The organism is Pseudomonas sp. CFBP 13711 (assembly GCF_014842265.1).
Classification (GTDB): domain Bacteria; phylum Pseudomonadota; class Gammaproteobacteria; order Pseudomonadales; family Pseudomonadaceae; genus Aquipseudomonas.
In genome coordinates this window covers 170,479-372,851 of record NZ_JACYVI010000006.1, presented here as the reverse complement: position 1 = coordinate 372,851, position 202,373 = coordinate 170,479, and the positions used below count along the sequence as shown (strand labels likewise).

Annotated in this window: 183 protein-coding genes, 1 tRNA gene, 1 pseudogene and 1 riboswitch; of the genes and pseudogenes, 89 read left to right on the top strand and 96 right to left on the bottom strand. The window is 60.0% G+C overall.

Annotated elements, in window-relative coordinates; all coding sequences use genetic code 11:
* Positions 1 to 332: 332 nt before the first annotated feature.
* The gene (tyrS, locus tag IFT47_RS14465) at positions 333 to 1,532 is read right to left on the bottom strand and encodes a tyrosine--tRNA ligase (protein WP_192173078.1); all 1,200 of its coding nucleotides are present in this window, start codon (positions 1,530 to 1,532) and stop codon (positions 333 to 335) included.
* A 212-nt stretch (positions 1,533 to 1,744) separates the two neighbouring features.
* Between tyrS and IFT47_RS14460 the strand changes: the two genes are divergently transcribed.
* Both IFT47_RS14460 and IFT47_RS14455 read left to right on the top strand, forming a co-directional pair.
* On the top strand, positions 1,745 to 3,178 hold the full coding sequence (locus tag IFT47_RS14460; RefSeq protein WP_192173079.1) for a peptidoglycan DD-metalloendopeptidase family protein: 1,434 nt from the start codon (positions 1,745 to 1,747) through the stop codon (positions 3,176 to 3,178).
* Between the two features lie 3 nt (positions 3,179 to 3,181).
* On the top strand, positions 3,182 to 4,273 hold the full coding sequence (locus IFT47_RS14455; protein ID WP_192173080.1) for an anhydro-N-acetylmuramic acid kinase: 1,092 nt from the start codon (positions 3,182 to 3,184) through the stop codon (positions 4,271 to 4,273).
* 63 nt (positions 4,274 to 4,336) lie between these two features.
* Here the strand turns inward: IFT47_RS14455 and erpA are convergent, their stop codons facing one another.
* A complete protein-coding gene (gene erpA / locus IFT47_RS14450; protein ID WP_122536594.1) occupies positions 4,337 to 4,687 on the bottom strand; it encodes an iron-sulfur cluster insertion protein ErpA in 351 nt (116 codons plus the stop codon).
* Positions 4,688 to 4,855: 168 nt separating this feature from the next.
* Positions 4,856 to 5,890 (bottom strand): N-acetyl-gamma-glutamyl-phosphate reductase, encoded by a 1,035-nt coding sequence (gene argC, locus IFT47_RS14445; RefSeq protein ID WP_192173081.1) that lies wholly within the window; start codon positions 5,888 to 5,890, stop codon positions 4,856 to 4,858.
* 133 nt (positions 5,891 to 6,023) lie between these two features.
* On the opposite strand from argC, the gene hemJ reads away from it, so the two are divergent.
* The 5 genes from hemJ to coq7 all read left to right on the top strand — a co-directional run bounded on the left by hemJ (position 6,024) and on the right by coq7 (position 9,468).
* Positions 6,024 to 6,449 carry a protoporphyrinogen oxidase HemJ gene (gene hemJ, locus IFT47_RS14440; RefSeq protein WP_192173082.1) on the top strand — a complete coding sequence of 142 codons (426 nt, stop codon included), beginning with the start codon at positions 6,024 to 6,026 and terminating at the stop codon, positions 6,447 to 6,449.
* Between the two features lie 46 nt (positions 6,450 to 6,495).
* Positions 6,496 to 7,428: a DUF805 domain-containing protein gene (locus tag IFT47_RS14435; protein WP_192173083.1), complete on the top strand. Its 933-nt coding sequence runs from the start codon at positions 6,496 to 6,498 to the stop codon at positions 7,426 to 7,428.
* Positions 7,429 to 7,483: 55 nt separating this feature from the next.
* Positions 7,484 to 8,269 (top strand): SDR family NAD(P)-dependent oxidoreductase, encoded by a 786-nt coding sequence (locus tag IFT47_RS14430; RefSeq protein ID WP_192173084.1) that lies wholly within the window; start codon positions 7,484 to 7,486, stop codon positions 8,267 to 8,269.
* A gap of 86 nt (positions 8,270 to 8,355) precedes the next feature.
* Positions 8,356 to 8,694, top strand: a complete 339-nt coding sequence (locus tag IFT47_RS14425; RefSeq protein WP_065991361.1) for a histidine triad nucleotide-binding protein — start codon at positions 8,356 to 8,358, stop codon at positions 8,692 to 8,694.
* 126 nt (positions 8,695 to 8,820) lie between these two features.
* Positions 8,821 to 9,468: a 2-polyprenyl-3-methyl-6-methoxy-1,4-benzoquinone monooxygenase gene (gene coq7 / locus IFT47_RS14420; protein ID WP_192173085.1), complete on the top strand. Its 648-nt coding sequence runs from the start codon at positions 8,821 to 8,823 to the stop codon at positions 9,466 to 9,468.
* Positions 9,469 to 9,572: 104 nt separating this feature from the next.
* On the opposite strand, the gene speD is transcribed toward coq7, so the two are convergent.
* Positions 9,573 to 10,367 (bottom strand): adenosylmethionine decarboxylase, encoded by a 795-nt coding sequence (gene speD / locus IFT47_RS14415; RefSeq protein WP_037019204.1) that lies wholly within the window; start codon positions 10,365 to 10,367, stop codon positions 9,573 to 9,575.
* 235 nt (positions 10,368 to 10,602) lie between these two features.
* A complete protein-coding gene (locus IFT47_RS14410) occupies positions 10,603 to 11,025 on the bottom strand; it encodes an OsmC family protein (RefSeq protein WP_192173086.1) in 423 nt (140 codons plus the stop codon).
* Between the two features lie 206 nt (positions 11,026 to 11,231).
* Between IFT47_RS14410 and crp the strand changes: the two genes are divergently transcribed.
* Positions 11,232 to 11,876 carry a cAMP-activated global transcriptional regulator CRP gene (gene crp, locus IFT47_RS14405; RefSeq protein ID WP_192173087.1) on the top strand — a complete coding sequence of 215 codons (645 nt, stop codon included), beginning with the start codon at positions 11,232 to 11,234 and terminating at the stop codon, positions 11,874 to 11,876.
* A 26-nt stretch (positions 11,877 to 11,902) separates the two neighbouring features.
* Here the strand turns inward: crp and IFT47_RS14400 are convergent, their stop codons facing one another.
* From IFT47_RS14400 to IFT47_RS14385, 4 genes are read right to left on the bottom strand one after another with little or no spacing between them, the layout of a single operon-like run.
* Positions 11,903 to 12,598: a lipoate--protein ligase family protein gene (locus IFT47_RS14400; protein WP_192173088.1), complete on the bottom strand. Its 696-nt coding sequence runs from the start codon at positions 12,596 to 12,598 to the stop codon at positions 11,903 to 11,905.
* A 49-nt stretch (positions 12,599 to 12,647) separates the two neighbouring features.
* Complete coding sequence (gene trpC, locus IFT47_RS14395; protein ID WP_192173089.1) at positions 12,648 to 13,484, bottom strand: indole-3-glycerol phosphate synthase TrpC; 837 nt, start codon at positions 13,482 to 13,484, stop codon at positions 12,648 to 12,650.
* Positions 13,481 to 14,530, bottom strand: coding sequence for an anthranilate phosphoribosyltransferase (trpD, locus tag IFT47_RS14390; protein WP_192173234.1), 1,050 nt, complete (start codon positions 14,528 to 14,530; stop codon positions 13,481 to 13,483). The genes trpC and trpD overlap by 4 nt, the downstream gene beginning before the upstream one ends.
* Positions 14,531 to 14,548: 18 nt before the next feature.
* Positions 14,549 to 15,148 (bottom strand): aminodeoxychorismate/anthranilate synthase component II, encoded by a 600-nt coding sequence (locus IFT47_RS14385; RefSeq protein ID WP_192173090.1) that lies wholly within the window; start codon positions 15,146 to 15,148, stop codon positions 14,549 to 14,551.
* 471 nt (positions 15,149 to 15,619) lie between these two features.
* On the opposite strand from IFT47_RS14385, the gene estP reads away from it, so the two are divergent.
* On the top strand, positions 15,620 to 17,560 hold the full coding sequence (estP, locus tag IFT47_RS14380) for an esterase EstP (protein ID WP_192173091.1): 1,941 nt from the start codon (positions 15,620 to 15,622) through the stop codon (positions 17,558 to 17,560).
* 183 nt (positions 17,561 to 17,743) lie between these two features.
* On the opposite strand, the gene trpE is transcribed toward estP, so the two are convergent.
* The 4 genes from trpE to IFT47_RS14360 all read right to left on the bottom strand — a co-directional run bounded on the left by trpE (position 17,744) and on the right by IFT47_RS14360 (position 21,984).
* Positions 17,744 to 19,225 carry an anthranilate synthase component I gene (gene trpE, locus IFT47_RS14375; protein WP_192173092.1) on the bottom strand — a complete coding sequence of 494 codons (1,482 nt, stop codon included), beginning with the start codon at positions 19,223 to 19,225 and terminating at the stop codon, positions 17,744 to 17,746.
* Between the two features lie 68 nt (positions 19,226 to 19,293).
* Complete coding sequence (locus IFT47_RS14370) at positions 19,294 to 20,076, bottom strand: phosphoglycolate phosphatase (protein ID WP_192173235.1); 783 nt, start codon at positions 20,074 to 20,076, stop codon at positions 19,294 to 19,296.
* Between the two features lie 47 nt (positions 20,077 to 20,123).
* A complete protein-coding gene (rpe, locus tag IFT47_RS14365) occupies positions 20,124 to 20,795 on the bottom strand; it encodes a ribulose-phosphate 3-epimerase (RefSeq protein ID WP_122536580.1) in 672 nt (223 codons plus the stop codon).
* 196 nt (positions 20,796 to 20,991) lie between these two features.
* A complete protein-coding gene (locus IFT47_RS14360) occupies positions 20,992 to 21,984 on the bottom strand; it encodes a hypothetical protein (protein ID WP_192173093.1) in 993 nt (330 codons plus the stop codon).
* A gap of 313 nt (positions 21,985 to 22,297) precedes the next feature.
* Between IFT47_RS14360 and IFT47_RS14355 the strand changes: the two genes are divergently transcribed.
* Positions 22,298 to 23,791 (top strand): helix-turn-helix transcriptional regulator, encoded by a 1,494-nt coding sequence (locus tag IFT47_RS14355; protein ID WP_192173094.1) that lies wholly within the window; start codon positions 22,298 to 22,300, stop codon positions 23,789 to 23,791.
* 137 nt (positions 23,792 to 23,928) lie between these two features.
* Entirely contained in the window at positions 23,929 to 24,186 is a 258-nt protein-coding gene (locus IFT47_RS14350) for a CsbD family protein (protein ID WP_122536577.1), read from the top strand.
* Positions 24,187 to 24,209: 23 nt separating this feature from the next.
* On the opposite strand, the gene IFT47_RS14345 is transcribed toward IFT47_RS14350, so the two are convergent.
* The 7 genes from IFT47_RS14345 to IFT47_RS14315 all read right to left on the bottom strand — a co-directional run bounded on the left by IFT47_RS14345 (position 24,210) and on the right by IFT47_RS14315 (position 33,083).
* Positions 24,210 to 25,358, bottom strand: a complete 1,149-nt coding sequence (locus tag IFT47_RS14345; protein ID WP_192173095.1) for an iron-containing alcohol dehydrogenase — start codon at positions 25,356 to 25,358, stop codon at positions 24,210 to 24,212.
* A 377-nt stretch (positions 25,359 to 25,735) separates the two neighbouring features.
* A complete protein-coding gene (locus IFT47_RS14340) occupies positions 25,736 to 26,560 on the bottom strand; it encodes an ABC transporter permease (RefSeq protein ID WP_065991348.1) in 825 nt (274 codons plus the stop codon).
* Between the two features lie 11 nt (positions 26,561 to 26,571).
* On the bottom strand, positions 26,572 to 27,819 hold the full coding sequence (locus tag IFT47_RS14335; RefSeq protein WP_192173096.1) for an ABC transporter permease: 1,248 nt from the start codon (positions 27,817 to 27,819) through the stop codon (positions 26,572 to 26,574).
* Positions 27,820 to 27,930: 111 nt separating this feature from the next.
* Positions 27,931 to 28,962, bottom strand: a complete 1,032-nt coding sequence (locus IFT47_RS14330; RefSeq protein WP_108121131.1) for a polyamine ABC transporter substrate-binding protein — start codon at positions 28,960 to 28,962, stop codon at positions 27,931 to 27,933.
* Between the two features lie 90 nt (positions 28,963 to 29,052).
* The gene (locus tag IFT47_RS14325) at positions 29,053 to 30,177 is read right to left on the bottom strand and encodes an ABC transporter ATP-binding protein (RefSeq protein ID WP_192173097.1); all 1,125 of its coding nucleotides are present in this window, start codon (positions 30,175 to 30,177) and stop codon (positions 29,053 to 29,055) included.
* Positions 30,178 to 30,468: 291 nt separating this feature from the next.
* Positions 30,469 to 31,098, bottom strand: coding sequence for a response regulator (locus IFT47_RS14320; RefSeq protein WP_122536572.1), 630 nt, complete (start codon positions 31,096 to 31,098; stop codon positions 30,469 to 30,471).
* Complete coding sequence (locus tag IFT47_RS14315) at positions 31,095 to 33,083, bottom strand: PAS domain-containing sensor histidine kinase (protein ID WP_407073238.1); 1,989 nt, start codon at positions 33,081 to 33,083, stop codon at positions 31,095 to 31,097. The genes IFT47_RS14320 and IFT47_RS14315 overlap by 4 nt, the downstream gene beginning before the upstream one ends.
* A gap of 222 nt (positions 33,084 to 33,305) precedes the next feature.
* Here IFT47_RS14315 and IFT47_RS14310 point away from each other — a divergent pair, with 222 nt between their 5' ends.
* Positions 33,306 to 34,289: an alpha/beta hydrolase family protein gene (locus IFT47_RS14310; protein WP_192173098.1), complete on the top strand. Its 984-nt coding sequence runs from the start codon at positions 33,306 to 33,308 to the stop codon at positions 34,287 to 34,289.
* 54 nt (positions 34,290 to 34,343) lie between these two features.
* Here the strand turns inward: IFT47_RS14310 and IFT47_RS14305 are convergent, their stop codons facing one another.
* Genes IFT47_RS14305 through IFT47_RS14295 form a run of 3 tightly spaced genes read right to left on the bottom strand, consistent with a single transcriptional unit; the run spans position 34,344 to position 36,888 of the window.
* Positions 34,344 to 35,117: a DnaJ domain-containing protein gene (locus IFT47_RS14305; protein WP_192173099.1), complete on the bottom strand. Its 774-nt coding sequence runs from the start codon at positions 35,115 to 35,117 to the stop codon at positions 34,344 to 34,346.
* Positions 35,118 to 35,786 (bottom strand): N-acetylmuramate alpha-1-phosphate uridylyltransferase MurU, encoded by a 669-nt coding sequence (gene murU, locus IFT47_RS14300; protein ID WP_192173100.1) that lies wholly within the window; start codon positions 35,784 to 35,786, stop codon positions 35,118 to 35,120.
* Between the two features lie 58 nt (positions 35,787 to 35,844).
* Positions 35,845 to 36,888: an aminoglycoside phosphotransferase family protein gene (locus tag IFT47_RS14295; protein ID WP_192173101.1), complete on the bottom strand. Its 1,044-nt coding sequence runs from the start codon at positions 36,886 to 36,888 to the stop codon at positions 35,845 to 35,847.
* A 129-nt stretch (positions 36,889 to 37,017) separates the two neighbouring features.
* On the opposite strand from IFT47_RS14295, the gene IFT47_RS14290 reads away from it, so the two are divergent.
* The 11 genes from IFT47_RS14290 to IFT47_RS14240 all read left to right on the top strand — a co-directional run bounded on the left by IFT47_RS14290 (position 37,018) and on the right by IFT47_RS14240 (position 51,105).
* The gene (locus tag IFT47_RS14290) at positions 37,018 to 39,801 is read left to right on the top strand and encodes an LPS-assembly protein LptD (RefSeq protein ID WP_192173102.1); all 2,784 of its coding nucleotides are present in this window, start codon (positions 37,018 to 37,020) and stop codon (positions 39,799 to 39,801) included.
* Positions 39,782 to 41,104, top strand: a complete 1,323-nt coding sequence (locus IFT47_RS14285) for a peptidylprolyl isomerase (RefSeq protein WP_192173103.1) — start codon at positions 39,782 to 39,784, stop codon at positions 41,102 to 41,104. Before IFT47_RS14290 ends, IFT47_RS14285 begins: the two co-directional genes overlap by 20 nt.
* A complete protein-coding gene (pdxA, locus tag IFT47_RS14280) occupies positions 41,101 to 42,090 on the top strand; it encodes a 4-hydroxythreonine-4-phosphate dehydrogenase PdxA (RefSeq protein ID WP_192173104.1) in 990 nt (329 codons plus the stop codon). The genes IFT47_RS14285 and pdxA overlap by 4 nt, the downstream gene beginning before the upstream one ends.
* Positions 42,087 to 42,893: a 16S rRNA (adenine(1518)-N(6)/adenine(1519)-N(6))-dimethyltransferase RsmA gene (gene rsmA, locus IFT47_RS14275; RefSeq protein ID WP_192173105.1), complete on the top strand. Its 807-nt coding sequence runs from the start codon at positions 42,087 to 42,089 to the stop codon at positions 42,891 to 42,893. The genes pdxA and rsmA overlap by 4 nt, the downstream gene beginning before the upstream one ends.
* A 117-nt stretch (positions 42,894 to 43,010) precedes the next feature.
* Complete coding sequence (gene apaG, locus IFT47_RS14270; protein WP_192173106.1) at positions 43,011 to 43,391, top strand: Co2+/Mg2+ efflux protein ApaG; 381 nt, start codon at positions 43,011 to 43,013, stop codon at positions 43,389 to 43,391.
* The gene (locus tag IFT47_RS14265) at positions 43,391 to 44,272 is read left to right on the top strand and encodes a symmetrical bis(5'-nucleosyl)-tetraphosphatase (protein ID WP_192173107.1); all 882 of its coding nucleotides are present in this window, start codon (positions 43,391 to 43,393) and stop codon (positions 44,270 to 44,272) included. Before apaG ends, IFT47_RS14265 begins: the two co-directional genes overlap by 1 nt.
* A gap of 55 nt (positions 44,273 to 44,327) precedes the next feature.
* A complete protein-coding gene (gene glpE, locus IFT47_RS14260; protein ID WP_192173108.1) occupies positions 44,328 to 44,648 on the top strand; it encodes a thiosulfate sulfurtransferase GlpE in 321 nt (106 codons plus the stop codon).
* A 287-nt stretch (positions 44,649 to 44,935) separates the two neighbouring features.
* A complete protein-coding gene (locus IFT47_RS14255; RefSeq protein WP_192173109.1) occupies positions 44,936 to 46,858 on the top strand; it encodes a PrkA family serine protein kinase in 1,923 nt (640 codons plus the stop codon).
* Between the two features lie 116 nt (positions 46,859 to 46,974).
* Positions 46,975 to 48,246: a YeaH/YhbH family protein gene (locus IFT47_RS14250; protein ID WP_074886967.1), complete on the top strand. Its 1,272-nt coding sequence runs from the start codon at positions 46,975 to 46,977 to the stop codon at positions 48,244 to 48,246.
* Complete coding sequence (locus IFT47_RS14245; protein ID WP_133775468.1) at positions 48,243 to 49,805, top strand: SpoVR family protein; 1,563 nt, start codon at positions 48,243 to 48,245, stop codon at positions 49,803 to 49,805. Before IFT47_RS14250 ends, IFT47_RS14245 begins: the two co-directional genes overlap by 4 nt.
* Positions 49,806 to 49,875: 70 nt before the next feature.
* Positions 49,876 to 51,105, top strand: a complete 1,230-nt coding sequence (locus IFT47_RS14240) for a multifunctional CCA addition/repair protein (protein ID WP_192173110.1) — start codon at positions 49,876 to 49,878, stop codon at positions 51,103 to 51,105.
* 49 nt (positions 51,106 to 51,154) lie between these two features.
* Here IFT47_RS14240 and folK read toward each other — a convergent pair whose 3' ends face one another.
* On the bottom strand, positions 51,155 to 51,682 hold the full coding sequence (gene folK / locus IFT47_RS14235) for a 2-amino-4-hydroxy-6-hydroxymethyldihydropteridine diphosphokinase (RefSeq protein WP_192173111.1): 528 nt from the start codon (positions 51,680 to 51,682) through the stop codon (positions 51,155 to 51,157).
* Positions 51,673 to 52,026 carry a dihydroneopterin aldolase gene (folB, locus tag IFT47_RS14230; RefSeq protein WP_192173112.1) on the bottom strand — a complete coding sequence of 118 codons (354 nt, stop codon included), beginning with the start codon at positions 52,024 to 52,026 and terminating at the stop codon, positions 51,673 to 51,675. Before folB ends, folK begins: the two co-directional genes overlap by 10 nt.
* A gap of 74 nt (positions 52,027 to 52,100) precedes the next feature.
* Between folB and plsY the strand changes: the two genes are divergently transcribed.
* Positions 52,101 to 52,670 carry a glycerol-3-phosphate 1-O-acyltransferase PlsY gene (plsY, locus tag IFT47_RS14225; protein ID WP_074886952.1) on the top strand — a complete coding sequence of 190 codons (570 nt, stop codon included), beginning with the start codon at positions 52,101 to 52,103 and terminating at the stop codon, positions 52,668 to 52,670.
* A 48-nt stretch (positions 52,671 to 52,718) separates the two neighbouring features.
* Here plsY and tsaD read toward each other — a convergent pair whose 3' ends face one another.
* Positions 52,719 to 53,744 (bottom strand): tRNA (adenosine(37)-N6)-threonylcarbamoyltransferase complex transferase subunit TsaD, encoded by a 1,026-nt coding sequence (gene tsaD / locus IFT47_RS14220; protein WP_192173113.1) that lies wholly within the window; start codon positions 53,742 to 53,744, stop codon positions 52,719 to 52,721.
* A gap of 196 nt (positions 53,745 to 53,940) precedes the next feature.
* Here tsaD and rpsU point away from each other — a divergent pair, with 196 nt between their 5' ends.
* From rpsU to IFT47_RS14195, 5 genes and pseudogenes are all read left to right on the top strand, one after another.
* On the top strand, positions 53,941 to 54,156 hold the full coding sequence (gene rpsU / locus IFT47_RS14215) for a 30S ribosomal protein S21 (RefSeq protein WP_002551877.1): 216 nt from the start codon (positions 53,941 to 53,943) through the stop codon (positions 54,154 to 54,156).
* A gap of 262 nt (positions 54,157 to 54,418) precedes the next feature.
* On the top strand, positions 54,419 to 56,386 hold the full coding sequence (gene dnaG, locus IFT47_RS14210) for a DNA primase (RefSeq protein ID WP_192173114.1): 1,968 nt from the start codon (positions 54,419 to 54,421) through the stop codon (positions 56,384 to 56,386).
* A gap of 67 nt (positions 56,387 to 56,453) precedes the next feature.
* Positions 56,454 to 58,298 (top strand): RNA polymerase sigma factor RpoD, encoded by a 1,845-nt coding sequence (gene rpoD, locus IFT47_RS14205; protein ID WP_192173115.1) that lies wholly within the window; start codon positions 56,454 to 56,456, stop codon positions 58,296 to 58,298.
* 440 nt (positions 58,299 to 58,738) lie between these two features.
* Positions 58,739 to 61,681, top strand: a pseudogene (locus IFT47_RS14200) (sensor domain-containing protein); the annotation flags it as partial.
* A gap of 15 nt (positions 61,682 to 61,696) precedes the next feature.
* A tRNA-Ile gene (locus tag IFT47_RS14195) sits at positions 61,697 to 61,773 on the top strand.
* Positions 61,774 to 61,842: 69 nt separating this feature from the next.
* Here the strand turns inward: IFT47_RS14195 and IFT47_RS14190 are convergent.
* From IFT47_RS14190 to IFT47_RS14160, 7 genes are all read right to left on the bottom strand, one after another.
* Positions 61,843 to 63,000: a glutathionylspermidine synthase family protein gene (locus IFT47_RS14190; protein ID WP_192173116.1), complete on the bottom strand. Its 1,158-nt coding sequence runs from the start codon at positions 62,998 to 63,000 to the stop codon at positions 61,843 to 61,845.
* Between the two features lie 14 nt (positions 63,001 to 63,014).
* On the bottom strand, positions 63,015 to 63,740 hold the full coding sequence (locus tag IFT47_RS14185) for a DUF1190 domain-containing protein (RefSeq protein ID WP_133775475.1): 726 nt from the start codon (positions 63,738 to 63,740) through the stop codon (positions 63,015 to 63,017).
* A gap of 28 nt (positions 63,741 to 63,768) precedes the next feature.
* On the bottom strand, positions 63,769 to 64,194 hold the full coding sequence (locus IFT47_RS14180; RefSeq protein ID WP_074886933.1) for a DUF350 domain-containing protein: 426 nt from the start codon (positions 64,192 to 64,194) through the stop codon (positions 63,769 to 63,771).
* A gap of 13 nt (positions 64,195 to 64,207) precedes the next feature.
* Positions 64,208 to 64,867, bottom strand: a complete 660-nt coding sequence (locus tag IFT47_RS14175; protein WP_192173117.1) for a DUF2491 family protein — start codon at positions 64,865 to 64,867, stop codon at positions 64,208 to 64,210.
* Between the two features lie 49 nt (positions 64,868 to 64,916).
* Positions 64,917 to 65,480, bottom strand: coding sequence for a rhomboid family intramembrane serine protease (locus IFT47_RS14170; protein WP_192173118.1), 564 nt, complete (start codon positions 65,478 to 65,480; stop codon positions 64,917 to 64,919).
* Positions 65,481 to 65,557: 77 nt separating this feature from the next.
* Positions 65,558 to 66,265: a PspA/IM30 family protein gene (locus IFT47_RS14165; protein ID WP_192173119.1), complete on the bottom strand. Its 708-nt coding sequence runs from the start codon at positions 66,263 to 66,265 to the stop codon at positions 65,558 to 65,560.
* A 15-nt stretch (positions 66,266 to 66,280) separates the two neighbouring features.
* Positions 66,281 to 66,901, bottom strand: coding sequence for a YjfI family protein (locus IFT47_RS14160; RefSeq protein ID WP_192173120.1), 621 nt, complete (start codon positions 66,899 to 66,901; stop codon positions 66,281 to 66,283).
* 168 nt (positions 66,902 to 67,069) lie between these two features.
* Here IFT47_RS14160 and IFT47_RS14155 point away from each other — a divergent pair, with 168 nt between their 5' ends.
* Positions 67,070 to 68,116 carry an FUSC family protein gene (locus IFT47_RS14155; RefSeq protein ID WP_192173121.1) on the top strand — a complete coding sequence of 349 codons (1,047 nt, stop codon included), beginning with the start codon at positions 67,070 to 67,072 and terminating at the stop codon, positions 68,114 to 68,116.
* A 36-nt stretch (positions 68,117 to 68,152) separates the two neighbouring features.
* Here IFT47_RS14155 and ppk2 read toward each other — a convergent pair whose 3' ends face one another.
* Positions 68,153 to 69,064, bottom strand: coding sequence for a polyphosphate kinase 2 (ppk2, locus tag IFT47_RS14150; RefSeq protein ID WP_192173122.1), 912 nt, complete (start codon positions 69,062 to 69,064; stop codon positions 68,153 to 68,155).
* Positions 69,065 to 69,313: 249 nt separating this feature from the next.
* Here ppk2 and IFT47_RS14145 point away from each other — a divergent pair, with 249 nt between their 5' ends.
* From IFT47_RS14145 to IFT47_RS14100, 10 genes are all read left to right on the top strand, one after another.
* A complete protein-coding gene (locus IFT47_RS14145; RefSeq protein ID WP_192173123.1) occupies positions 69,314 to 69,775 on the top strand; it encodes an Lrp/AsnC family transcriptional regulator in 462 nt (153 codons plus the stop codon).
* 142 nt (positions 69,776 to 69,917) lie between these two features.
* Positions 69,918 to 71,612, top strand: coding sequence for a flavin monoamine oxidase family protein (locus tag IFT47_RS14140; RefSeq protein WP_192173124.1), 1,695 nt, complete (start codon positions 69,918 to 69,920; stop codon positions 71,610 to 71,612).
* 10 nt (positions 71,613 to 71,622) lie between these two features.
* On the top strand, positions 71,623 to 72,423 hold the full coding sequence (locus tag IFT47_RS14135; RefSeq protein WP_192173125.1) for a carbon-nitrogen hydrolase family protein: 801 nt from the start codon (positions 71,623 to 71,625) through the stop codon (positions 72,421 to 72,423).
* 94 nt (positions 72,424 to 72,517) lie between these two features.
* On the top strand, positions 72,518 to 74,881 hold the full coding sequence (gene pqqF, locus IFT47_RS14130) for a pyrroloquinoline quinone biosynthesis protein PqqF (protein WP_192173126.1): 2,364 nt from the start codon (positions 72,518 to 72,520) through the stop codon (positions 74,879 to 74,881).
* Positions 74,882 to 75,069: 188 nt separating this feature from the next.
* A complete protein-coding gene (pqqA, locus tag IFT47_RS14125) occupies positions 75,070 to 75,141 on the top strand; it encodes a pyrroloquinoline quinone precursor peptide PqqA (protein ID WP_008365141.1) in 72 nt (23 codons plus the stop codon).
* Positions 75,142 to 75,234: 93 nt separating this feature from the next.
* Positions 75,235 to 76,146, top strand: a complete 912-nt coding sequence (pqqB, locus tag IFT47_RS14120; RefSeq protein WP_192173127.1) for a pyrroloquinoline quinone biosynthesis protein PqqB — start codon at positions 75,235 to 75,237, stop codon at positions 76,144 to 76,146.
* A 139-nt stretch (positions 76,147 to 76,285) separates the two neighbouring features.
* Positions 76,286 to 77,041, top strand: coding sequence for a pyrroloquinoline-quinone synthase PqqC (gene pqqC / locus IFT47_RS14115; RefSeq protein ID WP_122536522.1), 756 nt, complete (start codon positions 76,286 to 76,288; stop codon positions 77,039 to 77,041).
* Positions 77,038 to 77,313, top strand: coding sequence for a pyrroloquinoline quinone biosynthesis peptide chaperone PqqD (gene pqqD / locus IFT47_RS14110; RefSeq protein WP_192173128.1), 276 nt, complete (start codon positions 77,038 to 77,040; stop codon positions 77,311 to 77,313). Before pqqC ends, pqqD begins: the two co-directional genes overlap by 4 nt.
* Positions 77,285 to 78,472: a pyrroloquinoline quinone biosynthesis protein PqqE gene (pqqE, locus tag IFT47_RS14105; protein WP_192173129.1), complete on the top strand. Its 1,188-nt coding sequence runs from the start codon at positions 77,285 to 77,287 to the stop codon at positions 78,470 to 78,472. The genes pqqD and pqqE overlap by 29 nt, the downstream gene beginning before the upstream one ends.
* Positions 78,438 to 80,264, top strand: a complete 1,827-nt coding sequence (locus IFT47_RS14100; protein WP_192173130.1) for a S9 family peptidase — start codon at positions 78,438 to 78,440, stop codon at positions 80,262 to 80,264. The genes pqqE and IFT47_RS14100 overlap by 35 nt, the downstream gene beginning before the upstream one ends.
* Positions 80,265 to 80,472: 208 nt before the next feature.
* On the opposite strand, the gene IFT47_RS14095 is transcribed toward IFT47_RS14100, so the two are convergent.
* The 11 genes from IFT47_RS14095 to bioB all read right to left on the bottom strand — a co-directional run bounded on the left by IFT47_RS14095 (position 80,473) and on the right by bioB (position 92,634).
* Entirely contained in the window at positions 80,473 to 81,339 is an 867-nt protein-coding gene (locus IFT47_RS14095; RefSeq protein WP_192173131.1) for a DMT family transporter, read from the bottom strand.
* A gap of 85 nt (positions 81,340 to 81,424) precedes the next feature.
* Positions 81,425 to 81,586: a YqaE/Pmp3 family membrane protein gene (locus IFT47_RS14090; protein WP_037019089.1), complete on the bottom strand. Its 162-nt coding sequence runs from the start codon at positions 81,584 to 81,586 to the stop codon at positions 81,425 to 81,427.
* A 373-nt stretch (positions 81,587 to 81,959) separates the two neighbouring features.
* Entirely contained in the window at positions 81,960 to 83,738 is a 1,779-nt protein-coding gene (locus IFT47_RS14085) for an acyl-CoA dehydrogenase C-terminal domain-containing protein (RefSeq protein ID WP_192173132.1), read from the bottom strand.
* A 223-nt stretch (positions 83,739 to 83,961) separates the two neighbouring features.
* Positions 83,962 to 85,257, bottom strand: coding sequence for a GGDEF domain-containing protein (locus IFT47_RS14080; RefSeq protein ID WP_192173133.1), 1,296 nt, complete (start codon positions 85,255 to 85,257; stop codon positions 83,962 to 83,964).
* A 177-nt stretch (positions 85,258 to 85,434) separates the two neighbouring features.
* Complete coding sequence (locus tag IFT47_RS14075) at positions 85,435 to 87,240, bottom strand: phenylacyl-CoA dehydrogenase (protein ID WP_192173134.1); 1,806 nt, start codon at positions 87,238 to 87,240, stop codon at positions 85,435 to 85,437.
* 351 nt (positions 87,241 to 87,591) lie between these two features.
* Positions 87,592 to 87,888, bottom strand: coding sequence for a pyrroloquinoline quinone biosynthesis protein PqqE (locus tag IFT47_RS14070; protein ID WP_192173135.1), 297 nt, complete (start codon positions 87,886 to 87,888; stop codon positions 87,592 to 87,594).
* Positions 87,889 to 88,012: 124 nt separating this feature from the next.
* Positions 88,013 to 88,693, bottom strand: coding sequence for a dethiobiotin synthase (bioD, locus tag IFT47_RS14065; protein WP_192173136.1), 681 nt, complete (start codon positions 88,691 to 88,693; stop codon positions 88,013 to 88,015).
* 80 nt (positions 88,694 to 88,773) lie between these two features.
* A complete protein-coding gene (gene bioC / locus IFT47_RS14060; RefSeq protein ID WP_192173137.1) occupies positions 88,774 to 89,640 on the bottom strand; it encodes a malonyl-ACP O-methyltransferase BioC in 867 nt (288 codons plus the stop codon).
* Positions 89,633 to 90,364, bottom strand: coding sequence for an alpha/beta fold hydrolase (locus tag IFT47_RS14055; protein ID WP_192173138.1), 732 nt, complete (start codon positions 90,362 to 90,364; stop codon positions 89,633 to 89,635). The genes bioC and IFT47_RS14055 overlap by 8 nt, the downstream gene beginning before the upstream one ends.
* A complete protein-coding gene (gene bioF / locus IFT47_RS14050) occupies positions 90,357 to 91,547 on the bottom strand; it encodes an 8-amino-7-oxononanoate synthase (protein ID WP_192173139.1) in 1,191 nt (396 codons plus the stop codon). Before bioF ends, IFT47_RS14055 begins: the two co-directional genes overlap by 8 nt.
* Positions 91,548 to 91,578: 31 nt before the next feature.
* On the bottom strand, positions 91,579 to 92,634 hold the full coding sequence (bioB, locus tag IFT47_RS14045; RefSeq protein WP_192173140.1) for a biotin synthase BioB: 1,056 nt from the start codon (positions 92,632 to 92,634) through the stop codon (positions 91,579 to 91,581).
* A gap of 110 nt (positions 92,635 to 92,744) precedes the next feature.
* Here bioB and IFT47_RS14040 point away from each other — a divergent pair, with 110 nt between their 5' ends.
* The 5 genes from IFT47_RS14040 (at position 92,745) to rarD (ending at position 98,622) form a co-directional block, all read left to right on the top strand.
* On the top strand, positions 92,745 to 93,479 hold the full coding sequence (locus IFT47_RS14040; RefSeq protein WP_192173141.1) for a ComF family protein: 735 nt from the start codon (positions 92,745 to 92,747) through the stop codon (positions 93,477 to 93,479).
* A 91-nt stretch (positions 93,480 to 93,570) separates the two neighbouring features.
* Positions 93,571 to 94,335: a TOBE domain-containing protein gene (locus tag IFT47_RS14035; RefSeq protein WP_192173142.1), complete on the top strand. Its 765-nt coding sequence runs from the start codon at positions 93,571 to 93,573 to the stop codon at positions 94,333 to 94,335.
* A 103-nt stretch (positions 94,336 to 94,438) separates the two neighbouring features.
* Positions 94,439 to 96,352, top strand: a complete 1,914-nt coding sequence (locus IFT47_RS14030; RefSeq protein WP_192173143.1) for a PhoX family protein — start codon at positions 94,439 to 94,441, stop codon at positions 96,350 to 96,352.
* A gap of 346 nt (positions 96,353 to 96,698) precedes the next feature.
* Positions 96,699 to 97,673: a serine/threonine protein kinase gene (locus IFT47_RS14025; RefSeq protein WP_192173144.1), complete on the top strand. Its 975-nt coding sequence runs from the start codon at positions 96,699 to 96,701 to the stop codon at positions 97,671 to 97,673.
* A 55-nt stretch (positions 97,674 to 97,728) separates the two neighbouring features.
* Positions 97,729 to 98,622 carry an EamA family transporter RarD gene (gene rarD, locus IFT47_RS14020; RefSeq protein ID WP_192173145.1) on the top strand — a complete coding sequence of 298 codons (894 nt, stop codon included), beginning with the start codon at positions 97,729 to 97,731 and terminating at the stop codon, positions 98,620 to 98,622.
* A 59-nt stretch (positions 98,623 to 98,681) separates the two neighbouring features.
* Here rarD and IFT47_RS14015 read toward each other — a convergent pair whose 3' ends face one another.
* Complete coding sequence (locus IFT47_RS14015; protein WP_192173146.1) at positions 98,682 to 99,200, bottom strand: ACT domain-containing protein; 519 nt, start codon at positions 99,198 to 99,200, stop codon at positions 98,682 to 98,684.
* A gap of 191 nt (positions 99,201 to 99,391) precedes the next feature.
* Here IFT47_RS14015 and IFT47_RS14010 point away from each other — a divergent pair, with 191 nt between their 5' ends.
* Both IFT47_RS14010 and IFT47_RS14005 read left to right on the top strand, forming a co-directional pair.
* The gene (locus IFT47_RS14010; protein ID WP_192173147.1) at positions 99,392 to 99,679 is read left to right on the top strand and encodes a hypothetical protein; all 288 of its coding nucleotides are present in this window, start codon (positions 99,392 to 99,394) and stop codon (positions 99,677 to 99,679) included.
* A complete protein-coding gene (locus tag IFT47_RS14005; protein ID WP_192173148.1) occupies positions 99,672 to 101,849 on the top strand; it encodes a malate synthase G in 2,178 nt (725 codons plus the stop codon). The genes IFT47_RS14010 and IFT47_RS14005 overlap by 8 nt, the downstream gene beginning before the upstream one ends.
* 97 nt (positions 101,850 to 101,946) lie before the next feature.
* On the opposite strand, the gene IFT47_RS14000 is transcribed toward IFT47_RS14005, so the two are convergent.
* Complete coding sequence (locus tag IFT47_RS14000) at positions 101,947 to 102,393, bottom strand: response regulator (protein WP_163022123.1); 447 nt, start codon at positions 102,391 to 102,393, stop codon at positions 101,947 to 101,949.
* Between the two features lie 233 nt (positions 102,394 to 102,626).
* Between IFT47_RS14000 and IFT47_RS13995 the strand changes: the two genes are divergently transcribed.
* The 12 genes from IFT47_RS13995 to IFT47_RS13940 all read left to right on the top strand — a co-directional run bounded on the left by IFT47_RS13995 (position 102,627) and on the right by IFT47_RS13940 (position 115,027).
* Entirely contained in the window at positions 102,627 to 104,561 is a 1,935-nt protein-coding gene (locus IFT47_RS13995) for a putative nucleotidyltransferase substrate binding domain-containing protein (protein WP_192173149.1), read from the top strand.
* 10 nt (positions 104,562 to 104,571) lie between these two features.
* Positions 104,572 to 105,291, top strand: a complete 720-nt coding sequence (locus IFT47_RS13990) for a 3'-5' exonuclease (protein ID WP_192173150.1) — start codon at positions 104,572 to 104,574, stop codon at positions 105,289 to 105,291.
* 159 nt (positions 105,292 to 105,450) lie between these two features.
* Positions 105,451 to 105,969, top strand: a complete 519-nt coding sequence (locus tag IFT47_RS13985) for an RNA polymerase sigma factor (RefSeq protein WP_192173151.1) — start codon at positions 105,451 to 105,453, stop codon at positions 105,967 to 105,969.
* Positions 105,966 to 106,958, top strand: a complete 993-nt coding sequence (locus IFT47_RS13980; RefSeq protein WP_192173152.1) for a FecR family protein — start codon at positions 105,966 to 105,968, stop codon at positions 106,956 to 106,958. The genes IFT47_RS13985 and IFT47_RS13980 overlap by 4 nt, the downstream gene beginning before the upstream one ends.
* 312 nt (positions 106,959 to 107,270) lie before the next feature.
* Positions 107,271 to 109,706, top strand: coding sequence for a TonB-dependent siderophore receptor (locus IFT47_RS13975; RefSeq protein ID WP_192173153.1), 2,436 nt, complete (start codon positions 107,271 to 107,273; stop codon positions 109,704 to 109,706).
* A gap of 81 nt (positions 109,707 to 109,787) precedes the next feature.
* The gene (locus tag IFT47_RS13970) at positions 109,788 to 110,927 is read left to right on the top strand and encodes a PepSY-associated TM helix domain-containing protein (RefSeq protein ID WP_192173154.1); all 1,140 of its coding nucleotides are present in this window, start codon (positions 109,788 to 109,790) and stop codon (positions 110,925 to 110,927) included.
* Positions 110,924 to 111,115, top strand: coding sequence for a hypothetical protein (locus IFT47_RS13965; protein WP_074886829.1), 192 nt, complete (start codon positions 110,924 to 110,926; stop codon positions 111,113 to 111,115). Before IFT47_RS13970 ends, IFT47_RS13965 begins: the two co-directional genes overlap by 4 nt.
* A 281-nt stretch (positions 111,116 to 111,396) precedes the next feature.
* Complete coding sequence (locus IFT47_RS13960; protein ID WP_192173155.1) at positions 111,397 to 111,885, top strand: Hcp family type VI secretion system effector; 489 nt, start codon at positions 111,397 to 111,399, stop codon at positions 111,883 to 111,885.
* 14 nt (positions 111,886 to 111,899) lie between these two features.
* Positions 111,900 to 112,388: a hypothetical protein gene (locus IFT47_RS13955; RefSeq protein ID WP_192173156.1), complete on the top strand. Its 489-nt coding sequence runs from the start codon at positions 111,900 to 111,902 to the stop codon at positions 112,386 to 112,388.
* Positions 112,389 to 112,649, top strand: a complete 261-nt coding sequence (locus tag IFT47_RS13950) for a hypothetical protein (protein ID WP_192173157.1) — start codon at positions 112,389 to 112,391, stop codon at positions 112,647 to 112,649.
* Between the two features lie 328 nt (positions 112,650 to 112,977).
* Positions 112,978 to 114,291: an MFS transporter gene (locus IFT47_RS13945; protein WP_192173158.1), complete on the top strand. Its 1,314-nt coding sequence runs from the start codon at positions 112,978 to 112,980 to the stop codon at positions 114,289 to 114,291.
* 106 nt (positions 114,292 to 114,397) lie between these two features.
* Entirely contained in the window at positions 114,398 to 115,027 is a 630-nt protein-coding gene (locus tag IFT47_RS13940; protein ID WP_192173159.1) for a glutathione S-transferase family protein, read from the top strand.
* A gap of 182 nt (positions 115,028 to 115,209) precedes the next feature.
* Here the strand turns inward: IFT47_RS13940 and creD are convergent, their stop codons facing one another.
* The 4 genes from creD to rloA2 all read right to left on the bottom strand — a co-directional run bounded on the left by creD (position 115,210) and on the right by rloA2 (position 119,399).
* Positions 115,210 to 116,586, bottom strand: a complete 1,377-nt coding sequence (gene creD / locus IFT47_RS13935) for a cell envelope integrity protein CreD (protein ID WP_192173160.1) — start codon at positions 116,584 to 116,586, stop codon at positions 115,210 to 115,212.
* Positions 116,587 to 116,728: 142 nt separating this feature from the next.
* Positions 116,729 to 118,159 carry a two-component system sensor histidine kinase CreC gene (gene creC / locus IFT47_RS13930; RefSeq protein WP_192173161.1) on the bottom strand — a complete coding sequence of 477 codons (1,431 nt, stop codon included), beginning with the start codon at positions 118,157 to 118,159 and terminating at the stop codon, positions 116,729 to 116,731.
* On the bottom strand, positions 118,159 to 118,839 hold the full coding sequence (creB, locus tag IFT47_RS13925) for a two-component system response regulator CreB (RefSeq protein WP_192173162.1): 681 nt from the start codon (positions 118,837 to 118,839) through the stop codon (positions 118,159 to 118,161). Before creB ends, creC begins: the two co-directional genes overlap by 1 nt.
* A gap of 59 nt (positions 118,840 to 118,898) precedes the next feature.
* Complete coding sequence (gene rloA2 / locus IFT47_RS13920) at positions 118,899 to 119,399, bottom strand: retropepsin-like aspartic peptidase RloA2 (protein WP_133775519.1); 501 nt, start codon at positions 119,397 to 119,399, stop codon at positions 118,899 to 118,901.
* 223 nt (positions 119,400 to 119,622) lie between these two features.
* Between rloA2 and IFT47_RS13915 the strand changes: the two genes are divergently transcribed.
* Positions 119,623 to 120,510: an acyltransferase gene (locus IFT47_RS13915; protein WP_192173163.1), complete on the top strand. Its 888-nt coding sequence runs from the start codon at positions 119,623 to 119,625 to the stop codon at positions 120,508 to 120,510.
* A 50-nt stretch (positions 120,511 to 120,560) separates the two neighbouring features.
* On the opposite strand, the gene IFT47_RS13910 is transcribed toward IFT47_RS13915, so the two are convergent.
* The 9 genes from IFT47_RS13910 to glyA form a co-directional block, all read right to left on the bottom strand.
* Positions 120,561 to 121,124, bottom strand: coding sequence for a DUF2780 domain-containing protein (locus IFT47_RS13910; RefSeq protein WP_192173164.1), 564 nt, complete (start codon positions 121,122 to 121,124; stop codon positions 120,561 to 120,563).
* An 87-nt stretch (positions 121,125 to 121,211) separates the two neighbouring features.
* Positions 121,212 to 121,898, bottom strand: coding sequence for a DUF1190 domain-containing protein (locus IFT47_RS13905; RefSeq protein ID WP_192173165.1), 687 nt, complete (start codon positions 121,896 to 121,898; stop codon positions 121,212 to 121,214).
* Positions 121,899 to 121,989: 91 nt separating this feature from the next.
* Positions 121,990 to 123,189, bottom strand: coding sequence for a formaldehyde dehydrogenase, glutathione-independent (gene fdhA / locus IFT47_RS13900; protein WP_192173166.1), 1,200 nt, complete (start codon positions 123,187 to 123,189; stop codon positions 121,990 to 121,992).
* A 126-nt stretch (positions 123,190 to 123,315) separates the two neighbouring features.
* Positions 123,316 to 124,173, bottom strand: a complete 858-nt coding sequence (gene purU / locus IFT47_RS13895) for a formyltetrahydrofolate deformylase (protein ID WP_122536486.1) — start codon at positions 124,171 to 124,173, stop codon at positions 123,316 to 123,318.
* A 147-nt stretch (positions 124,174 to 124,320) separates the two neighbouring features.
* Positions 124,321 to 124,953: a sarcosine oxidase subunit gamma gene (locus tag IFT47_RS13890; RefSeq protein WP_192173167.1), complete on the bottom strand. Its 633-nt coding sequence runs from the start codon at positions 124,951 to 124,953 to the stop codon at positions 124,321 to 124,323.
* A 153-nt stretch (positions 124,954 to 125,106) separates the two neighbouring features.
* Entirely contained in the window at positions 125,107 to 128,127 is a 3,021-nt protein-coding gene (locus IFT47_RS13885; protein WP_192173168.1) for a sarcosine oxidase subunit alpha, read from the bottom strand.
* Complete coding sequence (locus IFT47_RS13880) at positions 128,124 to 128,438, bottom strand: sarcosine oxidase subunit delta (RefSeq protein ID WP_074886785.1); 315 nt, start codon at positions 128,436 to 128,438, stop codon at positions 128,124 to 128,126. Before IFT47_RS13880 ends, IFT47_RS13885 begins: the two co-directional genes overlap by 4 nt.
* Before the next feature lie 15 nt (positions 128,439 to 128,453).
* The gene (locus IFT47_RS13875) at positions 128,454 to 129,704 is read right to left on the bottom strand and encodes a sarcosine oxidase subunit beta family protein (protein WP_192173169.1); all 1,251 of its coding nucleotides are present in this window, start codon (positions 129,702 to 129,704) and stop codon (positions 128,454 to 128,456) included.
* Between the two features lie 15 nt (positions 129,705 to 129,719).
* Entirely contained in the window at positions 129,720 to 130,973 is a 1,254-nt protein-coding gene (gene glyA / locus IFT47_RS13870) for a serine hydroxymethyltransferase (RefSeq protein ID WP_192173170.1), read from the bottom strand.
* A 334-nt stretch (positions 130,974 to 131,307) separates the two neighbouring features.
* On the opposite strand from glyA, the gene IFT47_RS13865 reads away from it, so the two are divergent.
* Positions 131,308 to 132,045, top strand: a complete 738-nt coding sequence (locus tag IFT47_RS13865; protein ID WP_192173171.1) for a hypothetical protein — start codon at positions 131,308 to 131,310, stop codon at positions 132,043 to 132,045.
* A gap of 10 nt (positions 132,046 to 132,055) precedes the next feature.
* On the opposite strand, the gene alaC is transcribed toward IFT47_RS13865, so the two are convergent.
* Positions 132,056 to 133,270, bottom strand: coding sequence for an alanine transaminase (alaC, locus tag IFT47_RS13860; protein WP_192173172.1), 1,215 nt, complete (start codon positions 133,268 to 133,270; stop codon positions 132,056 to 132,058).
* Between the two features lie 270 nt (positions 133,271 to 133,540).
* Positions 133,541 to 134,284, bottom strand: coding sequence for a TraX family protein (locus IFT47_RS13855; protein WP_192173173.1), 744 nt, complete (start codon positions 134,282 to 134,284; stop codon positions 133,541 to 133,543).
* 99 nt (positions 134,285 to 134,383) lie between these two features.
* Here IFT47_RS13855 and IFT47_RS13850 point away from each other — a divergent pair, with 99 nt between their 5' ends.
* Positions 134,384 to 135,424, top strand: coding sequence for a threonine aldolase family protein (locus IFT47_RS13850; RefSeq protein ID WP_192173174.1), 1,041 nt, complete (start codon positions 134,384 to 134,386; stop codon positions 135,422 to 135,424).
* Positions 135,425 to 135,490: 66 nt separating this feature from the next.
* On the opposite strand, the gene IFT47_RS13845 is transcribed toward IFT47_RS13850, so the two are convergent.
* Together IFT47_RS13845 and IFT47_RS13840 are read right to left on the bottom strand one after the other, a co-directional pair.
* Entirely contained in the window at positions 135,491 to 135,793 is a 303-nt protein-coding gene (locus IFT47_RS13845) for a cell division protein ZapA (RefSeq protein WP_065991262.1), read from the bottom strand.
* A complete protein-coding gene (locus IFT47_RS13840) occupies positions 135,790 to 136,023 on the bottom strand; it encodes a hypothetical protein (RefSeq protein WP_192173175.1) in 234 nt (77 codons plus the stop codon). The genes IFT47_RS13845 and IFT47_RS13840 overlap by 4 nt, the downstream gene beginning before the upstream one ends.
* 316 nt (positions 136,024 to 136,339) lie before the next feature.
* Here IFT47_RS13840 and IFT47_RS13835 point away from each other — a divergent pair, with 316 nt between their 5' ends.
* Positions 136,340 to 137,965, top strand: coding sequence for a methyl-accepting chemotaxis protein (locus IFT47_RS13835; RefSeq protein WP_192173176.1), 1,626 nt, complete (start codon positions 136,340 to 136,342; stop codon positions 137,963 to 137,965).
* 75 nt (positions 137,966 to 138,040) lie between these two features.
* On the opposite strand, the gene gbcB is transcribed toward IFT47_RS13835, so the two are convergent.
* Positions 138,041 to 139,141: a glycine-betaine demethylase subunit GbcB gene (gene gbcB / locus IFT47_RS13830; protein ID WP_192173177.1), complete on the bottom strand. Its 1,101-nt coding sequence runs from the start codon at positions 139,139 to 139,141 to the stop codon at positions 138,041 to 138,043.
* Between the two features lie 329 nt (positions 139,142 to 139,470).
* Between gbcB and gbcA the strand changes: the two genes are divergently transcribed.
* The 4 genes from gbcA (at position 139,471) to IFT47_RS13810 (ending at position 145,639) form a co-directional block, all read left to right on the top strand.
* Entirely contained in the window at positions 139,471 to 140,769 is a 1,299-nt protein-coding gene (gene gbcA, locus IFT47_RS13825) for a glycine-betaine demethylase subunit GbcA (RefSeq protein ID WP_192173178.1), read from the top strand.
* Positions 140,770 to 141,381: 612 nt separating this feature from the next.
* Positions 141,382 to 142,566 (top strand): YcaO-like family protein, encoded by a 1,185-nt coding sequence (locus tag IFT47_RS13820; protein ID WP_192173179.1) that lies wholly within the window; start codon positions 141,382 to 141,384, stop codon positions 142,564 to 142,566.
* A gap of 13 nt (positions 142,567 to 142,579) precedes the next feature.
* A complete protein-coding gene (locus IFT47_RS13815) occupies positions 142,580 to 144,238 on the top strand; it encodes an ATP-binding cassette domain-containing protein (RefSeq protein WP_192173180.1) in 1,659 nt (552 codons plus the stop codon).
* 882 nt (positions 144,239 to 145,120) lie between these two features.
* Positions 145,121 to 145,639, top strand: a complete 519-nt coding sequence (locus IFT47_RS13810; protein ID WP_192173181.1) for a hypothetical protein — start codon at positions 145,121 to 145,123, stop codon at positions 145,637 to 145,639.
* Between the two features lie 36 nt (positions 145,640 to 145,675).
* Here the strand turns inward: IFT47_RS13810 and etfB are convergent, their stop codons facing one another.
* The 10 genes from etfB to IFT47_RS13760 all read right to left on the bottom strand — a co-directional run bounded on the left by etfB (position 145,676) and on the right by IFT47_RS13760 (position 156,121).
* Positions 145,676 to 146,479 (bottom strand): electron transfer flavoprotein subunit beta, encoded by an 804-nt coding sequence (etfB, locus tag IFT47_RS13805; RefSeq protein WP_192173182.1) that lies wholly within the window; start codon positions 146,477 to 146,479, stop codon positions 145,676 to 145,678.
* Positions 146,469 to 147,689, bottom strand: a complete 1,221-nt coding sequence (gene etfA / locus IFT47_RS13800) for an electron transfer flavoprotein subunit alpha (protein ID WP_192173183.1) — start codon at positions 147,687 to 147,689, stop codon at positions 146,469 to 146,471. The genes etfB and etfA overlap by 11 nt, the downstream gene beginning before the upstream one ends.
* Entirely contained in the window at positions 147,689 to 149,650 is a 1,962-nt protein-coding gene (gene dgcB / locus IFT47_RS13795) for a dimethylglycine demethylation protein DgcB (RefSeq protein ID WP_192173184.1), read from the bottom strand. The genes etfA and dgcB overlap by 1 nt, the downstream gene beginning before the upstream one ends.
* A 160-nt stretch (positions 149,651 to 149,810) precedes the next feature.
* Positions 149,811 to 151,871 carry a dimethylglycine demethylation protein DgcA gene (gene dgcA, locus IFT47_RS13790; RefSeq protein WP_192173185.1) on the bottom strand — a complete coding sequence of 687 codons (2,061 nt, stop codon included), beginning with the start codon at positions 151,869 to 151,871 and terminating at the stop codon, positions 149,811 to 149,813.
* A 15-nt stretch (positions 151,872 to 151,886) separates the two neighbouring features.
* Positions 151,887 to 152,417, bottom strand: a complete 531-nt coding sequence (locus IFT47_RS13785) for a 4-vinyl reductase (protein ID WP_192173186.1) — start codon at positions 152,415 to 152,417, stop codon at positions 151,887 to 151,889.
* Positions 152,418 to 152,505: 88 nt separating this feature from the next.
* On the bottom strand, positions 152,506 to 153,483 hold the full coding sequence (locus tag IFT47_RS13780; protein WP_074886739.1) for a dipeptidase: 978 nt from the start codon (positions 153,481 to 153,483) through the stop codon (positions 152,506 to 152,508).
* A gap of 209 nt (positions 153,484 to 153,692) precedes the next feature.
* A complete protein-coding gene (locus IFT47_RS13775) occupies positions 153,693 to 154,160 on the bottom strand; it encodes a hypothetical protein (protein WP_192173187.1) in 468 nt (155 codons plus the stop codon).
* 129 nt (positions 154,161 to 154,289) lie between these two features.
* Positions 154,290 to 154,667 (bottom strand): hypothetical protein, encoded by a 378-nt coding sequence (locus tag IFT47_RS13770; RefSeq protein ID WP_108121072.1) that lies wholly within the window; start codon positions 154,665 to 154,667, stop codon positions 154,290 to 154,292.
* Positions 154,664 to 155,623, bottom strand: coding sequence for a hypothetical protein (locus IFT47_RS13765; protein WP_192173188.1), 960 nt, complete (start codon positions 155,621 to 155,623; stop codon positions 154,664 to 154,666). Before IFT47_RS13765 ends, IFT47_RS13770 begins: the two co-directional genes overlap by 4 nt.
* A gap of 9 nt (positions 155,624 to 155,632) precedes the next feature.
* Complete coding sequence (locus IFT47_RS13760; protein WP_192173189.1) at positions 155,633 to 156,121, bottom strand: Hcp family type VI secretion system effector; 489 nt, start codon at positions 156,119 to 156,121, stop codon at positions 155,633 to 155,635.
* A 329-nt stretch (positions 156,122 to 156,450) separates the two neighbouring features.
* Between IFT47_RS13760 and IFT47_RS13755 the strand changes: the two genes are divergently transcribed.
* Positions 156,451 to 156,855 carry a lysozyme inhibitor LprI family protein gene (locus tag IFT47_RS13755; protein ID WP_192173190.1) on the top strand — a complete coding sequence of 135 codons (405 nt, stop codon included), beginning with the start codon at positions 156,451 to 156,453 and terminating at the stop codon, positions 156,853 to 156,855.
* Positions 156,856 to 156,902: 47 nt separating this feature from the next.
* The gene (locus IFT47_RS13750; RefSeq protein WP_192173191.1) at positions 156,903 to 157,322 is read left to right on the top strand and encodes a DUF3010 family protein; all 420 of its coding nucleotides are present in this window, start codon (positions 156,903 to 156,905) and stop codon (positions 157,320 to 157,322) included.
* Between the two features lie 241 nt (positions 157,323 to 157,563).
* Here IFT47_RS13750 and IFT47_RS13745 read toward each other — a convergent pair whose 3' ends face one another.
* Positions 157,564 to 158,520 carry a GlxA family transcriptional regulator gene (locus tag IFT47_RS13745; protein WP_192173192.1) on the bottom strand — a complete coding sequence of 319 codons (957 nt, stop codon included), beginning with the start codon at positions 158,518 to 158,520 and terminating at the stop codon, positions 157,564 to 157,566.
* A gap of 248 nt (positions 158,521 to 158,768) precedes the next feature.
* On the opposite strand from IFT47_RS13745, the gene IFT47_RS13740 reads away from it, so the two are divergent.
* The 3 genes from IFT47_RS13740 (at position 158,769) to IFT47_RS13730 (ending at position 161,456) form a co-directional block, all read left to right on the top strand.
* Positions 158,769 to 159,656 (top strand): 3-keto-5-aminohexanoate cleavage protein, encoded by an 888-nt coding sequence (locus tag IFT47_RS13740; protein ID WP_192173193.1) that lies wholly within the window; start codon positions 158,769 to 158,771, stop codon positions 159,654 to 159,656.
* Between the two features lie 138 nt (positions 159,657 to 159,794).
* Positions 159,795 to 160,760, top strand: a complete 966-nt coding sequence (locus tag IFT47_RS13735; RefSeq protein ID WP_192173194.1) for an L-carnitine dehydrogenase — start codon at positions 159,795 to 159,797, stop codon at positions 160,758 to 160,760.
* A gap of 222 nt (positions 160,761 to 160,982) precedes the next feature.
* Positions 160,983 to 161,456, top strand: coding sequence for a thioesterase family protein (locus tag IFT47_RS13730; RefSeq protein ID WP_192173195.1), 474 nt, complete (start codon positions 160,983 to 160,985; stop codon positions 161,454 to 161,456).
* 76 nt (positions 161,457 to 161,532) lie between these two features.
* Here the strand turns inward: IFT47_RS13730 and fba are convergent, their stop codons facing one another.
* The 6 genes from fba to tkt all read right to left on the bottom strand — a co-directional run bounded on the left by fba (position 161,533) and on the right by tkt (position 167,752).
* On the bottom strand, positions 161,533 to 162,597 hold the full coding sequence (gene fba / locus IFT47_RS13725; protein ID WP_037018967.1) for a class II fructose-bisphosphate aldolase: 1,065 nt from the start codon (positions 162,595 to 162,597) through the stop codon (positions 161,533 to 161,535).
* Positions 162,598 to 162,718: 121 nt separating this feature from the next.
* On the bottom strand, positions 162,719 to 163,042 hold the full coding sequence (locus IFT47_RS13720) for an MliC family protein (protein ID WP_065991241.1): 324 nt from the start codon (positions 163,040 to 163,042) through the stop codon (positions 162,719 to 162,721).
* A gap of 110 nt (positions 163,043 to 163,152) precedes the next feature.
* Positions 163,153 to 163,380: a hypothetical protein gene (locus IFT47_RS13715; protein WP_192173196.1), complete on the bottom strand. Its 228-nt coding sequence runs from the start codon at positions 163,378 to 163,380 to the stop codon at positions 163,153 to 163,155.
* A gap of 24 nt (positions 163,381 to 163,404) precedes the next feature.
* The gene (locus IFT47_RS13710) at positions 163,405 to 164,568 is read right to left on the bottom strand and encodes a phosphoglycerate kinase (protein ID WP_192173197.1); all 1,164 of its coding nucleotides are present in this window, start codon (positions 164,566 to 164,568) and stop codon (positions 163,405 to 163,407) included.
* A gap of 19 nt (positions 164,569 to 164,587) precedes the next feature.
* Positions 164,588 to 165,634 (bottom strand): erythrose-4-phosphate dehydrogenase, encoded by a 1,047-nt coding sequence (epd, locus tag IFT47_RS13705; RefSeq protein ID WP_192173198.1) that lies wholly within the window; start codon positions 165,632 to 165,634, stop codon positions 164,588 to 164,590.
* 120 nt (positions 165,635 to 165,754) lie between these two features.
* Positions 165,755 to 167,752 carry a transketolase gene (gene tkt, locus IFT47_RS13700; protein ID WP_192173199.1) on the bottom strand — a complete coding sequence of 666 codons (1,998 nt, stop codon included), beginning with the start codon at positions 167,750 to 167,752 and terminating at the stop codon, positions 165,755 to 165,757.
* Between the two features lie 258 nt (positions 167,753 to 168,010).
* Between tkt and IFT47_RS13695 the strand changes: the two genes are divergently transcribed.
* Positions 168,011 to 169,009, top strand: a complete 999-nt coding sequence (locus tag IFT47_RS13695; RefSeq protein WP_192173200.1) for an ArsR/SmtB family transcription factor — start codon at positions 168,011 to 168,013, stop codon at positions 169,007 to 169,009.
* Between the two features lie 17 nt (positions 169,010 to 169,026).
* Positions 169,027 to 170,217, top strand: coding sequence for a methionine adenosyltransferase (gene metK / locus IFT47_RS13690; protein ID WP_065991235.1), 1,191 nt, complete (start codon positions 169,027 to 169,029; stop codon positions 170,215 to 170,217).
* Positions 170,218 to 170,317: 100 nt separating this feature from the next.
* Here the strand turns inward: metK and IFT47_RS13685 are convergent, their stop codons facing one another.
* The gene (locus tag IFT47_RS13685) at positions 170,318 to 170,938 is read right to left on the bottom strand and encodes a LysE family translocator (protein WP_192173201.1); all 621 of its coding nucleotides are present in this window, start codon (positions 170,936 to 170,938) and stop codon (positions 170,318 to 170,320) included.
* A 189-nt stretch (positions 170,939 to 171,127) separates the two neighbouring features.
* On the opposite strand from IFT47_RS13685, the gene ligB reads away from it, so the two are divergent.
* Positions 171,128 to 172,813: an NAD-dependent DNA ligase LigB gene (gene ligB, locus IFT47_RS13680; protein WP_192173202.1), complete on the top strand. Its 1,686-nt coding sequence runs from the start codon at positions 171,128 to 171,130 to the stop codon at positions 172,811 to 172,813.
* Between the two features lie 59 nt (positions 172,814 to 172,872).
* Positions 172,873 to 173,292 carry a DUF1090 domain-containing protein gene (locus IFT47_RS13675; protein ID WP_192173203.1) on the top strand — a complete coding sequence of 140 codons (420 nt, stop codon included), beginning with the start codon at positions 172,873 to 172,875 and terminating at the stop codon, positions 173,290 to 173,292.
* A 185-nt stretch (positions 173,293 to 173,477) separates the two neighbouring features.
* On the opposite strand, the gene IFT47_RS13670 is transcribed toward IFT47_RS13675, so the two are convergent.
* Positions 173,478 to 173,864, bottom strand: coding sequence for an MAPEG family protein (locus IFT47_RS13670; RefSeq protein ID WP_192173204.1), 387 nt, complete (start codon positions 173,862 to 173,864; stop codon positions 173,478 to 173,480).
* Between the two features lie 380 nt (positions 173,865 to 174,244).
* Here IFT47_RS13670 and IFT47_RS13665 point away from each other — a divergent pair, with 380 nt between their 5' ends.
* The 6 genes from IFT47_RS13665 to otnI all read left to right on the top strand — a co-directional run bounded on the left by IFT47_RS13665 (position 174,245) and on the right by otnI (position 180,617).
* Positions 174,245 to 175,072 (top strand): DeoR/GlpR family DNA-binding transcription regulator, encoded by an 828-nt coding sequence (locus tag IFT47_RS13665; RefSeq protein WP_192173205.1) that lies wholly within the window; start codon positions 174,245 to 174,247, stop codon positions 175,070 to 175,072.
* A gap of 204 nt (positions 175,073 to 175,276) precedes the next feature.
* Complete coding sequence (gene ltnD, locus IFT47_RS13660) at positions 175,277 to 176,299, top strand: L-threonate dehydrogenase (RefSeq protein WP_274598110.1); 1,023 nt, start codon at positions 175,277 to 175,279, stop codon at positions 176,297 to 176,299.
* Positions 176,300 to 176,309: 10 nt separating this feature from the next.
* A complete protein-coding gene (otnK, locus tag IFT47_RS13655) occupies positions 176,310 to 177,602 on the top strand; it encodes a 3-oxo-tetronate kinase (protein WP_192173206.1) in 1,293 nt (430 codons plus the stop codon).
* Positions 177,599 to 178,261 (top strand): 3-oxo-tetronate 4-phosphate decarboxylase, encoded by a 663-nt coding sequence (gene otnC, locus IFT47_RS13650; RefSeq protein ID WP_192173207.1) that lies wholly within the window; start codon positions 177,599 to 177,601, stop codon positions 178,259 to 178,261. The genes otnK and otnC overlap by 4 nt, the downstream gene beginning before the upstream one ends.
* Before the next feature lie 84 nt (positions 178,262 to 178,345).
* The gene (locus IFT47_RS13645) at positions 178,346 to 179,803 is read left to right on the top strand and encodes a GntT/GntP/DsdX family permease (RefSeq protein ID WP_192173208.1); all 1,458 of its coding nucleotides are present in this window, start codon (positions 178,346 to 178,348) and stop codon (positions 179,801 to 179,803) included.
* 22 nt (positions 179,804 to 179,825) lie between these two features.
* A complete protein-coding gene (gene otnI, locus IFT47_RS13640; protein ID WP_192173209.1) occupies positions 179,826 to 180,617 on the top strand; it encodes a 2-oxo-tetronate isomerase in 792 nt (263 codons plus the stop codon).
* A gap of 144 nt (positions 180,618 to 180,761) precedes the next feature.
* Here the strand turns inward: otnI and IFT47_RS13635 are convergent, their stop codons facing one another.
* Complete coding sequence (locus IFT47_RS13635; RefSeq protein ID WP_192173210.1) at positions 180,762 to 181,166, bottom strand: acyl-CoA thioesterase; 405 nt, start codon at positions 181,164 to 181,166, stop codon at positions 180,762 to 180,764.
* Positions 181,167 to 181,362: 196 nt separating this feature from the next.
* A riboswitch (S-adenosyl-L-homocysteine riboswitch) is annotated at positions 181,363 to 181,471 on the top strand.
* Between the two features lie 21 nt (positions 181,472 to 181,492).
* Here IFT47_RS13635 and ahcY point away from each other — a divergent pair.
* The 4 genes from ahcY to IFT47_RS13615 all read left to right on the top strand — a co-directional run bounded on the left by ahcY (position 181,493) and on the right by IFT47_RS13615 (position 187,091).
* Positions 181,493 to 182,902, top strand: a complete 1,410-nt coding sequence (ahcY, locus tag IFT47_RS13630) for an adenosylhomocysteinase (RefSeq protein WP_192173211.1) — start codon at positions 181,493 to 181,495, stop codon at positions 182,900 to 182,902.
* A 181-nt stretch (positions 182,903 to 183,083) separates the two neighbouring features.
* Positions 183,084 to 183,929, top strand: a complete 846-nt coding sequence (gene metF / locus IFT47_RS13625; protein ID WP_192173212.1) for a methylenetetrahydrofolate reductase [NAD(P)H] — start codon at positions 183,084 to 183,086, stop codon at positions 183,927 to 183,929.
* A 155-nt stretch (positions 183,930 to 184,084) separates the two neighbouring features.
* Positions 184,085 to 184,894, top strand: coding sequence for a substrate-binding periplasmic protein (locus tag IFT47_RS13620; protein WP_192173213.1), 810 nt, complete (start codon positions 184,085 to 184,087; stop codon positions 184,892 to 184,894).
* 277 nt (positions 184,895 to 185,171) lie between these two features.
* Positions 185,172 to 187,091, top strand: a complete 1,920-nt coding sequence (locus IFT47_RS13615; protein WP_192173214.1) for a DEAD/DEAH box helicase — start codon at positions 185,172 to 185,174, stop codon at positions 187,089 to 187,091.
* Positions 187,092 to 187,224: 133 nt separating this feature from the next.
* Here IFT47_RS13615 and IFT47_RS13610 read toward each other — a convergent pair whose 3' ends face one another.
* From IFT47_RS13610 to IFT47_RS13600, 3 genes are all read right to left on the bottom strand, one after another.
* A complete protein-coding gene (locus IFT47_RS13610) occupies positions 187,225 to 187,821 on the bottom strand; it encodes a YceI family protein (protein WP_192173215.1) in 597 nt (198 codons plus the stop codon).
* A 31-nt stretch (positions 187,822 to 187,852) separates the two neighbouring features.
* On the bottom strand, positions 187,853 to 188,404 hold the full coding sequence (locus IFT47_RS13605; RefSeq protein ID WP_065991217.1) for a cytochrome b: 552 nt from the start codon (positions 188,402 to 188,404) through the stop codon (positions 187,853 to 187,855).
* Between the two features lie 205 nt (positions 188,405 to 188,609).
* Positions 188,610 to 190,424 (bottom strand): FAD-dependent oxidoreductase, encoded by a 1,815-nt coding sequence (locus IFT47_RS13600; protein WP_192173216.1) that lies wholly within the window; start codon positions 190,422 to 190,424, stop codon positions 188,610 to 188,612.
* A gap of 234 nt (positions 190,425 to 190,658) precedes the next feature.
* Between IFT47_RS13600 and IFT47_RS13595 the strand changes: the two genes are divergently transcribed.
* Positions 190,659 to 192,065 (top strand): adenosylmethionine--8-amino-7-oxononanoate transaminase, encoded by a 1,407-nt coding sequence (locus IFT47_RS13595; protein ID WP_192173217.1) that lies wholly within the window; start codon positions 190,659 to 190,661, stop codon positions 192,063 to 192,065.
* Positions 192,066 to 192,124: 59 nt separating this feature from the next.
* Entirely contained in the window at positions 192,125 to 192,844 is a 720-nt protein-coding gene (locus IFT47_RS13590; protein WP_192173218.1) for a 16S rRNA (uracil(1498)-N(3))-methyltransferase, read from the top strand.
* Positions 192,845 to 193,141: 297 nt separating this feature from the next.
* Here IFT47_RS13590 and hydA read toward each other — a convergent pair whose 3' ends face one another.
* The 8 genes from hydA to trhA form a co-directional block, all read right to left on the bottom strand.
* Positions 193,142 to 194,578, bottom strand: coding sequence for a dihydropyrimidinase (gene hydA / locus IFT47_RS13585; RefSeq protein ID WP_192173219.1), 1,437 nt, complete (start codon positions 194,576 to 194,578; stop codon positions 193,142 to 193,144).
* 13 nt (positions 194,579 to 194,591) lie between these two features.
* Positions 194,592 to 195,488, bottom strand: a complete 897-nt coding sequence (locus IFT47_RS13580) for an allantoinase PuuE (RefSeq protein WP_065991211.1) — start codon at positions 195,486 to 195,488, stop codon at positions 194,592 to 194,594.
* 52 nt (positions 195,489 to 195,540) lie between these two features.
* Complete coding sequence (locus tag IFT47_RS13575) at positions 195,541 to 196,413, bottom strand: MurR/RpiR family transcriptional regulator (RefSeq protein WP_192173220.1); 873 nt, start codon at positions 196,411 to 196,413, stop codon at positions 195,541 to 195,543.
* An 18-nt stretch (positions 196,414 to 196,431) separates the two neighbouring features.
* Positions 196,432 to 197,679 carry a cysteine desulfurase-like protein gene (locus IFT47_RS13570; protein ID WP_192173221.1) on the bottom strand — a complete coding sequence of 416 codons (1,248 nt, stop codon included), beginning with the start codon at positions 197,677 to 197,679 and terminating at the stop codon, positions 196,432 to 196,434.
* 21 nt (positions 197,680 to 197,700) lie between these two features.
* The gene (locus tag IFT47_RS13565; RefSeq protein ID WP_037018914.1) at positions 197,701 to 198,435 is read right to left on the bottom strand and encodes an amino acid ABC transporter ATP-binding protein; all 735 of its coding nucleotides are present in this window, start codon (positions 198,433 to 198,435) and stop codon (positions 197,701 to 197,703) included.
* Positions 198,432 to 199,109, bottom strand: coding sequence for an amino acid ABC transporter permease (locus tag IFT47_RS13560; protein WP_192173222.1), 678 nt, complete (start codon positions 199,107 to 199,109; stop codon positions 198,432 to 198,434). The genes IFT47_RS13565 and IFT47_RS13560 overlap by 4 nt, the downstream gene beginning before the upstream one ends.
* 52 nt (positions 199,110 to 199,161) lie before the next feature.
* A complete protein-coding gene (locus IFT47_RS13555) occupies positions 199,162 to 199,938 on the bottom strand; it encodes a transporter substrate-binding domain-containing protein (RefSeq protein WP_192173223.1) in 777 nt (258 codons plus the stop codon).
* A gap of 377 nt (positions 199,939 to 200,315) precedes the next feature.
* Complete coding sequence (gene trhA, locus IFT47_RS13550) at positions 200,316 to 200,933, bottom strand: PAQR family membrane homeostasis protein TrhA (RefSeq protein ID WP_192173224.1); 618 nt, start codon at positions 200,931 to 200,933, stop codon at positions 200,316 to 200,318.
* Between the two features lie 166 nt (positions 200,934 to 201,099).
* On the opposite strand from trhA, the gene IFT47_RS13545 reads away from it, so the two are divergent.
* Positions 201,100 to 202,020 carry a LysR family transcriptional regulator gene (locus tag IFT47_RS13545; protein WP_192173225.1) on the top strand — a complete coding sequence of 307 codons (921 nt, stop codon included), beginning with the start codon at positions 201,100 to 201,102 and terminating at the stop codon, positions 202,018 to 202,020.
* The last annotated feature ends 353 nt before the right edge of the window (positions 202,021 to 202,373 follow it).

Below are 202,373 nucleotides of genomic sequence, written 5' to 3'. Positions count from 1 at the left end.
TTTCGTCTCAACCGAGGCGCGCATTCTACAGCGTCTCTTGTTTCTGTCAAGCGGTTATTTTAAGAAGTTTTCAAAGTTTCCTTATCAACTTCAACCACTTGCGCTTCGCTCGACTTAACGTCTCACGTCAGCGGGAGGCGAATTCTACAGCGTTGCAACCTGCTGTCAACTGCCTTTTTCACCGCTGTCGATTCAAGCATCTGAACCGAAGCATTCCTCGCTACTTACTTCGTCCAACTCTTTGATTACCAAGGAGTTTTCCGTTTCGTCTGCGCCGGAAGTGGGGCGAATTATAGACAGATCCAGAGGGGCGTCAAGCACTTATTTAAACTTTATTCCAAGCGAAGTGTAATCCGCCCGAACGCCTTCTTGCCGGCCTGGCAAACATGGGTCGCCCCCAGCTTGAATACAAACCCGCGCTCCACCACCTCACCATCTATACGCACGCCGCCGGATGCCAGCAGGTCGCGAGCGACTGCCGAGTTCTTTACCAGCCCCGCCTTATTAAGGACGGCAGCAATCGGCATGCCTTCGGAAGCGGCCAGCTCGATCTCCGGAAGATCTTCCGGAAGCTCCCCATCCTTCATACGATTGCCTGCAGAACGATGGGCAGAAGCTGCAGCCTCTTCACCATGGAAGCGCGCGACAATCTCTTCGGCAAGCTTGATCTTGATGTCGCGCGGATTCGCCCCGGCTTCGCAATCCGCCTTAAAGGCAGCGATCTCTTCCATGGAGCGGAAGCTCAGCAGCTCAAAGTAACGCCACATCAGCGCATCAGGAATAGAGACGAGCTTGCTGTACATAATGCCGGGCGCTTCCTGGATACCTACATAGTTACCCAAGGACTTGGACATCTTCTTGACGCCGTCCAACCCTTCCAGCAACGGCATCGTCAGAACACACTGAGCCTCCTGACCATAGGCGCGCTGAAGCTCACGCCCCATGAGCAAGTTGAATTTCTGATCGGTGCCACCCAGCTCGACGTCCGCGCGCAAGGCAACCGAGTCGTAACCCTGCACCAGCGGATAAAGGAATTCGTGGATGGCGATCGACTGGTTCGACTTGTAACGCTTGTCGAAGTCATCACGCTCAAGCATACGGGCAACGGTGTATTGGGAAGAAAGCCGAATGAAGTCAGCGGGGCTCAGCTGGTCCATCCAGGTGGAATTGAAGGCCACCTCGGTTTTGGCCGGATCCAGAATCTTGAAGACCTGAGCTTTATAGGTCTCGGCATAGTCGAGCACTTGCTCGCGCGTAAGCGGGGGACGGGTAGCGCTCTTGCCGCTTGGATCGCCGATCATCCCGGTGAAATCGCCAATCAGGAAAATCACCTGATGCCCGAGATCCTGGAATTGACGCAGCTTATTAATTAGCACTGTGTGCCCGAGGTGCAGGTCGGGCGCGGTTGGATCAAAACCGGCCTTGATGCGAAGTGGCTGCCCACGCTTGAGCTTTGTGATCAGCTCGGCCTCGACCAGGAGTTCATCTGCACCGCGCTTGATCAGCGCTAGCTGCTCTTCAACCGACTTCATAACCGCCCCGTAATGCCTTATTTCAAAGGGAAACAACCATACAAGATCAGCGCCGAAATACAAGTTCTGACAATAGGTGCTCGACGAATCGCGGAGCGAGCCGATCGCAAGCTTGCCTCAGGCGAGATTTGGTTATATTTTATACAGTTATTTCATCTTCATCATGTCATTCATCTTTTCCATTTCATCTTTTTTCAAAGTCAAAATTACCTATGACCGACACTCCGCCTAAAGCGCCACCGCTTTATCCGAAGAGCCACCTGCTAGCAGCCAGCGGTATCGCCGCACTGCTCAGCCTGGCTCTCCTCGTATTCCCATCCAGTGACGTCGAAGCCAAACGAACAAACCTTGCTCTTGAACTGGACACACCCGCTGATCAGATCGAGCAAGAACAAGACGCTCAAAAACAGACTCAAGCCACAGAGGCGCCGGTAGATTCTCCCTTCGCCCAGATCGAAGGTGATGCGACTGAGCCGACTGAAACAGCGAAGCCCTCCACCGACACAAAGGCTGCGCCGAAAGAGGTTGCCACTGCCAAAGGTCCCACCCACCGGGAAGTGGTGGTATCGAAAGGCGATACGCTGTCGACGCTGTTCGGCAAAGTTGGCTTACCCGCAACGGCAGTGCATGACGTTATTGCCAGCGACAAACAAGCCAAGCAATTCAGCCAGTTGAAAAACGGCCAGGTTCTGCAGTTCGAACTGTCGCCTGAAGGCAGCCTTAAGCAGCTGCACAGCAAGCTGAGCGAGACAGAAAGCATCAGCTTGTCCCGGACAGACAAGGGCTACACGTTTACCCGTGACGTAAGCAAACCCAATGTTCGCACTGCCTATGTGCACGGCATGATCAACAACTCGCTGTCGCAATCCGCCCAGCGTGCAGGCCTTAGCCATACCATGACCATGGAGATGGCAAACATCTTCGGCTACGACGTCGACTTCACCCAGGATATCCGCAAAGGTGACGAATTCGATGTCATCTACGAGCAAAAGGTCGTCAACGGCAAGACGGTCAGTACGGGCAATATTCTTTCGGCGCGCTTTGTAAACCGTGGCAAGACTTACACCGCAGTGCGTTATACGAACAAGCAAGGCAACACCAACTACTACACCGCCGATGGCAACAGCATGCGTAAGGCATTCATCCGTACCCCGGTCGAATTCGCCCGCATCAGCTCACTGTTTTCATCCGGTCGCAAACACCCGATCCTGAACAAGATTCGCGCCCACCAAGGCATCGACTACGCTGCACCTCGTGGTACGCCAATCAAGGCGACCGGCGACGGCAAAGTCATTCTTGCCGGTCGGCGCGGCGGCTACGGCAATACCGTGATCATTCAGCACGGTGAGACCTACCGGACGCTGTACGGCCACATGCAGGGTTTTGCCAAGGGTATTCAGTCCGGATCCAGCGTCAAGCAGGGCCAAGTCATTGGCTATATTGGAACCACCGGCCTGTCCACGGGTCCTCATGTTCATTACGAGTTTCAGGTAAACGGCGTTCATGTCGACCCGTTGGGGCAGAAGCTGCCGATGGCTGACCCGATCGCCAAGTCCGAAAAACAGCGGTTCATGCAGGAGAGCCAACCTTTGATGGCTCGCATGGACCAGGAAAAGGCCACCATGCTGGCCTCGAGTAAGCGCTGACCCATGACTTTATATGTAGGTGTAATGTCCGGAAGCAGTCTGGATGGACTCGACTTCGCGCTGGTAGAACAGGATGACCGACCACGTTTGCTCGGCACCTACTACATTCCCATGCCGGACGATCTTCGCGCCGAACTGCTGGGGCTATGCGCCAGCGGTCCGGATGAGCTGGCCCGTGCCGGCATCGCCGAGCAGAAATGGGTTCATCTCGCGGCTCAAGGCGTACTGGCCCTGCTGGATCAGCAGAACGTGTCAGCCGGCGAAATCCGCGCGATTGGCAGCCACGGCCAGACGATTCGCCACGAACCGGCCCGTGGCTTCACCATTCAGATTGGCAACCCTGCCCTGCTCGCCGAAATGACCGGCATCACCGTTGTCAGTGACTTCCGCAAGCGCGATATCGCTGCAGGTGGACAGGGCGCGCCGCTGGTTCCGGCATTCCACGAAGCGTTGTTCGACGATAACAAGGACTACCGCGCCGTACTCAACGTCGGTGGTTTCAGCAACCTCAGCTTGATCGAGATCGACAAACCGGTTTCCGGGTTCGATTCAGGTCCTGGCAACGTGTTGCTCGACGCGTGGATACAAGCACAGCGTGGCGTGAGCTATGACCGCGATGGCGCGTGGGGCGCGAGTGGAATAGTCAATGATGCGCTGCTCAAGTCCATGCTCAGTGATCAGTTCTTCCAGACCAAGGGCCCGAAAAGCACCGGCCGTGAAGTGTTCAACCTTGGCTGGGTTCATCACCATTTGTTCCAGATGCCAACGCTGAGACCCGAAGACGTGCAGGCTACACTTCTGGAAGTCACCGCATTGAGCATTACCGAGTCGCTGCAATCGGCACAGGCGCAGACCAAAGAGCTGCTGGTCTGCGGCGGCGGCGCTCACAACAAGGCATTGATGGGTCGACTGGCGGCGCTGCTGCCGGCAACAAAGGTCACAAGCACAGCGGAATTCGGCGTTGATCCTGATTGGGTGGAAGCAATGGCGTTCGCCTGGCTTGCCCATTGCGCACTGGAAAGCGTACCCGCCAACCGTCCGAGCGTGACCGGGGCCAAAGGGTTGCGTGTTCTGGGCGCAATCTACCCGGCCTAAGCTCTACCCTCGCCATGCAAAACGCCGCGCAAATGCGCGGCGTTTTTGTGTGCGACGGTTGGATCAGATCGAAAACGAAGAGCCGCAGCCGCAAGTAGTCGCGGCATTAGGATTCTTGATTACGAAGCGAGAGCCTTCCAGACCCTCCTGATAATCCACTTCCGCACCTGCCAGGTACTGGAAGCTCATGGGGTCAACCACCAGGCTGACACCCTCGCGCTCAACAATCGTGTCATCTTCGGCGACGTCTTCATCAAACGTGAAGCCGTACTGAAAGCCGGAACAACCGCCACCGGTCACGAAGACGCGGAGCTTCAGGCGGTCATTGCCCTCTTCATCGACCAGAGTTTTCACCTTGTGCGCGGCACCGTGGGTGAATTCCAAAGCCACAGGGGTGAAGGATTCAACGCTCATGCTCAAAATCTCCCGGCGCTAAGCCGTCATAATGCGTAATGTCGCGCATTATCCGCTTCTCCTAGAAAATTGGTCAACTATTGTCACGGCAGCCACAAGCCGCAAGCGACAAGCTGCAAGAAACAGCCAGCTACCGGCTTACAACCTGAAGCGTACGACTTGGCGCTGTTAAGGCAACATCCCCGCGTGGGACAGCCCCAGGCGCTCATCGAGGCCAAACATGATGTTCATGTTCTGCACGGCCTGGCCCGAAGCGCCTTTGACCAGATTGTCGATGACCGACAGCACCACCACCAGATCGCCATCCTGCGGACGGTGCACAGCCATGCGGCAGACGTTGGCTCCACGTACGCTGCGGGTTTCCGGATGGCTGCCGGCGGGCATCACGTCGACGAATGGCTCATTGGCATAGCGTTTTTCAAACAACGCCTGCAGATCGACCGACCTGTCGACGACGGTCGCGTACAACGTGGCGTGAATGCCACGGATCATCGGCGTCAGGTGCGGCACGAACGTCAGCCCGACATCGCCGCCGGCTGCACGACGCAGCCCTTGGGTGATTTCGGGAAGATGGCGATGCCCTTTAACGGCATAAGCCTTGAAGCTCTCGCTGGTTTCGGAATACAGCGAGCCCACGCTGGCGCCGCGACCTGCACCACTGACACCCGATTTGCAGTCGGCGATCAATCGTGATGCATCAGCAAGGCCCGCTTCGAGCAGCGGCAGAAAGCCCAGCTGAGTGGCGGTGGGATAGCAACCCGGAACCGCAATCAGGCGTGCGCCTTTGATGTGCTCGCGGTTGACTTCCGGCAGGCCGTATACCGCCTCGTCGAGCAGCTCCGGTGCACCATGGGGCTGGTTGTACCACTTGGCCCACTCGACCGGATCTTGCAGACGGAAATCGGCGGAGAGGTCGATGACCTTGGTGCCAGCGGCGAGCAACTCGCCCGCTAACGCATGTGCGACACCGTGAGGCGTGGCGAAGAACACCACGTCGCAGGCGCCAAGCACCTTGACGTCCGGCACACTGAACGCCAGACCGTCATAGTGACCGCGCAGGTTTGGATACATGTCAGCGACAGGCAGACCTGCCTCGGAGCGCGAGGTGATCGCAACCACTTCAGCCTCCGGGTGTTGCGCCAGAAGACGCAACAACTCGACGCCGGTGTAACCCGTACCGCCGACGATACCGACCTTGACCATAACCTGCCCCTCAACGAAACCAGTGGAAAGCCGCTGATCATATGGGTCGATTGCCAATGGGACAACCGCGAACGTGACGTACGGGCGCCGAAGCCACTACTATTTGGCACCGTGTTCCTGGAAACAAACCAAAATGCTCTATCTCTGGATCAAAGCCCTGCATATCGTCGCCATGGTGTGCTGGTTCGCAGCCCTGTTCTATCTTCCGCGGTTGTTCGTCTATCACGCCATGAGCGAAGACTCGGTTAGCCGCGAGCGTTTCTGCACCATGGAGCGCAAGTTGTACCGGGGCATCATGATTCCCTCGATGATCGCCACACTGGTATTCGGTATCTGGCTGATCGTCCTGGCCCCGGGTTTCCTGCAGCAAGGCTGGTTGCATGCCAAGCTCACCCTGGTCGTCCTGCTGATTGGCTATCACCACGTGTGCGGCGCTCAGGTCAAACGCTTCGCGCGCGGAGAACCAGGCCGCAGCCATGTGTTCTATCGCTGGTTCAACGAGATACCGGTGTTGATCCTGCTGGCTGTGGTCATTCTGGTAGTCGTCAAACCGTTCTGACGCGCACTGCTCACATCGTATGAACTCAAAAGACAAGGAAGCCAGCATGGCGGAGCACTTCAAGATCGTTTTCGAGGGACAGTTGCGGACAGGTGTTGAGCTGGAAACAGCGCGCCTGAACCTGGCGCAGCTGTTCAAGACCGACGTTTCCGGCGTTGATCGTCTATTCACCGGCAACCCGGTGACCATCAAGCGCAGTCTGACGCGAGACGACGCGCAGCGCTATCTCGCGGCGCTGAACGATGCGGGTGTCGAAGGCCGTATCGAGCCTGAGGATCCGGTATCACTGAGCCTTGAAGAAGTCGTTGAACACGCGCCCCAGCGTCCGTATTTCGAACCCGCGGTATCGCCCTACGCGCCGCCGCGCACACCGGTTGCACAAGACTGGCCCGCCGTCGGTGAATTAAAGGTGTTTACCACTCAGGGGCGGATCGGCCGTCTGCGCTATCTGGCGTGGAGCATGGCGCTGGTGGGCGTGGCCATACTGGTCGCCGCCCTGTGTGTCGGCGTTCTCAGCGTTTCGCTCGTGGCGGGAGGGCTGCTGGGCACCGTCGCGTTCGTCGCGTTTGTCGTCATCAGTGTCCAGATCGGCGCCCAGCGCCTGCATGACGCCGGTATGTCGGCCTGGCTGCTGCTGCTGAATCTGGTGCCGGTGGTGGGCAGCTTCTTTCCAATCGTGATGATGGCCGTGCCCGGTAGCACAGGCCCTAATCAGTATGGTCCGCCGCCGCCCGCCAATACGCCACGCGTCAAAGCCCTCGCAGTGATCTGGATTGTGGTACTGGCGCTGGCGATCGTGGCTGGGGTGATGGGTGGCCTGAAAACCATTCAGGAAGAAGTTGAAGCCACCACCAGCGCATACGAACAAGCATTGCCCTACGACGATGACACCAATGACACCAATGACGCGGAAGAACCGACCGTCCCCGTTGATCCTGTAGATATTGGTGACTCGTCCGACAGCAACGACGACCAATAACTATCTGGCAGCAAGGACGCTGTCTCAATACGAGCTGCAAACACTGGAGAATTGCATGACCCGTTACGCCATGGTCACAGGGGCATCCAGCGGTATTGGCCTGGCGATGGCAGAAGCCCTCGCCCGCCGAGGTCGCAACCTTATTCTGGTGGCCAGGCACCGGGAAATGCTGGAAAGCATTGCGCTTGAGTTCACCCAACGGTTTGGCGTCGAGGTGCTGTTCCGCGCCTGCGATCTGGGTGAACCGCTGCGCCTCTCGGGCTTTCTGCTAGAGCTCGAAGAGGGCGCGCGAAGCATCGATTTGTTGGTCAACTGCGCGGGCATCGGCAACAGCGGGCCGTTTTTCGCTCAAGAATGGGCGCAAGAGCAGGACCTGCTCGACCTTAATGTGCTCGCATTGACGCGGCTGTGTCACACGGTTGGCAACCTGATGGCGGTCCAAGGCGGCGGTCAGATTCTCAACGTTGCTTCGATCATGGGCTTTCAACCAGGGCCGTGGATGAGCACCTACGCCGCGAGCAAAGCGTATGTACTGCATTTTTCCGAGGGGCTTCGCGAGGAGCTGCATAAAACCGGCGTGAAGGTTTCGGTGTTGTGCCCCGGGCCGACGCGAACGGCGTTTTTCCGCACCGCACAGCTGGACGCCGGCAAGTTCACCCACGACAAACACATGACCGCCGAAGAAGTTGCGCTGTACACGGTTCGCGCGCTGGAAAAGAACCGTGCGGTGATTATCCCGGGTTGGCGTAACAGGCTGCTGACGCGGGTTCCGCGCTTCGCCGGTCGCTGGATGACGCGAAAACTCTGGGGCTCGATTCTCAAATCTCGTACGTCAGTCTGACGCGACCCGTCGCAACAAACGGCTGGGCGTGACCCGGGACGCTCAGTACACTGCCTTCATCCCCCTCGAAACGGAGCAAGAAGGCTGTGGATACTTTGTTCACCAAGATCATCAACCGCGAAATCCCGGCGAAGATCATCTACGAAGATGATCAAGTGCTGGCCTTTCACGACATCGCCCCACAGGCGCCAGTGCATTTTCTGGTCATTCCGAAGAAGCCGATCGCCACCCTCAACGACGTGACTGAAGACGATAAAGGGCTGCTGGGCCATATCCTGTTCACGGCGCAGCGCTTGGCGAAAGAACTGGGTTGCGAGGACGGCTTTCGCGTGGTCATGAACACCAACGAGAAAGGCGGGCAGACCGTTTATCACATTCACATGCACGTGCTGGGTCAGCGCCAGATGAACTGGCCGCCGGGCTGAGTCACCGCGTTCGGATTCTATCGACCTGCCGGGTGCGTGCCTTGCGCCTCGGCGGGCTGACGCCGGACAAGCCCGGCTTCATCGTTTGCGGTAGACTGGCCATCGTGGATTTACCCGGAGGCGCCCATGGCTACCGAACGTCACTACTCCCCTATCGACCGTTTTCTGCTTCAGGCCGACGCTGCGATGAAGACGCTGCTGCCCGTCAGCGCGCACGCACAGCGACCCTCGCCTGCCATTGTTCAACCCGATATCAAGATGAATGAGACCGACACTCGACATGTCGCCGGGCTCATGCGCATTAATCACACCGGCGAAGTCTGTGCTCAGGCGTTGTATCAGGGGCAGGCGCTTACCGCGAAATTGCCTCAGGTGCGCAAAGCCATGGAGCACGCCGCCGAGGAAGAAATCGACCACCTGGTGTGGTGCGAGCAACGCATTCATCAGTTAGGCAGTCATACCAGTGTGCTCAACCCGCTGTTCTACGGCGCTTCGTTCGGCATCGGCGCAGTGGCGGGCTTGATCAGTGATCGGATCAGCCTGGGCTTCGTTGCCGCGACGGAAGATCAAGTCTGCAAGCATTTGAATGAGCATCTGGAGCAATTGCCGGTCGAGGACGAGAAGTCCCGTGCGATTCTCAAACAGATGTGTGCCGACGAGGAGCAACACGCCGAAAGCGCGATCGAGGCAGGCGGATTCCGCTTTCCGGCGCCGGTGAAATTCGGCATGAGCCTGATCGCCAAAGTCATGACCAAGACCACCTACAGGATCTGACCGAAACTGCGATTTCGGGCTGTTATTACGGAGCCCGATTATCGTTGAAGGCCAGATACAAAGAAGGCGCCTCTAGAGGCGCCTTTTTTTGTACCGCTGAAACCTTAGACCGGCATGTTGCGGCCGTAGAAGATTTCGAGCATCTCGTGCTTCACCCGACCAGTCACCTGCTCGCGCTGTTCAGCGGAGAGATTGCTGGTGGCGTCGCCGAACAGGTAGTTGTCCAGCTCGAACTGCTTGAGCAGCATTTTCGTGTGGAACAGGTTTTCCTGGTACACGTTCACGTCAGTCATCTGGTAGCTGTCGCGGGTGTCGTCGGAAAGGTAATTCTGGATCGAGTTGATCTCGTGGTCGATGAAGTGCTTCTTGCCTTCGACGTCACGGGTGAAACCGCGCACGCGATAGTCGACGGTCACGATGTCGGACTCGAACTTGTGGATCAGGTAGTTCAGCGCTTTCAACGGCGAGATCACGCCGCAGGTCGACACGTCGATGTCCACTCGGAAGGTGGCGATGCCGTCTACGGGATGGATTTCAGGATAGGTGTGAACCGTGATGTGGCTCTTGTCCAGGTGCGCGAGGATAGTCTCGGGCAGCGGGCCCGGCGATTCTTCGATCTGGCTGTCAGTCGGCGTGACCGGCTGCTCGGAGATCAGAATGGTCACACTGGCGCCTTGTGGGTCGTAGTCCTGACGCGCGATGTTCAGGATGTTCGCGCCAATGATATCGACGACATCGGTGAGAATCCGCGTCAGGCGTTCGGCGTCGTACACGCTGTTGATGTACTCGACGTAAGCCTGCTGGTCCTGCGGGGTTTCCGCATAGCAGATGTCATAGATGTTGAAGCTCAAGGTCTTGGTCAGGTTATTGAACCCGTGGAGCTTGAGTTTGCTTTTCACCGTTAAAAACTCTCTATATGGGTGCGGCGCTGGCCGCGTGATCAAGCATGCCCGTCAACTGAGCCCGGCTCAGCTGCGTAGGACGGTTAACACCTCTTCGCGTTGGCGATTTTGGTTGTCTGGTCGGAGGCGAGCCGGCTATCCGGCGGTCGCGCCCTGAAAAAGGGGCGCATTATGCAGACGTCAGAAGTCGCATGCCATAGCCTGCACCGCTTTTGTGAAAATTGAGCGTTGCTCAGCCCAGTTCGATGATCTCGTAATCGTGGGTGATTTCGACGCCCGCATTACCCAGCATGATCGATGCCGAGCAGTATTTCTCGGCCGACAACTCGATCGCACGCTTGACCTGCGTTTCTTTCAGACCGCGTCCTTTAACCACAAAGTGCAGGTGGATCTTGGTGAACACCTTGGGATCTTCGCTGGCGCGCTCTGCTTCCAGAAACGCCTCGCAGCTTTCGATGGGCTGACGGGCTTTCTTGAGGATGCTGACCACGTCGTAGTTGCTGCAGCCACCCAGGCCAATCAGCACCATTTCCATCGGGCGAACACCCAGGTTGCGACCGCCGCTTTCGGGTGGGCCATCCATCACGACCACATGGCCGCTGCCGGACTCACCGAGGAACATCGACTCACCCGCCCATTGAATACGCGCCTTCATCACCGGACTCCAATGCTTGAAAAATGGCGGCCAGCTTAGCACAGGGCCCTACCGTCGCTGAGTGGACTGGACATGCCCGAAAACGACCGAAATGTAGGAAGTGTCTGAAAAAAAGGCTAATTGCCGCTGTTGAACTGCGTTAAATCGGAAATACTGCCGATACCTCTAGGAATGCCTCAGGGCGCAGTTTTTTACGGGATACAGCCATGCTCGCCGTGCCGCCTCCGAACAAGATGAAAATCGCCGACAAACTGCTGCCGCACGCCCAGCGACGACGATGCCCGGCGAAGAGCAACATCATTTGCGCAGGCGAAGAATCGGACTCGCTATACCTGATCATCAAGGGCTCGGTGACGATCCTGATCGAAGACAACGAAGGCCGCGAGATGATTGTGGCCTACCTGAACAGCGGGGATTTCTTTGGCGAACTGGGGCTGTTTCAGCAGACGGCCGCCGGCGCCCAGCGCAGCGCCTGGGTGCGTGCTAAAACCGAATGTGAAGTGGCCGAAATCAGCTACGCCAAATTCCGCGAGCTCAGTCAGCATGACCCTGAGTTGATGTACGCCATCGGTTCGCAGATCGCCGAAAGGCTGCGCAACACCACGCGCAAGGTCGGCGATCTGGCGTTTCTGGACGTCACCGGGCGCGTTGCCCGCAGCTTGCTCGATCTATGCAAACAGCCCGACGCGATGACCCACCCCGATGGCATGCAGATCAAGATCACCCGCCAGGAGATTGGCCGTATCGTGGGGTGTTCCCGAGAAATGGTCGGTCGTGTGCTCAAGTCACTCGAAGAGCAGAATCTGGTGCATGTCCGGGGCAAAACCATGGTGGTGTTCGGCACCCGCTAACGACGTGATCGATGCCCGCAGCGGAATCAGATCCGGGCGAGCAGGCGTTCATATCGTTCCCTCAGGCGGGTTAGAAAATCCGGCGCGTCAAATAGCTCATGCAAAGCAATGTGGCTTTCTGCTTTGCAGCGTTGATCCAGCTCGCAGGTCTCATTGAAGCGGTTGACCGCGTTGACCATTGCCACGCGCTCATCATCCAGCAACATCGCGGCATGGGCCAAGACCACCGGCCGTTTGCCACCCTGACTCTGGCGCCAGCGCTGCGCGGTGCCGACCATCTTGCGAGCGTTGAGGTTGACGTTGAAGCGGCCATCGCAGAAGGCGCCTTCGACTTCGCCCAGGGATGCAGCGCCGCCCAGCTCCCCCAGGGTATCGAGGATCGGCTGACACAGGCGCATGTAGGCATTTTCGATGCGGTCGCGATCCAGATCGGTGTCCGGCTGGACATACACGAGCGCCACATTGACGGTTGAAGAAGATTGCGGCACCGGCTCGCCGCCACTTTCACGCAACAGGACGGGCCAGCCACTGTCGGCGAGGGTTTCGCTGGCTTCAGTGAAGCCGGGAAGCCGACTCAACCGGCGTGGCATAACCAACGCGCGATCAATAGGCCGCCAGAACAGCAAGCCACTGTCAGCGTGGCCATCACACACCGACGCCAGGAGGTCTTGCTCGGCCTTGAGGCCGGCTTCAACGCAGGTTTCCAAGAGCTGAAGGGTCATGCTGCCTCCTGACGCGAAGAGCGATGGCTTTCTGGCCTACAACCCTGGATCAGTCCAGCCCGCCGGACTTGATCGCCGTGCCTTTCTCCGGGAAGAACAGTCTCTGCAGTTCCACGCCCGGCTTCTCGGCGCGCATGAACGCCTCGCCCACCAGGAAGGAATAGACATCGCTGATTTCCATGAGCTCGACATCGGCGCGGTGGAAAATACCGCTTTCGGTAATGACCAGCCGATCACGGGGAATACGTGGCAGCAGGTCGAGGGTGGTTTCCAGGCTGACGTCGAACGTGTGCAAGTTGCGGTTGTTGACGCCCACCAGCGGGGTGTCGAGGGTTTTGAGTGCCCGCTCCAGCTCGTCGCCATCGTGGACTTCAACCAGCACGTCGAGGCCGACATCTTTGGCGACCGATGCCAGCTCGGCCATCTTCACATCATCCAGTGCCGACACGATCAACAGTATGCAATCGGCGCCCAATGCCCGCGCTTCGACAATCTGATACGGGTCGATCATGAAGTCCTTGCGGATCACCGGCAGCGAGCACGCCGCCCGGGCTTGCTTCAGATACTCGTCAGCGCCTTGAAAGAAATCAATGTCAGTGAGCACAGAAAGGCAGGTGGCCCCGCCCGCTTCGTAGCTCTTGGCGATCTCCGCCGGCTGGAAATTTTCGCGGATCACGCCTTTGCTCGGCGAAGCCTTCTTGATTTCTGCAATGACGGCCGGCTGCTTGCGCTTGGCCTGAGCAATCATTGCTTTAGCGAACCCACGCGGCGCATCGGCTGCGGCGGCCAAGGTTTCCAACTCGGCGAGGCTGACGCTGGCACGGCGCGCAGCGACTTCCTCGACCTTTCGGGCCAGAATCTTTTCCAATACCGTCGGCACGCTCATTCTTCATTCTCCTGCTTGAATACCGCGGTAAAGGCACCCAGTTCTTCCAGCTTCTCGCGGGCCAGGCCCGTGTGCAATGCGTCGTGGGCCAAGGCCACGCCTTCCCTCAATGACGACGCATGGTCAGCCGCGTAAAGCGCGGCGCCGGCGTTGAGCACGATCATTTCAGCGGCTTTCTGGCCGTGCTCGGATTTGCGCCGCCCCAACGCGTCGCGAATCAATTCCAGCGACTGCGCCGGGCTGTCGACCACCAGGCCGAACAGGCTCTGGCTCTTCATGCCCAGATCTTCCGGCTGCACCCAGTATTCGGTCACTTCGCCGTTCTTCAGTTCCGCGACAAACGTCGGCGCGGCGATGCTGAATTCGTCCAGGCCATCCTGGGAATGCACCACCAGCACGTGTTTGCTGCCCATGCGCAGTAGCACCTCGGCCAATGGCCGGCACAGCGCCTGACTGAACACGCCGACCACCTGATGCTTGACGCCGGCAGGATTGGTCAGTGGGCCGAGCATGTTGAACAGGGTCCGCAGGCCCAGTTCCTTGCGTGGCCCGGCGGCGTGTTTCATGGCGCCATGATGGGTTTGCGCGAACATGAAGCCGATACCGACGCTGTCGATGCAGCGCGCCACTTGTACCGGGGTCAGGTTCAGGTATACGCCTGCGGCTTCCAGTAGATCAGCGCTGCCGCTCTTGCCGGAGACCGCGCGATTGCCGTGTTTGGCCACTGTGCAACCGGCCGCCGCGATCACGAATGAGGCGGCGGTCGAGACGTTGAAGATGTTCGCGCCATCGCCACCGGTGCCGACGATGTCGACCACGCCGTCCAGCGTCTTGAGCTGTACCTGATCCGCCAGCTCGCGCATGACCGACACGGCACCGACGATTTCGTCGATGCTTTCGCTCTTCATGCGCATGCCCATCAGGAATGCGCCGATCTGCGCCTGTGTGCACTGGCCGGTCATGATTTCGCGCATGACGTCGCGCATTTCATCGGTGCTCAGGTCCAGTTGATTCACAACCCGGCCCAGCGCCGTTTTGATATCCATTGCCATGTCGAATTGCCCTTAACCCTGACGGGTGCCGCCAGTCTGCTTGAGGAAGTTGGCGAACAGCTCGTGGCCCTGCTCGGAAAGAATCGACTCAGGGTGAAATTGCACGCCCTCAACGTTAAGGGTTTTGTGTCGCAGGCCCATGACTTCATCGACCGAGCCGTCTTCGAGCTGAGTCCAAGCGGTTAATTCCAGGCAGTCCGGGAGTGTCTCGCGCTTGACCACCAGCGAGTGATAGCGGGTCACAGTCAGCGGATGCTTGAGGCCTTCGAACACGCCTTTGTCTTCGTGGATCAGCTCGCTGGTCTTGCCGTGCATGACCTGGCGCGCACGCACTACGTCGCCGCCAAACGCCTGGCCGATTGACTGATGGCCCAGGCAGACGCCGAGCACAGGCAGCTTGCCGGCAAAGTGTTTGATCACGTCAATGGACACGCCGGCTTCGTTCGGCGTGCACGGGCCGGGGGAAACGACAATGCGCTCGGGGTTCAGGGCTTTGATTTCGGCGACGGTCATCTCGTCGTTGCGAATGACTTTGACGTCGGCACCCAGCTCGCCCAAGTACTGCACGACGTTGTAGGTGAAGGAGTCGTAGTTATCGATCATCAGCAGCATGGTGCTTAACCTTTTGAATGACTGACTTTATAACGTGGCCTTCTGTTTACTGACCTCAGTGGCACGCAGAGGGGTCGCAGGAAGTGTTCCGGCGAGGCACTGCAAAACCGAGGCATCAGAAGGCATATCAATACAGATCCGGCGGGGCCGGCGGGGGAAATAGTCAGGCGCGCCAACGCCAACGGGCGTGGCCCTTGATAACGCGCATCAAGAAGCTGCTGACAATCGACACAGGAAAGGTCTCGTTCATACGTTGCCGCACAGTAGCGTACCGCCGCAGGCCGCGCAATATCGCAGTGCCCGGATGGCGCGGCCCAGAGGCCGATTGGCAGGATTTGAACGCTCGCAAGGTGCAGATTGCAGCGTGGAAGGCGGTACAGAATATTTGCCGTGAATGCCACAGCATCGTGGGTGATTTGTGTCGCGGCTGCTACCTTCTCGTACAGCACTAAAACAATAAGGGATGCCCCCATGCTCAAAGCCACACTGCGCTGGCCGTTCGCGGCTTGCCTGCTCTCGCTCGCTTGCTCCTCCGCCCTGGCCGCCTCTTCCCCCTATTCAACGATGATCGTGTTCGGCGACAGCCTCGCCGACGCCGGACAGTTCCCCGATGCGGGCGGACCACCGGGCGCCACCTTGCGCTTCACCAACCGCACCGGCCCGACGTACCTGAACGGCAGCGGAGAGGCATTCGGTCTGAACTCATCAACGTTGCTGGGCGGAATGCTTGGCGTGGCGCCCGGTGATTTGCAGGCGTCGACCTCCCCCGTTCGCGCGGCGCAAGGGTTGGCGGACGGCAATAACTGGGCCGTGGGCGGCGACCGGACCGATCAGATCCTCGCGGCGATCACCACCCAATCACAGGTTGCCAACACCGATGCGTCGACGGGCGTCACGACGGTGTTCCGGACACGACCCGGTTATCTGGTTGAAAACAGCTCGCGGGCTGACCCGAACGCCCTTTACTACCTGACCGGGGGCGGCAACGACTTCCTTCAGGGCCGGGTGCTGAGTGCGGGACAGGCCGTCAACGCTGCCAACAACCTGGCGAACGGCGCACAAATCCTGTCCCAGGCCGGCGCGCGTTACATCATGGTCTGGCTGCTGCCGGACATCGGCCGCACGCCCGCTGTATTCGGCACACCATTACAGGGGCCATCGACGTTGCTGAGCGGGGTGTTCAACCAGCAGTTGGTGAATCGGCTAGGGCAAATTGATGCCGAGGTCATTCCGCTCAATGTCCCGGGGCTCATACGTGATGTCCTGACCGACCCGGCGCGCTACGGGCTGGCGGCCGATCAGAACTTGGTTGGCACCTGTTTCAACGGCAACAACTGCACCGCCAACAGCGTCTACGGGATTGGCGGCCTGACGCCGGATCCGACCAAGCTGCTGTTCAACGACGGCGTGCATCCGACCGTGGCGGGTCAGCGATTGATCGCCGATTACGGGTATTCGATTCTGTCGGCACCGTGGGAGACCACTCTGCTGCCGGAAATGGCCAACGGTACGTTGCGCGCGCAGCAGGATGAACTGCGCAGTCAGTGGCTGGCGGACTGGGGCAACTGGCAGAACGTTGGTGAATGGCGCGCCATCGTCGCCGGCGGCGGTCAGAAAATGGATTTCGACGCGCAAAGCAATTCCGCCAGCGGCGACGGTCATGGCTACAACCTCACAGTGGGTGGCAGCTACCGCTTCGCCGAGGATTGGAGAGCCGGCCTGGTTGCGGGCGCTTACCGGCAAACCCTCGAAGCCGGTGCCAAGGACTCGGACTACAAACTCAACAGCTATATCGCGACCGCGTTCGTGCAATATCAGGCGCAACACTGGTGGGCGGACCTGGCCGCTTCGGGCGGAAAGCTCGACTACGACAACCTCAAGCGCAAGTTCGCGCTGGGCATCAGCGAAGGGGCAGAGAAAGGCGACACCGACGGCGACCTGTGGGCCATCAGTGGCCGCGTGGGCTTTGATCTGGCCGAGCAGAGCAGTCGCTGGCATTTCTCGCCGTTCATCAGCGCCGACTATTCCCACGTCAATGTCGATGGCTATTCGGAGAACAGTGCGCGCGCGACGGCACTTAATTACGACGACCAGACGCGCAAGTCGAAACGTTTAGGCGCGGGGCTGCAAGGCAAGTTCGACGTCACGCCGCAGACTCAAGTGTTTGGCGAAGTGGCCCATGAGCGCGAGTTCGACACCGATCAGCAGGACGTGACCATCGCGCTGAACAGCGTGCCGGGCGTGGACTTTGATCTAAAAGGCTATGACCCCCAGCGCAGTTTGAATCGTGCAAGCGTGGGCCTGAGCCAGAAACTGGCGCCGGACCTGACGCTGCGGGCCGGCTATAACTGGCGCAAGAATGATGACGTGACGCAGCAAGGGGTGAATCTGGCGGTGAGTCTGGATTTCTGACGCACTTAAAACATGTCGGAGCGCCCCGGGTGGCGCTCCACCTGCTCGCGAAGGTTTCGTTGAGCACGCTAAAGATTGAGCGGCGCGGAATCAGCCTTCGCGAGCAAGCTCACTCCTACAACGGATTTGTGTTCGGCATAAAAAACGGCGCCCCGGGCGCCGTTTTCATGAGCAGACCAACCATCAAGCCTCAGGCGTCTGCTGCGCCAGGGCTACCGCTCGGAACATCGCGCGGCGCTTGTTGAGGGTTTCTTCCCACTCCAGCGCTGGCACAGAGTCGGCGACAATCCCGCCACCGGCCTGCACGTGCAGCTCGCCGTTCTTGATCACCGCGGTACGAATGGCAATCGCGGTGTCCATGTTGCCGTTCCAGGCAAAGTAGCCCACGGCGCCGCCGTACACACCACGCTTGACCGGCTCCAGCTCGTCGATGATTTCCATCGCACGAATCTTCGGCGCGCCCGACAACGTGCCCGCCGGCAAGATGGCCCGCAGCGCATCCATCGCAGTCAGGCCGCTTTTCAGCTGACCGGTGACGTTGGACACGATGTGCATGACATTCGAATAACGCTCGATGACCATCTTCTCGGTGAGCTTCACCGAGCCGACTTCCGAAACGCGCCCGGTGTCGTTGCGTCCCAGGTCGATGAGCATCAGGTGCTCGGCGATCTCTTTGTCATCGGACAGCAGATCGACTTCCAGCGCGTGATCTTCTTCTTCGGTGGCGCCACGGGGACGCGTCCCGGCAATCGGGCGCACGGTGATCAAGTTGTCTTCGACCCGCACCAGCACTTCCGGCGAACTGCCGACGACATGGAAGTCGCCGAAGTTGAAGAAGTACATGTACGGCGTCGGATTGAAGCACCGCAGCGCGCGATACAGGTCGATCGGGGCGGCGCTGAAGTCGATGGACATGCGCTGGGACGGTACGACCTGCATGCAATCGCCCGCCAGGATGTATTCCTTGATGGTGTCGACGGCTTTTTCATAATCCGACTGGGTGAAGCTGGAACGGAACACCGGATCCGCCGCCTGCGGACGGGTCAGGTCCAGCCCACGACGGGGCGTGATCGGCTGGCGCAATTTCTCCATCAACGCTTCGAGTCGCACCAGGCCATCTTCGTAGGCTTCAAGCTCAGCCGGATCGACGAGGACGATCGCGTGCATCTTGCCGGCCAGGTTATCGAACACCACTACGGCATCGGACACCATCAGCAGAATATCCGGCACGCCCAACGGATCAGGATTGGGGCACTTGCCCAGACGCGGCTCTACATAACGCACGCAGTCATAACCGAAGTAGCCCACCAGGCCGCCATTGAAGCGTGGCAGACCGGCGATGGTCGGAACGTTATAGCGGGCCTTGAAGGTCTCGACGAAGTCCAGCGGGTCTTTGACTTCCAGGCGCTCGATCTCGACGCGGTCGTGGGTCACGCTGACGGTATGGTCATGCACGCGCATGACGGTGCGGCATGGCAGCCCGATGATCGAATAACGCCCCCACTTCTCCCCGCCCTGCACCGACTCAAGCAGATAGGAGTTGGGCTCGTCAGCCAGCTTCAGATAGATCGACAGCGGCGTATCGAAGTCGGCCAGGGTTTCGTAGGCAAGGGGAATGCGGTTGTAGCCTTCAGCGGCCAAACGCAGGAATTCTTCGCGGGTCATATCAGCCTCGTGGTCTGAGGGAAAACGGTCAGGGATGCAAACGCGCCGGGATTCCGGCCAGATTCAAGTCAGGCGCGCCAACGCCAGCGGGCCAGGGCCTTGATGACTTTCATCCAGAGTTTGCGAGTGACCACCACGATGGATTCTCTAAAGGAGGGAGACTTGAGGTCGGGCAACGTTATCTCAGCGCCTTGCGCTAAGCAACCGGCAGAACTGCCCGGAATCAGCATGCGCAAATCGTCGATGACCAGTGCCGGTGACTCTTCCGCGATCGGGCGTCCGTGGTTGTAGCCGTAACTCAACGCCACACAGGCCACACCCGCCGCTTTCGCCGCCAGCACGTCGTTGCGCGAGTCACCCACGAACAGTGACTGCGACCCCGGTACGCCGGCCATTTTCATGACAAAGAACAGCGCCGCCGGGTCGGGTTTCTGCTGCGGCAGCGTGTCGCCACCCACGATCCAGCGAAAGAACCGGCCGAGCTTTAGGTCATCCAGCAACGGCGCAACAAAGCGCTCCGGCTTGTTGGTGATCAGCGCCATCTCGACGCCCATCTTCTGCAGCCATTTCAGGGTTTCCCGCACGCCAGGGTAGACCTTGGTCAGCGCGTGCCTGCCGCTGTAGGCCTCCATGAAAATCGCCAGCGCAGCCTCCGTGGACTCTTCATCCACGGCGGTGTGATCCATGCCGTTCGCCAACGCGCGGCGTACCAGCACGCGCACACCGTTGCCGATCCAGTCACGTACCCGTTCGATTCCTGCCGGCGGCCGGCCAAGCTGGATCAAGGTTTTATCCACAGCTGCAGCCAGATCCGGCACCGAGTCGACCAGCGTGCCGTCGAGGTCGAACATGATCAGCTTGGGCAGTCGGCCCGGAAACAGCTGCTCGAAGCCGCTGGTCAACGGGCCAACGCCAGTTCTGCGTGCATCTTCGCAATGACTTCGCGGTAATCAGGCGCGTTGAAAATGGCCGAGCCTGCGACGAAGGTGTCGGCACCGGCTGCGGCGATCTCGCGGATGTTGTTGACGTTGACGCCGCCGTCGATCTCCAGACGGATGTCGCGACCGGACGCGTCAATGAGCGCGCGGGCCTCGCGCAGCTTGTTGATCGTGCCGGGGATGAATTTCTGACCGCCGAAGCCCGGGTTGACGCTCATGAGCAGGATCATGTCGACCTTGTCCATGACGTATTCGAGCAGGTTCAGCGGGGTCGCAGGGTTGAACACCAGACCCGCCTTGCAGCCGCCTTCGCGGATCAGTTGCAGAGAGCGGTCGATGTGCTGGGTTGCTTCCGGGTGGAAGGTGATGAAGGTTGCTCCGGCTTCGATGAAGTCGCCGATGATGCGATCCACCGGGCTGACCATCAGGTGAACGTCGATGGGCGCGGTGATGCCGTATTTGCGCAATGCCGCGCAGACCATCGGTCCGATCGTCAGGTTGGGGACGTAGTGGTTGTCCATGACGTCGAAGTGGACGATGTCGGCGCCAGCGGCCAGGACGTTGTCGACTTCCTCTCCCAGGCGGGCGAAATCGGCGGACAGAATCGAAGGAGCAATAGCGAAGGGCTGCATGACGCACCTTTTATGAGCGAAATCACGGTGGCGCGCATTGTACTCCAAGAGTTTGAAACGTGCGTTGGGTCGCACGAGAGTGATCCGAGCGGCGTGACTCAGGGTGCGTCAACGGCACAAGGCCCGGTGCGACAGCATTGCGCACCGGGCCCAGGCTTGATTCAGGGATTCAGAATCAAAAGAGACGGCTGAAACCTTACACGGTCTCGACCAGCAGACGAGGACGCGAGCTCAGGGCATAACGGGCCAGACCAAAGCTCAACGCCGCGCCGATGATCAGCATGAAGAACGTGCCCCACGCCGCCTTGGCGACCTGCTTGGCCGCGACATCCGCCGCTTCACGGGCCTGTTGCTCAGCTTGCTGCTTGAGCTCCGCCACTTTGGCCGCGGCTTGCTGATAGGCCTGGGCATAGTTGTCGACGATCTGCTGCGCCTCGGCTTTGCTCTTGCCGGTGCGGGCCGCAACGATGTTGACCAGCGCGTCCTTGTCGGCAGCGTTCAAGGCCGGTTCGCCGGCTTTCTGGACGCGATCAAACCACTGCTTCAACTGATCGCCGGCCTGGGTTGGATCGGTAGACGCCTGCTCTGCAGTCTGCTTGGCATCGGCGCCAGCCACGTCAGCTTTCTGATCCAGCTTCGAAGGATCGAGCTCTGGCTTGCCGGACTGCTTGAGCGTAGTGTCCAGCTGTGATTTCAGGCTGTCCCAATCCAGGCTGATGCCGTTCTTATCCAGCTGTTGCTTGATGCTCTGGCCCACACCGGGTGCGGCAGCAGCCACGCCGTCGGCCGCCAGGGAAATACCCTTGCCGGCGATGTTGCCGGCAGTGCCGACGAGCGAGCCGGCCAGCGACGCGAGGAGCCAGGTGGTAAGCAACGTGCTGACCGTCCAGCTGAGCAAACCATGCAGACCACCACGGTCCGGCGCAGTACGACCCGACACCCAGGCACCGGCGGCAATGGCCACCAGGGTACTGATAAACAACCAGGCGCCGGCGCCCTTGCCGAAACCGCTGAGCGGGTTGCCTTGAGCCATCGGATCAAGCGCGCCCGCGCCGATCGCCGTGCCAAGCACGCTGAGCACCAGATAGGTCACCAGCGTGATTGCCGCACCAGCGAACACCGATCCCCAAGACACTCGAAACGGCGAAGCGCTGCCCAGAACAGCAGATGTTGCGTAGGTCGAAGCCATGAAAATTTCCTCTGGTGCAGGGGGTGCACATCAGGCGTGCAACCGACGTATCAGTGCAAATGCACCACCTGCGTTGATAAGGGCGAGCCTGCGAGGGCGGACTCACCGCGTCTTATGAGACGTGAAACCAGTTTGATCAGCGCGTTGAGAGATGTGATGGCGCATTTGCACCGCTTCGGCTGGTGCATTCGCACCGACCCTCGCAAGCACGGCTGCACTAAGCTGCAGCACTAAGCTTTTGCCAGCCGGTCCGATAGCGTGGAGCGCCCGGCTGACCGAAGCCCGACCGCATTGAGACGTCAGGAGAGCAAGCATGTCAGAGGCCATCCTCGCCAGAGAAACCAACCGCCGCCAGTTGCAGCAGATCATCTCGGGTCTGTCGGACGGGGTGATGCTGGTGGAGGTCGATCAGACCATCATCTGGGCCAACGAAGCGGCGCTGCTGATGCACGGGGTCGAAGAGATCAGCGAACTGGGCGCCAACGGCGAGGCCTATCGCGAAAAGTTTTCCCTGCGTTATCGCAACAATCATCCGCTGGACGTTGACCAATATCCGATCAGCCGCGTGGCGGCAGGCGAGGTGTTCAGCGACGTGCTCATCGAGGTCAGCAAGATCGGTGAAGAAGAGGACCGCAGCTGGGTCCATCGCGTCCGCAGCATGGTGCTTGAAGACAGCACCGGCACTCCCGAATCGCTGGTGCTGATCCTCGCCGACGCGACGGAGTGGGCCGGCGCCGAGCAGCGCTTCGAAAAGACCTTCAACGCCAACCCCGCCCCCGCCGTGATCTGCCGCCTGAGTGATCTACGCTTCATCAAGGTCAATCAGGGCTTTCTGGAAATGACCGGGCACTCGAGAGAGAACGTGATTGGCCGCTCGGCGTACGAGGTGGACGTGCTGGAAAATGCCGAGCGCAAGGACCTTGCCATCGAGCGTCTGAATCAGGGCGCGACCATCCCGCAGATGCAGGCTGAGCTGAAGTTGCCGGAGGGCGGTACCAAACTGGTCATCGTCGCCGGGCAGCCGCTGGACATGAACGAAGAAGATTGCATGCTGTTTTCGTTCACCGACCTTGAGCCGAGACGCAAAGCCGAAACCGCGCTGCGCCAGAGCGAAGAGCGTTTTGCCAAAGCGTTCAAGCTGACGCCGGTGCCGACACTGGTGTGTACAGCTGATCGGCAACAGATCGTCGAAGCTAACGAGGCGTTCTTCAGCACACTCGGTTACACCCCCCAGGAGCTGATTGGCCGGACTGTCGCGGAGTTAGGCTTCATCGAGGACGGCGCGGTGATGGACGGGTTGTTCAACGTCCTGGAAACCACCGGCCGCGTCGACGGGCTCGATCTGAAGGTCCGCAAGAAAGGCAGCGAGTCGCTGGACTGCATGCTGGCCGCTGACACGGTGACGATTCAGGACAACGCCTGCTACCTCTTCGTACTGATGGACATTACCGAGCGCAAGCGATCCGAGCTTGAGCTGGTGGAGGCCATCGAAACAGTGATGCAGGACGCCTCATGGTTCAGCCAGACGCTGATCGAAAAGCTGGCCAATGCCAAGCGGGTCAACAGTCGACAGATGCCCAGCGCTTCATTCACCGACCTGACCGCTCGCGAGCGGGATGTGCTGGGTTTGATCTGTGAGGGGCTGGCGGACAAAGAGATCGCTGCACGGTTGAACCTGGCGCTCAACACCATTCGCAACCATGTCGCGACGGTGTATTCCAAGCTCGACGTGCACAGCCGGGCGGAAGCCATTGTCTGGGCTAGGGAGCGAAACCTGTTCGCCAATCAGGGCAAAAGCAAACGCTGAGTGATGCAAATGCGCCAGTGCCTCTGGTGCATAGTCACCTTCATGGAGTGATGCCCGGGCTCTACGCTATCAGTGTGGCTGCCCCGTCTGGGTCAGCGAGATATTCATCACTGATACTCATTTCCTGGAGCCAAGATATGAAAAGCGAACAAGTGAAAGGCGTTCTGGAACAAGCCGCCGGCAAGGCCCAAGACGTCTTCGGCAACCTGACCGGTGACGAGCGCACCCAAATGGAAGGCAAGGCGCGTCAAGCGGCGGGTGAGCTGCAGGAACGTTACGGCGATCTGCTGGACGAAGTGGCGACCTTCACCCAGCAACGGCCACGTACCACGCTAATGGTGCTCGCCGGCCTGACGCTGACCGTCGGCTGGTTGCTGGCCCGTCGTCGCGGTTGACGTTCCTGGCCTGGCCAGCCGGATCAATAGGCCGCGCGGTAGATTTTCTCGATGTCGGCGGCGGTCAGTTTCCGCGGGTTGTTGCGCATGAGGCGATCGATCTTGCTGGCCTCCTCAGCCATCGCGGAAATGGCGTCTTCGGGCACATTGAAGCTGCGCAGGCCAGACGGGATTTCCACCGCTGCGCACAAGTCGGCCATGGCTTTCACGGCCAGATCGGCGGCGTCCCTGTCGCCTAAATGTGCGACGCGGACGCCCATCGCGTCGGCAATGTCGCGCATCCGTTCGACGCAGGCCAGTTTGTTCCATTCCATCACGTAGGGCAGCAGCAGTGCGTTGCTGACGCCGTGAGCGATGTTGAAACGCCCTCCCAGCGGATACGCCAGCGCATGCACCGCGCCAACCCCGGCATTGCCGAACGCCATGCCGGCCATGAGACTGGCGGTGGCCATGTCTTCTCGCGCTTGCAAGCTGGACGGATTGGCGTAGGCCTTGGGCAGCGCTTTGACGATCAGCTTGATGGCGCCCAACGCGATAGCGTCGGTGATCGGCGAAGCATTCACCGAAAGGTATGCCTCGATGGCGTGCACCAGGGCATCGACTCCGCTGGCTGCCGTAACGCTGCGCGGACAGGTCAGGGTCATCAACGGGCTGACCAGCGCGACGTCGGGCAACAGATAATCGCTGACGATGCCTTTTTTCAGCTGAGCCTGTTTGTCCGAAAAGATCGCCACGTTGGTGACTTCCGAACCGGTGCCCGCGGTGGTCGGGATGGCAATCAGTGGCGGGCCTTTGCGCTTGACCAGATCAACCCCGAATAACCCGGCCAGCGGCCCTTCGTGGCTGGCGAACGCGGCGACGCCTTTGGCGATGTCGATAGCACTGCCGCCGCCCACGCCGATCAGGCCGTCGTGACCGCCGTCCCGGTAGGCCCGGGTGCAGTCTTCAACGATAGAGATTTCTGGCTCGGGTTTGACCTGATCAAACAAGCCATACCGACGGCCGCCCAATTGGGCTAGCGCGAGATCTACCGTTCCGGATTTGACCAGGATTGCGTCGGTGACGATCAGCGGGTTTTGAACGTTGAGCCGGGTCAGCTCGGCCGACAACTGCTCGATGGCAGCCGGGCCGGTGATCAGTTTGTTGGCGATTTTGAAGGCAGAAACACTCATCGGGCTCGTCCTTTACGTTGTTGTTGGAGACGTGGCTCTTTTACAAGGCAGGGTCAGCATGCGGTGAGTGAAACATAGACCGGATCGTGGGATGCGTCAGTTTTGCGGTGAAGCGGGGGAGTTAGATGGCATTTGTGGGACCGGCTTTAGCCGGGAAGAGGCCCGCGTGTACACCGTCCATTTTGCAGTGTGACGCAGGCCGCCTTCCCGGCTAAAGCCGGTCCCACAAAAAGCATGCGGTGCATGTGTAGGACCGTCTTCAGCCGGGAAGAGGCCCTTGTGTGCGCTATCAATTTTGCGGCGCGGCACCCGACGCATTTTCGGCTAAAACCGGTCCTACCATTCGCGGCCCGGTCAGTTCCTGCGGCGGGGATTGATCATTCCACCGCCGTGCGCAGTTTCTCGCTGCGACCACGCAGCCATTCCAGCACCAGCAGCAGCACCACTGAGAAGCCGATGAGCAAGGTGGCGGCGGCGGCAATCGTCGGGCTGAGGTTTTCGCGGATGCCGCTGAACATCTGCCGGGGCAAGGTCGCCTGGCCCGGGCCTGCTAGAAACAGCGTGACCACCACTTCATCGAACGAGGTCGCGAAGGCGAACAGCGCCCCGGAGATCACACCCGGTGCAATCAGCGGCAGGGTCACACGCCGAAACGCTGTGGTGGGCGAAGCGCCCAGACTCGCCGCTGCGCGCACCAAGTTGTAATTGAAGCCCTGCAACGTGGCCGACACCGTAATGATCACGAACGGCACACCCAGCACGGCGTGCACCAGGATCAGCGAGATATAGCTGTTGCCCAGCCCCAGCGGCGCAAAAAACAGGTAGCTCGCCACCCCGACAATCACCACCGGCACCACCATCGGCGAAATAACCAGCGCCATTACCAGCGCCTTGCCGGGGAAGTTGCTGCGCGTCAGACCGATGGCCGCCAACGTCCCGAACCCCATCGCCAGCACCGTGGCGGCTGGCGCGACGATCAGGCTGTTCTTCAGGGCGCGCATCCACTCTGCCGAGCCGAAAAAGTCCTGATACCAGTGCAGAGAAAACCCCTGCAGCGGGTAGACCAGAAAGCTGCCGGAGTTAAACGACAGCGGCACGATCACCAGCACCGGCAGCACTAGAAACAGCAGAATCAACCCGCACAGCGTGCGCAGCGTGTAATGCCAGACCCGCTCGATGGGCGAGGAATAAGGGCTCAACATGGTCGTTCTCCTCAGCTCAGACGCAGGCGGCTGGCGCCGACCAGCCAGTTATAGATCAGGTACAGCACGACGGTCGCCAGCAGCAACAACCCGCCCAGCGCCGTCGCCATGCCCCAGTTGATGCTGGTGTTGGTGTAGAACGCCACAAAATAACTGACCATCTGATCGTTCGGGCTGCCCAGCAGCGCCGGGGTGATGTAGTAACCGATGGCGAGAATGAACACCAACAGACAGCCCGCGCCGACACCGGCGTAGGTCTGCGGGAAATACACGCGCCAGAAACTCGCGAACGGGTTGCAGCCCAGGGAGATCGCGGCGCGCATGTAGGTCGGCGAGATGCCTTTCATCACGCTGTAGATGGGCAGGATCATGAACGGCAGCATGATGTGCACCATCGAGATGTAAACGCCGACCCGGTTGAACACCAATTCCAGCGGTTTATCGATGATGCCCATGGCCATCAGCGCGCCGTTGATCAGGCCGCTCGATTGCAGCAACACAATCCAGGCGGCGACGCGCACCAGGATCGACGTCCAGAAGGGCAGCAGGACCAGAATCATTAACAGGTTGCTCTGCCGCGCAGGCAGATTGGCCAACAGGTACGCCAGCGGATACGCCAGCAGCAGGCAGATCACGGTGATCACCAGGCCCATCCAGAAAGTGCGGGCGAAGATGTCGATGTAAATCGCCTGATCGGGCGTCGCGGGCGCCACTTCACCGAGGTCATCAATGCGATGGTCGACAGCGGCCAGCAAGTAATAGGGGGTAAAGCTTGAGGTGTTGCGGCGGATCGCCTGCCAATACGCAGGATCGCCCCAGCGTTCATCGACGGCTTCCAGCGCTTCCTTATAAGAGGCCGGCTCTTCCTTGAAGGGCATGGCGCGGGCGGTTTTCGCCAACAAGCTGCGGTAGCCCGCCAACTCCTGGTTCAAGCGTTTGGACAAATCGCCCAGGGTCTGATTCTTGCGCGCTTCGGCCAGGTCCTGGCTCGCGGCTTTGTACACCGCGTCCGGCGGCAGCCCCTTGCCGTCCCATTTCGCCACTTCGACCACAGTGAGCGGCATGCCACCCACCACTTCCGGGTTGCTGACGCTTTTGTAGAGCAGTGCCGCGATCGGCACGAGAAACACCAGCAACAGGAAGATCACCAATGGCGCGATCAACGCCTGAGCCTTCCAGCGATTGACGCGCTCGGCACGGGCCAGGCGTTGCTTCAGGGTCGGGCTGGCGCCTTCAGTCAGGGGCACGGCGATGGCCATAGTGAACTCCGAAATCTTTGAACAAAGAGCGCGTCCTCTGCCCTGCTTTCAGACAGGTCAGACGACGCACCCGGATCTAACTCACAACGAAGCGCTTACTGGGCAGTGCTCTTATTTGGCGGCCCAAGAGTTGAAGCGCTGTTCCAGCGACTCACCGAAGTCGGCCCAGAATTTCACGTCGATCTGCACCTGATCCTTGATGTTCTCAGGGGTGGTCGGCATGTTTTTCAGGGTGTCAGCGCTCAGCAATGGGACCGCGCCAGTATTGGCCGGGCCGTAGGCGATGTTTTCGGAATAGGTCTTCTGCTGCTCTGGCTTGAGGGAGTAAGCGATGAACTTCTTCGCTTCTTCGGCGTTTTTTGCGCCCTTCGGAATGGCCCATGCGTCGAAGTCATACACGCCGCCGGTCCAGACCACTTTCAGGTTGCTCTCTTTCTGCACGGCAGCGATGCGACCGTTGTAGGCCGAGCTCATCACGACGTCGCCCGATTGCAGATATTGAGGCGGCTGTGCGCCCGCTTCCCACCACTGAATGCTTGGCTTGAGCTTGTCGAGCATCTTGAAGGCGCGGTCCTGGCCTTCCTTGGTCGCCAGCACTTTGTAGACGTCTTTCGGCGCAACGCCGTCGGCCATCAGGGCGAATTCCAGGGTGTATTTGGCGCCCTTGCGCAGGCCACGTTTGCCCGGGAATTTCTCGGTGTCCCAGAAATCAGCCCAACCGGTTGGTGCGGATTTCAGCTTGTCGGCGTTGTAGGCCAGCACGGTGGACCAGACGAAGAAGCCTACGCCGCACTCAGAAATGGCGCCCTTGACGTAGTTGTCCTTGTTGCCGAGATCGACCGAGGCCAGCGACTCGAACATGTCTTCGTCACAGCCACGGGACAGCTCTGGCGATTCCACCTCCACCAGGTCCCAGGTCACGCTCTTGGTGTCGACCATGGCTTTGACCTTGGCCATCTCACCGTTGTATTCGCCAGCGATGATCTTGCCGTTGCCGGCTTTTTCCCACGGCGCATAGAAGGCCTTTTCCTGGGCCGCCTTGTTCGCGCCACCGAAGGAAATGACCGTCAGGTCCGCTGCCATGGCTTGCGCCGCGCACATCATGCCGACCGATAAGGCGGTGAGCTTCAATGTCTTGAGCATCAGTTTTTCTCTCCACGAACAATGTTGGTTAAGCGATGGGGCGATTTGGCTCGCCTCTGGGTTCTTCGGTTGACGCGTAACGCGGGTGTATCAATGTGCATCCAGCAACGGGTCCAGCGCGCGCGCGTGCTCGACCTGCCATCCAATGGGCACGACATCGCCAACGCTCAGCGCCGGATCCAGCTCGGCGATGGGCTGCTTGACGAAGAAATCGGTTTTACCGGCCACTTCCAGGCGCACTCGCACGTGGTCGCCCAGGTAGATGAATTCGGCAACACGGCCGGAGAAGCGGTTGACGCAACTCTCGCTGCGGCCGTTGAGGTTTACGCGCTCGGGACGAATAGAGAGCGTGACCGGGCTGCCGGTGGCGCCGACGTTGATCGCCAGCGCTTCGACTTTTTCGCCGCGTGCCAGGCCCACTACACAACGGTCGCCGCTCTGGCTGAGCAAGGTGCCGTTGATGCGGTTGTTCTCGCCGATGAAGTTGGCGACGAAGGTGTTTTTCGGTTCTTCGTAGAGGGTGCGCGGCGGGGCGATCTGCTGGATTTCGCCCTGATGGAATACCGCGACGCGGTCAGACATGGTCAGCGCTTCGCCCTGATCGTGGGTGACGTAGACGACGGTCACGCCCAGGCGCTGGTGCAGGTGCTTGATTTCCATCTGCATGTGTTCGCGCAGTTGCTTGTCGAGCGCACCGAGGGGTTCGTCCATCAGTACCAGCTGCGGTTCGAAGACCAACGCGCGGGCCAGCGCGACACGTTGTTGCTGACCACCCGACAACTGCGCGGGGTAGCGATGGGCGAAGGTGCCGAGCTGCACCATGTCGAGGGCACGTTTGACCTTTTCGGCGACGTCGGTCTTGCTCATGCCGCGCACCGACAGCGGGAACGCGAGGTTCTCGGCGACCGTCATGTGCGGGAACAGCGCGTAGTTCTGGAACACCATGCCGATGTCGCGCTTGTGCGGCGGCACATTGTTGATCGAGCGGCCGGCCAGCAGGATCTCGCCGGCGGTTGGCGTCTCGAACCCGGCGAGCATCATCAGGCTAGTGGTTTTGCCGGAGCCGGACGGCCCGAGCAGGGTGAGGAATTCGCCTTTGCAAATATCCAGGTTGAGGTCTTTGACGATCAGGGCTTCGCCGTCGTAGCTCTTTTGCACACCGCGAAAGCTGACCAGAACATCACTCGCCCCAGCGCTTGAATCGACGTTGCTCATTGCCCACACCTTTGTTTGATCCACCGTAGGGATCAAACATAGATGAGCCTGAAGGCCGCGCAAATCGGGGCGTGAGAGAGAATGACCTAGGTGGGGTGGAAGGTTTCGGGTAGGGATTGCCCTACAGGGATGGCGGGGATAGGTATGTCGCCCGGAAGTTATTTATGGCCTGGTCTGGCGTCTTCGCGAGCAAGCTCACTCCTACAGGGGGATCGCAATAACCTGTAGGAGTGAGCTTGCTCGCGATAGCGTTTTACGAAGCACCACAGGAAGTCGTTTTTAGACACGCAATCAAACCAACTTGTGCTCCATCGCATACTTCACCAGCTCGGCCAGCGAATTGATTTTCAGCTTTTGCATCAGGCGCGCCTTGTGGGTGCTGATGGTCTTGCTGCTCAGCGCCAGTTGCTGGGCGATGTCGTTGACGTTCGCGCCCTGGGCCAGGCGCTCGAACACCGAGAACTCGCGCTCGGACAACAATGAGTGCAACGGCCGGCTGTCCGTCAGACCGACCTCAAACACCATGCGATCGGCCAGGTCCGGGTCGATATAACGCCCGCCCGCAGCCACCCGCCGGATCGCCGTCAGCAGCAACGCAGGGTCGCTGTCTTTGGTCGCGTAGCCGGCGGCGCCTACCTTCAAGGCCCGCGCGGCCATTTGCGCTTCATCGTGCATCGACAGCACCAGAATCGCGGGCGGATTGTTCAGCGCGCGAATTCTCGGGATCGCCTCCAGGCCATTGACGCCCGGCATGGAAATATCCAGCAGCACGACCTCGCACGGGATGTGGCGCAAAGCCTCCAGCAACTGCTCGCCATTGCTGGCCTCTCCGACCACTTGCAGATCCTTCGCCAGGCCGATCAGCTGTTTGATGCCCTCGCGGACAATCGTGTGGTCTTCGGCAACCAATACGCGAATCAATGCACGTGCTCCTCAGCGACCGGGTCCAGCGGAATGTGGATGCGCAAGGTTGTGCCTTCTCCGGGCAAGGTGTCCAGATGCAATTGCCCGCCCATGATCAGAACCCGCTCGCGCATGCCCACCAGGCCGAACGACGCCGGACGTTCTGCGTGCTGATCGAAACCCTTGCCGTCGTCGGCGATGCGCATGCACAGCACGCCATCGCTCAGCGTCAGGCTCAGCTCGACCGTATGCGCTTCGGCATGGCGCATGACGTTGGTCAGCGACTCCTGAAGAATGCGAAACAGCCCGATGGCCGTTGCGTCCGGCAGGCTGGGCAGGTTGTCCGGTACCTGCACCAGGCAGGGAATCTGGGTGCGTGCTTCGAAGCGCCGGGCCTGCCATTCAATGGCCGACGCAATGCCTGCATCGAGAATCGGTGGCCGCAGGGCGGTCGCCACGTCTCGCACCAACTGGAACAACTGCGCAATCAGGCGCTTCATGCTGTTCAATCGATCACGCAAGCCAGGGTCAAGATCGGCGTAGGCCAGTTCACACATGGACGTTTCCAGCTTGAGCACGGTCAGCATCTGACCCAACTCGTCGTGGACTTCCCGGGCGATTCGGGCCTTTTCTTCTTCGCGCACGGTTTCCAGGTGCGCCGACAGCTCGCGCAACTGCTCGGCCAGCACCTGCAAGCGCGCCTCGCTCTCCTGCAGCGCGGCGAGGGACCGCCGCCGTTCGGTCACGTCGGTGATGAACACCACCAGGTACTCGGCGTCGCGAAAACGCAGGAAGCTCAGCGACACATCGGCAGGCAGGATGCTGCCATCGGCGCGCACGCAATTGCTTTCGTAGTTCTGCGGCCCTTCCTCGCTGGAGCGCGCGGTTTTCCACAGATTGAGCCAGCGATCCATGTTCAGCCCCGGCTCGAAATCAATCAGCGGCCGGTCCACCACTCCACCCGGCGCATAACCCAACATGGTTTCGGCGGCCTGATTGGCGTAGCGCACGTGGCTGTCCCAATTGACCCAGAGAATGCCGACGGTGCTCTGATCGATGGAGAACTGCGCCAGCCGCAATGCCTCCTCCCCTGCCAGACGCCTGGCGATGTCATCCCGGGCGGCGAGTAATTGTTTCTCCAGTTGCTGCTGTTGTTTGCGCTGCCAGTAAACAATCGCCGCGCTGGCGAGGAGCAGGACCAACAGCAGCAGCGCGATGTTCTTCCACAGCCCAGGCGATTCACTGATCTGCGGGTATTTGGGTTGAAGCCACTGCGTATGCAGTTGTTCGAGATCCCGGGCCGGAATGGCGCTCAATGCCTGGCTGATAATCTCGGCGAGCTGCGGCGTGTCACGTCGGGAGGCCACGCGCAGCAGCTGCGGGAAGCCAATGTCGCCAACCACGGCGAGCCCGGCAAACTCGGCTTCGCGGGACAGACGGCTGAGTTGCGCCTCATCGATCACGGCGTATCGCGCCTGCTGACTGAGCAAGAGCTGCAACGCCTGACGCTCCAGCGGCACGCCTTGCAGATTGAGGTGGGTGTAATTGCTGCGCAGGTAGTCAGCGGTGGCGCTGGGCATGCGCACAGCGACGCGCACCTGGCCGTCGAGCTTCTCCAGATCCACCGCGCCGGCGCCGTCACGTTCGCCAACGATCAGTTGCGGAACGCGCATGTACGGATCGGAATACAGCCACAGGCGCAAGCCGGCGGGCGTCTGGGTCAGGCCCGGCGCGAAGTCGATCTGGCCGTCGGCCAAGGCTTTTTCGAGCTCGCCCTGATCGGCATAACTGCGCCACAGCAGCTCCACCTGAAGGGTCTTCGCCATGAGATTAATGAGGTCGACGTTCGCGCCGGACAACTGCTGCGCACGACGATCGAGCTGGGCGTAAGGCGTTTGAAGGACGAGCCCCACGCGCAACTGCCCGCGCTGAGTCAACCAGTCACGCTGCTCGCGGCTCAAGGGGTCGGCCTGCGTGGGCGAGGCGACGGCGTAGTGCGACATTGGCAACACGATCAGCATCAGGCCGATCAAGAGCGCGCGGGTATCGCCGATAACCCGAAGGCACAGCGCACGGATTCTCAAACTGTCGTCTCCATTTCCCTGAATCCCATGCCGATCATGCTCTGTGTCTGTCGCTCGCTGAGACGCGGCGATTGCCTGGCCTGACAAACCGCCGTCAACCCATTAGTCTGCCGGAATTGTTTCCGGCCTTTGGAATATTCGATGTCCTACACCCTTCGCGCACTCTTTCCTGCGCTGTGCCTGACGCTGATACTACCTTGCTCGTCGCTCGTCATGGCTGCGGATCCGGCGCCGGACAAAGACGCCAAGCCTGCTGAAGCGCCAGTCGAGCGAGCGGCATTGCCGTCGCGCACTGAAGAAGACACCCTGGCGCTGGAGCGTCAGGTGCCACAAGCCGAGCAACAGCAGTTGCAGGCGGGCGACGAGACGTTTCTGGCGTTGTGGAAACCGGCGAATGTCGACGAGCCCAAAGGCGCGGTGATCATCGTGCCGGGGGCCGATGAGTCAGCAGACTGGCCGACTGCGGTGGCACCGTTGCGCCGCAAGTTGCCGGACGTCGGGTGGTCCAGCCTCAGTCTGAGCATGCCGGACGCTCACAATGACGGCGTATTCGCGCGCGCTGCGGATGCTCCGGCTGCGGCCTCTACGGGTGATAAACCCAAGGACGCGCCGGTCAAGGCACCGGATCCTGCAGCCACTGCTGAAGCGGAGGCCGCAGCGGCCGCCGAACAGGCAGCTGCCCAAGCCGAGATGGCCAAGGCCAGCGCCGAGAAAATCTTTACCCGGATCGACAGCGCCGTGACCTTCGCCCAGCAGAACAAAGCCCGGAGCATCGTCCTCCTCGGTCACGGCAGCGGCGCTTATTGGGCGGCGCGTTACATGAGCGAGCGGCCCTCGCCAGCCGTTCAACGCCTGGTCATGGTCACGGCCGTAGACACCGGCAAGGAAACGCCGTCGCTGATGGCGCTGCTGCCCACGCTGAAAGTCCCGACGGCCGACTTCGTCAACAAGGACCGTTCGGTGCCGCGTCAGCAGGCACAAGACCGCCTGGATGCCAGCAAACGAAACAAGAACGCCAGGTTCACCCAAGTGGCGTTGAGCGCCATTCCCGGCAATCCCGCGATGGAGCAAGATCAATTGTTTCGTCGGGTTCGGGGTTGGCTGGAGGGTGACGCCGCAAAGTAACCATTTCCGCCTTCGACGCTGCCCATGCTGCGGGCAGCATCCAGACCCAGAGCCTCAGCGAAACCCGCGCCGATCGCGAATGACCGCGTAGGCGTGGTGCAGCTCGCGGGTTTTCTCGGTGGCATCACGCACCTGTATCTGATTGGCGCCACTGCCAGCGATCTTGTCCGGGTGATGGCGACTGAGCAATCGACGGTAAGCGCGCTTGATCTGCGCTGGTTCCGCATCCGCTTTCACGCCCAGCAAACGCAGCGCGTCCTGAAACTCGCCGCCACTGCTGGCGGGAGCACCCCGCGAACGCTGCTCGTCTTCGGTGGAGGATAAGCCTTCGACTTTGCCTGGCGGCCAGCCCAGCCATTTGCCCCACTGCACAATCAATTCGCGCTCGGTGCGCGACGCCCTGCCATCCGCCCACGCCATGCGCCAACAGGCGCGCAACAAACCTTCTGCGGCGTGGGGCTGGGTTTTCAGGCGCGTCAGGTGGACGCGCAAATTGTCGCGCCCGTCCTTGCCCCGATTGAACGCCTGAATGGCCCGCCGCTGCGCTGCCTCGCTGAGGTCCAGTCGGCGCATTTCCACGCGCGCCTGCTGAATGTGCCCGTCGACCACACGGCCATCGCTCTTCGCCAGACGCCCCAGCAGAATGAAAATAAGCTCGTCGTCGCGCGGCACGGTGCGGCCATTGGCACGCTCGCGCATCTCCGCCCAGCTCCGGAAATGCAGCCGCCGATCAAGCGCCTGCCCCAGAAGCGCGCCGAGCATGGCGCCGGGAATGCTGGCAATCAGATACCCGACGCCACCGCCAACCACCGTGAATGGCCACAGCATCTAGGGCTTCACCGCAAGGATCTGCTCGACTTCGGCCAGTCGCTCATGGGTACCGACATCCACCCAGCGGCCGGCAAAACGTTCGCCGGTCACTAGGCCTTTCGCCATGGCGTCACGCAACAGAGGCGCCAGCTTGAACGCGCCTTCGGTGCAGCCCGCGAAAAGTTGCGGATGCAGCACCGCGATACCGCTGTAGGTCAGGCGCGGCTGATCAGCATCGTTGTGAACTTGCCCGTCGACCAGCGCAAAATCCCCGCCGGGGTGATGCGGCGGGTTGTCCACCAGCACCAGATGGGCGAGCCCCTTGAGCGGCTTCATCAACACGCTGAAATCGAAATCGACCCAGATGTCTCCGTTGACCACCAGAAACGGCTCGTCGCCCAGCAGCGGCAGCGCACGAAAGATCCCGCCGCCCGTCTCCAGCGGTTCGCCCTCAGGGGAGTAGGAGATATTCAGACCCCACTGGTGACCGTCGCCCACATGATTTTCGATCTGCTGGCCCAACCACGCGTGGTTGATCACGACGTCTTCAAAACCTGCCGATTTGATCGCGCGCAGGTGATATTCAATCAGTGGAACACCGCCGGCTCGCACCAGCGGTTTGGGCGTGTGCAGGGTCAACGGGCGCAGGCGCTCGCCTTTACCCGCCGCCAGAATCATCGCTTTCATGCGGCCCTCATCAAGACAATCTTCACGTGCAGTCCCTCTTCAATTGCAGTCCATTCCGTTACACAACAGATGCTGGTTTTGCCTGTGTCGGTTTTGTATGGCCAAGGCTGGTCAGCAGATTACTCAGTTCAACCAGCTCCGGGCGTCGCACCAACACCGCTTCTATATAAGAGAAGAAGCGCGGCACATCGGCGACGTAGCGTGACTTGCCATCACGGTGGCAGATGCGGGCGAAAATACCGATCACCTTCAAATGCCGCTGCACGCCCATCAAATCGCTGGCACGCCGGAATTCATCGAATTCGCCCTGCACCGGGATGCCCGCCGCAGCGGCCTTGTTCCAATACAGTTCGAGCCAGGTCGCTACACGCTCCTCCGGCCAACTCAGGAATGCATCCTTGAACAGGCAGGTGATGTCGTAGGTGACCGGGCCGTACACCGCGTCCTGAAAATCCAGCACGCCAGGGTTCGGTTCACTGAGCATCAGGTTGCGCGGCATGTAGTCACGGTGCACCAGCACCTTTGGCTGGGCCAGCGCGCTTTCGATCAGCAGATCGCTGACTGCCTGCCAACTGGCCTGCTGGGCCTGGTCAAACTCGACGCCCAGATGACGCTTCACGTACCACTCAGGAAACAGCTCCAGCTCGCGGCGCAGCAGTGCCACGTCGTAACTCGGCAACGGCGCGTCCATCGGCAGTTGCTGGTAGGCGAGCAGTGCGTCGATTGCCTCCATGAACAGCCGATCGGCGTTTTGCTCGTCGATGACATCCAGGTAGGTCTGACGACCCAGGTCATTCAACAAAAGAAAGCCCTGATTCAGGTCTTCGGCATAAATTTTCGGAACATTAATGCCCGACCCGCTCAATAAATGAGCGATATCCACGAAGGGTTTGCAGTTTTCCTGGGGCGGCGGCGCGTCCATGACAATAAAAGTTCGGTCGTCCCCCTCCCAGCGAAAGTAGCGACGGAAACTGGCGTCGCTACTGGCGGCAGTCAACGTGGCCGGGGGAATCGGGCCCCAGCCCTGGGCCTCAAATAAACGCGGAAGCTGCTCATCGAGCCAAACTTTCAGGTGTTGCAGGCGTACATCTTGATCTGGCATTGCAAGGGTCTCCGACGGCGCTAGCCGTCAAGCGGGTCATGCTTTATTATCCGACATCTTTTTCAGCCCATCGAGAGGCGTGCGGCCCCCCCGCGGGCAGATGGCGCGCAGGAAGCCCGGACTAATAAGATGGCATTGAAATCCCCCGCGTTTCGTAAAAAATTTCCGTTGCTCGTAACCGGCAGTTTGCTGGCGATGCAACCCCTGGCCGTCCCGTACGTGGTTGCCGCCGAACAGTATGACTGCTCGGTGTCTGCAACAGGTGCATGGGATTGCTCTCCGAAAACCAACGCAGCCCAGTTGCCTCCGCGCCCCGTGCACGACGCCAACAGTGTTTCGTCCAACAGCAGCACGGCAGATGGCGCTCAGACGACCACCACCTCCGATGGCGAAGTCGTGCCCAAAACGATGCTGGTCACCGAGGCCAAGGGCCGTGGCCTGAAATCGCGCAGCGCCGATTACAGCCACCTTGACTGGGTGCCACGCGAGAAGCTGACCGCAGCCCAACTGGCTGAGACCGGTCCGTATTGCTCGGGCGCCTACATCGAACCCATCCGTCCGGGCATGGACGACAAGACGCCGAAGAGCGACGCACCGACCTTCATCGGCGCCAAGGCTTCCCGTTATCAGCAGGAAGAACAGGTTGCGACTCTGGCCGGTGATGTTGTCCTGCGTCAGGGCAGCATGCAGGTCGAGGCTGACGAAGCCAGCCTGCATCAGGCCGAGAACCGTGGCGAGCTGAACGGCGATGTCCGTCTGCGCGACAACGGCGCCCTGATCGTCGGTGATCACGCTGAAGTCCAGCTCGACACCGGCGAAGCCAAGGTCGACAACGCCGAGTACGTGCTGCACAAGAACAACGTTCGCGGTAACGCCCTGTACGCTCGTCGTGCCGAGAACGCGATCATCCGCTTGAAGGACGGCACGTACACCACGTGCGAACCGAACAGCAACGCGTGGACCGTGAAGGGCAACAACATCACCCTGAATCCGGCCACCGGTTTCGGTACTGCCACCAACGCCACACTGCGCGTTCACGACATTCCGATCCTTTACACGCCTTACATTTATTTCCCGATCGACGACCGTCGCCAGTCCGGCTTCCTGCCACCGACCATCGGCACGGACAGTGACACCGGCTTCTCGTTGCTCACTCCGTACTACTTCAACCTGGCGCCGAACTACGACGCCACGTTGTACCCGACCTACATGGCCAAGCGCGGCATGTTGCTGGAAGGCGAGTTCCGTTACCTGACCAAGAGTAGTGAAGGTCAGTTCGGTGCGGCTTACCTGAACGACGACAACGACGATCGCAAAAATCAGTCGGACTACAAAGACACCCGCTGGTTGATCAACTGGCAGGATCGAAGTGGTCTGGATTCACGTCTGACCAGCAAGATCGACTACACCAAAGTCAGCGATCCTTACTACTTCAAGGACCTGAAAAGCGGTCAGGAAGGCGTCAGCACCCACGACTACCTGAACCAGCAGGGCGCGGTCTACTATCGTGGTGATAACTACACCGCGACGCTGAACGCTCAGCAGTATCAGCTGACCACCGTGACCCAGATCACGCCTTATGGCCGCCTGCCTCAGCTCACGCTGAATGGTTCGCTGCCGTTCCAGCCTGCAGGCTTCAAGTTCGACTACGAGACTGAGCTTGTTCGCTTTGATCGTGATTTGAGAACCGGTGGCTACACCAACGAAGACGACGTGACTTCGCCGCGTCTGGACACCAACGTCCGGGGGCTTGCTCGTGCGAACGGCGATCGTCTGAACCTGGCGCCGTCCATCAGCCTGCCGCTGACTGCCAGCTACGGTTTTGTAACGCCCAAGCTGAAGTACGTTTACACCCAGTACGATCTGGACCTGGACTCGCAGGGCAAGAGCACGTTGCTGGCGGATGAGACTTATCACAGCAGCGAAAACCGCAGCGTGCCAATTTTCAGCGTCGACAGCGGCCTGTATTTCGATCGCAACACCAACTGGTTCGGGAAAAACTACCGCCAGACGCTGGAGCCTCGTGCGTACTACCTCTACGTGCCAGAGAAAGATCAAACCGATATCCCGATTTTCGACTCGGGTGAAACCACGTTCAACTACGCCTCGCTGTTCCGCGACAACCGCTTCGTCGGCTCCGACCGTATCGGTGACGAGAACAAGCTGTCGCTGGGCGTAACCAACCGCTGGATCGAAGACAACGGTTTCGAGCGTCAGCGTGTCAGCATTGGTCAGGCGGTGTATTTCGCCGACCGTAAGGTGCAACTGCCAGGCATTGCCTACGAAGACCGCAAGGACGCCCAGTCCGACGTGTCGCCTTACGCACTGGAATACGAATACCGCTTCAACCGCGACTGGCGGGCGACGTCGGACTTCAACTGGGACCCGGACAGCCGCAGCACTCGCTCCGGCAGCGCAATGGTTCACTACCAGCCTGAAGACGAGCCGGGCAAGATCATCAACGCCGGCTACCGCTATCGCAACGACCAGGTTCGTTACGACCAGACTACAGGTCGCTGGAGCGTAGGTGGGGGTGACTACACCTACCCGGATGGCACCGTCATCAAGGACTACTACAAGATTCAGCAACATGACTTCTCGGTCATCTGGCCTGTGGTTCCGCAGTGGAGCGCCATCGCCCGCTGGCAGTACGACTACAACCGTGACCGTACCCTCGAAGCCTTTGGTGGTTTTGAATATGACAACTGCTGCTGGAAGCTGCGTCTGATCAACCGGTACTGGGTCGACTATGACGAGTCCACCCAAGAGATACCGCAGAACGAGAAAGGCGACCGCGGCGTCTTCCTACAAATCGTGTTGAAGGGACTTGGCGGCGTCGTTGGCCAAAAAGTTGAAAGCTTCCTCGACAAAGGCATCCAAGGTTATCGTGAACGTGAAGACCAAGCTTTCTGATTGTCTGCGCCCGCTGATGCTGGGCGCGCTGCTTATCGGTACTGTTGCGCACGCTGAAGTGCGCACCATCGACAAGGTAGTTGCCATCGTCGACAACGACGTGGTCATGCAAAGCCAGCTCGACCAGCGCACCCGTGAGGTTCAGCAAACCATCGCCAAGCGCGGGCAGGGTGTTCCGCCTGCCAGCGCGCTGGAGTCTCAGGTCCTGGATCGTCTGATCCTGGAAAACCTGCAGATCCAGATCGGCGAACGCTCCGGCATTCGCATCAGCGATGAAGAACTGAATCAGGCGGTTGCGACCATCGCTCAACGCAACAACATGAGCGTTGACCAGTTCAAGGCTGCGCTGACCCACGACGGGCTGTCCTACACCAGCGCACGTGAGCAGATCCGCCGGGAAATGATCATCAGCCGTGTGCGTCAGCGCCGGGTTGCCGAACGTATTCAGGTCTCGGAGCAGGAAGTGAAGAACTTCCTCGCTTCCGACCTGGGCAAGGCTCAGTTCTCCGAAGAATTCCACTTGGCCAACATCTTGATCCCGACGCCGGACAGCGCGACGTCGGATCAAATTCAGGCCGCTGCAGCCAAAGCCAAGGACCTCTACGGCAAGCTGCAACAGGGTGCGAACTTCGAGCAGATGGCAATCGCGTCGTCGGCCAGCGAAAGTGCTCTGGACGGTGGTGATATGGGCTGGCGTAAAGCCGCTCAGTTGCCGCCTCCGTTTGGTGACATGCTGTCGTCGATGCGTCCGGGTGAGGTCACCCCTCCTGCGCGTACACCGGGCGGCTTCATTATTCTCAAGCTGCTGGAAAAACGCGGCGGCGAGACTCAGACCCAGATGCGCGACGAAGTCCACGTTCGTCACATCCTGATCAAGCCAAGCGAAATCCGCAGCCCAGCCGAGACCAAGCTGCTGGCGCAACGGATCTACGACCGCATCCAGAATGGCGAAGACTTCGGCGAACTGGCGAAGAGCTTCTCCGAAGATCCGGGTTCGGCGCTGAACGGCGGCGACATGAACTGGGTTGACCCGCGTTCGCTGGTTCCGGAGTTCCGCGACGTCATGAACGAGACACCTCAGGGTGTCGTGTCCAAGCCATTCGAGACTCAATTCGGCTGGCACGTTCTGGAAGTCCTCGGCCGTCGCTCGACTGACAGCACCAGTCAGGCCCGTGAGCAACAGGCGATGACTGTGCTGCGTAACCGCAAGTACGACGAAGAGCTGCAAACCTGGCTGCGTCAGATCCGTGATGAAGCCTACGTCGAGATCAAGCTCCCCGGAGCTGATCAGGCGGCCAAGTGAAACCCCAGCGTTTCGCCCTGACACCCGGCGAGCCGGCTGGCATCGGTCCTGACCTTTGCCTGCTCCTCGCCGCGCAGTCCCAGCCCCATCCCCTGATTGCCATTACCAGCTGCGACCTGCTCACCGAGCGGGCCGCGCAGTTGGGTGTGGCTGTCAGTCTGATCCCCGTCACACCCGCCGCCTGGCCAGACGTCCCCGCCCCCGCTGGCAGTCTGTATGTCTGGGACACCCCGGTTCAGGCGCCGGTCATTGCCGGCCAGCTCGACAAAGCCAATGGCGGCTTCGTGCTCGAAACCCTGACCCGCGCCGGCCAGGGCTGCCTGGACGGCCACTTCGCCGGCATGATCACAGCGCCAGTGCACAAAGGCGTGATCAACGACAGTGGCATCGCGTTCTCCGGCCATACTGAATTCCTCGCCGAACTGACCCACACCCAACAGGTGGTGATGATGCTGGCAACCGGTGATCTGCGGGTGGCGCTGGTGACCACTCACCTGCCCCTGCGTGAGGTTGCCGATGCGATCACCGTTGAACGGCTGGAGCGCGTGACGCGCATCCTGCACGCGGATCTGGTCAACAAATTCGGTATCGCCCGCCCGCGGATTCTGGTCTGTGGCCTGAACCCCCATGCCGGCGAGAGCGGTCACCTGGGCCGCGAAGAAATCGACATCATTGAACCTACCCTGGCGCGTCTGCGCAGCGAGGGCCTGGATTTACATGGCCCGCTGCCTGCCGACACGCTCTTCACCCCCAAATATCTGGAGCACTGCGACGCAGTGCTGGCGATGTACCACGACCAGGGCCTGCCCGTGCTGAAGTACAAAGGCTTCGGCGCCGCCGTCAACATCACGCTGGGCCTGCCGATCATTCGCACCTCCGTCGATCACGGCACGGCGCTGGATCTGGCAGGCACCGGCAAGATTGACACCGGCAGCCTCAGGGTCGCTCTGGAAACCGCCTATCAGATGGCCGAGACCCATTCATGAACGAGCAATTTCAACACAAGGCGCGCAAGCGTTTTGGCCAGAACTTCCTGCACGATGCCGGTGTGATCGACAAGATCCTGCGCTCCATTCGGGCCAAGACCGAGGACCGCATGCTGGAAATCGGCCCGGGACAAGGCGCCCTGACCGAGGGCCTGCTGAACAGCGGCGCCCAATTGGACGTCGTCGAGCTCGACAAAGACCTCGTGCCGATTCTCATGCATCAGTTCGGCAGCAAGCCGAATTTCAGTCTGCACCAGGGTGACGCACTGAAGTTTGACTTCACCAGCCTGAACGCCGCACCCAACAGCCTCCGTGTCGTTGGCAACCTGCCGTACAACATCTCCACGCCGCTGATTTTTCATCTGCTGCAGAACGCTTACCTGATCCGCGACATGCACTTCATGCTGCAGAAAGAAGTGGTCGAGCGCCTGGCGGCAGGTCCGGGCGGCGGTGATTGGGGACGGCTGTCGATCATGGTTCAGTACCACTGCCGCGTGGAGCATCTGTTCAACGTTGGTCCGGGTGCGTTCAATCCGCCGCCGAAAGTGGATTCGGCCATCGTTCGTCTGGTGCCCCACGAAACCCTGCCGCATCCGGCCAAGGATCACCGCGTGCTTGAGCGCGTCGTCCGCGAGGCCTTCAACCAGCGCCGCAAGACCCTGCGCAATACGCTGAAAGCCCTGCTGACCAGCGAAGAAATCACCGAAGCCGGCGTCGATGGCAGCCTGCGTCCGGAGCAGCTGGATCTGGCGGCGTTTGTGCGACTGGCCGACAAGCTCAGCGAAAAGCCAGTCGCCGCCTGACTTTCTCGGGACATGTCCGGTCAAAGCCTCATCGGTCTTTATCCGTGACATGTCCTAGACTGATTTCCAACCGGACGACTTCCGGCTATTTCCGCTTTCGCTTCTAAGGCCTCTTGCATGTCTGATTCTCGTTACCAGGTCGACGTCAGCGTCGAGACCCGATTCCTAGCCGAACAGTCTCAGCCTGAGCAAAACCGCTTCGCCTTCGCCTACACCATCACCGTGCAGAACAACGGCGAGTTGCCAGCCAAGTTGCTGTCACGTCATTGGGTGATTACCGACGGCGACGGTCAGGTTGAAGAGGTGCGCGGCGACGGCGTTGTGGGACAGCAGCCGCTGATCCAGCCGGGACAAAGCCACACCTACACCAGCGGCACCGTGATGACCACCAAGGTGGGCAACATGCAGGGCACTTATCAAATGCTCGCCGAAGACGGCAAGCGCTTCGATGCTGTCATCGCTCCGTTCCGTCTGGCCGTCCCGGGGGCGCTTCACTGATGGCGGTCTACGCAGTCGGCGACCTGCAAGGCTGCCTTGAACCGCTGAAGTGCCTGCTCGAACGCGTTGCATTCGAGCCCGGCAAAGACACGCTCTGGCTGGTCGGCGACCTCGTCAACCGAGGTCCACAGTCACTGGAAACCCTGCGCTATCTCTACGCCATGCGCGACTCGATCGTCTGCGTGCTGGGCAATCACGACCTGCACCTGCTGGCGGCCGGCCGCAATATCGAGCGCTTGAAGAAAGGCGACACGTTGCGGGAGATTCTGGAAGCGCCAGACGCCGTCGTGCTGCTCGACTGGTTGCGCCAACAGAAGCTGATGCATTACGACGCCGAACGCGACATCGCACTGGTGCACGCAGGGATTCCGCCGCAATGGACGCTGAAGAAAGCTCTGCGCTGCGCCGAAGAGGTGGAAGAGGCATTGCGCGATGACAATCGCTTCGAGCCTTTTCTCGACGGCATGTACGGCAACGAGCCTGCCAAGTGGGACAAAGACCTGCAGGGCGTCACCCGGCTGCGTGTGATCACCAATTACTTCACCCGCATGCGTTTTTGCACCAGCGATGGCAAGCTCGACCTCAAGAGCAAGGAAGGCCTCGACAGTGCGCCGGCGGGTTACGCGCCGTGGTTCAAGCACAAGGAGCGCAAGACCAAAGGCGTCGGTATCATTTTTGGTCACTGGGCCGCACTTGAAGGCCGATGTGACGAGCCCGGGGTGTATGCGCTGGACACGGGCTGTGTCTGGGGCGGCGCCATGACGCTGCTCAACGTCGACACTCGCGCGCTGATCCGTTGCGACTGCGACGAGCGCGGCAACGCAAAGGTACCCGCCCCTGCGCTAACCCCCCTCAGCGAGCCAATTCCGCTGCAGCAGTAAAGATCTCACTACGTTCTCGACCGTTCGAGGACCCGACGGCCCAGGAGCCCGAGCCATGACTGACTTCAAACGCATTTCACCCGAACAAGTCCATGCCCTGCGCGAACAAGGCGCGGTACTGGTGGACGTACGTGACGCGCAGACCTACGCGTCCCAGCACATTCCGGATTCCCATCATCTCGACAATCACTCCATCGCCGACTTCATCCGTCAGGCCGATCTGGACAAACCGTTGGTCGTCCTCTGCTATCACGGCAACTCCAGTCAGAGCGCAGCGGCCTATCTTGTAGGTCAGGGCTTCTCCGAGGTCTACAGCATGGATGGCGGTTTCGAGTTGTGGAAAACCCAATTCCCTGCTGAAACCACGCAAGGCTGATCGAAAAATATTTTTGCTGGCCGCTATCCCGCGTCCTACGCGGGCTCGCGCCCTCATCTGACGAACGGGTATGCCGTCTTCATCCCCATTGCTTCTTTCTGTGCCCGAATCCGAACTACTCTTAGCCTCAGGCCATCCGAATCAGGGGAGAGCCGGTACACCGGCGCGTGGGTCATCGGTAGCTACTTTTATGGTGTTTGGGGGGTAATGGCAGCCGCGTGATCGGCTTCCATCCAGCATCAACTGACGATCCGCCGCCGGCTCCACGTATCGAGCGAGGTGACGTCATGAGTATTTTTAGCCACTTCCAACAACGCTTTGAATCGACACGGCAGGAAGAGCTCTCGCTACAGGAGTATCTCGAGCTCTGCAAAACCGATCGCAGCGCATACGCTTCCGCCGCAGAACGTCTGCTGATGGCCATCGGTGAGCCCGAGTTGTTCGACACGTCGACCAACTCCAGGCTGTCCAGAATCTTCTCCAACAAGGTCATCCGGCGCTATCCGGCGTTTGAGGATTTCCATGGCATGGAGGACTGCATCGAGCAAATCGTCTCGTACTTCCGCCACGCCGCCCAAGGCCTGGAAGAGAAGAAACAGATTCTTTACCTGCTCGGCCCGGTAGGCGGCGGCAAGTCGTCCCTGGCTGAAAAACTCAAAACGCTGGTCGAAAAAGTACCGTTCTACGCCATCAAAGGGTCCCCGGTTTTCGAATCCCCTTTGGGCCTGTTCAAACCCACCGAAGACGGGACGATCCTCGAAGAGGACTACGGCATCCCGCGCCGGTACCTGAACACCATCATGTCGCCATGGGCGACCAAGCGACTGGCCGAATTCGGCGGCGACATCAGTCAGTTCAAAGTGGTGAAACTCTACCCTTCCATTCTCAACCAGATCGCCGTCGCCAAAACCGAGCCCGGCGACGAGAACAACCAGGACATCTCGGCGCTGGTGGGTAAGGTCGATATCCGCAAGCTTGAGGAATACCCACAGAACGACGCCGACGCTTACAGCTATTCGGGCGCGCTGTGCCGGGCCAACCAGGGCCTGATGGAATTCGTGGAAATGTTCAAGGCGCCGATCAAGGTGCTTCACCCATTGCTGACCGCCACCCAGGAAGGTAACTACAACAGTACCGAAGGCCTGGGCGCGATTCCGTTCACCGGTATTTTGCTGGCCCACTCCAACGAATCGGAATGGCACAGCTTCCGCAACAACAAGAACAACGAAGCCTTCATCGACCGGATTTACATCGTGAAGGTGCCGTACTGCCTGCGTGTCAGTGACGAGATCAAGATTTACGACAAGTTGCTGTTCAACAGTTCGCTGGCCAAAGCCCACTGCGCGCCGGACACGCTGAAAATGCTCGCGCAGTTCACCGTGCTGTCGCGGCTTAAAGAGCCGGACAACTCCAACATCTATTCGAAGATGAGGGTCTACGACGGCGAGAACCTCAAGGACACCGATCCAAAAGCCAAGTCGATTCAGGAATACCGCGACAGCGCCGGTGTCGACGAAGGCATGAACGGACTCTCGACCCGGTTCGCGTTCAAGATCTTGTCGAAGGTTTTCAACTTCGACCCCCATGAGATCGCCGCCAACCCGGTCCATTTGCTGTACGTGCTGGAGCAACAGATCGAGCAGGAGCAGTTCCAGGCCGAAACCCGCGAGCGGTATCTGCGCTTCATCAAGGAATACCTGGCGCCGCGCTACATCGAGTTCATCGGCAAGGAAATCCAGACTGCGTACCTCGAGTCCTACAGCGAGTACGGCCAAAACATTTTTGACCGCTACGTGCTGTACGCGGACTTCTGGATTCAGGATCAGGAATACCGTGATCCGGAGACCGGCGAGATCCTCAATCGCGTGGCGCTGAACGAGGAACTGGAGAAGATCGAAAAACCGGCTGGCATCAGTAACCCGAAAGACTTCCGCAACGAGATCGTCAACTTCGTGCTGCGAGCCCGCGCCAACAACAACGGCAAGAACCCGACCTGGCTGAGCTACGAGAAGCTGCGGGTGGTGATCGAGAAGAAAATGTTCTCGAACACCGAAGACCTGCTGCCTGTCATCAGTTTCAACGCCAAGGCCAGCAAAGAGGACCAGCAGAAGCACAACGACTTTGTCACACGAATGGTCGAGCGGGGCTACACCGATAAACAGGTAAGGCTTCTTTCCGAATGGTACCTACGGGTCCGGAAATCGCAGTAAGGCAGCTGCAAGCGTCAAGCCACAGGCTGCAGGAAGAAAGCGCGTCATCTGCTATCCGGATAACCGCCTCTACTCGCAGCTTGCGGCTCACAACTTGAAGCTCCCCGGAGGGGCCTATGAGCTATGTGATCGACCGACGTCTCAATGGGAAGAACAAGAGCACGGTGAATCGGCAGCGCTTTCTTCGCCGTTATCGTGACCACATCAAGAAGGCAGTTGAAGAAGCCGTCAGCCGGCGCTCCATTACCGATATGGAGCACGGCGAACAGATCAGTATTCCGGGGCGGGATATCGACGAACCGGTGTTGCACCATGGTCGCGGCGGCAAGCAAACGGTTGTTCATCCGGGTAACAAAGAGTTCACCACCGGTGAGCACATCGCACGCCCGCAAGGTGGCGGCGGTGGCAAAGGGCCTGGCAAGGCGGGCAACTCCGGCGAGGGCATGGATGAGTTCGTGTTCCAGATCACTCAGGAAGAGTTTCTCGAATTCATGTTCGAGGATCTGGAGCTGCCCAATCTGGTCAAGCGCAACCTGAGCGGCACTGACACGTTCAAGACCGTTCGCGCGGGCATCAGTAACGAAGGCAACCCGTCACGCATCAACATCATCCGCACATTGCGCTCGGCACATGCACGGCGTATCGCGCTGTCCGGCAGCAGCAGGGCCAAGCTGCGCCAGGTGCAGGCTGAACTGGAACGCCTGAGGATCGAGGAGCCCGACAACTTCGGCGACATCCAGGAGCTGGAAATCGAGGCCGCAAAACTTCAGGCGCGCATTCGTCGCGTCCCGTATCTGGACACCTTCGACCTCAAATACAACCTGCTGGTCAAACAGCCGAACCCCAGCTCCAAAGCCGTGATGTTCTGTCTGATGGACGTTTCCGGGTCGATGACCCAGGCCACCAAGGACATCGCCAAGCGCTTTTTCATCCTGCTGTATCTGTTCCTCAAGCGTAACTACGACAAAATCGAAGTCGTCTTCATCCGCCACCACACCAGTGCGCGGGAAGTCGACGAAGAGGAGTTTTTCTATTCACGGGAAACCGGCGGCACCATCGTTTCCAGCGCATTGAAGCTGATGCAGGAAATCATGGCCGAGCGCTACCCCACCAACGAATGGAATATCTACGCAGCCCAGGCCTCGGACGGCGACAACTGGAACGATGACTCGCCCATTTGCCGCGATATCCTGATCAAACAGATCATGCCGTTCGTGCAGTACTACACCTACGTCGAAATTACCCCGCGCGAGCATCAGGCGCTGTGGTTCGAATACGAACGCATCGGCGAAGCCTTCGCCGACACGTTCGCCCAGCAGCAGCTGGTCTCTGCCGGTGATATCTATCCGGTGTTCCGTGAACTCTTCCAGCGCAGGTTAGTGACATGACCGCTAGAGAGCAGAAGCGCCAACCCCTCTCCACGGGTTCAGAGTGGACGTTCGAACTGATCCAGGCCTACGACCGGGAGATCAGCCGCATTGCCGAACGTTATGCGCTGGACACTTACCCCAACCAGATCGAGGTGATCACCGCCGAGCAGATGATGGACGCCTATGCGTCTGTCGGCATGCCCTTGGGTTATCACCATTGGTCCTACGGCAAGCACTTCCTCAGCACGGAAAAATCCTACTCGCGGGGCCAGATGGGTCTGGCCTACGAGATCGTCATCAACTCCGACCCGTGCATCGCCTATCTGATGGAAGAGAACACCATCTGCATGCAGGCGCTGGTCGTGGCCCACGCCTGCTATGGGCATAACAGCTTCTTCAAGGGCAATTACCTGTTCCGCACCTGGACCGACGCCAGTTCAATCATCGATTACCTCGTCTTCGCCAAGCAGTACATCATGCAGTGTGAAGAGCGCCACGGGATCGATGCGGTCGAGGATCTGCTGGATTCCTGCCACGCGCTGATGAACTACGGCGTCGATCGCTACAAGCGGCCCTATCCGATTTCGGCGGAGGAAGAACGCCGCCGCATGAAGGACCGGGAAGAGCACCTGCAGAAGCAGATCAACGATCTGTGGCGTACGATTCCGAAAAGTGCGAGCAAGAACGACAAAGAGGACTTCTCGCGCTTCCCCGCCGAGCCCCAGGAAAACATCCTTTACTTCATCGAAAAGCACGCCCCGTTGCTGGAGCCCTGGCAGCGTGAAGTGGTGCGTATCGTGCGCAAGATCGCCCAGTATTTCTACCCGCAGCGGCAGACCCAAGTGATGAACGAGGGCTGGGCAACGTTCTGGCATTACACGCTCATGAACGATCTGTACGACGAGGGGCTGGTGACTGACGGCTTCATGCTCGAATTCCTGACCTCTCATACCAGTGTCGTCTACCAGCCGGGCTTCGACAGTCCGTACTACAGCGGTATCAATCCCTACACGCTGGGCTTTGCCATGTATCAGGACATCCGGCGGATGTGCGAGCACCCGACCGAGGAAGACCGCCACTGGTTTCCCGATCTGGCCGGCACCGACTGGCTGACGGCTGTGAAGTTTGCGATGAGCAGCTTCAAGGATGAGAGCTTCATCCTGCAGTACCTGTCGCCCAAGGTGATCCGTGACCTGAAGTTGTTCAGCATCCTCGACGATGACCAGAAGGACGATCTCCTCGTGCCCGCCATCCACGATGAAACCGGCTACAAGGTGATTCGTGAAACTCTCGCCGCGCAATATAACCTCGGCAACCGCGAACCCAACGTGCAGATCTACAGCATTGACCGGCGCGGCGACCGCTCCCTGACCCTTCGTCATCAACAGCACGACCGCAAACCCTTGGGCGATTCGACGGATGAGGTGCTGAAACACCTGCATCGGTTGTGGGGTTTTGATATCCATCTGGAAACGCTGCAAGGCGACCAAGTGATGAAAGTCCACCATGTGCCGCCGAGAAGCGAACACGCTGACAGTGAATATCCCCGGCTGGACCTGGCGGTCGTCCACTTATAAACCATGAGCGTTTCCAGCCTCCGCGATCGCGACTTAAGGTTTATCCTGTCGCCCTCACGGAGGCTTTTTTATGCAGATTTATAAAGTTGGCGGCGCGGTACGCGATCGCCTGCTTGGCAAACCGGTCACTGACATTGACTGGGTAGTAGTGGGTGCGTCGACCGAAGAGATGCTGGTCAAGGGCTACCGCCCGGTGGGAACGGATTTCCCCGTTTTCCTGCATCCGCTGACCGGTGAGGAGTACGCACTGGCCCGCACCGAACGCAAGACCGGCAAAGGCTACGGCGGCTTTGTTTTTCACGCCCACCCGGACGTCACACTTGAGCAAGACCTGATCCGCCGGGACCTGACCATCAATGCCATTGCCGAAGACAAAAATGGACAACTGACTGATCCTTATCATGGTCAGCAGGACCTTGAAGCCCGAGTATTACGTCACGTTTCCCCCGCGTTCGCCGAAGATCCACTGCGCGTCCTGCGCGTGGCCCGCTTCGCCGCGCGCTATGCCCCCGACGGTTTCACCATCGCCCCGGAAACCCTCGAACTGATGCGCCAACTGAGCGGCTCCGGTGAACTGGAAGCGCTGACACCGGAGCGCAGCTGGAAGGAAATCTCCCGCGCGCTGATGGAAAAAGAGCCGCAGGTGTTCATCGAAGTCCTGCGTGAATGCGGCGCCCTGAACGTGCTGATGCCAGAAGTCGACGCGCTGTTTGGCGTGCCTCAGCCGGAAGCCCATCACCCTGAAATCGATACCGGTGTGCACGTTCTCAGCGTGTTGCATCAGTCCGCCCTGCACCGCCAGCCGCTAAGCGTTCGCTGGGCTTGCTTGCTGCACGACTTGGGCAAGGGCCTCACGCCGCAAGAGGAATGGCCGCGGCATATCGCCCATGAGCACAAGGGACTCAAGGCGATCAAGGCAATGAACCAGCGTTTCAAGGTGCCAAGGGACTGTCAGGAACTGGCGCTGCTGGTGGGCGAATATCACACCCATGGCCATCGCGCGCTGGAGCTGAAGCCTTCGACATTGCTGGATCTGCTGCAGAGCTTTGACGTGTATCGCCGCCCGCAGCGCTTCGAGGAATTCATCGCCGCCTGTGAGATGGACGCCCGAGGCCGCAAGGGGTTTGAGTCGCGCACGTATCCGCAAGCCGAGTACCTGCGCGGCGCTGCCGAAGCGGCGCGGCAAGTGGCAGTGCAACCGCTGCTGGAGAAGGGTTTTCAGGGCCAGCAACTGGGCGAGGCGCTTAAGCGGGAGCGGCTGGATACGCTGAAGGTATACAAGGCGTCGTATCAGCTTTAAGCCCCTGGCTTGGCTTGGCTGCGGCTCGGTCGGGCTGGCTGGCTGGCTGCTACATCGTAGCCAGCAGGGTGGCCGGGGTGAGTTGCTCGCCGCGCCATTCGAAGGCAACCGGCCAGAGTTTCTGATCGATGTTCGCATCGGCCCAAAGCTGGGCAAATGACACGCCGGCATCTGGGTGCAGGCGTTGCGGCGCGATCAGTGACAACGGCCACAGCACGAACGCGTTTTTGAGGATTTCGGCCCGAGGCAGAATCAGGCCGTCGAAGTTGCCGACCTGTTCGCCATACAGCAGGACGTCGATGTCCAGCGGCAGCCCCTTTCGATCAGGGGCATAACGCCCGTTATCGGCTTCGATGAATTTGAGGCGGCGGTCCAGTTCAGTCAGCGGCAGGTCGGTCAGCGCCGACACCACCAGATTGAAAAACGGCCCGCTCTTGATCCCCACCGGATGACTTTCGAACACGGGCGAGCAGGTCATGTCGGTCAGAAAGCCGGCAAGGGCGTCGAGGCCAGCGCACAGATGGCGCTCCCGCTCGATGTTGCTGCCCAGTCCCAGAAAAATCCGTGTCAGCGACATCCGCGCTCGATCTCCACCCCAACGCCCTTCGCCGCAGGCACGGCTCCCGGCTTGGTCAATTTGAGGTGCAGCCAGGGAATGTTGAACTCGCTCATCAGCACGTCGGCGAGTCGCTCGGCAAAGGTCTCGACCAGCTGGAATTGAGAGGCTTCGGCGAACGTCTGAATTCGCGCGGACACACTGGCGTAATCGAGCGCCTTGCTCAGGTCGTCGCCTGCGGCTGCAGGCCGATTGTCCCAGGCAAAACTCAGGTCCAGACGCAGGCACTGGCGAATGCCACGCTCCCAGTCGTACGCGCCGATGACGGTATCGACCTCCAGACCCTCAATGAAAACTCTGTCCAAGCCTGTTTCTCCGCTGCACGACAAGGGCGCGATGCGCCGTTAGAATCAAGGCAACCTCGCCCGGAATGGTTAGCATGTTTTGGTTACTGGCGGTCCTCGCCTACCTGCTCGGTTCGCTGTCCTTTGCCATCCTGATCAGCCGCATAACCGGTCGCCCGGACCCTCGCGCCAGTGGCTCGGGCAACGCCGGCGCCACCAACATGCTGCGCCTGGCCGGCAAGAAACTCGCGGTACTGACCCTGATTGGCGACGTCTGCAAAGGCATGATCCCGGTGCTGATCGCCAGAGGATTGGACCTCGACCCACGCCTGCAGGCCTGGATCGGACTGTGCGCAGTGCTGGGGCATCTGTTCCCGCTGTACTTCCGTTTTCGTGGCGGCAAGGGCGTGGCCACGGCCGCCGGCATGTTGCTGGCCTTGTATCCGCCAGCCGCCCTGCTCGCCATAGGCGCCTGGCTGCTGACGTTCTACCTCACTCGCACCAGCTCGTTGGCGTCCCTGATTGCCACGCCGCTCACCCTTCCGCTGCTTGCCTGGCAGGAACCCCACGCTTTGCTGCCGATGAGCGTATTGACGTTGCTCATCGTCTGGCGCCATCGGGGCAATCTACGCGACCTGTTTGCCGGGCGCGAACGGCATTTCTGACGCTGCCCCCTTTCACATCCCCAATCAGGCGCTCAAACCTATTTGCCCTCAAAGACCGGGCAACTGCTCCATCGGCCAGCGCGCCTGAACCGTAATGCTCAAACTTTCCCTCTGCCCCGCCCGCAAACGCTGGCAGCCGGCAAAGGCGATCATCGCGCCGTTGTCGGTGCAGAACTCAGGACGCGCGTAGTAGACATTGCCGCCCAGGCCATCGAGCATCTGCTCCAGCGACTGGCGCAACGCCTTGTTCGCGCTCACGCCACCGGCGATGACCAGACGCTTGAGCCCGGTCTGCTTCAGCGCGCGTTTGCACTTGATGGTCAAAGTGTCCACCACCGCCTGCTGGAAGGCCAGCGAGATGTCGCAACGGGTTTGCTCGCTGTCGTCCCCGGCGCTCTGGCACTGCTGCCACGTGTTCAGCGAAAAGGTTTTCAAGCCGCTGAAGCTGAAATCCAGCCCGGGGCGGTCCGTCATCGGACGCGGAAAGACAAACCGCCCAGACACACCGGATTGCGCCAGACGGGAAATCTCCGGACCACCGGGGTAGTTCAGCCCCATCATCTTTGCGGTTTTGTCGAAAGCTTCGCCGGCGGCGTCGTCCAGGGTCTCGCCCAGCAGCTCGTAAAGACCAATGCCATCGACGCGAACCAGCTGCGTATGGCCGCCGGAAACCAACAAAGCGACGAACGGAAACTCAGGCGGATTTTCCTCCAGCATCGGCGCCAGCAGATGCCCTTCCATGTGGTGAACACCCAGCGCCGGGATGTCCCACGCAAATGCCAGAGCCTGTGCGCACGAAGCCCCTACCAGCAGGGCCCCGACCAGTCCCGGGCCAGCGGTATAAGCGATGGCATCGATCTCGGTCACGGCGCAGTCCGCCTCGGCCAACACCTGACGAATCAAGGGCAGCATGCGTTTTACGTGGTCACGCGAGGCAAGCTCCGGGACCACGCCACCGTAGACGCGGTGCAGGTCGATCTGGCTGAATAATGCATCGGCAAGCAACCCGCGTTCGCTGTCGTACAGCGCGACACCGGTCTCATCGCAGGAAGTTTCCATTCCCAGTACTAGCATGGGGTACGCCTTGTGGAGGCTGAATTCGAAGGCGCGCATAATAGTCGCCGCTCATGCCTGCGACCAGTGCTTTTCGATCAGAGGCTTTGCATTCCGCGAAGCAAGGGGTTAACATCCGCAACCCTTAAAAACCGACGTACTTAGTGCAAGCGTTGCAGTAAGCGTTGACCCCGGTAATGAATGAAGGTAGCTCTGGATGCCAGCCGTCAAAGTTAAAGAGAACGAACCCTTCGACGTAGCTCTGCGTCGTTTCAAGCGCTCCTGCGAAAAAGCCGGTGTTCTGGCTGAAGTTCGTAGCCGCGAATTTTACGAGAAGCCGACTTCTGAGCGTAAGCGTAAAGCAGCAGCTGCTGTTAAGCGTCACGCCAAGAAAGTACAGCGCGAACAGCGCCGCGCCGTTCGTCTGTATTAATACAGACGTCTGACGCAAGCTTCTGCCTTGCCCGGCCTTCAAAGCCGGGCTGTCGGCAGTTGCAGTTCTAGCCTCAGGCAACACCGATCAAGCAACACAAGACAGAGGCTGTTGACGCCGCAGATGCGACCGAGACAAACCCCGTCGATTTCTTCCAGCCTGATTCAGGCCGCGTTGACCCGTCTACACTGACCAAGCAACCGTCGTTACGGTTTGGATTCGCCACGATCTTTCTGGCGGGGCGCCTGATGATGAGAACGCCATGGCCGGACTGATTCCCCAAGGTTTTATTGACGACCTCCTGAACCGCACCGACATCGTCGATGTTGTCAGCTCACGCGTTCAATTAAAAAAGACCGGCAAGAACTTCAGCGCCTGTTGTCCTTTCCATAAAGAGAAGACACCGTCGTTCAGCGTCAGCCCGGACAAACAGTTCTATTACTGCTTCGGCTGTGGCGCGGGTGGCAATGCCCTCGGCTTCATCATGGACCACGACAACCTGGATTTCCCCCAGGCCGTCGAAGACCTGGCCAAAGCCGCCGGGATGGAAGTCCCACGCGAACAAGGCGTCAAAGGGCAAAAGCCCAGGCAGCCTACCGATTCGCCGCTCTACCCCCTATTAACAGCCGCCGCCGATTACTATCGCGCTGCGCTGAAGAGCCATCCAACGCGAAAATCTGCGGTGGAATACCTGAAAGGCCGTGGCCTGTCAGGCGAGATTGCCCGGGACTTCGGACTCGGCTTCGCCCCTCCTGGCTGGGATAACCTCTACAAACACCTTAGCAGCGACACCCTTCAACAGAAGGCGATGATCGATGCCGGCTTGCTGATCGAAAACGCCGAAACCGGCAAACGCTACGACCGCTTTCGCGACCGGGTGATGTTCCCCATTCGCGACAGTCGCGGCCGTGTGATCGCATTTGGCGGGCGGGTACTGGGCGACGACAAACCCAAATACCTGAACTCTCCTGAAACCCCGGTGTTTCATAAGGGTCAGGAGTTATACGGTTTATTCGAAGCTCGCAAATTTAACCGTAACCTGGACGAGATTATCGTCGTCGAAGGCTACATGGACGTTATTGCGCTGGCCCAGCAAGGCTTGCGCAATGCCGTTGCGACGCTGGGTACGGCGACCAGTGAAGAGCATTTGAAGCGGCTGTTTCGCGTGGTACCGAACGTGTTGTTCTGCTTTGACGGTGATCAGGCTGGCCGAAACGCCGCCTGGCGCGCACTGGAAGCGACGATCCCCGGCTTGCAGGACGGCCGGCGCGCGAGGTTTCTGTTTCTGCCCGAAGGGGAAGATCCCGACACCCTGGTGCGGGCCGAAGGCACCGACGCATTCAAGGCGAGGATCAACCAGCACGCACAACCGCTGGCTGACTATTTTTTCGAGCAACTGACCAAGGAGGCCGATCCGCGCTCCCTGGAAGGCAAGGCACACATGGTAACGCTGGCCGCGCCACTGATCGAAAAAGTGCCCGGCGCCAATTTACGCGAGCTGATGCGCCGGCGTCTGAAAGAGATCACCGGGCTGGACACTGCTGCGGTCAGCCAGTTGATGCAGTCCGCTCCGGCGGAAGCTCAACCCAGCTACGATCCGGGCTTCGATTACGACGCCGTGCCCGATTACGGCGATTACCAGCAGCACGATTATCAGGCGCAACAGGAATGGACACCGAGCGCGCCGGGCGGTCAGCAGAAGAAATGGGACAAGAAGCCGTGGGACAAAGGCAAGAAATGGGACAAGAACGGCAAGCGTCCTGATTTCGAACCTCGCGGGCCACGCACACCGGCGACGGTTGAGCCGCCGGCGTTGACAGCACTCAGAACGTTGCTGCATCACCCTGAACTGTCAGCGCAGGTCGCCAACGCCAGTACGTTCGCCGATGAAGAGAATGTGTATTCACAGCTTCTGGTGGCCCTGATCGACGCTACACAGAAAAACCCGAAGCTGCGCACGATGCAGTTGATTGCCCGCTGGCATGGCACCGATCAAGGACGATTGCTGCGTCAACTGGCGGAAAAGGAATGGCTGATCTCGGCCGATAACCTTGAACAACAGTTTTTCGACACTATAACTAGCTTGTCTGCCCGCCAACGCGAGCGACATCTGGAGCAATTGATCAGGAAGGAACGGCAGTCAGGCCTGAGCGCGGAAGAAAAAGTTCAGCTGCTCAACCTGTTAAATCGCAAAGTTCCTGCACAAACCCCGACCTCAACTGGCGTGTGAGGTCATAGCTCGGGTATAATCCCCGGCTTGTTTTTTGCCCGCCAAGACCTTCAGTGGATAGGGTGTTATGTCCGGAAAAGCGCAACAGCAGTCTCGTATCAAAGAGTTGATCACCCTGGGTCGTGAGCAGAAGTATCTGACTTACGCAGAGGTCAACGACCACCTGCCTGAGGATATTTCAGATCCAGAGCAGGTGGAAGACATCATCCGCATGATCAACGACATGGGGATCCCCGTACACGAGAGTGCTCCGGATGCGGACGCCCTTATGTTGGCCGACGCCGATACCGACGAGGCAGCCGCTGAAGAAGCCGCTGCTGCGTTGGCTGCGGTGGAGACCGACATCGGTCGCACGACTGACCCAGTGCGCATGTATATGCGCGAAATGGGTACCGTCGAGCTTCTGACACGTGAAGGCGAAATTGAAATCGCCAAGCGTATCGAAGAAGGCATCCGTGAAGTGATGGGCGCCATCGCGCACTTCCCTGGCACGGTTGAGCACATTCTCTCCGAGTACACTCGCGTTACCACCGAAGGCGGTCGCCTGTCCGACGTTTTGAGCGGATATATCGACCCGGATGACGGCATAGCGCCGCCAGCCGAAGTCCCGCCGCCGGTAGATCCCAAGGCCGAGAAGGTCGAAGGGGCTGACGACGAAGAGGACGACGCTACCGACGATGAAGAGGACGAGGTCGAAAGCGGCCCGGATCCAGTCATCGCCGCCCAGCGCTTTGGTGCCGTTTCAGACCAGATGGCAATTGCCCTCAAGGCGTTGAAAAAGCACGGTCGTGGCAGCAAGCAGGCCAACGCTGAACTGCTGGCTCTGGCCGAGCTGTTCATGCCGATCAAGCTGGTTCCGAAACAGTTTGAAGGTCTGGTTGAGCGCGTCCGCGGTGCCCTTGAGCGTCTGCGTGCCCAGGAACGCGCCATCATGCAGCTGTGCGTTCGTGATGCACGCATGCCGCGCGCCGACTTCCTGCGCCAGTTCCCGGGCAACGAAGTTGACCAGAGCTGGACCGATGGGCTGGCCAAAGGCAAAAGCAAATACGCTGAAGCCATTGGTCGTCTTCAGGCCGACATTCAGCGCTGCCAGCAAAAGCTGACCGCGCTGGAAGAAGAAACCGGCCTGACCATTCTGGAAATCAAGGACATCAACCGTCGGATGTCGATCGGTGAGGCCAAGGCCCGCCGCGCGAAGAAAGAAATGGTTGAAGCCAACCTGCGTCTGGTGATCTCGATCGCCAAGAAGTACACCAACCGTGGCCTGCAATTCCTCGATCTGATCCAGGAAGGCAACATCGGTTTGATGAAGGCGGTGGACAAGTTCGAATACCGTCGTGGTTACAAGTTCTCGACGTACGCCACCTGGTGGATTCGTCAGGCGATCACTCGCTCGATCGCTGACCAGGCACGCACCATTCGTATTCCGGTGCACATGATCGAGACGATCAACAAGCTCAACCGCATTTCCCGTCAGATGTTGCAGGAAATGGGTCGCGAACCGACGCCGGAAGAGCTGGGCGAACGCATGGAAATGCCTGAGGACAAGATCCGCAAGGTGTTGAAGATCGCGAAAGAGCCGATCTCCATGGAAACGCCGATCGGTGACGACGAAGATTCCCACCTGGGTGACTTCATCGAAGATTCGACCATGCAGTCGCCAATCGATGTCGCCACGGTAGAGAGCTTGAAAGAAGCGACGCGCGAAGTGCTGTCGGGCCTCACCGCCCGTGAAGCCAAGGTTCTGCGTATGCGTTTCGGTATCGACATGAATACTGACCACACCCTTGAGGAAGTCGGTAAGCAGTTCGATGTAACCCGTGAGCGTATCCGTCAGATCGAAGCCAAGGCGTTGCGCAAGCTGCGTCACCCGACGCGAAGCGAACACCTGCGTTCGTTCCTCGACGAGTAAGCGACGCGTCATACCAAAACCCCCGGCATTGCTGGGGGTTTTGCGTTTTAAGGAATAAATTTTCGGCACAGTGCCACTGTTGTCCAGCCCGGCTACACTCGTTTGATTCTTACCCATGAATCACCGAGGCTGCCATGATTTGGATGCCGGCCATTGCTCTCTTATGCTTGCTTACCACCTCTGCAGTCTCCGCCCAGGCATTGCTTCACAACGAAGATGAAGGGCAAGCGATGCGGCAAGGGTTACAGTCCACCGAAGACGCCCAATCCAGAAATCCAGTCGATATAAACCAAAACTTATCCACTCCCCTGCTCAGCGACCGATTTGTCGGTGTCAATCAGGCGCGCCCATCAGAACGACACAACGACCTGGCGGATTCGGCAGCCGCATTGCCGGCAGGTTTCCATGCCAGCGAACGCAGCAAGCTCTGGCACGAGTTCTTGCTGATCGGACTGCCCGGGCTGCTGGTGCTGACAACGGTGCTGGCCATTGTGGTGCGGGTCAACCGTCGCCTCAGCTCGGAAATTTCCCGCCGGATCGCGCTGGAACAAGAGCTGCGCAGCAGCGAGTACCACTATCGCGGGATGATCGAGAGCCTTTCGGCCATCGCGTGGGAGGCCAACACTCACGACTACTCCTACAACTACGTCTCGCCCCATGCGCAGGAATTGCTGGGGTATCCGCTGCACCAGTGGCGAAGGCCCGGATTCTGGCGCAGCATCGTTCATCCCGAGGACATCGACTACGCCCAAGCCTACTGCGACCGTGAAGTGGCGGAAGGCAATGATCACAGCGTCGATTACCGAGTCCTGAGCGCCGACGGCAGGGTGGTCTGGATTCGCGATATCGTGAGCATGATCGGCTGTGGCCGAGAGCCCGTGATGCGCGGGCTGATGATCGACATCAGCGAAGCCAAGCAGACCGAAGAAGCGCTGCGCCTGTCGGAAGGGAAGTTCGCCTCGGTGTTCGCGCAATGCCCTGACATGCTGGTGATCGCGCGCCTTTCCGATGGCTGTTTTCTGGAGGCCAATCCGGCATTTGCCGAGCAAATTGGCGTCAGCCCGGCCGACGTTGTAGGACGCGTGCCCTCCGAGCTGAATATCTGGGGCATTCCCGACATCGGCCACAGTCTGCTGCAACGCCTTCAAAGGGGCAGCATACGCAATCTGGAAATGCCGTTTCGGCGCAGTGATGGCCGCCTGTTCACCGGGCTTCTGTCAGCCGAGCCCTTTGATCTGGACTCCACGGCCGCAGTGGTTCTGGTGGTGAGGGACATCACGCCGCTCAAGGAAGCCCAGCAACAGCTGCAAATGTCCGAAGAGAAATTTGCCAAGGCCTTCCATTCTTCGCCAGACGGACTGCTGATTACACGGCAAAACGACGGGTTGCTGGTGGAGGTTAACGACGGTTTCAGCCGGATCACCGGTTATCACAGCTCGCTGTCCGTAGACCGTACCACCCTCGACCTGGGCATCTGGGTAGACCTGAACGAGCGACAGCAACTGCTTGAGCAATTGAACCGCGACGGCTTTGTGAAGGACTTCACCAGCCACATTCGTCGAAGGGATGGTCAGATCCGCCTGTGCGAGATTTCCGCGCGACCGCTGCCGATTGCCGGTGAGGATTGCATGCTCACCATCGCGCGCGACATCACCGACCGCCACCAGATGCAGGAGAAACTGCAACTGGCCGCGACGGTATTAGAGAGCACGGCGGAGGGTGTGTTGATCACCGACACCCGACAGCGGATCAATGCCGTCAACCGCGCCTTCAGCGAGATCACCGGCTACAGCGAACAGGAAGCCCTCGGCGAGACACCGCGTCTCCTGGCGTCCGGATTCCACGACAGCGCGTTCTACGCCGCCATGTGGTACCAACTGACGGCCGAAGGTCACTGGCAGGGCGAGATCAGCAACCGGCGAAAAAATGGTGAGATCTACCCGAGCTGGCTGACCATCAGTGCCGTGCGCAATCGCGATAAATTCATCACCCATTTCGTCGCGGTGTTCGCTGATATTTCCAGCCTGAAACAGGCCCAGGCACGGCTGGATTATCAGGCGCACCACGACCCGCTGACCGGCCTGCCAAACCGGACACTGTTCGAAAGCCGACTGCACGCCGCGCTGATTCACTCAAGAGCGGCTTACAGCCTCGGCGCGGTGTTGTTCCTCGACCTGGATCGCTTCAAGCACATCAATGACAGCCTCGGTCACCCGGTCGGCGATCTGCTGCTGAAAAGCATTGCGGTGCGCCTGAAGGAGAACCTGCGTGACATCGACACCGTCGCGCGACTCGGAGGCGACGAGTTCATTATCCTGTTGCCGGGCCTGCAAAATCCGACTGACGCCGAAGTAGTCGCCACCAAGCTGCTCAACAGCTTTTCAGCGCCGTTTCAAGCGGGCGAACACGAGTTCTTCATGAGCACCAGCATTGGCAGCGCGCTGTTTCCCACAGACGGCGCGGACGTCGCCACGCTGATCAAGAACGCCGACGCGGCGATGTATCGTTCGAAGGCCAAAGGTCGTAACCGCGTCGAGCACTACACACGCGATCTGACCGCTCAGGCCAGCGAGCGAGTCGCCCTGGAGCACGAACTGCGGCGCGCCATCGAGCGTAACGAGTTAACCCTGTCCTACCAGCCCAAGATCAGCCTGCTGACACACCGACTGGTCGGCGCCGAAGCGCTGATACGCTGGTTTCACCCCACGTTCGGCGATGTCCCACCTGAGCGGTTCATCCCGCTGGCAGAAGAAAACGGCATGATCCTGCAGATCGGGGAATGGGTGCTCGATACGGCCTGCCAGCAATTGCATGCGTGGAACCAGTGCTACGACATGTCCGGCCCGTTGTCAGTGAACCTTGCCGGCGCCCAGTTACGTCAGACCGATCTCGTCAACAAGATCGAACGACTGCTGCTCCAGCACGAGCTGCAGCCAGGGTGTCTGCAACTGGAGATCACCGAGAACTTCATCATGTCGCAGACCGAGGAAGCGCTTTCAGTCCTGCATCGCCTGAAAACACTCGGTGTACAGCTGGCGATCGACGACTTCGGCACCGGCTACTCTTCGCTCAGTTACCTCAAGCGCCTGCCGCTGGACATCCTCAAGATCGACCAATCGTTCGTGCGCGGTTTGCCTGATGACCCCCACGATGCAGCGATTGTCCGCGCCATCATTGCGCTGGGCCGCAGCATGCAGCTGACAGTCATCGCAGAAGGCGTCGAAACCCTCGAACAGCAGCAATTCCTGGCGGACGAGGGCTGCGAACAAATCCAGGGCTACCTCGTCAGCCTCCCCCTGCGCGCGGAGGAATTCTGCACGACATTTCTTCGTACAACCGTTTCAGACGTTTCGGATAGCACAGCGCGTAAACCGTCGTTATAATCCGCGGCCTACTGAGGGCCTATAGCTCAGTTGGTTAGAGCAGGGGACTCATAATCCCTTGGTCCACGGTTCGAGTCCGTGTGGGCCCACCAAATAAAAAGCCGCGCATTGCGCGGCTTTTTTCGTTCTTGCGCGGCACCCACACCGGGCTCATCACGATCTCAGTCAATCACCACATGCGGCAAAAACCGGCTGCTGTCCTTGGTGATCAAACTGTCATCTTCACGAATCCCGATCCCCGAAGCCGTATCACCCACCACCCAAGACCCGATCAGCGTGTAGCTGTCTCCAAAACGAGGCAGTGGCGCGAACTCTTGAAGGATGTAGGGCGCATCGTTGTAGGGCCCGTCTTCGAAAATGACCTGGTCAGTCGGGGTGCGGATTTCGATGTTGGCGCCTTCGCGGGAAAAGTAAGGCTTGCGCACCCAGCCTTTTGGCACCGCAGATTGCGGGTGCTTATCCACAAAGGACGGCAGCAGATTGGGATGTCCTTCGTTGAATTCCCAAAGCAGCGGCAGGATGCCTTTGTTCGAAATAATCGCCTTCCAGGCAGGTTCGATGAACTGCGTATCGCACTGGGGGATGGCCTGGCCGTGGGGCTCATGAAAGACATGCTCCCAAGCGTGCAGCTTGAAGATGCGTTCGATCCAGCGGCCCTCAAGATCGACAAATCGGCCGTTGGCGTTCAGGCCAATGTCTTCGATGTCGATGTGGCGGGTGTCGATGCCGACATGTTCAGCCATTTTGCGCAGGAATTCCGTCGTACCCCGGTCTTCGATGGAGCCTGACATACACGAAAAGTAGAACGGCCCGCCTTCCTTGATCGCCGCAAAAGCCCGGACCAGATCCTCCGCTATCGAGTTGAATTGCGAAGCGTGGGCCGGCAATACGCCGCGCTGGATCTGCTCTTCAAGCCAGATGAGCTGAAACGCGCCCGCTTCATACGCTGACGTAGGCGTGTCCATGTTGGCTTCCAGCAGCTTGGCCGGGTTTACTCCGTCATAGCTGAAGTCAAAGCGGCCATACAGATGCGGGTGGCCTTCCTTCCACGAGGTGCGAACCAGATCAAAGAACGCCTGCGGAATGGCCAGCCGGGTCAGCAGCTCTTCGCTCTCGACGACCCTTTCCACAACGTCCAGGCACATGGCATGAAGCTCCTGGGTCGGCGCTTCAATGTCGCGTGTGATCTGCGCTTCGGTGAACTGGTAGTAGGCCCGCTCATCCCAGTAGCGCTCGCCGTCGATGGTGTGAAAGTTGAAGCCTTCACGCTCGGCCGTCTGGCGCCAGTCAGGACGTTCCTGGATGCTGATCCTTTTCATGGGTAACGTCCCTGTTATCCGCCGAAGCTTGAACCGCTGCTTTTGCCACCCCAACCGCTGCGAGCGGTGGCCTGGCTGCCGAAACCGCCACGCGAAACAGAAGAAGAGACGGAGGAGTTACGACCAAGGGTGCTTTTGCTGTAAGTGCCGGTCGAGCTGCTTCGCGCCTGGGTGGAGTTGCCGAAGGTTTTGCCCTGCTCGATCTGGCGCGACAGTGTGGAATACCCATACCCACCCCGCGAGTCCCGCTCCTGGTAGATGGGCTGAGCGTAGTAACGACCACCACCGCCGGTGAATCCGTTGACCATGTTGCTGACGAGCATGCCCATCAGGAATCCGTTCACCCCGGAACCGAAGCCACCGCCACCGCCACCCGACTGGTTAGCCTGAGCCTTCGCTGCATCAACCTGTGACTTGGGAAGCTCACCGGAAACTTCCAGCTGAAAACCGCCGAGCTTGGGCGTGAACTTGCCATCGGCATTCTGCTGGCAGTAATCGGGGACGAAATCTGCTTCGCAAGCCGTCTTGTCGTCGTAGGTCGGGGCAATGCGGCGGTGCTCCGCCAGGGCGCTCATGTAAGCGTCCGAGCAGATGTCGACCGGTACTTTCTGGTCAACGCAGGACTGAACCGACGGATAGGTCTGCTGCGCGGAAACCTCGACGGTATCGGACTTGCTGCATGCGCTGATCGCTAACGGCAGGGTGCTGGCCAGGACCAGCTTGAGGGAACTACGTCTCATCGATAACTCCTTTTTCGATAACGGGCGATCAGGTCGACGGCGTCATGCAGGCCGAATTAAGAAAACCGACACTGATCGAGACGCTGGCGGCGTAGATGGCCGCGGCAAGCTCGCCTCGGGTGATGCGTGCGGACAGATCCTTGAGCACCATGCTGGTGGCGGTGAAGGCCAGCAGCTGTACGACTGCTGCGATTACTGCCCAGATCACCACATCCAGCACGCTGATGCTGTAGGTGATCACGTTGCTGGCAGGAAGAGCGAAACCGATCAGCGCACCGCCGAGGGCGACGGCGGCGGCAACATTGCCCTCACGAATCTGGGCAAATTCCTTGTGGGGGGTCAGACGCGTGTAGGCCATCTGAAACAACGAGAACAATCCGCCGGCCACAATGATGTAGACCACAAAACTCAGCAACGACTGGAAGCTGACAGACATACGAAGCGCTTCAAGCATTTTTTACTTCCTTTTAAATGACGGTGAAATCAGTGGACTGCAGGGTCACGCCGACCGACGTGGTGAAGGAGACAACGCCCTCCTCGTCCTCTTCAACGGACAGCAACAGAAACTCGCGACGATCCACCAGTCCGGTGTCCCGCGCGTACAACATGCTCAGGTGCTTGATGCGGTAGGCACCGTCAGGACTGACGACGTGCTCGTCCATGGGCGTGAGCTCGGTCTGGCCTTGTTCCGTGCCCCACTGACGACCGTACTCCCAGCCGTCATGCTCGAATACCGGCAGACCGACTTTGGACGCAGGCCCCACCAGACGCTTGAGCTCCGCCTCGCTGTTGATCGTGACGGCGCTGCTGTAACCGAACAGGATGATGTCCTGAACGTCTTCAGCGGCAGGCCCGTTCATCATGACCTGCAGCCAGTAATCTTCGTCCTCGAAGTAGAAACGCACCAGACGGACCGATTGCCCGAGGTCAACCTGACCCACCGCCCAGACCACTTCTTCGTCGGGGACCACCAGCTCCGAATGGCCGTCGAGCATCAGCTTTAGCGAGTCGTCGAGGTCGAGCATACGACCGGTCGCCAGCCCGAACGGATTAGCCAGGCTTGGATTGCCGAGACCGCCCGGTGGAGTGGGGGACTCCAGGCCTAACGCGCGTTTGATCCAGCTCATGTTTCATCTCCTTTGAATTCGCGCCGAGGCGATGTAAAAAATTTTAAATTCACTGCGCCGGATCTCGCTCGAGAAGCCGCCGCGAGTGCATCAGCCAGGCCGTCACAATACCGGCAAGCGCGCCACACAGGTGTGACTCAATCGATACGCCCGGCACCGGAACGAACCCAAAAATCAATCCGCTGTAGCCCAGCAGGGTCACCAGTGCAATCGCGAAACTCGCCAGGCTGCGCTGGTACCACGCCCGGGCCAGCAGATACGCCCACAAGCCAAAGATCAGACCGCTCGCGCCCACATGGATGACCGGCCGGCCAACCACCCAGACCATCAGCCCGCCGAGCACAACGATGAGCAGCACCACGCGGACGTAACGTTGAAGCCCCTCGGTCGCAACCAGCCAGCTCAGCACCACAAAAGGCAGCAGATTGCTCAGCAGGTGACGGACAGAGCCATGGAGAAACGGGGAGAAAACGACGCCTTGGAGTCCTGATACCGTTCTGGGCACCAGGCCGTGGAACAGCAGGCTGTTGGCGGTCAGGGAGTTAACCATCTGCACAACGATCATCACAGCGGCAAGGCAGAGTATCGTTCGTAGTCCATTTCCGATATTCATCTGTACACCGCTGGAGCCCAAAAAACTGAAACCGAAAAAAGGCAGACGGAAATCCGGCTGCCTATTTTTAACGGTGCTTATTGCCCAGCGTTACCGCTCTGGTTTTGCGCTTTCAAGCGGGCCAGCACGTCAGCCGCGCCGCCTGTTTTTGCGCCGATCCCGGCATCCTGAAGACGACGCTCCAGATCACCGCCATTGGCAGCCTCGGTCAGCTCGTCGGCCGCTTCAAGCCTCGCGTCCTGCTCATCCTGACGCTGCTTGATACGGGCCAGCGAACCCACTGCGGTTTCGAGTCGGCCGTTGGCACCACCGGTTGCGGCAGCGGCGTTGATCTGCGCCTTTTGCACGCTGTCGCGGGCCTTGGCCATATCGGTCTGCTGACGCAAGCCTTTGATCTGGCTTTCAGCCTTGATGACCTGTGCAGTCAACTTGGCCACATGGACGCCAAACTGATCGGCGGCAAGCTTCTCTTGATCGCGCAGGGCCGTCAGCTCGGCCACTTTCTCGGCACACTCGAGGGCGAGGGCTTCTTCGCCTTTATTCATCGCGGCGAGGGCTTTCTGCTCCCAGTTGGCGATGTTCTTGTCGTGCTCTTCGACGCGTTGCAGCGAGAGCTTGTGCTTGGCTTTGATCTGGATCAGCTGGTTACGCGCCGCGAGCATTGCAGCATCAGCGTCACGGATTTCCTGATCGAGGATTCGCAGTGCTTGTGCATCGACGATGGCTTCACCCACCTCGGAAGCCCCACCACGCAGCGCTGTGACCATTTTTTTCCAAAGGCTCATTGATGTGTCTCCCGATTACTGTGAATCAACTGTTAGAAGGTCTTCGTAGGCATCAGCCGCACGAATCACGTTGTCTGCCAGCGTGAGGACTTCGTGGACGATGACCGTCAGCGAAGAGGCGGCACTCAGGGCGCCGAACATGCTGTAGACGGTTTCGCCGTTTGGCATGGTCTCGATGCCTATCGACGACAGCGGGAAGAGATCCCGACTGCGCAACACTGTCTCGTTGAAAGACGTTGGGTCTTTGACCTGAGAGGCGTAGACCAGGACGGAATCAACCAGGATCTGGTCGCCCGCAATGGCAATGATGATGGGCAAGCCGCCGAACTGGTTCATCACCAGGCTCAGACTCGGCTCGGCGCCGTGGATAAGGGTCAGTTTGATGTCTTCGTTCTTCACCACGTCCAGTTCGGCGAAGGCCGAGTGAAGCGTGTCGATGGTCCAATTGGTGTTCTCAGTCATGAATCCCTCCAGTTTGATCCGGTTACCCAAGTAGGGCTGGCGCAGCACTTTTTCGATGTCTCTCAGCACTTCCGCGTTTTCTGGAAGTACGTACAGCTCTCGTTTCACGTACCCGGCAGCCGTCAGCCGAGCGCGCATTTCGCGCATGTAGTCGGTTGAAGTTTTCCGAGCCATTGAGGTTTTTCCTGAACATCACATGTGATAGCAACGCACCCTACGCGCAAGCATCCCGATACGCAACATCTCACATGTGATGATTTGGTGAATGAGGCAATGCCGGTGGTGACGCGCCGCGTTCGCCGGGCTTCGGATATATTCATCATCCCCATGGTCTGTAACCCCATGAACTCAGCCTCTCTCCCCTCCTGGCTTCGCCGCGCCCTGCGTCCGCTTCTGGACCCATACCGCCGCTATCGCCATGCCCGCTACATTCACGCCGGCCGCATCGTGGTCGGACTACTGGTGTCGATTCTTCTGACGACCGGCATTAATTTGCCCCACGGTGAGTGGGCGTCGGTCACGATGCTGATCGTGATTGGCGGGTTGCAGCACCACGGCAACATCGGCAAGAAGTCGGTAGAGCGGGCCTACGGGACGTTGATAGGGGCGGCCTTGGGCCTGGCGATCGTGGCGCAGGAAAGCTATCTGGGCATGCCGTTGTTGACGTACGTGATCATGTCGCTGATCTGCGGCTTCTTCGCGTATCACGCCATCGGCAAGGGCGGCTACACGGCACTGCTGTCGGCGATCACCCTGTTTATCGTGGCGGGCCACGGTGATAACCCGATCACGGACGGGTTGTGGCGGACGGTGGATATCCTGATCGGCATCGCCCTCGCCCTGGCGTTCTCATTCGCGCTGCCGCTGTACGCCGTGTATTCGTGGCGCTACAACCTGGCAAGTGGCCTGCGGGACTGTGCCCTGGCTTACGATCGCATCGCCAGCGGGCAGTCGATCACCGCAGATGAGCACGTGAAGCTGACGGCACGGATGGGCGCGACGTTGTTGCAGCTGCGTTCGCTGATGCCGTCGGTGTCCAAGGAAGTGAAGATTTCGATCGTTGAGCTGGACGCTATTCAGAGCCACTACCGAATGTGCCTGAGCATCCTCGAGATTCTTTCGAACCTGCGTCCGGCAGACGCTGGCAGCACGGGCGTGACGGCGGAGCAACGGCGCATTCGTCGCATGCTGATCGGCATGGCCCGTGCGCTGCAGACCGGTGCGACCGAGCGTTTGCAGCGGCCGACCGAGAGCTTGACCGTCGGGCCCGACGTTCCAACCGCCTCGACCGAGGTGCTCGGTTATCAGCTGATGACCCGCCAGTTCACGCAGAATCTCGAAAGCCTGCAACAGCGACTGGCGAAAACAGCGCCGGCGTGGAAAATCTGAACCACGCCAGCGCTGTAATCACATATCGGCGGAGGATCAATAAACCGGCGGAACAACCATCTCACGCGGTACCGGTGCCCGTAGGTAATTGGCGTTGTACTCGCGCTCCGGCAGCACCACTTGCGGTGTCTCGGTATCGCCGCGCGGGATCTGCTCCAGCAGGTGGTGAATGCAATTCAAGCGCGCGCGTTTCTTGTCGTCGGCCTCGACAATCCACCACGGCGCGACGTCAGTGTGGGAACGCGTGAGCATTTCTTCCTTCGCGTTGGTGTAGGCCTCCCAGCGACGACGGGATTCGAGGTCCATGGGCGAAAGCTTCCACTGTTTCAGCGGGTCATGGATGCGCATCAGAAAGCGCCGGTATTGCTCGTCATCGGTGATGGAGAACCAGTACTTGATCAGGATGATGCCCGAGCGCACCAGCATTTTTTCGAACTCGGGGACGGTGCGGAAAAACTCTTCGTACTCCTCGTCATTGCAGAAGCCCATGACCCGCTCGACGCCGGCCCGGTTGTACCAACTGCGGTCGAACAGCACCATTTCGCCAGCCGCAGGAAGGTGCGCGACGTAGCGCTGGAAGTACCACTGCGTGCGCTCGCGCTCACTCGGCGCGGTCAGTGCAGCCACACGGCAGACCCGCGGGTTGAGCCGCTGAGTGATGCGCTTGATCGCACCGCCCTTGCCTGCCGCATCCCGGCCTTCGAACAGCACGACCACCTTGAGCTTCTGGCTCACCACCCAGTCCTGCAGTTTCACCAGCTCGCCCTGAAGGCGCAGCAGCTCACGGAAATACAGGCGGCGATCAATCCCTTTGGGCACCTCCTCACCTAAGTCAGCCAACAGGCCATCCAGGCGCGCGTCGTCGTACTCCATTTCCAGTTCTTCGTCGAAGCTGTCGAGGATATCGGCCTGGATGTAGCGGGCGGTTTCGGAGAAATCCAGAGTCATGACGAGGCTCCCGGCGTGGATTCAAAGGGGGTGGGGGGAGAATTTAGGCACGCCAGGGGTGACAGAAGAATGACAAAAGCCTTACAGCGCGGAAAAGTCCTACATGACCGACGCAGGTTCTCTGACGCCCATCTCTGGTGGACGATCAACGCAGAATGCTTGGGCTTTCGCGTCGCCTTGCCATTCGAATATCACCCAAACCCCTACGGAATCTCCTAACATGCCCCGCTTGCCGAAGGAGATCCGCCCTTGCCTGACACCCGCCCACCAGCGCTCGACGACATCGACCGCAAACTGATCGCCGCGCTGCAAATCAATGCCCGGGAACCGGTCGCCAATCTGGCTCGGCAATTGGGCATCGCGCGGACGACCGTGACCTCGCGACTGGCGCGCCTGGAAAAAGCCAAAATCATCACCGGCTACGGCGTGCGACTGGGTCAGCGGCTGGTGGATGGAGGTCTGCAGGCTTACGTCGGCATCACCGTGCAGCCTCGCTCCGGCAAGGAAGTGCTGCGGCGGCTGAGTGCGCTCGCCCAAGTGCAACAGTTGTGCGCAGTGAGTGGCGAATTCGATTACGTGGCGTGGCTGCGCACGGACTCGCCGGAGCAGCTGGATCAGATGCTTGATCTGATCGGCAGCGTCGACGGGGTCGAGAAGACCACCACGTCGATCATCCTCAGCAGCAAGATTGATCGCGGCCAGCCGTCCTGACGTGCCATTTCCGACAATATGACGAAAAGCTCCGTCACTTTGCTGGGGTTCTCGACACAACGACGGCACTCTGCGTCTTATTAACGTCCCAACTGTTATCTAGACTTGTTCACTTTCGCGCCTCAGTCGAACAAGGTCAGTCATGAAGAACAATCGCCACCCCGCCAACGGAAAGAAACCGATCACGATTTTCGGCCCGGACTTCCCGTTCGCCTTCGATGACTGGATCGAACATCCTGCGGGCCTCGGCAGCATTCCTACGGAGAACCTCGGCAAAGAGGTGGCGATTGTCGGCGCAGGCATCGCCGGGCTGGTCGCGGCTTATGAGCTGATGAAGCTGGGCCTCAAACCCGTCGTTTATGAAGCCTCCAAAATGGGCGGCCGTCTGCGTTCGCAGCAATTCGAAGGCGCTGAAGGCATCATCGCCGAGCTGGGCGGCATGCGCTTCCCGGTGTCCTCCACCGCTTTTTATCACTACGTCGACAAGCTCGGCCTGGAATCCAAGCCCTTCCCCAATCCGCTGACGGCAGCGTCGGGCAGCACAGTGATTGATCTGGAAGGCAGCACCCACTACGCACAGAAACTGTCGGACTTGCCCGCGCTGTTTCAGGAAGTGGCTGACGCCTGGGCCGACGCGCTGGAGGACGGCTCGCAGTTCGCCGACATCCAACAAGCCATCCGCGACCGCGATGTGCCCCGGCTGAAGGAGCTGTGGAACAAGCTGGTGCCGTTGTGGGACGACCGCACGTTCTATGATTTCGTCGCCACGTCCAAAGCCTTCGCCAAACTGTCGTTCTATCACCGCGAAGTGTTTGGGCAGGTCGGTTTCGGCACCGGTGGCTGGGACTCGGACTTCCCGAACTCGATGCTGGAGATCTTCCGCGTGGTCATGACCAACTGCGACGATCACCAGCACCTGATCGTCGGCGGCGTCGCGCAAGTCCCTATCGGCATCTGGCGCCACGCCCCTGAACGTTGCGCGCATTGGCCAGAAGGCACCAGCCTGTCGACGCTGCACCGAGGCGCCCCGCGCACGGGCGTTAAAGGCATCAGCCGCGCCGCCAACGGCCAGTTCGCGGTCACAGACAATCTGGGTGACGTTCGCCATTACGATGCGGTTTTGGCGACGTGCCAGACTTGGTTGCTGACCACCCAGATCGAGTGCGAAGAGTCGCTGTTTTCCCAGAAGATGTGGATGGCACTGGACCGCACGCGTTACATGCAGGCGTCGAAAACCTTCGTCATGGTCGACCGGCCGTTCTGGAAGGACAAAGACCCGGAGACCGGCCGCGACATGATGAGCATGACCCTGACTGATCGCCTGACCCGTGGCACCTATCTATTCGACAACGGCACCTATTCCAACGGCGTCGAGAAGCCGGGGGTGATTTGCCTGTCGTACTCGTGGATGAGTGACGCGCTGAAAATGCTGCCCCACCCCGTTGAAAAACGCGTAAGCCTGGCGCTCGGCGCGCTGAAAAAGATCTACCCGAAGGTCGATATCGCCGCACGCGTCATCGGAGACCCGATCACCGTGTCATGGGAATCCGACCCACACTTCCTCGGTGCTTTCAAAGGCGCGCTGCCGGGCCACTACCGCTACAACCAGCGGATGTACGCGCATTTCATGCAGAAGGACATGCCTGACGAGCAACGGGGCATCTTCATCGCCGGTGACGACGTGTCCTGGACGCCGGCCTGGGTCGAGGGCGCTGTGCAGACGTCGCTGAACGCGGTGTGGGGCATCATGACCCACTTTGGCGGCAAGACTCACGCCGAGAACCCGGGCCCGGGTGACGTGTTCCACGAGATCGGCCCGATCGTTTTGCCGGAATAAGGAAGCCACTATGCGCGTCGCCCTCTACCAATGCCCGCCGCTGCCGCTGGATGTCAGCGCCAACCTCATGCGCCTGGAAGCTCAGGCGATCGAAGCATCGGCCCAAGGTGCGAAGCTGCTGGTCTTCCCGGAGATGTTTCTCAGCGGGTACAACATTGGCGCCCAGGCCGCGCGGGAGTTGGCGCAAGCAAGCAACGGCCCGGCTGCGCTGAAGATTGCCGAGATCGCTCAGGCCACGGGCGTCGCGATTCTGTACGGCTACCCGGAGTTGAGCACGGACGGCCAGGTTTACAACGCGGTGCAGTTGATCGACGCGCAAGGTGTGCGGCTCTGCAATTACCGTAAGACCCATCTGTATGGCGAGCTGGACAACGCGATGTTCAGTGCGGGCGATGAGCACTTTCCGGTGGTGGCATTCGGAGGCTGGAAACTCGGCTTTTTGATCTGCTACGACGTCGAGTTTCCCGAGAACACACGGCGTCTGGCCCTGGCCGGCGCCGACCTGATTCTGGTACCGACCGCCAACATGGCGCCCTACGATTTCGTCGCGGAAGTCACCGTGCGCGCCCGCGCCTTCGAGAACCAGTGCTACCTGGTTTATGCCAATTACTGCGGCAGTGAGGGCGAGATCCATTACTGCGGTTTAAGCAGCATCTGCGCGCCAGACGGCCGGCAAATCGGTCTTGCTGGACAGGATGAAGCGCTGGTGATTGCGGATCTGGACCGTGAATCGATGAGCAAATCTCAGGCGATCAATACGTATTTCAAGGATCGCCGACCGGGGTTTTATTCCGGTCTGGGTAAACCGTAAGGTAATTCTCCTGCGCCACCCCTGCGCACGTCCCACACCTGCACGCCCGTAATCCGCTAGCATGGCCGCTCATTCATCAAACCTCACAAGCGCCATGCCCAACCCCCTCAGCCAGCGATCCCTGACCCTGCCCAACGGCCTGAACGTGGTGCTTGTTTCGGCCACACGTTTGAAGCGTTGCGCGGCGGCATTGCGGGTGGCGGCAGGCAGTCATGATGTCTCGGCCCGCTGGCCGGGGCTGGCGCATTTTCTTGAGCACTTGTTTTTTCTCGGCACCGAGCGCTTTACGGCGGACGAAAAACTGATGGTGTTCGTGCAGCGTCATGGCGGGCAAGTGAACGCCAGCACACGCGAACGCACCACCGACTTTTTCTTCGAGCTGCCGCGCGCCGTGTTCCCCGACGGTCTCGAGCGGCTGTGCGAAATGCTCGCACATCCGCGTATGACGATTGCCGATCAGCTGCGAGAACGGGAGGTGCTGCACGCGGAATTCATCGCCTGGTCGCGGGACGATGCCTCTCGTGACCTGCTGAAGCGCCTGCATCCTGTCTCAGCCTTGCATCCGATTCGATGGTTTCATGCCGGCAATCGCTTCAGTCTTCCGGTTCCCCGTCAGGCATTCCAGCATGCGCTGCAGGATTTCTACCGACGGTTCTATCAGGCCGGACAGATGACGTTGAGCCTCGCGGGGCCTCAGTCGCTGGATGAACTGGAACAATTGGCCACGCAGTCTGGCGGGTGTTTTGCTCAAGGTATTCGGGTTAAGCAACAGCATCCGCCTGCGCTGCTCACTGATGCACCGAAGCCAATCGGCGAGGCTGATCAGCGTCGGATGCATCTGACGTTCGCATGCGAAGGCTTACCGGCAGGGCAAGAACAGGCCGCGGCGTTTCTCTGCACCTGGATGAATGACGCGCAAGGGGGCGGGCTGGTGGCGGAGCTGCGTGACCGAGGCTTGATTGAGTCGCTGAAGGCCGAGGTCATGTATGAGTTTGGCGGCCAGGCAATCATCGACATTAAGGTCGCATTGGCCGCGAAGGCACCCGACGCGTCATCGCACGTATCAGCAACGGTGTTCAGCTGGCTCGCCTTTTCCAAATCCCATTACCGCCCGTTGCTCGGAGAATACGCACGACTGGAACAGCGGCGTCTGGCCGTCAGCGGCGCGCTTTCGCTGGCACGGTATTTCAGCGCGGAAGCTAATGCGGCGGGCCTGTCGGTAGATGCGGTCGACGCACTGCTCAGCCAGCTCACACCAGACGCGCTGTTGCAGGCGCAAGCCGAATCTCCGGCGTACGACGCCTCAACCGTCCACTGGCGGCTGCCCGACCCCAATCCATTTTTGAACCAGACAACGCCGGCCACGGCGCCGACCTTGCCGCTGCCCGCGCTGACATTCAGCGACGCGCTGCCAGAAAACGGCGAAGCCGCACTGTACCTGCGATGGACGCTTGCCACGGCGCAACCAACGCTTGCACGAATGTTGGGTGAAAGCCTGAAACCGCTAACGGCCCAAGCCAGTCAAGCGGGGGTCGCGCTGGCATTCAGTGCCTACGGCAGATTCTGGCAGTTGAAAGTCTCAGGCGTGGCGCAACCGCTGCCCGCCGTGCTGGAGCAGGCTCTGCTTTTGCTCGGCAAGCCGGATGCTCAAGCCTTGGCGCGCTACGGTGCGCCAGCTAATGAACCGGCCGTTATCCCGATCCGTCAGCTGTTGAAGACGTTGCCTGATCATTATTTGAACAGCCCAATCACACATCAGACCGACAATCTGCACCGCGTTTGGGCTGAGGCTGGTTGGACAGGGTTTGCCACGGGCTTCACCCCCTCAGCGCAACAGTTGTTGAGTCACGCCGCTCGGCTGATCCCCGGTCTCCCCGAGCTTCCAGCACACCTAACCACCCCGGCTACAGGCACACGGTGGGCAATCGAACCGTCGGAATCTTCCGAAACTGCGCTGCTGATCTTCTACCCAACGCCCTCCCACTCTCTCGACGACGAAGCCACGTGGCGACTTTTCGCACAGCTGATGCAGGCTCCGTTCTACCAGCGCCTAAGGGTCGAGTTGCAGTTGGGTTACGCCGTTTTCAGTGGTTTCCGACAGATCGCTGGCCAGGGCGGTCTGCTGTTCGGCGTGCAATCGCCAGGCGCGAGCGCGGAGCAACTCGTTGCGCACATTGAGACGTTCATCAAGAGTCTGCCGACAATGATTAACGCCGCAGACTTACCCGGGCAGGTAAAAATCCTGCAGGATCAACTCGAAACGACTGACATGGAGCACTCGCAAGCGGCCGAGCTGCTCTGGCAAGCACATCTGGCGGGACACGGAAGCGACTACAGCGCATGCCTGCAACATTCCCTTGCACATCTTCAGCAAGCCGCTCTGCTCGAAACCGCTCATCGGCTGGCCCAGCCCGACAGCCCCAGACTCTGCCTATCGAACCGCCCTGACGCCCTCTAGCCCGCCCCGACCGCAGACCACAACCCGCTGATCATTGCCCGTTGTGCAAGGATCTTTATCGGATATTTCATCATTGGCCGTTCGATAATTTTAGTAACATAGCCCCCTAAGCATTTGAACGTCTCCGCTCGCAGGAGCACTAACGAATGTACTCACCCACCGCTGCACTAACCCAGAAGGAGTCAATTATGTGGACTAAACCTGCTTACACTGATCTGCGTATCGGCTTTGAAGTCACCATGTACTTCGCAAGCCGTTGATTGTTGCGCGGTGAGAAGCCTCGGTTCGCCGGGGCTTTTTTATTAACGCGATTCTGATTCAGGGCCGGCCTGGCCCGTCGCTACGGGGTTTACATGCACATCCAGATTCTCGGTTCCGCCGCCGGCGGTGGTTTCCCTCAGTGGAACTGCAACTGCGTCAACTGCGCAGGCTTTCGCGACGGCAGCTTGCGGGCGCACGCGCGCACCCAGTCGTCCATCGCGCTGTCGGACGACGGTGTGAACTGGATCCTGTGCAACGCCTCTCCCGACATCCGCGCACAGCTTCAGGGGTTCGCCCCGATGCAGCCCAATCGCGGCCTGCGCGATACAGGGATCAGCGCGATCATTCTGATGGACAGCCAGATCGACCACACCACCGGTTTGCTGAGCCTGCGTGAGGGCTGCCCGCATCAAGTCTGGTGCACGGACATGGTTCACGAGGACCTGAGCACGGGTTTCCCGCTGTTCAACATGCTCACCCACTGGAATGGCGGTCTGACCTGGAATCGCATCGAGCTGGAAGGCAGCTTTGTCATTCCCGCCTGCCCGAATCTACGCTTTACGCCATTTCCACTGCGCAGCGCGGCACCGCCCTACTCGCCACACCGATTCGACCCACACCCGGGCGACAACATCGGCTTGATGGTCGAGGACCTGAGCACGGGCGGCAAACTGTTCTACGCGCCGGGCCTGGGCAAAGTCGATGACGCCCTCATGGAGAAGATGAGCGGCGCCGACTGCCTGTTGGTCGACGGTACGATGTGGGACGACGATGAGATGCAGCGTCGTGGCGTCGGCACCCGCACCGGGACGGAGATGGGTCATCTGGCGCAAAACGGCCCCGGCGGCATGCTCGAAGTGCTGGAAAAGCTGCCGCAACAGCGCAAGGTGCTTATCCACATCAACAACACCAACCCGATCCTCGACGAAGACTCGCCCGAGCGCGCTGAACTGGCGCGGCGGAACGTCGAAGTGGCATTCGACGGGATGAGCATCGAGCTTTAAAAATGCTGAATAACCGACTGTGGGGTGAGTTTGCTCATGAAGGTGGCAGGTCAGCCAGCCGATGAGGCACAGGTAGATCGCCTTCCTGAGCAGCTCACGCCCACGGGATCTGCGGAAATTCTTGACGAGAACTGCCGACATGAACGATGCAACGCCGCTGTCCCCCGCTGAATTCGAACAGGCCCTGCGCGCCAAGGGCGCGTATTACCACATCTATCACCCTTTCCATGTGGCGATGTACGAAGGGCGCGCGACCCGCGAGCAGATTCAGGGCTGGGTCGCCAACCGGTTCTACTATCAGGTGAATATCCCGCTGAAGGACGCTGCGATCCTGGCCAACTGCCCGGACCGGGAGATCCGCCGCGAGTGGATACAGCGCTTGCTGGATCATGACGGCGCGCCCGGTGAAGACGGTGGCATTGAAGCCTGGCTGCGTCTGGGTCAGGCCGTGGGACTGGACCCTGACCAGTTGCGCTCGCAGGAACTCGTGCTGCCCGGCGTACGATTTGCCGTCGACGCCTACGTCAACTTTGCCCGCCGCGCCAACTGGCAGGAAGCAGCGAGCAGCTCGCTGACCGAGCTGTTTGCGCCGCAGATCCATCAGTCGCGCCTGGACAGCTGGCCGCAGCACTACCCGTGGATCGACCCGACCGGCTACGAATACTTCCGCACCCGCCTGGGTCAGGCCCGCCGCGACGTCGAGCATGGTCTGGCGATCACGCTGCAGCACTACACCACGCGGGAAGGCCAGCAGCGCATGCTGGAAATTCTGCAGTTCAAACTCGACATTTTGTGGAGCATGCTCGATGCCATGAGCATGGCCTACGAGCTGAACCGCCCTCCCTATCACAGCGTGACCGACCAACGCGTCTGGCACAAAGGAATCGCCCTATGAGCTTCAATCGCGAACAGGTGCCCAGCTGGCGCCGCGGTTATCGTTTTCAGTTCGAGCCTGCGCAAAACGGTCACGTGCTGCTCTACCCCGAGGGCATGATCAAGCTCAATGAAAGCGCGAGCGCGATCGGTGGCCTGATTGACGGTCAGCGCAGCGTCGACGCCATCATTGTGTTGCTCGACGAAAAATTCCCCGGCGTCCCCGAACTCGGCACTGACGTCGAGCAATTCATGGAGGTCGCCCGTGCAGAGCTCTGGATCGAATTTGCCTGACTCAGTGAACACTCAGTCCGATGTCTACATTCCGCCCACGCCCCCGGTTGGGCTGCCATTGTGGCTGCTTGCCGAGCTGACCTATCGCTGCCCGTTGCAATGCCCGTATTGCTCCAACCCGCTGGATTTCGCCAAGCAGGGGCAGGAGTTGAGCACCGAGCAGTGGTTCAAAGTCATGGCCGAAGCCCGGCAGATGGGCGCGGCGCAGATCGGCTTCTCGGGCGGCGAGCCGCTGGTGCGTCAGGACTTGGCCGAGCTGATCGCTGAAGCGCGGCGGCTGGGCTTCTACACCAACCTGATCACCTCCGGCATCGGCCTGACCGAGCAGAAGATCATTGACTTCAAGGAAGCCGGGCTGGACCACATCCAGATCAGTTTCCAGGCCAGCGACGAGCAAGTGAACAACATGCTTGCCGGCTCGAAGAAGGCTTTCGCACAAAAGCTGGAAATGGCCCGCGCCGTGAAGAAGCATGGCTATCCGATGGTCCTCAATTTCGTGACCCACCGGCATAACATCGACAAGATCGACAAGATCATCGAGCTTTGTGTGGCGCTGGAAGCTGACTTCGTGGAGCTGGCGACCTGTCAGTTCTACGGCTGGGCGCACCTGAATCGTGAGGGCTTGCTGCCGACCAAAGACCAACTTGTGCGCGCCGAACGCATCACCAACGAATACCGGGTCAAGCTCGCCGCGGAAAACCACCCGGTGAAGCTGATCTTCGTCACCCCCGATTACTACGAAGAGCGCCCAAAAGCCTGCATGAACGGCTGGGGCAATTTGTTCCTGACCGTGACGCCGGATGGCACCGCGCTGCCGTGCCATGGCGCGCGGCAGATGCCGATCCAGTTCCCCAACGTGCGCGATCACACGATGCAGCACATCTGGTACGAGTCGTTCGGCTTCAATCGCTTCCGCGGTTATGAGTGGATGCCGGAGCCTTGCCGCTCTTGCGACGAGAAGGAAAAAGACTTCGGTGGCTGCCGTTGTCAGGCATTCATGCTCACCGGCGATGCGAGCAATACGGACCCGGTGTGCAGCAAGTCGCCGCAGCATCACTTGATCACCCAGGCCCGTGATGAAGCCGAGTATGCTAGCCAGACCATCGAGCAACTGGCCTTCCGCAATGAACGAAACTCACGCCTCATCGCCAAGTCCTAACCTTCTTTCTGCCGCCCAGGCTGTGGCGGCAGGCACCGATTTCGCCGAACTCAGCGTCAGCCCTGCGGGGCTTTTCTGGAGTGAATTCCGCCCGCAGGATGCCGCGACGCGCATCTGGCGCTGGCACCACGGCGCGACTGCTTGCCTGACGCCCGAGGGTTTCAGCGTGCGCAGCCGGGTGTATGAGTATGGCGGCGGTTCGTTCTGCCTGACTGACGATGCCGTGGTGTTCGTCAACGAAGCGGACCAGCAGATTTACCTCCAGCCCTTCGATTCCCAAACGCCTCGACCCCTGACCCAAGGCGACAAGCTCTTCGGAGATGTCCGCTATGCGCGTGGGCAGATTCTGGCGGTTGAGGAGGATAAGGATACTCATCGGTTGGTCGCGTTCGACCTCGCCGACGGCCGCCGTCACGTACTGGCCGAAGGCGCCGATTTTTACGCATCGCCCACCGTCAGCCCGGATGGCAATCGCTTGGTTTGGATCGAGTGGTGGCGGCCCCATCAGCCCTGGACGTCCTCGCGACTGATGAGCGTCGAACGCCAGCCCGACTTCTCATGGGGCAGGCCGCACTGCCTCGCGGGCGGGTTGGGGCTGGAATCGCTGCAGCAACCCCGCTTTGATGAAACTGGCCGCTTGTATTGCCTGACCGACCGCGCCGGCTTCTGGCAGCCGTGGGTTGAGACGCTGGATGGTTTTGAGGCGCTGCCTGCCGCCCCTGCCGACCACGCTTCGGCGCCGTGGCAACTGGGCGCGTCAACTTGGGCGCCGCTCGGCGACGGCGCGTACCTCGCCGCCTGGTTCGAAGACGGCAAAGGCCTGCTCGGCGTGCGCTCGGAGCAGGGTTCAGTTGAAGATTTCAGCGGCGATTACAGCCGTTTCAGAAGCCTCGCGGTGGACGCGGATTACCTCTATTGCATCGCGGCGTCGCCCGTCAGCCCTTCTGCTGTCATTGCCATCAGTCGTGCTGACAAGCGCGTTCAGGTGCTGGCCGGCGGCATGAGCCCGCTCCCCATTGAGCGCATCAGCCAGCCGCAAACCCTGCGTTATCCCAGCGGCTCCAGCGAAGCGCACGGGTATTTCTATCCGGCCATGAATGGCGACGGCAAGCCGCCGCTGGTGGTGTTTATCCACGGCGGCCCGACCTCCGCGTGCTACCCCGCACTGGACCCGCGCATTCAGTTTTGGACGCAGCGGGGCTTCGCCGTCGCCGACCTCAACTATCGCGGCAGCACCGGTTACGGCCGCGCCTATCGCCAGGCACTGTTTCTGGAATGGGGGATTGTCGACGTCGAAGACGCCTGCGCAGTGGTTGAATACCTGGGCAATCAGGGCCTGATCGATCCAGAAAACGCATTCATCCGCGGCGGCAGTGCCGGTGGCTATACGACGCTGTGTGCGTTGGCTTTCAAGGATGTGTTCCGCGCAGGAGCGAGCCTGTACGGGGTGAGTGACCCGCTGGCACTGGCGGAAGCCACGCACAAGTTCGAAGCGGATTATCTGGACTGGCTGATCGGCGACCCCGATGTCGACATGGCGCGCTACCGGGAACGCACGCCGCTGCTGCATGCTGACCAGATCAAGGTCCCGGTGATCTTCTTCCAGGGCGAACTCGACGCCGTGGTCGTCCCCGCCCAGACCCGCGACATGCTCAATGCGTTACTGGAAAACGGCATACCGGCGGAAGGGCACTTCTACCCCGACGAACGCCACGGCTTCCGCAAAGCCGCCAACCAGGCCCATGCACTGGAAACCGAATGGGCGTTTTACCGCAAGGTGATTGATGGGTGAGGTGTCGGACGTTTTGCGCGTCAGCCACTGACGCACCTGGCCAACGCGATCATGTGGGAATGAGCTTGCTCACGAAGAAGACATTTCAACCGCTGGAATTTTAGCGGTTGTACCGGCCCCTTCGCGAGCAAGCTCGCTCCCACAGCTTGTGCGTAAACTGTCAAACCCGCGACATCGCCATGTGTAACCGCGCGAGCCCGTGATTGGCTCATCCATAAACGTGCAGCGCCACGGCACCGATCAATACCAGCCCCACCCCGCAGACCTGAATGGCGCTGAGCCGCTCTTTGAAGAACAGGAAGCCAAGCACGGCGGCGATACCCCCTGACAGGGTACTGATGACGGTGACCACGGAAATCGATCCCACCATCGCGCCATACGAGAACGCAGAAAACCCACCCAGGTTGAGCAGGCTTGCCGCCACAAGGGTTACCCCGGCGCGTGCAGGCGGCAACTTCAGGGCGTCTTTCATTCGCAAAATCATCGGCGACAAAACGGCGAGCCCGACCAGATACCCCAGCCAGAGCATCGTGACGGGGCCCAGTGCTGGCAGCGCGTAACGGCCCTGCATCCAGAAGCTCGATCCGTACAGCAAGGCGGCGCCCAGTGCGTAGACAATCGCTTGCTGGTTGTGCTTTTTCGCCATGGAATCGTTACCTGACGTGATGCTCGACAGAACGACTCCCAGCACGCACAACGCGATCAACAACAGCTGCGTCATCGAGATGTGCTCGCCGCTCGCCCACGAGAACAGCGTGGTGAAGACGCCGTACGACGTCACCAGTGGAGCCACAATCGAAGCTTTGCCGAGCGAGAACGCTTTGGATAACGCCAGCGCACCACTGACCGTGAAAACCGAAGCGAGTACACCCAGAAGCCACGTGTGCCACGGCGCAGAGAGTGATTTGGAGATGAAAGCCGGGAAGCACAACAACAGAATGCACATGATCAGGAAGCCAAGCGCCTGACCGAAGTAAACCGCTCGCTTGACCCCGACGGCACGGGCATTGAGCCCTACCAGAAAATCTGTGCCGCCCCAGAACAGAGCGGCGAGTAATCCCAAAACAACGTCCATCCCTGACCTTCCTGATCATAAAGTCCGACGTCGGACTCTATGTCAGCTGACCTGAGACAGGAAGCGCGGTGTTTAGCGGATTGGGTTACTTGCGACTGACAATGATGTAGATCGCGTGGATGATCCCCGGGATGTAGCCCAACAGGGTCAGCAGGATGTTCAGCCAGAATGCGCCGGCGAAACCGACTTGTAGGAACACGCCCAGGGGTGGCAGCAGGATGGCGATGATGATGCGAATGATGTCCATGGGTGAAGCTCCTGGTTAATGGCCCAATGGGGGCCGCACAGCTAATCGACCTTGGGCCGTTACAGGGGTTCCGCAGCGCAATCATCAAGCCATTACCTTCTCGCGCAGCCGCGCCAACCGAAGCGGTCGAAGGAGTAGGCATTTTCCAGGACGCAGAAAAAAGAAAACCCCGCCTAAGCGAGGTTTTCCAGACTGTTTCCCATGACTTCCATTTCTTCCCGCCGTCCTGGCAGGCAATCCCTTACGTGTCCCTGTTATCTGTTGCGCGTCCTGCGCTACGTCCATGTGAGTAGATTAAACTTGGATCCACCGGAGCGATAGAGCCGAATGCCACCACGTCATGTAAGCAAATGCTTACATGATTTTCGTGGTGTCAGAACTGTGACGCCTCCAATAGGTACAGCGACTCACTGCCAGCCCTCACCGACGCTGAAAGGGACTGAATCCGAGGCAGCAGACGCGCGAAGTAGAAACGCGCAGTGCCCAGCTTACTAGCGTAGAAATCTTCCTGAGTTTCCTTGCCCCACGCCGCTTTTGCCATCATCGCCCACATGTAGGCGTATGCCGTGTATCCGAATGCATGCAGATACTCGACGGAAGCGGCACCGATTTCATTCGGGTTGCTACGCGCCCGGTCCAGCACCCAGTCGGTCAATTCGTCCAGCGTGGTCAAGGCAGCGGCCAACGGCTTGGTGAACTCGGCCTGCGAGCTGTCAGAAGACGCAATGAATTCACGGACTTCGTCAGAGAACAGCTTGTAGTACGCCCCGCCACTGGCGACAACCTTACGCCCCATCAGGTCCAGTGCCTGAATGCCGTTGGTGCCTTCGTAGATCTGGGTAATGCGCACGTCACGCACCAGTTGTTCCTGGCCCCATTCGCGAATGTAGCCATGACCGCCGAACACCTGCTGACCGTGCACGGTGGTGTCCAGGCCCATGTCGGTGAGAAAGGCCTTGGCGACCGGGGTCAGCAGTGCAACCAACGCATCGGCGCGCTGATGCACGTCGGCGTTTTCGCTGTACTTGGCGGTGTCCAGTTGCATGGCCACGTACGTCGAGAACGCGCGACCGCCTTCGTTCAGCGCTTTCATGGTCAACAGCATGCGGCGCACATCGGGGTGAACGATGATCGGGTCGGCAATGGTGTCTTTGGACTGCGCGCCTGTCGGGGCCCGGCTTTGCAGACGGTCGCGGGCGTACTCGATCGCGTTCTGATACGAACGCTCGCCGGACGCCAGGCCCTGAATGCCTACACCCAGGCGCTCGTAATTCATCATGGTGAACATCGCCGCGAGGCCTTTATTCGGCTCCCCGATCAGGTAGCCCTTGGCCTGATCAAAATTCAGCACGCAGGTGGCCGACGCCTGAATGCCCATTTTGTGCTCAATGGATCCGCAGAACACCGTGTTGCGCTCACCCAGGCTGCCGTCGTCGTTGACCATGATTTTCGGCACGAGGAACAGCGAAATGCCCTTCGGCCCGGCCGGTGCGTCGGGCAGTTTGGCCAGCACCAGATGGATGATGTTCTCGGTGAGGTCGTGTTCGCCGCCGGTGATGAAGATTTTAGTACCGCTGACCTTGTAGGACCCATCGGTCTGCGGCTCCGCTTTCGCGCGGATAATCCCGAGATCCGTGCCGGCGTGGGCTTCGGTCAGGCACATCGAACCGGCCCATATGCCGGCGTACATGTTCGGCAGGTATTTGGTTTTCAGCGTTTCGCTGGCGTGGTTATTGATCGAGACGCAGGCGCCTGACGTCAACATCGGGTACAGCCCGAACGCCAGGCTGGCGGAGTTGACCATCTCTTCAACCTGAGCCGACACCGCCTTGGGCATCCCCATCCCGCCGAACTCCGGATTGCCGCCGACGCCGACCCAGCCCCCTTCCGCATACGTTTTGTACGCTTGAACGAAACCTGCAGGTGTGGTGACGACAGTGTCTTTCCAGTGGCAGCCTTCCTCATCGGCCGCGCGGCTCAGCGGTGCGACGGATCTGCCAGTGACTTTGCCCGCCTCTTCGAGAATCGCCTCGACGGTCTCGGCGTCCACGGTTTCAGACAGTTCGGGAAGCGTGGCCCAAAGTCGGGAGACTTCGAACACTTCATTGAGGACGAAGCGCATATCGCGCAAGGGCGCTTTGTAGTCAGCCATGGCAAACCTCGTTTCAGCGGCAAAGAACTCGGGGGAGGAGCGGCACAGCACTGAGATTGCGGCGCCGATGTGTCAGTGGAACGAGTGTACCTGAACACCATTTGCGACACATAGGGTCAACGCGTGACTATTACCAAGGATCCGGTCACGATCGAGCGACAGTCGAGCTCTTCACATTGCACAGCTGCGGGTGCGTTCGTTCAGTGATGAAAAGGAGTAAGTTTTAGCCGGCTGCGGCCATGCGAACAGCGCCGCGCTTGCTGGTTTGCGCATGGCTGATGACGCAGTTACGGCCAGCGCCTTTTGCGGCATACAGCGCCTGATCGGCGGATTTTAGGACTTCTTCCGGATTGCGGTGCTCGGGCAGACGCTCGGCCACGCCGATGCTGACGGTCACCGAAACTGTTGATGCCGGAGAGCCCGCCCGACGCTGACGCCCTTGCAGGTCATCGTTTGGACGATTGTCCTGGTTGCGCAGGTGAATCTGATAGCTGGCGATGGTTTCCCGGATGACTTCGAGATGCGGCATGCACTCTTCCAGGGTTTTGCCGGCAAACACGATGGCGAACTCTTCACCGCCATATCGATAGGCGCGCCCGCCGCCGTTGGTGATCTTCGACAATTTGCTCGCCACCAGACGCAGCACCTGATCGCCGACATCATGACCGTGTGTGTCGTTGAATTTCTTGAAGTGATCGACGTCGCTCATCGCCAGCACGTAATTGCGGCCCAGTCGCTGCATCCGCTCATTGAGTGCGCGTCGGCCTGGCAGCCCGGTCAGTTCGTCGCGGAACGCCATTTGATAGGCCTCGTGCGCGACCGCTGCGGCAATCATCAACATCACCTGGCTGCACATGATGTTCAGGGTGAACGGCAGGATGAAGGTTTTCGGCAACGCCCAGAACATTCCGAGCAACCCCACCAGTTGAGCGGCATGCAGGGGGCGCGGCTTATAGAGGTACTGGGTGATCAACACGGCGAACGCGATGAAAAACGTCACGTAGGACAACTGGATGAGGCTCATCCAGTCTCCGTGCAGCGCCGGCCAGCGGATGTCGGCGAGCCAGGCGAGCAGCCCGGCGGGGAAGCTCTGTTCGAGTCCCAGCGCGACGCTGCCGACCGCGACCAAGACGGCCAGCCGAGCGACAAGGTCTTGGAACAGATGGGTCCGCTCTTCCCACGCGGCAAACAGGCCGAACATGACCGGGAGCAACAGGCAGCACAGATGAAACACCACGGCGGCGTCCTCTCGGACCTTTCCGTTATCGCGGTAGTAGTCGGTCTGTGTGTCGAGCAGGAAATAGGCGATGTACACCGTGATCATCAGGAACAGTTCACGCTGCCGCTTGTAAACCCCGCAATACGCGCCGCCCAGCAACAGCACCAGCGTGGGCAGCACGTTGAAGAGTGAGGTGAAGAAGACGTTGAGGTCTTTCACGTACGCGGCCGCCAGTCCGGCAATCAGCAAAGCCAGAGAGGGTAAAAAATGACTGAGCCGTGCGGCAGAGGGGCGCAGCAAAAGGACTATCTCCTCACAGAAAGATGCGAGCGCTGATTAAATGGCATTGTGCCTGTATCGGCCGCGTCATGCATAGGATGAGGAAGAATGTGCATGGCCTCGGGGCAAGGATCGGCAGGCACAAAAAAGCCGCTTGTCCCTGAGGACAAGCGGCTTGAGGGAAACGCTCGCGGTGACTTAGTAAGCCAGGCCGAAGTGTTCTTCGTTCATGTCCATCAGGTTGCTCGCGCCCGACAGCATGGTTGCCACGTGAGTGCGGGTGCGCGGCAGGATACGCTGGAAGTAGAAGCGCGCTGTCTGCAGCTTGGCGGTGTAGAAGGCTTCTTCGCTGGTGCCGGCCGCCAGTTTCTCGGCTGCCACACGAGCCATGTCAGCCCAGAAGTACGCCAGGCAGGCATAACCGGAGAACATCAGGTAATCCACCGAAGCGGCACCGACTTCTTCACGGTCTTTCATGGCGGCCATGCCAACCTTCATGGTCAGTTCGCCCCATTCTTTGTTCAGCGCAGCGAGCGGCGCCACGAACTCGCTGATCGCGTCGTTGCCTTCCTGGGACTGGCAGAACTTGTGGACGATCTTGGTGAAGCCCTTGAGCGCCTCGCCTTGAGTCATCAGTACTTTTCGACCCAGCAGGTCGAGCGCCTGAATACCGGTGGTGCCTTCGTACAGCATGGCAATACGGGCGTCGCGAACGTTCTGCTCCATGCCCCACTCGGCGATGAAGCCGTGGCCGCCATAGATTTGCACGCCGTGGTTGGCGGCTTCGAAACCGACTTCGGTCATGAACGCCTTGGCGATCGGTGTCATGAATGCCAGCAGGCCGTCAGCTTGCTTCTTGGCTTCGGCGTCGTCGCTGTACTTGGCGATGTCGACCTGCTTGGCGGTGAAGTACACCATCGCACGAGTCCCCTCGGCGAAGGCCTTCATGGTCAGCAGCATGCGACGCACGTCAGGGTGAACGATGATCGGGTCAGCGGCTTTTTCCGGCGCTTTCGGGCCAGTCAGCGAACGCATCTGAAGACGCTCGCGGGCGTATTTCAGGCCGCCCTGGAAACCGATCTCGGCGTGGGCGAGGCCTTGCAGCGCAGTGCCCAGACGTGCGGTGTTCATGAAGGTGAACATGCAGTTCAGGCCCTTGTTCGGCGGGCCGATCAGGAAACCCGTGGCGCCGTCGAAGTTCATCACGCAGGTGGCGTTGCCGTGAATGCCCATCTTGTGTTCCAGCGAACCGCAGGTCACAGCATTGCGCTCGCCGACGCTGCCGTCAGCAGCCGGCACGAATTTCGGCACGATGAACAGGGAAATGCCCTTGGTGCCAGCTGGTGCGTCGGGCAGGCGGGCCAGCACGATGTGGACGATGTTATCGGCCATGTCGTGTTCGCCAGCAGAAATGAAGATCTTGGTGCCGGACACTTTGTACGAGCCGTCAGCCTGAGGCTCGGCCTTGGTGCGCAGCATGCCCAGGTCAGTGCCGCAATGAGGTTCGGTCAGGCACATGGTGCCGGTCCACTCACCCGAAACCAGTTTGGTCAGGTAAGCGTCTTGCTGCTCAGGGGTGCCGTGCTCGGAGATGGTGTTCATCGCACCATGGGAAAGGCCCGGGTACATGCCCCACGACCAGTTGGCTTCGCCGACCATTTCACTGACCGCCAGACCCAACGACTCGGGCAGACCCTGGCCACCATGGGCGACGTCGTGGGCCAGGCTCGGCCAGCCGCCTTCGACGAACTGTTTGTAGGCTTCCTTGAAACCGGTCGGCGTTTTTACGCCGGACTCACTCCAGGTGCAGCCTTCGGTGTCACCGACACGGTTCAGCGGGGCCAGGACCTGCTCACAAAACTTGGCGCCTTCCTCGAGAATGGCGTCAACCATGTCAGGCGTGGCGTCCTGGCATGCTGGCAGACTCTGATAGTGCGCTTCGTAGCCGAGCAGCTCGTCACGGACGAAGCGAATATCACGCAAGGGGGCCTTGTAGTCAGGCATAGCGATAAACCTCTGCTGGTGAATCCTGGAATTGGATGACCGTGTGGTCACTGTGGGGCATTGCCCCGGCGCCGGCGTTTGGGATCACGCGGCGATCAAACAGGTGTTTGAAACATACGTTTACGCCTATACCTTGTCAAGGGACGCCCTGCACCTTTCATCACCTCCCGGTGTGCGAGATGCAAGCGCGCGCGTACGCCGCCATGCGGTTCAGACCGGTGCGTTGAGTCTAGAGAGCGTGAGGGAAATACAGGCCACAGCGCCCGCAGGATGGGGGCGTGAATGGGGCGTTATTCAGGAAAGGAAGAGCGACCAAAGCCGTGCGCTTTGGCGCACGACCGGGGGGGGGGATCAGGCGAAGGTATCGATCAGCGTGCCGAGTGCTTCATCGCTGGCTTTTTCAACTTTGACGCCAGCCTGGACTTGAATCCGGCCTTGGGTCAGTTCAACCACATTGGTAGCCATGTCGGAGCGTTGCGGACGATCGACCGAGCGCAGACGCTCAAGCTGAAAATCCGAAGACTGACTGCGCCCGGACACTTCAGTCGCAGGACTGGCCAGCTGCGTCGCAGCCTGATCGACACGGCTCTGCCCGACCTGCATTGCACTAAGGCCGGGGTACAGCGTGTTGTTCAGTGAGATTTGCATGAGCACGATCCTCTGTTCGGAGCGAACACAGCGATTAAAGCAGCAATGCGCCCGGATTACTCGGCGACGCGACTAGTGGCATTGCGCCTTGTGACGCACCTCACACTCGGCGACGCTCTAACGCTTAATCCAGCAATTCCAGATGCAGATGCTCGGCGATCATTTCCGCGGTTGCCTTCTTCATGAACGGCACGCGCCCCAGACACGGCGCCGGCAGACGCTCAGCCAGCGTGGCGAGGTTCTCTTCAAGCCGAGACGTTTTGGGATCGATGATATTCGCCACCCAGCCCGCCAGTTGCAGCCCGTCGTTGGCGATAGCTTCGGCTGACAGCAACGCATGGCTGATGCAGCCCAGGCGCACGCCCACCACCAGAATCACCGGCAGGTTGAGCGCGATGGCCAGGTCAGACAGATTGGCCTGATCGGCCAGTGGAACGCGCCAGCCGCCAGCCCCTTCGATCAGGGTGAAATCAGCCTGCTTATCGAGGATATGCCGCATCGGGCCGAGCAAGGACTGCACGGTCAGCGCGACTCCCGCTTCCCGCGCGGCCAGATGGGGCGCGATGGCAGGCTCGAAGGCCACCGGGTTGACCTCGTTGTAGGTCAGCTGAATCGAGCATTCGGCACGCAAGGCAACGGCGTCCGAGTTGCGCAACCCCTTGGGTTTGACGTCGCAGCCGGAGGCGACCGGCTTGCCCGCCGCCGTGCTCAACCCCGACTGCCGCGCCGCGTAGAGAAGCCCCGTGGCGATGGTGGTCTTGCCGACGTCGGTATCGGTTCCCGTGATGAAATACGCAGCGCTCATCGTGGCGACCATCCGTTCAGATATTTCAAACTATTCCCTGCTTACTATAGCGCCCGTCTAACAGACGCCGACTAAATAGATCATTCTTTAATCAATGCCGGATTCGCCAGAATGCCGTACACCACCTGATACGTGGCGGGCAGGCCGTCTTTCTGACGAAACCTTTCGTACGCCTCCATCAACGCCTGGATTCGCGCTCGGCCAGTCAGGCCTCCCGGACGACCCGGATTGATGTTGTGCGCGCCCAGTGCCTTGAGTTCATGGGTCAGGCTGCGCACGTCGGGATAGTGCAACACGTGGGGCAACACTTCGAGGCTGCGCACGTTTAAACCGCTGGCAGTGCAGAGGCGTTGATACTCCTCGCGCTCGCGGAAGCGATTGACGTGGACCATGCCATCCACCGCCTGCCAGCTGTCGCGCAGTTCGAACAACGTCCCGACGCAGAGGCTGGCGAAGGCGAATACGCCACCCGGTTTGAGCACGCGACGCGCTTCGCTCAGCACCGCGGAGAAATCCGGGCACCATTGCACCGCCAGGCTGGAGAACATCAGGTCAACGCTCGCGTCGCGCAGCGGCAGGTTCTCGGCGTCGCCAGCCACGTAATGAACCGCGCCACCCAATGGCCGTGCATAGCGCAGCATGCCTTCGGCGAGGTCCAGCGCAACCCCTTCGCTTTGGGGAAACTGCTGCGCCAGCGCGCGGCTGAAACACCCTGTTCCGCTGCCCAGGTCCAGCCACCGGGATGGCGCTGTCTTCGGCATCTGAGCCGGCAGCCGTGTCATCAGCTCGATGCCGACGGCGCGCTGCAAATCGGCCACGCTGTCGTAGCTGGTCGCGGCCTTCGAGAAGGACGCTGCCACCTGACGCTTGTCAGGTAGTGCCTGTTGCCCATTAACCTGTTGCTGTTTCACGGCCTTTAGCACCGCGCAGTGGGAAAGATCAGTCATCACCGGACTCGTGTAAAAACGCATGAACTGCAGCGGCGACGCCGTGCGGGTTTTCCAGAATGAAAGCGTGACTGGCCTGCTCGATCACGCCGACTTCGATGTCAGGCTGGAAGGTCAGAACATCCGCCGATGCTTCTGCCGGCACCAACGCATCAAGGCCGCCAAACAGGTGCAATTGAGGGGCGCGAAACGCTTGCAGCGCTTTGCGCGTGTCCATTTGCTCGAGCAGCTTCAGGCCTTCGATCAAGCCGGCGCTGGTGCCGTGGGGCGCGCAGGCTTTCAACTGTCTCGACAGCGCCCGTGGCTCTTCGGCGCCTTGCACGCACAAAAGACTGAAACGCTTGAGCGTTCCGTCCAGATCGGCTTTGCAACCGGCGATAAAGGCGTCGAAATCAGTTTGCGGCATCGCGTTGGGCCACTCGCTGCGGGCCACAAAGCAGACGTTGCTGGCGAACGTCGCCAGACCACAGCAGCGCTCGCCCCTGCGCGCGGCCAGTTCGGTCGCCAGCATGCCGCCCAGCGACCAACCGCCCAGCCAGACGTTGTCGGGCAATGTCGAATCCAGTTCATCGAGCCAGTCGTCGAGATTGTCGGTGTCCATGTCAGGCAACGGCTCGATCACCACCCGCAAATGTTCGTCGAGCCCTCGCAGCGCTGCAGCCAGCGGTTCAAGGGGCGAGACGCCAAGGCCCCAGCCCGGCAACAGGATCAACTGATCACGCATGGTCCAGCTCCGAAGATTCGTCTACGCCCAGCAGCGGATAACACTGCTCCAGTGCCTGCAACAATAGCTGCACCTGCGCCTCACTGTGGGCGGCGGACAACGTCACGCGCAAACGCGCACTGCCCGCAGGCACCGTCGGCGGTCGAATGGCGGTGACCATCACGCCGCGCTCTCGCAGCAACTGCGACAGCCGCAACGCGCGACCGCTGTCGCCGATCAGGATGGGCTGAATGGGCGTGAAACTGTCCATCAGCTCCAGGCCGAGGGCTTGAGCGCCAGCGCGAAACTGCTTGATCAGTGCCGTCAGGTGCTCCCGCCGCCAGTGCTCGGTGCGCAGCAGTTCGAGGCTTTTCAGCGTCGCGCACGCCAGCGCCGGCGGCTGGCTGGTGGTGTAGATGTAGGGGCGGGCGAACTGAATCAGCGTTTCGATCAACTCTTCGCTCCCCGCAACGAACGCGCCCGCGGTGCCGAAGGACTTACCCAGCGTGCCGATCAGCACCGGGACGTCATCGATGCCAAGGCCGAAGTGCTCGACGATACCCGCACCGCTTGCACCCAGCGGGCCAAAGCCGTGTGCGTCGTCGACCATCAGCCATGCGTTTCTGGCTTTCGCCGCCTTGGCCAGCGCGGGCAGGTCAGCGACGTCGCCGTCCATGCTGAACACGCCGTCGGTAACTACCAGCGTGTCACCCACCGCTTTGTCCAGCCGGCTGGCGAGGCTGTCGCAATCGTTGTGCAGGTAGCGGGAAAACCGCGCGCCGCTAAGCAGGCCGGCGTCGAGCAAAGAAGCATGATTGAGGCGGTCTTCCAGCACGGTGTCACCCTGGCCCACCAACGCAGTGACGGTGCCGAGGTTGGCCATGTAACCGTTGGAGAACAACAGCGCGCGGGGCCGCCCGGTGAACTCGGCAAGGGCTTCTTCAAGCGCATGATGGGGCGTGCTGTGGCCGATCACCAAATGCGAGGCACCACCGCCTACGCCCCAACGTTCGGCGCCGGCCTGCCAGGCCGCGATGACCTCGGGGTGATTGGCCAAGCCCATGTAATCGTTGTTGCAGAACGCCAGCAGCGGCTTGCCGTCGACAATCACTTCAGGCCCCTGCGGGCTTTGCAGCAAGGGCCGCTGACGATAAAGGTGCTCGGCACGACGGGCAGCGAGACGTGCGTTCAGATCAAAAGACATGCAGGCCTCGGGTCAAGCCACTGATGAAAGATCAAACAGCCGCGTCGTAAAACAGCTCGCTGCTTTTCTGCTCGATCAGCGCTTGTTCGATGGCTGCCTGATGCACCTCGTCCGAGTGCTCTTCGCGCGCTTCGGGCTGAATGCCCAGACGCGAGAACAGCTGCATGTCCTTGTCGGATTGCGGGTTGGCGGTGGTCAGCAGTTTGTCGCCGTAGAAGATCGAGTTGGCGCCGGCGAAGAACGCCAGGGCCTGCATCTGGTCATTCATGGCTTCGCGGCCTGCGGACAGGCGCACGTGGGATTGCGGCATCAGGATGCGCGCGACGGCCAGCATGCGGATGAAATCGAACGGGTCGATATCCTCGGCGTTTTCCAGCGGGGTGCCGGCCACTTTCACCAGCATGTTGATGGGCACGGATTCCGGATGCTCTGGCAGGTTGGCCAACTGGATCAGCAGATTGGCGCGGTCGTCCAGGGATTCACCCATGCCCAGGATGCCGCCGGAGCAGATCTTCATTCCCGAATCACGCACGTACGCCAGCGTCTGAAGGCGCTCGCTGTAGGTACGGGTGGTAATGATGCTGGTGTAGAAATCCGGCGACGTGTCGAGGTTGTGGTTGTAGTAATCGAGGCCAGCGTCAGCCAGCGCCTGGGTCTGGTCCTGGTCCAGCTTGCCGAGGGTCATGCAGGTTTCCAGGCCCATGGCCTTGACGCCTTTGACCATCTCCAGCACGTAGGGCATGTCTTTGGCCGACGGATGTTTCCACGCCGCGCCCATGCAGAAACGGGTCGAACCAATGGCCTTGGCGCGTGCGGCTTCTTCCAGCACTTGCTGGACTTGCATGAGCTTTTCTTTTTCCAGACCGGTGTTGTAGTGGCCCGATTGCGGGCAGTACTTGCAGTCTTCCGGGCAGGCGCCGGTTTTGATCGACAGCAGGGTCGAGACTTGCACGCGGTTGGCGTCGAAGTGAGCGCGGTGCACGGTTTGCGCCTGAAACAGCAGGTCATTGAATGGCTGTGTGAACAGCGCCTTGACCTCGGCTAGATTCCAGTCGTGACGCAGGTTGGCATTGATGCTGGCGCTCATGGGCGGCTCCTTGATGTTTTCTGGACGATGACCCGGGCGGCTTTGCCCAGCGGCAAAACCGGAAAGCCCACAGGCGCAACACGGATGTTCGGCATATTTAAGGAAGCGACATGCGCTGTCAACCACATAACGGGCACGAGGTTTACATCTGGTTAAAAAACGCACAAACGTGTCTGTTGTGCGATGAAGCGACTGATTCAAGTACCCCGATCTGCATGCCCTGTGAGCGCGAACTCCCCTGGCTGATTGACCAGTGCGACCGTTGCGCGCTGCCTATGCCGATGTCCGGCCTGACCTGCGGCGCCTGCAATCGCAACCCTCCCGCCTTTAATGACGTCGTCGCTCCGTGGCTGTACGACTTCCCGATCGACGCGCTGGTCACACGCTTCAAGCATCAGCGGAAATGGCCGCTCGGCCGACTGCTGGCGGAGCTGTTGGGCGAGACCCTGCAGCATCGCTTCAACGATGGCATGCGCCGACCCGATTGTCTTATCCCGGTGCCGCTCGCCAAAAAACGGCTGCGCCAGCGAGGCTTCAATCAGGCAGCGATGTTGGCGAACTGGCTCGGCGCTCGCCTGGGACTGCCTGTTGATGAGCGCGTGATCCGCCGCGTGAAAGAAACACCTTCGCAGCAGGGTCTGGATGCAAAAGCCAGAAGGCGCAATCTGGCGTCTGCCTTTTCGCTGAGGGACGCCACGCCGATTATCGGCAAGCGCCTTGCACTGATTGACGACGTCCTCACCACCGGCTCGACGGCGAATGCGCTGGCAGCACTGTTGATCAAGGCCGGCGCCAGATCGGTGGATGTGTATTGCCTGGCAAGAACGCCGAAGCCCGGGGACTAGCCAGCCAGGAGATCAGAAAATCCGCAGCATTCGTGAGCAAGCCGTTTTGGCTTACACTCCGGCGTCATCACTTCCAGCGCATCCGACCCCTATGTCACTACCGCCTTCCCTTACCCAGCACATGGTCCGTCGCCCGCATCGCATCGCGCTGTTGCAGCACATTGCCGAGCAGGGTTCGATCACTCGAGCGGCGAAAAGCGCCGGGCTGAGTTACAAGGCGACGTGGGACGCCATCGATGAGCTGAACAATCTGTCACAAAAACCGCTGGTCGAGCGCAGCGTTGGCGGCCGTGGGGGTGGCGGCGCCAAATTGTCGGCCGAAGGCGAGCGGGTCCTGCGGCTTTATCAGCGCCTGCAGGCGTTACAGACCCAGCTGCTGGAAACCTCGGAGGAATCTGACGACCTCGCTCTGCTCAGCCGCTTGATGCTGCGGACCAGCGCTCGCAATCAGCTGCATGGTCAGGTCAGCGGCGTTCGTTCCCAGGGCCGCAACGACATGATCACGTTGCAGCTTGCGGGCGGCTTGTCGATCGAGGCGCAGATCACCCACGACAGCACCTTGCGATTGGGGCTTGAGATCGGCACGGATGTGTTCGCCCTGATCAAGGCCGGCTGGCTGGAGTTAATAGCGCCTGACCAGGCTGAAACAACCGGACACAATTGCCTCACCGGTAAAATCGAGGAAATTCTCGACGCCAAGGATGGCCCGAGTGAAGTCCGAATTGTCCTTCCCAGCCACCAGATTCTCTGCGCGGTGGTCGACGCGGACCGGCTGCACGCCTTGCAGCTCAAGGTCGGCGCTGAGATTAGGGTTCAATTTGCGCCCTCAAACATTCTGCTCGGTACGCCGCTTTAAGCACCGCTTGCACGCAGCACTGGCGCCCGACTCGTCATTTGACCGACACAATAACGTCATGAGCACTGCATAGGGTTTTGCCCTAAACCGCAGGGAGCCCGTGATGACGCTATTAAAAGATAACCAATCCACCGACCTCGAAAACATGGTTGGCCTGACCCGACGCGGATTCATCAGCGCGGGCGCCCTGTGCGGCGCGGCGATGTTTCTCGGGGGCAATCTGCTCAGCCGCAGCGTCATGGCCGCCAGTGTCAGCGCCGCCAACGGGACGCTGCTCGGCTTCGACAGCATCCCCTCCTCCACCGCCGACAGCATCAGCCTGCCGCCGGGCTATCGTTCCTCGGTCCTGATAAGTTGGGGCCAGCCGCTGCACACCAACGGCCCGGCCTTCGACCCCAGTGGCAAGGGCACGGCGAAGATGCAGGAACTGCAATTCGGCGACAACAATGACGGCATGAGTCTGTTTACCTTCCCCGGCGACAAGCCGGACACCGCCAGCCGCGCGCTGATGGCGATCAACAACGAATACACCAATTACCGCTACCTGTTTGATCACGGCAAAGACCCGCAATCCGCCGAAGACGTGCACAAGGCCCAGGCCAGCGAAGGCGTTTCGGTGATCGAGGTCAAGCGCGAAGGTCAGCAGTGGGCGTTCGTGCAAGGCTCCAGATACAACCGGCGCATCCACGGCAACACGCCGATTCACCTGAGCGGCCCGGCAGCCGGCCATGAGTGGTTGAAAACCGCCGCCGACAAGACCGGCAAGAACGTCCTCGGGACCTTCCAGAACTGCGCCAACGGCAAGACGCCGTGGGGCACCTATCTGACCTGCGAAGAGAACTTCACCGACTGCTTCGGCAGCAGCGATCCGGCACAGACCTTCGACGCCGCAACCAAACGCTATGGTGTGACGGCCGCCAGCAAAGAAGTGAACTGGCACCTGCACGACCCGCGTTTCGACGTCGCGAAAAACCCCAACGAACCCAATCGCCATGGCTGGGTGGTGGAGATCGACCCGTTCGATCCGAAATCCACGCCGGTCAAACGCACCGCCCTGGGCCGTTTCAAACACGAAAACGCCGCGCTGACCGAAACCAAAGATGGCCGCGTCGTGGTGTACATGGGCGACGATGAGCGCGGCGAATTCATCTACAAATTCATCAGCCGGGACAAGGTCGACCACAAGAACCGTAAGGCCAACCGCGACATCCTCGACCACGGCACGCTGTATGTGGCGCAGTTCGACGCTGGCGACAGCAACCCCGATCACCCGAAAGGCCAAGGCAAATGGATTGAGTTGAGCCACGGCAAGAACGGCATCGACGCGGCCAGCGGTTTTGCCAATCAGGCCGAAGTACTGATCCATGCGCGCCTGGCGGCAAGCCAGGTGAAAGCGACGCGCATGGACCGCCCTGAATGGATCGTTGTCAGCCCCAAGGACGGCCAGGTCTATTGCACGCTCACCAACAACATCAAGCGTGGCGATGAAGGGCAGCCAGTGGGCGGGCCAAATCCCCGGGCGAAAAACCAGTACGGGCAAATTCTGCGCTGGCAGGAAACCGGGTCGGACGCCGCCGCCATGGATTTCGCATGGGACTTGTTCGTCGTCGCCGGCAACCCAGGTGTGCATGCAGGAACGCCCCAGGGCGGATCAACCAATATCAATCCGCAGAACATGTTCAACAGCCCGGATGGCCTGGGTTTCGACGCTGCCGGGCGGCTGTGGATTCTGACGGATGGCGACGCCACCAATGCGGGCGACTTCGCCGGCATGGGCAATAACCAGATGCTGTGCGCTGACCCGGCCAGCGGCGAGATCCGCCGATTCATGGTCGGGCCGGTGGGGTGTGAAGTGACCGGCATCAGCTTCGCGCCCGACCAGAAAGCGCTGTTCGTCGGCATTCAGCACCCTGGCGAAAACGGCGGTTCGACCTTCCCGGAGCACGTGCCGAACGGCAAGCCGAGGTCCTCGGTGATGGTGATCACGCGGGAAGATGGCGGCGTGATCGGCGCCTAATTTTTGGGAGATCTCCCGTTGTCCAGGCGAGGCGCTATCTCGCTGCAAACACAGCCTCTGTGGGAGTGAGCTTGCTCACGAAGACGGCGATTCAGGCGCTAAACATGCAGCGGGTGTCCTGGCCTCTTCGCGAGCAAGCTCGACTCCCACATGGACGGTGTTTGCTGCGCGACAGCGCAGCCTTTGGTCGCCGGCATATCTCCCACAAGGATCGCGGTCGTCTGCTGATGCAGCCTTCCAAGCTGCACCGCACGTGCGGAAGTGAGCTTGCCACTGTGTCAGGTGTAACACGCCTGAGTTACCATGACTGGCCCGACGCGGCAGCCTGCTGCGCGCAGGAGTTAGCATGGCCCACCCGTTCGCAACACTTACACCTGACCTGGTGCTGGACGCCGTCGAGAGCATCGGCTTTGTCACCGACGCCCGTATTCTCGCGCTCAACAGCTACGAGAACCGCGTCTATCAGGTCGGCATCGACGAGCAGCAGCCGCTGATTGCCAAGTTCTACCGGCCCGATCGCTGGACCAACGATGCCATTCTCGAAGAACACAGCTTCACCGCCGAACTCGCCGACGTCGAAATCCCGGTCGTCGCGCCCCTCGTGCACAACGGCGAGACCTTGTTCGAGCACGCCGGTTTTCGTTTCACCCTCTTCCCCCGTCGTGGCGGCCGCGCGCCAGAGCCCGGCAACCTTGATCAGCTGTACCGTCTAGGCCAGTTGCTCGGGCGCATTCACGCTGTCGGCGCCACGCGCCCGTTCCAGCACCGCGAAGCCCTCGGCGTGCAGAACTTCGGCCACAACTCGCTGAACTATCTGCTGGACAACAACGTGATTCCCCGCAGCCTGCTGCCGGCCTATGAATCCGTTGCCAAAGACCTGCTCAAGCGCGTGGAAGACGTCTACGCCGCCACGCCCCATCAGAACATCCGCATGCACGGCGATTGCCACCCCGGCAACATGATGACCCGCGACGACATCTTCCACATCGTCGACCTCGACGACTGCCGCATGGGCCCGGCGGTGCAGGATGTCTGGATGATGCTCGCGGGTGATCGTCAGGATTGTCTGAGTCAGTTGTCGGAATTGATGGACGGCTACAACGAGTTTCACGACTTCGATCCCCGTGAACTGGCGCTCATCGAACCCCTGCGCGCACTGCGCCTGCTGCATTACAGCGCCTGGCTGGCGCGTCGCTGGGACGATCCAGCGTTCCCCCACAGCTTTTCCTGGTTCGGCACCGAACGCTATTGGGGCGACCAGGTGCTGGCCCTGCGCGAGCAATTGTCCGCGCTGAACGAGGAACCGCTGAAGCTGTTCTGAAAACGCTGAACACCCTGCAGGACACCACAACAAGAAACTTGCCGAAGGACCACTCATGCAAGCTGCCAACCCGCGTCGCGGGTACATTCTGGGCCTGAGCGCCTACATCATCTGGGGACTGTTTCCGATCTACTTCAAGGTGCTTGCCAACGTTCCCTCGCTGGAAATCATCGTCAATCGGGCGATCTGGTCGGCCATCTTCGGCTCGCTTCTGCTGCTGGTCTGGAAGCATCCCGGCTGGTGGCAAGAGCTACGGGATAATCCCAAACGCCTTGCCATTCTCGCCTGCAGCGGATCGTTGATTGCCGCCAACTGGCTGATCTACGTCTGGGCCGTGAACAACAACCACATGGTCGAAGCCAGCCTGGGTTACTTCATCAACCCGCTGATCAACGTGATGCTCGGCATGGTGCTGCTGCGCGAAAGACTGCGCCCCTTGCAATGGGTGGCGGTGATGCTGGCATTGATCGGTGTGCTTCAGCAGGTCTGGCAAGTGGGCAGCCTGCCGTGGGTGTCGCTCGCGCTGGCATTCACCTTTGGCTTCTACGGCCTTATTCGCAAAAAAGCGCCGGTGGCTGCGTTGCCCGGGCTGGTGGTGGAAACCTGGATTCTGGTGCCGCTGGCCGTGGGCTGGCTGATTTTCAACCCGCTGGCCCACAGCGCTCAGCCGGCGTTCTGGACCACATCGCAAGCGCTATGGCTGGCGGCGGCCGGTCCGGTGACGCTCGTGCCGCTGGTGTGTTTCAACGCCGCAGCCAGGCATTTGCCCTACGCGACGCTAGGCTTTTTGCAGTACATCGCACCGACCCTCGTGCTGGCTTTGGCGGTTGTGCTGTACGACGAACACATGCCCTCGGCCACCTTGGTGACCTTCGCCTTCATCTGGGCCGGGTTGATCATTTACAGCGTCGACGCCTGGCGCTCGCTACGCAAACGCGCCCAGGCCTGAGCAGGCAGGAGGAATCGCTGCAGGCCCGCCAAAACCGGAGCCTGCAGCGGTGACATCAATTACTCGTCCGTGGGCAGATGTAATTCCACCATCAGGTCATCCGCCAGGGTTTCCAGCCGCTGCTGCAGCACATCCAGTGAAAGATCCATCGGCAATCCCAACTCGGCATGGGCGCGAAACAGCGTTTCGCTGCTCATGGGTGCTGGCTCGACGCTGGTCACCAGATGCTCCAGGTTGATGCCTTGCTCGGTCAGCACGCGAGTGACGTCGCGCACGATCCCGGATCGATCATTGCCCACCAGATCCATGGTGATGGGCCTCCACTCCGGCAAGGATTCCGGAAGGACTTCGGCGAACAGGACGCGGATGCCTTTTGCCGAAAGCCCTTCCAGCGCGCTGCGCAGGGGCGGATGCGCGTCGACCGGCGCGCTGACCCGCAGGATCCCGGCGAACTGCCCGGCCATGTGTGACATACGGCTTTCCAGCCAATTGCCACCGTGATCGGCAATGCATGCCGCGAGCTGCTCGACCACGCCTGGCTTGTCTGGCGCAGACACCGTGACGATAAGATGATCCACAAACGACTCCTTTTATCCGCAGCGAGTGAGGCCTGTTTAATACCACGCCCCATGGGTTGTGGGGGAGTATAGGCACGTCTGCCCGGCGCGCAGTGGCGTCACCGCTTCACGAATTTTTGTGTACGATCCTGATAATTATCTGGAACAATCTGCACGTTCTTTGAGAACATCCGACACCGCCGCGTGACCAAATGCCCAAGTCCGGTCGCTCGGTGCACATTCAGTCTGATTTTCATGCCGCAACTCATCATGTAGTATCGCATCGCGTTCACTACATAGATGTCGAATCCAGGCCTGATCCGATGTTCCTGCAAGGCCAAAACCTGTTTAAGCGCTTCATCTCAGGTGCCCGCCGCCCCGCCCAGCCGCCCGCAACGGCATGTTCTGGAAGGGCACGCAGCGACGTCGATGGCTTTAACAAGAAAGCGCTCATGATTGAAGCGCAGATAGCTGAGCAGAGTGAGGCAAGCAATGACTGAACACGTTCAAGTCGGTGGCCTGCGGGTCGCCAACGTCCTGCTGGATTTTGTGAACAACGAAGCCATTCCCGGAACCGGCCTCGACGCCGCTGCATTCTGGGCCGGTGCCGATGCGCTCATCCACGAGCTCGCACCCAAGAACAAAGCCCTGCTCGCTAAACGAGACGAATTCCAGGCGCGTATCGACGCCTGGCATCAGTCCAATGCCGGCAACGCCCACGATGCAGCCGCCTACAAGGCGTTCCTGCTGGAAATCGGCTATCTGCTGCCAGAAGCGGCGGACTTCCAGATCACCACGCAAAACGTCGACGAAGAAATCGCCCGCATGGCCGGCCCGCAGTTGGTGGTGCCTGTAATGAACGCGCGTTTCGCGCTCAATGCCTCGAATGCCCGCTGGGGCTCGCTGTATGACGCGCTGTACGGCACCGACGCCATCAGCGAAGCCGGCGGCGCGGAAAAGGGCAAAACCTACAACCGGGTCCGCGGCGACAAAGTCATCGCCTTCGCCCGAGCGTTTCTGGACGAAGCGGCTCCTCTGGCGGCGGGCTCCCACGTCGACTCCACCGGCTACAAGCTGGTCGATGGCATGTTGATCGTCAGCCTCAAGGGCGGCAGTAACACCGGCCTGCACGATGATGCCCAACTGATCGGTTTTCAGGGCGACGCATCGGCGCCGACTGCTTTGCTGTTCAAGCATAACGGCCTGCACTTTGAACTCCAGATCGACGCGGCGAGCCCGGTCGGCCAGACCGACCCGGCCGGTGTCAAAGACGTGCTGATGGAAGCGGCGCTGACCACCATCATGGATTGCGAAGACTCCATCGCGGCCGTGGACGCTGATGACAAGGTCGTGGTGTACCGCAACTGGCTGGGGCTGATGAAGGGCGATCTGTCCGAAGAAGTCTCCAAAGGCGGCACCCGTTTTACCCGTACGATGAACGCCGACCGCGTCTACACCTCGCCCACCGGCGAACCCGTCACGCTGCATGGCCGCTCGCTATTGTTCGTGCGCAACGTCGGCCACCTGATGACCATTGATGCGATCCTCGACAATCAGGGCAACGAAGTGCCGGAGGGCATTCTCGACGGCCTGCTGACCAGCCTCGCGGCCACTCACAACCTCAAGGGCAATACCTCCCGCGCCAACAGCCGCACGGGCTCGATGTACATCGTCAAACCGAAGATGCATGGCCCTGAGGAAGTGGCGTTCACCAACGAATTGTTCGGGCGCATCGAAGCGGTGCTGAACCTGCCGCGCAATACGCTTAAAGTCGGGATCATGGACGAAGAGCGTCGCACCACGATCAACCTCAAGGCCTGCATTCAGGCGGCGAGCGAACGTGTTGTGTTCATCAACACGGGTTTCCTGGACCGCACCGGCGACGAGATTCACACGTCCATGGAAGCAGGGCCTGTTGTACGCAAGGCACAGATGAAAGCGGAAAAGTGGATCGGCGCGTACGAAAATTCCAACGTGGATATCGGCTTGAAATGCGGCCTGCAAGGGCGCGCGCAGATCGGCAAAGGGATGTGGGCGATGCCTGACTTGATGGCCGCGATGCTCGAACAGAAAATCGCCCATCCACTGGCCGGCGCCAATACCGCGTGGGTGCCATCGCCCACTGCCGCTGCGCTGCACGCGTTGCACTACCACAAGGTCGATGTGTTCGCGCGTCAGGCTGAACTCGCCCAGCGCGCGCCGGCCTCGGTCGACGACATTTTGACCATCCCGCTGGCACCGAACACCGACTGGACGGCGGAAGAGATTCAGAACGAGCTGGACAACAACTCACAGGGCATCCTCGGGTATGTGGTGCGCTGGATCGATCAGGGCGTCGGCTGCTCGAAGGTGCCGGACATCAACGACATCGGCCTGATGGAGGACCGTGCCACGCTGCGGATTTCCAGCCAGCACATCGCCAACTGGCTGCGCCACGGCGTGGTCAGCGAGCAGCAGGTGCTGGAAAGTCTGAAGCGCATGGCGCCAGTAGTGGACCGTCAGAACGCAGGCGATGTGCTGTATCGCCCGCTCGCGCCGGACTTCGACAGCAACATCGCGTTTCAGGCAGCGGTTGAGCTGGTGATTGAGGGCACGCGGCAGCCCAATGGCTACACCGAGCCGGTGCTGCATCGTCGCCGTCGGGAGTTCAAGGCGAAACACGGGGCGTAACCAGCACCCAAACAAAAAGGCGGTGTCCACGTAAATGGACACCGCCTTTTTTATTGCACAACTTTCATTGCTTCAACGCAGCCCGAAGGCGGCGTTATCAGGCCATTTCCAGTTCCCGCTTCACCAGTCGCAACAGCTGCTTGGTGTTGATCGGCTTGAGCAGAAAATCCACCACGCTCAGGTGCATGGCATCGATGGCGTCGCGTACGTTGGCGTCGCCGGACACGATAATGATCGGCAACTCCGCACGGTCCGATTCGCGAACCCGACGGATCAGATCCAGCCCGTCGCACGGCGCCATGCGCAGATCGGTGATCAGCAGCGCAATGGACGGCCGGGTCTGCAGCAAGTGCATGGCGCTGGTGCCGCCGGCGGCGGTGATGCAGCTGATGTCATTGAGACTGAGAATTTCGGCCAGAACTTCCCGAGCATCCTTGTCGTCATCGACGATCAACACCCGTTGTGGCGATTGGGACGCAGGCGCGAGCATCACCTCATTGAGGGCTTCGCGCTCTTCATCACTCAAAATACTGTGATCGAACATACCCGTCTCATCTTCCTGTCGACTCCAATTCTGACAGCGCAAGCGATAGATACGCTGCACATCCTGTCGGCTTCATGCCGGGCCCTTGAGCCTCGCGCTAACTGCATCGCTGCGGTATTACACCTTGGTTCGATGCGATTCAACGCCTTCGCAGTCACCTAAGACTTACGTCCAATGGGCACTGCCCGATAAGCGGTCGACCATGGGGTCAATAAAAACAAGCGGTATCGGTCATGAGCAAAGCGGACGCTTTTACCCAGGCAGGCAAAACAGCCGTTCTGCAGAACATCCACGGCACGATGCAGTTCCTGCAAAAATTCCCGCCATTCAACCAGATGGAAAACGCCCACTTGGCCTACCTTGTGGAACAGTGTCACCTGCGTTTCTACGCTACAGACGAGAGCATCATCAAGCCTAGCGATGGGCCAGTAGAACATTTTTACATCGTCAAACAAGGCCGCGTAGTAGGCGAGCGCCCCCATTCGGCAAAAGGCGGCACCGAGACCACGTTCGAAATCACCACCGGCGAGTGCTTTCCCCTCGCAGCGCTGCTCGGCGAACGCGCCACGCGAACCGAGCATCTGGCGGCCGAAGACACCTTCTGCCTGCAGCTGAACAAGCAAGCCTTCATCAAGCTGTTCGGGCTCTCCAATGAGTTCCGCGACTTCGCTCTGCGCGGTGTCAGCAGCCTGCTCGATCAGGTGAATCAGCAAGTAAAGCAGAAGGCGGTGGAAACACTCGGCACGCAATACTCACTGAATACGCGACTGGGTGAACTGGCGATGCGTCACCCGGTGACCTGCTCCCCCGACACGCCGCTGCGGGAGGCCGTGCGCCAGATGGACGAGCAGCAGGTCGGCAGTATTGTCATCGTGGACGAGGCCAAGGCGCCGCTGGGGATTTTCACGCTGCGCGATCTGCGCCAGGTCGTCGCAAACGTCGATGCCGACTTCGGCGCGCCCATCGAGCGCAGCATGATTCAGGCGCCTTTTTACCTGACCCCGGACGCCAGCGCCTTCGATGCCGCCATTGCCATGACCCAGCGGCATATCGCCCACGTTTGTCTGGTCAAGGATCAGCGCCTGTGTGGCGTGGTCTCCGAGCGCGACCTGTTCTCGCTGCAGCGCGTGGACCTGGTGCATCTGGCGCGCACCATCCGCAGCGCGCCGCGCATCGATTCGCTGGCCAACCTGCGCGGCGACATCGTTCAACTGGTGGACCGCATGCTCGCCCACGGTGCCTCGTCCACGCAGATCACTCAGATCATCACGCTGCTCAACGACCACATGGTCTGTCGCGTCATCGAACTTACGCTGGAAGACAAAGGCGATCCCGGCATCGCTTTCAGCTGGCTTTGCTTTGGCAGCGAGGGCCGCCGCGAGCAGACGCTGTACACCGATCAGGACAACGGCATTCTGTTCGAAGCCAGGGACGCCGCCGAGGCCGCCGAGATTCGCGGCCGGTTGCTGCCCCTCGCCGAGCGGATCAATCAAAGCCTGGCCGTATGCGGATTCGCGCTGTGCAAGGGCGGGGTCATGGCGAGCAATCCGCAGCTGTGCCTGTCGCGCATCGAGTGGGCGCGGCGCTTCGGCTCGTTCATCCGCGAAGCCACGCCGGAGAACCTGCTGTCGTCTTCCATCTATTTCGATCTACGCGTGGTCTGGGGCGATGAAAGCGGCGGCGATCAATTGCGGCAGAGCATGCTTACCCAGGTGGCAGACAACGCGTTGTTCCAGCGCATGATGGCCGACAACGCCCTGCGTCAACGCCCGCCGGTGGGCCGTTTCAAGGATTTCGTGGTCGCCCGCAAAGGCAGTGAAAAAGATACGCTGGATCTAAAAACCCAAGGCCTGACGCCATTCGTCGACGGGGCGAGATTGCTGGCGCTGGCCAACGGCGTCGAGGCCAGCAACACCCTGGAAAGGCTGCGTCAGCTGGTGGCCAAAGAGGTTATCGACCCGCTGGACGGTGCGGCGTATGAAGAGGCCTACCACTTCATTCAGCAAACCCGCATGCAACAGCATCAGCAGCAGAACCGGCAAAACCTGCCCTACTCCAATCGCATCGACCCGGATGTGCTCAATCATTTGGACCGACGCATTCTGCGTGAGTCGTTCCGTCAGGCGCAGCGGCTGCAGACCAGCCTCACCGTGCGCTACCAACTGTAAGCGACTGATCATGAATTTGTTCCAATGGCTCAAGCGACCGAAACGCACCGTTGCTCCTGAGCTCACGCCTGAACAGCAACAGCGCCTGCGCGCCCTGCCCGACCCGGGCGCGTTGGATCAGAACACGCTGCGCCAGCAACGCTGGGTCGTGGTCGATCTTGAAACCAGTGGGCTGAATCTGCAGCGGGACGAAGTGCTGTCAATCGGCGCAGTGGTCATCGAAGACGGTGCGATCAATCTGGGGCAGCAATTCGAGCGCACGCTGATGCGCAGCGATCACAAACTCAGCCCAAGCGTGTTGATTCACGGGCTGGGGCCCAGCGCGATCGCCGCAGGGAGCGAGCCGGTGGACGCACTGCTGGATTTCATGGCGTTCGTGGGCGACAGCCCGCTGCTGGCGTTCCATGCGGCGTTCGACGAGCACATGCTGGGCCGCGCATTAAAGGAAAGCCTCGGCTATCGCCTGCTGCACCCTTTTATTGATGTCGCTCACATCGCGCCTTTCGTCTGCCCGAACGCGAATTTCCGTCAGGCAGGCCTGGACGACTGGACTCGATTCTTCGGGCTCCACGCCGAAGAGCGCCATCACGCCAGCGCCGATGCCTTGGTAACCGCCGAACTCGCGATGATCCTGTTCAGTCACGCCAAGCGACAAGGGATCGAAACCCCGGCACAGCTGGAGCAAGGCGTGGCGAAATGGCGACGGCAGCAGCAATCGCATTCGTTTTAGCGTTTCTCCTCTGGATCCCGTCTCGCCTCACAAATCCAATGGTCGATTCGTACGTCAACCGTTCGGCTTCTTCCTACAAGGACCAATTGCCAGCATTGGGCGGCTCTGACACAATCGCGAACAATTCTCGTTAGCCCCTTTGTTCTCCTCGGTGCGCTTGTGTCGTCACTTCAAAGTCCCCAGCAGCAGCTTGTCGGAACGCTCTATCGCGACCATCGCGGCTGGTTGCTGGGTTGGCTAAAACGCAACGTGGCCTGCCCCCATCGCGCCGAAGGCCTTAGCCAGGACACGTTCATTCGCTTGCTGGGCCGCGAGCAAATGCTTGAACCCCGCGAGCCCAGAGCCTTTCTGGTTTCGATCGCGAAGGGCTTGTTGTTCGACCACTTTCGTCGGGCCGCGCTGGAACAAGCGTATCTGGACGAGCTGATGCTGATTCCCGAAGGCGAACAACCTTCGCTTGAAGAACAGCAGCTGATTCTCGAAGACCTGAAAGCCATTGATCGCCTGTTGGGCAAGCTATCCAGCAAGGCGCGCGCCGCCTTTTTGTACAACCGCCTGGACGGCATGCCCCACGCGGAGATCGCCACGAAGCTCGGCGTCTCGGTGCCTCGCGTGCGTCAGTACCTCGCCCAGGGTTTGCGCCAGTGCTACATCGCGCTGTATGGCGAGCCAACATGAGCCGCCTGTCCACCCGACCTGTCTCTTCCCACGTGCTGGACGCCGCCATCGCCTGGCAACTGTGCCTGGACTGCGGCCGGGGCAGTGAGGTCGAGCGCGAAGAGTTCGCCAAGTGGTACGTCGCCAGCGACGAACATGCCCGCGCCTGGATGCAGTTGGGCATGGTCGATCAGCGTTTCGCCGGGACCACTGGCCCGGCACGTTCGGCGCTTTTGCGTTCCCGTGATGGCATGGGCTTGCGGTTGCGCAAGCTGGGCCGCGGGGTTGCAGGGGTCGCGCTGGCGCTGGGCTTGACGGTTTTTCTGGGGAATCGACTGCTGCCGGTGGATTACTGGCTGGCGGATCTGCGCACCGCCACCGGTGAGCAGCGCACCATTCGCCTGTCGGATAACACCCTGATCCGGCTCAACACTCACACCGCGCTGGACGTGCGATTCGACGCCACACAGCGACGGATCGTGCTTCAGGAAGGCGAAATCTTTGTGGAAACCGGGAGCCACAACGACACGCGTCCGTTCATCGTCGAAACCCCCGAAGGACAGATGCGCGCCCTGGGCACGCAGTTTCTGGTCAAGCGGCAGACTGACGGCACGCTGTTGAGCGTGCTGCAGTCAGCCGTCGCCGCTCATCCGCAGGCTTCCAGCCACGAACTGGTGCTGCACGAAGGGCAGCAGATGTTGATTCATCGCAACAGCCTCGGCCCCATGCTCGCCCTTGCGCCCGGCACCGGTGCCTGGATGCGCGGCATGCTGGTGGTCGACAACGCCCGCCTGGGAGACGTGGTCGCGGAGCTTGCCCGTTATCGTCAGGGCCATCTCGGCGTGGCGAAGGACGTCGCCGACCTGCGCATTACCGGCAGCTTTCCGCTGACCAACACGGATCTGGCGCTCAAGGCACTGACGCCCACGCTGCCGGTGCAGATCGAGGCGCGGACGCAGTGGTGGGTGACGGTGGTCGGCAGCGAGAAAAAGCCGGCGACTGCGCTGTAATTCGGGTGCCCTCGTGGATGCATGCGATCGCCTGGCCACAGAACTTGTGGGAGTGAGCTTGCTCGCGAAGAAGTCAGTACATCCGCTAAATCTTCCGTAGCTGAAACACCGTCTTCGCGAGCAAGCTCGCTCCCACATGGACCATATTTGATGCGCGAAAGCGCCGCTGTCTGGCAAAGGGTAACTTTCACCCAGGGTCATTGATCACGACCTACTTAGCGCCTGCGCAAATTATTTTCGCCCGGCCCTATCACTTTCCAGATCTCGTCCGGCACATAGGCATTGAGAACCATTTCCATCGAGGTGCCGTTCATGTCCCGCACGCTTCAAACCCTCCTGCGACCGAGTCTGCTGGCTATCGCCGTCGCCATTGCCGCACCGATGCTCAGTGCGCCGCTGATGGCCGCTTCCCAGGCTTCCAGCGTTCGCGCCTACGATCTGCCGGCCGCGCCGTTGTCCACGACGCTGACGCAGATCGCCAGTCAGGCAGGCCTGGCCCTGTCGCTGGATCCGGCACTGGCCGCGGGCCACACGTCGGCGCCGGTTCAGGGTCAATTCGACGCATCAGGCGCGATGGGCCAGGCGCTGCGTGGCACCGGCTTGCAATTGAATCTGACCACGGCAGGGACCTACACGCTGATGGCTGCGCCTGAAGGTGCGATGGCGTTACCGGCGACCAGCATTCAAGGCAGTCAGGAAAGTTTCGAAAGCGCGTGGGGGCCGGCGCAGGGATACGCCGCGAGTCGCACCGCAGCGGGCACCAAAACCGATACTGCACTGGTCGAAGCACCGCGCTCGATCTCGGTCGCGACCCGGCAGCAGATGCAGGATCGCGCGGTACAGAACATCGACGACGCCGTTCGCTACATGCCAGGCGTGGTCGCCAGCAGTTACGGCAGCGACAGCCGGGCCGAGTGGCTAAAAGTCCGCGGCTTTGAACCCACCCAGTTCCTCGACGGCCTGCCGCTGCCAAAAGGCGCCTACGTCATGCCGAAGATGGAGACGTGGGATCTGGAGCGCATCGCCCTCCTGCGTGGCCCGGCCTCTTCGGTTTACGGTCAGACCCCGCCGGGCGGCATGCTCGACATGGTCAGTCGTCGCCCCGAAGCGGAAGCCAGCCACGAAGTGCAGGTTCAGGTCGGTACTTACAACCGCAAGCAGATCAGCTTCGACAGCACCGGCAAGATCGACGACGCCGACAATTTCGAGTACCGCGTCAGCGGCGTCGTGCGTGACAGCGGCACCTCGGTGGACCACATCGACGACAAGCGCTACAACATCGCGCCGAGCCTGACCTGGAACATCGACCCGGACACCAAGCTGACGTTCCTCAGCCAGTTCAACCGCGACGATACCGGCATCACCAGCCAGTTCCTGCCGATTCAGGGCACCAAATACCCGTCGGCCGTGGGGCGCGTGAAGTACCACGAAAACCTCGGTGATCCGGACTGGGAGTTCTACGACAAAACCTATTACGCGCTGGGCTATGCGTTCGAGCATCGTCTGAATGACGTGTGGCAGTTCAAGCAGAACGTCCGCTACACCAAGAGTGACCTGTCCTTTCAGGGGATCACGGCAGGCGGTTATTTCGGTTCGGTGTCCGACGATGGCACCGTTGCTCGCGGCGCCAACGTCGTGAACGAGGACATTTCCCAGTTCGCGCTGGACAACAACCTGCAAGCCGACTTCGACACGGGCGCACTCAAACACACCTTGTTGCTGGGGCTCGACTACCAGCGCGTGAACCACAACTACAAGTGGCAGTACGGCAACGCGCCGACCAGCAACATCGCCAAGCCGATTTACGGGCAGGACTTCAGCAACGTCGATTACACCGCGTATCAGGATTACAACCAGAAAACCCAGGACGTCGGCATCTACATTCAGGACCAACTGGCCCTGGATAACTGGCGTCTGACCCTGGGCGGCCGGCAGGATCTGCTCAAGACCGAATCGAAGTTCTACAACACCGATCAGTCCGACGACCGCACCGACAGCGCGTTCACCGGCAACGCCGCGCTCAGCTATGTCTTCGATTCCGGCTTCACGCCGTACATTTCCTACGCCGAGTCTTTCCAGGCCGAACAAGGCGGCGCCAATGGCGTGGCATTCCAGCCGGGGACGGGCAAGCAGTACGAAGTGGGCCTCAAATACCAGCCGCCGGGCAGCAACATCCTCTTCACTGCAGCGGCTTATGATCTGACCCGCCGCGACATCGTGCTCAGTGACACACTCGGCGTGCAGCGTCCTCTGGGCGAGGCAAAAGTGCGCGGCTTCGAGCTTGAAGCGGTCGGCGATGTCACCGACAACCTGAAAGTGACGGCGTCCTACACATACGCCAACAGCAAGATGACCAAGGTCACCGACCCGCTGGACAAGAATCGTCCGCTGCCACTGACGCCGGAAAACCAGGCGGCGATCTGGGGTGATTACACCTGGCACAACGGCATGCTCGACGGTTTCGGCCTGGGCTTCGGCGCGCGCTACATTGGCGAGACCGACAATATCGCCATCGGCAGTTACGGCTTCGTCGCTGATTCCAACTACGGCCACAGCAACGCCTACACCGTCTACGACGCCGCCGTGCATTACGACCTTGGCCGCATGACCAACTCGCTCAAGGGTGTGAGCGTGTCGGTCAACGCCAACAACGTCTTCGACAAGGAATACATTTCAACCTGCGACGGCTTCTATTGCTACTACGGCGACCGTCGCACGGTGCTCGCGAGCGTAGACTACAAATGGTAATCGTTTAAACTCTCATTACCTGAAACAAGGGCCGCTCGCACACAGCGGCCTTTGTTGCTTTCGCTGACTCCGGATTTCCACATGAAAAGCCAAACCATCCGCCGCTGGTCTTTCATCCACACGTGGACCAGCCTGATCTGTACGGCATTCCTGCTGATGCTGGCGATCACTGGCTTGCCGCTGATCTTCAGTCACGAGATCGCTCACCTGACGGGCGACGCGCCGGAATTCAAGGAAATGCCCGCCGGCACGCCGCATCTGGACCTTGAACAACTGGTCCGCTCAGCCGAGGCCCATCGCCCCGGCGACGTGATGCAGTATTTCGGCTGGGACGACGATGACCCCAACGGCGTGTACGCCATCATGGGCAAGACTGCGGGCGGCGACCCGAACGAATCCCACAGTTTCATGCTCGACGCGCGCACCGGCGAGGCGATGGAAACGCCGAGCGCCAATGGCGGTTTCATGATGATCATGCTGCGCCTGCACGTGGACATGTACGCGGGGCTGCCGGGCAAGCTGTTGCTGGCATTCATGGGACTGCTGTTTGTCATGGCGATCGTGTCCGGCGTCGTGTTGTATGCGCCCTTCATGCGCCGGCTGGATTTCGCCACAGTGCGCCCGAATAAATCCAAGCGGGTGCGTTGGCTGGACCTGCACAACCTGATCGGCGTCGTCACGCTGACCTGGGCCGTGGTCGTCGGCCTGACTGGCGTGCTCAACGCCTGCGCCGATCTGGTGATCGCGCAATGGCGCACCGACGCGTTGATGACCATGATCGCGCCGTACAAGGACGCCCCGCCCCTGGCCGAACGCGCACCGGCGACCCGATTGATCGACATTTCCAAAGCCACTGTCCCCGGCGCCGAGCCGAGCTTCATTGCCTTTCCCGGCTCGCGCTTTTCCAGCGAGCATCACTACGCGGTCTTCATGAAAGGCGACACGCACCTGACGTCCCACCTGCTGACCCCTGTCCTGATCGACGCTCAGGACCTGCACGTCACCGCAACACTGGGACGCCCGTGGTACATGGACGCCCTGCTGCTGTCGCAACCGCTGCACTTCGGCGACTACGGCGGCATGCCGATGAAAATCCTCTGGGCCGCGCTGGATGTGCTGACGATCATCGTCCTCGGCAGTGGCTTGTACCTGTGGTGGGTTCGACGTCGCGCCACAGTCGCTGCGGCCAAGAACGTCGCAGTCGAGGCAGAAGTCGCATGACCCGGCACAAGAAGCATTCGGCGTTCTGGAAGACCTTCGGCACGCCCGGCTGGATCGCCCTGCTGACCGCAGTCGGCCTGTTCGCCGCGCTGCTCGGCGACGGCGCGTGGGATGTACTCGCCTGGGTGGGCATGGCCATTCCGACCTGGTACAGCTGCAAAGGATTGATGGCGCGCAAGCGGGTTTGATCCGCCGAACCCCGCTTCTGCATGATTGACATCGAACCGTACCCAATGAACCGGTTTGCTTTGACGATGGCAGGGGCGCGCGCATCCGCAGTAAAACATTGCATCCTGCCTGGCCTCCCTTGGTTATAAGTCGAACAAGTCCGTAAGAAACTTCCCTCGCAACAACACTAAGCGTCCTACACGCTCCGACTCCCACGCTGGCCTCCCCTGCGAGTCACCCTCCCGATAATCGATATTCCGCCCTGGCAGGGCATCCACACTATCCATCGGGAAGACCCACCATGGCGCTCGACGCATTTTTGAAGATTGAAGGCATTGCTGGCGAAGCACTGGATGAGCAGTGCAAAGACTGGATTGAAATCACCGGATATTCGTTCGGCACCTACCAGAGCGCGTCCGTTACAGCCAGCACGGCAGGCGGCGCGACTTCCGGGCGTACCACGCTCAGCAACCTGACGCTGACCAAGATGCTCGACAAGTCGAGCTGCAAACTGATGGCAGCCAACTGCGCCGGAGAGCACTTCAAGGAAGTGAAGCTTTCCGTACACCGTGCAGGGGGCGACAAAATGAAGTTCTACGAAATCATCCTTGAAGAAGTGATCATTGCCGAATACAACCAACTCGCCAACGACGGCATTCCCACCGAACTCATCCAGCTCAATTACGGCCGTATCCGCTCGACCTACACCCTGCAAAACAGAAACGACGGGCGCGCGGCCGGCAGCGTAACCGGCGGATGGGACAGGATCGGCAATAAGCAATATTGCTGAGCGAGGGACATGTCATGGACTTCGAACGTACCCAACATGTCGGCCATTACGGTGTCGTGTTTACGCTTATTCACTTCACCGTGCAGCCGGACGATGCCGCATCGTTGAGAACGATCAACCTACCGGAAATAACCAAGGGTCATTTTGAGGTCATCCGGTTGATTGAAGAAACCTACGAGCGAATGCTTGCACAGGGGCGGCCTTGCCGGATGGTGCTTGCGGTGTCTAATCGCCTGAGCCGGAATACTGCCGATCTATTAAATGATCAACGAGTGAGAGTGGGTGGCGCCATATCCTCGCTGAGCGGCAAAGCTGTTACAGAGGTGTTCGGTCCGATAGTAGGAGGGATGGCGGGTATGTTCTCAGGAGGGAAGGCCAAACAAGGAATTCCGACCTACCACGTCGGTGATGTAATAGTCAGTATCGACGCACAAGTTGCGGGAGGTATTGGCCCTCAGAGATCCTCGTCAGCATTGCTGCTTAAAAACAACGGTGATGGCTAGATGGCGTTTTATATCTCGTTAGTCATCGTCGCGGCTGCCATCTGGAGCGCCTGTCGAGTCACAAGACGATGGCGCTATCAGTGGGTGCTTGGCCTCGCCATCATCGTCTTTTGGTTTGCTTACGTCGTCCCTTGGGTCGTGAGAGCGGAAGCAATTGAAGATGAGCAGTTTCTTGATTATGAAATATTGCTCGAAGGCCTGCTCTATGTAGGGTTGGGATTACTGGGCGACAACTGGTGGCGTGACGACGAGCCAAAGTAGCGAATCGCATTGCCTCAACCCACCAACTGGCTTGTCCCACGCTCCTCCTCGCGCGGGGCAAGCACGTTCCGCCATCCTGGTCATCACATGACCTCCCGCCATTTACACATTCAGCAGGCCCGCGTTCTGCCTCCGAATCTCACGCCTCCATAGGCACTCGATCACCCCAAAACCCAGCCCCGCCGGTGACAATCCAGTTACATAAAGAAATACAATCGCGATTTACGGGTATTTCAATTGACAACAAAACGTGCGTTTGACTAAATCCAGTCATACGACGACGTATAACGATCGCCGCTAAATAAAAACAATACCCAGAGTGGACTCGATGAAAATCAAAGGCATCCGTTGGTGGATGGTCGCGCTGATAACCGGCGGGCTGATCGTCAACTATCTCGCGCGCAACACCCTCTCCGTCGCCGCTCCCACCATGATGAGCGAGCTGAACATTTCCACCGAACAGTACTCGCACGTCGTCATCGCGTGGCAGATGGGCTATGCCTTCATGCAGCCGGTTGCCGGCTACGTGATTGACGCCATCGGGACCAAAATCGGTTTTGCGGTTTTCGCCATTGCCTGGTCGATGGCGTGCGCATCGGCGGCCATGGCCACCGGCTGGCAGAGTCTGGCGTTCCTGCGCAGCTTGCTGGGCATCACTGAAGCCGCGGGTTTTCCTGCGGCGATCAAAGCGACCACTGAATGGTTTCCGGCCAAAGAGCGCTCGGTCGCCATCGGCTGGTTCAACATCGGCTCGTCGATTGGCGCGTTGCTGGCCCCTCCCCTCGTGGTCTGGGCGATCCTGCACAGCGGCTGGCAGATCGCGTTCGTCATCGTCGGCGGGCTGGGTCTGCTGTGGAGCGCAGGCTGGCTGTTCTTCTACAAGCACCCGCGCAATCAGCGTCTGCTGGGCGATGAGGAGCGCGATTACATTCTTGCCGGTCAGGAATCCCACCTGAAGGACGCGCCGACCAAGCATGCCAGCTGGAAGAAGATCGTCGGCACCCGCAATTTCTACGCAATCGCTTCGGCACGCATGCTGTCGGAGCCGGCCTGGCAGACGTTCAACGCGTGGATTCCGCTGTACCTGATGACCGAACGCCACATGAACATCAAGGAAATCGCGATGTTTGCCTGGCTGCCGTTTCTAGCCGCCGACATTGGCTGCGTGTTGGGCGGTTACCTGAGCCCGTTCTTTTACAAGCACTTCAACGTCTCGCTGCTGACGTCGCGCAAGATGGTGATGGTGTTCGGTTCGCTGTGCATGATCGGCCCTGGCTGCATCGGTCTGGTGGACAGCCCTTACGTCGCCATCGCGCTGCTGTGCGCTGGCGGTTTTGCGCACCAGACGCTGTCAGGCGCGTTGTACGCCATCACGTCGGACTCTTTCGGCAAGAACGAAGTGGGTACGGCAACCGGCCTGGGTGGCATGTTCGGGTTTCTGGGCGCGGCGCTGTTCACGCTGGTGCTCGGGATCATGGTCACCAAGGTTGGCTACAGCCCGCTGTTTGTGGCCCTGGCCGCTTTCGATCTCGTCGCCGCCACGATCATCTGGTTTGTCGCCAAGCCGCTGTTGACCGGCACACCTTCGGCGCAATCCGGAACGGCATCGGCAGACTCGGCAGACGGGGTCCCGACGGTCTGACATTCAGGTCCGGGCCGTCGCAAATCGGCCCGGCATATCATCCGGATATTGCACAGCGTCCTTGCCCTCACTAGTCTGGAGGGCCAGGTCGATCAGAGGAATATCCATGTCTGCGCCCAGCATGACGCTGCATTACAACGCCGCTTCACCCTTCGCGCGCAAGGTGCTGATCCTGCTTCATGAAACCGGACAGGCAAGCCGGGTCAGTCTCAAAGCGGTTGCGCTCACCCCCGTCAGCCCCGACGCCGAAGTCTGCCGCGACAATCCGTGCGGGAAGATTCCGGCGCTGTGCCTGGCTGACGACAACGTGATCCATGACAGCCGGGTCATTCTCGAATACCTGGATCAACAGCACGTCGGCAACCCTCTCATTCCCAAAGAAGGCTCGGCGCGCTGGCGGCGATTGACGCTCGCGTCACTGGCCGATGCCCTCATGGACGCTGCGCTGCTCATCCGGTACGAGACCTTCCTGCGGCCCGAGGAGAAACACTGGGCGGAATGGCTCGACGCCCAGCAAGAGAAAATCGCTCGCACGCTGGCCTACTTCGAAGCCGAAGCCGTCACTGAACTGAGTACGCATTTCGACGTGGCGTCGATCAGCGTGGCCTGTGCGCTGGGCTATCTGGATTTCCGCCAGCCAAATCTGGGCTGGCGCAGCAGCTACCCGCGATTGGCGAACTGGTATTACGAAGTCAGTCAGCGGCCATCGATGCTGGAAACCCAGCCGCCCGCCTGATTGCTTTCAAATCACAGGTATCAACGAGGTCGGATTCATTCGCGCGACGCGAATCGGTCCGCCTCGGTGAGGGCTGCGCCGTCGGACCGCGAAGGAATCGGCCTTCGTCGGTCCGCAGCCAGTTCGCTATCTCCACTGCAAGCCCGTGCCCGATCTGCTGGTCTTCGCGCAGTCCCACCCGACTACTCATGACTCGCCTCGACCACCAGCGCGGCAGGCTTTGCGGGACGTTGCGCCAGCGCATACCAGTCCAGCTTGCGCGTCAGCACCATGAACACGCCGAGGACACCGAACAGTAGCAACGCGCCCATCAGCAAGGCGTAGTCTTCGGCACCGAGCAGGCCGTAAAGCAATGCATACAGGATTCCCAGCGCCACGCCGAATGACAGTCCGTGACGAACGCTGCCCAGCACATGGCAGACGTAGAACCCGATGAGCGCCACACAGGCACTGGCCGATACCAGATACGCCAACGAGAAGCCCACATGTTCGGACAGCGACAACAACAGCAGATAGAACAACGCCAGCGACGCACCGACCAGAGCGTATTGCACCGGGTGGACCGCCAGCCCCTTGAGCACTTCGAACAGCAGGAAGCCCGCGAAGGTGAGCGTAATGAAGAGCAGCGCATATTTGATCGAGCGATCACTCTTGAGGTACTGGTCGACCGGCGATATGAAGCTCACGCCGAAACTGCGACCGGCGAACTCGGTACACACTTCGCTGGATGAACAGCGGTTGAGAATTTCCTGCAGATTGGTTGCGAAGAAAGAAGTCTGCCAGTTGGCGGTGAAGCCCTGCCCGGAAACGTCGCGACTGGCGGGCAGGTAGTTGCCGATGAAGCTCGGATGCGGCCAGTCAGCCGCCACCCGTACAACACTCGATTTGCCCACGGGCGTGATCTGCAACTGTCCAGTGCCCTGCAGACGCAGATCGAACGCGAAATTCAGGCGCTTCTGCTCGACGCCGGTTTCCAGCGGCAGCACGACGCTCACGCCCTCCCCCAACAGCGCCACGTCGGTACCCGGAACGAAGTCCAGTTGTTCGCCATTGAGATCAAGCTTCAGCGCACTTTCGATGCCACGAACATCTGTAATGCCGACAGCCAGAAAAGGGGCATCGAACCGGTAGTTCTCGAAATCATTGCCCAGGCCAAAGTGCTCGGGCAGCACGAACTGCCCGCTCAGCGTGTTATCGGCGTGATAAAGGCGAGCCTCGTAAATGCCGCGCGAACGCACTTCGGTCTGGACCTTGCCATCCAGTTCAAAGCGTTCGGGAAGGAAGTACAAGCGGCCCTTTTCCTCAACCGTTTCCTGATAGCGCTCGCGCGACTCCGCGTTGAGCTTCCAGATCCGGGTCAACTTGCGATACGGCACGATCAATAGCGGCCCGCTGATGTGCTGGCTGTAACTGGAGCTGCGCGCGATGTCTTCGACCACTTCGTCGCGCCTGCTCTGTCGATCCTGGATAAGGCCATTGATCATCATCAACGGGATCATCAGCGCCAGTATCAACAGACCGATCATTCCCACCTTGTAAATCGACATGCCCTTGTTCATCGAACTCTCCCGGTTTTTGATGGGGAGATTCTGAAAAGTCTGTGTGGAGCAGTCGTGGGGGAAGTGTGGAGATTGTGTGGAATGTTTCGGACGATGAAACCCTTGCCTCTCCAGGTCTACAACGTTAACGGACCGGCTTGTTTTATCGCAGCGTTACTCGCAGCTGCAACACCACCATCACCCCGCCTGCAACATTCCGTATCTGCATTTCCCCTCCATGCAACTGCATCACTTCTTCAACGAAGTTGAGCCCAAGGCCAGTGCTTTTGCGGCCACTGTCGGGCCTGGGCAAGGAATAGAAGCGCTCGCTCAGGCGAAGCAGTGCGTATTCGGGAATGGGGTCGGCGCTGTTGAAAAACAGCACGTTCACGCGCTCGCCCTCCCGCTCGGCGCTGAAGCGCAACGTGCCTCCGTCTGGCGTGAAGTCCAGCGCGTTGTCGAGCAAATTGGAGAACGCCTGGCGCAACAGAAAGCGCTCCCCAGTCACAAACACCTCAGCCGTAATCAGCCGTTCGACGATCAAACCCTTGCGCTCGATGCGCGCGGCCTGCGCCGCCAGCGTGTCCTCGACCAGCCCGGCAAGTGGCACCAGGACGCGCTCTTCCAGTCCCTGGCGTTGTTCGACCATGGCCAGATTCAGCAGCCGTTCGATCAACTGCTGGACGCGCGCGCTTTCGTTATCGATGTTGCTGACGAAGCGCTGCCGCTGATCGGCGGGCATGTCGCCCTGCAACAGCTCGGCAGCGCCGCGGATCGCAGCAAGGGGGCTTTTCAGTTCATGGGTGAGGGTGTGCACATAGCGCTCGACGTAGTCCTTGCCTTCCAGCTGTGTGCGCATGTGCTCGACGGCTGCAGACAACTGCGCCAGCTCGCCGCCTCGATACCGGGGCAGCTCGACGCGGCGCCCTTCGCTCACGGCCTGGGCGTATTCGGTCAATCGACGCAGCGCGCTGCTCACCCACCACGACAGCAACGCAGCGAACATCAACCCCAGAACGATCAGCCCCGCGCCGTAATACAGCAGACGCCGCTCTGTCCGGTCCACGTAAGGCTGCAGCGAGCTATTGGGTTTGGCCACGGTCACGACACCGATGATGCGGTCACCGTCGCGAATCGGCGCGCCCACGTGCATGACCGATGAGTTAGGGTCCTGAGGATCGCTGCGGGTCGAGCGCGCGCCATATTGGCCACGCAAGGTGAGAAACACATCATTCCAGCGTGAATAATCCTGCCCCACAGCTTCTCCGCTGGAGTCGAGCAAAACAATGCCGTGGGCGTCGGTCACATACACGCGGTTATTGACCTGATTCTTTGGCATGCCCCAGATCTTCGCGTCCGGCTGTCGCAACCCATAGGCCGTGAGCACTTGCGGGAAGCGGCTCTGGCTCAAGGTGCCCGCTTTAACGTCGGCCTGCAGCACCTCGGCAAGAAGATTCGCGGTGTCCACCAACGTCTCTTCCGTGGATTGCCGAACGCCGGGGCGCACCTCTTTCATCACCGTGTTGAGGACGAAATACCCCGTCAGGCCAATGAACAGCGCATAGACCAGAAAAATCCGCAGGCCCAGCCGCATCAGCTGTGATCCGGGCTGTAGCTGTAGCCGAGCCCGCGATGGGTCTGAATCGGCTCGGCCTCGGCGACGATCGCCCGCAACTTGGCGCGGACGCTTTTGATATGGCTGTCGATGCTGCGCTCGTAGCCGGCATCGCTGGCAACGCCGACCGCATCGAGTAACTGCTCTCGGCTAAACACCCGTCCTGGTTGCTCGAGCAGACAGCGCAACAGGCGAAATTCGTGACGCGTCAGGCTCATGGGCTGGCCGCGATAGCTGATCAGCACGCGCTGGGCATCCACCGAAAAATGGCCGGTGGGGGGATTGGCGTCGATTCGAGGCGCGATTCGTTTGAGGATGGCCTTGACCCGTGCAGTGACTTCACGCGGGCTGAACGGCTTGACGACGTAGTCATCCGCGCCGATTTCCAGCCCCACCACGCGATCAATTTCACCATCACGGGCGCTCAGAAACATCACCGGTACTTCGCTAAACCGACGCAGTTGTTTGCAGGCTTCGAAGCCGCTGATATCGGGCAGGCCGATGTCGAGGATGATGAGGTCGGCGGGCGTCTCGCGTTGCAGGTCGACGGCCGCCTGTCCCAGCGTTAGCCACGCAGTGGTGAAACCCTCGCCCTGCAGGGCATAGATGAGGGTATCGGCGATGGCGGCTTCATCTTCGACAATGAGAATGTGGGGCATGGCATCCGAGCACGTGGCGTAAAGCCGGAACGGTGCCGGATATCAGTCCCGCCCGTCAATCAGCACTCAGGCTTGTCCGCCGTATACCGACGGGCCGGGTTAACCGCCGCGCCGAATTCGCGCAGGGCCTTGGCGCCAATCAGTAAGGGATAGTTGAAGTGGCTGCGGTCGACGAGGTTGACCTCAACGGTGCGCTTGACGTTGCCCAGGCACAGTTCGAGGTCCACGACCGGGCGCTTGGTCGGGTCAGCCGGTTCTTCTTCATCGTCGCCTTCGGAACGGCCCTTGATTCGGCTGATGCGCGAAACCTTGTGCTCGTACACTTTGCTGTCGGCGTCTTTGGTCGCAAGACGGAAGCGCACCCAGTCATCGCCATCGCGCTTGAACAGTTCGATGTCCTTGGCCGACAGCGATGCGGTCAACGCGCCGGTGTCCATTTTGGCTTTGAACGTCTCGCCGATCTCCGAGACCTGAATGTATTCGTAACGACCGTACAACGTCGGTTCGGCAGCCATGACAGGCAACGCCAGCAAAGACATAAGCGCCAGAAGGGATTTCACGTCACATTTTCCTCGTGATGGATGAGCGGTCGGGCGTGCCCGGTTTAGACCATAACTTTGCCGATGGTTCGCGCCCGGAACTGCAGCACCGGGCAGTCGCGGTGCAGGCAATGGGAAGCGTACCGAAAACGGCGTGAAACATTCGTCGGTATCGCCGGGGATTTTGCGCCAGGCGCCCGGCCTGCTTATCATTGCGCGCCACCCTGTCGACCGCGAGTGCCTTATGCGTCACCTGCTCACCGGAATTGCCGTCACGTTGCTGCTTCTGCTCAATACGCTGGTGCTGATCGGCCCGCTGATGGTCTTTGCTCTGCTCAAGTTGGTGTTCCAGAGTGAGATGCGTGACAACTGCTCGGCGGCGGTGATGTGGATCGCCGAGACCTGGTGTGAGATCAACAAGCTGATTTTCAAAATTTGCCTGCCGACCCAGTGGGAAATCCGCGGCGACGAAGGCCTGCGTGGCGACACGTCCTACCTGGTCATCGGCAACCACCAGTCCTGGGTCGACATCCCGGCGCTGGTGCAGGCGCTGAATCGACGTACGCCGTTCTTCAAATTCTTCCTCAAGAAAGAGCTGATCTGGGTGCCGTTCCTGGGGCTGGCGTGGTGGGCGCTCGATTACCCGTTCATGAAGCGCTACACGAAAGCGTTTCTGGCCAGGCATCCCGAGCTCAAGGGTAAGGATCTGGAAATCACCCGCGAGGCGTGCGAACTGTTCAAACGTCAGCCGGTGACGGCGGTGAATTACCTGGAGGGGACGCGCTTTACCCCGGCCAAGAAAGCCGAGCAGGCTTCGCCCTATCGTTACTTGCTCAAGCCCAAGGCGGGCGGCGTCGCATTTGTGCTGGCGGCGATGGGTGAGCAACTGGACGCGGTGCTCGATGTGACGGTCGTGTATCCCAGCAAGCGCATCCCGGGGTTCTGGGACTTGCTATCAGGACGCGTGCCGCGGGTGATCGTCGACATCAAGACCCGCGAACTCGACCCTGCGCTGTGGCAGGGCGATTACGAGAATGACCCGGTGTTCCGCGTGTACGTGCAGGACTGGGTCAACAGGCTTTGGGAAGAGAAGGATGCGCGAATTGCCGAGTTACGCGGCCTGATTTCCTAGCACCACTTCTTGGCAACAAGCGCCCCTTTTGCAGGGGCGCGGCAACTCAATTACTTGGCGCCCCAGACGCCACTCAACGCCTGCAACGCCGAACCACCGGCGCCTTGCTGACCGAGGTATTGCAGAATCACCGGCACGAACTGGCTGACCATGCTGCTGTTCATGCCCAGCGCGCTGAACGCCTTGTTCACGTCGCCCATGCTCTGCACGTTGCCCAGTGCGCTATCCAGGGCAGAGTTGCTGCTCCCGGAATTACCCAACAGTCCGCCCAGACCACTTAGGCTACCAAGGGCTGATGTGCCGGCCAGCTGGTCGAGGCCTGGCACTGATTTGCTCAGTTGCGAATAGTCGTTGCCGGCGAGCTTGTTTTTGGCCAGCCCCAACAAGGCTCCAGTGCCGCCAACCGCTTGCTCCGGTGTGACGTTCAACTGGGTGCCCAGCGTGTTCAACAGCCCGGCTGCTTCAGGCGCGGCGGTTGCCTTTTGCTGGCCGCCGGTGGCATTGGCAACAGCATTGGCCGCGTCATTCAGATTGAAAGCGAAGACCGGCGTGGCTGCCAGCGCCATCAGGCTCGCCAGCGCAGCACCGCGTACGTTTTTCAGTGAAACTTTCATCGCAACAACCTCGTTTTCCGGGAGACCGGCCATGGCCGGGTAAACACGCGTTGGACCGCCCCTCGAAGGGAAGTTCCACGCAGGGCCTCAGGGTTTGCTGACATAAAACAACCGCTGCGGCTCGAAGGTCCGCGCCAACCGTTGATCTGCAGCCGTCGAACCCGCCTGCAGGAGCCGGTGGCGAATGAATGCCTTATCGAAATGCTCGCCGTTGTTAAGCTTCTCGCGCAGGCTGATCAAGCGCGTGCCGCCCTGATGATCGGCGCCGCGATAGAGCGGTTCACTGAAGAGGCGCACCTGGGAGTCGGGGCTACCCCCGGTGGATGTCAGCTGAACCTGGGTGATGATCGCGAAACCGGACAGCCAGGGCGACCAGAGCCGGGAAACGTCGGCCGCGAAACACTCACCCGGGGTGAAGTCCGCCTCGCAGTCCGCCAGCTCACGGTAGGTCGGCGCCACTCGCACATGCTGTCGGTAAGCAGCGCGGTATCCTGCCTCGCAGACCGGCGGGTCGACCCCGGCCCAGATGCAGGCATTCGGATTTTCAAAGAACATTTCCGAGGAAGCCCAGCCCGACGAAAAGGGCTCCAGGTGAGCGCTTGCCAACGTCGCCGGCAGCCAGAGCAGCGGCATTGCGACGAGGAAATGAATCGATGTTCTAACCCACCTGACAACCATGCATGACCCGCCACCTGAAAAAACCGGCCGGACAAATAGCACGGAGAAAAGGCAGCTGAAACAAGCAGGAACGCAATTCAAGCGCTCCTCAACCATTTTCAGAAACGCCCTACAAATGTCGGGTTAGAGCCCTACGTCGGACATAAAAAAAGCGACCCGAAGGTCGCCTTTTGTGAGCGTCAGAGGATCACGCGGCGCTGAACAGTTTGTGCGGATCGATGACGAATTTCTTCGGCACACCGGCATCGAACTCGCCATAACCGCGCGGGGCATCGTCGAGGCTGATGACTTCCACGCCCACTACATCGGCGATGTTGATGCGGTCCCACATGATGGCCTGCATCAGTTGACGGTTGTACTTCATGACCGGTGTCTGGCCGGTGTGGAAGCTGTGGGATTTCGCCCAGCCCAGGCCGAAACGAATGCTCAGCGCGCCCACCTTGGCGGCAGCGTCCACGGCGCCCGGGTCTTCCGTTACGTAAAGGCCGGGAATGCCGATCTTGCCAGCAACGCGAACCACGCCCATCAGCGAGTTGAGTACGGTGGCCGGTGCCTCGGCCTTGGCGCCCGTATGGCCATGACCGCGCGCTTCAAAGCCCACAGCGTCGACGGCGCAGTCCACTTCGGGCTCACCCAGCAGATCGGCGATTTGCTCGTGCAGCGGGGTGTCTTTGGACAGGTCGGCGATCTCAAAACCCTGCGCCTTGGCGTGCGCCAGACGCACCGGGTTGACGTCACCGACGATCACAACTGCAGCGCCCAGCAAGCGGGCCGAGGCAGCAGCGGCAAGCCCCACGGGACCGGCGCCGGCGATGTACACCGAGCTGCCCGGGCCAACGCCGGCAGTCACTGCGCCGTGGTAGCCGGTCGGCAGGATGTCGGAAAGGCAGGTCAGGTCGCGGATCTTCGACATCGCCTTGTCGCGATCGGGAAGCTTGAGCAGGTTGAAGTCGGCGTAGGGCACGAGCACGTATTCGGCCTGCCCGCCGGTCCAGTCGCCCATGTCGACGTAACCGTAGGCACCGCCGGCACGGGCCGGATTAACGGTCAGGCAGACGCCGGTGTGTTGTTCTTTGCAGGAGCGGCAACGGCCGCAGGCGACGTTGAACGGCACGGACACCAGATCGCCGATCTTGAGATTCTCGACGTCGCTGCCCTTCTCGATCACTTCACCGGTGATTTCGTGACCCAGTACGAGGCCAACCTGGGCCGTCGTTCGGCCACGCACCATGTGTTGATCGGAACCACAAATGTTGGTGGAAACCACGCGCAAGATCACCCCGTGCTCGATCTTCTTGCCGCGCGGGTCCTGCATCTTGGGATAGTCGATTTTCTGTACTTCGACCTTGCCTGCGCCGAGATACACCACACCACGATTACCAGACATGCCATCACCTCTTTATTTATTGTTGGATAGAGAGTGGATCGGGTTTCGAGCGGCAAGCTACAAGCCGCAAGAAGTGTGAACACCGCCTTTTCTTGCGGCTTGAAGCTTGAAGCTTGCAGCTACCACCTACAGCACCACCGTCCTGTTGGCGTTGAGAAACACCCGGCGCTCAATGTGGTAACCCACCGCGCGTGCCAGGGTCAGGCCTTCGATGTCGCGGCCCTTGGCGATCAGGTCTTCGGGGTAGTGACTGTGGTCGACCACTTCGACGCCCTGGGCGATGATCGGCCCTTCGTCGAGGTCGTTGTTGATGTAATGGGCCGTCGCGCCGACCAGTTTCACACCCTTGTTGTACGCCTGGTGATAAGGCTTGGCGCCCTTGAAGCCTGGCAGCAGCGAGTGATGAATATTGATCGCCTTGCCATCGAGCTTGCGGCACAGCTCCGGCGACAGCACCTGCATGTAGCGGGCAAGCACCACCAGTTCGGCGCCGGTGTCTTCGATCACCTTCATCACCCTGGCTTCCTGGGCCGGCTTGTCGTTGGGGTCGAGGGGGAAATGGTAGTAGGGAATGTCGTGCCAGCGCGCCAGTGGTTCGAGGTCCGGGTGATTGGAGACGACAGCAACCACGTCCATGGACAGCTGATTGATGCGCTGGCGGTAGAGCAGATCGTTCAGGCAGTGGTCGGCTTTGGAGACCATGATCACCACTTTCGGGCGGTAATTCGGGGCCGTGAGCTCGAAGATCATGCCGAAGGATTCGCCGCGCTCGGCCAGGCCGGCACGGAAAGACGACTCGTCAAATCCCTCCGGCTGGCGGAACTCGACGCGAATAAAGAAGCGGCTGGACAGCCGGTCGTCGAACGAATGGTGCTCGGTGACGTAGCAACCCTGCTCGAAGAGGTAACGCGTCACCGCGTCCACCGTGCCCAGCACGCTGGGGCAGTCGGCGGTCAGAATCCAGGTATCGGGGGCGCGGCTCATAGGTATTCCTTGATCGTTCCCACGCTCTGCGTGGGAATGCGGTTCAGGACGCTCCGCGTCCATTGTCGAGTGACGCGGAGCATCACAGGCGGCGTTCCTACGCTGAGCGTGGGAACGATCAGCACAGGTCGTGTCGTCAATCCGGAATCAGGCAGCGATGCCCAAACCATACTCCGCGCTCGCGTCCTGCAGCCACAGCCACCAGTAATCGGCAAAGCTGCGGCGGATCACCAGCTCCCAGGTCTCTTCACCGGTACGGCGGATCACCAGCTGCGATTTGGCGAACACCGTGCCGATGGCCTTCCCCACCGGGAAATTATTCGGGTGCACGTCATAGCTGGTGGACTTCATCAGCACTTCGCGGACCTTCGGGCCGGTCAGCTCCAGCAACGATTGCCCGCCGCTGACGTTGACGATAGCGATGTGCAAACCGGCAAGCGCCTCGCGCAGCTTCTGCTCGGCGGCGAATTCTTCACCGGTCGGCACGATGAGCAGCCACTCGTCCGGGCCCAGCCACTGGATTGAGCTATCGCCGCTGGAGACCAGCGCCAGCGCGCCCGGCAGTTCCATGCCCAGCGCCTTGTGCACGCCGGCCGCGAACGCCGGGTCGTGGCCATTGCCACGGATGGTCAGGTGGCCAAGCAGTTTTTTCTCCCGCAGCACGACGCCCGGATTGCTGCGGCCCTTGCCAATCAGGCTCTGAAGGTCAGCATGAAACAGCGGCGACTCGGCTTTGGCCTCGGTCGCTGGCCGCTGTTGGTAAACGTTGGCTGTGGTCATAGAGCACCTGTGTTGAATTCTGTTGTTTCAGTGAACACGTTCCCGTAGGAGTGAGCTTGCTCGCGATCGCGGTGTATCAGTCACCAGGTGTATGCCTGATCTCACGCCATCGCGAGCAAGCTCACTCCCACAGGGGTGTAAGCAAGCCAAGACTTACTCCACGTTCTGCTGATCACCCTTCGGATCGAAGAACACCGAGGACACAATCTCCGCCTCGATCACCGACCCATCCGCCAGCGGCGCAAACACTCGCTCACCCATGCGCTTCAGCCCGCCCTTCACCACACCCATCGCGAACGAATAGCCCAGCGAGTTCGCCGCATAACTCGACGTCACGTGGCCGACCATCTTCATCGGGATCGACTGCTTCGGATCGAACACCAGTTGCGCGCCTTCCGGCAGCCACTTGTTCGGATCAATTGGCTTAAGTCCGACGAGTTGCTTGCGATCTTCCCGCACGCAGTCCTCACGGTTCATGCCACGCTGGCCGATCCACGAGAACGGCTTGGTACGGCCGACACACCAGCCCATGTTCAAATCGTCCGGGGTCATCGAACCGTCGGTGTCCTGGCCGACGATGATGAAGCCCTTCTCGGCCCGCAGGACGTGCATGGTTTCAGTGCCGTACGGGGTCAGGTTGTACTGCTTGCCCGCTTCGGCGATTTTTTCCAGAACGCCCATGGCGTAGTCGGCCTGGATGTTCACCTCGTAGGAGAGCTCTCCGGTAAACGAAATCCGGAACACCCGCGCCGGTACTCCGCCCACCAGCCCTTCTTTCCAGGTCATGAACGGAAACGCTTCACGGCCCAGGTCGATGTCGGTCACTTCGCTGAGCAGCTTGCGGCTGTTCGGGCCCGACAGCGTCAGGGTCGCGTAGTGGTCGGTGACGGAGGTGAAGTACACCTTCAGGTCCGGCCATTCGGTCTGTTGATAAATTTCCAGCCACTGCAGCACGCGTGCGGCGCCGCCGGTTGTGGTGGTCATGATGAAGTGGTTGTCGGCGATGCAGGCGGTGACGCCGTCGTCGAAGACCATGCCGTCTTCCTTGCACATCAGGCCGTAACGCGCCTTGCCCACATCGAGCTTGGTCCAGGCGTTGGTGTAGATGCGGTTCAGAAACTCCCGGGCATCCGGGCCTTGGATGTCGATCTTGCCCAGCGTCGATGCGTCCAGCAGGCCGACGCTGTCGCGCACGGCCTTGCATTCGCGGCGCACGGCGGCGTGGATGTCTTCACCGGCTTTCGGGAAGTACCACGGACGTTTCCACTGCCCTACATCTTCGAATTCAGCGCCGTTCTTCACGTGCCAGGCGTGCAGCGCAGTGAAGCGCACAGGCTCGAAGACGTGACCGCAGTGACGCCCGGCAATGGCGCCGAAGGTCACCGGCGTGTAGTTCGGGCGGAACATGGTGGTGCCCATTTCCGGGATCGACACGTTCAGCGAGCGAGCCGCAATGGCCAGGCCGTTGACGTTGCCGAGCTTGCCCTGATCGGTACCGAAACCCAACGCGGTGTAGCGTTTGACGTGCTCGACGGACTCGAATCCCTCGCGGGTCGCCAGTTCGATGGCCGCCGCGGTGACGTCGTTCTGCAGGTCGACGAATTGCTTCGGCGCCCGCGCAGTGCCTTTTTCGTGCGGTACCTGGAACAGCGCCAAGGTCGGTTCTTCCACACGGCTCAGGGCTTTGGGCAGTACGCCTTCGACCGGTTTGAAACCGGCTTCACTGGCGGCACGAACACCGCCTTCAAAACCGTCGGCCAGCGAGTCGCCGAGGGCGTAAACGCCATTCACACCGCCGACGCAGACGCGTTTCTGCGGCGCGTCGCCCGGCACGAAGCCGAGGATGTCCTCGCGCCAGACCGGCTTGCCGCCGAGGTGCGAAGCCAGGTGAACGATCGGGCTGTAGCCACCGGAGCTGGCGACCAGATCGCAGTCGAGCCATTCGCCAGGGCTGGCGACCTTGTGGCCTTTGACGTCGATGGCGGCCACGCGGGCGGCACTGACACGCTTGCTGCCACGGGCTTCCACCACGGCGCTGCCGGTCAGGATCCGAATGCCTTTGGCGCGGGCTTCTTCCACTAACGCACCGCGCGGGTTGTGACGCGCGTCGGCAACGGCGACCACGTGCAGGCCGGCGTCAAGCCAGTCCAGCGCCACGCGATAGGCGTAATCGTTGTTGGTTGATAGCACCAGTTTCTTGCCCGGCGCCACGCCATAACGACGCACGTACGTAGAGACCGCGCCGGCCAGCATGTTGCCCGGCACATCGTTGTTGCCGTAAACCAGCGGACGCTCGTGGGTGCCGGTCGCCAGCACCACGCGCTTGGCGCGAACCCGGTGCATGCGCTGACGCACCTGGCCAATCGGCGCGCGATCGCCCAAGTGATCGGTCAGCCGCTCGTGAATGGTCAGGAAATTGTGGTCGTGATAGCCGTTCACCGTGGCGCGCGGCAGCAGGGTCACGTTGGGCAGGCCTTTGAGTTCGGCCACCACCGTCGCTACCCATTCCGCTGCCGGTTTACCGTCCAGACTTTCGCGGCTGTCCAGCAGGCTGCCGCCGAATTCTTCCTGCTCGTCCGCCAGGATGACCCGAGCACCGCTGCGCGCAGCGGCCAGTGCGGCGGCCAGACCTGCAGGGCCGGCGCCGACCACCAGCACATCGCAGTGCTGGTTCATGTTGTCGTAGGTGTCCGGATCCAGCTCGGTCGGCGAACGCCCGAGGCCCGCTGCTTTGCGGATGTACTTCTCGTAGGTCATCCAGAACGACTGCGGGTACATGAAGGTTTTGTAGTAGAAGCCCGGCGGCATCAGCTTGCCGCCGACCTTGCCGAGGATGCCCATCATGTCGGTGTTCACGCTCGGCCAACCGTTGGTGCTGGTCGCGACGAGGCCCGAGTAAAGCGCCTGTTGCGTGGCGCGCACGTTGGGGATCTGCGTGGCTTCGGTGGCGCCGATCTGCAGCACGGCATTCGGCTCTTCGGAACCTGCCGCAAAGATGCCGCGAGGACGGGAATACTTGAAGCTGCGACCAATGATGTCGACGCCGTTGGCAAGCAAGGCGGCGGCCAGGGTGTCGCCTTCGAAGCCTTGGTACGTCTGGCCATTGAAGTTGAAATTCAGGACCTTGCTGCGATCGATGCGGCCGCCGTTGGGCAGGCGATTGGACTGGCTCATACCTGATCCCCCTTTCTGATTGCGGGCGCCGGATTGACGAACTGCGGCTGCGTGCCGATCGGATAGGTTTCGAGAATTTCGTAGGTCACGGTGTCACGCGTGGTGTTGAAGTACTGACGGCAGCCCGCTGCGTGAATCCACAGTTCGTGGTGCAGACCGCGCGGGTTGTCGCGGAAGAACATGTAGTCGCCCCACTCCTCGTCTGTGCAGGCGGCCGGGTCCAGCGGACGCGGGATGTGAGCCTGACCGGAGACGTGGAATTCCTCTTCGGAGCGCAGTTCGCCACAGTGAGGACAGAAGATATGCAGCATGGGAAAAGTCCTCTGTTAGTGGGCTACGGCTGCAGCGCCGTGTTCGTCGATCAACGCGCCGTTGTGGAACCGGTCGATTGAGAAGGGTTTGGCCAGCGGGTGCATCTCGCCCTTGGCCAGGCTGGCGGCAAACACGTTGCCCGAGCCCGGGGTGGCCTTGAAGCCACCGGTGCCCCAACCGCAGTTGAAAAACATGTTCGGGACAGGCGTTTTGGAAATGATCGGGCAGGCGTCCGGCGTGGTGTCGACGATGCCGCCCCACTGGCGGTTCATGCGCACCCGCGAGAGCACCGGGAACATCTCGACGATGGCCTGAATGGTGTGTTCGATCACCGGGTAAGAGCCGCGCTGGCCGTAACCGACCCAGCTGTCGATGCCGGCACCAATCACCAGGTCGCCCTTGTCGGACTGGCTGATGTAACCGTGTACGGCGTTGGACATGATCACGCTGTCGATGATGGGCTTGATCGGCTCCGACACCAGCGCCTGCAACGGATGGGATTCCACCGGCAGACGGAAGCCAGCGAGCTTGGCCATGTGGCCGGAGTTGCCTGCCGTCACCACACCGACGCGTTTGGCGCCAATGAAGCCCTTGTTGGTTTCGACGCCGATGCACACGCCGTTTTCCTTGCGGAAGCCGGTCACTTCGGTCTGCTGAATCAAGTCCACGCCCAACGCATCAGCGGCACGGGCGTAGCCCCAGGCCACGGCGTCATGACGCGCGACACCGCCGCGACGCTGCACCGTTGCGCCGATGATCGGGTAACGGGTGTTTTTCGAGCAGTCGAGGTACGGAATTTCTTCAGCCACTTGCTTGCCGTTGAGCAGCTCGCCGTCGACACCGTTGAGGCGGTTGGCGCTGACGCGGCGCTCGGAATCACGCATGTCCTGCAGGGTGTGGCACAGGTTGTATACGCCGCGCTGGGAAAACATGACGTTGTAGTTGATGTCCTGGGACAGGCCTTCCCACAGTTTCATCGCGTGTTCGTACAAGTGCGCGGATTCGTCCCACAGGTAGTTGGAGCGCACGATGGTGGTGTTGCGTGCGGTATTACCGCCGCCCAGCCAACCTTTTTCGACCACGGCCACGTTGGTGATGCCGTGCTCTTTCGCCAGGTAATAGGCTGTCGCCAGACCGTGTCCGCCGCCGCCGACGATGACCACGTCGTAGACCTTTTTCGGGGTCGGCGTGCGCCACATGCGCTGCCAGTTTTCGTGGTGGCTGAGGGAGTGTTTGAAGAGGCCGAAGCCCGAGTAATGCTGCATGGTGCGACTCCTGACTCAGCGGTAAACCGGGAAATCGGCGCACAGCGCGGCGACCTGCTCGGCGACATTGGCCTCGACATCGGCGTCGCCGAGATTGTCGAGAATGTCGCAGATCCAGCCGGCCAGCGTGATGCACTGGGTAACTTTGAAACCGCGCGTGGTCACCGCAGGGGTGCCGATGCGCAGGCCCGACGTCACGAACGGCGATTGCGGATCGTTCGGGACGGCGTTCTTGTTGACGGTGATGTGCGCTCGACCCAGCGCCGCGTCGGCGTCTTTCCCGGTCAGGCCCTGACGAATCAGGCTGACGAGGAACAGGTGATTGTCGGTCCCGCCCGACACGACGTCGTAACCGCGATCAATGAACACCTGCGCCATGGCCTGGGCGTTATCAATCACTTGCTGTTGATAGGCTTTGAAACCGGGCTCCATGGCTTCCTTGAAGCACACGGCCTTGCCGGCAATCACGTGCATCAGCGGGCCGCCCTGGGCACCCGGGAACACGGCGGAATTGAGCTTCTTCTCGATCTCTTCGTTCGCCTTGGCCAGGATCAACCCGCCACGGGGGCCGCGCAGGGTTTTGTGCGTGGTGGTGGTCACCACATCGGCGTACGGCAGCGGGTTCGGGTACAAACCGGCAGCGACCAGACCGGCCACGTGAGCCATGTCCACAAACAGCAGCGCGCCCACTTTGTCGGCGATCTCACGAAAGCGCGGGAAATCCAGGGTTTTGGAGTAGGCCGAGAATCCGGCCACGATCATCTTCGGTTTGTGCTCGACGGCCAGTCGCTCGACTTCGTCGTAATCGATCATGCCGGTGGCAACGTCGATGCCGTATTGAACGGCGTTGTACAGCTTGCCCGAGGACGACACTTTGGCGCCGTGGGTCAGGTGACCGCCATGGGCCAGGCTCATCCCCAGCAATGTGTCGCCCGCTTGCAGCAGCGCCAGGTAAACCGCGCTGTTGGCCGACGAACCGGAGTGCGGCTGGACGTTGGCGTAGTCGGCACCAAACAGCAGCTTGGCGCGATCGATCGCCAGTTGCTCGACCTTGTCGACGTGCTCGCAACCGCCGTAGTAACGCTTGCCGGGATAACCCTCGGCGTATTTGTTGGTCAGGCCGCTGCCCTGGGCCTGCATCACGCGCTTACTGGTGTAGTTCTCCGAGGCGATCAGCTCGATGTGGTCTTCCTGACGCTGCTCCTCGGCACTGATTGCCGCCAACAGTGCATCGTCATAACCCTGGATCTGGTCTTGCTTGCTGAACATCGCGGTTCTCCCAGCGGCGGCGCGGCGCCTGAATGATCGACAGGGCCTTGAACTGCCCTTTGGCCACGATGGTATGGCTGACGCTGACAGCCCAGATGCCTGCGCGCGCCACACAAAGGCGCGTTTACGACATGGGTTAACGGGGAGCGGGATTTGCGCGGCTCTGCGCGCCGCAGACTGTCGGTCCTGAGCCCGCCGCGAATCCTCGGCACGCCGCAACACCTCAGCCCAATGGGCACGGGGACTGTCAAAACTGACAGTATTCAAATAGCAATGACGGGCTTACTTTTGAGCCAACGGAACGGCTGACAGCCACTCACTCAAGGGAATGATCATGGGCACAATCGCAAGGTCGCATACGCTAACTCCGCAGTTATGGAAAAAGCTAAGGGGGAAAAACGTCTGTCGGCAGGGACCCGCTACGGAGCTGCTGCTCTTTCTGACTCAAGGCGTGTTTCATACGGTGGATATAGAAGGCTCGGTCAAACTGAGGATTATTCGGGAACTGAGCGAGTCTGAGGCGCTGCTTGCCGTCTACGTCGAAGATTCGGATGTAGTTCTTTCGTCCACTGTTTCAGTGAGTGACGCCAGGCTTTATGCCACCCCCCAAGACATCGTTCACCAGGACGGCGGTTACTATTCGGTCATTCTCAAGATCATTTCCTATCCGAACGCTGAGCTGGTCGCCGACATCTATCTATGGGAAATACCACCCATCGCGGCACCGCAGTCTGTCGAATCGGATCTTGCGCTGTACCTTCCCAAAGGCTCGACTTTTCACGCAAGCCCCTCTGAAGAAGACATTGTGATGGACAGGACTTTCAGAGTGTCTGAAGACCGCCAAGTCTCGGTCAACATTCGCACCGTTGAAGGGCGCAGCTACTCAACAACCGTCACGGAAGCCGAAGCAATCCGATGTGCCGCGCCCGGTGATTACTATGTAGAAAGCGGATCCAACGAGCTGTCGATCGTCTATGGCATCACCACTCGTCCCGAATCAGCGTCATCGCCGATCCTCAAGCGTATGCCGCTGCCGGATGTGCCGAGGTCAGGTCATGACCTCGGCAAATGAGTGACGACATTCAGGCTTTTTGCGTAACCAATCCGTCAGCCCGGAACATGCTGCGAATACCCCGCACGGCCTGACGGATGCGATCCTGATTCTCGATCAGCGCAAAGCGAACGTGGTCATCGCCATATTCACCAAAACCGACACCAGGCGAAACGCAGACTTTGGCCTCGGCGAGCAGTTTCTTGGCGAATTCCAGCGATCCCAAGTGTGCGTAAGCCTCGGGTATCTTGGCCCAGACGTACATCGACGCTTTCGGGTTTTCGACCATCCAGCCCAGTTCGTGCAGGCCTTTAACCAGCACGTTACGGCGCTGGCGGTACTGCTCGGCGATGTCGAGCACGCATTGCTGATCACCTTCCAGCGCGGCGATGGCGGCCACTTGCAGCGGCGTGAACGTGCCGTAGTCGTGGTAGCTCTTGATCCGCGCCAGGGCGTTGACCAGCTCGGGGTTGCCGACCATGAAGCCGATGCGCCAGCCCGCCATGTTGTAACTCTTGGACAGGGTGAAGAATTCGACGGCGATGTCCTTGGCGCCCGGCACCTGCATGATCGACGGAGCTTTCCAGCCGTCGTAGACGATGTCGGCGTAGGCCAGGTCGTGAACCACCAGCACGTCGTACTGTTTGGCGAGGGCAACGACGCGCTCAAAGAAATCCAGCTCGACACATTGGGCGGTCGGGTTGGACGGGAAACCCAGGATCATCATCTTCGGCTTGGGGATCGAGCCGCGAATGGCTTTTTCCAGTTCAGCGAAAAAGTCCACGCCTGGCACCAGTGGCACGGAGCGCACCTGAGCGCCGGCGATAACGGCACCATAGATGTGAATCGGGTAACTGGGGTTCGGCACCAGAACCGTGTCGCCCTGATCCAGCGTAGCGAGCATCAAATGCGCCAGGCCCTCTTTGGAGCCGATGGTGACGATAGCCTCGTCTTCGGGATCGATGTCCACGTCGTAGCGTTTTTTGTACCAGCTGGAAATCGCCCGACGCAGACGCGGGATGCCACGCGAAGTCGAGTAGCCGTGAGTGTCTTCACGTTGGGCGACGGTGACCAGTTTCTCGACAATGTGCGGCGGCGTTGCCCCATCGGGGTTGCCCATGCTCAGGTCGATGATGTCCTCACCACGACGACGCGCAGCCATTTTCAGCTCGGCGGTGATGTTGAACACGTAAGGGGGGAGTCGATCGATGCGCGCAAAACGGCGCGGCGAACCTTGGTCTGCCATGGAAACCTCTGAAGACGTAAGCGCCCGGAACCGTCCGAGCGACGCTGGCCACTGCGGTGGCCTGAGGCGGAAGATACGGGCGGGGACGACGGTTTGTCTACAGCGAAACCGCGAAATCGACGGCGCTCACACAGGCCTCTTCCCGGCTGAAGCCGTTCCCACGGAAGATATGCGCGCGATCGTTAGGACCGGCTTTAGCCGGGAGGGCGTCGGAGGTCACAACGCAAAACCAAGGGCGCACACGCTGAGTACCTGTCTGCCACATCACCGTCATTCAATGAGCTGCCGTACCCCGAACAGCAGCAAAAAATGCACTGGATAAATCAGGTACGCCCACCGCCGCATCGGCCACACTCCGAATGCCGGGCGCCCGCGCAGAATCGCTAACCCCAACAGTGGCGCCAGCAAACAGGCCACCAGCGCGCCGATGGAAATCGGGTCGCCCCATAGCATGCCGTCGATAATCTTCGGCCACTCGTTGCTCAATAAACAGACGATCCCCGGCACAATCGCCAGCCATATGGAAGTGCGCAGCACGAGCACAAACGCCAGAGGCAGCAACACCCCGTACATGCCGAACATCAATTGCGACCCAAACAGAACACCCATCGCCAGGGCAGCGATACCCAAGACCCTCGCCGGCCATGAGCGACTCAATCCACCCTGCGCGACCAGCAAACCCAAAGCCAGCGTAGGCAGCACATTGAGCGTGGTGACCTCACCGGCCATGTAAATCCGGTATGGCAGCTCCGCGACCACGGAAAACACCGCCAGCCACGTCAGGTATTTCCACTTGATCGAAGCCTCCACATCGTGCCGGCCAGTGCGTACGACGTTGACCGCGATCGCCAGGCAAAACCACGGGAACGCCAGACGCCCCGGCACGTACAGCCAATTGGCGTGCCAGCCGACATAGCGCAGGTGATCCATCACCATGCTTAGCATCGCCAGCCACTTGAGCAGGTCCAGCGCGCGATTCCGCCCGGGTGTGGTCATTGATTTCGGTTCGCTCATATTGCTTCGCTGTCTGGCTGAATTTTCTGACGCAAGAATGCATGACCAAACCGATCAACTTTGGTTACAGTCGCAGCCTTCGATTACAGGGAAGCGGCCATGTCAGACCAAAGCCAGCAGTTTGCCAGCGACAACTATTCGGGAATCTGCCCGGAAGCGTGGGCGGCCATGGAGCAAGCCAACCACGGACACCAGCGTGCCTATGGCGACGACCAGTGGACCGCGCGCGCGGCCGATCAATTCCGTCAGTTGTTCGAAACAGACTGCGAGGTGTTTTTCGCCTTCAACGGCACGGCGGCCAACTCCCTGGCACTGTCATCGCTCTGCCAGAGTTACCACAGCGTCATCTGCTCGGAAACCGCCCACGTCGAAACGGACGAATGCGGCGCACCGGAATTCTTCTCCAACGGCTCCAAACTGCTGACCGCACGCAGCGAGAACGGCAAGCTGACGCCTGATTCCATCCGGGAAGTCGCGCTCAAACGCGCCGATATCCACTATCCAAAACCCCGCGTCGTCACGCTGACCCAGGCCACGGAAGTGGGCAGTGTGTATCAGCCGGAAGAGCTCAAAGCCATCAGCGAGACCTGCAAGGAGCTGGGCCTGAACCTGCACATGGACGGCGCCCGCTTTGCCAATGCCTGTGCGTTTCTCGGTTGCTCGCCTGCCGAGCTGACCTGGAAGGCTGGCGTTGACGTACTGTGCTTCGGCGGCACCAAAAACGGCATGGCAGTGGGCGAGGCGATTCTGTTCTTCAACCACAAGCTCGCTGAAGACTTCGACTACCGCTGCAAGCAGGCCGGTCAACTGGCCTCGAAGATGCGCTTCTTGTCAGCGCCTTGGGTGGGTTTGCTGGAAAACGACGCCTGGCTCAAGCACGCACGCCACGCCAACAGCTGCGCACAGTTGCTGGCGGATCTGGTGAAAGATATTCCGGGCGTTGAATTAATGTTTCCGGTGCAGGCCAACGGCGTGTTCCTGCAACTGTCGGAAGCGGCCATTGCTGCGTTGACCGCGAGGGGCTGGCGCTTCTACACCTTCATCGGCAATGGCGGCGCGCGCTTCATGTGCTCGTGGGACACCGAAGAGGCCCGAGTGCGGGAACTGGCAGCGGACATTCGGTTGGTGATGGGGAGCTGAAAGCGGCTTACTCTTCACTGGTAGGTGCAGCCCATCCGCAGCCTGCAGATGGACTGAACCGGTGCCTCACCCCTGAGCAATAACCTTCTCGATCACCTCGACCGTAGCGCTGACCTTGTCTTCATAACGGCTAAGCGCTTCGGCGTGTTGCTGCTTGAGTTCGATCTGCTTCGAGCACAGATTCAGCGCCGCCAGCACCAGCAGACGATCGCCGATCAGCGTCGGGTAACTGCGCTTGGTTTCGAACAATGCCGATTTCAGCATCGACACGGCATCCATCAGGGTCTGCTCTTGGCCGGCAGGTGCCTTGATCGTGTAGTCGTTGCCAAGGATGGAAATAACCTTGGCGCCGTCCTGATCCGTGATCATGCGTCAACCGCGCTGGCACTGGTGGCGCGGTCAACCAGCGCCTGAATGCGCGCAGCCGTCGCACCCTGTTTCTCTTCTTGCTCCATCAGACTCAACTGCAGACTGTCGTTGTCATCCCTGGCTTGCTTCAACTCTTCGGCGAGTCGCGCGTTCGTGTTCTGCAGCTCCTGATTGTGCTGTACCAGGTCACTGACGAGCTTTTCCAACTGGCTTAGGGATGCTTCCAACATTTTGATATCTCAGGCAAATTTCAAAGGGCGCGTACGATAAAGAAAAGTCACTTTAGCTACCAGTGAAATCAGGGCATCCAAGCCGCTACACCGACCAACAAGCATCTCTACCACTCTATTCCGCAAACGCATAACGGCCCTGATTGACTACGTTTTTACGGTCTTGTTCCTGCTGTTCGTCAGATCACCCGGCTGCGACATAACCGCACAGCGTAGACCAGTGGCATCAAGTCCCCACAGGGCCGACCGATAACCCATGCATCTCTGACACTTCTATCTCTCGCCTCGCATGGATCGCGGCCGCCCTGGAACCGTAATGTCCCTACGTAATTTGAATATAGCGCCCCGCGCTTTTCTCGGATTTGCCGTCATCGGCCTCCTGATGCTGATTCTGGGCGTGTTCGCTCTGTCGCAAATGAACAAAATCAACAACGCCAACGTTGCCATGGCCAGCAAAAGCATGCCGAGCATCAAGGCGCTGGATAAATTGACCGAGGGCAGCATTCGCCTGCGTGTTCTGTCCTATCGCCTAATGCTCAACCGCGACCCCGACACGCTGCAGAAAACCACTGAATTGTTTGCCATGCGCAACAAGCAGATCGACGACGCCCGGACAATCTACGCCAAGATGATTTCCGCGCCCGAAGAGCAGTCGGCCTACGACCAGTACGTCAAGTTGCTCAACGACTACCGCCAGCTTGAAAGCCGTATGAAGACGCTGAGTCAGGCCAACGATATGACCGAGCTGACCCGTTTGCTCAGCGCCGATCTGCAGACCAACTCAGACCAGATGAACGTGGTGCTCGCCAAGCTGATTGAGATGAATACCCAACAGGTCAATGAAGCCAGTGCGACGGCCACTCAACAGTATTCGACCGCGTTCACGATGGTCGTCACGCTGCTTATCATTGCCACTGTGCTGACCGTGTTGTTCGCCTGGTTGCTCACCAACAGCATCACCCGACCTATCGCTTCGGCACTGAACGCCGCTGAAGACATTGCCGAAGGCGATCTGACGCGCACCATCAACGTGGACGGAACCGACGAAGCAGGCCGTTTGCTGGCCGCGATGCTGAAGATGCAGTCCAAGTTGCGCGACACCCTGCAGCGTATTTCCGGTTCAGCGACCCAGCTCGCTTCGGCCGCCGAAGAGCTGAACGCTGTCACCGACGAAAGCGCGCGCGGCCTCTCCAAGCAAAACGACGAAATCGAACAGGCCGCCACTGCGGTTAACCAAATGACCAGCGCCGTGGAAGAAGTCGCACGCAACGCTGTGAGCACCTCGGAAGCGTCGAAGAACGCTACGACGTCCGCCAGCGATGGCCGTGATCTGGTGCAGGAAACCGTCACCGCCATCGAACGCATGAGCACTGACGTGCAAAGCACATCCACGCTGATCGGCAATCTGGCGGACGAGTCCCGTGACATCGGCAAGGTGCTGGATGTGATTCGCGGCCTGGCGGATCAGACCAACCTGCTGGCCCTCAACGCCGCCATCGAAGCTGCCCGCGCGGGTGAAGCCGGTCGCGGATTTGCGGTGGTCGCCGACGAAGTTCGCGCCCTCGCCCACCGCACCCAGCAATCGACCAGCGAAATCGAGCGTATGATCGGCAGCATTCAGGGCGGCACCGAACAGGCCGTGAACTCCATGCGCAGCAGCACCGAGCGTGCGGAATCCACCCTGAACATCGCCAAAGGCGCCGGCCTTGCGCTGGACACCATTAACAGCGCCGTTGTGGAAATCAACGAACGCAACCTGGTCATCGCCAGCGCGGCGGAAGAGCAGGCCCAAGTCGCACGGGAAGTGGACCGCAACCTGGTCAACATCCGCGACCTGTCGACTCAGTCCGCCACCGGCGCCAATCAGACCAGCGCAGCGAGCAACGAGCTGTCGCGTCTGGCTGTGGATTTGAACGGGATGGTTGCGCGCTTCAAAGTTTAAAAGACGTTACAGAGCCGACTCGAAACCGGGTCGGCTCATCAAGACGCGGGGAGAGTTCGACGCCCGCGTCAGACCTCAATACTCAATCCGCACATCCCCCTTCGGCACGCTGCAGCACGCCAGGATGTAGCCTTCGTCCACGTCGTCATCGGTGATGCCGCCGTTGTGCTCCATCTCGACCTCCCCGCTCAGTTTCATCACCTTGCACGTCCCGCAGATGCCCATCCCGCACGCTTTGGGAATCATCAGGCCGAGCTTGGCAGCCGCTGCATGGACGGTTTCCCCAGGTGCTACGCGGATGCTCTTGCCGGTATCAGTGAATTCAACCTGATTTAATTCAGCAACATCCAGATCCGGCGCATCGGCGGCCTGTTCGGCGTGCTCCACGGCGTCGGCGCGGGCTTCCGGTGGCGTCGCTCCGAAGGATTCTTCGTGGTACTGCGCCATGTTGAAACCGTTGGCTTCAAGCAACCGCTTCACCGCACTCATGTACGGCGTCGGTCCGCAGCAGAACACTTCCCGCTCCATGAAATCCGGTGCCATCAGTTCGAGCATCTTCTGATTCAGATAACCGCGATAACCCGCCCACGGCTCACCCAGCCCGTGCTTTTCACAAACGATGTGCAGGGCGAAGTTATTGATTCGCGACGCCATCTGTTCCAGCTCGCGGTGGTAGATGATGTCCTTGGGCGAGCGCGAACTGTGCACGAAGACCATGTCGACGTTGGCGTTGGTGTCGTAGTACCAGCGCGCCATGGACATGACCGGCGTGATGCCGACGCCGCCGCTGAGGTAGAGGATTTTCGGATTGGGGAAGTCGATGGCGTTGAACAGACCCACCGGGCCGTGCACCGCCAGCTCCTGACCTTCGTGCAACGTGTCATGCAGCCAGTTTGAAACCTTGCCGCCGGGCACGCGCTTGATGGTAATGGAGAAGCTGTACGGCACCGAGGGTGAACTGGAGATGGTGTACGAGCGCATGATCGGCGCGCCGTCGATTTCCAGCTCCAGGGTGACGAACTGGCCGGGCTTGAAGAAGAACAGAATCGGCTGATCGGCCATGAAGCAGAACGTGCGCACGTCCCAGGTTTCCTGGATCACTTTGACGACCCGCACCAGATGGCGGCCGTTGGCCCACGTCTGGGTATTGACCGGGCTGAGGAAACTCTGGGACATACTCACTCTCCACGGCCGACGGTCGGCCTCTTATGGTGGCGATTCTGCGTAACGCGCGAGCCGCCTATTTACCTATCAGCGACATTCACATACTTATGGCGACCAGCCCCGGTCTATAGGGGTCGGGCCGTCGGAAACGGATTCGGCCATGTCGCCCATGGATAAGGTTCAGGTCGCGCCCGGCTCCACACTCGCCATCAATTCATTACAGATTCTTTATCCATCGGCCTGAGCGTCAGAAATCACTGCCGCCTCGCGTGCTTCGCTACACACCCACCGTATCAGCCACATTCGTAGACTGCGCAAAGCGCGGCCTGAGGACTTGAAAGATGGACGTCACCGCAACTCTGAGCTTGGGCGATCCGCTGGAACCTGCGCGCAAGGCGACTGCCGAGATGCTGCATACCCGAGAGCGGACTTACTCGCTGCCGCAGCCTTTCTACAGCGATGAGCGGCTGTTTGAAATCGACATGCAGGAAATCTTTCAGAAAGAGTGGCTGATCGCGGGCATGACCTGCGAAGTGCCGGCGAAGGGCAACTTCCTCACCCTTCAAATTGGCAAGAACCCGATCCTGGTCGTGCGCGCGCCGGACGGATCGATCAATGCATTCCATAACGTCTGCCGCCACCGCGGCTCTCGCCTGTGCACCAAGGAAAAAGGCAAGGTCGCCAAGCTGGTTTGCCCTTACCACCAGTGGACGTACGAACTCGACGGTCGCCTGCTGTACGCGGGGACCGAGATGGGTGCGGACTTCGACATGAAGCAGTTCGGCCTCAAGCCGGTGCACTGCAAGGTCGCGGGCGGGTACATCTTCATCAGCATGGCGAGCAATCCACCTGCCATCGACGCGTTCCTGCAGACGCTGAACCACTACATGGAACCGTACGACATGGAAAACACCAAGGTGGCGGTGCAAACCACCTTGATTGAAAAAGCCAACTGGAAGCTGGTGCTGGAAAACAACCGCGAGTGCTACCACTGCAATGCGTCGCACCCCGAACTGCTGAACACCTTGCTGGAGTGGGACGACGTCACTGACCCGCGCGCCGACCAGGCCTTCAAGGACCACGTTGCTGCATCCGCCGCCGCCTGGGAAGCGGAAAAGATTCCCTTCGCCCACGCCAGCTTTGGCCTGCGCAACCGCATCGTGCGCATGCCGCTGCTCAAAGGCACTGTTTCGATGACGATGGACGGCAAGCAGGGCAGCAAAAAACTGATGGGCCGCATCCAGAACCCGGACCTGGGCTCGATGCGCATCCTGCACCTGCCTCACTCCTGGAACCACTGCATGGGCGACCACGTAATCGTGTTCACCGTGTGGCCGGTCAGCGCACAGGAGACCATGGTCACCACCAAATGGCTGGTGCACAAGGATGCCGTCGAAGGCGTGGACTACGACGTCGCGCGCCTGCGTGAAGTCTGGGACGCCACCAACGACCAGGACCGCCGTCTCGCCGAAGAAAACCAGCGCGGTATCAACTCCGTTGCTTACCAGCCGGGGCCGTATTCGAAGACCTACGAGTTCGGCGTGGTGAACTTCATCGACTGGTACAGCGCCAAATTGCTGGAAAACATGGGCGCGGAACCGGCTTCGTATTTGAAGGGCGTGGCGGTTAACCACGAGTAGGGTTTTACCTGTCGGATTTGGACTGACACCTTCGCGGGCAACCGCGTTTCTACAGACATTCGAGCTGTAGGAGCGCGCTTGCCCGCGCTGCGTTTTGGGTGATCGATCAGGAGTTTTAGGAAGGCTCAGCAGGGCATCCGCATCTCCTGTGATTAACCGCTGGGGCAGAAACGGCTCTTTTCTGGCGTCCAGCAGAGATTCCACTTGTATATCTGCCATGTGGAGGCGCGATCCTAAAAACTTCATTTCCTACGAAAAAACCTGCCTTAATTCAGGACCTTATCAATATTGACCTACGACACTGCTGAATCTTCCTACGAAACGATCAGAGATTTAAAGCCGCGTACGAACTTGAACGTTTTTGAACGAATGTTATTAATACATCACTCACGGCAAATGACGTGAGCACTGCAAAACCCCTTATGTAAACTTATGGAGTAATAGACATGGGACGTAAACGCTCAGAAATTTCGATGATGCCTTTTAATCAAAGTGAAAATGCAATGGGAGCTCTTTTGCCAGTTGAGGCGCAGTTTTACTCACAGGGTTGATTAAAAAACCGTAAAGCAGGTTTGGGGTTAATACCCCAAGCCTGTTCAAGGAGCATCGCCAATGATTGAACGTGAATTCCCCGTATCGACCTCAGAGCAGAAGATCCGTGAGGCGATATTTTCTTTATCTCTTATACCGTCAGTGAAATACATAGACTCATCAAAATCGGTTGCAACCTGCACACTCATTGATGACAGCGGCGCGGCAGTGGCCGAAGGCGCAGGCAAGGGTCAGCATTGCCAATTAGGTGCGTTGGCAGAAAGTATTGAGCACTACGCGTTGGAACACTGTTCATCCAAGGGCCTGGTTACACGCCGTATCAACGAAGTACGTCACCAGGCATCCATTAAGCTTGATGGCGTCCTCGCTAACTTGCCCGATAGCGAGGCACCGATAGACTGCGTCGAATTCAAAGATATCTTGAATAGCCGTCTCATCACTGTCCCCGCTATCATGCAACTTCCAGACGAAGCTCTGGTGGAACACAATACCTCGTTAACCGAAATCGCGTACCTAAGCCGCTACTCGACAAACTCGGGGATTGCCTTCGGCTGCTCGGAAAGTGAAGCAATCCTTCATGGACTCAACGAAGTGCTTGAGCGGCACATGCTGTCTAAAATTCTCATGTCCCTCTGCGGCCAATACGATCCCATTCTGCTGCGGTCAGTTGACGCGGCCCCAATGAGAGAAGTATTTCCCGATGGCTCGAGATTTCGCACCCTAGCCGCTCGCATGAAGATACTCATTACCCAAACAATTCAGGGCGTATATTTCGCTATGGCTATTCCCAAGCGACCTGACGGCAGATACGTAATCTGCCCGCTTGGCAGCGGATGCTCTGTAGACCCGCGAATCGCCATTGAACGCGCCGCTACTGAACTTCATCAGACCATGGCGCTATATGATGAAGTTGAGAAAGCTACTGACCATAGTGCCATCGCGTTAGCTAGCTTCTCATCCACCTTACGGCCGTTGATAAATCTTGAGGTACTCCGGAACACCGAGCTCAGCTGCAGACGTTTAGACCCACCGAAGCGTTTATCTGTGCAGGAGCAAGTAGAGTTCATCCTTGAGAGGTTTGCAGCAACTGGTTTACATGCGTTCAAAAGAACGCTGCTGGATTTCGAAAACGGGTGTGTCGTGGCGCAGGTTTATGTACCTGGACTGGAGCGATTCAACCTAATAAGGGCAGGTATTCCAGTGGTACCCCAACATCTTCTCCACGCGAATAAGTGCTATCCATGAGGTAAACCTTCGGATGATAGATTTTATCAGTGAAACACTAAGCTCCAGGAAAAGACTGTTCATAAGCGCCACCGCACTTACCGTTCTATTGAAGCTGTCCACCCTAGCGCCAGCCCTATTGCTGGGGAAGATTATTGATAACCTCTCTGTCGCAGAAGATGTCGCTTCACTCACACTTAGCGATTTACTGATTGTTCTTTGTGGCGCTGTGCTGCTGCAGTCCGTGTTGCACCCGCTTCAGACTTATCAACTGGTGAAGCTCGTGCAGACAACCCTGGCAGACCTCTCCACCGAATGGTCTGAAAAAATACTGGGCAAAGAGTTTGAGCAATTTTCGTCCCTACGGATTGGCGGCCTCATCAAATCCGTGGAGCGAGGAATAACTGCCCACGAGAAGTTTCTGATTTTTTTCATCACATCAGGGTTCCCGCTGCTGATTGAACTGGCTTTGATCGCGATCATCTTTGCCTACTTGGGCGGCGCACTGATGTTCACCACCCTGCTGGGTATTTCTGTTGGCTACATACTGCTATACCACCAGCTGATCTGCTGGCGGCGTCCTTATCTGGTTGCCGTCAATGATGAAGAAGACAGGGTGTCGTCCAAGCTATTCGAAACCCTGCAAGCCGGCAAAATCCTGAAGCTCGAACAGGCTTGCGGCCTCGCCATGAAGCCGCTTCGTCAGAGTTACACGGAGTACGCACACGCGGCAACACGAGTGGCAAGTACCGGTGCTGTTCTCAGCTCGATCAAAGTGTTGTACATCGGGCTGTCCACGGCCGGGCTGCTTGCCTGGGGCGTCAGTGATCAGGCTTCCCTATCCCCACGTTTGTCTGTTGGGGAGCTGGTCGCGGTATTTTCGCTGGCGGGCATGTTTCTCAGTAATTGCAGCGCTTTGGCAGAGGCCTATCGGGCACTGGATCAGTTTTCGGTAGACAGACAGAGGCTTCTGCAAATCTTGTCACTGGAGGATCTTGTAGAGGTACCGCAAGAACCTTTACCTGAACCTTTATCAAGACTGGAATTGGTCGCAGTTGCTCAGGTAACGAACTTTAAGCTCCATTTCACGCCTGACCAATCCGTTGCGATCATCGGGCCCAGTGGTGCCGGCAAAAGCACGCTTTTAGACACGATGGCCGGAACGCTGAAAACACTCCGCCACGCCCTTTCCATAAACGGCAGGACATTACGAGGGTGCGACATTCAGACGTATCTGGATCGGGTTCGCTACTGTCCTCAAGACCCAGTGTTTCTTGAAGGCACATTCAAACACTCTGTGCTCTTTGATCAACCCATGTCAGACCACCTCCCCCGAATCCTTGACGATCTTGGCGTGGCACACCTGGCCGCCTACCGATCAATAGCTGAAGGCGCAGTCAACATTTCCGGAGGCGAAGCAAAGCGACTTTCACTGCTCCGGCTAATCAATCGCCCTGGAGATTTCAACTTGTTCGACGAGCCAACATCGGCTCTGGATCAGGAAACTGCCTTGGGTGTGTGGAGCACTCTGTTCGAGCACTTCCATAAAAGGGGGCTGGTGTGCGCTACCCACGACATGACTGCGCTGTCCCGTTTTGATCGTGTGATTGTGTTGAAAAACGGCGAGGTCATTGCAGACGGCCCCTGGAGCGAATTGCAAAACGACGGGGTCGTTGCGCAGGCGCTGGCGTAGATACGAGGCTGTTGAACCAAACGGCGAGGCTCCTCACCTCCGTGCCGATTGAGGAGATTTACAACGCCATCAGGTTTGAGGATTTGGGGGTATTAGCCCGATTCAATGCCGCTTCGTCATTATTGAGCGGGAATCGTTGATCATTTTTTGAGCATATCGCTCAACGCGCCGGATTCAGGGGCCCATCCCTGACCGCGAACATGTTATCCACAGAAGCACCAACAGCCTATGTGCGTAAGTCTCCCCATCGCTGTGGAAAAGCGTGCAATGGGCGTGATAATGACGGTCAGAGACGCAAACGGACGCGCTAGAGCTGTTATTGGTTAAAATTTGGCCACCATTCCACAGGCCACGGATTACAGGGGCTACAGCGGATCACAAACATCTTATCCACACGCCCGCACACAGAGAATGTGGGTAAGAACACGGACCGCGAGGCCTGGCTTGTGGAAAACACCTATAAGAATCCGCGGGATAGAGCGATCAAAAATTGACCACCTGCCTGAAAGCCACAGTCAACATGGTCTGTAGCAATGGCCGAACAGTTTATCCACAGGCGGATCAACAGCGATTGTGGGTATATGTACATGGACGTTTGGGCCGGTACGTTTAGGAAGCGTCTGACATCCAAGTCCCGGACCGCTCGCTACACTCAGCGCACATCAACCGTCAGCAGGGAATACGCTCATGCATCACTGGACACCGTTCTCACGCAAAGTCGTCATCGAGGCGAACAACAGGCTATCCAAACGTAAGCAAGGAGCCTCGTTCGCTCTGCCCAAAGAATTATTGGGCATTATCAGCTTTAAACCTAAGACTACGGAAGAAATCAGGGAAGCATTCCGATCGGCCTCCCGCAGGCTCCGGCAGGAGTGATTTCATATGATCGAAGAGCGCTACAACTACATCTTCAGCGAGTTAGTAAGCGATGAGGACGACATACTCGGCCAACTGGCCTATTCGGTGTATAAACGTCAAAAAATCGAGTATATCCACGCGTTCAAAGAGAGAAACGGTACTGATCCGCTAGACTGCGATCTCGTTGCGTTCCACGACATCAGCAACAGCAGCTCGCAAATTGAAGCCTATCGAACCCAAGCGACCCGGCTGGCGACAAACTTCCTAGAGTCCTCACTGAGTACCGAAACGGAGGAGTTGGCAGCGTTTTACTCTTCAAGAGCCGCCAACGACATCCGAATGGCGCGGCCAGGGTTCTGGAAGGGGGCTGCGCAGAGCCTCGTTGGCTCGGGCTTGTTCACTTTACTCGTTGGGTGCCTCGTTTTCTTTGCATGGAGTTTGAAACAGGGACCACGTCAGGTCATTGAGCAGGTATTCGACGTTGTGATTGTAGATGCAGATTCCACAAGTCGAAAAATGCAGCCCGATACGCCTCAGTCGTGAACGGAGAAAAGGCGCCATTGTGGCGCCTTTCGGTGTTCAGCGAACCACCCCCTCCTCCACCAACAACTTCAAAATCGCCGCAGCCCCCTCCTGAGCAGTCACCCCTTTGAGCACCTGCCCACCGCCTCCGCTCGCTTTTGCCGTGGCGGCTTTCATACGATCAGCGCCGCTTTTCGCTTTGATGACCTTCAGGCGTTTTGGCCGAGGTTTCGCGGGCGTCAGCTCTGCGCCGGTGAACACTTCGTCGATGACCACCTCGATCTCTTCCACATCCAGCAGACCCCGTTGCGCCGGTCCGTAAGCGCTTTGCCGCGGTTTCGGGGCGGCGTTATCCACTGTTGCCAGGAACGGCAATCGGACCTTGAGTCGACGGCGCTGACCTCGAGGGAGCGCCTGCAGCACTTGGGCGCTGCCGTTGCTCATGGACTCGACCTCGGCCAGGCCCACCACCAGCGGCCAGCCGAGCGTTTCAGCCAGCAAATACGGGAGCATGCCGGAACCTTCGCCCGTCTCGGCCTGACTGCCGGTCAGTACCAGCTGCACGCCCGACTCGCGGATGTAATCCGTCAGCCCAGGCAACGCGTCCGCACCCGGCGGCTGAGCCAGCACATGAAGCTCATCCACGCCCATGCCCAGATAGCCACGTAATGCGGGTTCTTCGGCATCACCCGCATGCAACACGTGCAAGTTATCCCCAGCCAGTTGCAAACCCAGCTCAACGGCACGGGCATCCTGCTCGGCACGACGCTGCCGTCCCGACGTCGGGTGCGCACCGACGGAGACCAGGCTGATTACGTGCAGCGCACCTTTATCCACAGAGACCTCCATTTCAGGCTGCATCGCGCTTTGCCCCATCCCGGTAACTGTCGACCGCTTCAATCAGCGCTTCGAGAATGGCGGAGCTCTCTCCGATCACCGATAGATCGGCCCGCTTGATCATGTCGCAGGTCGGATCGAGGTTGATCGCCACGACCTTGTCGCAGGCACCAATGCCCTGCAAATGCTGGATCGCGCCGGAAATCCCTACCGCCACGTACACCCGGGCAGTGACCCAAGTGCCCGACGCACCGACTTGGCGATCCCGGGTCATGAAGCCATCGTCGACGGCCACACGGGAAGCGCCTTCAGTTGCGCCCAACGCGACGGCGGTGCGGTGAAACAACGACCAATCCTTGACCCCGTTACCACCCGAAAATATGAATTCAGCTTCGGACATGGGGATAAGTGCCGGATCGACCGCCACAGCGCCAAGGTCTTCGATGCGCGGCAAACTGCGCGCGACAGCTGTGGATAACTCGACGGGCAGTACTTCGTGCCGGGTCTCACTGACCGGTTCGGCGCATTCCGCCTGGGCGAGGATCAAGCGTGACACGGGACGCAACAGGTCTTGCGCACCAGCGCCTGCACGACCGATGCACTGTTCGCCAGCCACTTGCCAGACGCGTGTCGACGGCCGCTCTCCCAGACTTGCCGCAAAACGACGACCCAATTCTCCCCCGCCGTTTCGGCTGTCAGGCAGCAACCAGTGATGGGGGTCGAACTGGTTATCCACAGCCCGCAAACCTTGCACACGTTGCTCGGGGGAATAGCCAGTGAACGCATTGCCTTCCAATATCAACAGACGATCGACGCCAGCGGTGTCGAACGCCGTTTCTTTGTGCTCGCCAAAAATGACCGCCAGGACGGCGCCCTCGTTGCCCGCCAGCCCATGGGCCAAGCCCAGCAGGTCTCGGTCGTGGCTGCTCAAACGGCCACCGACCATGTCGGGCACCACAGCGATGTAGAAGGCTGGCGTCGCAATCCGATGCAGCGGCAATTGCACGTCCACCGATGCAGAGCGTTTGACCGCGCCGCCTTGCTGCGCCCCGCTTCGGTCGATGCGTTTGACGCCGTTGGGACCGATAAAGCCGATGCCATGCACATTTTTACGCAGCACCCCGTTGGGGCCCATCCAGCTGGTTTGCGCCGGTTGCATGGCGGCGTGCAGGGGATGCAGCCGGTTTCGTGCAATCCATTCAGCGCGTGGGTCACGGCGGATAATGTCGCTCATCAATGCGCCTCCGCAGGTTCACGTCGGGCCGCTGCCGGTTTTACAGGTGCGGTTTCCTCAAGCAGTGCATCAGCAACGAGTTCGGCGATGTCCTTGATCATCGGCCGCGGCTCGACCACGCCTTCAAGCATCGCGGTGCACTGTGGACAACCCACAGCCACCAGCTCGGCGCCGGTCTCGCGGATGTCATCCATGCGCATGTCAGGGATCCGCTGCTTGCCCGCAATGTCGGTGATCGGCGCGCCGCCACCGCCGCCGCAGCAACGTGAGCGGAAACCGGACCGCACCATTTCCTTGACCTCGATGCCCAGCGCACGCAGCACATCGCGCGGCGCCTGGTACTCGCCGTTGTAACGCCCGAGGTAGCAAGGATCGTGATAGGTGACGCTGGCGCCTTTGTGCGTACCCAGATGCAATGCGCCGTTGCCGATCAGCTCGGCAAGATATGTGCTGTGATGCTGTACGACGTAGTGACCGTCGAACGCACCGTATTCGTTTTTCAGAACATGAAAGCTGTGCGGGTCGCAGGTGACGATGCGCTTGAAGTCGTACTGGGCCAGCGTCTGAACATTGCGTCTGGCGAGCATCTGAAAGGTAGCTTCATCGCCCAGGCGACGGGCCACATCGCCGCTGTCGCGCTCTTCGAGACCCAGCACGGCAAAGTCGACCTTGGCGGCTTTCAGCACTTTGACGAAGGCGCGCAAGGTGCGCTGATTGCGCATGTCGAACGCGCCATCGCCGACCCAGAACAGCACGTCCACGGTTTTCTTGTGGCTCATGACGTCAAGGTTCAGGTCGGCCGCCCAGTTCATGCGTCCGCCCGGCGCGAAGCCGCCCGGGTTGTCCGTCGCGATGAGGTTTTCCAGGACCTCGGCGCCCTTGTTGGGGGTGGCGCCTTTTTCGAGGGTCAGATGCCGGCGCATGTCGACGATTGCGTCCACGTGCTCGATCATCATTGGGCATTCTTCCACGCAGGCCCGGCAGGTCGTGCACGACCATAGGGTGTCGGCGTCGACCAGCCCGTTGACGATGGGTTGATGGGGATTGCCGCCATGCTCGCCGATAGGCTTGCCCTGGCCGTCGAGCGACGGGTAAGGGCTGCCGGCGAAATGGGCATCGGTGCCACCCGCCAGCCCGACGACCATGTCTTGAATCAGTTTTTTCGGGTTCAGCGGCTGGCCGGCAGCGAAGGCCGGGCACGCGGCTTCACACTTGCCGCACTGCACGCACGCATCGAAACCCAGCAGCTGATTCCAGGTGAAGTCCTTGGGTTTTTCTACACCCAGCGGCGCGGTTTTGTCCGTCAGATCGAGGGGTTTCAGCCCCGTAGAGCGGCCACCGCCGAAGCGTTCCGGGCGGCGGTGCCACGCCAGGTGCAACGCGCCAGCGAAGGCGTGTTTCATTGGGCCGCCCCAGGTCATCCCGAGGAACAATTCGCACACACCCCACAGCACACCGATGCCCAGAATGCTCGCCAGCAACCAGCCACCGAAGTTCGCCGGCAGCACGCCCGCGACGGGCAGCGTGACGATAAAGAACGAACCCGAGAACGCCAGCAGGCTTTTCGGCAGGCGCATCCACGGGCCTTTCGACAACCGGCTTGGCGGTTGAAGACGACGCAGGTACATGAAGATTGCGCCCACAAACATCACCGCCGACATCAGCAACAGCGCGTAACCGAGGATGCGGTTATGCAAGCCGAAGCCGTGTACCAGAATCGCCAGGATGATCGACGCAACCGCGCCGCCCGCCGTGGCCACGTGGGTGTTGGCGATGTATTTGTCCCGCGCAACGACGTGGTGCAGATCGACCATGTAGCGCTTGGGCATCGCCAGCAATCCGCCGAGCAGGTCGACCTTGGCGGCACGCCCGTTGCGCCACAGGCTCACCCGCCGCAACGCGCCAAGGACCGCGAGGCCCAGGGCAGCGAAAAGCAGGATGGGAAGAAGGGTGTTTAACATGTGGAGCTCCCAAAGACTCAGGGTCTTGCACGTCGGGATGCCTGACTCGTTTCCCGTGAGGCGAGCTTGCTGGCGAAGCCCTGCTGACATTCAACATGGATGCCGACAGACCCGCCGCTTTCGCGAGCAAGCTCACTCCTACAGGGTTGTGTGCCGGCCGCTAGAAATCCTTGCACAGCCTGAGTGCGTCATAGATCGCCGCATGGGTATTGCGCTGTGCCACGCAATCGCCAATGCGGAACAGCAGATACCCGTCACCCGGCTGACTCAACGACGGCTGCGGCTGAATCGCGAACAGGGCGTCGATGTCGATCTGGCCTTTGTTGCGCGAACCTTCCTTCATCCCGTAGTAGAGCGCTTCGTCAGGACGCACGCCGTTCTCGACCACCACTTGATCGACTACCCGCTCCTCTTTGGCGCCGGTGTATTCGTTCTCCAGCACCGCGACCAGCTTGTCGCCCTCGCGGTAGACCTTTTCCAGCATCATGTCGCCGGTCATGATCACTTCTTTGGGGTACATGCTGCGGTAGTAGGTCGGGAACGACGTACCACCGATGGCAACGCCAGGCTTGATATCGTCAGTAACGATCTCGACCTGGCAGCCTTTGTCCGCCAGGAAGTCGGCCGTGGACATGCCGGTGAACTCGCAAATGGTGTCGTAGACCAGCACGTTCTTGCCCGGCGCAACTTTGCCGTCGAGGATGTCCCAACTGCTGACGACCAACCCTTCGGCCGCGCCCCAATGCTCGTTCTGCTCAATGAACGGATGACCGCCCACCGCCAGCACCACCACATCAGGCCGCAGGTCCATGATGGTCGCGATATCTGCCGCCGTGCCCAAACGCAGATCGACTTTCAAACGCGCCAGCTCCAGTTGGAACCAACGTGTGATGCCGGCAATCTGGTCGCGCTGCGGCGCTTTCGACGCCGTGGTGATCTGTCCGCCGATGGCGTCTTTCTTCTCGAACAAGGTCACGTCATGGCCCCGCTCGGCCGAGACGCGCGCCGCTTCCATCCCCGCGGGCCCTGCGCCGACGATCACCACCTTGCGCTTCACGCCGCTGGTCTTTTCGATGATGTGCGGCACGCCCATATATTCGCGGGACGTCGCGGCGTTCTGAATGCACAGCACATCCAAACCCTGGTACTGACGGTCGATGCAGTAGTTGGCACCGACGCACTGACGAATCTGATCGACCTGGCCCATTTTGATCTTGGTAATCAGGTGCGGGTCGGCGATGTGCGCGCGGGTCATGCCGACCATGTCGACGTAGCCGCCTTCGAGAATACGGGTCGCCTGATTCGGGTCCTTGATGTTCTGCGCGTGCAGCACTGGCGCCTTGACCACTTCCTTGATCCCGGCCGCCAAATGCAGGAATGGCTCCGGTGGATAACTCATGTTCGGGATGACATTGGCGAGGGTGTTGTGGGTATCGCACCCCGAACCCACGACCCCGATGAAGTCGATCATGCCGGTCTGGTCGTAATACTTGGCGATCTCTTTCATGTCCTCGTGGCTCAAGCCATCCGGGTGAAATTCGTCGCCGCAGATACGCAGGCCCACGCAGAAATCAGGCCCCACTTCCTTGCGCACTGCCTTGATCACTTCCAGGCCGAAACGCATGCGGTTCTCGAAGCTGCCGCCCCACTCATCGGTGCGCTTGTTGACCCGCGGGCTCCAGAACTGGTCAATCATGTGCTGGTGCACGGCGGACAACTCAACGCCGTCCAGACCACCGGCCTTGGCACGCGCCGCCGCGCTGGCGTAGTTGCCGATCACGCGCCAGATTTCTTCCGGCTCGATGGTCTTGCAGGTCGCGCGGTGTACCGGCTCGCGGATGCCCGAAGGCGACAGCAGCGTTGGCCAATGATCGCCGTCCCAGCGGGAGCGACGGCCCATGTGGGTAATCTGGATCATGATCTTGGCGCCGTGCTTGTGCATGGCGTCAGCGAGGTTCTGGAAGTGCGGAATGATCTTGTCGGTCGCCAGGTTGACCGATTTCCACCAGCCCTGCGGGCTGTCGATGGCCACGCTGGACGAGCCGCCGCAAATGGCCAGACCGATGCCGCCCTTGGCTTTCTCCTCGTAGTACTTCACGTAACGGTCGGTGGTCATGCCGCCGTCGGTGGCGTAGACCTCGGCGTGCGCGGTACTCAATACGCGGTTGCGTATGGTCAATTTACCGATCTGAATCGGTTGAAACATCGCTTCGAAAGCCATGACGGAAACCTCGACTTACAACGGCTTGACGACAAACAGGCCGTCGTCGTGGCCTTCTTCCGATCCGCCGTAAACCTGCTCGGCCACGGTGCGGATGTTGCTGCCGCTGGCTTCAAGGACTTGGTCCATGGCGCCGGCAAACCAACCGGTGAACATGTAATCGACCTTGCGCCCCACTTTGCCGTAGACGTAAACGAACGCCGAGTGCTCGAGCTTGACGCTGGCGGTGCCTTTTTCCAGATCGATGTCCTGAATCTTGAACAGGCCCCAACCGCGCTGGGACAGACGATTCATGTAGTGCTCGAACACCGCAACGCCTTCGATGCCATGGCATTCGGCTTCTTTCTCGCACCAGTGCCAGGCGGACTTGTAACCGGCCTTGTAGAGGATTTCGGCGTACGCCTCGGCGCCCAGCACTTCTTCGATGCCCATGTGGTTGTTGACGAAGAAATGGCGCGGCACGTACAGCATCGGCAGGGCGTCGGAGGTCCAGACACCGGTCTCGCTGTCGACTTCGATTGGCAATTGCGGGGCGATCTTGGCCATGGAAACTTAACTCCGGGAAATTCGTGTGGAAGCCCTCTCCGCGATGGGAGAGGGAAAAATTCTGTGTTCGGCGAGTGAATCCGGAGGCTTATTCGCCCCAGACATCGCCCAGGATGCGTACCCAGTTTTCGCCCATGATCTTGCGCACCACGCGCTCGGAGTGGCCGCGTTTAAGCAGGGTTTCGGTGAGGTTCGGGAATTCGCCGACGGTGCGGATGCCGAGCGGGTTGATGATCTTGCCGAAGTTGGTCAGGCGCCGGGCGTAGCCTTTGTCGTGGGTCAGGTATTCGAAAAATTCCTGGCCGTGGCCCTGGGTGAAGTCAGTGCCGATGCCGATGGCGTCTTCGCCGACGATGTTCATCACGTACTCGATGGCTTCGGCGTAATCGTCGATGGTCGAATCGATACCCTTGGCCAGAAACGGCGCAAACATGGTCACACCAACAAAGCCGCCGTGATCGGCGATGAACTTCAGCTCGGCGTCGGACTTATTGCGGGGGTGTTCTTTGAGACCCGAAGGCAGGCAGTGGGAGTAGGTGACAGGCTTTTTCGATTCGAGGATGACTTCCTCAGAAGTCTTCGATCCCACATGGGAGAGATCGCACATGACGCCGACGCGATTCATTTCCGCGACGATTTCACGCCCGAAACCCGACAGGCCGCCGTCGCGCTCATAGCAGCCGGTGCCCACCAGATTCTGGGTGTTGTAGCACATCTGCACGATGCCCACGCCCAGCTGTTTGAAAATCTCGACGTAGCCGATCTGATCCTCGTAAGCATGGGCATTCTGGAAGCCGAACAGGATGCCGGTCTTGCCCAGCTCCTTGGCTTTGCGGATGTCGGCCGTGTTGCGCACCTGAATCACCAGGTCGCTGTTTTCACGAATCAGTTTCTGGCTGGACGCGATGCTATTGACGGTCTGCTGAAAACCTTCCCACACCGAAACTGTGCAGTTGGCCATGGTCAGGCCGCCCTTGCGCATGTCTTCGAACAGCTCACGGTTCCATTTGGCAATGATCAACCCGTCAATGACGATGCTGTCGGCGTGTAATTCGGCTGGGCTCATCAGGCGGTCCCCTGGGGTTCTTTAATGGCCGGAAGGTCTGCCGGCGCTTTGGGGTCAGCATATGCCTGAGGGTCGGAGGAGCCGGGTGCAAAAACGACAGGGGAATTGCCGAAAGCGTCAAGAAACGACAAAGGGCATAGGCATGACGACGCAGCAGGTCCTCACGATGATGCAGCCATTCAGGCAGGGGGGGCGCTCTGGGGCGGAATTCAGAAGTCGGGAAGATACGCCCAAACAAAAAAAACGAGGGTGACTAACGTTGTCAATGTGACTAGAGCCACCTGAGCCAACATCATGTATTTGAATTTTTTTGGGAATGTATCGACCTGCTCCAAGTCGATGGCGCCCAGTTTCAGGAACATTTGGGGCCGAAGGAACATCGCGCTTACGATGGCTAATTTTCTGATATCTCCTAGAAACCCGGTCCCGATCTGGAACAAACTAGAGTCCGTGACCGCTAAACAGTTATCCAGTGATTTATTGATCTTGTTTCGCAGATACAACGTTATCAACACCGTATACAACAGAGTGACTACGAAAAGGATACACATCGTCAAAACGATAAAGTCATGATCCGCAGAATGAATGGCGCCACCATGACGATAGTGTCCGCTTCTAATTATCATAACGACCTCCGGGCCGATCGCAAAAAAGCTGCCAGCTACTAATAGCTTCACGCACCCTGCAAATACAACCAAAATACTTATATGCTTACATTAATGATGCCACCCTTTGAAAATAGCTCTCACCAGCGTCGGCTGCTATTTCGGTGCCAATGGAGATATTCTTCAAAGCATATGAAGTCGTTAGAAATCATAAAAGTAGAGCCAGGCACGAAACACCAACATGGCCGTAAAAAAAATGATATTTAGAAAAAACGGCACTACGATCAATAGTTTCCATTTTTTTGGAAAGTCCACTACCTGCCGAACATCAATGACTCCTCGCTTGAGGAACAGCTTAGGGAAAATTAAGATACACGCCACAGTGCCTACCCTATAGACATCTCCGATAAATCCCAAGCCACCAAAAGTGGCCTTGATATCTACAATTATGGAACATCGAGAAAGACGGCTGTCCACCTCGTCCCTTACCCACCAGGTGATGAATAGCAGCACCAATAAGTTCAGGATTCCAGGGATCATTATCGAAGTTGCAACTAGGCCAGGTACGATATCTTTCATTGAGAGACCTCATAGAGTAACTCGCCCGTCATCTCGCCTCCCTTACCTCCTATCTCGCCCCCCAACCAACCCAATATCCCAGCAGTGATGACACCGCAGGCGAGTGCACCCGGACCTGTTGTAAGCCCCAACCCGGTAACGCAAATCACAGTAGCCACTCCCGCGCCGGCCGCAGCGCCCCCTAAATTACCAACCAGCTTACTCCCCTCAACATACTTCGCCTTCGTACACTCATCCTCCCGGCCCGTCGAGCAAGCCGTCTTGATATCAACCGCCGTCGAAGCTGTATCGAGAACTATCCCCACATAAGCTCCTCTTTTTATTAGCTTCGCCGCTTTGGCAACGCCGCTCGTTTTTTCGGCGTAGTGTCTGATCTCGCCAGTGTGCAGGTAGCTTTTAGTTGAGATCCCCAGCATTCGCCGGATTGAGCCTGTGTTCCGCAGTCCTGCTCCCAGACTAAGAAAGCCTTTCAGCAGCTTTTCGAGTTTGTAGAAAAGCTGGCGGCGTTTGGTATAGAACAGATTTCGTTCGATCAGGGTTCCCGAGGCCATGTGTTGCTTATGCAGGGCATCGATGCTGTCGAGCGTGGTCTTGATCTGCTCCAGATGCTTTTCCCAAGCGTCAGCAGCCATTCCGATACCGATTGAGGTATTGCCAAGTAGCCGCGTGATGAGTTCGTGGTTGGCCACGATGAAGTCGTCGCCTCCTGCGTCGTTATCGATGAGGCCCTGATGGGTCATCGTAGCAAGCCTCATGAGTTCGGCTTCTTCAGACGTGCACGCGGAGGTTGAATCATCGGGGACGATGACGATTTCTCCCGCCGCTACGGTGGAATTGCGGATGTGGGCATTAAGCACATCGAACTTATCGGCCGCGCGGCTCCCCAACGGCAGTTTTGCCTTGATAGAAAAATAGGTCTGCATCTGATCATTGATGAAGCTGTAAGGCCGCGACATAGACGACCCTCACGCGCAAATCGTGTTTTTGATGCGGTCCCAACCGCCCGTCACGTTGCCGCCTCCACCACCATCGCTACGACGCTGCTGAACGTAGTTGGTTTTGATACGTCCGTAATCGAGCTGCACCACTTCGCGGGGCACGCCGTCGGTGGCACTGTGGCTGTAGTCAGAAATGATCACTTCCTCTAGCACGATCTCAAAGTACTTGAGCTTTTCGCCGCCAGCGCGGTGCACCGCGATGGTTACTTTTTTGAAATGCTGGCCTGCGCAGCTCGCTTGCATCAGTTTGGCGCTTGCCGAATCAAGGAACTTGGAAAAGTTGAATGTGGTGACAGTGGTCCGGCCCGACGAGGCGCCACCCGCCGAGGTTGCGGTCGCCGATGCGCTCTGATGGGTACCGAAGTTATAGCCGAGGATTTCGATCCAGTTCTTGTGCTGGTCGTCGAGGCTCTCACCCGGAATGCCGTCAAATTGGATAAATGCGTCGAGCGCCATGAGCTCTCTCCCTGAGTTGCTGGGTTATTTGCGTGTGCCGGTTAACGGCGCGGATTGGATCCTACCCAAAGAAACTCGCTACAAAAACCCTGATGGAAAATTTCAGACTTTTCCGTAGGACGGTTCTTTTACCCAGTGGAGATTCGACAAAACTCCCTTCTTGACGTATCAAAAGGCCAAGCATCGCGAGATAAAACGACTGGAAAAGTGTCGAAACCGTCAACAAGCGACGCCGGCTCACGGCGTCCGGACGGTCACCGCATTTGACACCTGTTCATTGCCTCGCGCTTGGGCGAGAATCCAATCCATCTCTGACTCGGAAAGCCCTAATGAAAACCATGTTTCTGGCTCTGGCTCTATTCGCGACAGGCGCACACGCAGCAGCCACTCCGGCCGCCGACCCCTGTGAGGGCCTTGAAGAAGATCAGCAGACGCTTGAGTGCTCGGTATACACCCGCGATACGGCGGAGAAGTTGCTGACCGAGAATGTGCAGAACGTGCTTGAGCGCGTGCAGACGCAGTTCGGGGCGAATAAGGCCCAGGCCGAGGAATTCGCCACCAAACTCAAGGCCGCTCAGGAAGCCTGGAAAAAACTGCGTGACGCGGACTGCGCAGTCGAGGTGTTTCCGGCCAAGCCCGGCACCAAGGAATTCAACATCGATCAGAACGATTGCCTGACCCGCGCCAGCGACGAACGATCGGAGTATCTGGACACCGTCGCGCAGTCTGAGTGATCCCGAATGCGCTACCCTGACGCCCTTCCCGAGCTCAAGGTAGGCACATGAACATCTGCGGCGTAGAAATCAAAGGCAGCGAGGCCATCTTCGCTGTCGCCACTCGCGCATCTGGCGCGCTCGAACACATCCCACTGCCGACCAAAAAGATCGCACTCGAAGACGACGATGAAGCCGTCAACGTGAAAGCGTTCGCTCGCCAGATCGAGGCGTTCGTGCGTGATAACGGCATTGGTCATATCGCGATCAAAAAGCGCAGCAAGAAAGGCGAATTCGCCGGCGGCCCGACGACGTTCAAGATCGAGACCATCTTTCAGCTGCTGGAAGACTGCGACGTCATCCTGCTGTCGCCCCAGACCATTAATGCTCAGATGAAGAAGCACAGCTTTGAACTGCCCGCAGCACTGAACAAGTATCAGCACGAGGCGTACAAAGCGGCGTGTTCGGCGTTGATGAAGACCAAGTAGAAAGGTCTGCATCCGATCGCTTGCTCGGTGGTGGGCCGGGGTTAAATCCGACTGTAGGACCGGCTTTAGCCGGGAAGGCGTCAGGCGCCACCACCTTAAACTGAGGGTGCTCAACCGGGCCTATTCCCGGCTGAAGCCGGTCCTACTGAACGAGCCGGAGCCTGAAGAAGAAGACGAAAGCCGCCCGCCGGGTCATTTATACCGAATTATAGTCGCGACTATAATTCACCATAATTGAGCATCAAACAGCCTTCACCTCGCGCGTGCGCCCTCGATCCTCCCTCGGGCACAGCACAAATCTCGCCCTGTAGCTGCGGGTGAAATACGACGGCGATTCAAACCCGCAGGCGATGCTGACTTCCAACACGCTCATATCGCTCTGGCGCAGCAGTTGCCTGGCTTTTTCCAGCCGCAGGCCGAGGTAGAAGTTGCTCGGCGTGTCGTTCAGGTGCAGGCGAAAGAGCCGCTCCAGCTGACGCCGCGTCACTTGAATCCCCTCGGCCAGTTCCAGCGTGCTCAGCGGCGGTTCGGTGTGCTGCTCCATGACGCCGATCACCTGAACCAGTTTTTTGTTGTTGATGCCGTAGCGCGTGGCGATCTGCATACGCTGGTGGTCTTTGCGCTGGCGTATGCGCCCAAGGACGAACTGCTCGGAGACCTTGATCGCCATGTCCGGGCCATGCGCCTGCCCGATCAGGTCGAGCATCATGTCGATGGAGGCCGTGCCGCCGGCCGACGTAATGCGGCGCCGGTCGATCTCGAACAATTCCTGTGTTGCTTGCAGCCGGGGGTAGGTTTCCTTGAAGGCGTCCAAGGCTTCCCAGTGCAGGGTCAGGCGATAGCCCTCCAACAAACCGGCTTGGGCGAGCACGAAACTGCCGGTGTCGATCGCCCCTAGAACCACGCCTTCCAGGTCCAGCCGACGCAGCCAGTGTTCCAGCGCGCCGGTGTAAAACTTCAGCGGATCGACGCTGCCCATCACCCACAGCGTCGCACCCTTTTTCAGCGGCTCAAGCGCCGCATCGGCGTTAACCGACATGCCGTTGCTGGCAATCACAGGGCCGCCGTCGGCGCTCAAGATGTGCCAGCGAAACAGCTCGCCACCGAAGCGATTGGCGACGCGCAACGGCTCCAGCGCCGAGACGAAGCCCATCATCGAAAAGCCGGGCATGAGCAGAAAGTAGAAATCCTGGGACATCGTTGGCGCGTTCCTTAGGATCGAAGCATATGGGCGATTTGGTCGAAAAGTGATCAGACACGATCGCGTTTCTTGAGCCCGATCATCAAATACACCTCTTGCCGAGGGGCAGCAACAGCACAGGTCGCTGCTGTGCAAGACCGTGTCGCCGCTGTGCGTTTTGAGGGGTTCGCCGCTGCGTAGCTTTGCACCTCAAAAGCGGAATGCAAATGTCCGCGTCACTGCCTGGCCTGCAAGGAACCTCACCCATGAATCACGACGTCATCATCACCTGCGCACTGACCGGTGCTGGCGACACGACCGGAAAAAGCCACCTGGTCCCGATCACGCCCAAGCAGATTGCCGCCGCCGCAGTCGAGGCCGCCAAGGCTGGTGCGACAGTCGTGCACTGCCATGTCCGCGATCCCGAAACCGGCAAGTTCAGCCGTGACGTCGAGCTTTACCGCGAAACCATGGACCGCATCCGTGAAGCCGACATCGACATCATCGTCAACCTGACGGCAGGCATGGGCGGCGATCTGGAAATCGGCCCGGGCGAACGTCCGACCGACTTTGGTCCCGGTACCGATCTGGTCGGTCCGCTGACCCGCCTTGCGCATGTCGAAGCGCTGCTGCCGGAAATCTGCACGCTGGATTGCGGCACCCTCAACTTCGGCGATGGCGACACCATTTACGTGTCCACGCCCGCGCAACTGCGGGCCGGGGCCAAGCGTATTCAAGAGCTGGGGGTAAAAGCGGAGCTGGAGATTTTTGACACCGGCCACCTGTGGTTCGCCAAACAGATGATGAAAGAAGGCTTGCTGGACAACCCGCTGTTTCAGCTGTGCCTGGGTATTCCGTGGGGCGCGCCGGCGGACACCACCACCATGAAGGCCATGGTCGACAACTTGCCTGCCGATGCAGTCTGGGCCGCCTTTGGTATCGGCCGCATGCAAATGCCGATGGCTGCGCAGGCGGTATTGCTCGGCGGCAACGTGCGGGTCGGTCTGGAGGACAACATCTGGCTCGATAAAGGTGTGCTCGCCAGCAACGGCGCACTGGTCGAGCGGGCCAGCGAGATTCTGAGCCGCCTGGGCGCCCGGGTTCTGACCCCGGCCGAGGGCCGCGTGAAGATGGGGCTGAAAAAGCGGTTTTGATCTCCACATAAATCCTACCGTGCAGGAGTGAGCTTGCTCGCGATGGCGGTGGGTCAGTCACACATGCCGCACAGATGAATAGCTATCGCGAGCAAGCTCACTCCCACAAGGGCTTCGACACTTTTTCGAGTAACCGACATGACCTTCATTACCACCATCAAAACCTTCGCGGCCTTGGGCAGCGGTGTCATTGGCAGCGGCTGGGTGGCGCGCGCGCTGGCTCACGGCCTGGATGTCATGGCTTGGGACCCGGCGCCGGGAGCGGAAGCCGCGCTGCGCAAACGCGTCGCCAACGCGTGGCCGGCCCTTGAACAAAAAGGCCTAGCTTCGGGCGCCTCCCAGGAACGTCTGCGCTTCGTCGACACCATCGAAGAATGCGTTCGCGACGCCGACTTCATTCAGGAAAGCGCCCCGGAGCGTCTTGACCTCAAGCTGGATCTGCACAGCAAGATCAGCGCGGCGGCCAAGCCTGACGCAATCATTGGTTCCAGCACCTCCGGCCTGCTGCCGTCGGAGTTTTACGAGAGCGCCACGCATCCGGAACGCTGCGTGGTGGGTCATCCGTTCAATCCGGTTTATCTGCTGCCACTGGTGGAAGTGGTCGGCGGCAAAAACACTGCGCCAGAAGCGGTGCAGGCAGCGATTCAGGTCTATGAATCACTCGGCATGCGCCCTCTGCATGTGCGCAAGGAAGTCCCTGGTTTTATTGCGGATCGCTTGCTGGAAGCGCTGTGGCGTGAGGCGCTGCATCTGGTCAACGATGGCGTGGCGACCACAGGCGAAATCGACGACGCGATCCGATTCGGCGCCGGTCTGCGCTGGTCGTTCATGGGCACCTTTCTGACGTACACCCTGGCCGGCGGCGATGCGGGCATGCGCCACTTCATGGCGCAATTCGGCCCGGCGCTGCAGTTGCCGTGGACCTATCTCCCGGCGCCCGAGCTGACCGACAAGCTGATCGACGATGTGGTTGATGGCACCTCGGATCAGCTCGGTAGCCACAGCATTGCGGCGTTGGAGCGGTATCGCGATGACTGCCTGCTGGCGGTGATTGAAGTGGTGAAAACCACCAAGGCCAAGCATGGGATGGCGTTTGAGGACTGATACGCCAGTGCCCTATCGTCTGAACTAGGGCCTTCGCGAGCAAGCTCACTCCTCCAGGAGATCGGGAAATACTGTTGATGTGCACCCGAAATTTCGCGGTGTGGCGCTTGCCGTCTTCCCGGATAAAGCCGGTCCTGCATGGGTTCACGCAAGACCTGTGAGAGTGAGCTTGCTCACGAATAGGCCCGTTCAGCTCACCAATATTTCAGCCATGGGAATCCTATGCCAGCGCTTATTACCTTCAAAACCCCGGTCCTCGCCGATTGGGTGGACTACAACGGTCACCTCCGCGATGCCTTTTATTTACTGATTTTCAGCTTCGCCACAGACGCCTTCATGGACCGAATCGGCCTCGCCAGTGACGATCGGGACGCGAGCGGCCACTCGCTGTTCACGCTCGAAGCACATATCAACTTCCTGCACGAAGTGAAGCTCGGGGAAGTGGTGGAAGTGCGTACGCAAATCATCGGACACGACCGCAAGCGGGTGCAGCTTTATCACGGGCTTTACAAAGCAGAAGGGGATGTCGAGTTGGCAGCGAGCGAGCAGATGCTGTTGCATGTGGATCTGGCCGCCGGGCCGAAGTCGGCGCCGTTCAGCGAAACGTCACTGCAGGCGTTGCGATTGTTTACTGAAGCACAGCGTGACCAGCCTGACCCAATGTATGTCGGCCGAGTCATCGGACTGCCGAAATAACCTTCGCGAATCACAGCCACAAAAAAGCCCGCATCGCTGCGGGCTTCTTCATTGCTGCAAATCGATCAGAAAACGATCAGTTCACTTTGGCGTTCAGCTCGCCCTTGGCATAACGCTCGAACATCTTCTCCAGAGAGATCGGCTTGATCTTGGAGGCGTTGCCGGCGGTGCCGAATGCTTCGTAACGGGCGATACACACGTCGCGCATGGCCGATACAGTTTTTGCCAGGTACTTGCGTGGGTCGAACTCGCTCGGGTTTTTCGCCATGAACTCGCGGATGGCACCGGTGGACGCCAGACGCAGGTCGGTGTCGATGTTGACCTTGCGCACGCCGTGCTTGATGCCTTCAACGATTTCTTCGACCGGCACGCCGTAGGTTTCTTTGATGTCGCCGCCGAACTCGTTGATGATTTTCAGCCATTCCTGCGGAACGGAAGAAGAACCGTGCATCACCAGGTGGGTGTTCGGGATGCGCTTGTGGATTTCTTTGATGCGCTCGATCGCCAGAATGTCGCCGGTAGGCGGCTTGGTGAACTTGTAAGCGCCGTGGCTGGTGCCAATGGCGATGGCCAAGGCATCGACCTGGGTTTTCTTGACGAAATCAGCTGCTTCTTCCGGGTCGGTCAACATCTGGCTGTGATCCAGCATGCCTTCTGCGCCGACGCCGTCTTCTTCACCGGCCATGCCGGTTTCCAGCGAACCCAGAACGCCCAGTTCGCCCTCAACCGAAACGCCGCAGGCGTGAGCCATGGCGACGGTTTCCTGCGTCACGCGAACGTTGTACTCGTAGTCCGCAGGGCTTTTGCCGTCTTCGCGCAGCGAACCGTCCATCATGACCGAGCTGAAGCCCAGCTGGATGGAACGTTGGCAGATGGCCGGACTGGTGCCGTGGTCCTGGTGCATGACCACCGGGATGTGCGGGAATTCTTCGATTGCCGCCAGGATCAGGTGGCGCAGGAACGGGGCGCCAGCGTATTTGCGCGCACCGGCCGAAGCCTGAACGATCACCGGAGAATCGGTCTTGTCGGCCGCTTCCATAATGGCGCGCATTTGTTCCAGGTTATTCACGTTGAATGCAGGGACGCCGTAACCGAATTCGGCTGCGTGGTCCAACATCTGGCGCATGCTGATAAGTGCCATTGTCTGTCTCTCTCCCGGTGGGGTCGTTAATCGTGCGTGCCGTATTGGCGGCTATTCAAATTATAGGGGTCGATTGCTCAGTCATCGTCCCGGTGCAGCCTCGCTCGAACTGCTCGGCCCTTTACGGCGCCTTGCAGCCACGACCGATCAAATCGTTGGTAGCGTCCCAGTAGACCAGGCCTTCGCTGCCTTTGTTGTCGAACGCCAGCACGCCGTTACTGTAGAGCGCGCCGGAAGCTCCGGGCGACGCTTGCAGACGGAATACCTGCTCGCTCTGATTGAGGCGTACATCGACCTCTTTCTTAGCGGCATCGGCGTACTTCCAGAAAATCTCGGCTTTGCTGTCGCAGACCCAATGGGTCCAGGGGGCTGCCGGTTCCGAAGCCTTCATGCTGGCGCAACCGCTCAGCAGCATCAGTGTCGCAAGGGCTAACAAGCCTTTCATTACTACTCCTGAATCGCCTGCATCGCGCGACGGATGTCGATCATGGCAGGGGCAATGCTGTTCCTGTATTCCGGCGCACCGTCAGCTGAGAATCAGTGGTCGACTGAAAATCAGTGACAGGGGACTGGTCCCATGGCAGGCATGAATTCGTATTTTTCCCAGACCTCAGGCCCGCCACGCTTGTAAACGATCGGTACGGTTTCCGCCTGCCAGCCCGCCTGATAGCAGCTGACCTGAAGCAATCCCGGTGCCGCGCTGGACGCCGTCTCCGCTTCAGGCTTGCTTGCGCAGCCGACCAGCAAACCCGCCATGATCAACAGCGGTAATGGCTTGACCATTTCACTCCCCTTCACCTTGGCCGGTCAGGCCTTGGCGCGTTGTTCCAGAACTTCCACAGCAGGCAGAACCTTGCCCTCGACGAACTCGAGGAACGCACCACCGCCTGTAGAGATATAGGAGATTTTGTCGCCTACACCGTATTTGTCGATGGCGGCCAACGTATCGCCGCCGCCTGCGATCGAGAAAGCAGAGCTCTCAGCGATTGCATGAGCCAGCGTCTTGGTGCCTTCGCCGAACTGATCGAACTCGAATACGCCGACCGGGCCATTCCAGAGAATAGTCTTGGAAGATTTCAGCAGTTCGGCGAAGTGCGCAGCTGTTTGAGGACCGATGTCGAGGATCATGTCGTCCTCGGCCACATCGGCGATCAGCTTGACGGTCGCTTCCGCATCGGCGGCGAATTGCTTGGCAACCACCACGTCCACCGGCAAAGGCACGCTGACCTTGGCGGCGATGGCTTTGGCGGTCTCAAGCAGGTCAGGCTCGTACAAGGATTTGCCAACCGGATGACCTGCCGCTGCCAGGAAAGTATTGGCGATGCCACCGCCGACGATCAGCTGATTGCACTTCTGGCTCAGGCTGTTGAGCACGTCCAGTTTGGTGGAGACCTTGGAGCCGGCCACGATGGCCGCCATTGGTTGGGCCGGATTGCCAAGGGCCTTGCCCAGCGCGTCCAGTTCGGCTGCCAGCAAAGGACCGGCCGCAGCGATTTTGGCGAACTTGGCCACGCCGTGGGTCGAGCCTTCCGCACGGTGGGCGGTGCCGAAGGCGTCCATCACGAACACTTCACACAAAGCGGCGTACTTCTGCGCCAGCTCGTCAGCGTTCTTCTTTTCGCCCTTGTTGAAGCGCACGTTCTCGAACAGCACGATATCGCCCGCCTTGACGTCGACACCGTCCAGGTACTCCGTGACCAGCGGCACTTCACGACCGAGCGCCTTGCTCAGGTAGTCAGCAACCGGCTTGAGGCTGTTCTCGGCGGAAAACTCACCCTCGGTGGGGCGACCCAGGTGGGAGCAGACCATGACGGCTGCGCCTTTCTCCAGCGCCAGCTTGATGGTGGGCAGCGACGCGAGAATGCGGGCATCGCTGGTCACCACGCCGTCTTTGACCGGAACGTTGAGGTCTTCGCGGATCAGTACACGCTTACCTTGCAGATCGAGGTCGGTCATCTTCAACACGGTCATGAGGCATTCCCTGTTTTTACTATTGTTTATGAATGGTGTGCAGGTAGTGATCGGCGACATCCAGCATGCGATTGGCAAAACCCCACTCGTTGTCGAACCACGCCAGGATGTTCACCAGCCTGGGGCCCGAGACCCGCGTCTGGCTGGCATCAATGATGGCCGAGTGCGGGTCGTGGTTGAAATCGCAACTGGCATGCGGCAATTCGGTATACGCCAGCAGTCCCTTCAGCGGGCCGCGGGTGGCGGCCTCGCGCAGGATGCGGTTGATCTCGACGGCATCGGTATCACGGGCGACCTGCAGCGTGATGTCCAGGCACGAGACGTTCACCGTCGGCACACGAACTGCTTTGGCCTGAATTCGGCCGGCAAGTTCCGGAAGCAGCCGCTCGATGCCGCGCGCCAGACCAGTGGACACCGGGATGATCGACTGAAAAGCCGAACGCGTGCGGCGCAGATCCTCATGATGATAGGCGTCGATCACCGGCTGATCGTTCATCGCCGAGTGAATCGTGGTGATGGTGACGTATTCGAGGCCCAGTTCGCGGTTCAGCAGGTCGAGCAATGGCACGCTGCAATTGGTGGTGCACGACGCGGCAGACACCAGCCGCTCATCGCCCGTCAGGGCTTCCTGATTGATGCCATAGACGATGGTGGCGTCGACGTCGGCTTCACTGGCCATGGGCTGGGAAAACAACACCCGTGGCGCGCGGGCTGAAAGAAAGCGCTCGCCGTCAGCACGGGTGTTGTAGACGCCGGAGCATTCGAGCACCAGATCCACGTCGAGGGAGCCCCAGTCGATGCCTTCCGGCGTCGCGCTGCGAAACACTTTGATGACGTGATCGTTGATGTGCAGAAAATCGCCTTCGACCCGCACTTCGCCGGGAAACCGGCCGTGTGTGGAGTCAAAGCGCGTGAGGTATTCGAGACTGGCCATGTCGGCCAGGTCATTGATTGCCACCACTTCAAAGCCCGCCTTCGCACCTCGCTCGCACAGCGCGCGCAGCACGCAGCGGCCGATACGACCGTAACCATTGAGGGCGACTTTATAAGGGCGTGGCTGGGGCATGGGGTTCTCAACATCTTGAGTGGTACAGAGAACCTGCAGGCGCGCGGCTCTCCCGCGATCTGCCAGTTACAGGCAGATCGCAGGACAAGTCACGCACCTACAAGGGCAACACGATGGTGCTTAGTCTTCCAGCAGCTCTTCAGCCGTGGACAGAACGTTCTCCAGCGTGAAGCCGAACTCTTCGAACAGCAGGTTGGCAGGTGCCGACTCGCCGAAGGTGGTCATGCCGATGACGCGACCTTCCAGGCCCACGTATTTGTACCAGTAGTCGGCGTGAGCAGCTTCGATGGCGATACGCGCGCTGACTTCCAGCGGCAGAACCGACTGCTTGTACTCGGCGCTCTGGGTTTCGAAAATGCTGGTGCATGGCATGGAAACCACACGCACGTTCTTGCCGTCTGCGGTGAGCTTGTCGAATGCCTGAACAGCCAGGCCGACTTCGGAACCGGTGGCGATCAGGATCAGCTCAGGCTCGCCACTGCAGTCGCGCAGCACGTAGCCACCGCGGTTGATGTTTTCCAGCTGCTCGGCATCACGGGCCTGATGTTGCAGGTTCTGACGGGAGAAGATCAGCGCAGACGGGCCGTCATCACGTTCAATGGCGTGTTTCCAGGCGATGGCGGATTCCACGGCATCGGCCGGGCGCCAGCAGTCCAGGTTCGGCGTGGTGCGCAGGCTGGTCAGCTGCTCGATCGGCTGGTGAGTCGGACCGTCTTCGCCCAGACCGATGGAGTCGTGGGTGAACACATAGATGATGCGTTTCTTCATCAAAGAAGACATGCGCACGGCGTTGCGAGCGTATTCCATGAAGATCAGGAAGGTCGCGCCGTACGGCACGAAGCCGCCGTGCAGGGCGATACCGTTCATGATGGCGCCCATGCCGAACTCACGAACACCGTAGTGCAGGTAGTTACCGGTGGCGTCTTCGCCGGTGATGCTGCGGCAACCTTTCCAGATGGTCAGGTTGGAACCTGCCAGGTCAGCCGAGCCGCCGAGGAACTCAGGCAGCAGCGGACCGAAGGCGCTCAACGCGTTCTGGCTGGCCTTGCGGCTGGCGATGGTTTCGCCCTTGGCGTTAACTTCAGCGACGTACGCGGCGGATTTCTCGGCGAAGTCAGCAGGCAATTCACCGCTCATGCGGCGGATCAGCTCGTTGGCTTCGGTCGGGAAGGCAGCGGAATAGGCAGCAAAACGCTGATCCCATTCGGCCTCGGCGGCCAGGCCTTTTTCCTTGGCGTTCCACTCGCTGTAGATGTCGGCCGGAATTTCGAACGGGCCATGGGTCCACTTCAGCGCAGCGCGGGTCAGGGCGATTTCGTCAGTGCCCAGCGGAGCGCCGTGGCAGTCTTCCTTGCCCTGCTTGTTCGGCGAACCGAAACCGATGGTGGTCTTGCAGCAGATCAGTGTCGGCTTGTCGCTCTTGTGAGCGGTGTCGATGGCGGTTTTGATCTCGTCGGCGTCATGGCCGTCGACGTTACGGATGACCAGCCAGCCGTAGGACTCGAAGCGCTTCGGGGTGTCGTCGGTGAACCAGCCCTCGACTTCGCCGTCGATGGAAATCCCGTTGTCGTCGTAGAACGCGACTAGCTTGTTCAGGCGCAGCGTACCGGCCAGGGAAGCGACTTCGTGGGAGATGCCTTCCATCATGCAGCCATCACCCATGAACACGTAGGTGTGGTGGTTGACGATGTTGTGGCCTGGACGGTTGAACTGGGCAGCCAGCGTTTTCTCGGCAACCGCAAAACCGACGGCGTTGGCGAAACCCTGACCCAGTGGGCCGGTGGTGGTTTCAACGCCCGGGGTGTAGCCGTATTCCGGGTGGCCCGGCGTGCGGCTGTGCAGTTGACGGAAGTTTTTCAGGTCTTCGATGGACAGGTCGTAACCGGTCAGGTGCAGCAGCGAGTAGATCAGCATCGAGCCGTGACCGTTGGACAGGATGAACCGGTCGCGGTCAGCAAACATCGGATTGGCTGGGTTGTGCTTCAGATAATCGCGCCAAAGCACTTCAGCGATATCCGCCATGCCCATCGGGGCACCCGGGTGGCCGCTATTGGCCTTTTGCACGGCATCCATGCTGAGGGCACGAATGGCATTGGCTCGCTCACGACGGCTTGGCATCGCTGATCTCCTGGGGCAGATAAAAGTGGGACCGGAAAAAGGCGGCCATTTTCCCTCAGGCACCCTCCGGGGGCAATGACAGATCACACACCATCGGTGTTTTCCTCTGCCGCTGACGTGTTTTCGTACACCGCACCCAACAGGCGACGGCAAACGGCAGAATCACGGCGCCGGGGTGCCGCCACTGATCGAGCAATATCAAAACTTTTTGATATTGCCCTTGCGACAGCCCCGGTCGATAACTAGACTGCCTGCCTTATGAATCTTCGCGTGCCTGCCATTAGCCATGATGAATGCGACGAGCTGGCTGCCCTGTGCAAAGCCGGCGGCGATCCGCTGCGGCTGAATGTCTTGCGCGCGCTGTCGAACGATTCCTTCGGCGTACTGGAGCTGGCGCAGATTTTTGCGATCGGTCAGTCCGGCATGAGCCACCACCTCAAGGTCCTGGCTCAGGCAGACCTGGTGGCGACGCGGCGTGAAGGCAACGCGATCTTCTATCGACGCGCCCTGCCCCACACCGAACACACCGGCGGCAAGCTGCACGCAGCGCTGCTTGAAGAAGCCGATAATCTGCGCCTGCCCGATGATGTACAGACCCGGATCGGGCTGGTGCATCGCCAGCGGGCCAATGCCAGTCAGGATTTCTTCGCACGCACTGCCGAGAAATTTCGGGCCCAGCAGGACCTGATCGCAGGACTGCCGCAGTACCGCGACAGCCTGCTGTCGTTGCTGGACAAGCTGAGCTTCCCCGCCGATGCCACGGCGATAGAAGTGGGGCCGGGCGATGGCGGTTTTCTACCGGATCTGGCGCGGCGTTTCCGACAGGTGACGGGCCTGGACAACAGCCCGGAAATGCTCGATCTGGCGCGCAAGATCTGCACGCAGAAGTCGCTGGTTAACGTCGAGCTGAAACTGGCCGATGCACTGACCAACGCTAATATCTCCGGCAACTGCGTGGTCTTGAATATGGTGCTGCACCATTTCGCCGCGCCCGCCGAAGCGCTCAAACATTTGGCCAACCTGTTGCAACCGGGCGGTAGCCTGCTGGTGACAGAGTTGTGCAGTCATGACCAGAGCTGGGCCAAGGAGGCCTGTGGCGATCTCTGGTTAGGCTTCGAACAGGAAGATCTGGCCCGTTGGGCCATCGCTGCGGGGCTGGTCCCCGGGGAAAGCCTGTACATAGGCTTACGTAATGGTTTCCAGATCCAGGTCCGCCATTTTCAGCGACCGGCTGGCAACACTCACCATCGGTACTAATCAGGAAAACCGTCGAGATGAGCGAATACTCCCTTTTCACCTCCGAGTCCGTGTCTGAAGGACATCCGGACAAAATCGCCGACCAGATCTCCGATGCGGTGCTGGACGCCATCATTGCCCAGGACAAGCAGGCGCGCGTCGCCGTGGAAACCCTGGTCAAGACCGGTGTGGCCATTGTTGCCGGCGAAGTCACCACCACCGCGTGGGTCGACCTGGAGCAGATCGTTCGTGACGTGATCTGCGAGATCGGCTACACCAGCTCCAACGTCGGTTTCGATGGTGCGACCTGCAGCGTGATGAACATCATCGGCAAGCAGTCCCCTGACATCAACCAGGGTGTCGACCGCGCAAAACCTGAAGATCAGGGCGCTGGCGACCAGGGCCTGATGTTCGGCTACGCCAGCAACGAAACCGCCGAGCTGATGCCTGCGCCGATCGCGTTCTCGCACCAGTTGGTACACCGCCAGGCCGAAGCCCGTAAATCCGGCCTGCTGCCGTGGTTGCGCCCGGACGCGAAATCCCAGGTCACGTGCCGCTATGAAAACGGCATCGTGGTGGGCATCGACGCCGTTGTGCTGTCGACCCAGCACAACCCGGAAGTGTCGTACAAAGATCTGCGCGAAGGCGTGATGGAGCTGATCGTCAAGCACGTGCTGCCGGCTGAACTGCTGCACAAGGACACTCAGTTCCACATCAATCCGACTGGCCAGTTCATCATCGGCGGCCCGGTAGGTGACTGCGGTCTGACCGGTCGCAAGATCATCGTCGACAGCTACGGCGGCATGGCCCGTCACGGCGGCGGCGCGTTCTCCGGTAAAGATCCATCGAAGGTCGACCGCTCGGCTGCGTACGCTGGCCGTTATGTCGCCAAGAACATCGTCGCCGCCGGTCTGGCCGAGCGCTGCGAGATTCAGGTGTCCTACGCCATTGGCGTTGCACAGCCTACGTCGATCTCGCTGAACACCTTCGGCACCGGCAAAATCAGCGACGACAAGATCGTCCAGCTGGTCCGCGAGCACTTCGACCTGCGTCCGTACGCGATCACGACCATGCTCGACCTGCTGCACCCGATGTACCAAGAAACCGCAGCCTACGGCCACTTCGGCCGGACGCCGCAAACCAAGACCGTGGGCGACGACACGTTCACCACGTTCACCTGGGAAAAAACCGACCGCGCCGACGCCTTGCGCGCTGCTGCCGGTTTGTAATACCCGCCGGGTGCATTGCGCTTAGCGGCATCCGGTAAAAATAAAAGCCCCTGGCGATGTGAGTCGTCAGGGGCTTTTTGCATTCGGGCTGCGGAAACAATCACACCCTACGCGCCACCAGCAAAAACGACGCCGCACTCGCCAACAACCCCGCACACACCCGGTTAAACACCCGCTTGCCACTGGGCTTCGCAAACAGCCGACGCGCATGCACGCCCATCCAGCAGTACAGCCCGATAGCGATACATTCCAACGCCAGAAACATCGCGCCCAATTGTGCGAATTGAGTAGTGACCACGGCGGTACGGTCGACGAATTGCGGCAGAAACGCCGTGAACAACAGAATGGCTTTGGGATTGCCGATGGCGACCAGAAATTCTTGGCGCGCCAGCTTCGTCACTCCAACGCGCGCGCCCGCTTCAATATCGTGGGCCTCCGACGGCGCTCGCCACAGTTGTAACGCCAGATAGAACAGATACGCCGCCCCTACAATCTTGATCGTATGAAACAGCCACTCGGACGTATGCAGCACTGCCGTAAGCCCGGCTGCGGCCAGCGCAATCATGATCGCGAATGCCAGCAGCCGCCCTAGCCCGCCGGTGCAGGCGCGGCCAAATCCATAACGTGAGGCGTTGCTGATGGAGAGCAGGTTGTTCGGGCCCGGCGCCATGTTCAGGGCGAAACAGGCGGGGATGAATACAGCGAGGGTCGACAGGTCCATGGCAATGCCTCTTCCAGTAGCCGGGTGAAACATCATTTTGCACTCGTGGGCGCGCGGCTCAAGGCACAGCTGGGCGGGGAATCAGGGGCTGGCTGTATCGGTGCGAGACAAACGCGGTAACCACGGCGCGATGAAACGCCCATCGGGAAAACCTAGCCTTGCAGTCCCTCCCCCGGCAAGGACGCTCCGATGCTGCTCTCCCTTCGCGCACTGGTACTCTGTGCACTGCCTCTTCTGGCCATCAATGCAAACGCGCAAACATGCCCCGACTGGCCACCGGCCAAAGCCCGAAGCGAGATCCTGGCGCTGCAAAGCCAGATCACCCAATGGGACGACAGCTACCACCGCCAAGGTATTTCTCTGGTGGCCGATGAGCTTTACGACCAATCCGTTCAGCGCCTCGCCGATCTGCGCAGTTGTTTCGCCGCCACGTCGGCGGCGCCCTCCAATCCGCTGAAAACCGCTCGCGGTCCTGTCGCACATCCCATCCCGCACACCGGCCTGACAAAATTGCCGGGCGAGGCCGCCGTTCAGGCGTGGCTTGAAGACCGAAGCGATCTGTGGATTCAGCCAAAAGTGGACGGCGTGGCCGTCACGCTGGTTTACGTCGACGGCAAACTGGTGAGTGCCATCAGCCGGGGCGACGGCGTTTTCGGCCAGGACTGGACGGGGCATGCCCACCAGATCGAGGCGACTCCTCGCCATCTCGCGTGGGAAAAGACCGTGATCCTCCAGGGCGAGCTGTATTGGAAGCTGACAGATCACGTTCAGGCGGACGCCGGCAGTCTGAACGCTCGCAGCAAAGTGGCCGGCTTGTTGGCGCGTCACGCGATCAGCGAGGAGGAAGGCGCGCAGATCGGCTTGTTCGTCTGGGACTGGCCGGAAGGTCCGACGGGGATGAACGAGCGACTGGCCGGCTTGAGAGCCATGGGTTTCGAGGACAGCGCACGCTTCAGTGAGCCGTTGGAGGGTTTCACTCAGGCAAAGAACTGGCGAGAGCACTGGTACCGTTCGCCGCTGCCGTTTGCCACCGATGGCGTGGTCATCCGGCAGGGCGAGCGCCCATCGGCCGAGCGCTGGCAAGCGAAAGCCCCCTACTGGATCGCGGCATGGAAGTACCCGTTCGCACAGGCGCTGGCCGAGGTGCGCAAGGTTCATTTCAATATCGGGCGCAGCGGCAAGATCACGCCCGTGCTGGACATAGAACCGGTGCGTCTGGATGACCGAATGATCGCCCGCATCAGCGTCGGTTCGCTGAAGCGCTGGCAGGAAATGGACATTCGGCCCGGCGATCAGGTCGGGATCAGCCTCGCCGGGCTGACGATCCCGCGTCTGGATGAGGTGGTGTCGCGCAGCGTTGAGCGCGCTCCGCTGAATATTCCGAGAGCGGAGGATTTCCATCCACTGAGTTGCTGGCAGCCCATCGAGGGCTGCGAAAGCCAGTTCCGTGAACGACTTAAATGGCTGAGCGGGAAGAAGGGCGTGGCGCTCAGCGGCGTAGGACCGGGCACGTGGGACAAGTTGATTCAGGCCGGGCAATTGAACGGTTTGCTGGACTGGATGACCCTCGACGGTGCACAGCTTGCTAACATTCCCGGCCTGGGCGAGCGCAGCAGCGCTAAACTGCTGGCAAGTTTCCAGGCCGCGCGTGAGAAGCCGTTTGTTGTCTGGCTTAAAGCCATCGGTTTGCCTCCGGCCACGGGCGTTGATCTGGGTGATTCCTGGGCGGCGCTGGCCTCGCGCAGCGTCAAGGACTGGCAGGCCGAGCTCGGAATCGGCTCGGGCCGTGCGAAGCAGCTACATGCATTTTTTCAAGACCCGCAGGTGCAGGCGTTAAGTCGCCAACTGCGGGACGAAGGCGTAGATGGTTTTTAGTATTTTTAGGGCCGCATGATTGCGTCGAGCGTGCGGCTATTTGTGTTCAAGGAGTATTCATGAAATTCCTGTCATCCCTTTTTGCATTCACCGCGTGCGGGTTTCTGGCCGCGCCCGTGTTTGCGGCCGACCAAGCGCCGGAGCCGTCCGGATGCGCCGCGAAGCGTCAGGACATCAGCACTCAGATAGAAAACGCCAAGGCCGCAGGCAATACCAATCAACAGGCCGGGCTGCAAAAAGCCTTGAGCGAGTTGAACGCCAACTGCAACGACGTCGACCTGGTCAAGCAGCAGGAGCAAAAGGTGCTGGATGCCAAGCGCGAAGTCAGCCGTCGCCAGGCGGACCTGAACAAGGCCATGAGCAAGGGCGATCCGGAGAAAATCGACAAGCGTAAAGACAAGCTGGCCGAATCGCGCAAAGAACTGCAGGACGAGCAGGAAAAGCTGGAGAAGGTGCAGCCCGACGAGGATGACGAGTAAGCACGTGGGCTCGCTTTAGTCTTAATCTGTAGGAGTGAGCGGGGTGGCGCTCCACCTCGCTCGCGAAGACGGCATTTCCGCCGATGAAGATTTGGCGGATGTACTGGCCTCTTCGTGAGCAAGCTCACTCCCACACGGTCTCTTTCGCGGCAAGATCTCAGGGTGTCAGAGCTACGGTTGAGCCATCAAACTGAAACGCCAAACAGCGCGATCACCAACCCCAACCCGACGATCCAGGCCAGCGAGCGCAACGTCGCGAGATCCGCCAGATAGAAAATGATGTAGAGCAGGCGACTTGTCACGAACAGCACGGCGAGCACGTCGATCGTCACCAACTGCGCCACGCCGGCAACGTGGGCAATGATCACGCCAGCGGCAAACCCTGGAATCGCTTCAAAACTATTGAGCTGCGCGTTGTGGGCGCGCCGCGGGAGACCTTCGAGGCGGTCGAGAAAGTCCCGGGGATCATGATTGTGCCGTGCACCGAATTTGCCGCTGCTGAACTTGGCAATGCCAGCGCACCCTATCGGCAAGAGAATCACGATCAACACGCACCAAAAAGCAACGGTCATAACCACATCCTTTTTTAGAATTTGAGCTTCATTAGAACGATGCCCCTCTACAGCCTAAGAACTGCAGCCTGGCGAAAGGTTCTTTCAGGTCCTGCATGCCTGAAAGCGTTACAGGAATCACACGCCTCCAGTGGGCCATCGTGCCCCCATAGTGGGACCGGCTTTAGCCGGGAAGGCGTCACCCGCCACACCGCAAATTTGATGCGCACACACCGGCCCCCTTCCCGGCTAAAGCCGGTCCCACTAAACATCGCATTCAGTCAGTAAAACGAGCGTAACGCCGCACTGATTATTCGCCATTACTGCCACAGCCATCCCGATTGGCTAAGATGCCAGCCACCCAGCCGACGTCGGCTGTATCTCGTTGCCCAGGAGCCTGCATGTCCAGCGAAGAAGACGCCACCCTCAGTGGCGCAGCGCCGATGATTCCCGATCAGCGTCGGGAGTTGATGCTGCGTCAGTTGCGCAAGCATCAGGTGCTGAGCGTGCATCAGCTCATGGAAATGTTCGACTGCTCACACATGACCGTTCGCCGCGACATCGCGCTGCTTGAGCAAAGTGGCCGCGCCTATTCGGTGACCGGCGGGGTGCGCATCGCCAGCCAGGTTCACAGCGAGCCCAGTCACCAGTCCAAAGCAGTGGTAGAGCTGCCGCATAAACAGGCGATGGCGAAGCTGGCCGCCAGCCTGCTGCACCCGGAAATGACCGTGTACCTGGACGCCGGCACCAGCACGCTGGAAATCGTCCCGCACATCGTCGCGCTGGCGGGCATGACGGTGGTGACCAACGACTTCGGCGTGGTCAACGCCCTCGCCGATGCGACCCATGTGGATGTGATTCATACGGGCGGGCTGCTGGATCATCCGAACCGATCCTGTGTCGGCGGGCTGGCCGCCGCAACCTTGCGGCAATTGGCAACCGACGTGGCGTTCATGTCCACCAGCTCGTGGGACCTGCAGCGCGGCACGACCACGCCTTCCGCGCTGAAGGTTGAGGTCAAGCAAGCGGCCATGCAGTCCGCGTCACGCACGGTGCTCCTGACGACCAGCACGAAATACGGCACCTTTGGCATGTACAAGGTCGCGGGCCTGGAGCAATTCGACACGATCATCAGCGATGACCGCCTCGCCCACGGTGCTGCGGACAGCATCCGCGCCCTGGGTGTTGAGTTGATGTTGGCGTCAGTGGGTAAGGTCGTGCTCTCCTGAGGCTGACATCCCTGGTGTGGGAGTGAGCTTGCTCGCGAAGCGGTCTTTCAGCCGCTGAAGATGCGGTGGATGCTCCTGCTGCTTCGCGAGCAAGCTCGCTCCCACAATTTACGTGCTGACAGAGACATCCCACCCAAAACCGTGCACCCAAGCCTTGGCAGCCAGCCGGGGCTTTTTTGTGCCCGATCAGGCTGATGTTAATTTTTGTTAACTCAAAAAAGCACTTCACATTATCCGATCACAGGTTCACTATCTTTAACAGATCAGAACAAACACCGTTCGAGTGCTGATGAACTTCGGCGCTCACCCGAGGAGAGATTCATGGATAACAAGAATGTCGGCGTCATTGGTCTGGGTGCGATGGGCCTGGGCATTGCGCGCTCCCTGCTGCGCAGCGGCTTCAACGTTCATGCCTGTGACGTGCGCGCCGCCGTGACCGAGCAATTCGCCAGCGAAGGCGGCGTTGCCTGTGAATCTCCTGCGAGCATGGCCGCTGCCTGCGACGTGATCATCACCGTCGTGGTCAACGCCGAGCAGACCGAAACCGTATTGTTCGGCGACAACGGCGCTGTCGCCGCCCTGCGCCCGGGCAGCCTGATCATCGGTTGCGCCACGGTCGCACCGACCTTCGCCATCGAACTGGGTCAACGCCTCACCGAAAAAGGCCTGCTTTACCTCGACGCTCCGATCTCCGGTGGCGCGGCCAAAGCGGCTGCGGGTGAAATGACGATGATGACCTCCGGCCCGGCTGATTCCTACGCCAAGGCCGACGCGATTCTCAACGGCATGGCGGGCAAGGTCTATCGCCTGGGCGACGTCCACGGCCTGGGCTCCAAAGTCAAAATCATCAATCAGCTGCTGGCCGGCGTCCACATCGCCGCCAGCGCCGAAGCCATGGCCCTGGGCCTGCGCGAAGGCGTCGACGCGGACGCGCTGTACGAAGTGATCACCAACAGCGCCGGTAACTCGTGGATGTTCGAGAACCGCGTGCCGCACATCCTCAAGGCGGACTACACGCCGCTGTCGGCTGTGGATATCTTCGTCAAAGACCTGGGCCTGGTGCTGGATACCGCCCGCGCCAGCAAATTCCCGCTGCCGCTGTCGTCCACCGCCCACCAGATGTTCATGCAGGCCTCCACCGCAGGCTTTGGCCGTGAGGATGACTCCGCCGTGATCAAGATTTTCCCGGGCATCGAACTGCCGACCGCCAAGCCTGAAAACAACTGAGATGACGCTGATGAGCACCACGACTCCGCGCCCTCTGTTGGGCTGCATCGCCGATGACTTCACCGGCGCCACCGATCTGGCCAACATGCTGGTGCGCGGCGGCATGCGCACCGTGCAGAGCATTGGCATCCCGAGCGCCGACAGCCTGGCCGAACTGGATGCCGACGCCATCGTCATCGCGCTGAAATCCCGCACCACGCCGGCTGCAGAAGCGGTTGAGGAATCCCTTGCCGCGCTGCAATGGCTGCGTGATCGCGGCTGCGAGCAGATCTTCTTCAAGTACTGCTCGACGTTCGACTCCACCGCCAAAGGCAACATCGGTCAGGTCAGCGAGGCGCTGCTCAAGGCGCTGAACAGCGACTTCACTTTGGCGTGCCCGGCGTTTCCGGAAAACGGTCGCACGATTTTCCGTGGTCACCTGTTCGTGCAGGACCAATTGCTCAGCGAATGCGGCATGCAGAGCCACCCGCTGACGCCCATGACCGATGCCAATCTGGTGCGCGTGCTGCAATCCCAGACCACGCAAAAAGTCGGCTTGCTGCGTTACGACAGCATCGCCAAAGGCGTCGAGGGCGTGCGGGCGCGGATCAATGAGCTGCGTGCCGAAGGCGTCGTCATGGCGGTTGCCGACGCCTTGTCGGACGCTGATCTGTACACGCTGGGCGAGGCCTGCGCCGACCTGCCGCTGCTCACCGGTGGCTCGGGTCTGGCGCTGGGGCTGCCGAGTAATTTCCGTAAAGCGGGCAAATTGCGTGATATCGATGCCGCGAAGCTTGAGCAGATCGACGGCGGCGAAGTGGTGTTGGCGGGCAGCGCGTCGGTGGCTACCAACGGCCAGGTTGCCGCCTGGCTTGAGGCCAACCGGCCTGCGCTGCGCATCGACCCATTGGCACTCGCTGAAGGCAAACCGGTTGTTGCCGATGCGCTGGCGTTCGCCCGCGATGCCGGGCAAACCGTGCTGATCTACGCGACCAGCAGCCCGGAGGAAGTAAAAGCCGTGCAGCAAAAACTCGGCGTCGAACGTGCCGGCGCGCTGGTCGAGGAGGCACTGGGCCAGATCGCTCGCGGACTGCTGGACGCGGGCGTTAAGCGCTTTGTCGTCGCCGGCGGCGAAACCTCCGGCGCCGTGGTTCAGGCCTTGGGCGTGAGCCTGCTGACGATCGGCGCGCAAATCGACCCGGGTGTTCCAGCGACCATCAGCAGCGGCGCGATGCCTCTGGCCCTGGCGCTGAAGTCCGGGAATTTCGGTGGCCGCGACTTTTTCGACAAAGCCCTCAAGCAGCTGGCAGGAAGTGCGCAATGAGCAACGTAACCAGCAGTTCAGTGAGCGCCGAAAACCAGCAGCGTGAAGAAATCTGCACCATCGGCCGCTTGCTGTTCGGGCGCGGCTACACCGTTGGCAGCGCAGGCAATATCAGCGCGCGTCTCGACGATGGCTGGCTGATCACGCCAACTGACGCGTGCCTGGGGCGTCTTGATCCTGACGCCATCGCCAAGGTCAATCTGGCCGGCGAATGGGTTTCCGGCGACAAGCCCTCGAAGACCCTGGCCCTGCATCGTCAGGTCTACGACCGCAATGCCAGCGTCGGCGGCGTGGTGCACACCCACTCGACGCATCTGGTCGCGCTGACACTGGCCGGCGTCTGGAAACCAGACGACATCCTCCCGCCCATCACGCCGTATCAGGTGATGAAAGTCGGGCACATTCCCCTGATTGCCTACGAGCGCCCCGGCTCGCCGAACGTCGCTGAACAAGTGGCGAAACTGGCGAACAGCGTGCGCGGCGTGATGCTCGAGCGACTTGGCCCGGTGATCTGGGAAAGCTCGGTCGCCAAGGCTTCTTATGCGCTGGAAGAGCTGGAGGAGACGGCACGCCTGTGGCTGATGAGCAACCCTAAACCTGAACCGCTGGACGCAGCGGCTCTGGAAGAACTGCGCCAGACGTTTGGCGTGAACTGGTAACCCCAACGGCGTTTTGATCGAAAACCGGACTCCCGGTTTTCGGCGGACCGGCTTCGCCGGAAAACAATAACAACGGGACACAACATGACTCCTCTATTGCTCATGATCATCGCCGGAGCCGGCATTGCGCTGTTGCTGCTTCTGGTCCTGAAATACAAATTCCAACCGTTCGTGGCACTGATGCTGGTCAGCATTATCGTGGCGCTGGTGGCCGGGGTTAAACCCGGCGATCTGGTGGCGACCATTGAAGGCGGCATGGGCAAAACCCTCGGCCACATCGCGATCATCATTGCCTTGGGCGCCATGATCGGCCGCATCATCGAGCTGTCCGGTGGCGCCGAGGCGCTGGCCAAGACGCTGATCAACCGCTTCGGCAACCGGCGCACGCCGCTGGCCCTGACCGTCGCGGGTTTCATGGTCGGTATTCCGGTGTTCTTTGAAGTGGGCGTGATCATCCTTATGCCGCTGGCCTATGGTGTCGCTCGCGCCGCACGTAAACCGCTGCTGATTTTCGCGCTGCCCATGTGCGCCGCGCTGCTGTCGGTTCACGCCTTCCTGCCGCCACACCCGGGCGCCGTCGCAGCGGCCGGTCAGCTGGGGGCGGACCTGGGTCGCGTGTTGATGTTCGGGCTGCCGATCGTTGCTGTGTTGTGCCTGATCGGCTACCTGATTGCCGGTCGCATCACCCGCAAGACCTACCCGATGACTGACGATATTCGGAGCGAAGTCTACGGTCCGCACATCACCAACCAGGATCTGGTGGCGTGGGCGAACAACGATTACTCAACGACCTCCGAAGCGGCACACGCCAAGGTACTGGGCCTGGAAGAAAGCGCCAGCAGCCTGGCGGCACGTCTGCCAAAAGCGCCGGCGCCGGGCGCAGGCATCATCATCGCGCTGATTCTGCTGCCGATCATTCTGATCCTGCTGGGCACACTGGCGACCACGATGTTGCCGGCCGAATCAATGCTGCGCAGCGTGCTGACCGTTCTCGGCGCACCGCTGGTGGCGCTGCTGATCGACACGCTGCTTTGCGCGTGGCTACTGGGTTCGCGCCGGGGCTGGAGCCGCAGTCAGGTGTCCGATGTCGTGGGTTCGGCATTGCCCGGCGTGGCGATGGTGATTTTGATTGCAGGCGCGGGCGGCGTGTTCGGCAAGGTGCTGGTGGATACCGGTATCGGCGCGGTGGTTTCCGAAGCGCTGCGCAACACCGGCCTGCCGGTTCTCGCCCTGGGCTTTCTGCTGACACTGCTGTTGCGCGCCGTACAGGGCTCGACCACAGTGGCGCTGGTGACCACGGCCGGTATTCTCAGCCCGCTGATCGCCACGCTGAACCTGAGCGCCAACCACATGGCCCTGCTCTGCCTGGCCATGGGCGGTGGCGGTCTGGCCATGTCGCACATCAACGACGCCGGCTACTGGATGTTCACCAAACTGGCGGGCCTGAACGTCGCAGACGGCCTGCGCACCTGGACCTTCCTGGTGACCATTCTGGGCACCCTCGGTTTCTTGATGACGCTGCTGCTCTGGCCTTTCGTCTAACGGCTTCAATTGGGAGATAACCATGCCTCGCTTCGCTGCCAACCTCAGCATGATGTATCCGCAACACGACTTTCTGGCGCGTTTCTCGGCTGCGGCGAGTGACGGCTTCAAGGGCGTGGAATACCTGTTTCCGTACGACTTCAAGGCCGAGGAAATCAAGCTGCGTCTGGACGACTTCGGTTTGACCCAGGCGCTGTTCAACGCCCCGCCCGGCGACTTCACCAAGGGCGAGCGTGGCATTGCTTCGTTGCCGGGCCGGGAGAGTGAATTCCGCGACGGTTTCCAGAAGGCGCTGGATTACGCAGCGGTGCTGGGTAACGACCGCATTCACGTCATGGCCGGTTTGCTGCCCAGTGAAGACCTGCGCCAGAAGCATCACGCGGTGTACCTGGAAAACCTGAGCTTCGCCGCACAACAGGCGGCCAAGGTCGGGTTGACGGTGTTGATCGAGCCGATCAACACCCGAGATATTCCGGGCTTTTTCCTCAACCGTCAGGATCAGGGCCAGGCTGTGCTTAAAGAAGTGGGCGCCGACAATCTGCGGGTACAGTTCGACTGCTACCACTGCCAGATCGTGGAAGGCGACGTCACCAGCAAACTGCGCCGCGACTTCGCCGGCATCGGCCACATCCAGATCGCGGGTGTGCCGGACCGGCATGAGCCGAGCGTGGGGGAAGTGAATTACCCGTGGCTGTTCGAAGAGATCGATCGCTTGGGCTACACCGGCTGGGTCGGCTGCGAATACCGTCCGAAAGGCGATACCAGCGAAGGCCTGCAGTGGCTGCGCGATTGGCAGGCACGTCATCCGGCATAACAGGCGCTGTCTTTTTACTGTAGGAGTGAGCTTGCTCGCGATGCGTCAGACCAGATGAAGCTTCTTCGCCTGACACACCGCAATCGCGAGCAAGCTCACTCCTACGAGTTCTTCTTTGATCAGTCATCCGCGTCCATTGCGCGATCACTCGTTGATCACGTCTTCCTTGAACTGATCCTTCACGTAGCTGATTTCGGTCTTGCCATGTGGCGCCGGCAGGCCGTCTTCACCCAGGTTGACGAAGACCATTTTCTCGACCGTGAGAATGCTCTTGCGGGTGATCTTGTTGCGGACCTGGCAGGTCAGGGTGATGGAGGTGCGGCCGAACTCGGTGGCAGTGATCCCCAGCTCAATGATGTCGCCCTGACGCGAGGCGCTGACGAAGTTGATCTCGGAAATGTACTTGGTCACGACGCGCTGATTGCCCAACTGAACAATGGCGTAGATGGCCGCCTCTTCGTCGATCCAGCGCAGCAGGCTGCCGCCGAACAACGTGCCGTTGGGGTTGAGGTCTTCGGGTTTTACCCATTTGCGGGTGTGGAAGTTCATGGGGACTCCGGGGTGTTTGGGCGACGGTGGTGGATGTGCTCCAGCTTCAAGCTTCAAGCCTGAAGCTGCAAGTCAAAAGCAGGTCCGCTGTTGTTTACCGCTTGCCGCTTGCAGCTTGCCACTTGCAGCTCAAAGAAAGATAATCGCCACCGCTTCAAAAAACGGTCATCACACCTTGTTACCGTTTTCCCGCCACCTGTCCGAGGGGCGCTGCAGCAGGTCAGACCTGTCAGGCTCGGAGAGGGCGTTGTTTGATCAGGCTTCCCGCCGGTCAAGCTTTAAACGCACAACGGCGCCCATTCGCACCCTACGAATGGAGACTCTTAATGAGTGCTGTACTGACGCCCAACGATTTCAACGACTACAAAGTCGCCGACATGTCCCTGGCTGCCTGGGGCCGTCGCGAAACCATCATCGCCGAATCCGAAATGCCTGCCCTGATGGGCCTGCGTCGCAAGTACGCTGCCGAGCAACCGCTCAAGGGCGCGAAGATTCTCGGCTGCATCCACATGACCATTCAGACTGCCGTGCTGATCGAAACCCTGGTTGCCCTGGGTGCCGAAGTGCGCTGGTCGTCCTGCAACATCTTCTCGACTCAGGATCAGGCCGCTGCCGCTATCGCTGCTGCCGGCATTCCTGTTTTCGCCTGGAAAGGCGAAACCGAAGCCGAGTACGAGTGGTGCCTGGAGCAGACTATCCTCAAGGACGGTCAGCCATGGGACGCCAACATGATCCTCGACGACGGCGGCGACCTGACCGAGCTGTTGCACAAGAAATACCCGGCCATCCTCGACCGCGTCCATGGCGTGACCGAAGAAACCACCACGGGCGTTCACCGCCTGCTGGACATGCTGGCCAAGGGCGAACTGAAGATCCCGGCGATCAACGTCAACGACTCGGTCACCAAGAGCAAGAACGACAACAAGTACGGCTGCCGTCACAGCCTGAACGACGCCATCAAGCGCGGCACCGACCACCTGTTGTCCGGCAAGCAAGCGCTGGTCATCGGCTACGGTGACGTGGGCAAGGGTTCGGCTCAGTCGCTGCGTCAGGAAGGCATGATCGTCAAGGTCACCGAAGTCGATCCGATCTGCGCCATGCAAGCGTGCATGGACGGTTTCGAACTGGTTTCGCCTTTCATCGACGGCGAGAACGACGGCACCGAAGCGAGCATCGACAAAGCACTGCTGGGCAAGATCGACCTGATCGTCACCACCACCGGTAACGTCAACGTCTGCGACGCCAACATGCTCAAGGCGCTGAAGAAACGCGCAGTGGTCTGCAACATCGGTCACTTCGACAACGAAATCGACACGGCTTTCATGCGCAAGAACTGGGCATGGGAAGAAGTGAAGCCGCAAGTGCACAAGATCCACCGCACCGGTTCGGGCTCGTTCGATCCTCAGAACGATGACTACCTGATCCTGCTGGCCGAAGGCCGTCTGGTGAACCTGGGCAACGCCACCGGTCACCCGAGCCGCATCATGGACGGCTCGTTCGCCAACCAGGTGCTGGCGCAGATCTTCCTGTTCGGCCAGAAGTACGCTGACCTGAGCCCTGCCCAGAAAGCCGAGCGTCTGACCGTCGAAGTGTTGCCGAAGAAGCTGGACGAAGAAGTGGCGCTGGAAATGGTACGTGGCTTCGGCGGCGTCGTGACCAAGCTGACCAAGACCCAGGCCGACTATATCGGCGTGACCGTCGAAGGTCCGTTCAAGCCGCACGCTTATCGCTACTAAGCAGTAAGCGGCAAGCTTCAAGCGGCAAGTAAAGGCATCACCATTGTCATGACTTGCCGCGTCAGGCTTTAAATCGTCCAAGCATTTAGCAGCACCAGGTGACAAGCCTTGAGCTGCAGGATACGGCGCACCGCCACTCTTGCAGCTTATGGCTTGTAGCTTGCCGCTGGAGACTCGCTCCATGAGCCAAGACCGTAGCTACAGCTTCGAATTCTTCCCGACGAAGACCGACGCTGGTCATGAAAAACTGCTTGCCACGGCGCGTACGCTGGCCAGCTACAACCCCAGTTTTTTCTCCTGCACCTACGGTGCCGGGGGTTCCACTCGCGACCGCACGATCAACACCGTGCTGCAGCTGGAAAAAGAAGTACACGTTCCGGCCGCACCGCACCTGTCGTGTGTCGGTGACAGCAAGGCCGACCTGCGCAGCTTGCTGACGCAGTACCGGGAAGCCGGCATCAAACGCATCGTCGCCCTGCGCGGTGACCTGCCCTCCGGCATGGGCATGGCCAGCGGTGAGCTGCGTTATGCCAATGATCTGGTGAGCTTCATCCGTGAAGAAACCGGCGATCATTTCCACATCGAAGTCGCGGCCTACCCGGAGATGCACCCCCAGGCGCGCAATTTCGAAGACGATCTGAAAAACTTCGTGCGCAAGGCCAACGCCGGCGCCAACAGTGCGATCACCCAGTACTTCTTCAACGCCGACAGCTACTTCCACTTCGTCGAGCGCGTGCAGAAGCTGGGCGTGGACATTCCGATCGTGCCGGGCATCATGCCGATCACCAACTACAGCAAGCTGGCGCGTTTCTCGGACGCGTGCGGTGCGGAGATCCCGCGCTGGGTTCGCAAGCAGCTGGAAGCGTACGGCGACGACACGGCAAGCATTCAGGCGTTCGGAGAGCAGGTCATCACTGAAATGTGCGAGCGACTGCTGCACGGCGGCGCCCCCGGTCTGCATTTCTACACGCTGAATCAGGCCGAACCGAGTCTGGCGGTCTGGAACAACCTGAAGCTCTCTGCGTAATATCGGTTTCAATCCATACGGATTGAAACCACGCGGGCTTCACCGGCAGGCTTCGTAACCAAGACGCCTGCCAGTCGGGTCGTTGCGTCCAGGCTTCTGTTTTTGTTGAGAATCACTGCTTCTATTTAGTTAGCTCGCGTCGTAATCTCGCGCGCATGCCGCTCATCCTCTCTCTATCCGTTGCTGCACTCCTCACCTGCCTGAGCTTCAGCGCGCTGGGTGAAAAACTGCGGATCGTCACCGAACCCTGGTCTCCCTACGTCATCGTGGACGGCAACCATGCCTCCGGCCTGGATTACGACGCCACGGCGATTGTCTTCGAGCGCCTGGGCATCGACGTCGAGTGGCAGTTTCTCCCGTGGAAACGCTGCCTGATGATGCTCAGTGACGGCGAAGCTGACGGCGTGCTCGACATCTTCAAGGACGAGATGCGCGCGGATCTGTTGTATCCGAACGAACCGTTGTCGACCATCGATTGGGTGTTGTTTCAGGCCAATGCCAGGCCGCATGCTTTCAATGGCGTGGAAGACCTGCACGGGCTGACTGTCGGCGTCTCTCCCGGTTATCGATACACGCCGGAGTTCGACAGCTCAACGGCGTTCATCCGTGAGCCTGCGCCAAGCCATGAAGCGAACTTCGGCAAACTGATTCGCGGCCGCATCGATTTAATGGTGACCGATCGCCTGCTGGGGCGGCAGATGATTGAGCGGCTCAAGCTGCAAGACCAGGTCAGTCAGTTGCCGGTCGTGCTCACTCACAGGGGGCAGTACCTGGCGCTGCGCCGCAATGCCGGTATGGACTTGCTGGCCCAGCGATTCAGTGCAGAACTGAAGCGTTTCAAGCAAGAACCCGCCTACGCGAAACTGGTGGAGCGGTATACCGGCGAAACACCGACGACGATCCCTGCAGAATCGGGGGAAAGTGTCGATAAAACCGTTGAGCAGCAGGAAAGCAGCGCGTTGTGATTGCTCTGTTATACTCCGGCGTCCCCGCCAGGCTTGCGCCCGGGTGCACGGTCTCACAGAAGACTTCTCGAACACGTCAGCAGCGCACTTTTTGCGCCCCTGCCCCGAGTTGAACTTACAGACCTCCACAGGACCGGACGCCATTGCACCTTCCAAGGAGTGTGCGATGACCGCAGCAGGGTCGAGCGCATTCACGTTACGTGCAGAACCTTAGTCTGCGCCTGGAAGATCATCCCTATTTGGGCCTCTATGGCCCCAACTCAAGACAGGATTACTCATGTCCTTTGCTTCCCTCGGTCTCTCCGAGGCTTTAGTCAGCGCCATCGAGGCTGCTGGCTACACCCAGCCTACCCCAGTGCAACAGCGGGCCATTCCCGCCGTGTTGCAAGGCCGCGATCTGATGGTCGCCGCCCAGACAGGTACTGGTAAAACCGGTGGTTTCGCCCTCCCTATCCTGGAGCGGTTGTTTCCCAACGGTCATCCGGACAAATCCCAGCGTCACGGCCCGCGCCAACCGCGTGTTCTGGTCCTGACCCCGACTCGTGAACTGGCCGCCCAGGTCCACGACAGCTTCAAGATCTACGCCAAGAACCTCAAGTTCGTCAGTACCTGCATCTTCGGCGGTGTCGGCATGAACCCGCAGGTTCAGGCCATGGCCCGCGGCGTTGACGTACTGGTCGCCTGCCCGGGTCGTTTACTCGATCTGGCCGGTCAGGGCAGCGTCGATCTGTCCCACGTTGAAATCCTCGTGCTGGACGAAGCCGACCGCATGCTCGACATGGGCTTCGTTCACGACGTGAAGAAAGTCCTCGCGCGCCTGCCCTCCAAGCGTCAGAACCTGCTGTTCTCGGCAACGTTCTCTCAGGACATCACCGCGCTGGCCGGCAAACTGCTGCACAACCCGGAACGCATCGAAGTCACGCCGCCGAACACCACGGTCGAGCGCATCGAACAACGCGTTTTCCGTCTGCCGGCCAACCACAAACGCTCGCTGCTGGCGCACTTGATCACTCAAGGCGCGTGGGAGCAAGTGCTGGTGTTTACCCGCACCAAGCACGGCGCCAACCGCCTGGCCGAGTACCTGGACAAGCACGGCCTCAGCGCTGTGGCGATCCACGGCAACAAGAGCCAGAACGCGCGCACCAAAGCGCTGGCCGACTTCAAGGCCGGGACCGTTCGCATCATGGTCGCGACTGACATCGCTGCCCGTGGTCTGGACATCGACCAGTTGCCCCACGTGGTCAACTTCGAACTGCCTAACGTCGACGAAGACTACGTGCACCGCATCGGTCGTACCGGTCGCGCAGGCCGTAGCGGCGAGGCGATCTCGCTGGTTGCGCCGGACGAAGAGAAGCTGCTGAAAAGCATCGAGCGCATGACCAAGCAGAAGATTGCCGATGGCGATCTGATGGGCTTTGACATCACGGCCGTTGAAGCCGAGAAGCCGGAAGTCCGCGAGCGTCCGGACGTGCGTAACCCGCGCAATGCCCGTGGCCCCCGTGGCGACGGTCCGAACGGCGGCGGTGGTGGTGGCGGTCGCAAGGACAAAGGCAAAGACAAGGGCAAGGAAAAGCCGGCAGCGGCCGCCGCTTCGGGTGAGCGCCCGGCACGTCCGGCGCGCCCGCAAAAGCCGCGTCAGGGCACGGCGTCGAGCGAATCACGTCAGTCGCAGCCAGCAGCGTCAGGTGCGAATCGCGCACCCGACGAATTCCTGGATGACGAAGTGGACAACTTCGGCAACCGCGCCGACTACGTCAGCCCGTACCAGAACAAGAACCAGAGCCGCGGTCGTCGTCCGGGCGCTCCTGCCACTGGCGCTGCACCGGCACCGCGTGGTCAGGCGCCAGGCCGGAGCGGCCCGCGCAGTGGTTCAGGCGGCGGTTCGGCATCTGGCGCCCCTGCCAGCACCGACAGCGCCGGCGCTCCGGCCAAGCGCAGCGGTCCTCGCAATGGCTCCGGCCGTGATGGTCAGGCTCGCCGTGAAGACTCGCCGCGTGCCCGTCGTCCGGCACGCGAAGAGCAACCAGCGCGTCAGGAGCCAGCGGTTCGCGGGCCTCGCGACGGCCAGCCAGCACCGAAGATCATGCACAAAGAGTCCAAGGGTGATCGTTTCCCTTCGGCTGAACAACTTGATCAACTGCCAAGCCGCCCTCGCGGTGAAAAACCAGCCCTGCTGACCCGCAACCGCGAAGGTTAAGCAGCGCCGGTTGTTCTGCAGCCAATAAAACGCCCCGACTGGTTCGGGGCGTTTTTGTTTGCGTGATTCAAGCAATGCCACACACAAAAACGCCGACCCAAAGGTCGGCGCTTTATCACCACAACAACTCGTCTTACTTGGCTTTGACGCCTTCGAACGAGATGATCAGATCCAGGGTGTCGGACTGTGGACCGAGGTCCATCATTTTGCCGAAATCAGAACGCTTGATCGAGGTTGTGCCCTCGAAGCCGGCACGGTAGCCGCCCCATGGATCCTTGCCTTCACCCAGGAAAGTGGTTTTGACGGTGACCGGCTTGGTCACGCCGTGCAGGGTCAGGTCGCCGATCACGTCAGCAGTGGTCTTGCCATCAGCATTCTTGCCGACGTTGGTGACCTTGGTGGAAACGAACTTGGCGTCAGGATAGGTCGCGACGTCGAGGAAGTCCTTGCTGCTGATGTGCTTGTCACGTTCAGCGTGGTTGGTGAAGACGCTGGCGGTCTTCAGGTCGATGCTGATCTTGCTGTCTTCAGGCTTGGCGGCGTCGAAGCTGAATGTGCCGGTCCAGTCCTTGAACGTACCGTAGATGAAGCTGTAGCCCAGGTGACTGATCTTGAAGTTGATGAAGGCGTGCTGGCCTTCCTTGTCGATCGTGTAATCAGCGGCCATGGCCTGGCCCGCTGTTAGCAGCGCGGTACCGAGGGCCAGTGCAGCCAGTGTCTTTTTCAACATACGTCTTCTTCCTTTTCAGTTGAATTGAGTATCAGGCCTTGCGGCCAAGCATACGTACAAGCGTGGCATCACGATCAACGAAGTGATGCTTCAAAGCGGCCAGCCCGTGGAGTCCAGCGAAAATCACCAGGGTCCAGGCCAGGTACAAGTGCACGGTGCCTGCGACGTCTGCCTGGTCGGGCAGTCCGCTGATCAATGCAGGCACTTCGAACAATCCAAACACCGGAATCCCGACACCGTCTGCGGTGGAAATCAGGTAACCGGCGAACATCACCAAAAACAGGTCCAGGTACAGAAACGCATGCCCCAATTTCGCAGCGGTTTTCACAAACCGGCTGTGGGTGGCAGGCGCTGCTGGCGGCGGGCTGACGAAGCGCCAGATCACCCGGATCAGCATGAACAGGAACAGCGTGATGCCGATGCTCTTGTGCAGGTCCGGGCCAGCCTTGCGCCACGTGTCGTAATAGCCCAGCCCCACCATCCACAACCCTAGCGCAAACATGCCAAACACCGTCAGCGCGACACCCCAATGCAAAACGATGCTGACCCAGCCATAGCGAGAAGAAGAGTTGCGTAGCTGCATGCTGAATATCCTGTGAGGGCCGAGGGAGAGACTAGCGCTTTACCTATCGAAAGAAAGCGCAAAATGTTGCTTTGAAGAATCAGGAAATCCGATTGAAATCTCCTGACATATTTTCGTCCGAATGAGATTAAGCCAGCGTTACGGTTCATCCAGGCGAAAAAAAGGCGCGGTATCAAGCCGCGCCTTTGTTTTCAGCCGTTACCGATCAGTTTTTGCTGTCGGTCGCGGGTGCTGCCGGAGCCGTTGCCGGAGCCGCCGGAGTGGCCGGTGCCGCCTTGTCACCTGTGGCCTTGGCCGGCGCTTTTTTCGCAGCGTCGGTTTTGGCAGGGGCTTTGTGGATGGCTGCCGGTTTGGCCGGGGCCTTTTTGACGGGCTCCTTCTTCGCCGGTTCTTTCTTGGCCGGTGCCTTTTTCGCAGGTTCCACAGCCGCAGGCTTGGCCGGCTCAACCACTGGAGCTGGCGGCGGCGTTACCGGGGCAGGCGCTGGAGCTGGGGCCGGAGCAGGTGCTGGCGCTTTCTCGGCCGGCTTAGGCTCAGGCTTGGAACCGCCGAACATGTTCGAGAAGAAGCCGCCAATGCCGCCGCTGCTTTCCTTGGCCGGTTCAGGGGCCTTCGGTGGCGGTGCTTTGACTGGTTCGTACGACTTGCCTTCAGACAGACCCTGCACTTGAGCGGCCGCGCGCTGACCCGAACGCAATGCGCCTTCCAGGGTGCCCGGGTACAAAGTGTCGGTGTGTTCGCCGGCAAAGGCCACGCGCTGCAGCGGTCGTTCCCACAAGCGCCAGTATTTGCTGATCTGGCCCGGGCCGAACGCCAGGTACGCGCCGCCGCTGGACGGGTCGATGCTGGAACGACGCAATTCATAGCCGGTGAACGCGCCGCGCGCCTGTGGATAGAACGCCTGCATGCGAATCAGCACTTGATCCACCAACTGCTTGTCGCCGAACGCCTGCATGATGCGCGCGTTGTCGCCGGACAGGTTGATCACGACGTTAGCGCCGCCCTTCAACGCAGGCTCGACCCACAACATGCCCAGGCCGGTGTTGCTGTAAATCTCGCCGGACATGCGCGCTTTGCTGTCCCAGACCGGGGTCTTGAACTTGAGCATGATCTGGTCATGCCAGCCGTAGTTGGTGCTCTTGATCGCGCCGAGACGCTGGGCGTCCAGCGCCGGGGTCATCTGAATCTTGCTCAGCGCGCGCAACGGCACGGCCAGGACCACGTACTCGGCTTCGTAGCCCAGCGAACCGACCTTGACGGTCACGCCGTCCTTGTCCTGATTGATCGCCGACACCGGCGAATTGGTCTTGATGACTTTCAGCTGTTTGACGAACTCCTCGGCCAACACCGCGCTGCCACCTGGCAGGCGAGCGGCGCGACGGTCGCGGTCGTCGACGTTGCGATTGACCCGCGTCTGCTGTGCGAGGTACAGCAGCGACAAACGCGAAGGTTCGTCGTAGCGCGTACGAATCTGCTGGTTGATCAGCTGGCGTGCGGTCGGTGGCAGGCTGAGACGGTCCAGCCAGTTGGCGACGGTGATCTGGTCCAGCGCAAACAGCGTGCTGTTGGCAGCCGGGTTGTCCGGGTCGGTGATCGAGCGGGCCAGGTCATCCACCGCCGCTTCGTAGCGCTTGATGGCTTCCGCGGTGGCCGGTTGTTTGGTCGCCAGGTCGGCGCCAGTGAAGTATTCGCCTTCGATCAGGTAGCTCGGGGTCCGCACGAATTCCGGCGCAGGCACCGCCTTGATCTTGAAGCGATCAATGTATTGATTCAGGACCGGCTGAGCCTTGGCGTTGCCGATCCATTCGCTGCCGGCCAGACCGGAGCGGCCGCCGACGTTGGGTTTGGCTTCCAGCAAGGTGACTTGCCAGCCTTTGCTCTGCAGCTCGTAAGCCGTTGTGAGTCCCGCCAGACCACCGCCGACGACGATCACCGTATGCGGTTTATCCACGGCAAGCGCTGAAGCGCTGACCAGCCCAACCATCACCAGCGCACAGGCGCGCAGCCAACCAGAAAGCATTCAGCGAACTCCGGAGAAAAACGGGGGGAATTGTCGGATTTTGTTGTCCGATTTTTCGAAGAGCGCGAAGGATACGCGAGCCGCGAAACGCCCGCCAGCAATGTCGGCGAGCCTGATTTTCGCGCGCGCGGCGACTGAAACAACGCGCTAAAGGTTGTTCCGCTGGCATGCATTGCATAGGCTTGCGCGATTGTTTGCCCTCGCGCCATGCGAGCCGATATGTGGAGAAGAGTAATGGGCCTTAACGACCAGTGGATGCAGCGCGACCTGAAGGTCCTTTGGCACCCCTGCACCCAGATGAAAGACCACGAAAAACTGCCGCTGATTCCGATCAAGCGTGGTGAAGGGGTCTGGCTGGAGGACTTCGAAGGCAAGCGCTACCTCGACGCGGTCAGCTCGTGGTGGGTCAACGTATTCGGCCACGCCAACCCGCGCATCAATCAGCGCATCAAGGACCAGGTCGATCAGCTGGAGCACGTGATCCTGGCGGGTTTCAGTCATCAGCCGGTCATCGAGCTGTCCGAGCGGCTTGTGGCGATGACGCCCGAAGGCCTGACGCGCTGCTTCTACGCCGACAACGGTTCGTCCTGCATCGAAGTCGCGCTGAAGATGAGCTTTCATTACTGGCTCAATCGCGGCAAGCCGGACAAGAAACGCTTCGTCACCCTGACCAACAGCTACCACGGCGAAACCATGGCGGCGATGGCGGTCGGCGACGTGCCGCTGTTCACCGAGACCTACAAAGCGCTGCTGATGGACACCATCAAGGTGCCGAGCCCGGACTGCTACCACCGGCCTGAAGGCGTGAGCTGGGAAGAGCACACCCGCACGATGTTCGCGGTGATGGAGCAGACCCTGGCCGAGCATCACGACGGCGTTGCGGCGGTGATCATCGAGCCGCTGATTCAAGGCGCCGGCGGCATGCGCATGTACGACCCGATTTACCTCAAGCTGCTGCGCGAGGCCTGCGACCGGTATGGCGTGCACTTGATTCATGACGAGATCGCGGTGGGCTTTGGTCGTACCGGGACCATGTTTGCCTGCGAGCAAGCCGGCATCCGCCCGGATTTCCTGTGCTTGTCCAAGGCACTGACTGGCGGTTATCTGCCGCTGGCGGCCTGCATCACCACCGATGACGTGTACGACGCGTTTTACGACGACTACCCGACCCTGCGCGCTTTCCTGCACTCCCACAGTTACACCGGCAACCCGTTGGCCTGCGCGGCGGCGTTGGCGACGCTGGATATTTTCGAGCAGGACAACGTCATCGAAAACAACAAGGCGCTGGCCCAGCGGATGAAGACTGCGACGGCGCATCTGGTCGATCACCCGAATGTCGCCGAAGTGCGGCAGACCGGCATGGCGATTGCCATCGAGATGGTGCAGGACAAGGCCAGCAAAACGCCGTATCCGTGGCAGGAGCGGCGCGGGCTGAAGGTGTTCGAGCACGCGCTGACCCGAGGTGCTTTGCTGCGTCCGCTGGGCAGCGTGGTGTACTTCCTGCCGCCCTACGTGATTACGCCAGAGCAGATCGACTTCCTGGCCGACGTGGCGACCGAGGGGATCGACATCGCGACGCGCAGCAGCGTGAGTGTGGCGGTGAGAGAGAACTTCCATCCGGATTTTCGTGATCCGGGCTAGCAGGCCATTACACCCATTTTCCAGGTGCTGCATTCAACACAATCTTTAGAGACACAACCATGAGACTGTCCCGCTTTTTCGTCGATGCAACCCTCAGCATCGGTGAGCACGAACTGCCAGAGGCCCAGGCCCATTACATCAGCCGCGTGTTGCGCATGTCCGAAGGTGACGCGGTGCAGCTGTTCGATGGCTCGGGCAATGAGTTCCGCGCCACGCTGGCGGAAGTCGGCAAAAAGCAGGTGCGGGTGCAGGTCACAGAAAGCTTCGCCGGCCAGCCGGAGTCGCCGTTGCACATCCATCTCGGCCAGGGTCTCTCCCGGGGTGAGCGGATGGACTGGGCGATTCAGAAAGCCACCGAGCTGGGCGTGACGCAGATTACCCCGATCATCAGCGAGCGCTGCGAAGTGCGTTTGAAAGACGAGCGTGCAGAAAAGCGTCAGGCGCACTGGCAGCAGATCGCGATCAGCGCCTGCGAACAGTGCGGTCGCTCGGTGGTGCCGGTGATTCATGCACCTGTGACCCTGACCGACTGGCTCAAGCAGACTGAAGCGGACTTGAAACTGGTGCTGCACCCCGTGGCCGAGCCGCTGAACAGTCACGAAAAGCCCGGCAGTCTGGCGTTTGTGATCGGCCCTGAAGGCGGGCTGAACGATGCTGAAGTGACCCAGGCGCAAGACGCCGGTTTCCACGCCGCCCGCCTCGGCCCCCGCGTGCTGCGCACCGAAACCGCGCCAGTGGTTGCGCTGAGCATCGCACAGCAGTTGTGGGGTGATTTGTAGGACCGGCTTCAGCCGGGAAAGCGTCAGGCGTCACGCCGCGAGATTGATGGCGCACACACCGACCTCTTCCCTTGTAGGACCGGCTTTAGCCGGGAAAGCGTCAGGTCTCACGGCGCAGGATTTTTGGCGCACACACGGGCCTCTTCCCGGCTGAAGCCGGTCCTACAGGGGTCGCGTACATCCGCCAAAGATTTAGCGGATGTGAGTGCCTGTTCGCGAGCAAGCTCGGCTCCCACAGGAATGGTGTGAGTCAGCTCATATTGCGGGGGCTTTGATACCCGACGCGTATCACCGTCATCACTCCGGTAACTCCGACTCTCTGCGCCGGGCTTTCGCAGGTTCCGGGCGGGCGCAGGGCAGAAATTCTCCGCGCCCCGGTTTACCCAACGGGCTGCCGTCCCACACCCGTTCACCTCTGGCGAAGGTCATCGCCGGCCATGCACTCAAGCGCATACCCTCGTACGGGGTGTAATCGACGTTGTGGTGCAGCATTTCGTTGGTCAGCTCGATGTCCAGGTCCTCATCCCAGATCACCAGATCCGCGTCCGACCCAATGGCGATGCTGCCCTTGCGCGGATACAGACCGTACAACCGCGCCGCGTTAGTCGCCGTCAGCGCGACAAATGCCTGCGGCGTGATTCGCCCCTTGCGCACGCCTTCCGACCAGAGCAGCGCCATGCGTGTCTCGACGCCCGGAATGCCGTTGGCCACTTCGGAAAACGGCGCCGCCTCGCCGTGGGCACGTTTGCCGTCCGGGCCGCCGTAGCGAAACGGCGCGTGATCCGACGAGAACACTTCAAACGAGCCATTCTGCAGGCCGTCCCAGACCACTTGCTGATTGCCGGCGTCTCTCGGCGGCGGGCTGCAGATGCATTTGGCGCCTTCAAAGCTGTCATCGCAGCCCAGTGAATCTGCGGTGAGAAACAGATACTGCGGACAGGTCTCGCCGTAGACCTTCAAGCCGTGGCTCTGCGCCCAGCGAATCTGTTCAATGGCCTCGCGCCCCGAAACATGGACGATGAGAATCGGCACATCCACCAACTCGGCCAGCGCAATGGCCCGGTGCGTGGCCTCGCGCTCCACCAGCATTGGCCGCGACGTGGCGTGATAACGCGGCGCGCTGTGGCCGGCGGCGAGCAGGCGCTCGGTCAGCCAGGCGATGCAGTCGCTGTTTTCGGCGTGCAGCATCATCATCGCGCCTTCGGCCCGCGCCACCGACAGGGTTTCCAGAATCTCGCGGTCGTTGAGTTTCAGGGCGTCGTAGGTCATGTAGATCTTGAACGAGGTGTAGCCCTCGGCAATCAGCTCGGGCAGCTCGTGGCGCAACACGTCGTCGGTGGGGTCGGTGACGATGAGGTGAAACGCATAGTCGATCAGCGCCCGACCGTCCGCGCGCCGATGGTAGTCCTCCACCGCCGCCCGCAGGGTTTGTCCCTTCTGCTGGCAGGCAAAGGGAATCACCGTTGTCGTCCCGCCACACGCGGCTGAACGGGTGCCGCTTTCGAAATCATCGGCCATGACCGAACCGTCGCCGGTCGGCTGATCCAGATGCACATGGCTGTCGATCCCGCCCGGCGTCACAGTTCGCCCCCGCGCATCGACTTCCTCTGCGGTACCTTGCAGGCCCAGGCCCAGCGCGACAATTCGGCCGTCGCGCACGCCGATGTCGCACAGGAAACCGTCCGCCGCCGTCACCACATTGGCGTTGCGGATGATCAGATCAAAAACCTGCATGTCGTTCACTCCGTCAGGCGCGGGTCAGCCAGGCCTTGGCGATCTCTTCGCGGGTGGTGAACCAGACGCCTTCGCGGGCCTGGGCGTACTCGATGAAATGCTTGATCGCGCGGACCCGGCCTGGACGTCCGACCATGCGTGGGTGCAGCCCGATGGACATCATTCGCAAGCCGTCGGCGGATTCTTCGTACAGCACATCGAAGCTTTCCTTCATGTACTCGAGGAAATCGGACGCCTGGGACAAGCCCGGGGAGTTCCAGTAACGGAAGTCGTTGACGTCGCTGGTGTACGGCACCACCAGATGCTGCTTGCCCTCGACGTCGACGAAATACGGCACGTCATCGTTGTAGGCGTCCGAGTCATAGAGAAAACCGCCCTCTTCTGCCACCAGCCGCCGCGTATGAACGCTGGCGCCATAGCGGCAATACCAGCCCACCGGACGCTTGCCACACGTGCGCTCGAACGACTCGATCGCCAGACGAATGTGCTCGCGCTCCTCGGCTTCGGTCAGGCGGAACACTTCTTCCCAGCGATAGCCGTGGCTGCAGATTTCATGGCCCAGCTCGACCGCCGCTTTGGCGACATCCGGGTTCTGCTCGAAGGCCACTGCGCAGGCATGAAAGGTCGCCGGGACGTTGGCCTGTTGCAGGATGTCGAGGATGCGCCAGATGCCGACGCGGGCGCCGTACTCGTACATCGATTCCATCGCCAGATTGCGTACGCCGTCGGGAAACTGATAGCTGCCCCATTCGGTCATGCTCTCCTGGTCAGGATCGCCCATGGCCAGGGAACGCTCCGAGCCTTCTTCGTAATTGATGACAAAGTTGACGGCCAGCCGCGCACCGTTGGGCCAGGTGCCCTGGGGGCGCTGCCGGCCGTAGCCGACCAGATCTCGAATGGGTGATGCCATAAAAGCCTACTCCTGCAACGTTCGAACAGTCGGCAGACCGCCAAGCCATGGCTCAGCAGTCGATGGTTTTCAGTGCATCGTGGTCGGGACCATCAAGGTTCTGACCGGTGCGAAAGGCCAGGCCCATGGCCAGGGTCTGCGCGATGCAGAAGGCGGCGGTGAGCGAGCGAAAGCCCAGCAGCTCGGCGTCGTTGACCTCGATCATCACCGACGCGGTTTGTCCGATGGGGCTGAGAATGCTGTCAGTGATCGCCACGATGGGTGTCCCCGCCGCGACGGCTTGCTCGCAGGCGTCGATGGTTTCCTGCGCGTACGGCGGAAAACTCACCGCCACCAGCACGTCATCGCCGTGCAGCGCGCCGACCTGCTCGCGCAAACTGCCGCCCAGACCGCTGATGTGTACGGCACGACGACCGACGCGGCTGAGCGCGTAGCTCAGGTAGGACGCCATGGGAAACGAACGGCGCATGCCGACCACGAAGGTGGTGCGCGCCTGTTCCAACAGCTCGATGGCGCGCTCGATGGCCTCGACTTGCTCGCCTTCGGCCAAGTGCTCCAGCGACACAATATTCGCGCGGCTGAACGCCGAGAGCATGGCGCCCACATCGGTGGGATCGTCGAGCAACTGCTCGCCGCGATAGTGCCGGATGCGCTCTTTGAAACTGCCCTGCCCGGCCTGCTGCAACGGCTGCTTGAACAAGCGCTGCAGATCGCTGAACCCGCCAAAGCCCAGCGCTTGCGCCAACCGAATGAACGCCGACGACGGGATGCCGGAGATTTTCGCCAGCGCCGCGACCGTGTTCAGCGCCACGTCGTGGGGATGCTCGTTCAGGTAATGCGCCGCATCACGCTGCCGCGCGGTCAGGCGTTCCTGATGTTCGACGATGGCGGCACGCAGCTCGGCCAGAGTTTGGGGTACAGGCATAAAAAGGCTCGATAGAAATCAGGAGGGACGCAGTTCTGTGATTGCCTGGGCCAGGTGCTCCACCAGACGATTCAGCTCATCGACGCTGTTGTAGTGCGCGATCGACACGCGGACCACGCCGCCGTAAGGGGTCAGGCCCAACTGTTCGATCAGGCGGCGCGCATAGAAGTCACCAAAGCGGATGCCCATGCGGTGATTATCCACGCGGCGCACGATGGCTTCCGACTGAACGCCCTCCACCACGAAGCTGATGGTCGGCACGCGATCGCCGTCGGTCACACGGGATTTTCCGATAATTCGTACACCCGGTGTCTCCCGCAGAAACGCCAGCAGTGTCTCGGCCAGCAGGTCTTCCTGCACTTCAAAGGCATCGAAGGCGGCCTGCATCAATTGACGTTCGCTGCCGCTGGCGCCGAGGCGTCGGCCGATGTCGATCAGGTAATCGCTGATGCCGATGCAGCCGTAGGACAGCTCGTAGTTCAAGTTGCCGGGCTGCAGCTTGTAGGGAATGACTTCCTGACCGATGAAAAAGTGGTTCAGGCTCGGCAGTTCCAGCAGTGCTTCCCGCTTGCCCCACAGCACAGCGAAGTGCGGGCCGAAGGTCTTGTAGAAACTGAACACGTAATAATCGGCGCCGCTGGCCTGCACATCGACCAGCCGATGGGGCGCGTAGGCCACGGCATCGACGCACAACTTGCCACCCACCGCGTGCACCCGGCGCGCAACCTCGGCGACCGGGTTGACGCTGCCGAGGATGTTCGACGCATGGGTCATGGCCAGGTAGCGGGTCTTGTCGCAAAGCAGCGCATCCAGATCAGCCAGTTCCAGGTCCATGCTCTGCGCATTGACCGCCCAGACGCGCAACGTCGCGCCGCGTTCTTCGCACAGCCGCACCCAAGGTCCGATGTTGGCCTCGTGGTCGCAGTTGGTGACGATGATCTCGTCCCCGGCCTGGATCGACGGCGCGATAGCGCGGCAGAGGATTTGCAGCAAATGGGTGGTCGAGCCGCCCATCACGCACTCTTCCGGGTAGCGCGCGTTGATCAGTTGCGCGACCGATTCCCGCGCCTGCATGACCCGCGCGCCAGCGTCCACCGACTCACTGTAGGACGCGCCCAGTTGCACGGCGCTGTTGAGCAAGTAATCGGTGATGCGCTCGGCGACCGGCTTGAGCACGGCCGAGCCGCCGGCGTTGTCCAGGTAGGCGTAGCCGCTGGCGAGGGCGGGAAACTGGCTGCGTACGTAATCGATGTCCAAGGCATTCAAGGGATGAGCTCCAGAGTCTGATCAGTGATGCAGGATGGCCTGCAAAAACGCGCGGGTTCTCGGCTCTTGCGGGGCCGTGAAGAAATCGTGCGGGTTGTTCTGTTCGATGATTCGGCCGTTCTCCATGAAGATCACCCGGTCGGCGACCTTGCGCGCAAAGCCCATTTCATGGGTCACGACGACCATGGTCACGCCGGAGCGGGCGAGGTTCTGCATGACGTCAAGCACTTCGCCGACCATCTCCGGGTCGAGCGCCGAAGTGGGCTCGTCAAACAGAATCACCCGTGGCTCCATCGCCATGGTTCGGGCGATGGCCACGCGTTGCTGCTGGCCGCCGGACAACTGGCTCGGGTATTTCGCCGCGTGGGCGCCCATGCCGACTTTCTCCAGCAGCAGGCGCGCGCGTTCGTTGGCGTCACGGCGAGACATGCCGCGCACCCGCACCGGCGCCAGCGCCACGTTGGCGAGCACGGTGAGGTGCGGGTACAAATTGAAATTCTGAAATACCATGCCGACTTCGCAACGGATGCCGGCCAGCTTCGGGCCGGTTTCAACGCGTTGGCTGCCGACGCGGATGTCGCCCTGCTGATATTCCTCCAGCAGATTGATGCAGCGGATCAGTGTCGATTTCCCTGAGCCTGAAGGCCCGAGGATGACCACCACTTCGCCTTGATCGACGGTCAGGTTGATGTCGGTCAGCGCCTGGAATGGCCCGTAGAATTTCGCCACGCCTTCCATTTCGATGACGGTGCTCATGCGCTTTTCCTCCCGGCGCCGTTACGCCGCTCGATCCAGCTCACCAATTGCACCAACGGCAGAAGCAGCAACAGGTACATGACCGCCGCGCCCACCAGGGGTGTCGGGTTGGCTGCCAGGGCCTGGGCCTGTGTGGCTTGTTTCAGGAGGTCAGGCATCGCCACGACCGACGCCAGCGCGGTGTCTTTCATGACGTTGATGCAGTTGCTGGTCATCGGCGGCATGACGATGCGCATGGCCTGGGGCAGGATGATGTCGCGCATGGTGTTGAAAAAGCTCATGCCCTGGGACGCAGAGGCTTCGAACTGCCCGCGGGGAATGGCTTCGATGCCAGAGCGGAAGATCTCCGCCGAATACGCGCAGGACACCAGCGACAGCGCCGCCGTGGCCGCCGCGAACGACGACAGGCGAATGCCCACGAACGGCAGCGCGTAATAGATCAGCACCAACAGCACCAGCAATGGAATCGAGCGCAGCACGTCGATGTACACCCGCGCCAGAAGCCGCACCGGCGCGTACCCGTACAACCGCAGCATCGCCAGCACCAGCCCGCCCACCAGGCCGAGAATGATGCTGACCACGCCAAGCATCACGGTCACGCCCAGGCCGCGGAGCATCAGTGGCAGCGCGTCAACGAACACGCTCCAGTTGAAGAACGTTTCTAACAACTCCATTGCGATTCCTTGGTGGCGAGCAGTGACGGGCGCGGGCGTGAGCGATCAGGGATTACTTGAGCACATCAACGACTTTGACGGTGCTGGACTCCGGATCAGCGTCGGCACCGAACCACTTCTTGTGCAGGTCGGCGATCACGCCTTCTTTCTTCATCGTGGTGATAATGTCGTTGACCTGACCGGCCGATGCCCAGCCCTTGGCGTGCATCAACGAGTACTTCTCACCGGTAGGAATTTTCGCGACGACTTTGTATTGCGGCATGTCCTTGATGTAGTACAGGACCGCCGGGATATCGCTGATGTAGCCGTCCATGCGGCCGGACGCGAGATCGAGCATCGCAGGCGACAGCCCTTCGTAGCGTGAGACTTCCTTGAACTTGTATTCGGCCTGATGGGCGTTGACCCACATGTCGCCGGTGGAGCCGGTGTCGACGCCGACCACCTTGCCGTCCATGTCTTTCAGGCCGTTGATGCCGGATTTGGCGAGCACCGACAGGGATTGGTCGCTGTCGTAATACGGCTGGGCAAAGCCAACGGATTCAAGGCGCTTGGGGGTGATGGTGATCGATGAAATGGCGATGTCAGCCCTTTTGGATTGCACGGCGCTGAACAGGCCGTTGAACGGGATGTTGACGAATTCCACGGTCTTGCCGGCGCGTTTGGCGACTTCTTTCACCACGTCGACTTCAAAGCCGACGATCTCGCCTTTGGCGTTCTGAAACTCCCACGGTACGTTGCCTACGTTGGCGCCGACGGTCCAGTCAGCGGCCCAGGTGGATGCGGAAAAGGCGGTTGCCACGGCCATGCTCAAGAGTACTTTCACATTCATGTCTTGCTCCCCGATTGATCAGTCAGTTCAAGAAGGCCGCCTTACCACAGAGGGGGCGTTTCGAGGATCAGACTAGGATGACGAATCAAATAATTCAACAAATAAAATAAATGAATTAAATGCTTCAATCGGGTGCGAAAGTTATCCGCATTGGTGCAGAGCGGAAAGCGCGCAAGGCTGTGGGGTGTACAGAAAATGATCAGTGATGTGAAAGATGATATGCACCGAAGCGGCGCATGGATGACCAGGTGTGCATCGGATACCGCCTATTGTGGGAGTGAGCTTGCTCACGAAGACATCATCCCTGCCGCTGAAAATCCAGCAGATGAATCGTCATCTTCGCGAGCAAGCGGCAGCGCCACTCCCGCCCCACACGTCTAAAGCACGTAACGCGAAATCGCAACAAAGTGCAGCAGGCTGCCGGCGATGACAAACAGGTGCCAGACCCCATGAAAGTGTCGGACCTTGGTGTCGAACGCGAAAAAAATGATCCCCACGGTGTAGAACACGCCACCCAGCGCCAGCCAGATGAATCCGGCCATGCCCAGCGCGGCGATCAGCGGATTGACCGCGACCAGCACGATCCAGCCCATGACCGCGTAAATGACGATGGACATCACCCGCGCTTCGGACCGGGGTTTGATTTCCTGGAGGATGCCGATGATCGCCAGCGCCCAGACGATACCGAACAACGTCCAGCCCCACGTCCCGTGCAGCGTCACCAGACAAAACGGCGTGTAGCTGCCCGCGATGAGCAGATAGATCGAAAAGTGATCAACCTTTTGCATGATCACTTTCGCCCGGCCGCGAACGCTGTGGTACACCGTCGACGCGCTGTACAGCATCACCAGCGCCACACCGTAGACCGCGACGCTGATGATCTTCCAGATATCCCCCGTCATCGTGGCGACAACCAGCATCCAGACGGCGCCAATCGTCGCCAGAATCGCGCCGACCAAGTGGGTCCAGGCGTTGAATTTTTCTCCGTAGTACATCCGCAAACTACCTCTCTCAATTGCGTGACACGCGCCAAGCGTCCTGCTTCTGAACCGCGATGACAACGTCTAGTGTGGTGTTATCGAGAATTTAATGCAGTCAGCCGCCGATCTCTTCGGCACAATCGGGCGCTCTCAAAACAAGAATCCGGCGCGGATCCATACGATGCAGATCGACGAAGAGCTCACCCTCAAGAAGCTGGAAATCTTTCTGGCGTTCATGCGCACCGGCAATCTCGCGCGCGCGGCGGCGGAGCTGCAGACGAGCACGGTCAGCGTGCACCGGGCGATTCACTCGCTGGAAAGCGCGTTGCGGTGTCCACTGTTCAAGCACGAGGGTCGCAACCTCACGCCCCTCGAAGGCGCTTATGTGCTGGAGGAGCGCGCGCAGAAGCTGGTGCAGGACGTGCTCAGCACCATCGAACAGACGCGGCAGGCGGCGGGGTTTTCGGCGGCGCGGTTCAAGCTGGGCGCGCTGTATTCACTCACGGTCAAAACCGTGCCGCAGCTGATCATGGGCCTGAAGATCCGCCGCAGCGAACTCAACATCGACCTGATCCTGGGCTCCAATATCGATCTCTTCTACAAGCTGAAGAACATGGAGGTGGATGCGATTTTGGTGTCGCTGAACGAATCCGTGAGTGATCCGGATTGCGAGCAATTGCCGCTGTTTTCCGACGATATTTTTCTCGCCACGCCGGCTGATTCACCCTTTGCGCTACAGAGCGAGGTGGACCTGAGCGACCTGCGGGAAATGACCTTCATTACCCTGACCCAAGGCTTCGCCACCCACCGCGATGGCGCGCGGGTGTTTGAACAAGCCGGTTTTGAACCGAAGATCGCCATGCAAGTGAACGACATCTTCACGCTGCTGAGCATGGTCAGCTCCGGAGTGGGCTATGCGCTGTTGCCCGGGCGAATCGCCGCCGTCTACGAAAACCGCGTCCGCCTGGTGCCGCTGCAAGCGCGATACCGCATGCAGCAGCACATCGGACTGGTGTTCCTCAAAGCCCGGGAGCGTGACCCGAACCTCTTGGCGTTGCTTGCGGAATGCCGGATGTACTCGAACCGGCTGGCACAAGGCTGAGTCTGACTCCCCCGTGTGGAAGAGAGCTTGCTCACGAAGATGGCATTTCAGTCGCTGAAAGTTTGGTGGATGTACCGGCCCCTTCGCGAGCAAGGTGGATCGCCACCCCGGTCGCTCCCACAAATTACCTGTCAGTAGATACATCTGCGGCGTCTTCTGACACCGCGCTTTCTTGCATCAAACACATCCCTTGTGGGAGTGAGCTTGCTCACGAAGATGGCATTTCAGTCGCTGAAAGTTTGGTGGCTGTACCGACCCCTTCGCGAGCAAGGTGGATCGCCACCCCGGTCGCTCCCACAAATTACCTGTCAGTAGATACATCTGCGGCGCCTTCTGACACCGCGCTTTCTTGC

What these genes read in the sequence shown, in the direction of transcription:
- IFT47_RS13740 (WP_192173193.1), top strand. Translation starts at nt 158,769, where the DNA reads ATGAATCACGACGTCATCATCACCTGCGCACTGACCGGTGCTGGCGAC.
- IFT47_RS13785 (WP_192173186.1), bottom strand. Translation starts at nt 152,417, where the DNA reads ATGGCCAAGATCGCCCCGCAATTGCCAATCGAAGTCGACAGCGAGACC.
- IFT47_RS13595 (WP_192173217.1), top strand. Translation starts at nt 190,659, where the DNA reads ATGGGCCTTAACGACCAGTGGATGCAGCGCGACCTGAAGGTCCTTTGG.
- IFT47_RS13915 (WP_192173163.1), top strand. Translation starts at nt 119,623, where the DNA reads ATGCGTCACCTGCTCACCGGAATTGCCGTCACGTTGCTGCTTCTGCTC.
- creD (WP_192173160.1), bottom strand. Translation starts at nt 116,586, where the DNA reads ATGAACAAGGGCATGTCGATTTACAAGGTGGGAATGATCGGTCTGTTG.
- IFT47_RS13675 (WP_192173203.1), top strand. Translation starts at nt 172,873, where the DNA reads ATGAAATTCCTGTCATCCCTTTTTGCATTCACCGCGTGCGGGTTTCTG.
- rsmA (WP_192173105.1), top strand. Translation starts at nt 42,087, where the DNA reads ATGAACGAGCAATTTCAACACAAGGCGCGCAAGCGTTTTGGCCAGAAC.
- IFT47_RS14135 (WP_192173125.1), top strand. Translation starts at nt 71,623, where the DNA reads ATGCGCGTCGCCCTCTACCAATGCCCGCCGCTGCCGCTGGATGTCAGC.
- IFT47_RS14070 (WP_192173135.1), bottom strand. Translation starts at nt 87,888, where the DNA reads ATGCAAATCTCACTGAACAACACGCTGTACCCCGGCCTTAGTGCAATG.
- ligB (WP_192173202.1), top strand. Translation starts at nt 171,128, where the DNA reads ATGCTGCTCTCCCTTCGCGCACTGGTACTCTGTGCACTGCCTCTTCTG.
- etfB (WP_192173182.1), bottom strand. Translation starts at nt 146,479, where the DNA reads ATGCAGCCTGAAATGGAGGTCTCTGTGGATAAAGGTGCGCTGCACGTA.
- IFT47_RS13685 (WP_192173201.1), bottom strand. Translation starts at nt 170,938, where the DNA reads ATGGACCTGTCGACCCTCGCTGTATTCATCCCCGCCTGTTTCGCCCTG.
- folK (WP_192173111.1), bottom strand. Translation starts at nt 51,682, where the DNA reads ATGTCGCTGACACGGATTTTTCTGGGACTGGGCAGCAACATCGAGCGG.
- IFT47_RS13710 (WP_192173197.1), bottom strand. Translation starts at nt 164,568, where the DNA reads ATGACCGTGTTGAAGATGACCGACCTCGATCTGCAAGGTAAGCGTGTA.
- IFT47_RS13765 (WP_192173188.1), bottom strand. Translation starts at nt 155,623, where the DNA reads ATGTCGCGGCCTTACAGCTTCATCAATGATCAGATGCAGACCTATTTT.
- IFT47_RS14035 (WP_192173142.1), top strand. Translation starts at nt 93,571, where the DNA reads ATGTCACTACCGCCTTCCCTTACCCAGCACATGGTCCGTCGCCCGCAT.
- IFT47_RS13815 (WP_192173180.1), top strand. Translation starts at nt 142,580, where the DNA reads ATGATAGATTTTATCAGTGAAACACTAAGCTCCAGGAAAAGACTGTTC.
- IFT47_RS13990 (WP_192173150.1), top strand. Translation starts at nt 104,572, where the DNA reads ATGAATTTGTTCCAATGGCTCAAGCGACCGAAACGCACCGTTGCTCCT.
- IFT47_RS13755 (WP_192173190.1), top strand. Translation starts at nt 156,451, where the DNA reads ATGAAAACCATGTTTCTGGCTCTGGCTCTATTCGCGACAGGCGCACAC.
- dnaG (WP_192173114.1), top strand. Translation starts at nt 54,419, where the DNA reads ATGGCCGGACTGATTCCCCAAGGTTTTATTGACGACCTCCTGAACCGC.
- IFT47_RS13560 (WP_192173222.1), bottom strand. Translation starts at nt 199,109, where the DNA reads ATGGAGTTGTTAGAAACGTTCTTCAACTGGAGCGTGTTCGTTGACGCG.
- pqqB (WP_192173127.1), top strand. Translation starts at nt 75,235, where the DNA reads ATGCACATCCAGATTCTCGGTTCCGCCGCCGGCGGTGGTTTCCCTCAG.
- IFT47_RS13635 (WP_192173210.1), bottom strand. Translation starts at nt 181,166, where the DNA reads ATGAACTTCCACACCCGCAAATGGGTAAAACCCGAAGACCTCAACCCC.
- tyrS (WP_192173078.1), bottom strand. Translation starts at nt 1,532, where the DNA reads ATGAAGTCGGTTGAAGAGCAGCTAGCGCTGATCAAGCGCGGTGCAGAT.
- IFT47_RS13730 (WP_192173195.1), top strand. Translation starts at nt 160,983, where the DNA reads ATGCCAGCGCTTATTACCTTCAAAACCCCGGTCCTCGCCGATTGGGTG.
- dgcB (WP_192173184.1), bottom strand. Translation starts at nt 149,650, where the DNA reads ATGTTAAACACCCTTCTTCCCATCCTGCTTTTCGCTGCCCTGGGCCTC.
- IFT47_RS13835 (WP_192173176.1), top strand. Translation starts at nt 136,340, where the DNA reads ATGTCCCTACGTAATTTGAATATAGCGCCCCGCGCTTTTCTCGGATTT.
- IFT47_RS13970 (WP_192173154.1), top strand. Translation starts at nt 109,788, where the DNA reads ATGAAAAGCCAAACCATCCGCCGCTGGTCTTTCATCCACACGTGGACC.
- apaG (WP_192173106.1), top strand. Translation starts at nt 43,011, where the DNA reads ATGTCTGATTCTCGTTACCAGGTCGACGTCAGCGTCGAGACCCGATTC.
- IFT47_RS14335 (WP_192173096.1), bottom strand. Translation starts at nt 27,819, where the DNA reads ATGGCCATCGCCGTGCCCCTGACTGAAGGCGCCAGCCCGACCCTGAAG.
- IFT47_RS14340 (WP_065991348.1), bottom strand. Translation starts at nt 26,560, where the DNA reads ATGTTGAGCCCTTATTCCTCGCCCATCGAGCGGGTCTGGCATTACACG.
- IFT47_RS14240 (WP_192173110.1), top strand. Translation starts at nt 49,876, where the DNA reads ATGCAGATTTATAAAGTTGGCGGCGCGGTACGCGATCGCCTGCTTGGC.
- pqqD (WP_192173128.1), top strand. Translation starts at nt 77,038, where the DNA reads ATGAGCTTCAATCGCGAACAGGTGCCCAGCTGGCGCCGCGGTTATCGT.
- IFT47_RS14315 (WP_407073238.1), bottom strand. Translation starts at nt 33,083, where the DNA reads ATGTCGCACTACGCCGTCGCCTCGCCCACGCAGGCCGACCCCTTGAGC.
- IFT47_RS14030 (WP_192173143.1), top strand. Translation starts at nt 94,439, where the DNA reads ATGACGCTATTAAAAGATAACCAATCCACCGACCTCGAAAACATGGTT.
- creB (WP_192173162.1), bottom strand. Translation starts at nt 118,839, where the DNA reads ATGCCCCACATTCTCATTGTCGAAGATGAAGCCGCCATCGCCGATACC.
- rpoD (WP_192173115.1), top strand. Translation starts at nt 56,454, where the DNA reads ATGTCCGGAAAAGCGCAACAGCAGTCTCGTATCAAAGAGTTGATCACC.
- IFT47_RS13620 (WP_192173213.1), top strand. Translation starts at nt 184,085, where the DNA reads ATGCCGCTCATCCTCTCTCTATCCGTTGCTGCACTCCTCACCTGCCTG.
- erpA (WP_122536594.1), bottom strand. Translation starts at nt 4,687, where the DNA reads ATGAGCGTTGAATCCTTCACCCCTGTGGCTTTGGAATTCACCCACGGT.
- IFT47_RS13670 (WP_192173204.1), bottom strand. Translation starts at nt 173,864, where the DNA reads ATGACCGTTGCTTTTTGGTGCGTGTTGATCGTGATTCTCTTGCCGATA.
- IFT47_RS14265 (WP_192173107.1), top strand. Translation starts at nt 43,391, where the DNA reads ATGGCGGTCTACGCAGTCGGCGACCTGCAAGGCTGCCTTGAACCGCTG.
- bioC (WP_192173137.1), bottom strand. Translation starts at nt 89,640, where the DNA reads ATGACTGATCTTTCCCACTGCGCGGTGCTAAAGGCCGTGAAACAGCAA.
- IFT47_RS13865 (WP_192173171.1), top strand. Translation starts at nt 131,308, where the DNA reads ATGGGCACAATCGCAAGGTCGCATACGCTAACTCCGCAGTTATGGAAA.
- rpsU (WP_002551877.1), top strand. Translation starts at nt 53,941, where the DNA reads ATGCCAGCCGTCAAAGTTAAAGAGAACGAACCCTTCGACGTAGCTCTG.
- IFT47_RS13565 (WP_037018914.1), bottom strand. Translation starts at nt 198,435, where the DNA reads ATGAGCACCGTCATCGAAATGGAAGGCGTGGCGAAATTCTACGGGCCA.
- IFT47_RS13980 (WP_192173152.1), top strand. Translation starts at nt 105,966, where the DNA reads ATGAGCCGCCTGTCCACCCGACCTGTCTCTTCCCACGTGCTGGACGCC.
- IFT47_RS14175 (WP_192173117.1), bottom strand. Translation starts at nt 64,867, where the DNA reads ATGAGCTGGATCAAACGCGCGTTAGGCCTGGAGTCCCCCACTCCACCG.
- trpC (WP_192173089.1), bottom strand. Translation starts at nt 13,484, where the DNA reads ATGAGCGTGCCGACGGTATTGGAAAAGATTCTGGCCCGAAAGGTCGAG.
- IFT47_RS14430 (WP_192173084.1), top strand. Translation starts at nt 7,484, where the DNA reads ATGACCCGTTACGCCATGGTCACAGGGGCATCCAGCGGTATTGGCCTG.
- tsaD (WP_192173113.1), bottom strand. Translation starts at nt 53,744, where the DNA reads ATGCTAGTACTGGGAATGGAAACTTCCTGCGATGAGACCGGTGTCGCG.
- IFT47_RS14170 (WP_192173118.1), bottom strand. Translation starts at nt 65,480, where the DNA reads ATGAATATCGGAAATGGACTACGAACGATACTCTGCCTTGCCGCTGTG.
- IFT47_RS13610 (WP_192173215.1), bottom strand. Translation starts at nt 187,821, where the DNA reads ATGTTGAAAAAGACACTGGCTGCACTGGCCCTCGGTACCGCGCTGCTA.
- IFT47_RS13905 (WP_192173165.1), bottom strand. Translation starts at nt 121,898, where the DNA reads ATGGTTGAGGAGCGCTTGAATTGCGTTCCTGCTTGTTTCAGCTGCCTT.
- IFT47_RS13885 (WP_192173168.1), bottom strand. Translation starts at nt 128,127, where the DNA reads ATGAGCCAGTCCAATCGCCTGCCCAACGGCGGCCGCATCGATCGCAGC.
- IFT47_RS13950 (WP_192173157.1), top strand. Translation starts at nt 112,389, where the DNA reads ATGGCGTTTTATATCTCGTTAGTCATCGTCGCGGCTGCCATCTGGAGC.
- IFT47_RS14330 (WP_108121131.1), bottom strand. Translation starts at nt 28,962, where the DNA reads ATGCTCAAGACATTGAAGCTCACCGCCTTATCGGTCGGCATGATGTGC.
- IFT47_RS14350 (WP_122536577.1), top strand. Translation starts at nt 23,929, where the DNA reads ATGAAAAGCGAACAAGTGAAAGGCGTTCTGGAACAAGCCGCCGGCAAG.
- IFT47_RS13965 (WP_074886829.1), top strand. Translation starts at nt 110,924, where the DNA reads ATGACCCGGCACAAGAAGCATTCGGCGTTCTGGAAGACCTTCGGCACG.
- bioD (WP_192173136.1), bottom strand. Translation starts at nt 88,693, where the DNA reads ATGAGCGCTGCGTATTTCATCACGGGAACCGATACCGACGTCGGCAAG.
- IFT47_RS13605 (WP_065991217.1), bottom strand. Translation starts at nt 188,404, where the DNA reads ATGCAGCTACGCAACTCTTCTTCTCGCTATGGCTGGGTCAGCATCGTT.
- IFT47_RS13890 (WP_192173167.1), bottom strand. Translation starts at nt 124,953, where the DNA reads ATGACCACAGCCAACGTTTACCAACAGCGGCCAGCGACCGAGGCCAAA.
- otnK (WP_192173206.1), top strand. Translation starts at nt 176,310, where the DNA reads ATGAGCACCACGACTCCGCGCCCTCTGTTGGGCTGCATCGCCGATGAC.
- fdhA (WP_192173166.1), bottom strand. Translation starts at nt 123,189, where the DNA reads ATGTCTGGTAATCGTGGTGTGGTGTATCTCGGCGCAGGCAAGGTCGAA.
- pqqF (WP_192173126.1), top strand. Translation starts at nt 72,518, where the DNA reads ATGCCCAACCCCCTCAGCCAGCGATCCCTGACCCTGCCCAACGGCCTG.
- IFT47_RS14355 (WP_192173094.1), top strand. Translation starts at nt 22,298, where the DNA reads ATGTCAGAGGCCATCCTCGCCAGAGAAACCAACCGCCGCCAGTTGCAG.
- IFT47_RS14410 (WP_192173086.1), bottom strand. Translation starts at nt 11,025, where the DNA reads ATGAAGGCGCGTATTCAATGGGCGGGTGAGTCGATGTTCCTCGGTGAG.
- coq7 (WP_192173085.1), top strand. Translation starts at nt 8,821, where the DNA reads ATGGCTACCGAACGTCACTACTCCCCTATCGACCGTTTTCTGCTTCAG.
- ppk2 (WP_192173122.1), bottom strand. Translation starts at nt 69,064, where the DNA reads ATGACTCTGGATTTCTCCGAAACCGCCCGCTACATCCAGGCCGATATC.
- IFT47_RS13615 (WP_192173214.1), top strand. Translation starts at nt 185,172, where the DNA reads ATGTCCTTTGCTTCCCTCGGTCTCTCCGAGGCTTTAGTCAGCGCCATC.
- IFT47_RS14400 (WP_192173088.1), bottom strand. Translation starts at nt 12,598, where the DNA reads ATGACCCTTCAGCTCTTGGAAACCTGCGTTGAAGCCGGCCTCAAGGCC.
- IFT47_RS13770 (WP_108121072.1), bottom strand. Translation starts at nt 154,667, where the DNA reads ATGAAAGATATCGTACCTGGCCTAGTTGCAACTTCGATAATGATCCCT.
- IFT47_RS14385 (WP_192173090.1), bottom strand. Translation starts at nt 15,148, where the DNA reads ATGCTGCTGATGATCGATAACTACGACTCCTTCACCTACAACGTCGTG.
- IFT47_RS14305 (WP_192173099.1), bottom strand. Translation starts at nt 35,117, where the DNA reads ATGCTGTGGCCATTCACGGTGGTTGGCGGTGGCGTCGGGTATCTGATT.
- IFT47_RS13590 (WP_192173218.1), top strand. Translation starts at nt 192,125, where the DNA reads ATGAGACTGTCCCGCTTTTTCGTCGATGCAACCCTCAGCATCGGTGAG.
- IFT47_RS13960 (WP_192173155.1), top strand. Translation starts at nt 111,397, where the DNA reads ATGGCGCTCGACGCATTTTTGAAGATTGAAGGCATTGCTGGCGAAGCA.
- IFT47_RS13545 (WP_192173225.1), top strand. Translation starts at nt 201,100, where the DNA reads ATGCAGATCGACGAAGAGCTCACCCTCAAGAAGCTGGAAATCTTTCTG.
- IFT47_RS14100 (WP_192173130.1), top strand. Translation starts at nt 78,438, where the DNA reads ATGAACGAAACTCACGCCTCATCGCCAAGTCCTAACCTTCTTTCTGCC.
- IFT47_RS14255 (WP_192173109.1), top strand. Translation starts at nt 44,936, where the DNA reads ATGAGTATTTTTAGCCACTTCCAACAACGCTTTGAATCGACACGGCAG.
- glyA (WP_192173170.1), bottom strand. Translation starts at nt 130,973, where the DNA reads ATGTTCAGCAAGCAAGACCAGATCCAGGGTTATGACGATGCACTGTTG.
- epd (WP_192173198.1), bottom strand. Translation starts at nt 165,634, where the DNA reads ATGCCCCAGCCACGCCCTTATAAAGTCGCCCTCAATGGTTACGGTCGT.
- IFT47_RS14245 (WP_133775468.1), top strand. Translation starts at nt 48,243, where the DNA reads ATGACCGCTAGAGAGCAGAAGCGCCAACCCCTCTCCACGGGTTCAGAG.
- crp (WP_192173087.1), top strand. Translation starts at nt 11,232, where the DNA reads ATGCTCGCCGTGCCGCCTCCGAACAAGATGAAAATCGCCGACAAACTG.
- IFT47_RS13845 (WP_065991262.1), bottom strand. Translation starts at nt 135,793, where the DNA reads ATGATCACGGATCAGGACGGCGCCAAGGTTATTTCCATCCTTGGCAAC.
- IFT47_RS13645 (WP_192173208.1), top strand. Translation starts at nt 178,346, where the DNA reads ATGACTCCTCTATTGCTCATGATCATCGCCGGAGCCGGCATTGCGCTG.
- IFT47_RS13600 (WP_192173216.1), bottom strand. Translation starts at nt 190,424, where the DNA reads ATGCTTTCTGGTTGGCTGCGCGCCTGTGCGCTGGTGATGGTTGGGCTG.
- IFT47_RS14140 (WP_192173124.1), top strand. Translation starts at nt 69,918, where the DNA reads ATGAAGAACAATCGCCACCCCGCCAACGGAAAGAAACCGATCACGATT.
- pqqC (WP_122536522.1), top strand. Translation starts at nt 76,286, where the DNA reads ATGAACGATGCAACGCCGCTGTCCCCCGCTGAATTCGAACAGGCCCTG.
- purU (WP_122536486.1), bottom strand. Translation starts at nt 124,173, where the DNA reads ATGAGCCGCGCCCCCGATACCTGGATTCTGACCGCCGACTGCCCCAGC.
- IFT47_RS14370 (WP_192173235.1), bottom strand. Translation starts at nt 20,076, where the DNA reads ATGTTCGACCTCGACGGCACGCTGGTCGACTCGGTGCCGGATCTGGCT.
- IFT47_RS14360 (WP_192173093.1), bottom strand. Translation starts at nt 21,984, where the DNA reads ATGGCTTCGACCTACGCAACATCTGCTGTTCTGGGCAGCGCTTCGCCG.
- IFT47_RS13580 (WP_065991211.1), bottom strand. Translation starts at nt 195,488, where the DNA reads ATGGCATCACCCATTCGAGATCTGGTCGGCTACGGCCGGCAGCGCCCC.
- IFT47_RS13745 (WP_192173192.1), bottom strand. Translation starts at nt 158,520, where the DNA reads ATGTCCCAGGATTTCTACTTTCTGCTCATGCCCGGCTTTTCGATGATG.
- IFT47_RS13715 (WP_192173196.1), bottom strand. Translation starts at nt 163,380, where the DNA reads ATGGTCAAGCCATTACCGCTGTTGATCATGGCGGGTTTGCTGGTCGGC.
- IFT47_RS13750 (WP_192173191.1), top strand. Translation starts at nt 156,903, where the DNA reads ATGAACATCTGCGGCGTAGAAATCAAAGGCAGCGAGGCCATCTTCGCT.
- IFT47_RS13665 (WP_192173205.1), top strand. Translation starts at nt 174,245, where the DNA reads ATGTCCAGCGAAGAAGACGCCACCCTCAGTGGCGCAGCGCCGATGATT.
- fba (WP_037018967.1), bottom strand. Translation starts at nt 162,597, where the DNA reads ATGGCACTTATCAGCATGCGCCAGATGTTGGACCACGCAGCCGAATTC.
- IFT47_RS13955 (WP_192173156.1), top strand. Translation starts at nt 111,900, where the DNA reads ATGGACTTCGAACGTACCCAACATGTCGGCCATTACGGTGTCGTGTTT.
- IFT47_RS13875 (WP_192173169.1), bottom strand. Translation starts at nt 129,704, where the DNA reads ATGCAGCATTACTCGGGCTTCGGCCTCTTCAAACACTCCCTCAGCCAC.
- argC (WP_192173081.1), bottom strand. Translation starts at nt 5,890, where the DNA reads ATGGTCAAGGTCGGTATCGTCGGCGGTACGGGTTACACCGGCGTCGAG.
- otnI (WP_192173209.1), top strand. Translation starts at nt 179,826, where the DNA reads ATGCCTCGCTTCGCTGCCAACCTCAGCATGATGTATCCGCAACACGAC.
- IFT47_RS14160 (WP_192173120.1), bottom strand. Translation starts at nt 66,901, where the DNA reads ATGGCTCGGAAAACTTCAACCGACTACATGCGCGAAATGCGCGCTCGG.
- IFT47_RS13945 (WP_192173158.1), top strand. Translation starts at nt 112,978, where the DNA reads ATGAAAATCAAAGGCATCCGTTGGTGGATGGTCGCGCTGATAACCGGC.
- gbcB (WP_192173177.1), bottom strand. Translation starts at nt 139,141, where the DNA reads ATGTCCCAGAGTTTCCTCAGCCCGGTCAATACCCAGACGTGGGCCAAC.
- IFT47_RS14090 (WP_037019089.1), bottom strand. Translation starts at nt 81,586, where the DNA reads ATGGACATCATTCGCATCATCATCGCCATCCTGCTGCCACCCCTGGGC.
- IFT47_RS14165 (WP_192173119.1), bottom strand. Translation starts at nt 66,265, where the DNA reads ATGAGCCTTTGGAAAAAAATGGTCACAGCGCTGCGTGGTGGGGCTTCC.
- IFT47_RS13780 (WP_074886739.1), bottom strand. Translation starts at nt 153,483, where the DNA reads ATGAGCCCAGCCGAATTACACGCCGACAGCATCGTCATTGACGGGTTG.
- IFT47_RS14310 (WP_192173098.1), top strand. Translation starts at nt 33,306, where the DNA reads ATGTCCTACACCCTTCGCGCACTCTTTCCTGCGCTGTGCCTGACGCTG.
- gbcA (WP_192173178.1), top strand. Translation starts at nt 139,471, where the DNA reads ATGGACGTCACCGCAACTCTGAGCTTGGGCGATCCGCTGGAACCTGCG.
- IFT47_RS14075 (WP_192173134.1), bottom strand. Translation starts at nt 87,240, where the DNA reads ATGCCTGACTACAAGGCCCCCTTGCGTGATATTCGCTTCGTCCGTGAC.
- otnC (WP_192173207.1), top strand. Translation starts at nt 177,599, where the DNA reads ATGAGCAACGTAACCAGCAGTTCAGTGAGCGCCGAAAACCAGCAGCGT.
- trpD (WP_192173234.1), bottom strand. Translation starts at nt 14,530, where the DNA reads ATGGATATCAAAACGGCGCTGGGCCGGGTTGTGAATCAACTGGACCTG.
- murU (WP_192173100.1), bottom strand. Translation starts at nt 35,786, where the DNA reads ATGAAAGCGATGATTCTGGCGGCGGGTAAAGGCGAGCGCCTGCGCCCG.
- IFT47_RS14010 (WP_192173147.1), top strand. Translation starts at nt 99,392, where the DNA reads ATGCCCAAGTCCGGTCGCTCGGTGCACATTCAGTCTGATTTTCATGCC.
- IFT47_RS13850 (WP_192173174.1), top strand. Translation starts at nt 134,384, where the DNA reads ATGTCAGACCAAAGCCAGCAGTTTGCCAGCGACAACTATTCGGGAATC.
- IFT47_RS14325 (WP_192173097.1), bottom strand. Translation starts at nt 30,177, where the DNA reads ATGAGCAACGTCGATTCAAGCGCTGGGGCGAGTGATGTTCTGGTCAGC.
- IFT47_RS14455 (WP_192173080.1), top strand. Translation starts at nt 3,182, where the DNA reads ATGACTTTATATGTAGGTGTAATGTCCGGAAGCAGTCTGGATGGACTC.
- IFT47_RS13940 (WP_192173159.1), top strand. Translation starts at nt 114,398, where the DNA reads ATGTCTGCGCCCAGCATGACGCTGCATTACAACGCCGCTTCACCCTTC.
- IFT47_RS13855 (WP_192173173.1), bottom strand. Translation starts at nt 134,284, where the DNA reads ATGAGCGAACCGAAATCAATGACCACACCCGGGCGGAATCGCGCGCTG.
- bioF (WP_192173139.1), bottom strand. Translation starts at nt 91,547, where the DNA reads ATGTCTTTTGATCTGAACGCACGTCTCGCTGCCCGTCGTGCCGAGCAC.
- IFT47_RS13720 (WP_065991241.1), bottom strand. Translation starts at nt 163,042, where the DNA reads ATGAAAGGCTTGTTAGCCCTTGCGACACTGATGCTGCTGAGCGGTTGC.
- IFT47_RS14000 (WP_163022123.1), bottom strand. Translation starts at nt 102,393, where the DNA reads ATGTTCGATCACAGTATTTTGAGTGATGAAGAGCGCGAAGCCCTCAAT.
- IFT47_RS14460 (WP_192173079.1), top strand. Translation starts at nt 1,745, where the DNA reads ATGACCGACACTCCGCCTAAAGCGCCACCGCTTTATCCGAAGAGCCAC.
- glpE (WP_192173108.1), top strand. Translation starts at nt 44,328, where the DNA reads ATGACTGACTTCAAACGCATTTCACCCGAACAAGTCCATGCCCTGCGC.
- IFT47_RS14040 (WP_192173141.1), top strand. Translation starts at nt 92,745, where the DNA reads ATGCGCTGTCAACCACATAACGGGCACGAGGTTTACATCTGGTTAAAA.
- IFT47_RS13555 (WP_192173223.1), bottom strand. Translation starts at nt 199,938, where the DNA reads ATGAATGTGAAAGTACTCTTGAGCATGGCCGTGGCAACCGCCTTTTCC.
- IFT47_RS14095 (WP_192173131.1), bottom strand. Translation starts at nt 81,339, where the DNA reads ATGGACGTTGTTTTGGGATTACTCGCCGCTCTGTTCTGGGGCGGCACA.
- IFT47_RS13695 (WP_192173200.1), top strand. Translation starts at nt 168,011, where the DNA reads ATGAATCTTCGCGTGCCTGCCATTAGCCATGATGAATGCGACGAGCTG.
- IFT47_RS13575 (WP_192173220.1), bottom strand. Translation starts at nt 196,413, where the DNA reads ATGCCTGTACCCCAAACTCTGGCCGAGCTGCGTGCCGCCATCGTCGAA.
- IFT47_RS13880 (WP_074886785.1), bottom strand. Translation starts at nt 128,438, where the DNA reads ATGCTGCATATCTTCTGTCCTCACTGTGGCGAACTGCGCTCCGAAGAG.
- IFT47_RS13995 (WP_192173149.1), top strand. Translation starts at nt 102,627, where the DNA reads ATGAGCAAAGCGGACGCTTTTACCCAGGCAGGCAAAACAGCCGTTCTG.
- IFT47_RS14250 (WP_074886967.1), top strand. Translation starts at nt 46,975, where the DNA reads ATGAGCTATGTGATCGACCGACGTCTCAATGGGAAGAACAAGAGCACG.
- IFT47_RS13735 (WP_192173194.1), top strand. Translation starts at nt 159,795, where the DNA reads ATGACCTTCATTACCACCATCAAAACCTTCGCGGCCTTGGGCAGCGGT.
- IFT47_RS13820 (WP_192173179.1), top strand. Translation starts at nt 141,382, where the DNA reads ATGATTGAACGTGAATTCCCCGTATCGACCTCAGAGCAGAAGATCCGT.
- ahcY (WP_192173211.1), top strand. Translation starts at nt 181,493, where the DNA reads ATGAGTGCTGTACTGACGCCCAACGATTTCAACGACTACAAAGTCGCC.
- trpE (WP_192173092.1), bottom strand. Translation starts at nt 19,225, where the DNA reads ATGACCCGCGAAGAATTCCTGCGTTTGGCCGCTGAAGGCTACAACCGC.
- IFT47_RS14190 (WP_192173116.1), bottom strand. Translation starts at nt 63,000, where the DNA reads ATGAAAAGGATCAGCATCCAGGAACGTCCTGACTGGCGCCAGACGGCC.
- estP (WP_192173091.1), top strand. Translation starts at nt 15,620, where the DNA reads ATGCTCAAAGCCACACTGCGCTGGCCGTTCGCGGCTTGCCTGCTCTCG.
- bioB (WP_192173140.1), bottom strand. Translation starts at nt 92,634, where the DNA reads ATGAGCGCCAGCATCAATGCCAACCTGCGTCACGACTGGAATCTAGCC.
- IFT47_RS14085 (WP_192173132.1), bottom strand. Translation starts at nt 83,738, where the DNA reads ATGGCTGACTACAAAGCGCCCTTGCGCGATATGCGCTTCGTCCTCAAT.
- IFT47_RS14180 (WP_074886933.1), bottom strand. Translation starts at nt 64,194, where the DNA reads ATGCTTGAAGCGCTTCGTATGTCTGTCAGCTTCCAGTCGTTGCTGAGT.
- IFT47_RS14345 (WP_192173095.1), bottom strand. Translation starts at nt 25,358, where the DNA reads ATGAGTGTTTCTGCCTTCAAAATCGCCAACAAACTGATCACCGGCCCG.
- IFT47_RS13975 (WP_192173153.1), top strand. Translation starts at nt 107,271, where the DNA reads ATGTCCCGCACGCTTCAAACCCTCCTGCGACCGAGTCTGCTGGCTATC.
- IFT47_RS13760 (WP_192173189.1), bottom strand. Translation starts at nt 156,121, where the DNA reads ATGGCGCTCGACGCATTTATCCAATTTGACGGCATTCCGGGTGAGAGC.
- metF (WP_192173212.1), top strand. Translation starts at nt 183,084, where the DNA reads ATGAGCCAAGACCGTAGCTACAGCTTCGAATTCTTCCCGACGAAGACC.
- rarD (WP_192173145.1), top strand. Translation starts at nt 97,729, where the DNA reads ATGCAAGCTGCCAACCCGCGTCGCGGGTACATTCTGGGCCTGAGCGCC.
- IFT47_RS13910 (WP_192173164.1), bottom strand. Translation starts at nt 121,124, where the DNA reads ATGAAAGTTTCACTGAAAAACGTACGCGGTGCTGCGCTGGCGAGCCTG.
- IFT47_RS13840 (WP_192173175.1), bottom strand. Translation starts at nt 136,023, where the DNA reads ATGTTGGAAGCATCCCTAAGCCAGTTGGAAAAGCTCGTCAGTGACCTG.
- hemJ (WP_192173082.1), top strand. Translation starts at nt 6,024, where the DNA reads ATGCTCTATCTCTGGATCAAAGCCCTGCATATCGTCGCCATGGTGTGC.
- IFT47_RS14005 (WP_192173148.1), top strand. Translation starts at nt 99,672, where the DNA reads ATGACTGAACACGTTCAAGTCGGTGGCCTGCGGGTCGCCAACGTCCTG.
- IFT47_RS14435 (WP_192173083.1), top strand. Translation starts at nt 6,496, where the DNA reads ATGGCGGAGCACTTCAAGATCGTTTTCGAGGGACAGTTGCGGACAGGT.
- creC (WP_192173161.1), bottom strand. Translation starts at nt 118,159, where the DNA reads ATGCGGCTGGGCCTGCGGATTTTTCTGGTCTATGCGCTGTTCATTGGC.
- IFT47_RS14290 (WP_192173102.1), top strand. Translation starts at nt 37,018, where the DNA reads ATGGCATTGAAATCCCCCGCGTTTCGTAAAAAATTTCCGTTGCTCGTA.
- alaC (WP_192173172.1), bottom strand. Translation starts at nt 133,270, where the DNA reads ATGGCAGACCAAGGTTCGCCGCGCCGTTTTGCGCGCATCGATCGACTC.
- IFT47_RS14185 (WP_133775475.1), bottom strand. Translation starts at nt 63,740, where the DNA reads ATGAGACGTAGTTCCCTCAAGCTGGTCCTGGCCAGCACCCTGCCGTTA.
- metK (WP_065991235.1), top strand. Translation starts at nt 169,027, where the DNA reads ATGAGCGAATACTCCCTTTTCACCTCCGAGTCCGTGTCTGAAGGACAT.
- hydA (WP_192173219.1), bottom strand. Translation starts at nt 194,578, where the DNA reads ATGCAGGTTTTTGATCTGATCATCCGCAACGCCAATGTGGTGACGGCG.
- trhA (WP_192173224.1), bottom strand. Translation starts at nt 200,933, where the DNA reads ATGTACTACGGAGAAAAATTCAACGCCTGGACCCACTTGGTCGGCGCG.
- etfA (WP_192173183.1), bottom strand. Translation starts at nt 147,689, where the DNA reads ATGAGCGACATTATCCGCCGTGACCCACGCGCTGAATGGATTGCACGA.
- plsY (WP_074886952.1), top strand. Translation starts at nt 52,101, where the DNA reads ATGTTTTGGTTACTGGCGGTCCTCGCCTACCTGCTCGGTTCGCTGTCC.
- tkt (WP_192173199.1), bottom strand. Translation starts at nt 167,752, where the DNA reads ATGCCAAGCCGTCGTGAGCGAGCCAATGCCATTCGTGCCCTCAGCATG.
- rpe (WP_122536580.1), bottom strand. Translation starts at nt 20,795, where the DNA reads ATGCAGCCCTTCGCTATTGCTCCTTCGATTCTGTCCGCCGATTTCGCC.
- IFT47_RS14155 (WP_192173121.1), top strand. Translation starts at nt 67,070, where the DNA reads ATGAACTCAGCCTCTCTCCCCTCCTGGCTTCGCCGCGCCCTGCGTCCG.
- IFT47_RS14025 (WP_192173144.1), top strand. Translation starts at nt 96,699, where the DNA reads ATGGCCCACCCGTTCGCAACACTTACACCTGACCTGGTGCTGGACGCC.
- dgcA (WP_192173185.1), bottom strand. Translation starts at nt 151,871, where the DNA reads ATGGCTTTCGAAGCGATGTTTCAACCGATTCAGATCGGTAAATTGACC.
- IFT47_RS14295 (WP_192173101.1), bottom strand. Translation starts at nt 36,888, where the DNA reads ATGCCAGATCAAGATGTACGCCTGCAACACCTGAAAGTTTGGCTCGAT.
- IFT47_RS14055 (WP_192173138.1), bottom strand. Translation starts at nt 90,364, where the DNA reads ATGCGTGATCAGTTGATCCTGTTGCCGGGCTGGGGCCTTGGCGTCTCG.
- IFT47_RS13810 (WP_192173181.1), top strand. Translation starts at nt 145,121, where the DNA reads ATGATCGAAGAGCGCTACAACTACATCTTCAGCGAGTTAGTAAGCGAT.